Annotated in this window: 203 protein-coding genes, 8 tRNA genes and 1 pseudogene (2 of these 212 only partly in view); 144 read left to right on the top strand and 68 right to left on the bottom strand. The window is 46.6% G+C overall.

Annotation, left to right across the window (positions count from 1 at the left end; all coding sequences use genetic code 11):
- From VBY75_RS05705 to VBY75_RS05680, 6 genes are all read left to right on the top strand, one after another.
- A protein-coding gene (locus VBY75_RS05705) for a TonB-dependent receptor plug domain-containing protein (protein WP_416511460.1) crosses the window boundary here: on the top strand, window positions 1-1,168 show its 3' portion. Its footprint begins 1,574 nt before the window's first position; the window shows 1,168 of its 2,742 coding nt (coding positions 1,575-2,742); the start codon falls outside the window, past its left edge; its stop codon occupies window positions 1,166-1,168.
- 113 nt (window positions 1,169-1,281) lie between these two features.
- Window positions 1,282-2,193, top strand: a complete 912-nt coding sequence (locus VBY75_RS05700; protein ID WP_416511458.1) for an SAM-dependent methyltransferase — start codon at window positions 1,282-1,284, stop codon at window positions 2,191-2,193.
- A gap of 170 nt (window positions 2,194-2,363) precedes the next feature.
- A complete protein-coding gene (locus VBY75_RS05695; RefSeq protein WP_222236648.1) occupies window positions 2,364-5,222 on the top strand; it encodes a TonB-dependent receptor domain-containing protein in 2,859 nt (952 codons plus the stop codon).
- 151 nt (window positions 5,223-5,373) lie between these two features.
- Window positions 5,374-7,182 carry a tetratricopeptide repeat protein gene (locus tag VBY75_RS05690; RefSeq protein ID WP_416511456.1) on the top strand — a complete coding sequence of 603 codons (1,809 nt, stop codon included), beginning with the start codon at window positions 5,374-5,376 and terminating at the stop codon, window positions 7,180-7,182.
- A gap of 87 nt (window positions 7,183-7,269) precedes the next feature.
- Window positions 7,270-7,839, top strand: a complete 570-nt coding sequence (locus tag VBY75_RS05685; RefSeq protein WP_416511454.1) for a FlgO family outer membrane protein — start codon at window positions 7,270-7,272, stop codon at window positions 7,837-7,839.
- 12 nt (window positions 7,840-7,851) lie between these two features.
- Complete coding sequence (locus tag VBY75_RS05680; protein WP_054491191.1) at window positions 7,852-8,439, top strand: FlgO family outer membrane protein; 588 nt, start codon at window positions 7,852-7,854, stop codon at window positions 8,437-8,439.
- Window positions 8,440-8,484: 45 nt separating this feature from the next.
- Here VBY75_RS05680 and VBY75_RS05675 read toward each other — a convergent pair whose 3' ends face one another.
- The 4 genes from VBY75_RS05675 to VBY75_RS05660 form a co-directional block, all read right to left on the bottom strand.
- Window positions 8,485-9,207: a DUF1499 domain-containing protein gene (locus VBY75_RS05675; protein WP_054491192.1), complete on the bottom strand. Its 723-nt coding sequence runs from the start codon at window positions 9,205-9,207 to the stop codon at window positions 8,485-8,487.
- Window positions 9,208-9,290: 83 nt separating this feature from the next.
- Complete coding sequence (locus VBY75_RS05670) at window positions 9,291-10,082, bottom strand: DUF547 domain-containing protein (protein WP_054491193.1); 792 nt, start codon at window positions 10,080-10,082, stop codon at window positions 9,291-9,293.
- Window positions 10,083-10,093: 11 nt separating this feature from the next.
- Window positions 10,094-10,492 carry a hypothetical protein gene (locus VBY75_RS05665; protein ID WP_054491194.1) on the bottom strand — a complete coding sequence of 133 codons (399 nt, stop codon included), beginning with the start codon at window positions 10,490-10,492 and terminating at the stop codon, window positions 10,094-10,096.
- 47 nt (window positions 10,493-10,539) lie between these two features.
- A complete protein-coding gene (locus VBY75_RS05660) occupies window positions 10,540-11,079 on the bottom strand; it encodes a carboxymuconolactone decarboxylase family protein (RefSeq protein WP_199495004.1) in 540 nt (179 codons plus the stop codon).
- 334 nt (window positions 11,080-11,413) lie between these two features.
- Between VBY75_RS05660 and VBY75_RS05655 the strand changes: the two genes are divergently transcribed.
- On the top strand, window positions 11,414-14,377 hold the full coding sequence (locus VBY75_RS05655) for a TonB-dependent receptor plug domain-containing protein (protein WP_416511450.1): 2,964 nt from the start codon (window positions 11,414-11,416) through the stop codon (window positions 14,375-14,377).
- A gap of 163 nt (window positions 14,378-14,540) precedes the next feature.
- Here the strand turns inward: VBY75_RS05655 and VBY75_RS05650 are convergent, their stop codons facing one another.
- A complete protein-coding gene (locus VBY75_RS05650; protein ID WP_416511447.1) occupies window positions 14,541-15,458 on the bottom strand; it encodes a cupin domain-containing protein in 918 nt (305 codons plus the stop codon).
- 206 nt (window positions 15,459-15,664) lie between these two features.
- On the opposite strand from VBY75_RS05650, the gene VBY75_RS05645 reads away from it, so the two are divergent.
- The 11 genes and pseudogenes from VBY75_RS05645 to VBY75_RS05595 all read left to right on the top strand — a co-directional run.
- Window positions 15,665-17,989 carry a TonB-dependent receptor gene (locus tag VBY75_RS05645; RefSeq protein ID WP_416511445.1) on the top strand — a complete coding sequence of 775 codons (2,325 nt, stop codon included), beginning with the start codon at window positions 15,665-15,667 and terminating at the stop codon, window positions 17,987-17,989.
- Window positions 17,990-17,998: 9 nt separating this feature from the next.
- Complete coding sequence (locus VBY75_RS05640) at window positions 17,999-20,140, top strand: FAD-dependent oxidoreductase (RefSeq protein ID WP_416511443.1); 2,142 nt, start codon at window positions 17,999-18,001, stop codon at window positions 20,138-20,140.
- A 1-nt stretch (window position 20,141) separates the two neighbouring features.
- A complete protein-coding gene (locus VBY75_RS05635) occupies window positions 20,142-21,221 on the top strand; it encodes an ABC transporter substrate-binding protein (RefSeq protein WP_416511441.1) in 1,080 nt (359 codons plus the stop codon).
- A complete protein-coding gene (locus VBY75_RS05630) occupies window positions 21,200-22,819 on the top strand; it encodes an ABC transporter permease subunit (RefSeq protein ID WP_416511439.1) in 1,620 nt (539 codons plus the stop codon). Before VBY75_RS05635 ends, VBY75_RS05630 begins: the two co-directional genes overlap by 22 nt.
- A complete protein-coding gene (locus tag VBY75_RS05625; RefSeq protein ID WP_416511437.1) occupies window positions 22,803-23,456 on the top strand; it encodes an ATP-binding cassette domain-containing protein in 654 nt (217 codons plus the stop codon). The genes VBY75_RS05630 and VBY75_RS05625 overlap by 17 nt, the downstream gene beginning before the upstream one ends.
- Window positions 23,449-24,084, top strand: coding sequence for a CDP-alcohol phosphatidyltransferase family protein (locus tag VBY75_RS05620; protein WP_416511434.1), 636 nt, complete (start codon window positions 23,449-23,451; stop codon window positions 24,082-24,084). The genes VBY75_RS05625 and VBY75_RS05620 overlap by 8 nt, the downstream gene beginning before the upstream one ends.
- Window positions 24,077-24,880 carry a sterol desaturase family protein gene (locus VBY75_RS05615; RefSeq protein ID WP_416511432.1) on the top strand — a complete coding sequence of 268 codons (804 nt, stop codon included), beginning with the start codon at window positions 24,077-24,079 and terminating at the stop codon, window positions 24,878-24,880. The genes VBY75_RS05620 and VBY75_RS05615 overlap by 8 nt, the downstream gene beginning before the upstream one ends.
- A gap of 83 nt (window positions 24,881-24,963) precedes the next feature.
- Window positions 24,964-25,764: an alpha/beta fold hydrolase gene (locus VBY75_RS05610; protein ID WP_416511430.1), complete on the top strand. Its 801-nt coding sequence runs from the start codon at window positions 24,964-24,966 to the stop codon at window positions 25,762-25,764.
- 14 nt (window positions 25,765-25,778) lie between these two features.
- Complete coding sequence (locus tag VBY75_RS05605) at window positions 25,779-27,023, top strand: sensor histidine kinase (RefSeq protein WP_416511428.1); 1,245 nt, start codon at window positions 25,779-25,781, stop codon at window positions 27,021-27,023.
- Entirely contained in the window at window positions 27,013-28,674 is a 1,662-nt protein-coding gene (locus VBY75_RS05600; protein WP_222236666.1) for a sensor histidine kinase, read from the top strand. The genes VBY75_RS05605 and VBY75_RS05600 overlap by 11 nt, the downstream gene beginning before the upstream one ends.
- Before the next feature lie 11 nt (window positions 28,675-28,685).
- Window positions 28,686-30,611, top strand: a pseudogene (locus VBY75_RS05595) (putative bifunctional diguanylate cyclase/phosphodiesterase); the annotation flags it as partial.
- A 9-nt stretch (window positions 30,612-30,620) separates the two neighbouring features.
- Here VBY75_RS05595 and VBY75_RS05590 read toward each other — a convergent pair.
- On the bottom strand, window positions 30,621-30,827 hold the full coding sequence (locus VBY75_RS05590) for a hypothetical protein (RefSeq protein ID WP_233399207.1): 207 nt from the start codon (window positions 30,825-30,827) through the stop codon (window positions 30,621-30,623).
- On the opposite strand from VBY75_RS05590, the gene VBY75_RS05585 reads away from it, so the two are divergent.
- Entirely contained in the window at window positions 30,762-31,139 is a 378-nt protein-coding gene (locus tag VBY75_RS05585; RefSeq protein WP_224798054.1) for a response regulator, read from the top strand. The two genes, VBY75_RS05590 and VBY75_RS05585, sit on opposite strands and share 66 nt — an antisense overlap.
- Here VBY75_RS05585 and VBY75_RS05580 read toward each other — a convergent pair.
- The 6 genes from VBY75_RS05580 to flgA form a co-directional block, all read right to left on the bottom strand.
- A tRNA-Arg gene (locus tag VBY75_RS05580) sits at window positions 31,101-31,174 on the bottom strand. The genes VBY75_RS05585 and VBY75_RS05580 overlap by 39 nt on opposite strands.
- 40 nt (window positions 31,175-31,214) lie before the next feature.
- Window positions 31,215-32,378 (bottom strand): flagellar assembly protein FlgT, encoded by a 1,164-nt coding sequence (locus tag VBY75_RS05575; protein WP_416511426.1) that lies wholly within the window; start codon window positions 32,376-32,378, stop codon window positions 31,215-31,217.
- Window positions 32,379-32,472: 94 nt separating this feature from the next.
- The gene (locus VBY75_RS05570) at window positions 32,473-32,952 is read right to left on the bottom strand and encodes an LPP20 family lipoprotein (protein ID WP_054491211.1); all 480 of its coding nucleotides are present in this window, start codon (window positions 32,950-32,952) and stop codon (window positions 32,473-32,475) included.
- Between the two features lie 57 nt (window positions 32,953-33,009).
- Entirely contained in the window at window positions 33,010-33,411 is a 402-nt protein-coding gene (gene flgN, locus VBY75_RS05565; protein ID WP_199493133.1) for a flagellar export chaperone FlgN, read from the bottom strand.
- Window positions 33,411-33,734, bottom strand: a complete 324-nt coding sequence (flgM, locus tag VBY75_RS05560; protein ID WP_271331628.1) for a flagellar biosynthesis anti-sigma factor FlgM — start codon at window positions 33,732-33,734, stop codon at window positions 33,411-33,413. The genes flgN and flgM overlap by 1 nt, the downstream gene beginning before the upstream one ends.
- A gap of 81 nt (window positions 33,735-33,815) precedes the next feature.
- Window positions 33,816-34,547 (bottom strand): flagellar basal body P-ring formation chaperone FlgA, encoded by a 732-nt coding sequence (flgA, locus tag VBY75_RS05555; protein WP_416511423.1) that lies wholly within the window; start codon window positions 34,545-34,547, stop codon window positions 33,816-33,818.
- 162 nt (window positions 34,548-34,709) lie between these two features.
- On the opposite strand from flgA, the gene VBY75_RS05550 reads away from it, so the two are divergent.
- From VBY75_RS05550 to VBY75_RS05460, 19 genes are all read left to right on the top strand, one after another.
- Window positions 34,710-35,642 (top strand): chemotaxis protein CheV, encoded by a 933-nt coding sequence (locus tag VBY75_RS05550; RefSeq protein WP_222236669.1) that lies wholly within the window; start codon window positions 34,710-34,712, stop codon window positions 35,640-35,642.
- An 83-nt stretch (window positions 35,643-35,725) separates the two neighbouring features.
- A complete protein-coding gene (locus VBY75_RS05545; RefSeq protein WP_054486725.1) occupies window positions 35,726-36,562 on the top strand; it encodes a CheR family methyltransferase in 837 nt (278 codons plus the stop codon).
- Window positions 36,563-36,656: 94 nt separating this feature from the next.
- Window positions 36,657-37,061, top strand: coding sequence for a flagellar basal body rod protein FlgB (gene flgB, locus VBY75_RS05540; protein ID WP_054486727.1), 405 nt, complete (start codon window positions 36,657-36,659; stop codon window positions 37,059-37,061).
- Window positions 37,062-37,067: 6 nt separating this feature from the next.
- Window positions 37,068-37,520: a flagellar basal body rod protein FlgC gene (gene flgC / locus VBY75_RS05535; protein ID WP_199493125.1), complete on the top strand. Its 453-nt coding sequence runs from the start codon at window positions 37,068-37,070 to the stop codon at window positions 37,518-37,520.
- A 14-nt stretch (window positions 37,521-37,534) separates the two neighbouring features.
- The gene (gene flgD / locus VBY75_RS05530) at window positions 37,535-38,218 is read left to right on the top strand and encodes a flagellar hook assembly protein FlgD (RefSeq protein ID WP_222236670.1); all 684 of its coding nucleotides are present in this window, start codon (window positions 37,535-37,537) and stop codon (window positions 38,216-38,218) included.
- Between the two features lie 15 nt (window positions 38,219-38,233).
- Window positions 38,234-39,583 (top strand): flagellar hook protein FlgE, encoded by a 1,350-nt coding sequence (gene flgE / locus VBY75_RS05525; RefSeq protein WP_222236671.1) that lies wholly within the window; start codon window positions 38,234-38,236, stop codon window positions 39,581-39,583.
- Window positions 39,584-39,692: 109 nt separating this feature from the next.
- Window positions 39,693-40,436 (top strand): flagellar basal body rod protein FlgF, encoded by a 744-nt coding sequence (locus VBY75_RS05520; protein ID WP_222236672.1) that lies wholly within the window; start codon window positions 39,693-39,695, stop codon window positions 40,434-40,436.
- Between the two features lie 22 nt (window positions 40,437-40,458).
- Window positions 40,459-41,247, top strand: a complete 789-nt coding sequence (gene flgG, locus VBY75_RS05515; RefSeq protein WP_054486737.1) for a flagellar basal-body rod protein FlgG — start codon at window positions 40,459-40,461, stop codon at window positions 41,245-41,247.
- A gap of 23 nt (window positions 41,248-41,270) precedes the next feature.
- Entirely contained in the window at window positions 41,271-41,945 is a 675-nt protein-coding gene (flgH, locus tag VBY75_RS05510) for a flagellar basal body L-ring protein FlgH (protein ID WP_416511417.1), read from the top strand.
- 10 nt (window positions 41,946-41,955) lie between these two features.
- Window positions 41,956-43,056: a flagellar basal body P-ring protein FlgI gene (locus VBY75_RS05505; RefSeq protein WP_416511415.1), complete on the top strand. Its 1,101-nt coding sequence runs from the start codon at window positions 41,956-41,958 to the stop codon at window positions 43,054-43,056.
- A gap of 14 nt (window positions 43,057-43,070) precedes the next feature.
- Complete coding sequence (flgJ, locus tag VBY75_RS05500) at window positions 43,071-44,048, top strand: flagellar assembly peptidoglycan hydrolase FlgJ (RefSeq protein WP_416511413.1); 978 nt, start codon at window positions 43,071-43,073, stop codon at window positions 44,046-44,048.
- A 90-nt stretch (window positions 44,049-44,138) separates the two neighbouring features.
- The gene (gene flgK, locus VBY75_RS05495; RefSeq protein WP_222236675.1) at window positions 44,139-46,148 is read left to right on the top strand and encodes a flagellar hook-associated protein FlgK; all 2,010 of its coding nucleotides are present in this window, start codon (window positions 44,139-44,141) and stop codon (window positions 46,146-46,148) included.
- 14 nt (window positions 46,149-46,162) lie between these two features.
- Complete coding sequence (gene flgL, locus VBY75_RS05490; protein WP_222236676.1) at window positions 46,163-47,371, top strand: flagellar hook-associated protein FlgL; 1,209 nt, start codon at window positions 46,163-46,165, stop codon at window positions 47,369-47,371.
- A 230-nt stretch (window positions 47,372-47,601) separates the two neighbouring features.
- Window positions 47,602-48,561 carry a flagellin gene (locus tag VBY75_RS05485; protein WP_271331622.1) on the top strand — a complete coding sequence of 320 codons (960 nt, stop codon included), beginning with the start codon at window positions 47,602-47,604 and terminating at the stop codon, window positions 48,559-48,561.
- Between the two features lie 182 nt (window positions 48,562-48,743).
- A complete protein-coding gene (locus tag VBY75_RS05480) occupies window positions 48,744-49,145 on the top strand; it encodes a flagellar protein FlaG (protein ID WP_271331621.1) in 402 nt (133 codons plus the stop codon).
- Window positions 49,146-49,168: 23 nt separating this feature from the next.
- Window positions 49,169-50,566: a flagellar filament capping protein FliD gene (fliD, locus tag VBY75_RS05475; protein ID WP_271331620.1), complete on the top strand. Its 1,398-nt coding sequence runs from the start codon at window positions 49,169-49,171 to the stop codon at window positions 50,564-50,566.
- An 18-nt stretch (window positions 50,567-50,584) separates the two neighbouring features.
- On the top strand, window positions 50,585-51,013 hold the full coding sequence (gene fliS, locus VBY75_RS05470) for a flagellar export chaperone FliS (protein ID WP_416511409.1): 429 nt from the start codon (window positions 50,585-50,587) through the stop codon (window positions 51,011-51,013).
- Window positions 51,014-51,015: 2 nt separating this feature from the next.
- Window positions 51,016-51,318 (top strand): hypothetical protein, encoded by a 303-nt coding sequence (locus VBY75_RS05465; protein WP_271331618.1) that lies wholly within the window; start codon window positions 51,016-51,018, stop codon window positions 51,316-51,318.
- Window positions 51,319-51,379: 61 nt separating this feature from the next.
- Window positions 51,380-53,443, top strand: coding sequence for a 6-hydroxymethylpterin diphosphokinase MptE-like protein (locus VBY75_RS05460; protein ID WP_416511407.1), 2,064 nt, complete (start codon window positions 51,380-51,382; stop codon window positions 53,441-53,443).
- Here the strand turns inward: VBY75_RS05460 and VBY75_RS05455 are convergent.
- The 10 genes from VBY75_RS05455 to rpsT all read right to left on the bottom strand — a co-directional run bounded on the left by VBY75_RS05455 (window position 53,438) and on the right by rpsT (window position 62,532).
- On the bottom strand, window positions 53,438-54,166 hold the full coding sequence (locus VBY75_RS05455) for an oxidoreductase (protein ID WP_271331616.1): 729 nt from the start codon (window positions 54,164-54,166) through the stop codon (window positions 53,438-53,440). The genes VBY75_RS05460 and VBY75_RS05455 overlap by 6 nt on opposite strands.
- Window positions 54,166-54,858, bottom strand: a complete 693-nt coding sequence (locus tag VBY75_RS05450; protein ID WP_416511404.1) for a cytidylyltransferase domain-containing protein — start codon at window positions 54,856-54,858, stop codon at window positions 54,166-54,168. The genes VBY75_RS05455 and VBY75_RS05450 overlap by 1 nt, the downstream gene beginning before the upstream one ends.
- Entirely contained in the window at window positions 54,851-55,804 is a 954-nt protein-coding gene (locus VBY75_RS05445; protein WP_416511402.1) for a Gfo/Idh/MocA family protein, read from the bottom strand. The genes VBY75_RS05450 and VBY75_RS05445 overlap by 8 nt, the downstream gene beginning before the upstream one ends.
- A 1-nt stretch (window position 55,805) precedes the next feature.
- Window positions 55,806-56,858 carry a nucleotidyltransferase family protein gene (locus VBY75_RS05440; RefSeq protein ID WP_271331613.1) on the bottom strand — a complete coding sequence of 351 codons (1,053 nt, stop codon included), beginning with the start codon at window positions 56,856-56,858 and terminating at the stop codon, window positions 55,806-55,808.
- Window positions 56,855-57,502, bottom strand: coding sequence for an acetyltransferase (locus tag VBY75_RS05435; protein WP_278358309.1), 648 nt, complete (start codon window positions 57,500-57,502; stop codon window positions 56,855-56,857). Before VBY75_RS05435 ends, VBY75_RS05440 begins: the two co-directional genes overlap by 4 nt.
- Complete coding sequence (gene neuB, locus VBY75_RS05430) at window positions 57,495-58,568, bottom strand: N-acetylneuraminate synthase (RefSeq protein ID WP_278358310.1); 1,074 nt, start codon at window positions 58,566-58,568, stop codon at window positions 57,495-57,497. The genes VBY75_RS05435 and neuB overlap by 8 nt, the downstream gene beginning before the upstream one ends.
- Window positions 58,565-59,713, bottom strand: a complete 1,149-nt coding sequence (gene neuC, locus VBY75_RS05425) for a UDP-N-acetylglucosamine 2-epimerase (protein WP_416511399.1) — start codon at window positions 59,711-59,713, stop codon at window positions 58,565-58,567. The genes neuB and neuC overlap by 4 nt, the downstream gene beginning before the upstream one ends.
- Window positions 59,710-60,873 (bottom strand): LegC family aminotransferase, encoded by a 1,164-nt coding sequence (locus VBY75_RS05420; RefSeq protein ID WP_416511397.1) that lies wholly within the window; start codon window positions 60,871-60,873, stop codon window positions 59,710-59,712. The genes neuC and VBY75_RS05420 overlap by 4 nt, the downstream gene beginning before the upstream one ends.
- 9 nt (window positions 60,874-60,882) lie before the next feature.
- Window positions 60,883-62,073, bottom strand: a complete 1,191-nt coding sequence (locus VBY75_RS05415; protein WP_271331607.1) for a UDP-N-acetylglucosamine 4,6-dehydratase — start codon at window positions 62,071-62,073, stop codon at window positions 60,883-60,885.
- A gap of 198 nt (window positions 62,074-62,271) precedes the next feature.
- On the bottom strand, window positions 62,272-62,532 hold the full coding sequence (gene rpsT, locus VBY75_RS05410) for a 30S ribosomal protein S20 (protein ID WP_054486760.1): 261 nt from the start codon (window positions 62,530-62,532) through the stop codon (window positions 62,272-62,274).
- Window positions 62,533-62,725: 193 nt separating this feature from the next.
- On the opposite strand from rpsT, the gene murJ reads away from it, so the two are divergent.
- The 6 genes from murJ (at window position 62,726) to ispH (ending at window position 70,101) form a co-directional block, all read left to right on the top strand.
- The gene (murJ, locus tag VBY75_RS05405) at window positions 62,726-64,288 is read left to right on the top strand and encodes a murein biosynthesis integral membrane protein MurJ (RefSeq protein ID WP_416511394.1); all 1,563 of its coding nucleotides are present in this window, start codon (window positions 62,726-62,728) and stop codon (window positions 64,286-64,288) included.
- A gap of 61 nt (window positions 64,289-64,349) precedes the next feature.
- Entirely contained in the window at window positions 64,350-65,288 is a 939-nt protein-coding gene (gene ribF / locus VBY75_RS05400; RefSeq protein ID WP_416511392.1) for a bifunctional riboflavin kinase/FAD synthetase, read from the top strand.
- Between the two features lie 26 nt (window positions 65,289-65,314).
- Window positions 65,315-68,149 (top strand): isoleucine--tRNA ligase, encoded by a 2,835-nt coding sequence (gene ileS, locus VBY75_RS05395; RefSeq protein WP_416511390.1) that lies wholly within the window; start codon window positions 65,315-65,317, stop codon window positions 68,147-68,149.
- Entirely contained in the window at window positions 68,142-68,669 is a 528-nt protein-coding gene (gene lspA, locus VBY75_RS05390) for a signal peptidase II (protein WP_054486767.1), read from the top strand. Before ileS ends, lspA begins: the two co-directional genes overlap by 8 nt.
- A 10-nt stretch (window positions 68,670-68,679) precedes the next feature.
- Window positions 68,680-69,120, top strand: coding sequence for an FKBP-type peptidyl-prolyl cis-trans isomerase (gene fkpB / locus VBY75_RS05385; RefSeq protein WP_054486769.1), 441 nt, complete (start codon window positions 68,680-68,682; stop codon window positions 69,118-69,120).
- 36 nt (window positions 69,121-69,156) lie between these two features.
- Window positions 69,157-70,101, top strand: coding sequence for a 4-hydroxy-3-methylbut-2-enyl diphosphate reductase (gene ispH / locus VBY75_RS05380; protein ID WP_416511484.1), 945 nt, complete (start codon window positions 69,157-69,159; stop codon window positions 70,099-70,101).
- A gap of 113 nt (window positions 70,102-70,214) precedes the next feature.
- On the opposite strand, the gene VBY75_RS05375 is transcribed toward ispH, so the two are convergent.
- From VBY75_RS05375 to VBY75_RS05360, 4 genes are read right to left on the bottom strand one after another with little or no spacing between them, the layout of a single operon-like run.
- The gene (locus tag VBY75_RS05375; protein ID WP_416511387.1) at window positions 70,215-70,559 is read right to left on the bottom strand and encodes a PulJ/GspJ family protein; all 345 of its coding nucleotides are present in this window, start codon (window positions 70,557-70,559) and stop codon (window positions 70,215-70,217) included.
- On the bottom strand, window positions 70,540-70,734 hold the full coding sequence (locus tag VBY75_RS05370; protein ID WP_416511385.1) for a Type II secretion pathway-like protein: 195 nt from the start codon (window positions 70,732-70,734) through the stop codon (window positions 70,540-70,542). Before VBY75_RS05370 ends, VBY75_RS05375 begins: the two co-directional genes overlap by 20 nt.
- 35 nt (window positions 70,735-70,769) lie before the next feature.
- Entirely contained in the window at window positions 70,770-71,279 is a 510-nt protein-coding gene (locus VBY75_RS05365) for a prepilin-type N-terminal cleavage/methylation domain-containing protein (RefSeq protein ID WP_054486777.1), read from the bottom strand.
- The gene (locus tag VBY75_RS05360) at window positions 71,273-71,689 is read right to left on the bottom strand and encodes a prepilin-type N-terminal cleavage/methylation domain-containing protein (RefSeq protein WP_416511383.1); all 417 of its coding nucleotides are present in this window, start codon (window positions 71,687-71,689) and stop codon (window positions 71,273-71,275) included. The genes VBY75_RS05365 and VBY75_RS05360 overlap by 7 nt, the downstream gene beginning before the upstream one ends.
- 158 nt (window positions 71,690-71,847) lie before the next feature.
- Between VBY75_RS05360 and flhA the strand changes: the two genes are divergently transcribed.
- Genes flhA through VBY75_RS05300 form a run of 12 tightly spaced genes read left to right on the top strand, consistent with a single transcriptional unit; the run spans window position 71,848 to window position 84,132 of the window.
- Window positions 71,848-74,001: a flagellar biosynthesis protein FlhA gene (flhA, locus tag VBY75_RS05355; protein WP_271331656.1), complete on the top strand. Its 2,154-nt coding sequence runs from the start codon at window positions 71,848-71,850 to the stop codon at window positions 73,999-74,001.
- A 12-nt stretch (window positions 74,002-74,013) separates the two neighbouring features.
- Entirely contained in the window at window positions 74,014-75,351 is a 1,338-nt protein-coding gene (gene flhF, locus VBY75_RS05350; protein WP_271331600.1) for a flagellar biosynthesis protein FlhF, read from the top strand.
- A gap of 56 nt (window positions 75,352-75,407) precedes the next feature.
- Entirely contained in the window at window positions 75,408-76,280 is an 873-nt protein-coding gene (locus VBY75_RS05345; RefSeq protein WP_054486785.1) for a MinD/ParA family protein, read from the top strand.
- Window positions 76,273-76,998 (top strand): RNA polymerase sigma factor FliA, encoded by a 726-nt coding sequence (locus VBY75_RS05340; protein WP_054486787.1) that lies wholly within the window; start codon window positions 76,273-76,275, stop codon window positions 76,996-76,998. Before VBY75_RS05345 ends, VBY75_RS05340 begins: the two co-directional genes overlap by 8 nt.
- Window positions 76,999-77,035: 37 nt before the next feature.
- Entirely contained in the window at window positions 77,036-77,419 is a 384-nt protein-coding gene (gene cheY / locus VBY75_RS05335; protein ID WP_016341317.1) for a chemotaxis response regulator CheY, read from the top strand.
- A gap of 13 nt (window positions 77,420-77,432) precedes the next feature.
- Window positions 77,433-78,179, top strand: coding sequence for a protein phosphatase CheZ (locus VBY75_RS05330; protein ID WP_054486789.1), 747 nt, complete (start codon window positions 77,433-77,435; stop codon window positions 78,177-78,179).
- 13 nt (window positions 78,180-78,192) lie between these two features.
- Window positions 78,193-80,337, top strand: coding sequence for a chemotaxis protein CheA (locus VBY75_RS05325; protein ID WP_054486790.1), 2,145 nt, complete (start codon window positions 78,193-78,195; stop codon window positions 80,335-80,337).
- A gap of 15 nt (window positions 80,338-80,352) precedes the next feature.
- Entirely contained in the window at window positions 80,353-81,513 is a 1,161-nt protein-coding gene (locus VBY75_RS05320) for a protein-glutamate methylesterase/protein-glutamine glutaminase (RefSeq protein ID WP_054486792.1), read from the top strand.
- Window positions 81,514-81,525: 12 nt separating this feature from the next.
- Window positions 81,526-82,302, top strand: a complete 777-nt coding sequence (locus VBY75_RS05315) for a ParA family protein (protein ID WP_054486795.1) — start codon at window positions 81,526-81,528, stop codon at window positions 82,300-82,302.
- Between the two features lie 3 nt (window positions 82,303-82,305).
- Window positions 82,306-83,160, top strand: a complete 855-nt coding sequence (locus VBY75_RS05310; RefSeq protein WP_416511378.1) for a chemotaxis protein CheW — start codon at window positions 82,306-82,308, stop codon at window positions 83,158-83,160.
- Window positions 83,161-83,178: 18 nt separating this feature from the next.
- Window positions 83,179-83,682 carry a chemotaxis protein CheW gene (locus VBY75_RS05305; protein ID WP_054486799.1) on the top strand — a complete coding sequence of 168 codons (504 nt, stop codon included), beginning with the start codon at window positions 83,179-83,181 and terminating at the stop codon, window positions 83,680-83,682.
- A gap of 3 nt (window positions 83,683-83,685) precedes the next feature.
- On the top strand, window positions 83,686-84,132 hold the full coding sequence (locus tag VBY75_RS05300) for a DUF2802 domain-containing protein (RefSeq protein WP_054486801.1): 447 nt from the start codon (window positions 83,686-83,688) through the stop codon (window positions 84,130-84,132).
- Window positions 84,133-84,139: 7 nt separating this feature from the next.
- On the opposite strand, the gene VBY75_RS05295 is transcribed toward VBY75_RS05300, so the two are convergent.
- Together VBY75_RS05295 and VBY75_RS05290 are read right to left on the bottom strand one after the other, a co-directional pair.
- Window positions 84,140-84,421, bottom strand: coding sequence for an EscU/YscU/HrcU family type III secretion system export apparatus switch protein (locus VBY75_RS05295; protein ID WP_054486803.1), 282 nt, complete (start codon window positions 84,419-84,421; stop codon window positions 84,140-84,142).
- Window positions 84,418-86,088, bottom strand: coding sequence for a flagellar hook-length control protein FliK (locus tag VBY75_RS05290; RefSeq protein ID WP_054486805.1), 1,671 nt, complete (start codon window positions 86,086-86,088; stop codon window positions 84,418-84,420). Before VBY75_RS05290 ends, VBY75_RS05295 begins: the two co-directional genes overlap by 4 nt.
- Window positions 86,089-86,166: 78 nt before the next feature.
- Between VBY75_RS05290 and ccmA the strand changes: the two genes are divergently transcribed.
- The 11 genes from ccmA to VBY75_RS05235 are packed head-to-tail and all read left to right on the top strand — an operon-like array spanning window position 86,167 to window position 94,911.
- Window positions 86,167-86,823: a cytochrome c biogenesis heme-transporting ATPase CcmA gene (gene ccmA / locus VBY75_RS05285; RefSeq protein WP_054486807.1), complete on the top strand. Its 657-nt coding sequence runs from the start codon at window positions 86,167-86,169 to the stop codon at window positions 86,821-86,823.
- A complete protein-coding gene (gene ccmB, locus VBY75_RS05280; protein WP_054486809.1) occupies window positions 86,820-87,503 on the top strand; it encodes a heme exporter protein CcmB in 684 nt (227 codons plus the stop codon). The genes ccmA and ccmB overlap by 4 nt, the downstream gene beginning before the upstream one ends.
- 1 nt (window position 87,504) lies before the next feature.
- On the top strand, window positions 87,505-88,242 hold the full coding sequence (locus VBY75_RS05275) for a heme ABC transporter permease (protein ID WP_054486810.1): 738 nt from the start codon (window positions 87,505-87,507) through the stop codon (window positions 88,240-88,242).
- A complete protein-coding gene (ccmD, locus tag VBY75_RS05270) occupies window positions 88,242-88,472 on the top strand; it encodes a heme exporter protein CcmD (RefSeq protein WP_054486812.1) in 231 nt (76 codons plus the stop codon). Before VBY75_RS05275 ends, ccmD begins: the two co-directional genes overlap by 1 nt.
- On the top strand, window positions 88,456-88,938 hold the full coding sequence (gene ccmE, locus VBY75_RS05265; RefSeq protein WP_054486815.1) for a cytochrome c maturation protein CcmE: 483 nt from the start codon (window positions 88,456-88,458) through the stop codon (window positions 88,936-88,938). Before ccmD ends, ccmE begins: the two co-directional genes overlap by 17 nt.
- On the top strand, window positions 88,935-90,890 hold the full coding sequence (locus VBY75_RS05260; RefSeq protein WP_199493069.1) for a heme lyase CcmF/NrfE family subunit: 1,956 nt from the start codon (window positions 88,935-88,937) through the stop codon (window positions 90,888-90,890). Before ccmE ends, VBY75_RS05260 begins: the two co-directional genes overlap by 4 nt.
- Window positions 90,883-91,431, top strand: a complete 549-nt coding sequence (locus VBY75_RS05255; RefSeq protein WP_416511372.1) for a DsbE family thiol:disulfide interchange protein — start codon at window positions 90,883-90,885, stop codon at window positions 91,429-91,431. The genes VBY75_RS05260 and VBY75_RS05255 overlap by 8 nt, the downstream gene beginning before the upstream one ends.
- Window positions 91,428-91,889, top strand: a complete 462-nt coding sequence (locus tag VBY75_RS05250; protein ID WP_222236706.1) for a cytochrome c-type biogenesis protein — start codon at window positions 91,428-91,430, stop codon at window positions 91,887-91,889. The genes VBY75_RS05255 and VBY75_RS05250 overlap by 4 nt, the downstream gene beginning before the upstream one ends.
- Entirely contained in the window at window positions 91,882-93,090 is a 1,209-nt protein-coding gene (gene ccmI, locus VBY75_RS05245; RefSeq protein WP_054486823.1) for a c-type cytochrome biogenesis protein CcmI, read from the top strand. Before VBY75_RS05250 ends, ccmI begins: the two co-directional genes overlap by 8 nt.
- A complete protein-coding gene (locus VBY75_RS05240) occupies window positions 93,087-93,866 on the top strand; it encodes a VacJ family lipoprotein (protein WP_054486825.1) in 780 nt (259 codons plus the stop codon). The genes ccmI and VBY75_RS05240 overlap by 4 nt, the downstream gene beginning before the upstream one ends.
- A 55-nt stretch (window positions 93,867-93,921) precedes the next feature.
- Window positions 93,922-94,911 (top strand): response regulator, encoded by a 990-nt coding sequence (locus tag VBY75_RS05235; protein WP_054486827.1) that lies wholly within the window; start codon window positions 93,922-93,924, stop codon window positions 94,909-94,911.
- On the opposite strand, the gene VBY75_RS05230 is transcribed toward VBY75_RS05235, so the two are convergent.
- Complete coding sequence (locus VBY75_RS05230) at window positions 94,880-95,191, bottom strand: DUF6170 family protein (protein ID WP_199493051.1); 312 nt, start codon at window positions 95,189-95,191, stop codon at window positions 94,880-94,882. The genes VBY75_RS05235 and VBY75_RS05230 overlap by 32 nt on opposite strands.
- A 103-nt stretch (window positions 95,192-95,294) precedes the next feature.
- Here VBY75_RS05230 and galU point away from each other — a divergent pair, with 103 nt between their 5' ends.
- Window positions 95,295-96,179, top strand: coding sequence for a UTP--glucose-1-phosphate uridylyltransferase GalU (gene galU, locus VBY75_RS05225; RefSeq protein WP_054486831.1), 885 nt, complete (start codon window positions 95,295-95,297; stop codon window positions 96,177-96,179).
- A 5-nt stretch (window positions 96,180-96,184) separates the two neighbouring features.
- Here the strand turns inward: galU and VBY75_RS05220 are convergent, their stop codons facing one another.
- From VBY75_RS05220 to cmoA, 3 genes are read right to left on the bottom strand one after another with little or no spacing between them, the layout of a single operon-like run.
- Window positions 96,185-97,078, bottom strand: a complete 894-nt coding sequence (locus VBY75_RS05220; RefSeq protein WP_199493050.1) for a LysR family transcriptional regulator — start codon at window positions 97,076-97,078, stop codon at window positions 96,185-96,187.
- A gap of 22 nt (window positions 97,079-97,100) precedes the next feature.
- On the bottom strand, window positions 97,101-98,072 hold the full coding sequence (gene cmoB, locus VBY75_RS05215) for a tRNA 5-methoxyuridine(34)/uridine 5-oxyacetic acid(34) synthase CmoB (RefSeq protein ID WP_416511367.1): 972 nt from the start codon (window positions 98,070-98,072) through the stop codon (window positions 97,101-97,103).
- Window positions 98,073-98,080: 8 nt separating this feature from the next.
- Entirely contained in the window at window positions 98,081-98,812 is a 732-nt protein-coding gene (cmoA, locus tag VBY75_RS05210) for a carboxy-S-adenosyl-L-methionine synthase CmoA (protein WP_054486838.1), read from the bottom strand.
- 116 nt (window positions 98,813-98,928) lie between these two features.
- On the opposite strand from cmoA, the gene VBY75_RS05205 reads away from it, so the two are divergent.
- From VBY75_RS05205 to VBY75_RS05120, 18 genes are all read left to right on the top strand, one after another.
- Window positions 98,929-100,359 (top strand): diguanylate cyclase domain-containing protein, encoded by a 1,431-nt coding sequence (locus VBY75_RS05205; protein WP_244994821.1) that lies wholly within the window; start codon window positions 98,929-98,931, stop codon window positions 100,357-100,359.
- A gap of 74 nt (window positions 100,360-100,433) precedes the next feature.
- Window positions 100,434-102,203 (top strand): aspartate--tRNA ligase, encoded by a 1,770-nt coding sequence (gene aspS / locus VBY75_RS05200; protein WP_416511364.1) that lies wholly within the window; start codon window positions 100,434-100,436, stop codon window positions 102,201-102,203.
- Between the two features lie 16 nt (window positions 102,204-102,219).
- Window positions 102,220-102,969: a YebC/PmpR family DNA-binding transcriptional regulator gene (locus tag VBY75_RS05195; protein WP_416511362.1), complete on the top strand. Its 750-nt coding sequence runs from the start codon at window positions 102,220-102,222 to the stop codon at window positions 102,967-102,969.
- On the top strand, window positions 102,970-103,506 hold the full coding sequence (gene ruvC, locus VBY75_RS05190) for a crossover junction endodeoxyribonuclease RuvC (RefSeq protein ID WP_416511360.1): 537 nt from the start codon (window positions 102,970-102,972) through the stop codon (window positions 103,504-103,506).
- Between the two features lie 12 nt (window positions 103,507-103,518).
- On the top strand, window positions 103,519-104,136 hold the full coding sequence (ruvA, locus tag VBY75_RS05185) for a Holliday junction branch migration protein RuvA (RefSeq protein ID WP_199493046.1): 618 nt from the start codon (window positions 103,519-103,521) through the stop codon (window positions 104,134-104,136).
- 9 nt (window positions 104,137-104,145) lie between these two features.
- On the top strand, window positions 104,146-105,165 hold the full coding sequence (ruvB, locus tag VBY75_RS05180) for a Holliday junction branch migration DNA helicase RuvB (protein WP_054486848.1): 1,020 nt from the start codon (window positions 104,146-104,148) through the stop codon (window positions 105,163-105,165).
- 397 nt (window positions 105,166-105,562) lie between these two features.
- On the top strand, window positions 105,563-105,973 hold the full coding sequence (gene ybgC, locus VBY75_RS05175; RefSeq protein ID WP_287817663.1) for a tol-pal system-associated acyl-CoA thioesterase: 411 nt from the start codon (window positions 105,563-105,565) through the stop codon (window positions 105,971-105,973).
- 3 nt (window positions 105,974-105,976) lie between these two features.
- A complete protein-coding gene (gene tolQ, locus VBY75_RS05170) occupies window positions 105,977-106,687 on the top strand; it encodes a protein TolQ (RefSeq protein ID WP_054486853.1) in 711 nt (236 codons plus the stop codon).
- Window positions 106,684-107,112, top strand: a complete 429-nt coding sequence (gene tolR / locus VBY75_RS05165) for a protein TolR (RefSeq protein WP_054486855.1) — start codon at window positions 106,684-106,686, stop codon at window positions 107,110-107,112. Before tolQ ends, tolR begins: the two co-directional genes overlap by 4 nt.
- A 2-nt stretch (window positions 107,113-107,114) precedes the next feature.
- Window positions 107,115-108,032: a cell envelope integrity protein TolA gene (gene tolA / locus VBY75_RS05160; RefSeq protein WP_416511355.1), complete on the top strand. Its 918-nt coding sequence runs from the start codon at window positions 107,115-107,117 to the stop codon at window positions 108,030-108,032.
- Between the two features lie 11 nt (window positions 108,033-108,043).
- Window positions 108,044-109,393 carry a Tol-Pal system beta propeller repeat protein TolB gene (gene tolB, locus VBY75_RS05155; protein WP_054486857.1) on the top strand — a complete coding sequence of 450 codons (1,350 nt, stop codon included), beginning with the start codon at window positions 108,044-108,046 and terminating at the stop codon, window positions 109,391-109,393.
- A gap of 51 nt (window positions 109,394-109,444) precedes the next feature.
- The gene (pal, locus tag VBY75_RS05150) at window positions 109,445-109,981 is read left to right on the top strand and encodes a peptidoglycan-associated lipoprotein Pal (protein WP_054486859.1); all 537 of its coding nucleotides are present in this window, start codon (window positions 109,445-109,447) and stop codon (window positions 109,979-109,981) included.
- A 21-nt stretch (window positions 109,982-110,002) separates the two neighbouring features.
- Window positions 110,003-110,761 carry a tol-pal system protein YbgF gene (ybgF, locus tag VBY75_RS05145; protein WP_222236711.1) on the top strand — a complete coding sequence of 253 codons (759 nt, stop codon included), beginning with the start codon at window positions 110,003-110,005 and terminating at the stop codon, window positions 110,759-110,761.
- A 131-nt stretch (window positions 110,762-110,892) separates the two neighbouring features.
- Window positions 110,893-110,968 (top strand) — tRNA-Lys (locus VBY75_RS05140).
- A 31-nt stretch (window positions 110,969-110,999) separates the two neighbouring features.
- A tRNA-Lys gene (locus VBY75_RS05135) sits at window positions 111,000-111,075 on the top strand.
- Window positions 111,076-111,164: 89 nt separating this feature from the next.
- Entirely contained in the window at window positions 111,165-112,205 is a 1,041-nt protein-coding gene (nadA, locus tag VBY75_RS05130; RefSeq protein ID WP_222236712.1) for a quinolinate synthase NadA, read from the top strand.
- A gap of 140 nt (window positions 112,206-112,345) precedes the next feature.
- Window positions 112,346-116,812, top strand: a complete 4,467-nt coding sequence (gltB, locus tag VBY75_RS05125; protein ID WP_416511351.1) for a glutamate synthase large subunit — start codon at window positions 112,346-112,348, stop codon at window positions 116,810-116,812.
- Window positions 116,812-118,233, top strand: coding sequence for an FAD-dependent oxidoreductase (locus VBY75_RS05120; protein ID WP_416511349.1), 1,422 nt, complete (start codon window positions 116,812-116,814; stop codon window positions 118,231-118,233). The genes gltB and VBY75_RS05120 overlap by 1 nt, the downstream gene beginning before the upstream one ends.
- Window positions 118,234-118,239: 6 nt before the next feature.
- On the opposite strand, the gene VBY75_RS05115 is transcribed toward VBY75_RS05120, so the two are convergent.
- Window positions 118,240-119,085 carry an SDR family oxidoreductase gene (locus VBY75_RS05115; protein ID WP_278356010.1) on the bottom strand — a complete coding sequence of 282 codons (846 nt, stop codon included), beginning with the start codon at window positions 119,083-119,085 and terminating at the stop codon, window positions 118,240-118,242.
- Between the two features lie 70 nt (window positions 119,086-119,155).
- Between VBY75_RS05115 and VBY75_RS05110 the strand changes: the two genes are divergently transcribed.
- The 6 genes from VBY75_RS05110 to VBY75_RS05085 all read left to right on the top strand — a co-directional run bounded on the left by VBY75_RS05110 (window position 119,156) and on the right by VBY75_RS05085 (window position 126,038).
- Window positions 119,156-121,069 (top strand): PilZ domain-containing protein, encoded by a 1,914-nt coding sequence (locus tag VBY75_RS05110; RefSeq protein WP_416511346.1) that lies wholly within the window; start codon window positions 119,156-119,158, stop codon window positions 121,067-121,069.
- A gap of 95 nt (window positions 121,070-121,164) precedes the next feature.
- Window positions 121,165-122,550 (top strand): M28 family metallopeptidase, encoded by a 1,386-nt coding sequence (locus VBY75_RS05105; protein ID WP_054486870.1) that lies wholly within the window; start codon window positions 121,165-121,167, stop codon window positions 122,548-122,550.
- Complete coding sequence (locus tag VBY75_RS05100; RefSeq protein WP_416511344.1) at window positions 122,543-123,520, top strand: amidoligase family protein; 978 nt, start codon at window positions 122,543-122,545, stop codon at window positions 123,518-123,520. The genes VBY75_RS05105 and VBY75_RS05100 overlap by 8 nt, the downstream gene beginning before the upstream one ends.
- Entirely contained in the window at window positions 123,493-124,152 is a 660-nt protein-coding gene (locus VBY75_RS05095) for a gamma-glutamyl-gamma-aminobutyrate hydrolase family protein (RefSeq protein WP_054486874.1), read from the top strand. The genes VBY75_RS05100 and VBY75_RS05095 overlap by 28 nt, the downstream gene beginning before the upstream one ends.
- Window positions 124,153-124,272: 120 nt before the next feature.
- Window positions 124,273-125,904, top strand: coding sequence for a methyl-accepting chemotaxis protein (locus VBY75_RS05090; RefSeq protein ID WP_416511341.1), 1,632 nt, complete (start codon window positions 124,273-124,275; stop codon window positions 125,902-125,904).
- A gap of 46 nt (window positions 125,905-125,950) precedes the next feature.
- Window positions 125,951-126,038 (top strand) — tRNA-Ser (locus tag VBY75_RS05085).
- Window positions 126,039-126,330: 292 nt separating this feature from the next.
- Here VBY75_RS05085 and VBY75_RS05080 read toward each other — a convergent pair.
- Complete coding sequence (locus tag VBY75_RS05080) at window positions 126,331-127,104, bottom strand: hypothetical protein (protein ID WP_416511339.1); 774 nt, start codon at window positions 127,102-127,104, stop codon at window positions 126,331-126,333.
- 92 nt (window positions 127,105-127,196) lie between these two features.
- The gene (locus tag VBY75_RS05075) at window positions 127,197-127,997 is read right to left on the bottom strand and encodes a hypothetical protein (RefSeq protein WP_416511337.1); all 801 of its coding nucleotides are present in this window, start codon (window positions 127,995-127,997) and stop codon (window positions 127,197-127,199) included.
- Window positions 127,998-128,247: 250 nt separating this feature from the next.
- Between VBY75_RS05075 and VBY75_RS05070 the strand changes: the two genes are divergently transcribed.
- Window positions 128,248-129,579 (top strand): KAP family P-loop NTPase fold protein, encoded by a 1,332-nt coding sequence (locus VBY75_RS05070; protein ID WP_416511336.1) that lies wholly within the window; start codon window positions 128,248-128,250, stop codon window positions 129,577-129,579.
- Between the two features lie 180 nt (window positions 129,580-129,759).
- Here VBY75_RS05070 and bfr (VBY75_RS05065) read toward each other — a convergent pair whose 3' ends face one another.
- The 9 genes from bfr (VBY75_RS05065) to VBY75_RS05025 form a co-directional block, all read right to left on the bottom strand.
- A complete protein-coding gene (bfr, locus tag VBY75_RS05065) occupies window positions 129,760-130,227 on the bottom strand; it encodes a bacterioferritin (RefSeq protein ID WP_054486877.1) in 468 nt (155 codons plus the stop codon).
- On the bottom strand, window positions 130,227-130,703 hold the full coding sequence (gene bfr / locus VBY75_RS05060; protein ID WP_054486879.1) for a bacterioferritin: 477 nt from the start codon (window positions 130,701-130,703) through the stop codon (window positions 130,227-130,229). Before bfr (VBY75_RS05060) ends, bfr (VBY75_RS05065) begins: the two co-directional genes overlap by 1 nt.
- Before the next feature lie 33 nt (window positions 130,704-130,736).
- A complete protein-coding gene (locus VBY75_RS05055) occupies window positions 130,737-130,961 on the bottom strand; it encodes a (2Fe-2S)-binding protein (protein ID WP_416511333.1) in 225 nt (74 codons plus the stop codon).
- 62 nt (window positions 130,962-131,023) lie between these two features.
- Window positions 131,024-132,001 (bottom strand): calcium/sodium antiporter, encoded by a 978-nt coding sequence (locus VBY75_RS05050; protein WP_224797972.1) that lies wholly within the window; start codon window positions 131,999-132,001, stop codon window positions 131,024-131,026.
- Window positions 132,002-132,037: 36 nt separating this feature from the next.
- Entirely contained in the window at window positions 132,038-133,909 is a 1,872-nt protein-coding gene (locus tag VBY75_RS05045; RefSeq protein ID WP_271331584.1) for an acetate--CoA ligase, read from the bottom strand.
- Between the two features lie 102 nt (window positions 133,910-134,011).
- On the bottom strand, window positions 134,012-134,953 hold the full coding sequence (locus VBY75_RS05040) for a zinc transporter ZntB (RefSeq protein WP_222236726.1): 942 nt from the start codon (window positions 134,951-134,953) through the stop codon (window positions 134,012-134,014).
- 73 nt (window positions 134,954-135,026) lie between these two features.
- The gene (locus VBY75_RS05035; protein ID WP_199494585.1) at window positions 135,027-136,085 is read right to left on the bottom strand and encodes an ABC transporter ATP-binding protein; all 1,059 of its coding nucleotides are present in this window, start codon (window positions 136,083-136,085) and stop codon (window positions 135,027-135,029) included.
- Window positions 136,086-137,714 carry an ABC transporter permease gene (locus VBY75_RS05030; protein ID WP_416511330.1) on the bottom strand — a complete coding sequence of 543 codons (1,629 nt, stop codon included), beginning with the start codon at window positions 137,712-137,714 and terminating at the stop codon, window positions 136,086-136,088. It lies immediately after the preceding gene.
- Window positions 137,715-137,735: 21 nt separating this feature from the next.
- Window positions 137,736-138,761 carry a Fe(3+) ABC transporter substrate-binding protein gene (locus tag VBY75_RS05025; protein ID WP_416511328.1) on the bottom strand — a complete coding sequence of 342 codons (1,026 nt, stop codon included), beginning with the start codon at window positions 138,759-138,761 and terminating at the stop codon, window positions 137,736-137,738.
- 174 nt (window positions 138,762-138,935) lie between these two features.
- Between VBY75_RS05025 and VBY75_RS05020 the strand changes: the two genes are divergently transcribed.
- Genes VBY75_RS05020 through VBY75_RS05005 form a run of 4 tightly spaced genes read left to right on the top strand, consistent with a single transcriptional unit; the run spans window position 138,936 to window position 144,159 of the window.
- Window positions 138,936-140,765 (top strand): cation:proton antiporter, encoded by a 1,830-nt coding sequence (locus VBY75_RS05020; protein ID WP_054486894.1) that lies wholly within the window; start codon window positions 138,936-138,938, stop codon window positions 140,763-140,765.
- Window positions 140,728-141,978, top strand: coding sequence for a PqiA/YebS family transporter subunit (locus VBY75_RS05015; RefSeq protein ID WP_416511325.1), 1,251 nt, complete (start codon window positions 140,728-140,730; stop codon window positions 141,976-141,978). Before VBY75_RS05020 ends, VBY75_RS05015 begins: the two co-directional genes overlap by 38 nt.
- Entirely contained in the window at window positions 141,975-143,615 is a 1,641-nt protein-coding gene (gene pqiB, locus VBY75_RS05010; protein ID WP_416511323.1) for an intermembrane transport protein PqiB, read from the top strand. Before VBY75_RS05015 ends, pqiB begins: the two co-directional genes overlap by 4 nt.
- Window positions 143,608-144,159, top strand: a complete 552-nt coding sequence (locus VBY75_RS05005) for a PqiC family protein (protein WP_054486898.1) — start codon at window positions 143,608-143,610, stop codon at window positions 144,157-144,159. The genes pqiB and VBY75_RS05005 overlap by 8 nt, the downstream gene beginning before the upstream one ends.
- Here VBY75_RS05005 and VBY75_RS05000 read toward each other — a convergent pair.
- Window positions 144,156-145,466: a capsule assembly Wzi family protein gene (locus VBY75_RS05000; RefSeq protein WP_416511321.1), complete on the bottom strand. Its 1,311-nt coding sequence runs from the start codon at window positions 145,464-145,466 to the stop codon at window positions 144,156-144,158. The genes VBY75_RS05005 and VBY75_RS05000 overlap by 4 nt on opposite strands.
- 116 nt (window positions 145,467-145,582) lie before the next feature.
- On the opposite strand from VBY75_RS05000, the gene VBY75_RS04995 reads away from it, so the two are divergent.
- From VBY75_RS04995 to VBY75_RS04940, 12 genes are all read left to right on the top strand, one after another.
- On the top strand, window positions 145,583-146,059 hold the full coding sequence (locus tag VBY75_RS04995; protein WP_199494590.1) for a hypothetical protein: 477 nt from the start codon (window positions 145,583-145,585) through the stop codon (window positions 146,057-146,059).
- Window positions 146,060-146,175: 116 nt separating this feature from the next.
- On the top strand, window positions 146,176-146,496 hold the full coding sequence (locus VBY75_RS04990; protein ID WP_054486905.1) for a BolA family protein: 321 nt from the start codon (window positions 146,176-146,178) through the stop codon (window positions 146,494-146,496).
- Window positions 146,497-146,580: 84 nt separating this feature from the next.
- Window positions 146,581-147,759 (top strand): enoyl-ACP reductase FabV, encoded by a 1,179-nt coding sequence (fabV, locus tag VBY75_RS04985; RefSeq protein ID WP_054486907.1) that lies wholly within the window; start codon window positions 146,581-146,583, stop codon window positions 147,757-147,759.
- 175 nt (window positions 147,760-147,934) lie between these two features.
- On the top strand, window positions 147,935-149,275 hold the full coding sequence (locus tag VBY75_RS04980) for a Na(+)-translocating NADH-quinone reductase subunit A (RefSeq protein ID WP_199494592.1): 1,341 nt from the start codon (window positions 147,935-147,937) through the stop codon (window positions 149,273-149,275).
- A 3-nt stretch (window positions 149,276-149,278) separates the two neighbouring features.
- On the top strand, window positions 149,279-150,481 hold the full coding sequence (locus tag VBY75_RS04975; protein WP_416511318.1) for an NADH:ubiquinone reductase (Na(+)-transporting) subunit B: 1,203 nt from the start codon (window positions 149,279-149,281) through the stop codon (window positions 150,479-150,481).
- On the top strand, window positions 150,474-151,250 hold the full coding sequence (locus VBY75_RS04970; RefSeq protein ID WP_222236731.1) for a Na(+)-translocating NADH-quinone reductase subunit C: 777 nt from the start codon (window positions 150,474-150,476) through the stop codon (window positions 151,248-151,250). The genes VBY75_RS04975 and VBY75_RS04970 overlap by 8 nt, the downstream gene beginning before the upstream one ends.
- Complete coding sequence (locus VBY75_RS04965) at window positions 151,243-151,875, top strand: NADH:ubiquinone reductase (Na(+)-transporting) subunit D (protein ID WP_222236732.1); 633 nt, start codon at window positions 151,243-151,245, stop codon at window positions 151,873-151,875. Before VBY75_RS04970 ends, VBY75_RS04965 begins: the two co-directional genes overlap by 8 nt.
- 5 nt (window positions 151,876-151,880) lie before the next feature.
- Complete coding sequence (gene nqrE / locus VBY75_RS04960; RefSeq protein WP_054488475.1) at window positions 151,881-152,489, top strand: NADH:ubiquinone reductase (Na(+)-transporting) subunit E; 609 nt, start codon at window positions 151,881-151,883, stop codon at window positions 152,487-152,489.
- A 37-nt stretch (window positions 152,490-152,526) separates the two neighbouring features.
- Window positions 152,527-153,753, top strand: coding sequence for an NADH:ubiquinone reductase (Na(+)-transporting) subunit F (nqrF, locus tag VBY75_RS04955; protein WP_054486917.1), 1,227 nt, complete (start codon window positions 152,527-152,529; stop codon window positions 153,751-153,753).
- Between the two features lie 3 nt (window positions 153,754-153,756).
- Window positions 153,757-154,788, top strand: coding sequence for an FAD:protein FMN transferase (locus VBY75_RS04950; protein ID WP_416511315.1), 1,032 nt, complete (start codon window positions 153,757-153,759; stop codon window positions 154,786-154,788).
- Between the two features lie 8 nt (window positions 154,789-154,796).
- Window positions 154,797-155,009, top strand: coding sequence for a (Na+)-NQR maturation NqrM (gene nqrM, locus VBY75_RS04945; protein WP_199494595.1), 213 nt, complete (start codon window positions 154,797-154,799; stop codon window positions 155,007-155,009).
- 56 nt (window positions 155,010-155,065) lie between these two features.
- Window positions 155,066-157,183 carry an aminotransferase class V-fold PLP-dependent enzyme gene (locus VBY75_RS04940; RefSeq protein ID WP_416511313.1) on the top strand — a complete coding sequence of 706 codons (2,118 nt, stop codon included), beginning with the start codon at window positions 155,066-155,068 and terminating at the stop codon, window positions 157,181-157,183.
- A 7-nt stretch (window positions 157,184-157,190) separates the two neighbouring features.
- Here VBY75_RS04940 and VBY75_RS04935 read toward each other — a convergent pair whose 3' ends face one another.
- Both VBY75_RS04935 and VBY75_RS04930 read right to left on the bottom strand, forming a co-directional pair.
- Complete coding sequence (locus VBY75_RS04935; protein ID WP_416511311.1) at window positions 157,191-158,261, bottom strand: WD40/YVTN/BNR-like repeat-containing protein; 1,071 nt, start codon at window positions 158,259-158,261, stop codon at window positions 157,191-157,193.
- 81 nt (window positions 158,262-158,342) lie between these two features.
- Window positions 158,343-159,095, bottom strand: coding sequence for a YciK family oxidoreductase (locus VBY75_RS04930; RefSeq protein ID WP_278356022.1), 753 nt, complete (start codon window positions 159,093-159,095; stop codon window positions 158,343-158,345).
- A 186-nt stretch (window positions 159,096-159,281) separates the two neighbouring features.
- Here VBY75_RS04930 and VBY75_RS04925 point away from each other — a divergent pair, with 186 nt between their 5' ends.
- From VBY75_RS04925 to VBY75_RS04915, 3 genes are all read left to right on the top strand, one after another.
- Window positions 159,282-161,651 carry a VolA/Pla-1 family phospholipase gene (locus VBY75_RS04925; protein WP_416511308.1) on the top strand — a complete coding sequence of 790 codons (2,370 nt, stop codon included), beginning with the start codon at window positions 159,282-159,284 and terminating at the stop codon, window positions 161,649-161,651.
- Between the two features lie 73 nt (window positions 161,652-161,724).
- Window positions 161,725-162,723 (top strand): protease SohB, encoded by a 999-nt coding sequence (gene sohB, locus VBY75_RS04920; RefSeq protein ID WP_416511306.1) that lies wholly within the window; start codon window positions 161,725-161,727, stop codon window positions 162,721-162,723.
- A 98-nt stretch (window positions 162,724-162,821) separates the two neighbouring features.
- Window positions 162,822-164,105: a dicarboxylate/amino acid:cation symporter gene (locus VBY75_RS04915; protein WP_416511304.1), complete on the top strand. Its 1,284-nt coding sequence runs from the start codon at window positions 162,822-162,824 to the stop codon at window positions 164,103-164,105.
- Between the two features lie 27 nt (window positions 164,106-164,132).
- Here the strand turns inward: VBY75_RS04915 and miaE are convergent, their stop codons facing one another.
- Complete coding sequence (gene miaE, locus VBY75_RS04910; RefSeq protein ID WP_054486933.1) at window positions 164,133-164,915, bottom strand: tRNA isopentenyl-2-thiomethyl-A-37 hydroxylase MiaE; 783 nt, start codon at window positions 164,913-164,915, stop codon at window positions 164,133-164,135.
- 195 nt (window positions 164,916-165,110) lie between these two features.
- Here miaE and VBY75_RS04905 point away from each other — a divergent pair, with 195 nt between their 5' ends.
- Window positions 165,111-165,710: a Yip1 family protein gene (locus tag VBY75_RS04905; RefSeq protein ID WP_054486935.1), complete on the top strand. Its 600-nt coding sequence runs from the start codon at window positions 165,111-165,113 to the stop codon at window positions 165,708-165,710.
- A 74-nt stretch (window positions 165,711-165,784) separates the two neighbouring features.
- On the opposite strand, the gene VBY75_RS04900 is transcribed toward VBY75_RS04905, so the two are convergent.
- Entirely contained in the window at window positions 165,785-167,329 is a 1,545-nt protein-coding gene (locus VBY75_RS04900; protein WP_278358341.1) for a M17 family metallopeptidase, read from the bottom strand.
- A gap of 28 nt (window positions 167,330-167,357) precedes the next feature.
- On the bottom strand, window positions 167,358-168,737 hold the full coding sequence (gene cysS / locus VBY75_RS04895) for a cysteine--tRNA ligase (RefSeq protein ID WP_199494600.1): 1,380 nt from the start codon (window positions 168,735-168,737) through the stop codon (window positions 167,358-167,360).
- Between the two features lie 117 nt (window positions 168,738-168,854).
- On the opposite strand from cysS, the gene VBY75_RS04890 reads away from it, so the two are divergent.
- Both VBY75_RS04890 and VBY75_RS04885 read left to right on the top strand, forming a co-directional pair.
- Window positions 168,855-169,352, top strand: a complete 498-nt coding sequence (locus VBY75_RS04890) for a peptidylprolyl isomerase (RefSeq protein WP_416511300.1) — start codon at window positions 168,855-168,857, stop codon at window positions 169,350-169,352.
- A 5-nt stretch (window positions 169,353-169,357) separates the two neighbouring features.
- Window positions 169,358-170,059, top strand: a complete 702-nt coding sequence (locus tag VBY75_RS04885) for a UDP-2,3-diacylglucosamine diphosphatase (RefSeq protein ID WP_054486942.1) — start codon at window positions 169,358-169,360, stop codon at window positions 170,057-170,059.
- Here VBY75_RS04885 and VBY75_RS04880 read toward each other — a convergent pair.
- Together VBY75_RS04880 and VBY75_RS04875 are read right to left on the bottom strand one after the other, a co-directional pair.
- A complete protein-coding gene (locus VBY75_RS04880) occupies window positions 170,041-171,744 on the bottom strand; it encodes a GNAT family N-acyltransferase (RefSeq protein ID WP_416511298.1) in 1,704 nt (567 codons plus the stop codon). The two genes, VBY75_RS04885 and VBY75_RS04880, sit on opposite strands and share 19 nt — an antisense overlap.
- A gap of 127 nt (window positions 171,745-171,871) precedes the next feature.
- A complete protein-coding gene (locus tag VBY75_RS04875) occupies window positions 171,872-173,518 on the bottom strand; it encodes a M28 family metallopeptidase (RefSeq protein WP_199494604.1) in 1,647 nt (548 codons plus the stop codon).
- 161 nt (window positions 173,519-173,679) lie between these two features.
- On the opposite strand from VBY75_RS04875, the gene VBY75_RS04870 reads away from it, so the two are divergent.
- The 3 genes from VBY75_RS04870 (at window position 173,680) to VBY75_RS04860 (ending at window position 178,597) form a co-directional block, all read left to right on the top strand.
- Window positions 173,680-175,803 carry a TonB-dependent receptor domain-containing protein gene (locus VBY75_RS04870; RefSeq protein WP_416511295.1) on the top strand — a complete coding sequence of 708 codons (2,124 nt, stop codon included), beginning with the start codon at window positions 173,680-173,682 and terminating at the stop codon, window positions 175,801-175,803.
- A 129-nt stretch (window positions 175,804-175,932) separates the two neighbouring features.
- Window positions 175,933-178,164, top strand: a complete 2,232-nt coding sequence (locus VBY75_RS04865; RefSeq protein ID WP_416511293.1) for a DPP IV N-terminal domain-containing protein — start codon at window positions 175,933-175,935, stop codon at window positions 178,162-178,164.
- A 40-nt stretch (window positions 178,165-178,204) separates the two neighbouring features.
- Complete coding sequence (locus VBY75_RS04860; RefSeq protein ID WP_054486953.1) at window positions 178,205-178,597, top strand: acyl-CoA thioesterase; 393 nt, start codon at window positions 178,205-178,207, stop codon at window positions 178,595-178,597.
- A gap of 18 nt (window positions 178,598-178,615) precedes the next feature.
- Here VBY75_RS04860 and VBY75_RS04855 read toward each other — a convergent pair whose 3' ends face one another.
- Together VBY75_RS04855 and fldB are read right to left on the bottom strand one after the other, a co-directional pair.
- The gene (locus tag VBY75_RS04855) at window positions 178,616-181,018 is read right to left on the bottom strand and encodes a zinc-dependent metalloprotease (RefSeq protein WP_416511290.1); all 2,403 of its coding nucleotides are present in this window, start codon (window positions 181,016-181,018) and stop codon (window positions 178,616-178,618) included.
- 5 nt (window positions 181,019-181,023) lie between these two features.
- The gene (gene fldB / locus VBY75_RS04850; RefSeq protein ID WP_054488477.1) at window positions 181,024-181,545 is read right to left on the bottom strand and encodes a flavodoxin FldB; all 522 of its coding nucleotides are present in this window, start codon (window positions 181,543-181,545) and stop codon (window positions 181,024-181,026) included.
- Between the two features lie 115 nt (window positions 181,546-181,660).
- On the opposite strand from fldB, the gene VBY75_RS04845 reads away from it, so the two are divergent.
- Window positions 181,661-181,945, top strand: a complete 285-nt coding sequence (locus VBY75_RS04845) for a YfcL family protein (RefSeq protein WP_167336994.1) — start codon at window positions 181,661-181,663, stop codon at window positions 181,943-181,945.
- On the opposite strand, the gene mnmC is transcribed toward VBY75_RS04845, so the two are convergent.
- The gene (gene mnmC / locus VBY75_RS04840; RefSeq protein ID WP_416511288.1) at window positions 181,910-183,727 is read right to left on the bottom strand and encodes a bifunctional tRNA (5-methylaminomethyl-2-thiouridine)(34)-methyltransferase MnmD/FAD-dependent 5-carboxymethylaminomethyl-2-thiouridine(34) oxidoreductase MnmC; all 1,818 of its coding nucleotides are present in this window, start codon (window positions 183,725-183,727) and stop codon (window positions 181,910-181,912) included. The two genes, VBY75_RS04845 and mnmC, sit on opposite strands and share 36 nt — an antisense overlap.
- A 134-nt stretch (window positions 183,728-183,861) precedes the next feature.
- Between mnmC and fabB the strand changes: the two genes are divergently transcribed.
- The 10 genes from fabB to purF all read left to right on the top strand — a co-directional run bounded on the left by fabB (window position 183,862) and on the right by purF (window position 195,305).
- Window positions 183,862-185,076: a beta-ketoacyl-ACP synthase I gene (gene fabB, locus VBY75_RS04835; RefSeq protein ID WP_054486960.1), complete on the top strand. Its 1,215-nt coding sequence runs from the start codon at window positions 183,862-183,864 to the stop codon at window positions 185,074-185,076.
- A gap of 21 nt (window positions 185,077-185,097) precedes the next feature.
- Complete coding sequence (locus VBY75_RS04830; protein ID WP_416511286.1) at window positions 185,098-186,240, top strand: 4-phosphoerythronate dehydrogenase; 1,143 nt, start codon at window positions 185,098-185,100, stop codon at window positions 186,238-186,240.
- A 13-nt stretch (window positions 186,241-186,253) separates the two neighbouring features.
- On the top strand, window positions 186,254-187,270 hold the full coding sequence (locus tag VBY75_RS04825; protein WP_054486965.1) for an aspartate-semialdehyde dehydrogenase: 1,017 nt from the start codon (window positions 186,254-186,256) through the stop codon (window positions 187,268-187,270).
- Between the two features lie 79 nt (window positions 187,271-187,349).
- Window positions 187,350-189,581: a FimV/HubP family polar landmark protein gene (locus VBY75_RS04820; RefSeq protein WP_222236750.1), complete on the top strand. Its 2,232-nt coding sequence runs from the start codon at window positions 187,350-187,352 to the stop codon at window positions 189,579-189,581.
- A gap of 11 nt (window positions 189,582-189,592) precedes the next feature.
- Entirely contained in the window at window positions 189,593-190,378 is a 786-nt protein-coding gene (gene truA, locus VBY75_RS04815) for a tRNA pseudouridine(38-40) synthase TruA (protein ID WP_054486969.1), read from the top strand.
- A gap of 90 nt (window positions 190,379-190,468) precedes the next feature.
- The gene (gene accD, locus VBY75_RS04810) at window positions 190,469-191,347 is read left to right on the top strand and encodes an acetyl-CoA carboxylase, carboxyltransferase subunit beta (protein WP_222236751.1); all 879 of its coding nucleotides are present in this window, start codon (window positions 190,469-190,471) and stop codon (window positions 191,345-191,347) included.
- Window positions 191,347-192,639, top strand: a complete 1,293-nt coding sequence (gene folC / locus VBY75_RS04805; protein ID WP_273023412.1) for a bifunctional tetrahydrofolate synthase/dihydrofolate synthase — start codon at window positions 191,347-191,349, stop codon at window positions 192,637-192,639. Before accD ends, folC begins: the two co-directional genes overlap by 1 nt.
- A gap of 3 nt (window positions 192,640-192,642) precedes the next feature.
- Window positions 192,643-193,188 (top strand): SPOR domain-containing protein, encoded by a 546-nt coding sequence (locus VBY75_RS04800; RefSeq protein WP_199494613.1) that lies wholly within the window; start codon window positions 192,643-192,645, stop codon window positions 193,186-193,188.
- Window positions 193,189-193,278: 90 nt separating this feature from the next.
- On the top strand, window positions 193,279-193,773 hold the full coding sequence (locus VBY75_RS04795) for a CvpA family protein (protein WP_054486977.1): 495 nt from the start codon (window positions 193,279-193,281) through the stop codon (window positions 193,771-193,773).
- Window positions 193,774-193,787: 14 nt separating this feature from the next.
- Entirely contained in the window at window positions 193,788-195,305 is a 1,518-nt protein-coding gene (gene purF / locus VBY75_RS04790; RefSeq protein ID WP_054486979.1) for an amidophosphoribosyltransferase, read from the top strand.
- 34 nt (window positions 195,306-195,339) lie between these two features.
- On the opposite strand, the gene astB is transcribed toward purF, so the two are convergent.
- Window positions 195,340-196,683: an N-succinylarginine dihydrolase gene (astB, locus tag VBY75_RS04785; protein WP_416511281.1), complete on the bottom strand. Its 1,344-nt coding sequence runs from the start codon at window positions 196,681-196,683 to the stop codon at window positions 195,340-195,342.
- 297 nt (window positions 196,684-196,980) lie between these two features.
- Between astB and topA the strand changes: the two genes are divergently transcribed.
- Both topA and VBY75_RS04775 read left to right on the top strand, forming a co-directional pair.
- Entirely contained in the window at window positions 196,981-199,599 is a 2,619-nt protein-coding gene (topA, locus tag VBY75_RS04780) for a type I DNA topoisomerase (RefSeq protein WP_416511279.1), read from the top strand.
- A 110-nt stretch (window positions 199,600-199,709) separates the two neighbouring features.
- A complete protein-coding gene (locus tag VBY75_RS04775) occupies window positions 199,710-200,441 on the top strand; it encodes a TadE/TadG family type IV pilus assembly protein (protein WP_416511277.1) in 732 nt (243 codons plus the stop codon).
- A 1-nt stretch (window position 200,442) separates the two neighbouring features.
- Here the strand turns inward: VBY75_RS04775 and folD are convergent, their stop codons facing one another.
- Entirely contained in the window at window positions 200,443-201,303 is an 861-nt protein-coding gene (gene folD, locus VBY75_RS04770) for a bifunctional methylenetetrahydrofolate dehydrogenase/methenyltetrahydrofolate cyclohydrolase FolD (protein WP_416511275.1), read from the bottom strand.
- Window positions 201,304-201,542: 239 nt separating this feature from the next.
- Between folD and VBY75_RS04765 the strand changes: the two genes are divergently transcribed.
- The 11 genes from VBY75_RS04765 to VBY75_RS04715 all read left to right on the top strand — a co-directional run bounded on the left by VBY75_RS04765 (window position 201,543) and on the right by VBY75_RS04715 (window position 210,813).
- Window positions 201,543-201,619 (top strand) — tRNA-Pro (locus tag VBY75_RS04765).
- A 28-nt stretch (window positions 201,620-201,647) separates the two neighbouring features.
- Window positions 201,648-201,724: transfer RNA gene (locus tag VBY75_RS04760), tRNA-Arg, on the top strand.
- A 26-nt stretch (window positions 201,725-201,750) separates the two neighbouring features.
- A tRNA-His gene (locus VBY75_RS04755) sits at window positions 201,751-201,826 on the top strand.
- 28 nt (window positions 201,827-201,854) lie between these two features.
- A tRNA-Pro gene (locus VBY75_RS04750) sits at window positions 201,855-201,931 on the top strand.
- Window positions 201,932-202,029: 98 nt separating this feature from the next.
- Window positions 202,030-202,257, top strand: a complete 228-nt coding sequence (locus VBY75_RS04745) for a hypothetical protein (RefSeq protein ID WP_287817343.1) — start codon at window positions 202,030-202,032, stop codon at window positions 202,255-202,257.
- A gap of 181 nt (window positions 202,258-202,438) precedes the next feature.
- On the top strand, window positions 202,439-203,740 hold the full coding sequence (tig, locus tag VBY75_RS04740; protein WP_054486992.1) for a trigger factor: 1,302 nt from the start codon (window positions 202,439-202,441) through the stop codon (window positions 203,738-203,740).
- 99 nt (window positions 203,741-203,839) lie between these two features.
- Entirely contained in the window at window positions 203,840-204,460 is a 621-nt protein-coding gene (clpP, locus tag VBY75_RS04735) for an ATP-dependent Clp endopeptidase proteolytic subunit ClpP (RefSeq protein WP_011234256.1), read from the top strand.
- Between the two features lie 28 nt (window positions 204,461-204,488).
- The gene (gene clpX, locus VBY75_RS04730) at window positions 204,489-205,766 is read left to right on the top strand and encodes an ATP-dependent protease ATP-binding subunit ClpX (protein ID WP_054486994.1); all 1,278 of its coding nucleotides are present in this window, start codon (window positions 204,489-204,491) and stop codon (window positions 205,764-205,766) included.
- Between the two features lie 121 nt (window positions 205,767-205,887).
- Window positions 205,888-208,212 (top strand): endopeptidase La, encoded by a 2,325-nt coding sequence (lon, locus tag VBY75_RS04725; protein ID WP_416511272.1) that lies wholly within the window; start codon window positions 205,888-205,890, stop codon window positions 208,210-208,212.
- 303 nt (window positions 208,213-208,515) lie between these two features.
- A complete protein-coding gene (hupB, locus tag VBY75_RS04720) occupies window positions 208,516-208,788 on the top strand; it encodes a nucleoid-associated protein HU-beta (protein WP_011234253.1) in 273 nt (90 codons plus the stop codon).
- A gap of 153 nt (window positions 208,789-208,941) precedes the next feature.
- A complete protein-coding gene (locus VBY75_RS04715) occupies window positions 208,942-210,813 on the top strand; it encodes a SurA N-terminal domain-containing protein (protein ID WP_199494406.1) in 1,872 nt (623 codons plus the stop codon).
- A gap of 72 nt (window positions 210,814-210,885) precedes the next feature.
- On the opposite strand, the gene VBY75_RS04710 is transcribed toward VBY75_RS04715, so the two are convergent.
- Genes VBY75_RS04710 through VBY75_RS04685 form a run of 6 tightly spaced genes read right to left on the bottom strand, consistent with a single transcriptional unit; the run spans window position 210,886 to window position 217,794 of the window.
- On the bottom strand, window positions 210,886-212,604 hold the full coding sequence (locus tag VBY75_RS04710) for a BatD family protein (protein ID WP_416511268.1): 1,719 nt from the start codon (window positions 212,602-212,604) through the stop codon (window positions 210,886-210,888).
- A complete protein-coding gene (locus VBY75_RS04705) occupies window positions 212,598-214,430 on the bottom strand; it encodes a vWA domain-containing protein (protein ID WP_278356246.1) in 1,833 nt (610 codons plus the stop codon). The genes VBY75_RS04710 and VBY75_RS04705 overlap by 7 nt, the downstream gene beginning before the upstream one ends.
- Entirely contained in the window at window positions 214,427-215,410 is a 984-nt protein-coding gene (locus VBY75_RS04700) for a vWA domain-containing protein (RefSeq protein WP_054487004.1), read from the bottom strand. The genes VBY75_RS04705 and VBY75_RS04700 overlap by 4 nt, the downstream gene beginning before the upstream one ends.
- Window positions 215,403-215,879: a DUF4381 domain-containing protein gene (locus VBY75_RS04695; protein ID WP_054487006.1), complete on the bottom strand. Its 477-nt coding sequence runs from the start codon at window positions 215,877-215,879 to the stop codon at window positions 215,403-215,405. Before VBY75_RS04695 ends, VBY75_RS04700 begins: the two co-directional genes overlap by 8 nt.
- Window positions 215,879-216,838, bottom strand: coding sequence for a DUF58 domain-containing protein (locus VBY75_RS04690; protein WP_054487007.1), 960 nt, complete (start codon window positions 216,836-216,838; stop codon window positions 215,879-215,881). Before VBY75_RS04690 ends, VBY75_RS04695 begins: the two co-directional genes overlap by 1 nt.
- On the bottom strand, window positions 216,838-217,794 hold the full coding sequence (locus VBY75_RS04685; RefSeq protein ID WP_224798013.1) for an AAA family ATPase: 957 nt from the start codon (window positions 217,792-217,794) through the stop codon (window positions 216,838-216,840). Before VBY75_RS04685 ends, VBY75_RS04690 begins: the two co-directional genes overlap by 1 nt.
- A 211-nt stretch (window positions 217,795-218,005) precedes the next feature.
- On the opposite strand from VBY75_RS04685, the gene fadI reads away from it, so the two are divergent.
- On the top strand, window positions 218,006-219,316 hold the full coding sequence (gene fadI / locus VBY75_RS04680; protein ID WP_416511264.1) for an acetyl-CoA C-acyltransferase FadI: 1,311 nt from the start codon (window positions 218,006-218,008) through the stop codon (window positions 219,314-219,316).
- Window positions 219,316-221,442 (top strand): fatty acid oxidation complex subunit alpha FadJ, encoded by a 2,127-nt coding sequence (fadJ, locus tag VBY75_RS04675; protein WP_416511262.1) that lies wholly within the window; start codon window positions 219,316-219,318, stop codon window positions 221,440-221,442. The genes fadI and fadJ overlap by 1 nt, the downstream gene beginning before the upstream one ends.
- A gap of 21 nt (window positions 221,443-221,463) precedes the next feature.
- Here fadJ and VBY75_RS04670 read toward each other — a convergent pair whose 3' ends face one another.
- The 5 genes from VBY75_RS04670 to nadK all read right to left on the bottom strand — a co-directional run.
- Window positions 221,464-225,336 (bottom strand): EAL domain-containing protein, encoded by a 3,873-nt coding sequence (locus VBY75_RS04670; RefSeq protein WP_416511260.1) that lies wholly within the window; start codon window positions 225,334-225,336, stop codon window positions 221,464-221,466.
- A 105-nt stretch (window positions 225,337-225,441) separates the two neighbouring features.
- Window positions 225,442-228,150 (bottom strand): insulinase family protein, encoded by a 2,709-nt coding sequence (locus tag VBY75_RS04665; protein WP_416511258.1) that lies wholly within the window; start codon window positions 228,148-228,150, stop codon window positions 225,442-225,444.
- A 30-nt stretch (window positions 228,151-228,180) separates the two neighbouring features.
- On the bottom strand, window positions 228,181-228,531 hold the full coding sequence (locus VBY75_RS04660; protein WP_199494416.1) for an outer membrane protein assembly factor BamE: 351 nt from the start codon (window positions 228,529-228,531) through the stop codon (window positions 228,181-228,183).
- A gap of 86 nt (window positions 228,532-228,617) precedes the next feature.
- On the bottom strand, window positions 228,618-230,282 hold the full coding sequence (recN, locus tag VBY75_RS04655) for a DNA repair protein RecN (RefSeq protein WP_224798018.1): 1,665 nt from the start codon (window positions 230,280-230,282) through the stop codon (window positions 228,618-228,620).
- 80 nt (window positions 230,283-230,362) lie between these two features.
- On the bottom strand, window positions 230,363-230,686 hold the end of the coding sequence (nadK, locus tag VBY75_RS04650; RefSeq protein ID WP_199494418.1) for an NAD(+) kinase. It continues 555 nt past the right edge of the window; only the last 324 of its 879 coding nucleotides appear in the window; its start codon lies beyond the right edge, outside the window — the gene reads right to left on this strand; the stop codon is at window positions 230,363-230,365.

The raw sequence follows: 230,686 nt of genomic DNA, 5'->3' as shown, positions 1-230,686 counted from the left end.
AATTAATGCTCCATTGTTAGCTGGTATGCCTGGCGTAGAGCGTCTTGACCTGTCTGCAGCAGTACGTCGTTCTGATTACGACTTCCTTGATGCACAAACGACCACTAAATTCGGCTTAGAATACGTACCAACTACAGGTACATTGGTCCGTGCAACCTTTGCTGAAGGCTTCCGCGCTCCAGGTATCGGTGACTTGTATTCACCACAAGTTGAGTCAAACATCAGCTACACAGATCCATGTATCGACTACGGTACAGGTAGCCAGAGCCAGACAGTTAAAGACAACTGTGCATCAGAAGGCTTACCGGGCGACTTCAGCCTGGACAACAACCAGTCTTCAACATTGGTTGGTGGTAACCCGGATCTGAAACCTGAAACCTCTGAAAGCTTCACTTTAGGTGTTGTTTATCAACCAGAGTTCATCGAGAACTTCAGCGTTGCAGTTGATTACTACGACATCGAAATTGAAGATGGTTTAGGTGCGCCAAGTACTTCCGCTATCATCTCTGAGTGTTACAACAGTGAAAACTTCTCAGCGAATTCTTGTGACCTGATTTTAGGTCCGGAAGCTGTAGGTCGTCCTGGTTACTCAGGTTCTGAGTTCCGTGACTCTCAAGGTTACATGGCTGGTATTCTTGCCGGTACTGCAAACATCTCAACCTTCACAACTTCAGGTTTTGACTTCGATGTGAAATGGGCAGCTGACCTGGGTGACGGCATGTTCAACCTGCGTGTTGACGGTACTGTACTCGATGAGTACAAATACCTGGCGCAAGAAGGTGCGGAAACTCTTGAGTTGGCTGGAAAATTCGGCGCAGACACCAACTTCGGTGGTCGTGTAGCGGCATTCCCAGAGTTGCGTACAAACCTGACTATGGGTTACCAAATTGGTGACTTCGACTGGAGCTGGATCACTCGCTACCAGGATGGCGTAACTGACATCAACTACGATGTGGATGATCTGTCAAGCGAAGTAGGAAGCTACGTATATCATGACGTACAGATGAACTACTTCTTCAGCGAAACAACCACCTTTACTCTTGGTGCGCGTAACGTGTTTGATAAGCAGCCTCCATACGTTACTAACAATAACGATATGAATACTTTGAACTCTTCTTATGACACTGCTGGTCAATACTGGTATGGTCGTATCAGCATGAAGTTCTAAGGCCTGACAACGTTAGTTGTTTAAAAACCCAGCTTCGGCTGGGTTTTTTTATGGCAGAATAAGAGAGTGTTATTATGATTCGGCTAAGACAAAACTAACAATAAGGGAAGGAAATGACGCAAAGTAATCCGTGGAGTTATTTTTGGCAAAAGGGTGCCAAGGCGAGTTTTTTAGATGACAGCTCACGTTTACCCGCTTACCAAATGCGAAAGTTTTGGTTTGAACGCATGGATGAAAACGACGTGAAACAGCCTATGGTGGACATCGGTACCGGTAATGGCATTGTTGTTCAATGGTTAAACGAGTATGCAAAAGAAAAAAGCAAGAAACTTGATGTGCAGGGCATCGACTCTGCTCAGCTGAACCCACCTGATACTGATCTAAAACTTCAGGGTGATACGCCTTACGAGAGTTTCCAGCTACCTTCAAATAAAAAAGTGGGCACCTTTGTTTCTCACTACGGGCTGGAATACGGCGATATGGCGGAGGGTTTGAAGAACCTTAATGCTCAGCTAAAACGTGGAGGCATGTTAATTGCGCTGGTTCACTCAAAAGAGTCTGTTATTTATAAGAAGAGTGAAGCAATTTATGACTTAATGCCTTCCGTGATTAAGCAACTTAAAAAATCAGTGGTGCCGCTTCAAGAGTCGTTACTGAAGTACGGCCCTAAAAACTTACCGCGTTCTGCTTTGCAGGCACAACAAATACTCAATCAGTTTGTTCGCAAGCATGAGCGCAATCCATCATTTCATGCCATGAATTTTGTGCCGGCGACTAAGCACCTGTTAAATGCGGCGGCAGAAGGTAAAGACGCAGAGTCGCGCCAGGTTCTTAACGGTTACATGGATTCATTAAATGCACACAAAGCACGAACCAAAACCCTACTGAAAGCAACTGAACAGTTAGGTGATATGGACGAAACTCAAAAGCAGTTTGAGGCTGCAGGCTTTAAAAAGGTTACAGTGCAGCAGGTACAGTTTCCTGAGAGTGGTGTGTTTGGGAATTGTGTCATTGCTTTTAAGTGAATCTCTTTGTTTATAGTGCAGGCCACTTTTTGTGGCCTTGTTAACACTCTTTGCAACAAAGCCAACAAAATTAGAACGAAAAGTTTACAACCCATTAACTTCCTGTTAAATTTTAAGCAGCTTCTATTAAAGAAGCGGCATAATAAAAACGTTCCAGGGAGTTTTTACTCATGAAAAATATGACATTTCGAAAAAGCTTAACGGCTGCAGCAGTTGCTGCGTCTTTAGGCTTTCCTGCATTAGCAGTTGCACAAGACAACCAAAATGACACTGATACGGCTGCAGAAGAAGTAGAGCGTATTCAGGTTACAGGTTCTCGTATTAAACGTACGGACTTAGAAACTGCATCTCCTGTAGAGATGGTTTCTTCTGAAGAAGTTAAAGCATCTGGTTTTACCCGTGTGGAAGACCTGATGGCAACTTTACCGCAGCTAGAAACAGCGACACAGAACTCGTTTGTTGCTAACGGTGCAGCGGGTGTTGCAAACCTTGACTTACGTGGTTTGGGCGCTAACCGTACTTTGGTACTGGTAAACGGTCGTCGTTTACAGCCAGGTGGTGTTTATTCACAGGCTGCTGACGTTAACCAAATCCCAACCGCTCTTATCGAGCGTGTTGAAGTATTAACCGGTGGTGGTTCTTCTACTTACGGTTCTGATGCTGTTGCCGGTGTTGTTAACTTCGTAATGAAGAAAGACATCGAAGGCTTTGAAGTAACTTTAGGTACTTCAGGCTATCAGCACGATAACAGCAATAGCTACATGCAAGGCTTGATGGATGAAGCTGGTTACGACTATCCAGAAGGCGGTTCTGGCGTTGACGGTAAAACTTATACCGTAGACGTTACAGGCGGCAGCATGTTTGCTGGCGGTAAAGGTAGTGCAAGTTTCTATGCAACTTTCCGTACTAACGAAGAATTGTTGCAGGGTGAGCGCGATTACTCTTCTTGTGCATTGAACGGTGCTGGTACTGCATGTGGTGGTTCTTCAACTGCTCCTGTACCTAACTTCTTCTTCTCGCCAATTGAAGGTGGTTCACCTAACTTTGATGAAGAAGTATTCTGGTCATTGACTGAAGATGGCAGCTTTGCACCATTTACTGACAACTTATATAACTACGCACCAATCAACCACTTCATGCGTCCTAATGACCGTTATACTTTCGGTTCATTCGTAAACTATGAAGCAAACGATAACTTCCGTCCTTATTTAGAAACCAGCTATATGCATGACCGTACTGCTGGTCAGATCGCACAGTCTGGTATTTTCTATCAGAACTTCGCGTTTGACGTAGACAGCGACGTATTCAGCGATGGACAGCGTCAGCAGTTCCGTGACCAGTTCGGCGCAGATACTGATCAGGTTATGGCTTACATTGGTAAGCGTAACGTAGAAGGCGGCCCTCGTATTAACAACCTTGAGCACAACTCATACCGTATCGTTGCTGGTGCAACTGGTGAGCTGAGCGCAATGTGGGAATACGATGTATCATTCCAGTATGGCTCAACTCAGTCATCATCGGTTTACATTAACGATTTCTACGTGCCTCGTATGCCTCAAGTACTGGGTGCAGCAGGCGCAGATGAGTGTGGCGAAGGCTGTATTCCTTATGAAGTTTTCAAATACCAAGGCGTAACTGGCGAAGCAGCAGACGCTCTGGGTGGTACAGCTATCCTGACTGGTTTAACAACGCAGCGTATTGTTAACGCGTTCGTAACTGGTGAAACAGGCTTCAGCATGCCTTCTTCTAACTACAATGTTGCAGCGGTATTTGGTGTTGAAAACCGTGAAGTTGACTTCGAACGTGTTGCCGACGAAGTTTACCAGCAGGGCGCTCTTTCAGGCCAGGGTGGTCCAACTGACAGCTTAATTGGTGGTTACAACGTTTCTGAAGTGTTCACAGAAATCAACGTACCGTTAGTTGAAGACGCTAGCTGGGCAAACAACCTGCAGGTTGACTTAGGCTACCGTTACTCTGACTACAGTTCATCTGGTGGTGAGCCAGCGTACAAACTTGGTTTAGACTGGCAGGTTAACGACGACTACAAAATTCGTGGTACATACAACCGTGCAGTTCGTGCGCCAAACGTTGCAGAACTTTTCGCAACCCAGGGCATAGGTTTGTGGGCAGGTGTTGATCCATGTGCCGGCGACAGCCCTGAGTACACTCAGGAACAGTGTGCAAGCACCGGAATGAGCTCAGGTCAGTACGGAAACGTTGCAGCTAACGCTGCAGGCCAGTACAACGCAATCTTTGGTGGTAACCCAGATTTGGATCCAGAGCTTGCTGACACAGTAACCTTCGGTCTTGTTGGTAACCCAACTGATAACTTCAACTTCTCAATCGACTACTGGAACATTGAGATGGAAGACCGCATTGGTACAATTTCACCAGAACTTATCATCCGTCAGTGTGCGGAAACTGGTGAAGCACAATGGTGTAATGCGATTACCCGTAGCCCATCAGGTGACTTGTGGCGTGGTACAGACGGCTACGTTAGCGCAACCAGCGTTAACCTTGCTGAATCTACCAACACTGGTATCGATACCAACATTAACTACAACACCGAAATTGGTGGCGGTCAGTTAGGTATCAGCTTAACTGGTACGTACTACATGACAAAAGAAACCACAACGGTTCCTGGTCTTGCTGGTACTACAATCGACTGTGCTGGCGTAATCAGCTCAGACTGTTTCCCACAAGCTGAATGGCGTCATTCAATGAACTTCACATACAGTACTGGTGACTGGTGGAGTGTCGGTGCTAAGTGGCGTTACCTTGGTTCAGTTGACTATGATGGATCAACTGACGAGCTAATCGGCGACGGTTTAGGTTCTACTAGCTACATCGATCTGAACGCAAACTTCGACGTTACAGAAAACGTTTCTGTACTGTTGGGTATGAACAACGCGTTAGATAAAGAACCTACCATTGTTGGTGACGTTAACAGCCTGAACGGTAACACTATTGCTGGTTACCACGATGCGCTAGGACGTTATGTATTCGGTAGCGTAACTTTCCGCTTCTAAGAAACTATCGCTTAGGCGAATACAGTTCTTAACAATAAAGGCGACCCTCGGGTCGCCTTTTTACCTTCTGTTTCTCTTGAGTTTATCTACTCACACAAGGAGAAAGTTGTGTTATTGTAAAAACATTGTCAAAAAGTTGTATGTTATTACTATGTCTCAACTCGCCCAACAGTTCCAAAAAGCCGTTAATGCTTTACAGCAAAATGATTTTATTCAAGCTGAAAAAATTGCCAGTCAATTAAACCAGCAAGCCCCTAACCACCCGGATATCCTGCATTTATTGGCTCTTGCAACTAAGCAAAGAGAGCCTGATAAAGCCGCTGACTATTTTGCGCGGAGCTTAAAAGCCAACCCGAAACAACCCAGTGTTTTGTCGAACTATGCAAACTTTTTACAGGGTAGCCAGCAGTTAATGGCGGCAAAGCAGAACTATACTAAAGCTTTGCAAATAAACCCGAAACTGCCTGACGCCTGGTACAACTTGGCATCGCTCCACTATCAGTCGAGAGATTACCTAGCGGCTATAGAAGCGGCGACTAAAGCGCTACAGCAAAAGCCCGACTTCAAAAATGCGGTGATTCTTAAGGCGCGTTCTGAGCTCGACTATAAGTTGTTTGATAAGGCAGAAGAGACACTTGCAAAAGCCCTCCAGCAATGGCCTCAGGAACCGTCGTTATTGTTTAATCTAGCTTTGGTCTATCGTTACACCGAGCGTACGAAGTCAGCTCGCGAAATTTTAGAACAACTGGGTGGAAAATTTGACGAAGCGCAACGGCAGTTTCAACTAGGTTGTCTTGCTTATGATGACAACGACTTTGAACAGGCGGAACAACTGCTACTGAAAACCATAGGGCTTAAAAACGATTTTGTTCCGGCGCACGAGGCTATTAATAAGCTTTACTGGGAGCACGACCATCAAGATAAGTTTTTGGCCTCCTTTCAGGAGTCGTTAAAAACTCAGCCCGATTCGTTGCCATTAGCTTATGCGTACCTGGCTCACTTACTTCGCTCCCAACAATACGAGCAAGCAGACTCAGAGATAGAAATGTTCCTTAAACGCTTCGGGGATGTGCACAGTTTGCTGCATATGAAGGGTACTCAGTGCTTGCGTAAAGGTGATGTTGAAGAAGCGTCGACTCTGTTTGATAAAGTGTTGGAACAGCAACCCAGGCATCCACGCTACTTGATTGATAAGGCCAATGTTTTGCTTAGGCAGAAGGCGTACGATAAAGCTTTTCAATTATTGGATCGTGCCCACGAGAATCAGCCACTTAACCAGGAGATACATGCCTATAAAGGCTTGTGTATGAAGCTGAGCGGTAAAGAGCAAGAGGAGAAATACCTTAATAATTACGATGACTATGTAAAAGTGGGTTATTTACCTGCGCCCGATGGTTATGATTCTTTGGAAGAGTTCTGGCCCATTTTAGTTAAGCGGGTTCAGGCGCTTCACAGAACTCAGCACCAACCGTTAGACCAGTCCGTATGCAAAGGTACTCAGACGGTGGGCTCTCTGCTCTCAATGGAAGACCCGGTTATTCAGGCTTATAAACAGAGTCTGGAGAGGTTTATCAATGACTACCTATCTGAGTTACCGGATGACAATCAGCATCCAGTAACTTCCCGGTACAATAACGGGTATCATTTTAGTGGAAGCTGGTCAGTTAAGCTGTTTAAGCAAGGGTTTCATACCAATCATGTGCACCCTGAAGGTTGGCTATCAATGTGCACTTATTTGAGCATTCCTGAGCAAGTCAAAGAAGACGACCCTGAACATAAAGGCTGGATAAAGTTTGGGCAAACATCGCTTAACTTAGGTGAGGAGGACACCATTGATATGAGCGTTTGTCCAAAGCCTGGTATGTGTGTGATTTTTCCCAGTTATTGCTGGCATGGCACGATACCCTTTGATACCGACGAAGAGCGGATCACCATCCCCTGTGATATTTTTCCGTCTTAAACGAACATTTGTTTAGTGAATCCTTCTAAACGTTAGTTAAAACTGGCCGATAACAAAGCATGAACTGAATTAACTAAGGTGAGTGTTATGGTTTATCGGCTTCTCGCTAGTATTGCGCTTGGCACGCTGTTTTTATTTTTTCCGAGCAGTGCTCAGGCCCATGTCTCAAACCCACACGAGACTATTGCAGATGATTTAGCGGCCCAGTTAGCGGACCAACTGGACGCTGACATTAAAGCCTACCCAATGTCTCAACTTGGTATTACTCGTTTGGTTTTAGCCGAAACACTCGAACAACCTGAGCATGGCGACTCTCTCTATCAGTTAAGTCATCAGTTGAGCGAGGGGCTATATGCACATCTTGAAGAGCGCGACATACTGTTAGTTGAGTTCAGAGCACAAGACTATCTCAGAATAAGTCAAAGAGGGGCTCTGGCACTAAGCAGAGACGCCGAGGCACTAAATCAGAACCCGAACTTAGACTGGATGCTGGTGGGAACACTCTCACGTAAAGACAGTGGTGCTATGGTCAACCTGCGTATTATTGACCGCAGAAATCAGCAGGTTTTGGCTGCTGCGAACCGTTACGTTCCTAAGCATTTATATTGGCCTAACAAACAGTCTGAAATGGTCAATGGCCGTTTGCAGCGCAACTAAGAGGTTTTGATAATGAAAGTATTTTTAACAACATTACTCACACTTACTTTATCCACAGCCTGCACTGTTTTACCGGCTAAGCAGCCAGTTGCGCATGATAACGCCGAAGAAAAGAGCTCTGATGTTTATCAGCAACCGGGCAGTGCCAAGTTTACCGCAGAGCTGGCGCAGCAATTAGTAGACAACGCCAGTATTAAACTGGAAGAAGCACAGGTTGGTGTTACGCACTTGGTTGGCGTTACCAGCCAGTATGATGAGAGCTCAGCTTTGAGTCAGGTACTGTCAGAACAACTGATGCTGGAACTGCATCGCCGTAACTGGAATGTTATGGATTTTAAAACAACGGACTTTATACGCGTTACCAGTAACGGTGACTTTGCGCTAAGTCGGGATTATCTGGAGCTGGACGAGATCATGCCAATTTCTCATGTTGTGGTGGGGACTTTATCCAGACATCGTGACGGCATAATGGTTAACACGCGTTTAGTCGACATTAACTCTAAAAAAGTTGCTAGCGTTGCCCAGGTGTTTTTACCTGAATCTGCTGTACGACAGTTAGATGAAAATGATGGTCAGCCGTTACTTAGAAAAGCGCCATAGAAGTCATTGGGCCTGTCGGTTATCAGCCAGGCCCATTCTGTTAAATTATCGCAGCTCAGGTTTTAGCTGAGATAAATATTCGCGGATACGATCAGCGTTTTTACCAACATCACTGCGTCCAACACGAGACTTACTGCGAATATCTAACTCACTGCCGTCTGCTGTAGCACGAATCCGGATAACAACGTCATCCTTAAAGCCAAACCAGGTGGTAGTGGCAGTGGCCTCAATACGCCCTTCGGTTTCTGAGCTGTCGACTAACTCCCATCCCATTTTATCAACGGCTAATAAAGCGGCTGAAAAAAGTTCATCCGGGGACTCCAGCGACTCATAAGTTGTGAGTTCAGGGTAAGCCTTGCGTTGTTGTTTTGCGGTATCTTCGCCGGCGTATTCAACCGGGTTAGATGCGTCAGCACGCAATGGCGCAATAGCGACAAACTCCGGTGGGTTTTGTGTATCGGTTGTAATGTCGTGAATTGCGGGAACGTTCTGAGCTTTTAAGTACTGGCTGAAAGGCATATAGAACGCAAAGCCGCCCGCAATAATTGCCAGACCGCTAAGCCCTGCTACAAGCCCCTGTGGGCGTCTAATTAAGTACCCAATAATATTAAGAACAAAGGCTGCCGCACCAATATAGGCCGCCCAGCGGAGCATTAAAAAAGCTGTTCCAAGCTCGGCCGTGCCGCTTTTATATAAAGGCCCCGATATGGCAAGGAGCACCACAGACAGTAACCCGAGAAAAATAAACAAACCGTGTAACGCTTTCATAGAGCAATCTCCTTAATAAGGTTGCCTGATATTACGTCACTATACCGGGTTTGGGTCAACGAGAATTTAACAGTTTTTAAACGTCAGCGATTATCTATACTGTTTAATGTCCAGTTGTAGTCAACAAAGCGGATATCTAAGCTTTGTTGTTTCATTTTCTCTTTTTGCCTGGGGTCACCAGAAAGCGCACTGATGTATTCTAAAAGATAGTCCTGAAGACCGTTGAAGTCGTCTCGATACCAGTCAAAAATTTTAGACAAATAAATGCCTTTGTCATCAATACCATTTTTGTCACGATCATTTAAAAAGGTGAGCATTTGGTCGTCTAACTGGGTATTCAGGTTTTCAGCTGTAAAGGCTTCAGCACGAAGTTTGGGGCAACTGATAGCGGCACAAACTAAGGCGGCATGTATTCGTGGTTCGTCAAAGTCGACTCGAATTTTTTCATGTTCAACCCAGTCCAGCGTGCGCCTCTCTCCTAGTAGCGTGAAAAAAGACTTTTCCCACGGTGTAGAGAATAATCCACCCAGGTCCCGAATGGACTCAGCTTCACCTGAACGAAACTCCTCAATATTGTCGACGATAAGTTTTAGAGTAAAGCCGTTGTATGCGTTGATTAAAAACGCAAGCTGCTGTTGGCTAGTCCAGCTTTGATACATCGGTTTTTCTACGGCTGAAAGTGCATCCAGGTAGGTGTTAAGCGGCTCACTGTTTTGAGCTAATTGATTGTAGTTAACCGCAGACTTTAAGTTGTTGTCATAGACTACGACTTGCTTGTCTAACACTTGAGTAAAATTTTCATGCGAGTGGTCAAATGACTGCGCGAACGCAGCCATTTGAAACACAGCACCTGTAATAAATACGAGTATTCGCATTGGCGGCTACCTTAAAGACTGAGTTTGGTATCGTAGTCGCGCAGTATAAACAACGCAACACAGGCTGCCAGCATAGGCCATGCTGCAAAAAACAGAAGATTATTAAAGGCATCTAAGTATTGTGGGAAAGAGGAAAAAGTCGATACCGCGTGTAAGATTAGAATGAGTCCGTAGGTAACTTTTTTCCATAGCCCGGCTAAAAATGCCAGACATAGTGCAATTTGAAGGCCACCCAGAATTGCAGCCAAAGTGGCTGATAATCCGCTAATACCATAAAAACCTTCGAATACCGCGGCGGTATGTCCCGGGTTTACAAATTTATCTAACGCCCAGACAAACATTACAATGAAAATACCAACCCGCAGGGCAAGCAGCGCCCACGGGAGTTTTTGTTCGAGTGATTGGCTCATAGTTGTTTCCGTTGTTGGTTTTGCACTTCACCTGATGTAACAACAAGCTACGCAAACTTCTTAAAGGGTTCATCAATAGGCGTCTGTGCAATATGGTTGGTAAAGTTACTCATGGTTTTCTGAGCAATACCTAAGATCACTTCCAATGCCTGACGCTGTCCGTAACCGGCTTCATAAAAGGACTCAAGTTCACTTTCACTGGCGTTTCCCCGTTTCTTAAGCATTACCAGGGTAAACTGGCGTAACGCCTCTAGCTTATCGTCGTCTAAAGCCTTACCCGCTTTGATATTTTCTGTGATTGAATCATCGGCGCCCATATTTTTGGCAATAGCGGTATGGGCAGGAACACAGTAATGGCATTCATTGAATACATTAATAGTTTGCCAAACAACGGTTAACTCGTTTTCGTCAAAGCTACTATTCACAAAAAGCTCGTGTACTTGCTGGTAGGCTTCGAGAATACCGGGCGCTTCAGCCATAACGGCGTGCAAGTTTGGAATCATACCGAAAGCTTTCTCTGAGCCTTCTAGCAGCTTTTTACTTTCCTCCGGCGCTGACTCTTTGTCGTGTCGTTTGAAATCACTCATACTTTACTCCTGACGTTTTGAGTTGTGAGTATCAATATAGAATAAAAGCTCAAAAATAAAAGAAGGCAGATGTCAGCTTGAGTGTTTTAGTCATACAGACAGGTGTTTCTGTTAAGAAAAGATTAGAGTTTGGATAACGGTGAATAGTAAAAAAAGCTATACATATTTTTTGTTTCCATCGTTAACAAAATGTTGCAATTGAAAAGAAGATGTGGTCTTCTTCTCTCTGGATCGTATTGCTAAAGGGTTTGCCTGAAAACAAGGCAGGTCTAGAATATGTGGTCTTTAATTATACAACTATAAAATTAATTAAATAGATTCAGGGAGACTGAACATGAACGAACAGTCATTATTGGCTCGCTCTATTAAAAATATTTTAATGGCGGGTGTCGGTTCTGCATTTTTAGCTGCGCCGACAATGGCTCAGCAAACAGACGTGAATTCTGGTTCTGAAGAGGAGGTCGTTAACTCCGCATCAGAGCAGCGTCAAGCCGAGAATCAAGATGTTGAAAAAATTCAGATAACGGGTTCACGTATAGCACGTATAGGCGCAAGCGCACCGTCGCCAGTAACCGTTATTAGCGGTGATGATCTCGTCGAAACAGGCGCTATGAACATCGGTGAGGTGTTAAGTCGTTTACCTGCATTGGCAACTACTTTCACACTTGCGAACTCTGGTCGATTTATCGGTACTGCTGGGATAAGCACGCTTAACCTGCGTAATATGGGTACAGACCGGACATTGGTATTGGTTGATGGAAAACGTCACGTTGCTTCAGCCCCCGGTTCAAGTGCCGTAGATACAAACACAATTCCTAGCTCGTGGATAGAACGAGTTGAGATTATTACAGGTGGAGCTTCAGCTGTTTATGGAGCAGACGCAGTAACTGGTGTTGTTAACTTTATCCTTAAGAAAAACATTGAGGGATTAGACGTTACGGCAACACGCGGGTACGCGGAAAATAGTGACTACAGTAACGAAAAGTATACCTTTTCGTACGGAACAAACTTTGCGGGGGGCAGAGGGAACATTGCGTTTTCGGCTGAATACAACGCTCAGGAATCACTCAATGCCCTAGATAACCCATGGACGGCAACGTCTTATGGTAGTTTTGGTTGGGAGTCGCTTTACGGTCCTCGTACCGACGAACAGTTAGATGATCCTGCATACCCAGATGTGTTAACACTTCCTAACGCTGGGTATTATGCAATTTCAACCGCAGGTACTACGTGGAACCCGTTTACTGGTGGCGTACTAGGTACGTTTAACCCGGACGGTAGCTATCGTGACGTCTATACTGGAGATGTTGTCGACTCAGCTCGTTTGTTTTGTCAGGATTGTGATTACATTAACTTACGTCAATTCAGTGAAATTCAGCCGGAATTCTCGCGAGTGAATTACAATCTGAAAGGTAACTATGAAATCAACAATGACATGAACTTTTACTACGACGCTAAGTACGTTAAAAGTGAAGGTCAGAACATTGGTCAACCATTTTTCCGTTTCTTCTCATTAGGATCTGCTGCAAATAACTATCCTTATGCTGTTAAACGTGACAACGCTTTTATGCCTGAAGGCATGGCAAATCAAATGGACGAACTTGGTGTTCCGTTCCTTGGTTTAAGCCGCATGTACAATGATGCTGGCCGACGCATTGAAGAGAATACTCGTGAAACCACTCGCGCGGTTGCCGGACTCGAAGGAATGCTAAACCAAGATTGGTCATATGACGTTTCATTGGTTTGGGGTAAGTCTGATATAGAGCGTGTTAATGGTGCTAACGTTATTCTTCAGAATATGGAATGGGCGCTTGATGCGGTTGATGATGGCAATGGTAATATTGTTTGCCGTAGCGAAGAAGCTCAGGCTGATGGCTGTGTGCCTTACAATCCGTTTGGACAGGGTATGGCCAGTGATGCTGCTCAGGATTACGTAACAACAACATCTATTGGTACTTCTGAAATTGAACAAGTGGTATTTAACGCAACGTTCAGTAACTCATTTTTATATGAGCTACCGGCAGGCTTTATAGGTTTTGCTGGTGGTGTTGAATATCGTGATGAGTCAAGCGTAACGGTTGAAGATGATTTTGCGAAAACAGGCGCAACCTTCTTTAATGCGTTGGGCGAAACTGACGGTTCTTATGATGTTTCAGAAATCTTTGGTGAGGTAACGGTTCCTTTACTGGCTAATGCTCCTTTAGTTCAACAATTGAACTTAGATGCTGCAGTGCGTTATGCGGACTATTCTACCATCGGTGGAGCGACAGCGTGGAAGCTTGGTCTAGACTGGACTATCAATGATGAATTACGTTCACGTTTCACATATTCAGAAGCGATTCGTGCGCCAAACATTGACGAGCTATTCTCTGGACAAAGCCAGTCTTTCGCTAATGTTGATGACCCCTGTAAAGTATCAAACTTGGCTAATCAAACAGCAGAAAGTCGTGCTCAACGTGAAGCAAACTGTGCCGCATTAGGTGTTCCGGCTGGCTTTGACTCAAGTTACGACTCAGCAACTTTGGAAACCTTAGTTGGTGGTAACCCTGATTTGATGGAAGAAACTTCAGAGTCAATCACTGCTGGTATCGTTTATTCACCATCTTGGTTTGAAGGTTTTAGTGCGACTGTTGATTACTGGGAAATTGATATTGACGACACTATCAGTAGTATTGGTTTTCAGACCGTTCTGGATCGCTGTGTTGACGCTGAATCTGTCAACAATCAGTTCTGTGATTTGGTGACTCGTGATCCGGCAACAGGCGAAATCAGTTTAATCCGTGGCTTCGCGCTTAACATTGCACGTTCACTGAACTCCGGTGTTGATTTCGAAATGAGTTATGACTTTGCAGCTTTAGGCGGTCAGTTTAATACTAACTTAATCGGTACTAAACTGATTGAAGCAAAAGACTTTCCTTTTGCTGATGAGCCAGAAAACTTCACTGACTACGCGGGTGTTCTAGGTGATCAGGAGCTCCAATTACAGTTTAATATCAATTACTCTATTGATAACTGGGCATTTGGAACTCGAACTCGCTTCCTAGATGGTGTGGATCTTTATACGCCTACCGATTTAGAGAGTAACCCGAATCCAAGTAACTATATGGAATATGGTAGCTACGCTGTAACTGATGTAACTGCTGGCTATACTTTCGATAATGGATTAGGCCTAACTTTAGGTGTTGATAACTTCTTCAACCGAGGATTACCTGGCACTACAACAGGTACGGGAGCAGGTTCTGCAATTTATGACAATATTGGTCGTTTTGCATACTTGCGTGCGTCATTTAACTTCTAATTTCTATATTTTCTCTGGAACGATAAAGGTCTAGAAAATTAGAGTTTAACAACTAAAGCCCTTCCATTTCGGAGGGGCTTTTTATTTATTAGAACCCTTTAGATATAAAGGATTGCACGGGAGCCTCTTTTGCTTGACTACGAGTCTATTTCTCAGTTCCAGCTCAATGACCGTTACGATAATCCGCAGGAGAGATACCTGCATACTTTTTGAAGAAACGGCTAAAAGCAGTTGCCGACTGATAACCGAGCTGCTCTGCAATTAAGTCCAGCGGTAGCTGCGAGCCATTGAGTAACATTCGCGCTCTTTGTAGTCGAAGCTGATCGACGAGTTTTTTGGGCGTCAGGCCAGTTTTCTTGATGCACCGCTCTGCAAATGCACTGACCGACAAATAGGCGAGTTCTGCCAGGTGTTCTACTGACCAGTCTGCTCCGGGTTCGTCAATTATCGCAATAACCACCGAGCGTAACTGGCGATCATTGAGCGCCGCTAAAGGTCCATTGAGAGACTCGCCTTGATCAATAACTTGCCGCAGCAGGTTAAGAGCAAGAACGTCACTGAGTCGACTAATTACGGTATGGTATCCGGGGGCTTGCTGAGTTGTCTCAAATCTGATCATCTCGATAATATGTGACAACTGCTGGTACTGGTCGGCTTGCTTCAGAATGAGCCAGGGCGGTAATAGTTGAAATAACGTGTCATTTGCTCCCGGAGCCGATTTTACATCGTAGCAGACAACACCATATTGTTGATGGTCGGGCTGACAATACTGGGGAATATCTGATTCATTGATATCGGATGGGATCTGAGTCTCACTCAAAAAGTGTGAAACCCCTTTATTCACGAAAATGATATCGGATGCACTGAGCTTTACAGGGGCGACGGAAGAATCAGGAAAGCCAAACCAGCAATCTCCTTTTGTGACAACATGAAACGCAACTTTTTCCGGCCGTTTGACCATTAGAGTCCAGTCTCCGCAAAGGCCTGACTCGAAGTGGAGTTCGGTACCCTGCGCTACTTGCTCTAGCAGTTCATTTAGGGCTTCCGTTGTTTGAGTTGTGTGTTCTGTTGTTTTTGTCATTCCGTTATCAATTCAATTAGTTAATACTGGCTATTATGCTTGATGCTAGTTGGGAGTAAAGATTTAGCAGCTTTGCTTTTACTTCCGGTGACTTAATTGAGAGAAAAACGATCTTATTGTTAATGAAAGGCGTAATCGACTGGCGCGGCTAATAAAAGTTTTTAGTGCTACTTGGCAAATACAAAGTGTAAATAAGGAAAACAAGAATGAAAAAGTGGTTGTGGCTCGGTTTATTACCTTTAACGGCAGTTGCACAAGAAAAGCCAATGGAAGTGATAGAGGTAATTGGTCGCGATGACTCAGGGGTGGTATTACCCTCTGAAGAGTCAACCGAAGGCTTATTTGGCTTAGCTGAAAGCTTGCAGGATATTCCGCGCGCCGCCACCGCAATTAGTGGCTCGTTAATGGAAGAAGCCGCAATTAACGACTTACATGACATTGCTCGTTTTGCGCCAAATAGTTTTGCTGCGGCGGGCTTTGGTAGCCCGTCATTACCGACACTTCGGGGCCAGCTGGGCGAGCTCTATGAAGCAGGTATGCGCCGTCAGGCCGGGAATAATGGCCTGGGAGTTCCTATGTCATTTAACGCCATTGAAAGTATCGCTGTGGTTAAAGGCGCGCCGCCGGTCATGCTTGGCACTTCGCAGCGCGTTGGCGGCTTTGTGAATTTGCAGCCTAAAACGGCTCGTGTGACTGAGTCAGACTCGACATTAAAAGCGCAGTTTGGCGAGTGGAGTCAGCAACGCTTGCAGCTTGACCACAACTGGGTGTTAGAAGAAAACGAACAGGGTCTGCGCATTAGCGCTGAGTATGTGGATGAAGACAGTTTTTACGATTACCACCATCATCGCAGTGACGATATTCTGCTAGCGTATAAGTTTGCCCCGAACGATGATACACAGCTGGATGTCTCGCTTGAGTATTATGACGTAGAGTGGACAGATAATGCCGGTATCAACCGGCCAACGCAGAACCTTATCGACAATAACCTGTACATTACGGGGCAGGGCGTTCAGCCAAATGGTTCACAGGTTCCGGGTGCCGGCGCGGTTATCAGCCCTACCGGAGAAGTGGAAATTGACCGCAGCACCACGCTGACGGATCCTCTGGACACGAATACTGCTGAGACGACATTATTGCATGCCAAACTTCAGCACTGGCTGAACGACGATATGGTGCTGGTTAACCGTACCTACTATCAGTACTTAACCCGAGAAGGCATTAACCAGAACAGTTTTGTCGAAATTATTGATGACGCGCATACCTTCGAAAATCGGACCGAACTTCACATTAATAAGAAGACAGTGGTGGGTGTGAATTTGCGAGTTAACGACGTACTTGGTTATAGCCAGTTTACGACCGAGGCGGATAATCCTATCGACTTAACCGGTCCTGTCAGTAACCGCCGAATTCCTTTAACCGATGAGCAGCAAGCTCGCTTAATTGAGCTACGCCCGGGTTTATTTGTATCACCAGGTAGTCAGTACGATATTGACGGTGATGGTGCAGGTGATTTCAATTTATCGGACACCACAAATTCAACCAGTTACCAATGGGGCGCTTTCGCTCAACACGAGTTGGACATTACCGACAAGTGGCGCATTACGGGCGGGGTAAGAGCCGATTATTATGATGTAAAAGCTGAAGACCCAATAGCGCCGCAGGGCGTTGAAGCTGCTAATGATACCTACAGCGACTGGTTGACGGCCGTTAGTTTATCAACACAGTACAACTGGACGCCCGAGCTTACATTCTATGCTACAGCTTATGAAAGTGACTCGACGTCGAACTCAATGGCCGGAGGGACTGTATTGAATGCGTCTGGCCAAATCGATGCGCAGAACTTTGCGACAGAGAACTCGCTTTACGAGCTGGGCGTGAAGTACGCTCCGGGTGATACGCGTTGGTACGCCGACGCCGTGTTTTTTGACCAAAAGCGCAGTTTGCGGAATCGTGATGGGTCGAACAGCGGTATTCGCACCGAGGGTTTTGAGACCCAGTGGCACTTCTCTTCCGCTTCAGGAACGCACGAAGCAGGCTACTGGATAACTCTGGCCGCCAGCTACATTGATGCGCGTTGGGATGATTCCGCAGCCTCACAGGGAACAGGTCAGATAGCCGATGCGTTTGATGATTCACGGCCCGACATTATAGAAGGTACGGGTGTAGGCTCTCCGAATTTCACTCTATTCCCGGCTTCTAATCAGCAGCTTCAGGGGATTCCGGAAGTGCAGGCTTCGGCTGTTGCTGGCTGGCAGGTTACGCCTGAGTGGTCAGTAGGTGGTGACTTAAGCTATACCAAGCATTATCCGTTGGATTATCTGCAGACCGTATTTATACGTGACCAGCATACCTTAAACCTGAACGCGCGGTATCGGTTTACGCCGCAGTTAAGTGCCCGCATTGATGTGTTTAATGCAACCGATCAGGACAACTGGTCGCCGGTATTTGAAGGCGGTTATTTTGGTGCAACCCTGGCTTTTCCATCGCAGCCTAGACATGCCCGTTTAAGCGTTAACTACAGATTTTAAGGAAGCTTTATGTCAGCCAAGAAGCTGTTGCTATTACTCGTTATTATTACGCTGTTTGTCAGTGCATTTGCGTTTGACCTGACACAGTATTTATCGCTTGATGTTTTAAAAGAAAAGCAACAGCAGCTAAATCAGCTTTTCGTTGATTACCCCTTTACTGTCTTTGCTATTTATTTCGTTATTTATGTGGTGACAACGGCGTTATCACTGCCCGGCGCGACTATTCTGACGCTAGGTTCTGGGGCAATATTCGGGCTCGGTTGGGGCTTACTTCTGGCAAGTTTTGCTGCGTCTTTTGGTGCCTTTCTGGCTTTTTTAAGCGCCCGCTTTATTCTGCATGACTGGGTGCAGGAAAAATTCGGTGATCGCCTAACCGCTATTAACCGCGGAATGGAGCGAGACGGCGCGTTTTACTTACTGAGCCTACGCCTGGTTCCGCTGTTCCCGTTTTTCGTTATTAACCTGGTTATGGGCCTGACAAAAATAAAGGCGTGGACCTTTTACTGGGTCAGTCAGGTGGGCATGTTACTGGGTACCGCTGTGTACGTTAATGCAGGAACCCAGCTGGCTCAGATATCCAGTCTGGGGGATGTCGTTTCTGCGGACTTAATTGGTGCCTTTGTTTTACTGGGAATATTCCCGCTAATTGCTAAAGCTGTACTGGCCTTTTTGAAACGCCGTAAGGCCTTTAAAGGTTATAAAAAGCCCAAGTCTTTTGACAATAACCTGGTGGTTATAGGTGCCGGTTCAGCCGGGTTAGTCAGTGCTTACATAGCGTCAGCGGTAAAAGCAAAGGTAACCTTAATAGAAAAGCATAAAATGGGCGGAGACTGCCTCAATACCGGATGTGTGCCCTCCAAGGCTTTGTTACACGTAGCGGAGCTTGCTCACAATGCACGCAATGCCTCTCGCGTTGGGGTGAGTGTTGGAAAGGTGTCGGTCGATTTTAAACAAGTGATGCAGCAGGTACAGTCGGTCATTAAGGACATTGAACCGCACGACTCGGTTGAGCGTTATACCAAGCTGGGTGTTAATGTTGAGCAGGGGGAGGCTCGTATTGTTTCGCCCTGGGAAGTTGACGTTACCAGTAATGGCGAGACAAAGCGTATCACCACCCGCAGTATTATTATTGCAACCGGAGCAAAGCCATTAGTACCCAGCTTTGAAGGCCTGGATAAAGTTGATTACTTAACCTCGGATACATTATGGGAGTTAGAAGAGCTGCCTAAACGCTTATTGGTATTGGGTGGCGGTCCCATTGGTTGTGAGTTGTCACAAGCGTTTCAGCGTTTAGGTTCGCAGGTCACTCAGGTGGAAATGGCTGATCGGCTTATGGGTCCGGAAGACAACGACACAGCCAGTCTGTTGAGTGAGCGTTTAAGTGCTGAAGGTATTGATATTAAATTGAACCATAAGGCCCTGCGATTCGAGCAACACGATGGCGAATCGGTTCTAATTGCTGAGCATGATGGGCAAGAAACTCAGTTGCCGTTCGACAAAGTGATTATTGCACTGGGTCGGCAACCTAATATCTCCGGCTTTGGGTTAGAGGAACTGGGGATACAGACCAATAAAACGGTCAGTACCAATGAACTGCTTCAGACTAACTTTCCAAACATATACGCCTGTGGTGATGTTGCCGGGCCTTACCAGTTTACCCATGTGGCATCGCATCAGGCCTGGTATGCTTCAGTGAATGCGTTATTTGACCCCTTTAAGACATTCCGTGCTGACTATTCTGTTATCCCCTGGGTAACTTATACTTCGCCGCAGGTAGCCAATGTGGGCCTAACTGAGCAGCAGGCCGAGAAAGCAGGTAAGGCGTACGAGGTGACTGAATACGATATTGGCGATTTGGACCGTGCTATTGCCGATGACAATGCTTTTGGTCGGGTGAAAGTTCTGACCAAACCTGGTAAAGACGAACTGTTGGGTGTGAATATTGTTGGGCCGCAGGCCGGAGAGTTGCTGGCGGAGTATGTGCTGGCAATGAAACATGGTATTGGTCTGAATAAAATATTGGGTACCATACACAGTTATCCGACGCTGGCAGAAGCCAATAAATACGTTGCCGGAGAGTGGAAGCGGGCCAACGCCCCACAGAAGCTGCTAGCATGGGTTGAGAAGTTTCATCGCTGGCGCCGGAGTTAACATGCGTTTTATAGCAGCCATCAGTTTATTGTTTGTGACACTTTTTGCCACCTCGCCGTTAAAAGCGAATGAGGTGAACTTTTATGCCTGGGGTGGCTCGTCGGAAGTAAATAGTTACTTACGTTGGGCTCAGAAAGAGCTAAAGGCTGAAGGTATTCAACTTCGCCACAATAAAGTGGCCGATGCCTCTGAGGTGGTTAAGCAATTAATTGATGGACGCTCCAATGCCGACATTATCTGGATAAACGGCGAGAACTTTCACGCACTGAAAAAAGCCGGAGCTTTACGCTCCATTGCCGATGAAATTAAAGCGTTAAATAACATCAGCCCAGAACTTAACTGGCAGAGCGATTTTGGTGAACCGGTTGAAGGACTGGAAGTGCCCTGGGGTGTCGGGCAGTTTAACCTTATTAGCCGCCCTGGGCTTTTCAGCCAAAAAGCAGTGAGTGCCGAAGCATTACTGAACGCTGCGTGGGAAAATAAAGGTCGTATCAGCTACCCTAAGCCGCCGGACTTTCATGGCACCACCTTCTTAAAGTCACTGCTGTTGTCATTGCATCCGCAACAGCGTGAAGTTTTTCAGCAGCCAGTAAGCGAAGTTGATGCGAATGAATGGACTAAGCTTTTATGGCACTATTTAGACAAACTGCATCCACTATTGTGGCAGCAGGGTGAAAATTTTCCATCGTCAGCCGGAGAACAAATTTCTTATCTGGCGAACGGGCAGTTGTTAATGGCGGTCAGTTTTAACCCTAATGATTATCAAACCTTAGTTAATCATGGGCGATTGCCGGCCGGTGTTGAGCGTCATACGTTGTCAGATGAAGCCATAACCAATACTCATTATCTGGCCATTCCGGTCAGTTCGAATAATGCCGAAGCTGCAAAGGCGGTCATCGAGTTCTTGTTGTCTGAAAAGGCGCAGCAAAGAAAAGCCGATACCAACCGCTGGGGCGATCCTTCCGTTTTAAAACGCACGCAAAAAGGTGATAAGAGCTCTGCGTTACTCGAACCTACCGATGACTTTCATGCCAGCTGGCAGAATTATCTGGAGCGGGAATGGTCCGCGCGTTATCAATAGCGGTCTGGTTACTGCTGATTATTCTGCCTGTCGGCAGCGGTGTGTTTTTCCTGTTGCTGACATCTCTTGATGCGAAAACCGGAGTCAGTTTAGCGGCATTCAGCGAACTACTATTGGGTTACGAATCGATATTGTCGAGCTTTGCTCTTGCGATTGTGGCGCCTTTTGTAGCGTGCTATCTGGCGCTTTGGATGGCACCAGGCATACTTCGTAAACCGCGCTTACAACAGTTGCTGTCCCCTTTGCTGTCTATTCCGCAAGTGGCTTTTGCGGTGGGACTTATGCTGTTAATGAGCCCGTCGGGCTGGCTAGTGCGGCTGGTGGAAGCTGTCAGCGGGCTCTTCCCCGCGCCGCCGGCAGGTTGGCCGTTACCGGGAAAATCCTTAGTGACAGTGACAACTGTACTGGTCTTAAAAGAGCTGCCGTTTTTGTTGTTGATGATATCGGCTCAGTTAAAACAATTACCGGTTAAGTCCTGGCTTGTTCAGGCTCAGAGCTATGGCTATAGCGAACGCCAGGCCTGGTGGCGTATCGTGACGCCGGAATTATTGCGCCGGATGACACTTCCTATGGCAGCAGTGATCATTTACTCGTTGTCTGTGGTTGATATTCCGTTATTGGTTGGTAGTAACACGCCTGCCGTATTGGCTCAGCGAGTTTACGAATGGACCTTTCAGTTTGCAGCCAATAGTCAGATAAAAGCAATGACAGGTGCCTGGGTTCTGTTAGTAATGGCTTTGCTTTTACTCTTAATGAATTCAAAGCATTCTGTTCTGTATCGCCGTTTAGTACTGGGGAAAAGCGCGGGCACGCCAGAGCGATTTAATTCGGACAAGGCCAGCCGTTATGCGTGGGGCTTTTTAGGCTTTCTCTCGTTTGGGGTTATTACTGTTTTAGCGTTACAAAGCCTGGCCTCAAGCTGGTTTTATCCGGATTTATGGCCGGCTGCTTTAAGTCCTGAGCGCTGGCAAACGGAGTGGAGTTACCTGCTGGAACCAACGGTTCACAGTTTTTGGCTGGCGTTACTCAGCGCAACTACCGGAACTATAGCCGCAATGGTTTTACTGCAAAGGCAGAGACAAAAAGCGGTTAATTCATTTTACTGGCCGGTTCTTATTGCTTTGTTAATTCCGCAGGTGCCATTGGTATTAGGCTGGCAACGAGTGCTTGGCCAACAGTTAACTGAAGGTTGGCAGCTTTGGTGGGTGTTCTGGTCTCATGCCGTATATACTTTGCCTTATGCTTATTTAGTCTTACATGGCGCTTATACCAGCTTTAACGAACAATGGTTGATTCGGGCACAAAGCCTTGGTTACTCGGCACGGGCAGTCTGGTGGAGAGTTATGCTGCCAATGCTAAAACAACCGGTTGCCATTGCTTTTGCTGTTGCTTTCTCCGTCAGTATTGCTCAGTACTTGCCAACTCAATGGTTGGGGCAAGGAGTTACGCCTACTTTAACCACCGAAGCGGTGAGTGTGGCCAGTGGCGGAGACTGGCGTATAGGCAGCCTTTACGCACTGCTGCAGATGTTATTGCCTTTATTGGTCTTTATCGCCGTAGGGGGAATCAGGAAGGAAAGCTATGCTGAACATTCGTGATCTTAAAATTGAGCTGCTGAGAGGCGACCAGGCGGAGCTTTTATTCCAGCTGGATGAATTAACCGTTGGAAAAGGCGAAGTTGTGACACTAATGGGCCCCAGTGGCGTCGGTAAGTCGACTTTATTACGCTGGATTTTGGGAGAACCTCTGGTTAACTTTCGTATTCAGGGACAGTTAAGCTTAAATGGTGAGGACATCACCGGTAAGTCTATTGCGCAGCGTCAGCTAGGCATGATGTTTCAAAAAGGTGGTTTATTCCCCCATTTGACGATTGAAGAGAACTGCCTGTTTGCTCAAAAGCCACGCTCTAATTTGAACCGCATTGAACAGAAAGAACGCGCTTTAACCATGCTGAAAACCCTGGGTCTTGAAGATAAATGGCCCGTTTACCCCGACAGCTTAAGTGGAGGACAGTATGCCCGCGTTGCTTTACTGTGTTCATTGCTGGCAGAGCCGCAAGCGATGTTACTGGACGAGCCCTTTTCATCGTTAGATGCAGGCCTGCGTGAAGATGTCAGACAGTGGACTTTTGCACTATTACAGGAAAGGGAAATTCCAACGTTGCTGGTGACTCATGATACTGCCGATGCCTGCGGGCGAGTGATTGAGATGAGAGGAGAAAGCGTTAATGTTTGACCCTAAAATGCTCCCTGTTACCCGCAAAGCTCTGGATATACCAGCGAGACTCTTAGTACGCGCCGGAATCAGTGCTGATCAGGTCACCATTGCTGGCTTTTTCATTGGTTTACTGGCGGTTCCTTTACTGGCTTTCCAGTATTATGAACTGGCACTGGTTGCAATTTTAGTGAACCGGGTATCTGACGGTTTAGACGGGGCAGTGGCAAGGCGCACGCAGTTAACCGATGCCGGTGGCTATATTGATATCGTGCTGGATTTCATTTTTTACAGTGCGGTGGTGTTTGGTTTTTTACTGGCGGTGCCAGAACAAAACGCCATAGCCGCCGGGGTTTTGCTTGTTACCTTTATGGGAACCGGCGCGACTTTCTTAGCTTTTGCCAGTGTGGCCGGTAAACGTGGCATTGAAAACCCGGACTACCCAAATAAGTCGTTGCACTATATGGGCGGTTTAACCGAGGGCTTTGAAACTATTATGGCTTTTGTGGCGTTTTGTCTGTGGCCCCAACACTTTTCAGTGCTGGCTTACGTGTTTGCTACCGCATGCTGGGTTACCGCAATAACGCGTATTGTTGCTGGTTACCGGACATTAAAGCAGCCCGTAGCGGCGGAGGAGCATCATGTCTGAAACTCTCTGGCGTCTAAGCGTTTTTATTGGTGTCTTACTGGTTATGGTTTTATGGGAGTTTCTCGCGCCAAAGCGAAAGCCGCGCTACAGCCGTAAACAGCGTTGGACTGCTAACCTGGCTATTGTTGCGGTTGATACCTTACTGCTGCGAGTTATCGCACCTGTCGGTCTCACGGGTATTGCTTTGTGGGCATCAGAACAAGAGTGGGGGCTGTTTCATTATTTAAGCAGCACTGCCGGCAATGAACTCCCGTTTTGGTTTGTTGTTCTGGTTAGCCTTGTAGCGCTGGATATTGTTCTTTATTGGCAGCATCGGCTGTTTCACCGTATTCCTGTGTTATGGCGTATGCACCGGGTGCACCATGCCGATCCTGATTTTGATGTAACCACCGGTTTGCGCTTTCATCCCGCAGAAATTGTTCTCAGTTTTTTTATCAAGGCTGCTGCCATTCTTGCGCTGGGTGCACCGGCACTGGCTGTTATTGTATTCGAAATTATTCTCAACGCCTGTTCTTTGTTTAACCATGGCAATGTTGCGTTGCCGAAGCCCCTGGAGCGCGCTGCGCGTAAAGTTCTGATTACCCAGGAGTTACATCGCATCCACCACAGTGTTGAAAAAGAAGAGACCAACAGCAACTACGGTTTTAGTGTCAGTTGGTGGGATCATCTGTTTGGCAGTTTTACTTCCAAGCCTAAGGCGGGTTCTGATCAAGTCGATATTGGTTTAAAAGAATATAGAGATGCGAGTATTACGACGAAACTTTGGGGACTGCTAAAAATTCCTTTTCGCAACTAACCTCGGGCTTCACACTTATCTTGCCTTACCCGTTAAACTTTGCTATCAACCCTTATACTGTATGTTAAGAGATTGTAAAAAGTATGGACCGGCGGCAGATAGCAATACGGAATAACGTTCGGATCCGCGGTGAAGGAAGTAAAACATTACTCTTCGCTCATGGCTTTGGTTGCGAGCAGCGTATTTGGGAGCCGATCATTGAGGCACTTCCGAACAGTTATAAGGTAGTGACTTTCGACTATGTAGGCTGTGGTGAATCGGATTTTAGTAATTACATCAGTAAACGTTATGATTCACTGAAAGGCTATGCACAAGATCTCACCGAAGTCGTTCAAACGCTTGGCTTAACCGATATCACTTTAGTTGCGCACTCCGTCAGTGGGAGCATTGCGTCTCTGGCGTATCCCGAGCTTGCCAATAAAGTATCAAAAATAGTCATGCTGAATCCTTCACCACGCTATATTCATGACTTGCCCTCTTATGAAAGTGGCTTTAGTCGTAGTGATGTTGATGAATTAATGGTTTTAATGGAGCAAAACTTTTTTCAGTGGGCCGAATATATGAGCCCTAAGGTTATGGAGAATAGTGATACCCCCCAATTAGCTGAAACTCTGGAGAGCTATTTTACTGCCGGCGACGCTCAGTTAACGCGCAACTTTGCGAAAGCAACTTTCTATTCAGATGTAAGAGACACCTTACCCAAACTAAAATGCCCGGTACTTATTTTGCAAGCCAAGGCTGATATTGTTGTGCCGTTAAAAGTATCCGAGTACATGGCAGAAATACTGCCTTTAGCTAAGCTTGTGGTTATGGATGCTCGTGGGCATTACCCACAACTGAGTGCCCCAAAACTTGTGGCGCAGTACATTAGTGAATTTGTTTAAACGGTAAAATGGAAATGGCTGACTACGGAAAGGAAAAATGGCCGGTTTTGGCGCTGGAATGCGAACTTGAACAGCTTCTTGTTACAGAGGTGAGCGATCGCCTTTGCCTGTGTCTTCAGTTAGCTCCTAAGGAAATCGTTGGAAAATCTTTGGGTGAGTTACTAACACCAGCATCCAGGCTTTATTTTCTTTCAGCAATTGAACCCAATTTAAAGCAGGGCAACGACTGCGAACAAGTGACGCTTTATTTAAAAACGGCGGACGGTCCCCGAATGTTAGTTGCAAACGCAGTTGTTGATGATAAAAAATGCTTTTCTCTTATTCTAATGCCGGCAGACAGGCATTTAATATTGGAACGCCAGCTGATCCGCGAACGAGATCAGACCCAAGAAATTAATCAGGAACTTGAACGTCGGGAACGAGAGTTACTTCAGCAACGTGCCCTCAAGTCTGAGTTGCTGAGTAAAATGGAGTCGGTGAGTTCAGAGCTTTTGCAAACGGAAAAGCTGGCCGCACTGGGTCAATTAGCCGCAGGTATTGCGCATGAAATCAATAACCCGGTGGGGTATATACGTTCAAACTTGAATACTTTAAGCCAATACAGTCAGAAGCTATTAGATTTCATCCATAAAAACCAGAATATTAGTGCTGCACAGAAAGAGTCCGTTGATTTGGCTTTTTTGGAGAAAGATTTACTGTCACTGCTCAATGAAACCAATGAAGGCATACAGCGAATTACTCAGATTACCCGGGCACTTACCCAGTTCACCCGAAGCTCGGGGTTACAGGACTGGTGTGACATTCATAAGCAAATTGATACAACCTTACGGGTAATGAGCGGTGAGCTTCGGCGTAAAGTTGATATAAGCCGAAACTACCTGCCGGATTTACCGCTTGTCTACTGTGACCCGGCTAAGGTCAACCAGGTTTTAATGAATGTCCTGTTAAATGCAGCAGATGCAATTGAGCGTTTTGGCGTTATCCGCATAACGACCAAATGTCACAGTGGTCAAGTCGAAGTGATTATTGAAGATAATGGTTGTGGTATGAATGAAGAAACCGCCAGAAAAGCAATTGAGCCTTTTTATACCACTAAGCCTGAGGGCGAGGGTACTGGCCTTGGTTTGTCAATTAGTTACAGCATTATGAAAAGTCTTGGTGGGAGCTTAAGGATCTCCAGCGAATTAGGAGAGGGAACCCGAATTTATTTGGCTTTCCCCGTCCCGGCAAATAACTCCGAGGATGAGCATGGAATATAATTGGTTACCGATGGTTGCCCGCAGTTACTGGCGTTCTTTGACTCTGGCGTGCTGGTTATGGGGGAGTATTGGCTGCTTCGTTATTAGCGTGGGTCTGGTCAGCGTTAGCTTTCGTATGTCATTAACCGATGCTTTATTGGCTGCTGGCGTCGGCGTCGCTGGTGTTGTGTTTTCTTATTTTCGGCGGCTTCGTCTTTTTATTCATCGTCAACGGGTTATTTGCTGGATAATAGCCGGGTTCTGTTTTCTGTTAAGTGGCTGGCAACTGTATTTTGCTTTTCAGACAGATTTATACGTGTTTCCCGGTTTTTTAGCCGCTATAACTGGAGTTGGACTCATTTTCCTGCCCTTTTTCACGGTTTCTAACAACCTGCGCAAAGACGGAAACTGGTTATGGATAATGCTGTTACTTTATATCCTTGCGAGCATTTGGTGGTTTTATGCGCTAAACCAGACTTTGCATGGTGCCAGTGTTTTGCAGGACTCTGTCCCCGGCGTTATCTTGGTAGGGCATTTTCTCATTTTGACCATGCTGTATATTTGCCGGGATGTTATTTTGAACTTCCATCAGCTGACCTCTCAGCGAGACAAAGCGTTGGAAGAACTCCATCGTTCAGAGCAACATTATCGCTCGCTGTTTGATCATAACCCCAATGCCGCTTTTTCATTAGATTTATCCGGTCGTTTTACCGACTTGAACAAATCAGGTGAAAATTTTCTGGAAAGAGAGAAAGATAAAGTGGTTGGTCAGCATTATGAGAATGTTCTTGCGTCAAATGAGCTGCCTCGTGTTGCATTGTTTTTCGATAAAGCACTGAAGGGTGAGCCAATGCATTATGAAACAGTTATACAGAGACGCTCAGGTGAACGGCTTAATTTAAGCGTCAGTAATATCCCAATGCATGAAGACGGTAAAGTTGTTGGTGTTTTCGGTATAGCGCAAGATATTACCTCAATTAAGAAAACCTACAGTGAGCTGGAGCAGGTCAACGACGAGTTACAAAATTTTGCGGCCGTCGCCTCGCATGACCTGCAGGAACCTTTAAGAAAAATTGTGAGTTTTGGTGAGCTGTTAAAGCAGTCGGAATTAAAAGAGCAAGAGAGGGATTATCTGGAGCGAATGGTTTCAGCATCTCGTCGTATGCAGCAACTCATTGCAGAAATACTTGAGCTGGCAAAACTAGGCCGGGACTCTTTAAAACTGGAACCTGTTGATTTGAATGATATTGCCAGTCAGGTGTTGGAGGAGCATCAAGCAAAGCTTTCAGCTATGGGGGCTCAGGTCGAAATAAACCTTAGGCATAGGCTAACCGCTGATGCTAAATTACTTGCGCGGGTGTTCGATAATTTATTGACCAACGCAATAAAATACGCCAGAAAAGATAGAAAGTTAAAAATAGAGCTATATTCTACAGCAACAAGTGCCGATAGAGTCACTATTGCGTGTTCAGATAACGGTATTGGTATTGAAGCAACTTACCATCAATCGGTTTTCCGTCCGTTCAAGAGGCTGCATTCTCGTAGTGAGGTACCCGGAACGGGAATGGGGTTAGCTATTGTTAAGAAAATTATCGATCTACATAACGGAGAAGTCAGTTTAACAAGCCATATTGGCCAGGGGACGACCTTTAAGCTCGTTTTACCGAAGTAACTTTTGCTGGAATGATTATGAATTTATCCGTAACGGAAGCACTGAATATTCTGCTGATAGAAGATGACGCAGACGATTACATTTTGACTCGTGATTTGTTATTAAAAGGCGCGCCTGAATACCAGCTTAGCTGGGTGAAGTCGAAGCAAGAAGCTATAGAAAAAGTTCAGCGAGAAGACTTCGATGTCATTCTGTGTGACTTTCACCTTGGAGCAGATGACGGACAAGCAATTATTGAGTGCTTGCGAGAGAACCATGTAGAGACTCCGGTTATTTTTCTGACCGGGCAGGGTACGGATGACCTGAGTAAAAGAGCCATTCAGTTAGGTGCAGAAGATTACCTGGAAAAATCCGAAGTCACGCCGTTGGCTTTGAAGAAAAGCATTTATTACACATTGGAACGGCGTAACTACCAGCGAGACTTATTAGACAGTCAGCTGACTTTCGAATACTTGCTGGAAGACAGCTTGCAACCGGTTGTTTTAGCCGATCACAACCGGGTGATTATGTATGCGAACCCTGCGGCAGAGAAACTTCTTTTGCAAAGCAATGCAGAGCTTCGCGGACGCAAGTTGCCTTTAGAGTACAGCAGCAACTATGCCTTTAGTCATGAAGCCACTCTCAATTTAGCTGATGGTAAGCAAAAACGAGTGCGACACTATAGCATTCAGACATACTGGCAGGGACAGCCAGTTCGCTTAGTGCATTTTGAGGATATAACCAACCGTATTGAGCTTGAACAGAAAGTGGCCTTTTTTGCTAACCACGACACTTTAACAGGCTTGCCTAACCGAGTTCTGTTAGCTGATAGACTGCAACAAAGCCTAACCTTGTGCCGACGTAACGACGTTGAGTTGGCGGTTGTTTTTATTGGTCTCGATGGGTTTAAACCAATTAATGATACTTTGGGTCACACAATTGGCGACAAGCTGCTGCAGGCAGCTGCCGAGAGATTGAACGAGTGCCTTCGGCCCGGCGATACTTTAGCCCGCATGGATGGCGACGAGTTTGTTGCTGTTTTGCCTGAGCTGAGTCACTCAAGTGACGCTGTGGTAGTCGCCGAGCGTTTAATTAAGGCGATGCAAAGTCCGTTTATGATTGATGACAGTGAGCTGCACCTGTCGGCAACGGCGGGGCTTGCAATAACCAACAGCTACAATGAAGACCCGCTTAAGCTGGTACAGCAGGCGGATATCGCGATGTACGAAGCCAAGCGTTTTGGAAATGGAAGTTATCAATGGTTTGATCAGAAGCTCGATAATCAGGTTTCTAAGAACCTTAAGATACGAAACTCTTTGCAGGCTGGTATCGAGAAGCAAGAATTTGAGTTGTTTTATCAGCCACAGTTTTACCTTTCTAATGGCGAAGTTACGGGTGTGGAAGCGTTGATCCGCTGGAATCATCCGGAGCTGGGCATGGTTTCTCCGGACGATTTTATCGAAGTTGCAGAGAATACGGGCCAAATTGTCCCTTTGAGTGGCTGGATTTTACGACAGGCCTGTAAAGACTTTCTTCTGCTGGCCGCTAAGAGAGACACCTTGACGACGGTGTCTGTGAATATTTCTACAATTCACATTTTGCGATCCGAGTTCGTTGATACAGTGCGAGACGTAATTACAGAAACAGGAATTAAGCCGGCACAGTTGGTGCTGGAAATTACAGAATCTGTCTTTATGCGAAACCCCGAGCTGGCCATTAGTAAACTCCATGAGCTTTCTGAACTAGGTGTTAAGGTGGCATTGGATGATTTCGGTACGGGCTATTCAAGTTTAAGTTACCTAAAGAACTTACCCGTGAACCTGCTAAAAATTGATCGTAGTTTTGTCAATGACATGGTTTCAAACAGCCATGACTCGGCAATTATTGAAGGGATAATTTCTATGGCCCATCATCTGGGACTGGAAGTATTAGCCGAAGGGGTTGAAACCAGCGCGCAACAAGAATACTTACGTCGATGCCACTGTGATGCGATGCAAGGCTTTTTGCTCGCGAAGCCAATGGCCAAAGAGCAAGTACTGAGCTTTCTGCAAGACTACCGCAGTAACATCAATGAGAAACTCAAAGAGCACGAGCGTCAGGCTGTTCTCATTGTTGATGATGAAGAAAATGTCCTGAAGTCGCTTCAGCGCCTGCTGAGAAGAGACGGCTACCATATTTTTACGGCATCTAATGCTGAAGAGGCTTTTAATATATTGGCGCATGAGCCGGTGGATGTTGTGATTTCTGACCAACGGATGAGGAATATGCAAGGCTTAGAGTTTCTCTCTAACGTGCGAAATATGTACCCCGACGCCGCCCGTATTGTACTGACTGCTTATAGAAACGAGGATGCTTTAACTCAGGCAATTAATGAAAGTGAAGTGTATCGGTTTTTAGATAAACCCTGGGATGACGAGGTGTTACGGCAGACGGTAAGAAACAGTTTGCGTCCCCGGCAGGAGTCGAACCTGCGACCTTTCACTTAGGAGGCGAATGCTCTATCCAGCTGAGCTACGAGGACGTGCCCGCGATTATGCCAGAAGCTGTCGCGGGTTTCACCCTCAGTTAACCGGCACCACCCAGTCGTTCACCTGAATATTATGTAACATATTTCCTTTAGTCAGCTTAGCAATAGCCGTAGATTGCTGCACTTGGGAAACTTCCACCTCAAATTCACTCACCTGCCATTTCTGACGGTAACGGCCCTGATCATCGGTAAAGTGACTGGGCTGAACAACTTTAAGCTTATCGCCCGGGCTTACGCCGTGTTTTTCACCCAGATTAAACTGAACCGTTTTTTCATCGACGGCAATAATTCTGGCTCGTACGGGTTTGCAAACTACCTGCTCTTTCACACCAGAGGCTAAATCGCGCAAGCCGCTGTCTAGTGCGGCACCGAAGGGTTCATTCCAGAACTGTGCTGTGGCAACATCAACATCGATGTTGCGATCAAAAGTCCAGGGCTGAGTGTCTTCGACTCGTGCGCGGGTAACCAGTTGTCCGGTTGTCGCATCCAGCAGGTAAAGCGTTAAGGCGTAGTGGCGGTTTGGATCGCTGGACCAGAACCAGTTAGAGCTGGTGTCCATCATGGCTAAGTCGTCAAACATACCAAAGACAACAAACTGACTGTCGTTGGCTAAACCGAGGCTACGAGCCATGCGGCCCAGCTCTTCCAGGTTAAGGCCATTCAGTGCTTGCCCGAGTCCCGCATGTCGCTGCAAGGTATGAGAAATATGTAGTTGGCTGCCGACACCGCCAAGCTCACGCGCTAAACGCTCTGCGGCAACTTCTCCAATTTCCCAGATTTGTCCCCAGGTCCCATGGGCGCGATCGCGCAATTCAAACGGGACGATAGTAACGGAATTTTTGTAACTGCTTCGGGTGCAATCGCCTTCGCGGTTCCAGATGTCAGCTCGCAGCAGGACAATAACGCGGTCATCACGAACTTCTTCGCGAACAATAGTGACTTGGTCCACGTTACCCTGACTGCTCCATTGGGTTTCAGTGTTTCGTAATACGCCGTCAACCACTTGTTGAATACTGGAGATATTTCCGCCAGAAGTGAGAAGCGCTTGTTGCAGCGCATTTTCTATAGCTTTTTGACGTGCTGCATCGGTATCGCCGTTTATAATGCGGGCGGTACCCTGGGCTTCTACCCAACGTGCTTCGCTCGGCATAGCGATAAAGAAAACAGAAGTGATCAGCAGCAGGTTTTTCCAGTTCATGGTGTTATGCATCCCAAGTGTCAGTTTTTAGTCGTTACTTTGCTATTGGAATTAGCTGCAAAAACCCTGCCATGTTGAAAGAGGAAATCAGAACCTAGTAATAAACAACGCGCTTCACTTTTTGCTGGCGGTTTGTACTCTGATACAGGCGATGTACTTTCTCAAAATCCAGACGTAGTTCAGTCGCGTAATAATCGCCAACCGTGTAGGTTTTTACCACTTCGGCACCACGAATAACACCGTCAACGGAAGCCTGAAAGCTGTCCTGGTTTAACGCCCAGTCTTCAACTGAACTACCACCGGCAATACGTTGACCATACACTTGTTCGGCCAGCTCGCGATAGGCCGCAAGTTTGGAGGCACGCATAGCGTTCAGATCTTTTAGCTGAGCGTTTTCGCCTTGCTGAGTTTCGATAGGAGCGTAACCAACCGCATTCAGAACCGGGAATTCATCCGGGGTCTGAGTTTCCCACTCAACGTGTTTTTGATCATACGCTAAGTTGTTGTAAGCACTACATCCGCTTAATAGCAGTGTAGATGCGAGTAACGCGAAAGAAAGTAGATGCTTAGCCATAACGACCTCTGATAGAACAAAGTACTTATGGTTGTAACGGCTGAATGGCAGAAATCTTTAGCGGATTTTGCCTTTACTATCGTAGGTGAGGCTGTCTTTTCGTGCAGACTGTAAAATGGTTTGTTTCAACTGGTCGATACTATTCAATGTTGACTGTACCACCTGCTCGTTGACCTGGCTTTGGTGCTGGACGTTACTCAGGGTGCTTTTTATTGCGGCAACGGCTTCGGCCAAATTGGGATCATCTTTGAGCTGTTCTTTATCGGGGTGTTCGGCAAGCTGCTGGTCGAGTTGATTAACTCTGGCCAGGGCTTTTTCCTTTGCCTCTGTAATAGCATTTACATCGGCGTGTTGGCGGTCAACTATGGCGTTTAGCTCACGTTGCTGTAGCAACGCAAGGGTATCTAGCGAGTCCGCCATTTCCTGAAGGAGCTCATTGACAGGCGCCAACACGGTCATTATTCGTTATTGCCGTTACTGAACAAGTCAGATTCAAACTGAGCCAGTTTATTTGCTAACTGCTCAACATTTATTTTGTATGAACCGCTTTCAATATCCGCTTTGATCTTGTCAACTTTGGCTTGATCAATTCCGCTGCTGTTCATGGCTTTTTCTTGTAAGCCACCCAGTTGCTGCGCTTCACTTGTTAGAGAAACGGCGTCTCCGCCTTTTTGCGAAACCGATGCAGGCTTACCCGGAGCATCGTTCTGCACTTGGCGATTACTGGATTTGCTGTCAATGTTGGCATTTTTCAGCCCGGCATTGTTAATATTAATTGGCATTGTGTTTAGCCTCGCTAGATAAAGTCTCTCGGTTACTTATCGACCGTACTCAAAAAAACTTAAGTAAATATTTTAACAATTTTATAAATTGACGGTCACTTCATTTAATCCTGTGACAACAGCCTGTACCGATTTGTTCGACCGTGCGTTTTCAACAACCACTGATTCACCTTTAAGGCCATCAGCCAATGCCCTTCCGGCAGCAGTAATTCGCAATGTTTTATCCTGAGCTACTATTGTAACGCTTTGGCCCTCACATACAAGACAGGTGTCGCTGGCGCTTATTGCTTGCCCTGCGCTAATGCGCTTTTTAATGCGAGCGCCCACTAAAGCTGTCATGTCAGTGAATACATTGGAGCGCACACGATTAAGGTCAACTTCAGAATAAACTAAGTCACTCTCGCTTATCATTTGCCCCGGCGACATTGGAGAAGCAGCTGTAACGACATTTTTATAATGATATATACGGACAGGCACGTAAGTTCGCCAGTGAGCGGCTGCAGTGCACTCTATTTCAATTGTCGTGTAACTGTCTAAAGTCGCGTTATTGGCTAAATCAACTTTCGGTTGTTGTGGACAGACTTTTGGCGTCATGCGAGGGTCAAGGTTATTCGCAACAACTTCCACGCGTCCGTTATCAGGGGCTGATACTCTTTGCTCTACGTAATTGTGAGCCAACTCCTGTAGGGCTTTATAATCAAAGCGCAGGCTCTGCTTTTTACTGGTTTCATCCGCGTTAGCCGAGTCTATACCGGTAAACACTGCAGCGAAAATAAAAAGCGAACTGATCAGTAGCGATTTACGTACTATCATAAAAATTCCTGATGTTATTCGTTAAGGTTCTCTGGTCGAGTGCCGAAAAAAACGGTATAACGTCAAAAGTTCGGCAGTTCGATGGTTTCAGTATGGTTGTTGTTGATGTAAGCAAGTACCGTGCCGAAGTAGAGGTCCCCTGCCATATAACAGGAGTGAATAATGGCCAGTATTCTTGATTCAGTGAATCAGCGCACACAAATGGTCGGACAAAACCGGCTTGAACTTTTAATGTTTAACCTTAATGGCAGGCAGCGGTTTGGCATTAACGTATTTAAGGTGCGTGAAGTTCTGCCTTGTCCTAAACTGACCGCTATGCCTCGGCGAAACCCTCTTATTCGAGGTGTTGCGCACATTCGGGGGCAGGCTATTTCCATTATTGACTTAAGTATGGCGACTGGTGGACCCGAGTTAACCGGTATTGAAAATCGCTTTGTAATTATTGCGGAGTACAATCGAACCATTCAGGGGTTCCTGGTGGGTGGAGTTGACCGCATTATTAATATTAACTGGGAAGATGTCATGCCACCGCCGAAAGGCACAGGAAGGGGCGCTTACTTAACAGCCGTTACTCAAATTGAGGATGAGCTGGTTGAGATTATCGATGTTGAGCGAATCCTTGCTGACATTATGCCAACCAATATGGACGTCAGCGACGATGTTGCCAATGCGCCAATCAACGTGGCAAAAGAAGATTTAACCATCTTAATTACTGATGACTCTTCAGTTGCCCGTAATCAGATCAAACGAGCGTTGCAGTCTTTAGGAATTTCGTTAGAGGTTAAGAAGAACGGTAAAGAAGCTTTAGACTATTTAAAAGAGAAGTCCAAAGAGGTTGGGGGGCTTGTGCATCCTCATGTTCCGGTATTAGTTTCTGACGTTGAGATGCCGGTAATGGATGGGTATACCTTAACCGCAGAAATAAAGGCTGACCCAAATTTGCGTGATGTTCACGTTATTTTGCATACATCATTGAGTGGCGTCTTTAATCAGGCTATGGTGAAGAAAGTTGGAGCCGATGATTTTATTGCAAAATTTCATCCGGATGAACTAGCGACCGCTGTTCAAAAATGGCTTAATACGGTTGTAGACTGACGTTTTACGTCAGGTGAGATATCGGACCTGGCGTGAACGTCAGGCTACGAAACAAAAACCGAAATGGAAGTAGTTTATATAACGTGTTGAATCGCGAATTAAGTTTATCGGAATATCAGGAATTTCGTCAATTTCTGGAGCATCAGTGCGGAATTGTACTGGGTGAGAGCAAACTCTACCTGGTGAAGAGTCGTTTAGGCCCTTTGATGGGGCGTTTTAATGTCGACTCTTTAGCTGAGCTGGTAAAACGTTCAATGAAAATTAGTGAACGTGCTTTACGTGCTGCGGTAATTGACGCAATGACCACCAATGAGACTTTGTGGTTCCGTGACACTTATCCGTTCGAAATTCTGAGTAATCGAATCTTCCCCGAATATAAAAATCATTCCGGACCTTTAAAAATATGGTCGGCTGCCTGTTCATCAGGACAAGAGCCGTATTCTATTGCGATGACGTATTTAGAGTATAAGGCGAAGAGTCCCGGCGCATTGCGTGCCGGAATAAAGGTAACGGCTACGGATATTTCGAATAAGGTTCTGGAGCAGTGTGGCATCGGAGAATATGACAGCCTTGCTTTGGCCCGCGGCTTGTCAGCAGAGCGACGTAAAAAGTTTTTCACCGACGCCGCAAGTAAGCCTGGTTCTATGAAAATAAAAGATGAACTTAAGCAATTCATTCACTTTCGCCATCTGAACTTATTGGACAGCTATTCTTTGTTGGGTAAGTTTGACGTAATTTTTTGCCGCAATGTCCTTATTTACTTTGCCCCGGAAGTAAAGCGGAAAATTATTGCCCAATTTCGGCAATCACTAAACCCCGGTGGCTATCTTTTCCTGGGTGCCTCAGAGTCTATTTCCGGACTCACCGACGATTTTGAAATGATCCGCTGCCAGCCCGGCATTATTTACAGAAGAAAATAGCCTGCCGCAGAGCATACCCGCTAAAAACCTTTTCTAATTAAACTGGCACGCTTCCTGCATTGTCTTCACCATCGAACACTGTGGAGACAAAAATATGGCACTTTCCATGGATAAACTTATGGGAATACAGCAACACACGCTGGGTATACGTACTCAACGAGCGGAGCTTATTGCCAATAATATCGCCAATGCCGACACCCCGGGCTACAAGGCCAAAGGTCTGGACTTCCAGCAAGCGTTGCAACAAGCGCAGCGTGGTATGGAAAACCATAAAATGGCACGCACCCACGAAAAACACTTCAGCGTTGAGATAAAACCTCAGGGTACAGAGAAGTTCCGAGTTCCATCACAGCCGGATACCGGTGACGGTAATACCGTTGATGTGCAGTTGGAACAAAACTTGTATGCACAAAATGCACTGGAATATGAAATGACCATGAACTTTCTCGACGGCCGTATTAGTGGCGTGAAGAAAGCCTTGGGCGGACAAGGGAGATAATAAGTCATGAGTCTGTTTAATATTTTTAATGTGACCGGTTCTGCCATGAGTGCGCAGTCAGTAAGACTGAACACAACGGCAAGTAACCTGGCCAATGCCAACTCGGTAAGTAGCAGTATTGATGAAACCTACCGAGCGAGAAACCCGGTTTTCGCAACGGCTTTAGCGGATGCCAGAGGGGATTATAAAGGTAACAGCCTGACTAATCAGACTCAGGCAGGACAGGCCGCCGGCGTTAAGGTTTTGGGAATCGTTGAAAGCCAGGACCCACTACAAATTGAATATGCTCCAAATCATCCTATGGCTGACGAGAGTGGCTACATCTATCGGCCTAACGTTAACACTATGGAAGAGATGGCAAATATGATTTCGGCTTCGCGTTCCTACCAGACAAATGTGCAGGTAGCGGACACTGCCAAAACAATGACACAGCGTTTATTGCGTCTGGGTCAAGGGTAAGCAGGAGATAACAAATGGAAGGCGTAAGCAATAATTCCTACATCGATGGCATGAAGTGGAAGAAGGATGAAGGTGCCGAGTATGCTGATCCGGATGAACAGCAAAAGCTCGAGCAGGAAGACTTCTTCAAGCTGTTAACCGAGCAGTTGAATATGCAAGACCCGTCTAAGCCGGTTGAGAATGATCAAATGATTGCTCAGATGACCAGCTTTACCATGGCGGAAGGTATCAGTGGCTTGTCGGATCGTTTTGACCAGTTTGCAAATGATATGACTTCAAATCAGGCGTTACAGGCTTCAACTATGGTTGGTCGCAAAGTTCTGGTGCCGACAGACCAGGCCAACCTTGAGTCAGGCGCTGGAGTTACGGGAATGATAGCAACCCCGCAGTCAGCCCAGAATGTGAAAATTAATATTAAGGACTCAACCGGAGCCTTGGTTAAAACCATTAATTTGGGAGATATGCCTCAAGGCACGAAAGAGTTTGAGTGGGACGGAACAATGTCTGACGGCTCGGAAGCTCCGGCTGGAAATTATTCCTTCTCGGTAAATGCCAGTGTCGGTGGCCAGACTGAAGAATTACCCATACAGATGCACGCTCGCGTGCAAAGTGTCAGCACCGGCGGTGATCGCGGTGTGGTTTTGAATCTTAAAGGATTAGGTGGCATCAAGCTTTCTGATGTGACTGAAATTAGCTAACAGGTGAGGTGACTTATGTCATTTAATATTGCACTCAGCGGAATCAACGCATCGCAGAAAGATCTGGATACGACCGCGAATAATATTTCAAACGTGAAAACAACGGGCTTTAAACAGTCCCGCGCAGAGTTTGCGGACGTTTATGCGACGAGCATTTTTAACGCAGGTAACACAAAAGTGGGTGACGGTGTTTTAACCTCATCGGTGGCGCAGCAGTTTAGCCAGGGAACACTGGACTTCACTGAAAACTCGTTGGATATGGCTATTTCAGGTAACGGCTTTTTTGCGACTACCGATGGCCTTGGTTCGCGTGATATGACTTATACCCGTTCAGGTGCTTTTAAGTTAAACGATGACAAGTTCATCGTTGATAACCAAGGTAACTATCTACAGGGCTACCAAGTTGACCGTAACAGTGGTACCGCATCATCGGTGGCTTTGGCTACGACTCAACCTATTCGTATTCCGGATGTAGCTGGTGCACCGCAAAATACCGATAATGTCTTTACTGCTTTTAACGTTGATGCGCGTCGCTCACCGATAGATGGCGCTGCTAACCCATTTGATCCTGATACACCAAGTACGTATCACAGCTCTACTTCTGCAACTATCTATGATTCATTAGGTGAGTCACATACATTATCGACTTACTATGTGAAGCGGGATAATAACCAATGGGACGTTTACGCCACTTTTGATGGTGATGAAATCGACTTAGCTCCGACGGGAACAGCGGTAGCATCCCCTGATACCTCAATTAATGGCAACTCAGGGTTACGCCTAACCTTTTTAGGAAACGGTGAGCCGGATGTTCCAGCCGGACAAACGACGTTTGATCCCGGTTCAATTGACTTGTCAGGTAATAACGCCGCGGGCGACCCGTATTTAAACAACGGTGCAGATGCCCAAACGGTCCAGTTTAACTTCCAGGATCTTTCGGGTACTACCAGTCCTACTCAGTTTGCTTCAGATTTTGAGGTGACTAACCTTGATCAGGATGGCAGCACAGTTGGACGCTTAACGAACGTGGATATTGATAAGTCAGGTTTAATTGCGGCAACTTACTCTAATGGTGATGTTCAGTACCTGGGTCAGGTTTCCATTGTTCGCTTTGCTAATGAACAAGGCCTGACGCAAATTGGTGGTACCAAGTGGCGTGAGAGCATTGACTCGGGCGAGCCGCTTTCTGGTGAAGCGAATACCGGTACTTTTGGTGGTATTGAAGCTTCTGCGCTTGAAAACTCAAACGTTAACCTGACCAAAGAGTTGGTTGACTTAATTACAGCGCAACGTAACTTCCAGGCAAACTCACGTTCGCTTGAAGTTAATAACACCATTAATCAGACCATTCTTCAGATTCGTTAATCGCTTTTATCTGTCGATTAAAAAGACGCCTTCGGGCGTCTTTTTTTGTTTCTGGCATGAAATCTGCATTATCAAACGCATATGACAAAATTTTGGCTGGAGGTCAGCTATGGACAAGATGCTATGGGTAGCGATGAGCGGCGCAAAGGAGAATATGAACTCCGTTGCCGTACGCGCCAATAACTTAGCTAACGCCAATACCACGGCATTTAAAGCCGACTTACAACAGGCAAGGGCAATGCAGGCCTTTGGTGAAGGTTTGCCGACTCGTGTGTTTTCTATGACAGAAAGCCCGGGGCAAAACTTTGCCAGTGGGGCAATACAGGCGACCGGACGTAACATGGATGTTGCGATTAAAGACCAGGGCTGGATTGCGGTCGACGACGGTAATGGCAATGAGCGTTACACCCGAAATGGCAGTCTGGAAGTTGGCACCGATGGCATGTTGAAAAACTCCAATGGTCAGACGGTATTGGGTGACAATGGCCCTATTTTTGTGCCGATGCCGATTGATAATTTGGTTATAGGCTCGAACGGGAATGTGTCGATTCGTCCAATGGGCGCGCCGGCAGATGCTATGGAGGTGGTTGACCGGATTAAGCTGGTGAATCCACCGAACGGCAACATAGAAAAAGGTAATGATGGCCTGTTTAAGCTAAAAGATGGCCAGCAGGCTTTTGCGGATGCCAACGTGAAACTGGAAATTGGCGCTCTGGAAGGGAGCAATGTCAATAGTGTCGAAGAAATGACACATATGATTGCACTGCAGCGCCAGTATGAAATGAACGTCAAATTAATGAAGACGGCCGATGAGAACGCACAGCGCTCAGAATCGCTGATGAGAATGAGCTAATCGTAGCCCGAGGAGAAACACTATGAACCCAGCATTATGGATAAGTAAAACCGGACTGGATGCGCAGCAACGCGATATTTCAGTCATTTCCAACAACCTGGCGAACTCCAGCACGATTGGCTTTAAGAAAAGCCGGGCGGTGTTCGAAGATTTGCTGTACCAAAACATTAATCAGCCAGGCGGTCAGTCCGCACAGGACACTGAGCTACCTAATGGTTTGATGCTTGGTGCCGGTACCAAAGTAGTTGCAACGCAAAAAGCACATACCCAGGGTAATGTTCAGACAACGGACAACTCACTGGATGTGATGATTGACGGCAAAGGCTTCTTTCAGGTGTTGATGCCGGATGGAAACATTTCCTATACCCGTAATGGTCAGTTTTCACTGAACGAAGAAGGTGAAATGGTAACGTCAGGTAACGGTTATACCATAGAGCCGGCTATCCAGATTCCTGAAGACGCGATGTCGGTCAGTATTTCGCAAGAAGGTGAAGTAACGGTTACTCAACCGGGCAACCCGGACAATGTTGTTGTCGGGCAGCTTAACCTGGTTAACTTTATTAACCCGGCGGGCTTACAACCTATGGGTCAGAATTTATATAAAGAGACAGCCGTAAGTGGTGCGCCTTTAGAAGCCGTTCCGGGTGTTGACGGAATGGGGAATACCATTCAAGGCGCGCTGGAAACCTCAAATGTGAATGTAACTGAAGAGCTGGTGAATCTGATTGAAAGCCAACGGGGTTACGAGATGAATTCAAAAGTGATTTCTTCTGTAGACCAGATGTTGAGCTATGTGAATCAGCAGCTTTAATTGAATAAATAGCGGGTGAGTCTATGCGTTTTTTACTTTTTACTTTAACAACGTTGGTCATGGCGGGGTGTGCGCAAACGCCACATAAACCGATGCCAAATGACCCATATTACGCACCCGTATTACCGGAAGAGCGTGCCCAGCCCGTTGTACCAACAGGCTCTTTATTTCAGGACGCTTACGCAGACAACCTGTATTCCGATATTAAAGCGCGGCGGTTAGGCGACATTATTACTGTGACGCTACAGGAACAGACAACGGCCAGCAAAACGGCAACCACTGAAACCTCAAAAGAGAGTTCGGCAGAACTCGGCGCACCAACGATGTTTGGGCGTGACATTACCGTTGGCGGTAACCCTTTATCGGCAGGCGTAAATGGCACCAGAAACTTCAGCGGTGACGGAAGCTCTGATCAGAGTAATCAGCTTAACGGTGAGATTACCGTTACGGTTATAAAAGTACTGCCAAACGGTAATTTAATTGTTCGGGGTGAAAAGTGGATGCGCATAAATACCGGTGACGAGTACATTCGTTTAACCGGTATGATCCGGCCTCAGGATATTACTGCAGCTAACCAGATCCCATCCACTCGCGTGGCGAACGCGCGCATAGAGTACTCGGGTACAGGCAGTCTGGCGCAAGTTCAGGAGCAGGGTTGGTTAACTCGGTTCTTCAACAGCCCAGTATGGCCATTCTAAGGAGTAAGGCATGAGAACGGTTAAATTCATTGCACTTTCGGTCAGCCTGATGTCAATGCTGGTTGCTCCGGTACAGGCTTCACGCATAAAAGATATTGCGTCGGTTCAGGGCATTCGTGACAACCAACTTATTGGTTATGGTCTGGTAGTCGGTTTACCGGGAACGGGTGAACAGACGCCGTTTACCGATCAGACATTCCGCACCATGCTGGGTAATTTCGGCATTAATATTCCCGCTAATGAACGACCCAAAATTGATAATGTGGCGGCTGTTGCCGTACATGCGGATCTGCCTGCCTTCGCAAAACCCGGTCAAAAAATTGATGTCACCGTGTCTTCTGTTGGCAGTGCCGATAGTTTGACTGGCGGAACCTTGTTGCAAACCTTTTTGAAAGGTGCCAATGGTGAAGTTTATGCGGTTGCGCAGGGCAGCCTAATTGTGGGCGGCTTAGGCGCCGAAGGTAATGATGGTTCCCGTATTGTTATTAACACGCCGACGGTCGGCCGAATTCCGAATGGTGGCGTCGTTGAACGTGAGGTTCTGTCCGGTTTTGGCTCTTCCGATTACTTTACCTTTAACCTGCACCAGTCCGATTTCACGACAGCCAAGCGTATGGCAGAAACCATCAACGGCTTAGTTGGCGAAGGCACGGCTCAGGCAGTAGACGCAACTTCTGTTCGGGTAAGAGCTCCTCGAGATATGAATCAGCGGGTCAGCTACATGTCGACACTGGAAAACCTGGAAGTACAACAAGCCTCGGCGGCCGCGAAAATTATTGTAAACTCGCGTACTGGGACTATTGTGGTTGGTCAGAATGTTGAACTGCGCCCTGCAGCGGTTGCACATGGCAACATGCAAGTGACCATTGCTGAGAACGTGAATGTGGATCAGCCAAACCCCTTTGGTCAGGGAGAGACTGTTGTTACACCCCAGTCGATAATTGACGTCAATCAGGATGATGCCCGTATGTTTGTTTTCGAGCCCGGAACCACGCTGAATGATTTGGTTCGCGCAGTGAATCAAATTGGGGCAGCTCCCAGCGACATGATTGCTGTCCTGGAAGCATTGAAACAAGCCGGTGCGTTATCTGGCGAGCTTATTGTAATCTAGCGGCGGTTTAAACTATGACGGTTTCAGACTCTCATCTAAAGCAAGCGCAGCACGCCATGGATACCCACAGCCTGGACGGGCTGCGGAAGCGTGCGTTCAAGCCCGATGACAAAGAAGCCTTGATGGAAGCCGCGCAGCAGTTTGAAGCCATATTTCTGAATATGGTGATGGGCAGTATGCGAAAGGCCAACGCCGTGTTTGAAAAAGACAACTTACTTGATAACCGTTACACCAATATGTACCGCGATATGTATGACCAGCAGCTGACTTCAGAACTGTCCAGCCAGGGAACCCTGGGCTTGGCTGAGTTGATGGTAAAGCAGTTAGGTGGTGACGACAGTTATGTTCCGGCATCAATGAACCGCAACGGCGCGAACCTTGACGACCCGCGCATGAAGAACCGCGCCGACATGAGCAATGCCTCGCAGAAAGTCAGTGACCAGGGCGGCATTGATGCGGGTCTGTATTACGGGAATCAGCGAGTGAATACCGCCAAACTGAGCGATGGCGATGCGACTTTTAATTCCCCGCAAAGCTTTATTGCTGCGCTAAAACCTCATGCCGAGAGAATCGCCAAAGAAGCCGGTTTAAATCCGGATGTTCTGATGGCGCAGGCGGCACTGGAAACCGGCTGGGGCAAGCGGTTGGTACCAGGACGCCATGGTGGTTCCAGTAACAACCTGTTCAACATTAAAGCGGATACGCGCTGGGAAGGCGATAAGTCTCATGTCAGCACCCTGGAGTTTGACGGTGAAGTAGCCCGCAAAGAGCGCGCAGCGTTTCGTTCCTACGCCAATGTGGAACAGAGCTTGCAGGACTACGTAAACTTTATAAAAGAACATCCGCGTTACCAGCAGGCACTGAAAGTCGCTGATGATCCGAAGCAGTATACGCAAGCACTGCAGGACGCCGGTTACGCGACCGATCCGCAATACGCACAAAAGATTCAGTCGGTATTAAATAACCCGGCTTTTATTGATAAAGAAATTTAGGAATGCGGCAGGCGGCAAAAAATTGCCGTGTTGGCTAAATAATATTCGCTCGGTGCCGATAACGGTCATAGAGTAACTGGAGAATCATCGATGAGTTTTGACTTATTACAACTCGGTAAAAACGGGATACTGGCACACCAGCGTAGCCTGCAGACGACCGGTCAAAACATTAACAATGCAAATACGCCGAGCTATGTGCGAGAGCGTACAGAATACCTTGAGTCTTCGTACGGCGGGCTTGAGCGTGTTCGTGTGCAGAGAATGATTGATGAGTTCGCCAACCGACAACTACGTACCGACATTTCCAAAGTTAGCTATTATGAAGCTAACCTTCAGCAGGCAGAACAGCTCGATACTTTGCTAGGTGACAGTACAACTAACGTGTCATCCAGTATTGAAAATTTCTTCAATACGCTGCAAGACGCTAATAATGATCCAGGGTCAGTAACGGCTCGTCAGCTTATTTTGGCCGATGCCGATGCAATGGTGACTAAGTTCAATGACTTTTCCGGTTATCTGAATGACCAAAAAGATATCATTAATGACCGACTCAAGTTGTCTACGGATCGCATTAATTCTATCGCTGAGAATATCGGTAGCCTGAACGAACGGATTTTTGCTTCACAGGGCGGCAGTAATGCCAATGGCGATACCAACGCGCTGATGAACCAGCGGGACGAAGAGCTGCGTAAGCTGGCCGAACTGGTTCAGTTCAGTGTCATCGAACGTGACAATGGCGGTTTAAGTGTGCACCTGAAAAATGGGCAACCTTTAGTCCTGGAAGATGGGCGATTTAATTCAGTAGCGGTTAAGAATAATCCTAACACTGAGCGTCTGGAGTTTATGCTTCAGAAAGAACATGGTGGTGGCAGTAAAAGCGAATTCTTAGTGCCGGTCGATGAAGTTGGTGGTCAGGTAGGCGGTTACCTCGAGTACCGAGATGAAACCTTAATGCCAACTCAGAGACGTTTAGGCCAGTTGGCTGTGCGTATTGCTGATAGCCTTAATACTCAGAACCAAAAAGGTATGGATCTTGATAATCAATTGGGACGTAAGCTCTTTGACTTGTCTTTGACTGAAGCCTCCGGTCTGGCATACGACGAAAATACCGGCAATGCTGAAGTAACTGCGCTGGTGTTAGAAGGCAACAGTGAATCCTTTCCTTCTGAAAACCTGCAGGTGACAATGACCAGCGCAACTGATTACGAAGTTGTGGCTGTGGACGCTCAGGGCAAACCTCTGGACGGTGCTGATGTTGTTACCGGTACTTTAACCGCCGGTAGTGCTGACATTGTTGAGTATGGTATTTCTTTAAATGTTGCGAATACAGCAAACGCCGGAGATAAATTTTTAGTAAAACCAGCAGAGAGTGCGGCTTCTGAAATCAGTTTAGCGGTTCGCCGGCCCGAGGATATTGCGCTTGCGAGCCCTGTTCGTGTGAAAGACGGCATGGATAACCAAGGCGCTGCCAGTATTGAACTGAGTGCTATTAACACCCCCGACGACTACTACGATACAGCCAATAATACATTGCTGGACAGTGCTCCGGCGCGCATAGAAATAACGGGCAAGACAGGTAACTCGTATGACCTGGAAGTTTTTGCTAAAGATGGCACCAGTTTAGGTACGGTTACAGGAACAACCGATCTAGACGGAGTTCTAGCGCAAGCAGGCTTAGCTGACCCTGATTACGATGTAGATATAAACGGAGAACCTGCTGTAGGTGATTCTTATGAAATGGAATACAACCTCAACGGCTTTGATGACAATAGTAATGGCCAGGAACTGTCTGATCTGCAACGCCAACAACTTGTACGCCGTGACGGTGCGGAAGACTTTGAACCGACTATGACCTTTAATGAAAGTTATGGTCGTTTGGTGTCGGATGTTGGTAGTAAGGTGAGCCAGAATCGCGTATTGCGTGAATCAGCTGAAGCAATTAAGGGCCAAACCGAAGCTTTGTATGAGTCACAGTCAGGTGTGAACCTGGAAGAAGAAGCGGCTAATTTGATTCAGTATCAGCAGGCTTATACTGCATCGGCCCGCATTATTACAACGTCGCAGACCATTTTCGATACGCTGCTGCGTTCGTTAGGTTAAAGAGGTGAGATAAGATGAGATTAAGTACCAGTTTATTTTATCAGCGAGCCCAGGACAGCCTGACAACGTCTCAGTCTCGACTGGACAAAGTGCAACTGCAGTTGACGAAACAAACCCGTATTCTGAGCCCGGCGGATGACCCGATCGGTAATTCACAGGTGTTGGCTCTGGATGAAAAGCTCGCGCAAAATGCGCAGTTTGACCGTAACTCAGTAACGCTGGAGAATAATCTGCGCCGTGAAGAGAGCGTACTGTCTAATATGGTTGACTATGTTCAGCGCGCTCGTACCTTAGCTGTTCAGGCAGGGAACGGCAGTTTGTCAGCTGAAAACCGGGAGGCTGTTGCGCTTGAACTGCGAAATATTGAACAGGCCTTGTTTGACTTCACTAATGCGCAGGACGAAGCCGGTGAATACATCTTTGCTGGCTATCAAAACCGTATTCAACCAATGGAATACGATAACGCATCCGAGTCTTACTCTTACCGCAGCGATGATGGGCAACGAAAAATTCAGTTATCACCCAGCCTGTATCTTCCGGCAGGTGACCCGGGCAGTAAAGTGTTCAACGGGTTATCCAAGCGTGTCGATATAGACTTCACTGCAGGAGATAACTTGGTTAAGAGTTTAAAAGCTGCTGATAGAGAAGCGCTTGCCAATTATTGGGATGCCGGGGATCCTGACACTCAATCTGCAAGCATTCAGTTTGGTGCCGGAACATACGATGTTCTTGATGGTGGCGGCAACGTAGTACAGGCGGCTGTACCTTATAATCCAGGCGATACCATTACCTACAATGGTGTTGAAATTGAAACAACCAATGATGTTGCTAACGGTGACGTTATTGATTTTGACATTGGTGAACCGGTGTCTAGAAACTTGGTGACTCAGGTAGCTGATTTGGCAAATGCGCTGGAAAACTCCGGTCCTGAAGATAAAGGTTTTTTCCGTGAGGAAATTGCCTCTTCTTTAGATTCTTTCGATGATGCAATTTCAAGTCTTACGGATACTCAGGCAAAAGTCGGCGCTCGTTTAAATGTTCTGGAGAGCTCCAAGCTAAGTAATGCAGATATTGAGATTATTAATAAGAAAGCACGCTCAGATATTGCAGACGTTGATTATTCGACAGCAGTGACTGACCTCATTAAAAACGAAACAATTTACTCAGCCGCCCAACAGGTATTTTCCCGGGTGAGTCGTTTAAGTTTGTTTGACTATATCTAACCCCCCCCTGCGACCTGACGTTAACGTCAGGTCGCTGATTTCAGCTGACATAATTGTCAGGCTAAAAAAATCTAAAAATTTTTCAAAAAAAGATTAAAGCTCCCCAAACTCCTGCCGATACCCTTTGTGAGAGGAAATTTTAACCAGGCGAAACACGAAGCCGAACACTTCCTCCAGCTTGGCAACAACGATTGAATCCAAGCTTAGGCCAGAAACTGAGGAGCATTATTATGCCTTTATATGTAAATACTAACGTCAGCTCATTGAACGCACAGCGTCAGCTGATCAGCTCAGGTAACTCGCTTGACCAGGCATTCGAACGTTTGTCGTCAGGCTTCCGTATCAACAGCGCAGCAGATGATGCTGCAGGTCTGCAAATCTCAAACCGCTTAGGTTCACAGATTGACGGCCTTAACCAAGGTAACCGTAACGCTAACGACGGTATCTCTTTGGCGCAAACAGCTGAAGGTGCATTGGACGAAATTACCAATACTTTCCAGCGCGTTCGTACTTTGGCGCAGCAAGCTTCTAACGGTTCTAACACTGACGAAGACCGTGTTGCAATCCAGGAAGAAATTGATGCCCTGATGACCGAAGTTAACCGTATTGCAAGTGACACCACGTTCGGTGGCCAGAACTTGCTTGACGGTACTTATGAAGCGAACTTCCAGGTTGGCGCTGATGCTAACCAGACTATCGGCATCACCATGACTCAGGTTGGTGGTACTGCTGCAGGTAACGATATTTCTGCAAATGGCGGCTTTACTCTGTCAGGTATTGCAGGTGCAGCATCTACTGTTACAGGTGACCAGGTTTCAACAATTGTTGGTTCTGTTTACGCTGCTGACGCCGATAACGCGACTTTCGCGGGCATGTTTGCTTCAGGTAATATCTCTGTTACATCAGAAGCTAACGCACAGGTTGTTTTAGCGGGTATGGACTCAATGATTGCGGTTGTTGATAAGAAACGTGCTGAACTGGGTGCTACTCAGAACCGTTTCCAGTCAACGATTCGTAACCAGGGTAACGTTTCTGAAAACTTGAGCGAAGCAAAATCACGTATTAAAGACGCTGACTTTGCCGCTGAAACTGCAAAACTGACTCAGGCTCAGATTCTGCAGCAGGCTTCTCAGACTATCCTTGCGCAGGCTAACCAGCGTCCACAGGCGGCTCTACAGCTGCTTGGATAATCTCTTCAGAGATAATCAGTTTACGCTTAAAAACCGGAGCTTTGGCTCCGGTTTTTTTATGTCTAAAAAAAGTACAATAAAAAACTAAAGTTTCTATTAAGGTCAGCCGATAACAAACATGGATAAGTGTTTTAAGTGCGTATGTGTGCTTAAATAGTATAAACAAAGTAATGGTGATCATTATGGCTGAACTTAAACTTGAAAGCTCTCAGCTTGCTTATAATGTTTCAACCGATAGAACCACGCCTTCTCCAGTTGTTGAAAAGAAAGAAAAGGTTATTGACACGGTTCAACAAGTGAAACAAGAAGGGCAAGAGAAGCAAACTGACGCTAAGGCCAGTGAAAAGTCGGTGGCTGAGGTTGTAGAAGAAATGAATCAATCCGATGCAATTCGTAGTACCAGCCTTCAGTTTGTTATTGAAGAGCGCGGTGAACCACCGGTTGTTCAAGTGGTCGATAGAGATAGCGGTGAGATGATTCGCCAAATTCCATCCGAGCTGGTAGTGAAACTTTCTAAAGCTTTGGATGAAATGGCCGATAAGAACTCAGAGCGTACGGGTATTTTACTCGACCAGCAAATTTAATGTAGCAAGAGAGGAGAACGACTATGCCTTTATTTTCTTCCGCAGGTGTAGGTTCTGGTTTAGATCTGGAATCGATTATTCGATCGACGGTTGCTGCGACTAATCAACCTAAGCAAGCACAGTTTGCACGCGCAGAGCAGCGCTATTCGACTGAGCTTTCTGCGTTAGGAGCGGTTAAGTCAGCCCTCTCTAAGCTGGATGATGTTTTAGGAAAGCTTGCCGACCCTGACGAGTTTGCAAAGCGTACAGCAACGGTTACGCAACCAGCATCTGGCGATATTATTTCGTTTTCTGCAGGAACAGATGCAACTTCTGGGAATTTTGATATTGCGGTTAATCAATTAGCTCAGGGGTCTCGTGCTGTTTCCACTGCCGGAGCCTTTACCTCTTCTGAGCAGGTTATCACCTCGCAGGCAAGCACTCTAACCTTTGGCGCTGGCGCGGAAAGCTTTTCTGTCGCTGTTGATGCCAATGCGACTCTCGAAGATATTCGACAAGCCGTTAATAATTCAACGGACAATATTGGTGTAACTGCTAACATTATAAATACAGGAACCGAAGCGAAGCTGGTTTATAGTTCAGAGATAACTGGCGCTGGTAACGATTTAGAAGTCACTAACGATAATGCTGAGCTTGATGCCTTGTCGACAGTGGCTAATGGCGGTGGTGCGGGCGGCATGACTATTGCCGCGGGTGATGAAGCTACAGATGCTGAGATTGTCATTGACGGTATTGTCGCAACCAATAGTACCAATACTTTTACTGACGTGATTCAAGGGTCAACAGTGACAGCTGAAGCTGTTAGCGAAGCCGGTGAGTCAGCCTCGGTTGATATTGGCCGTGATCGCGAAGGTGTTACGAAGCTAGTTGATGAATTCATAAAAAGCTATAACGCTGTAGTCGACATCATGGATAAAGCGACCGATACCGGTCAGCCGTTGCAGGCAGATGCGACCATGCGAGGTTTGCAACGTCAGATGGTTAGTACATTATCAGCTAAAGTTAATAATGCCGGTGACTTTGAGACACTCTTCGATATCGGTTTAAGCCTCAATGATGAGGGTAAGCTAGAGAAAACCAATGTCGTAAGAAGCTTCGACGAAGCACTTGATCAGGATCTTGATTCTGTAGCCAGTGTATTTTCTGGTACAGGCGGGTTTGCGAAGCAATTTGAAGGGTTAATGGATAACTACATTAATTCGACCGGTTCTATTTCTTTCCGTGAAAAAGCCTTAAATGAGAACCTTGATCGTCTGGACGATGACCGTGAACGGCATTCATACCGTATGGACCAACTAGAGGCACGACTTCGTGAAAAGTACACGGGGTTAGATGTTATGTTGGCTCAAATGCAAAGCACACAGCAATATTTATCAGCGCAGCTATCAAACCTACCAGGGTTTGGTGGTAAAGATTCATAAAGCGTTGGAGGAGTAGAAATGAATAAGAAATTAAAAGGTTACACTCAGGGGTCACTAAGAGCTCGGGTCGCGGGCGCAGACCCTTATCAATTGGTGCAAATGCTGATGGGCGGTGCAATTGAAAATATCAGCTATGCAAAAGGCGCTATTCAGCGTGACGACCTGGAGAACAAGAGTGTCTATATTAGTAAAGCCTTAGCAATTATTGAGTCGTTAAGAGCCAGTCTTGAAATGGATGTTGGCGGCAGTGTTGCTGAAAACCTGAACGATTTGTATTTATACATGACCGAAAGACTGGCTGATGCTTCTATAAGTAAAGACGTATACGTTTTGGATGAAGTAAGTGGTCTGCTAAAAGAGATAAAATCCGCATGGGATGCTATTCCAATGTCAGATCGCACGGTTGCTGTTAGTCAATTAGAGCAAGCTCAAGCGAGTGGCCTGTAAGAATGTCAGAAGACTTCAGTAGTCTCTCGCTAGAGCAGCTTCTTCTTAAACTTAAAGAGGAAGGGCTTAGCGAACAAGAGTGTTCAGCAATTATGCAGTGCTTGCCTGAGAAGGTCTCGGGAGTAATGAATAATGATAATCTGACGTACGAAGAAAAAGGGAAGACGATCCTCAGTTTTCAACGGGCGTTAGATGAGCAGAAAAAAAGGTTTGAGCATGAACGTAAGGAAGCTCAGCAGGCTCTTACGAAGTTAAATACTGGCAAAAAAACCATCCGTAATTATCAAGATATCGAGCCTGAATGACGTTGCGTAAACGTGCTTTTCATCGTACGCTTGGTGCTATAACCCGTTAGTAAGACTCAGCATGAAGTCAATAGAAGAACAACTTGCCCAACTCCTTAGCTCTGTAGAAACTCTAAAACAATTATCTGAACGCGAGCAGCAGTTTGCACAACACGCAGAGCAACGATTTGTAAAAAACTTACAGGCATTTCGTGAATACTATTCTCAGGTTGCTGATTCCATCGAAGCGTTTCAGTCAGATAATCCTTTAGAGCTATTTGTTACTAAGACTGGACTTGGCAATATTCGTGAGCGCTCTTCCGGAGTTCCAATATATGGCGATGATCCTGAGGCTCAAGTTGAAGAGCAGGTTAATCGTCAGTTAAGCACGCCTCAGGTTAATCATATTGATTTCTCTAAATTTGCCAGCGCCTCGGAGAGCGATGAGCGGGTACACGTTCGTTATGTAAGGCAATTAGGCGGTGTGATCGAAGAGTTGGGCGAGCCCGAGAAACTGACATCTATTGGCGAGTATTTCCCTACAGCCGTGGTTTTTGGGTTGGGTCTGGGGTATCACATTCCTAAACTGGTTAGCCGGGTAAAATTTGATTACATCTACATAGTAGAGCCAGAATTCGAACACTTCTACCTTAGCCTGTTCTGTACTGACTGGGCCGCAGTGCTTGAACAAGTCAATGAGCATAGGGGCGTACTGGTATTTCATTTAGGAGCTAGTTACCAGAACTTTATTGACGATCTTTACTCGGTCAGTAAGGAAGTTGGTGCTTACTCTTTGACAAAGTGCTTTCTATACCGTCATTTTGATACCCCGTCAGTGAATGAGTTGATTAAGCAGTTTGTTGATCGGTTATTTGAAATTCATGGAGGCTATGGGTTTTATAATGACGCAACAACGGGACTGGCGCATACGGTTATAAACGCAGAGCGTGGTTTTAATATGTTGGCAAGGTCAGCATTTACCAGCCAGCGTTATGCTCGTTATCCTATCTACATTGTGGGTAATGGACCATCTCTGGATGCCTCCATTGATTTTATAAAAGAAACTCAGGATGAAGCGATAATTATTGCTGCGGGTACCGCGCTGCAGACGCTCATGAAGAACGGGATAACTCCTGACTTCCATACCTTGGTGGAGCGCCCCTATAGCACCTATGAAGCGCTTGTTAACACCCAGCCTGAGCAGGGGTATGAGCAAGTTAACTTGCTAACCATGACATTGATTTATCCGGAGGTTACTAAGCTCTACAACTGGGTGGGAATGGCAGGAAAAGGAACGGAAGCAGCCACTGCATTTTTGAATAAGTGCATGCTGGAAAAGTTGCGTAAAGGCGTTACCGGGCTTCCTTTTAGTAATCCTATGGTATCCAATGCGGCTTTATCCTACGCTGTAAGCTTGGGCTTTAAGCAACTTTATATGTTTGGTGTTGATAACGGTTATGCTGCCGATGGACAACATCACTCTAAGCACAGTGATTATTATAAGGGGAACTTGAAAAAGGTTGTTCAGCACGAAGCTAAGGTTGAGTTAAAAGGTAATTTTGGTGGTAAGGTCAGAAGCACTAATTTGCTTGCTATTTCGTCGCAGCAGATGGGGCGCTTGCTGGGCATGCCTAACCTGAAGTCTGTTGAGTGTTATAACGTGTCTAACGGCGCTTATGTCGAGCATGCTCTGCCACTTCGCCCAGAATTGGTCTTGCCGGAGTTCCAGACAGCCAGAAAAACCGATGTTATCCAGTTCATAAAAGAACAGCAGTTCGAAAATATACAAGTTGATGACTTTGAAGAGCGAATGGATTTCAAAGTGTTTTCTGAAATTTGTGACGACTTGATTGAAATTGGTGAAAGACCGATTCAGTCTCGCTCACAAGCAACGGATATACTGCGACGTCAATCAAATTACCTGAAGGCGTACTCGAAAACCGAATATGAATACATTTACCATATGTTATCCGGCGAACTCTTATACTTTCATTGCCCAATGTTGTCGGTCTTGTTTAGTAGAAACGAAGAGGCTGATTGCCTGGAAGCTTTCCATGAGTTAATGGCGTTATGGATCGAATTTTTACAGGAAGTAAAACAGACTTTCCACGAAGACTGGCGAACCCTCTGTGATATTCGGTTATAAGGTAAAGCCATCGTCAATGGTCAAATTGGTTCCGTTGATATAGTTAGCCTCGTCCGATAGTAAAAAAGTAATGCTTCCGCAAATGTCTTTAGCGCTCAGCATTCCGTGGCCGAGAGTTCTATCTTTATAGGCGCTTAGAAATGGTGCAGGTTGACCATTTTCAATGCCGCCGGGAGACACACAGTTCACACGGAAGTTCGAGTCATTAATGTATTTGGCAAAGTACTTGGCCAGATGAATTAATCCCGACTTAACCGCTGCATACTCTACCGGCATCGTCATTGATGTTCCTTCGTAAATGGAGAAATCCGGAGCTTTAATGCCATAAATAGAGCTTAAAAGTACAACCGATAGTGGTTTTTGTTGTGACTTGAAGTGTCTTGCTGCGTGTTTTAACAGGCTAAAACAGGAGCCCAACTGGATAGCGACATTTTCATTGAATGAGGAGGAGGAGACTTCCAGCGCATCGGTACCATATTGACTATTTCTTGGGTAAGCGCAATTTACGATACCATCAATATCAGGGTACTGATTAAGTAATTGCTCTATATCGGTTTCCGAAGTGATGTCACAGACATGGGTAGTAATATTAGTAGAAGCCGTTTCATCAGAAGTGACATCAGCAGCGATAACGTGCCCATTTTTCTTCATAATATGTTGCACTACTTCCTGACCAATAAGGCCTTTTGCCCCCAGCACTAAGATTGTTTTTCCTGACAGCATTAGGTTTGCTCCGTCATTAACAGCTCTGCAAATTTAAAATCGATAATATCATCAATATCAACGGCCCGCTCTCTGGGCACTTCTATTGCGGTGGCTTTACCGTCAAAGAGTCCTTTTGCGCTCAACACAAAATCAGTCGTTGCTGCATAAACACAGGTTGTTATGTTGTAAGCTTTAGGCGCATCCTGGCGTCGAATAACTTTGCTATCTGAGTTAAACATTAAGCTCGCATATTGCTCATCATCTAACGTGACCATATTAAAACTGGGATGATGATTAGAGGGTGTAACCGATAGACAGATATCCGCATCGGACTGTTTTAGTCGGGAGATAGCTGAATTAACATCAGCAACAGTCGTTAAGGGACTTGTTGCCGGCAGACTGACAAATGTTTCGAAAGCTCCCGTATGCTGCGTCACCCAGGTTATGGCATGCTGCCAGGATAGCCACTCCGGACTGTCATCAGTGGCAAGTTCTTTTGGACGGTCAATAACTTTAGCTCCGCCTTTGCGTGCAACATGAACGATATCGACATCATCAGTTGATACATAGATGTCATCAATAAGCTCGCTAGTCTGAGCGCAATCAATTGAATATTGAATTAAAGGTTTATTACACAGTGGCTTGATATTTTTTCCAGGAAGCCCTTTAGAGCCCCCTCGTGCAAAGACGAAAGCAATAGTTTTAGACATTTTGGGCGCGCTCTCTAATACGTTGAATGATGTGTAAAACCTCAAGTCCTTCGTTTAGGCTAACCGTGTTTTGCTTTTGAGCGGTGAAGTCAATGAGCATATCCAGATACATATTGTTCTTGTCGTACTGGGAGCCATCAAAGAGAGTCTTAACGCCGTTAGCATCAAATTGAGTAATGGTGTTGGCTATCAAGTCCCACTCAATTCGCGCTTTTTCGGCAATGATAGTGCATTTTCGATGAGGTCTTTTTTGTAAGAAGTCGAGATGGATCGTAGCTAGCGCGTCATTCTTTAGCTTTATCTGGGCATCGACTATTTCTTCAACATTGGTATTTAGCTCATGCGAACGACGTAGTGAAGCAGACAAAACCTGATCGACTCCGAACAGCCAGTTGATGTAATCAAGTTCGTGGCTCAGTTCGTTCAGTGCTCCGCCGCCTAAGTCTGAACGTGCCGATACCGATTGACTGTAATCGGTGCCGGGACGCCAGTCTGGTAGGTACTGACCGACTTCTGCGTTAACGTTGTATATCTGGCCTAGTTGCTTTTGCTCAATTAGCTGTTTCATAAATTGAGCAGAAGGCAGGTATCTCAAACAATAGGCGACGCCGGCTAACTTATTCTTACTTAAGCTCAACGAGTCGGAGAAATGCAGCCCCTGGGTATAGTCTTGCGCCAGCGGCTTTTCGATTAGTGTCGGTATATTTAAATTAAGACAATGGCTGGCATGCGCCACATGGAAATTGGCGGGTGAAGCGACAACAGCAAGCTCAAAAGAGGAATCCAGTTCGTCAAGCGTAATTAGAAGATCGGCATCTGCCGGGCACGATGTGTTGCCACTACCGGAACGGATAGCGCAGACCGTCGCTTTAGGGAACAAATTTTTGATATTACGCATATGGCGTTGCCCGATATTACCGCAACCAATAACTGCCGCTTTCTTCATATTATAAATCCAGGTTGATAATATCGAGCTGCGCTCGTTTGTAGTCCTCAATACGGCCTATATCCAGCCAGTACTCACGTACCGGATACATGACAACATCCTTTTCTTGTTCAATGGATGACTCAAGTAGTGAGGGCATATCGATGTATCGGTTCTTGGAAACCGATCGTCTTAGTTCCGGGCTGACAATATAAATACCAGCGTTAATAAAGTAGTGCTCTACTGGTTTTTCTTGCATGTTAATGACTTTATTGTCTTGTCCCTGAATGACACCGAAGGGTACTTGATATTCGTAGTCCCTGACGCACATAGTGGCATGAGCCTTTTGCTTGTTATGAAACTCTAAGACTTTTTCAAAATCGACATTGGTCAGGACGTCGCCATTTATTAAGAATAAAGGGAGGTCGGGGACATCATTAGGCAATAACCCTAAAGCACCGCCGGTTCCCAGGGGCTCTTTTTCATGTACGTAAGTAATATTCACTTTCCACTTTGAGCCATCGCCAAAGTAATCCTTAATCATTTCAGGTAAATAATGAGTGGAAATATAAAAGTTTTTAAACCCAGAGCGAATAAAGCTGTTGAGGACAATTTCCAGTATCGGTTTGTCACCCACTTTAAGCAGAGGTTTGGGGCAGTTATCGGTTAGCGGGCGTAAGCGGGTACCAAAGCCTCCGGCCATTATAAAAACCGGGTTTTCATAGGTTCTGCCTGAACCGGTTTTGTTGAGTGTTTCCAGCCCAACAACCTTTCCTTTTTCAACCAAAGGTATTGCTAATAGCCCCTTGGACTCCATGAGTTTAACGGCGTCTTTTCTGGTGACATTTTTGGGAGCGGTTACGGGCGTTTTATTCATAACATGCTCGACCGGAGCATCGAGACCGACACCTTTTATTAAATGTCGACGAATATCACCATCAGTTACTACACCGACTAAGTGTTCAGTATCATCAATGACTAACGCAATTCTTAAAGCTGCATTATCGATTACTTTGAGTGCTTCAAGAATGCTCTGATTAGATTTCAATAAAATATTATGCCAACGGTAACTCATCGCTTTTCCTTTATTGGCGTAACGGTCATTTTTGGAGCGTAAACTATATGGTTATCGGGTATCGATTTATTCACTGTCGCACCAGCAGCAATAATAGAGTTATGACCGATAGTGAGCCCCTGAATGATGTTTGCACCTGTACCAATGTGCACGTTATTTCCAACATTAACACCGCCTGATAGATTAGCGCCAGGCGCGATATGACAATTCTGTCCAACTGTTACATCGTGCTCAATAATAGCCCCGGAGTTGATAATACTGTTCTCTTTAATTAAAGCTCCTGAGTTAATAATTGCTCGGGGGAGAACCTGTACACCAGTGTTTAACGTTGCATTATCAGAAATAATGGCAGAGGGATCGTTTATTGACATAAAATCGTATCCCCTTGTTGCAAAAAACTGATATATCTCCTGCCTTTTGTGATCGTAGGGGAGGCTGCCCAGGCCATTAATTAGAACGATATCATTTGTGTCAAAGGTTAATACATCGTTGTCGCTTTGGAGCCACTGTAGTTGCTTAAAAGCAGCACCGGGATGTTCAGGAGAAACCACCGCAAACAAGGAAATATTGTTTCGGATGCATAGGTCCAGGCAGACACTGGCGTGGCCACCTGCTCCAACGAGTAAAACTTTCTTATCACTCAAAAATGAGTTCTCCAGCTTCATAATTCTGTTTACAAATTTTGCCCTGAATATGCCAGTAGTAAATTGGGGAGAGTCCTCCGCCAGGTCTTTTTACGGCGATATCTTCTTTAGTAATGACTTGTCCTGCTTTTAGTCTACGTGCCGCGACTAAGCTTCTGCGAGCAATCGGTTTATTGTTAATCTCACTTTTTGTCGGGCGTTTTATACCGTCACCAAGCGCTTTCTCTATCGTCCTAATTGACGTCACCATTTGCTTCAACTGTTCAGGTTCCAGTGACGCTTTGTGATCGGGACCCTCTAAATGGCGATCCAGAGTGAAATGCTTTTCGATAATGCGTGCGCCTTTTGCCGCTGCGGCAATGGGAATAATAATACCGTCGCTATGATCAGAGTATCCAACAGGAAGCTTGAACGCCTGATGAATCGTATCCATTGCGTTTAAGTTTATCTCATCGAAAGGCGCGGGATACTCAGTGGTACAGTGCAAAATAGTGACTTTGTCCTGCAGCACTCGTTGCCCTTCAGAAGAGGCATAAGCGGCTTCAAAATCTGTTAGTGCAGGTTTTTCTGTTGTTTTATCGAGATAGCCAAAGGCAATAATGGCCAATGCGGTTTCTATTTCAGCCAGGGTTGCCATACCGGTAGAAACAACTAAGTCACATTGCGTTCGCGCGTGGGCCAGCAAAAAAGGCGCATTGGTTATCTCGCCTGATGGCACTTTCAGACGTTTTAGCCCTAAGTCATTGACTAGAAAATTAAGGCTCTCATCATCAAACGCGGTAGAAAGGAATTCTATTCCCAATTCGTTGCTGTACGCCACCAGTTCATAATGTAACTCAGGCGGTAACTCGAGTCGTTTAAGCATGTCATACTGGCTTTCTTTCTTGCCGGTGTTTTCAGTTTGGTAGTTTGCTTGCTGAGCTTCTTTAGTCACCAGTTTGTCGGCTTTAAAAGTTTGAAATTTAACGATATCAGCTCCCGCATCTCTGGCTGCTTTTATTAGCTCTCTGGCCAGTTCCGGGTCGCCATTATGATTAACCCCAGCTTCTGCAATAATTAGGGTCATTGGCTCTCTCCAGTATCGTAAAAAGTCTTCGTTCTATTCAAATTAGCAGACTTAAGAATGTCAATGATTTTACGGCTGGCGTTGCCTTGTCCGTATGGGTTATTGATATTTTCACCGATCTCCGTAGTAACTGCTTTATCTATTGCGTTGACGATAGCATCGTATGAACCTTCGCAATGAAGGACACTTTTCGCTGCTAAGCGGCCCAACTGGCGCTGACCTATATTGACAGTCGGTGTATTGAAAGAGGGAACCTCGATAATTCCACTCGAAGAGTTTCCGATTACTGCACTGGCATGTTTAATAGCGCTTAAGTAACGCTGCTGACCTAATGATGGAATGGCTATAACGCGATTTTCATTTGCATCTGCATATTGCTCAATCAGCGGAATAATTTGTCGTCCGCCATCATCAGCATTCGGGTAAGTGAAAATGACGTCAAACTCAGGATAGTTATCCAGAGCTTGAGTCAAGTTTCTGAAAGTTTCAACCGGCGGTTCGTCAGCTAATGTTACCGGGTGGTATGTGACAACGAAAAAGTCCTTGCGCAACTCAAAGCCAAGGGATTCGGCAAGCTCTTTGTGGTCTAGCAGTTCTGTGCGTGCTATGTGATCTAAGCCGAGTGCACCGACATTAAAAACACGCTCCGGTGTTTCACCGAGCTGAATGACTCGCTGTCGGTATTTTTCTGTTGCGGTAGCATGCAGATAACTTAACTTGGTAATGGCATGGCGAATGGCGTCATCATAGGCACCTTCGGTAATTTCACCACCGTGAATATGCAGTATCGGTATTCGCATTAACATAGCAGACTGGGCTATTCCTAAAGCTTCATAACGATCACCCAGAATAACCACAACATCAGGCTGTAGTCTGGTTAAGGCATCGGCGTAACCGATAATACCCATGCCAAGGCTTTTAACGGTACCCTGTGCTGTATCTGAGGAGAGCAGCATTTCGACTTTCTCATCAATTTTAAAGCCATCTTGTTCGATGTGCTTCGCGGTATAACCGAATTCCGGTGATAAGTGCGAACCAGACGCTATAACCTGCAAATGAAATGCTGGGTCTTCACATAAATCGCGAAGCAGCCAGTATAAAAGTCCGTAATCAGCCCGGGTTCCGGTAAAAACGGTCACCTTCATTGGTCACCCCTCTTTAAAATGGGTGAACTTGGTATATTCACCAAACGGGATTGTATATCCTCTGATACCGTCAGCTTACCACGAGGGCAACGCTCGAACATGGGAAGTCTATTCATTAAATGCCATGCTGGACGACACATAATCCCAGCGTTATTTTGTTCTTCAATGACAGTATTGCGCAGGTCACTATGCTCACACAAAATAGCATTTAACCAAAAGTTGGAGCGACACTCTGAAGGTTCATCGATAAACTGGAAACTGGAGCTTTTAAAGAACGCCTTGTATTGTTCTGCAAGTTCACGTTTTTTCTCAATAAATGTTTCCAGGTGACTCATTTGTGCGCAACCTAAAGCTGCATTAAGGTTTGGCATTCGGTAATTAAAGCCCGGTTCGTCATGATAGAACTCGTAGGGATGAGCAGCCTTAGCTGTTGTCGTTATGTGCTTTGCTCTATGACCTTCGGTTTCATCGGCACACAGCAGCATACCACCGCCGCCAGTGGTAATAATTTTGTTGCCGTTAAAGCTCAGTGCTGAAAAACGAGCTTTAGTTCCAGTGTGCTGCCCCTTATAAAATGAGCCTAAACTCTCAGCTGCATCTTCTACCAGCTCGATGTTCCACTTGTTACATATAGCCAGTAATTCATCTAACTGAACCGGGTGCCCAAAAGTATGCATAGGAACGCAGGCACGGATTTTTCGCTTAGACGTTTTATGAATGCAATTTTGTTCATCTGTTATTGCATGTTCTTCAAGAAAGGATTCAAGTGCTATAGGACACATTCCCATGGTCTGATAAGCCACATCGATAAAAATTGGCTCAGCACCCATGTGATGAATTGCATTGCAGGTTGCGACAAACGTCAATGCCTGAGTAATGACATAATCACCGCTCTGAACACCCGCCATATACAAAGCGGCGTGAAGAGCTGCGGTACCATTGACTGTTGCTATTGCTCTATGAGCTCCGGTAAAAGCCTCCACTTGGTTCTCAAAACTAGTGACGTATTCACCGACGCTGGAAACAAAGGTGCTTTCTATCGTATCGAGAACATTTCGTTTTTCCCGTTCGCCAAAGGTTGGCGCGTGCAAGGGAATAAACTCATTGGTCTGGTAGAGTGACCGGATAAACTCGCTGAGTTGAGATGTCGTTGGTGACATAAGGCTAATTCACATTTTACCGTCGAGGTACTTGCCAGTTTCTTTATGATCAAAGTTTGGCAGCAAAGTACAAAAGAGATCAATGATATCCTGTTTATTCCAGCATTTTGACTGCTTGAGTTTAAGGATTTCGTGTTCAAAGTTTTTCAGTAAGTCAGATGAATAATTCAGCTCATTTTTAACCACACCGATATTGCGAAAGCGTTCCATTTCGATAGTTTCATCGTGAGTGAAAAACTCTTCAAAGTCTTTTTCTCCGGTGGTGTCACTTCCCGTAAAAAGGCATGGCCACTGGCCTTTTTCTGGTAATGTTAAAGCCAGAGCTCTTGCTTCATCTTCTGACTGACAAAGTACGGGTTCTAAGCCTCTTTGCTCTAAGTATTTCTCGGCAATTTCAGAAAAAGTAATCAAGTGCAGAGCTTCACTCAGCTTTGGGAAAAAGATGTCTCTGTTTTCGCCGAAAATACAGGACATAAGGCACAATTCGCCTGACTCTTTCGGAGTAACGAAGTAGCGTTTAATATCGTTGGGCGCAACAATCGGCTGCCTTTTCTGAATACGTTGGTTAAAACCATGCAAGAGCGAGCCATCAGAAAATGCGACATTGGCGAAACGAGCTGTTGATATATCCACTTGTTCACTGCGCCTCATTAAGAACATTTCCATGATTCGCTTTGACGCCCCCATCATGTTGACCGGGTTCGCTGCTTTGTCGGTTGAAACACAAAAATACTTTTGGCTGCCATGTTTAATCGCGTGTTCAATGCTTTTGTCGGTATTGAAGATATTAACGTCGAGCATCCGCATTAATGTGAATGGATCTTTTTCGCTACGAACATGCTTTAAAGCCGATAAATTGAGGACATAATCATACTGCCCGTAGTGGTTCATTAAAGCTTCGAACTCCAATGAGCCAATATCCAGAGCAAAGGTTTTAAAGTCGCCATTGATATAGCCCAGCGAGCTACGGACATCTCTGACCAGCTCAACTAAGTTGTTTTCACTAATATCAACGACATGAAGCCGTTTAGGAGAGCGTTTAAAGATTTCTTTAACGACCGCCTGGCCAATTGAACCTGCGCCACCTAAAACAAGGAAGCTGGAAGAAGAAACTTGTTCGCAAAGTTCCATTTCGTGATGTTGGATATCGCCAGAGAACAGCTCTCGATCGCGACCAATTAACGATAAAATATTATCCACGTTATGTATTTTATGAGTCTGAATTGGTTATAGATTGTAATCGGCAGAGTATGCTATGTCTTGAGTTAATGCAATTTGAAGTGGGGGTATTTAAGGGATAATGGTTACTCGTTTCGTCCTGTTTTAACAAAAACAAAAAAACCGGCTTAAAAGCCGGCTTTTCTTTCCCTGCGCCTAAGCCCAGGTCAGTAATTCTTCTTACAGTGCTTTGATCTTAGCATTCAAACGACTCTTATGACGTGCCGCTTTGTTTTTGCTGATAAGACCTTTAGTTGCGTAACTGTCCAGCATTGGGGTTACGTCTTTCATTGCAGTGTTTGCTGCATCTTTGTCTTTCTTTTCAATAGCTGCGATTACACGTTTAAGGTAAGTACGCATCATTGAACGACGGCTTGCATTGTGGCGGCGATTTTTCTCGGCCTGAATCGCACGCTTTTTAGCAGACTTAATGTTAGCCAAGGTGAACTCCTAAATTCATTAACAGAACGCTTCTCTTATAAAGGCCGCAGATTATGCCTTTTCTGCTGTAAAAGTCAACAGCGAAAAGGGAAAAACTCACCGCTTTAAGTCAGGTTTTGATAAAATAGCATCCACCATTGGTCTCAGTTACAATCAAAAACAGAAACTTAGCTGTCAGCCGAAAGGATCTCTCTTGTCAAAAGCTTTGCTCCGTTCAGGATTTATCGTCAGTGCTATGACTCTTATATCGCGTGTACTGGGTTTGGTGCGCGATGTGGTCATTGCCAACCTGATGGGCGCCGGTGCTGCAGCGGATGTGTTTTTCTTTGCCAATAAGATCCCTAATTTCTTACGTCGGCTTTTTGCCGAGGGTGCGTTCGCGCAGGCGTTTGTACCGGTTCTGACCGAGTATAAGCAGGGTAAAGAACTGCCGGAACAGCAATTATTGATAGCTCGGGTATCCGGCACTTTAGGTACTATTGTTACTGTAGTGACAATTTTCGGCGTGGTGGCTTCTCCGATTGTGTCCGCGCTTTTTGGTATGGGGTGGTTTTTAGATTGGTGGAACGACGGGCCGCAAGGTGACAAATTTGTACTGGCCAGTGACCTACTTCGTATTACATTTCCTTACTTGTGGTTTATTAGTTTTACCGCCATGGCAGGAGCCATACTCAATACTCTGGGTAAATTTGCGGTAGCGGCTTTCACCCCGGTGTTTCTGAATGTCGCCATTATTGCGGCGGCTATCTGGCTGGCGCCGCAATTAGAGCAGCCGGAATACGGACTGGCCTGGGGCGTATTTTTTGGTGGGTTAATTCAGCTTTTATTTCAACTGCCGTTTCTTAAAAAAGCCGGGTTGCTGGTTAAGCCCCAGTGGGGCTGGAAAGACCCGGGCGTGACTAAAATCCGCAAACTGATGTTGCCGGCTATCTTTGGTGTATCGGTTAGCCAAATTAATTTGCTGCTGGATACCCTCATTGCCAGCTTTTTAATGACGGGGTCAATTAGCTGGCTTTATTACTCGGATCGGTTGCTGGAATTCCCGCTTGGGCTATTTGGTATTGCCATAGCAACGGTTATTCTGCCGGCGCTTTCTTCACGCCATGTAGACCAGTCAAAAGAAAACTTCAGCTCCACGCTCGACTGGGGCATTCGTATGGTGCTGTTGTTGGGTGTACCGGCCATGGCAGGTCTTTTTGTATTAGCAGAGCCCATGCTTATGGTGTTGTTCATGCACGGCGCCTTCAGTCCGGACGACGCACGTATGGCGTCGTACAGTCTTATGGCCTATTCCACAGGCTTGTTGAGCTTTATGATGGTGAAAGTGCTGGCGACGGGCTTCTACTCCCGACAGGATACTAAGCGACCGGTCAAGTACGGTATTATTGCTATGGTGGCAAACATGGTGTTTAACATTGCTTTGGCCATTCCTTTTAGTTATGTCGGGTTAGCCCTGGCAACGGCAGCCTCTGCGGCTATTAACGCGGGGTTATTGGGCGTTACGTTATGGCGTGAAGGCGTGCTGAAAAAGCAACCGGGAACCGGACGCTTTATATTCCAGGTGCTGTTTGCCACCACGGCGATGATAGCGGGTGTGCTCTGGTTAAGTCCGGATATTGCTACCTGGCGGACCAGTTCTTTAGTTGAACGCCCCTGGCTTTTGGCGCAGGTGATTGGGTTCGGCGCGCTGATTTATATTGCTGTGCTTGTAATAACCGGTATGAGGCCACGACATTTCCGTGCGCGTGAGTACTGATTATCGCTTCAGTATCAGTTATAATCGCGTCTTTTCCGGAAAACATTAAGATTGTGCGGGCATGGAACTGATTCGCGGTACTCATAACCTAAGAGCTGAGCATAACGGCTGTGTGTTGACCATCGGTAACTTTGATGGTGTTCACCTGGGCCATCAGGCGGTATTGAGTCAGGTCTGTGAAAAAGCGCAGCAGCTGGGTGTCCCTTCAGCGGTAATGACCTTTGAGCCGCAACCGCAAGAGCTTTTTCAACCTGAAAAAGCCCCTGCACGGCTAACCAATTGGCGTGAAAAGTATCTCGCTCTACAGGCTCAAAATGTCGACCGACATATTGTCATTGAATTTAATAAGAAGTTTGCCAGTCAGCCAGCTCGTGAGTTTATTGAGCAGACTTTGGTTGGCAAGCTGGGTGTTAAGTTTCTGGTGGTAGGCGACGATTTTCGTTTTGGCTATAAACGTGAAGGCGACTTTGAGTTGCTGCAAAATGCCGGTAAAGAGCTGGGTTTTGAAGTGGTGGACACCCGCAGTTATCGCCAACAGCAACAGCGCGTAAGCAGTACTGCCATACGCCAGGCATTAGAGCAAGGCGACTTCGATCTGGCGGAACAAATGTTGGGCCGGCCTTATCAAATGTGCGGGAAAGTCGTGCACGGGCGAAAGAATGGTCGAACTATTGGTTTTCCTACCGCTAACGTGCCGCTAAAGCGCTTAAAAAGCCCCCTACACGGGGTGTTCGCGGTAACCGCTCAACTTGGTAAGGGCGGAAAAACCTATTCCGGTGTCGCTAACTTAGGAACCCGGCCAACATTAAATGGCGACGAAGTACAGCTGGAGGTGCATTTGTTTGAGTTTTCAGGCAATCTGTACGGTCAGCAGATGACGGTCACGCCAGTGGCCAAATTGCGTAACGAGCAACGGTTTGCGTCGTTACAGCACTTACAAGAACAAATTGAAAAAGATGCCGCCCGCGCACGTGATGCATTAGCGTGCCGGAGTCAGTAACTATGCGGAAATGGAAACAGTGACCCATGAGTGATTACAAACACACCTTAAACTTGCCAGACACAGCGTTCCCTATGCGCGGTAACCTGGCTCAGCGCGAGCCAAAAATGCTGGAGCAGTGGTATGAGGCTGACCTGTACGGTCAAATTCGTCAAGCTAAAGCGGGCAAGCCTAAATTTATTCTGCACGACGGCCCTCCGTATGCGAACGGGCAAATTCACATTGGTCACGCCGTAAATAAAATTTTAAAAGACGTTATTGTTAAGGCAAAAACCTTAAGCGGCTTTGATGCGCCTTATGTACCGGGCTGGGACTGCCATGGTCTGCCCATTGAGTTGCAGGTAGAAAAAAAGCACGGTAAGCCGGGTAAAAAATTAAACCTGGCAGAATTTCGTGAAAAATGTCGCGAATATGCCATGACCCAAATTGATCAGCAACGCACAGACTTTAAACGTCTGGGCGTTTTAGGTGACTGGGATAACCCTTACCTGACCATGAATTTTAAGCAGGAAGCGGACAGTGTTAGGGCTTTGGCAAAAATCATTGATAATGGTCATTTGCACCAGGGCTTTAAGCCGGTTCACTGGTGTACAGACTGTGGCTCAGCGCTGGCTGAAGCGGAAGTTGAATATCAGGACAAAAACTCACCGGCTATTGATGTGCGTTTACCGGTTGCAGCAACGGCGGAAACCGTCGAACGTTTCAGCACGCCGGAAGGGCATGTCGGTGAAGGCGATGTCAGCATGGTTATCTGGACCACGACTCCGTGGACCATTCCTGCTAACCGCGCTGTTACTCTGGCAGAAGGGCTTGAGTATACGTTAGTGCAGATTGAAGCCGGCGATGACCAGCCTGCAGAGCGAGTAATTCTTGCCGATGATTTGGTTAAAGACTGCATGGAACGCTGGAACATTACCCACTACCACAAGCTGGGTTTCTGCAAAGGTAAAGACTTAGAAGGTCTGCAGCTACAGCATCCGTTGTTTGAATTGCAGGTGCCGGTAATACTGGGCGACCACGTAACCACTGAAAGTGGTACCGGTTGTGTGCATACAGCGCCAGGGCATGGTGTCGATGACTTTCTGGTAGGCCAACGTTACGGTATTGAAGTTTATAACCCGGTTGGTGATAACGGTGTGTACAAAGACGATACGCCACTGTTTGCCGGGCAGCATGTATTTAAAGCAAACGAGCCTATTGTCGACAAGCTCCGTGAGGTCGGTAACTTGATGCATGCAGAAAGCTACCGTCACTCATACCCGCATTGCTGGCGCCACAAAACGCCAATTATTTTCCGTGCAACGCCGCAATGGTTTATCAGCATGGACAAGAAAGGTTTGCGTGCCGGTGCGTTAGATCAAATCAAAAAAGTGGGCTGGTTCCCTGAGTGGGGACAAAGCCGCATTGAATCTATGGTAGAAGGGCGCCCGGACTGGTGTATTTCACGTCAACGCACCTGGGGTAACCCCATTGCTATTTTCGTCAATCGCGAGACCGATGAGCTTCATCCAAACACGCTGGAGCTGATGGAAAAGGTCGCTCAGCTTATTGAAAAAGACGGTGTTCAGGCGTGGTTTGATTTAGAGCCGGAAACGCTGCTGGGCGATGAAGCTGACAAATATCGCAAAGTAACCGACACGTTAGATGTCTGGTTTGACTCGGGTGTTACGCATCACTGCGTATTGCGTGAATTTGATGGCCTGCGCTGGCCCGCTGACTTATATTTAGAAGGTTCGGATCAACACAGGGGCTGGTTCCAGAGCTCGTTGGTCACTGGTGTGGCTATGTATAACGAAGCGCCGTACCATCAGGTTCTGACTCACGGCTTTACTGTGGATGCACAGGGTCGCAAGATGTCGAAGTCTATCGGGAACGTAGTTGCTCCGCAGGACGTGATGAATAAGCTGGGTGGCGATATTCTGCGCTTATGGGTTGCATCAGCAGATTATTCCGGCGAAATGACGGTTTCTGATGAAATCCTTAAACGCTCTGCGGATGCGTATCGTCGCATTCGTAATACGTCGCGCTTTTTATTAGCGAACTTAACCGGTTTTGACCCTAAAACGGACTTAGTTGCCAGAGAAGATATGGTTGAACTGGACCGCTGGATTGTGGGTCGGGCCGCGGACTTGCAGAAAGAACTGCTGGAAGCCTACGACAACTATCAGTTCCATAGCGTTGTGCAGAAGCTTATGCATTTTTGCTCAATTGAACTGGGTAGTTTCTATCTGGACATCATTAAAGACCGTCAGTACACCGCAAAGTCGGAAGGACTGGCTCGTCGTTCTTGCCAGACAGCGCTGTATCATATTGCTGAGGCACTGGTGCGCTGGATGGCGCCAATTTGTAGCTTTACTGCTCAGGAAATTTGGGACTTGCTGCCGAACGAGCGCAGTCAGTATGTCTTTACCGAAAACTGGTATCAGGGTTTTGATGAATTTGCCGGTGTGAAAGACGATGAAAACGCCTTCTGGATGCAGTTGCTGGAAATTCGTGACGTGGTTAATCAGGCACTGGAGCAGTCACGCCGTAACGATGTTATTGGTGGTTCATTGCAGGCCGAAGTGACCTTGTATGCTGATGATAAGCTGGCGACCTCTCTGAACCGTTTAGGTGAAGAACTGCGTTTTGCACTGTTGACATCAGAAGCGCAAGTGGCCTCTATTAATGATGCACCTGCCGAAGCAGTTAAAGCTGAAAAGATGGCGTTGGCGGTTAGTGTGACGAAATCTGAATACAAGAAGTGCGAGCGCTGCTGGCATCATCGCAAAGAGGTTGGCACATTAGAGAGCCATGCCGATTTATGCCAGCGTTGTGTGACTAATATTGAAGGTGAAGGTGAGGAGCGTCGTTTTGCCTGATTTTGCTAACCAGACTAACCGTGCAACCGGGCTACGTTTTTTGTGGCTAACCTTGTTGCTGGTGGTTGTTGATCAAATTACGAAGATTTGGGTTGCAGGTGAATTTGAGCTTTACGAAAGCCGGGTTGTTATTGAAGGCTTATTTAACTTCACCTACGTGCACAACTATGGTGCCGCATTTAGCTTTTTAAGTGACGGTGGTGGTTGGCAGCGTTGGTTCTTCACCGTTATCGCTATTGCTATTAGTGCTGTTTTGCTTATCTGGATGCGTCGTAACCCGGTAGGCTTGTGGCGCCAGAACCTGGCCTTTTCGCTGATTCTGGCAGGGGCTATTGGTAATGTAGCTGACCGTTTAATGTACGGCTATGTCATCGACTTTTTTGATGTGCACTATCAGGGGTGGCATTGGCCGGCCTTTAACGTAGCGGACATGGCTATTACTATTGGTGCTGCACTCATGTTGCTGGAAGCTTTTTTTGATAACCGTCGGGATAAAGCTGAAGACGGTCACAAGCAGTAAGGAGTTTCGTTTGAGTCGTTTACCTATTGAGCACGGACGTGAAGTGGTTATGCACTTCACCATTAAACTTGCCGATGGTTCGGTTGCGGACAGCACCAAAATGTCTGGCAAGCCAGCGAAGTTTCGTATGGGCGATGGCAGCCTGACGGAAAACTTTGAAGCTTGTCTGGTAGGCCTGCGTGAAGGCGCCGAGCGTGAATTCACATTAGAGCCCAAAGACGCTTTTGGCGAACCCAACCCGGACAACTACTACTATGTCGACTCGGCAAAGTTTAGCGACGAAACAAAACCGGAAGTTGGCGCTATTTTGGCGTTTACTCAACCTGATGGTACCGATTTACCGGGAATTGTTCGTAAAATTGAAGGTCCAACAGTGACCATCGATTTTAATCATCCGTTAGCCGGACAAACGGTGATTTTTGAAGTAGAAATTATCAGCGTTGAGCCGTGACTGGTTAAACAAGCGGGCTGAGCGCAGGAGGAAATGATGCAGATTTTGTTGGCGAACCCACGTGGCTTTTGTGCCGGAGTTGATCGCGCTATTACTATCGTCGAGCGGGCCCTGGAAATATTCGAGCCGCCGATTTATGTGCGTCACGAAGTGGTTCACAACAAGTATGTCGTCAGCAAGCTGCGCGATGCCGGTGCGGTATTTGTGGAAGAGTTGCACGAAGTGCCGGACGACCAAATCGTTATTTTTAGCGCTCATGGCGTTTCTCAGGCGGTCAGACAAGAAGCCAAAGATCGCGGTTTGAGGGTGTTTGATGCCACATGTCCATTGGTAACCAAGGTTCATATGGAAGTGACGCGTGCCAGTCGAAAGGGACATGAATGTGTACTCATTGGCCATGCGGGACACCCGGAAGTTGAAGGCACCATGGGTCAGTATAAGAACGCCGATGGTGGTATCTACTTAGTTGAGTCGCCTGAAGACGTGAATAAACTGGAAGTGAAAGACTCGAAAAACCTCCATTATATGAGTCAGACAACCTTGTCGGTTGATGACACCGCCGATGTTATTGAGGCTTTGCGTCAGAAGTTTCCTGACATTAATGGTCCACGTAAGGACGACATCTGCTACGCCACCCAAAACAGGCAGGATGCGGTGCGTGAATTAGCCAGTGATGCCGATGTTATGTTAGTTGTGGGCGCACGCAATAGCTCAAACTCAAACCGCTTACGCGAGCTTTCAGAGAAAATGGGAACTCCGGCTTATCTAATTGATGATGCCAGTTGCATCGACAAAGCCTGGTTAGAAGGTCACGATAAAGTTGCGGTAACCGCTGGCGCTTCTGCACCAGAAGTGTTGGTGAAAGAGGTTATTGCTAAACTGCAGGAATGGGGTGGTAAGACCGCCATTGAACTCAGTGGCCGTGAGGAAAATATCACTTTCTCAATTCCCCCAGAGCTAAGACCGCACCCGGTAGCGTAGCGCTAATATCTAGCGCACGAGCGATGCGTTTTAACGTGTTGCTCCTTCTCACTTTTTCACATGCAAGCAATTGGGAAGTCTTTGCAAAGCTGATATTCAAGTTATTGCTAATTTTATCGAGACAGCCAGACTTTCAATAAATACCTATTTTTTTCTCCCCAGGTTATTTCAACACCCATAGAAGCGTTGTTTTCGTCTATTGAATTAACCTCTGAATGGATAATAAAACCGTTCGAAATGACTTCAGGTGATGGGGAAGAGCCATTTATCCAGTCAATATGGGTGTCTTGTATATAGCGATTCAAAACTTCGACGGCCCGGGCTTTGCGCTTTGCTTTTTCAATAGCGCCTAACCCAATTTGGAGCAGCTGCTGACTACTGACAGCCCAAATAGCGACTATTGCAGAAGCAACCAAGGTTTCGGTCAGGGAAAAACCTTTACTTTTGTGCTGACTCATAATGCTGTTTCTGTCGGTTAAAATCGGCTTCTAACTGGCCAGAAAGTACTTGCCACTGATGCTCTTGCTGAGCTTCCAGCATTTGCGCGTAGAAAAACAGGGCGGCGACGCTTGCGGAGCTTAGACTAATGAGTGTTACTAAGGTGAGTATTAACGCGAATCCTTTCGCTTGCATTGTGAACATCCTTCTCTGTGGTTAAAAGCAAAGGGCTAAGAAAATATTGTTATGCTTCGTTTAAACGGTTGCTCTTGCACGCCGTTTTTAGTGACCCGTGAAATAATCAGTGTAATAAACAGCTTTGAGGCGCCGTCAGACACTGACGGAACACTGGTTTCAACCATTAACTCCTGAACCTCAAACTGTGTTTTGTCGGTCAGTGACTGCCAACCATACCCTGAACAGTCCAGTGTCATAGGGTTATGCTGTAACTGGGAGTTCCTGACCCGAAAGCCAACCGACCCGCCGCTTTGGGTAGGGAAAATAAAGCAATTGCTTTGTGGATTTTGCACACTGCTCGCGATTGTCTGATTCAGGCTTTCAAAGAACTGATAAGAAACGGCTTGCCCACCCAGAATAAATTGTGCACTCGACACCGCACGAAACTGAGCGCCCTTTTGCCACTGCATTATTTGCTGAGTGGTGATCACAATAATAGAACCAAGTGCAGCAGCAATGAGTACTTCAACCAAGCTATAGCCATTACTTTTACTAACTAGCATAAGGAGATTCCGGGCAATGACGAGCCAAGGCTAACGCAAGAGCGAATGCGACCTTTGCTGCTTATAATTACTTTTATCATGCTGTCACCGCTTACAATCCGGACATGCCCAGGTACAGCCGCACCGGAGTTACCGTAGAACTTGAGTGGACTTGCTGCGCTGTACGTCGATTCTGTCATTGCTTTAAAAACACTGGAGCGAGCGTCAATAGGTACCAATTCAGCAACTATTGAGCGCTGTTCCTTCTGTGCCTTTGCTTTTACTTGATGCAAATACAACAACCAGCGATTACTGGCCTGCTGCAACAGTAAGGTCTCCATTTGTTGACTCAATAACGGCATTGATAACGCACCTAAGCCAGCGCTAATTGTCAGTGCAATAAGCATTTCAACGAGGGAATAACCACGCACGGTAATAACCTTTTTGTTAAAGAGCAGAGAGTGTAGCTGCCAGACGATAAATATCTGTAGGCCAAAACGTATCAACGAGTCAGAAAATATTTAAAAAGCTGGCTCGATTCTTGAATGAAGCACCGCAGGTTCAACTTTTTGACGCAACAGGAAGACGTATGGCGGGCGGTGCCGAAAAGTTAGTAGGTTTAAGAAATTTCACGCAGAACAACGCGCATCTGATTAAAGGATTCGGAACGCCTGTGGCCATTATGGCCATTCTGGCGATGGTAGTTCTGCCAATTCCGGCCATGGTGCTGGATATTCTGTTCTCGTTTTCAATTACCTTGTCGCTGGTAGTTATGCTGGTGGCGGTTTATACCCAACGTCCGCTAGATTTCGCTGCGTTTCCGACGGTATTGCTTATTGCTACGGTCTTACGGTTAAGCCTTAACGTTGCCTCAACCCGTATTGTTTTGCTGGAAGGTCATAACGGCCCCGGCGCGGCGGGCTCAGTGATTGAAGCCTTCGGTAGCGTGGTCATAGGCGGTAACTACACCGTTGGTCTGGTGGTGTTTGCCATTCTGGTTATTATTAACTTTGTGGTTATCACCAAAGGTGCCGGCCGTATTTCAGAAGTTACTGCCCGTTTTACCCTTGATGCCATGCCGGGTAAACAGATGGCTATTGATGCCGACCTGAACGCGGGTTTAATCAATCAGGAAGAAGCCAAAGCCCGACGCAGTGACGTAACCCGTGAAGCCGATTTCTACGGCTCTATGGACGGTGCCAGTAAGTTCGTAAAAGGGGACGCCATAGCCGGTATCCTTATTCTCTTTATTAACATTATCGGCGGCCTGCTCATTGGTATGATCCAGTACGGCCTGACCTTTAATGAGGCCGTGGAAGTTTATACCCTGTTGACCATTGGTGACGGCCTGGTCGCGCAAATCCCCTCTTTATTACTGTCGGTTGCTACCGCCATTATCATTACTCGCGAAAATGACAGTAAAGACATGGGTGATGCCGTTGTACTGCAACTGCTTGATAACCCCAAGGTTTTGGTCATTACCAGTGCGGTACTCTTTGCTATGGGTGTTATCCCGGGTATGCCACATCTGGCGTTCTTGAGTATGTCAGCGGTACTAGCCGGTGCAGCGTACTTTAAGCTTAAAAAGTCAAAAGTCGAAGAAGGCGAGCTGGTAGAGAAAGAACAGGAGCAGCAAGTCCAGCAGGCGCAGCAAAAAGAGCTTAGCTGGGACGATGTGCGCCATGTAGACACTATTGGTCTGGAAGTTGGCTATCGTTTAATTCCTTTGGTCGATAAGCAGCAGGGCGGCGAGCTCCTGTCACGCATAAAAGGCGTGCGTAAGAAGCAGTCACAGGAATTTGGTTTCCTGGTGCCAGCTGTTCATATCAGAGACAACCTGGATTTAGGCCCTAACAGTTACCGAATTACCCTAATGGGTGTGACTATGGGCGAAGCTGAAATTCGCCATGACTGGGAAATGGCGATTAACCCGGGTCAGGTTTTCGGCGAATTGGAAGGCGAAAAAACAACTGACCCTGCCTTTGGCCTGGATGCGGTCTGGATCCGTCCGGAACAACGAGAGCATGCGCAGACCCTGGGTTATACCGTGGTGGATGCGGCAACTGTGGTTGCAACACATTTAAGTCAAATAGTGACAAACCATGCGTCACAGCTACTGGGTCATGAAGAAGCACAAGAATTACTGGATCGTTTAGGTCGCACGCATCCTAAGCTGGTTGAAGGCCTGATTCCGGATCTGCTGTCATTGGGCAATTTTGTGAAAGTACTGCAAAACCTATTGGATGAAGGTATTGCGATTCGTGACATGCGCACCATTGTACAAACCCTGGTTGAGTATGCTGGGCGTAGTCAGGACCCAGAAGTATTAACGGCTGCGGTCAGAATCTCACTACGCCGTTTAATTGTTCAGGATATTGCTGAAGGGGCGGCTGAACTGCCTGTCATAACTTTGGCACCAGAGTTGGAACAGATGTTGCATCAGTCATTGCAAATGGCTGGTAATGACGGAAATCAGCAAGGCGCCGGAATCGAACCAGGTTTGGCCGAACGCCTGCAACAGTCATTACGCGAAGTGCATCAGCAGCAGGAAATGAATGGTGAACCTTCAGTACTGCTGACCTCCGGACTTCTGCGGTCAACCATGGCGCGATTTGCGCGTCACGCTACCGATGGTATGCGAGTGTTGTCCTATCAGGAAGTACCGGATGATAAACAAATTCGCATTGTCAGCTCAATTGGTGGACAACAAAACGGTGGTGAACAAACCGCCACACAAGAGTAACGGGAGTCGCTTGTGAAGATTAAACGCTTTTTTGCCGAAGATATGCGCCGTGGTTTGCAACAGGTTAAAGAAACCTTAGGTCCGGATGCTATTATCCTGTCCAATAAGAAAGTGAATGGTGGTATTGAGCTGGTTGCAGCCATTGACCCCGATGCGCAACAGGCACAGCCAATGGCTGAGCAGGCACCGAATGAGCCGGCCGCATCAAAGACACCGGAAGTACCGGCTGAATCTTTGCAGGAACTGTTACAGCGTCAGGCGCAGGCTGAACAGCCTGCGCAACGCACTGCTGAGCAAGAGGTTGCTGAGCCGGCCACACAACGGCCAGAGCCGAAACCAGAACCACAAGGCTTCGCGGATTCTCAGCTAAGCGACGATATTTTTCCTGAACAAGTAAACGCACCAGCAGCGGACGACTCCCAGGCCATTGCTGAACTGCGCTCTCAGGTAAACGGTATTCGTCAATTACTGGAGCATCAGTTAAGTGGCTTGATGAAGCAGGAAATGGATCGCGAAGAACCAACCCGTGCGATGCTGATGAATCGCTTGATGTCTATGGGCTTAAGTGAACGAGTTGCGGACCAGATTGCCTGTTTTATTCCCGAAGGTGGCTCAGACGATGAAGCCTGGGAACAGACCCTGCATTTATTAGAAGGTCAGTTGAATACCACGTCCGACGATATTTTGACACGCGGCGGTGCGGTTGCTTTAGTCGGCCCTACCGGCGTGGGTAAAACCACCACTATTGCGAAGCTGGCTGCTCGTTACGCTCAGCGCCATGGTGCGGATAAAGTGGCATTAATTACTACGGATACCTTCCGTATTGGTGCCAGTGAACAATTACAAACCTATGGTCGTATAATAGGGTGTCCGGTAAAAGTTGCTAAAAATGCGCAAGAGCTGGCAGATGCGTTACTTTCACTGCGCCAGAAGAGCTTAATTTTAATTGATACGGCCGGCATGGGCCAACGCGACAAGCGTTTGAGCGAGCAGTTAAGTCAGCTTATCCAGAATTCAAGACTGCGTATTCGCCCATATCTGGTACTTTCAGCGACATCACAGAATCAGGTATTGATGGATGCTGTTAAGCAGTTTAAAACCTTGCCTTTATCCGGTTGCATTTTTACCAAGCTGGACGAATGCTTAAGTTTAGGTGAGAGTATCAGCGTGGCTATTGAGCATGGCTTACCAGTAGGCTATTTAACCAATGGTCAGCAGGTTCCTGAAGACATTCGTGTTGCCGATGCGAACTTTATGGTAGCGGAGGCCGAGCGTTTGCTTGATAAAAGCATTTGTTCCTCAGTGTCAGACGTGCCAAAATCGTATTGGAATGCGGCGTTTTCTCGCTGAATGAGCCGAAGTAATATGAAGCTGTTGTCAATTTAGTCAGAAAAGAGATACGCCCGATGGATCAAGCAAGCGGTCTGCGAAGAATGAAACAATCAAAAGTAAAAGTTATTGCGGTAACCGGTGGTAAAGGTGGCGTGGGTAAAACCAATGTGTCGCTGAATATGGCTATTGCAATGGCAAAGCAGGGCAAACGAGTATTGGTGCTGGACGCCGACTTAGGCCTGGCTAACGTCGATGTGATGTTGGGTCTTCGTGTTGAGCGTAATCTCTCTCATGTGTTAAGCGGCCAGTGTGAACTGGAAGATATTCTGATAGAAGGCCCTGCGGGAATAAAAATTGTTCCGGCAACGTCTGGTACACGTTCGATGGTGGATCTCAGTGAATCTGAGCATGCCGGTTTAATTAGAGCGTTTAGCCAGTTACAGGGTAATTATGACGTGCTGATTGTGGATACTGCAGCTGGCATAGGTAACACCGTTGTCAGTTTTGCCCGAGCCTCACAGGACGTGCTAGTCGTAGTTTGCGATGAACCAACATCGATTACCGATGCTTATGCTCTTATTAAAGTATTGAGCCGTGAGCAGGGGCTTTTCAAATTCAAAGTAGTTGCCAATATGGTGCGCAATATGCGTGACGGGCAAGTACTGTTCAATAAGCTCACTAAGGTTACCGACCGGTTCTTAGATGTTGCGCTGGAGCTGGCAGCAATTATTCCTTTCGATGAAAACTTGCGTTTAGCCGTGCGGAAACAGCAATCCTTTGTCATGGCTTACCCTAAATCGCCGGCGTCATTAGCGATAAAAGCACTGGCTAAGAAGGCGCTGGACTGGCCCGTTCCGGCTCAAGCCGGAGGACATTTAGAATTTTTCCTTGAACAATTGATAACTTCTGCCGATAACGAGAGTAAGCGGGATGTTGCCAATGAATAAAGCTGCCGTTTATGCCGCCACCGCTGACAACCGGAATGCCATTATTGAGCAGCATACCGGACTGGTTAAGCGTATTGCCCACCACATGATGGCGAGACTACCCGCCAGCGTGCAAGTGGATGATTTAATACAGGCAGGCATGATTGGCTTACTAGAAGCTGCGCGTAACTTTGATAACAGCAAAGGTGCCAGCTTCGAAACTTTTGCCGGCATTCGCATTCGTGGTGCAATGCTGGACGAAATTCGTCGCGGCGATTGGGCCCCTCGCTCAGTACACCGTAACCACAGACGTGTGCTGGAAGCCATTCGCCAGGTTGAAAACGAGACCGGGCGGGACGCAAAAGATACAGAAGTAGCCGCAAAACTGAATATGGGTATGGATGAATACCACCATATTTTGCGGGATGTGAGTTCAGGACGAATTGTTGGAATTGAAGATCTTGGCGTGTCAGAAGATGCGTTAATGCCAGAGCAGGTCACAGGTTCAGCTTATGAGCCACAACGAGATGTTGAGAACGCTGCGTTTCATAAAGCATTGGTTTCGACAATTTCATCGTTACCAGAACGTGAAGCCTTGGTGCTTTCGTTGTATTATGACGAAGAATTGAATTTAAAAGAGATAGGTGAAGTGCTGAGCGTGAGTGAATCACGTGTCAGTCAGATTCACAGTCAGGCAATGTTGCGGCTGAAGTCGCGAATGCAAAATTGGGTTGAATAAACTTTGGTGGTAATCGAGAGCCTCAGTGGAGGGTGCTTTGGATAAAAATATGAAAATTCTTGTTGTGGATGACTTTTCTACAATGAGACGAATCATTAAGAATTTACTTCGTGATCTTGGCTTTACCAATATTCAGGAAGCTGATGACGGTAATACGGCTTTACCCATGTTGCAGAACGGTGATTTCGACTTTGTCGTAACCGATTGGAACATGCCCGGTATGCAGGGAATTGACTTGCTACGTGAAATTCGCAAGGACGATAACCTGGCGCATTTACCGGTATTGATGGTAACGGCCGAAGCTAAGCGTGAGCAAATCATCATGGCCGCACAAGCGGGGGTTAATGGTTACATCGTAAAACCGTTTACAGCCGTAACGTTGAAAGAAAAGCTCGACAAGATTTTCGAACGTATTAGCTAAAGGGCGAATGACTATGTCTGATAACGCCCATGATATTTCTCTGGAGCAAGCCAAGGAACTCGTAGCCTTGCTTGAAGACGGGAAGCAGCAGCAGGCAAATCAATTACTGGAAGACGTTTACAACCGTCGTAACGACAAGTTGTTTACCTCTGTCGGCCAGTTAACACGCGACCTCCACGAAGCACTTCAGGACTTTCAGGTAGACCCTCGCATTGTGCAAATGACACAAGATGATCTTCCTGATGCGCAAAACCGTTTGTTGTATGTCATTGAGAAAACCGAAGACGCAGCCAATAGAACAATGGATGCGGTAGAGGCTTGCCTGCCGTTAGCAGATGAGATGCATCAGCGTGTAGAGAAGGTCATGCCGGCCTGGAACAGGCTGATGAGTAACGATATTGAGTTAAATGAATTCAAGTCTTTATGCCATCAGGTCGATGACGTACTTAAGCGCTGTGGTGAAAACATGCCACAAGTGCATGGGTTGATGACTGAAGTATTGATGGCTCAGGACTTTCAGGATATTACCGGGCAAGTCATTCGCCGGGTTATTCAGTTAGTTGAAGACGTTGAAAAGAACTTAATTGAGCTACTCAAAATATTCGGTAAAGAAGAAGAGCGCCGTAAGGCAGCAACCTCAACGCCTGATAAGAAAAATGCAGGTGTTGCGGAAGGCCCTATTATAGATGCTGATCAACGCGATGACGTGGTTGGCGGACAAGACGAAGTGGACGATTTGCTGTCCAGTTTAGGTTTCTAGGAGCATCAGTCGCATGAGCTTTGATATGGACGAAGACATTCTGCAGGACTTTTTGATCGAGGCGGGAGAGATCCTCGAGCAATTGTCTGAACAGCTGGTTGAACTGGAAAATGATCCAGAAAATAAAGACCTGCTGAATGCTATTTTCCGTGGTTTTCATACCGTGAAAGGTGGTGCCGGGTTTTTGTCGCTGGGCGCACTCGTTGATACCTGCCACGGTGCGGAAAATGTGTTCGATACCCTGCGTAATGGCCAACGTACCGTCACCTCCGACTTGATGGATGTTATTCTACAGTCGCTGGATACCATTAATGCTCAATTTGCACAGGTTCGGGCTAAAGAAGAGCCCGAAGCTGCATCACCTGAATTACTGGAACTTCTGCATAAGTTGAGCCAGCCGGAATCGGAAGATGAAGAGCCGGTTAAAGCGCCGGAACCAGAACCCGAACCAGAGTCCGAGCCCGAGGTAGCTGACGCGAGTAGCGGCGAAAGTATTGATGAAATTCAGGACGACGAATTTGAAGCTTTACTGGATGAACTGCATGGTGAAGGTAAAGGACCGGGCAAGAAAGAAGAAGCTAAAGCTTCCGCTGCTGAGTCGGCACCGGGCGATGACAACGATGAAATAACAGACGATGAGTTTGAATCGTTGCTGGATGAATTGCACGGCAGTGGTAAGGCTCCTCAGAGTGCTGAAAAAACACAAGAGAAGCAAAAAGAGCCAGCAAAAGATGACGAAATAACAGATGACGAGTTTGAGTCGCTGTTAGATGAACTCCATGGCAGTGGTAAAGCGCCGACGCCTAAAGGAGATAAGCCAGCAGAAAAAGCCGCTGAGAAGAAACCTGAGCCAAAACCGCAAGCTAAACCTCAACCTAAGCCTGCAGCTAAACCAGAGCCGAAAGCAGCTGCGGCCAAAGCGGAAGATAAACCTGCGGCAGCAAAAGCCGTGGATAAAAAGCCAGCGGCGCCGGCACCAGCTCAGGCTGAAACCACAGTCCGGGTTGATACCAAACGTTTAGATGAAATTATGAATATGGTCGGTGAGCTGGTTTTAGTCCGGAATCGTCTATTAAGCCTGAGTAACTCAGATGAATCAGACAGTGACGAGATGGGTAAAGCCATTTCTAATCTGGATGTTGTAACTGGCGACTTGCAAGGCGCGGTTATGAAAACCCGTATGCAGCCTATTAAGAAAGTTTTTGGGCGTTTCCCTCGGGTTGTCAGGGACTTAGCGCGCAGCCTTAAGAAAGAAATTAACCTTGAGATGTACGGTGAAGATACCGACCTGGATAAAAACCTGGTAGAAGCACTGGCCGATCCTTTGGTGCATTTGGTTCGTAACTCTGTTGACCACGGTATTGAAATGCCGGACGTGCGCGAAGCTAATGGTAAACCGCGTGCGGGGACGGTAACGCTGTCGGCGTCTCAGGAAGGCGACCATATTATGCTGTCGATTAAAGACGACGGTGCAGGTATGGATGCGGAAAAGCTTAAGGGCATTGCTATCAGCAAAGGTATTCTCGATACCGACGCCGCTGCGCGTCTGAGTGACGAAGATGCTTATAATCTGATTTTTGCCGCTGGCTTTTCGACCAAAGAAGAAGTTTCAGACATATCCGGCCGCGGTGTCGGGATGGATGTGGTTAAAACCAAAATTAGTCAGCTTAACGGTAGTGTCAAAATTCAGTCTGAGCTGGGTAAGGGCACGGAGCTTTTAATTAAAGTTCCACTGACTCTGGCGATACTGCCTACCTTAATGGTTGCGGTAAAAGAGCAGACATTTGCTCTGCCACTGGCTGTGGTAAGCGAAATTATCGATCTGGATATGAAGCGTACCAATACCGTTGATGGTCAATTAACACTGATTGTACGTGACCGTGCTATTCCGCTGTTTTTCTTAGAGCATTGGTTGGTTCGTAATCCGGATCGTTCAAGCCGTAATGAGAAAGGCCATGTCGTGGTTGTGCAAATTGGCAACCAACAGGTTGGTTTCGTCGTCAACGCATTGATTGGTCAGGAAGAAGTGGTCATAAAACCATTAGATAAGCTATTGCAGGGTACACCGGGTATGGCTGGAGCAACTATCACCAGTGATGGCGGTATTGCTTTGATTGTTGATGTACCAAGTATGCTTAAGTATTACGCAAAACGATAACGGGACACACCGTTCATGACTGTAAAAGTTCTCGTGGTAGATGACTCGGCGTTTTTCCGCCGCCGGGTGACTGAGATTTTAGAAGACAATGCCAACATTAAAGTGATTGGTAGTGCCAATAACGGAGAAGAAGCGGTTTCACAAAGTCGCGTGCTTAAGCCGGATGTCATTACCATGGACATTGAAATGCCGGTAATGAACGGTATTGATGCTGTGAAAGCCATAATGAGCAGCAACCCTTGCCCTATTTTGATGTTTAGCTCGCTGACTCATGAAGGCGCTACAGCTACGTTAAACGCGTTAGAAGCGGGCGCCGCTGACTTCCTGCCAAAGAAATTTGAAGACATTGCACGGAATCGCGATGAAGCAGTGAAAACGCTGCAGGATCGCGTACTGGCAATTGCCCGGCAACCTGTTAGCCGCACGCCTGCCAGACCCTCACCGGCACCGGCAGTAAAGAAACCAGCAGAACGCCCGGATGAGCCAAAGACCGCGCTTGAGCGTATTCGTCAGCGCAACCAGGAATTACAGAGCCAGCGTGAAAGTGATGCCCGCACCGCAAAGTCTGCAGGGTCACTAACAACGAACCGGGCGTATCAGATTTTGGCAATAGGAACGTCTACTGGAGGCCCTGTCGCGCTGCAGAAAATACTGACTCAGCTACCGGCTAATTTCCCTTATCCAATTGTAATGGTTCAGCATATGCCGGCAGCGTTCACAAAAGCTTTTGCACAGCGTCTGAATGGTTTGTGTCAGGTTAATGTGAAGGAAGCAGAGGACGGCGACGTGCTCAGAGCCGGGACAGCGTATTTAGCGCCGGGCGGAAAACAACTTATGGTCGAAGGCAGGCCGGGTAGTGCACGTTTAAGGGTAAAAGACGATACCAGTGGACGCATTACTTATAAGCCGAGCGTGGATTTAACCTTTGCAAGCTTATCAAAGACCTATATGGGTAAAGTGCTTGGTGTCATTTTAACCGGTATGGGAGCCGATGGTCGTGATGGCTCTCGTATGCTGAAAGATCAAGGAGCCACGATATGGGCCCAAGATCAGGCCAGCTGTGTTGTCTATGGTATGCCGCAGGCTGTTGCGCAAGCGGGAATTTCAACTCGCAGTATTAGCCTGGATGACATGGCCAGGATGATTATGAAAGAAGTCGGTTACAGCGGCTTATAGCGGGATGAGTGAATGATCGTATGGACGGTAGCTAATCAAAAAGGCGGGGTCGGCAAGACCACGACAGCTGTTGCTTTGGCTGGACTTTTGGCTGAGCAGGGTAAGCGGGTTCTTTGTATTGATACTGATCCTCACGCATCATTAACTTACTATTTTGGCATTGACTCGGAAGAGCTTGAGTCCAGTGCTTTTGATGTCTTTAGCGCCGGTAAGAACATAACGGCTGAGCTAATGCGTCGCAGTATTTTGCCAACCGAGTTTAACAACCTGAGTGTTATGCCGGCGACTATGGCATTAGCAACGCTGGATAGAAAGCTGGGGACTCAGGACGGTATGGGGTTAGTACTTAAGCGCGGCCTGGCGATGATAGCCGATGACTTCGATTATGTCCTGATTGATGTACCGCCGGTATTGGGGGTTCTTATGGTGAATGCGCTTGCCTGTTGCCGCCGAGTTCTAATTCCGGTGCAGACAGAGTTTTTGGCCTTGAAAGGCCTTGACCGCATGATGCGAACCCTGACACTCATCCATAAGTCGCGGGGCGAGAATTACGCTTATACCATTATCCCGACACTTTACGACAAACGAACCAATGCATCGCTGCAAACTTATAAAAAACTGATTGCCCGTTATGGACGTTCGGTCTGGAATGGCATGATTCCAATAGATACTAAATTTCGGGATGCATCTAACGAGCAACAACCTCCTTCAGTTTATGCGCCTAAGGCGCGGGGAGTTTTGGCTTATCAATCCTTGTTGACCAATTTACAGCAGTTGGATGTACGTTGATTTATGAACATGAAACGCGATAACAGTGAAGCGGCAATGGCCGAATACCTCGACGCTTTATTGCTCGAGGAAGAAACGGTTGAGTTCGATAACGAGCCGGTAAAGCGACTGCTTGCACAGGCCGCGCCGAAAATTCAGGCGGTATCTGAGAAAGAAACCGTTAGTCTGAATCGCGAACAGGATTTATTACCTTTAGTTTCTGTAAAAGCTGACGATATCTATACAGAGCCGGAAGTTGAAGTTTCCACGGAAGTGGATACCTCGACCGAAACAGTAACCGATGATTCATCGGCTGCTGAAATAGATAACGAAACAGACAACGAAACAGAAACTGAAGCGGAAGTTACTGAAGAACTGGATATACAGGCAGAGCCGCTCCCCGACGCGATGTCTGAGTACATGGAACACGATTTTCAGGCTCTGTTTTTTAAAGTAGCCGGACTGACACTGGCAGTACCATTGAAAAGTCTTGGCGGTATTCATCAATTGGGAAAAATTAGCCCGTTGATGGGTAAACCGAAATGGTTCCGCGGTATTATGACCGAACGAGACAACAAGCTTCAGGTGGTCGATACGGCTCGCTGGGTTATGCCAGAGAAATGCACGCCTGAGCTGGAAGAGAGTTTAGACTATCAGTATTTGATTACACTAAACGACAGCCCGTGGGGCTTGTTGTGTGAAGAGCTGGTCACCAGCGAACCTTTGCAGCCGCATTCAATTCAGTGGCGTAAAGAGACGAATAACAAGCGACCCTGGCTTGCCGGGGTTGTCCGTGACAGAATGTGTGCATTGCTCGATGTTAACGCATTGATTACACTTCTGGATAAAGGTCTGGGACATATCCAGCAAGATAAATAACGCATGGCGGAGTAAGACATGAGTAAAGACAATCGCGCTATCAAGAATGAAACCGACGTTGATAGTAATGACGAAGTTCTGCAGTGGGTAACATTTCAGCTGGAGCAGGAAACTTACGGTATCAATGTAATGCAGGTTCAGGAAGTGCTGCGCTACAGCGAAATTGCTCCGGTACCTGGCGCACCTAACTATGTATTAGGCATTATCAACTTGCGCGGAAATGTCGTTACCGTTATTGATACGCGTCTGCGTTTTGGTCTGCAAACAACAGAAGTCACCGACAACTCTCGTATCGTCATTATTGAGTCTGAACAGCAGGTGATTGGTATACTGGTCGATAGCGTGGCTGAGGTTGTCTACCTGAAAACTTCAGAAATTGACAGCGCACCAAATGTTGGCACCGATGAAAGTGCCCGCTTTATTCAGGGTGTCAGTAACCGCGATGGTGAGTTACTGATTTTAGTCGATTTGGACAAAATGCTAACCGATGAAGAATGGGATGAAATTTCCCGTCTGGGTTAATTCATGACGAACTGGTTATTTGTTATTTCAGCGCTGGCTCTTGGGCTGGCGCTTATTGCGTTAGTAGCCGTGGTTATTACTTCGCGGCGGCAGGCTGAGTTAATTGAGCGTCAGCAGCAGCGCTTATTAATGCTGACAGAAACGGCCAGTGAAGTATTATCGCTGCGTGAGCAGTTTAAACAGCAGCCAGAAGCATCATCTAAAGCTGATTTCGCTCAGCAGCAGGTGGTTGCACAACTGCAACAGCAGGTTGCACAGCTAAACGATGAGCAACAACAGTTGCAGCAGAAATTACAGGAAGTGGCGGAGCAGGACCCGGGCAGTAAGCTTTATCATCGCGCGGCTAAACTGGTTGCCAGTGGTGCCAGTGCAGAGGAACTGATGCAGGAGTGTGACTTACCTCAAGCCGAAGCCGAGTTGCTCATTTCCTTGCATAAAAAAGGCGCGTAGTTTCATTCTAACCTTCCTCCCATTGCCTTGGGAACTTGCCATCCAACAAATAAGCGAAAGCAATAATTTCGGCAATAATAATGTAAAGCTCTCTGGGAATTTCATCGCCTACATTGAGCTTTGCCAGTGAATCTGACAAGAGTGGATCTTCGTGCACTAAAACTCCATGCTCTTTAGCTACGGCGATGATTTCTTCCGCTAGCTCGTCGAAACCGCGAGCGATTACCTTGGGCGCATTAAAGCCGTCGTACGACAGTCCTATTGCCTGCTTTTCTTTTTTCTCACTCATACTGTCACCCGAATAATACCACTGTGCTGCTGCGCCAGGTTGTCTGGAATTTTGCCTTGCTGAACCCTAAGTTTAACGCTGTTTACTTCTAATTCTTCCAGTCTTTTCTCGAGCTTTTCGACATGGCTTTCCACCACTTTTTGTGCTGTTTTAGTTTCAGTATAGAAATCAACCGAAGAGCCTTGCGGGTGGTAGCGACCTTTGACCAACAGAGGACCTGTGCTATCTAATTCGAAGCGCAGAGTAAATAGCCATAAAGTACGGCCGTTGTCTTCTTTGTTGCTACTGTCCTTTTCTCTGCGAATAAGAAGCTCGTGTTGCTGTGGTTTTTGTGTGTCGGCCGGTAGCAAAATGTAATATTCCGGTTGCTGCGGAGCCGACTCCTGCAGGCGTGCCTGACTACTTTGCGCTGAATTCAGAATGCCGGTAAAGAGTTGCAGTAGTCGCTGTAATTGCTGTTGTGGCAGCTGTTGTAACAGCGCATTTATGCGCTCACGAACCTCTCCGGCATTTTCCGGAGCCGGGTTAAGTACCTGCTGTATCAGCGCTTGGGTAAACTGGTTAGGCAAAGCTCTTGGGGCTGAGTTATTGACCGTTGTTGTTTCAGGCTTTTGTTGCATAGCCAGCCCCAGCAGAGTCATCAGCATTTGCCCCAGACTGCCCATTTGCTGACTGGGTTGGGCACTGACCGGGCGTGCGGCAAACCAGTCACTGACCCAACTCTGTAGCGCTTGTGGGCGTTGCATAGACTCTGGAGCAGGCATTTGCTGCAACACCTTCAACAAAAGCTGCTGCAGGGCTTTCGGTGGCGACTGAGTGGCTTCTCGCATTGCATCAGCAGACAGCCGCGGGGGTGTTTGTTGTACCCCTTCAACCTGTTGTGGCTGAGTAAAGAGCTTAGGCCTGATATTTTCAGGTATAAAGCTCTGCAGGGCTTGCTGAAATTGTTTTGGGGTCAGCTGTTGAGCTTGTTTGATTGCCAGCCCACTGGCAACAGGCACCGTTAATTTTTGCGCTGCCTGCAAGTTTAAGTTGCTTTGGCTGCCCGGCTGGCTATCGACTTTAGCTGCAGGAGCTGTTTGAACGGCTGACTGCGAAATAGGTTGAGGTTTAACCGGTAGCTGCACGGTTGCAACTTTTCCCTGTTCAACAAAGGCTTTAACCAACTTGGCCGGTAACTGTGTTAACGGTATTTCTGCAACGGCAACAGGCTTCGAATTACCGGTGGTATTCAGGCTTAACTGCACAACCGGTAACTTGGGATCCGGCTGGGTAATGGCTAGCTGCAATTTTGCAGGGGCGGTCAACTGGGGTTGTAAATTCTTAGGTGGATTCGGCCACTGCCAGTTGTTGCCCTGAATACGCGCTGGTTGCTGTTCGCCTTTTGCCGGTTCATAAGTTACGGGTAAACTAATTTGAACCAGTAGTTTAGCGAGTAATTTTGCAGTGCTGGCCTGAACTAAAGGTGAATTGTTGGTGGTAGCTGATACCGTCTGGCCCTGTTGAATGTTAGCCGAAGGCGCAGATGGCATATTATTGGTTTTCGGTGTATCTGCCCCACTATTAAAAATACGCATGAGACTGGATAATTGCTGTTGTTCGGCACGAGCTAAAGTCCGTTCCGGTGATGCCATCATTTGTTGTAGCAGTTGCTTAATATCAGCCATGCGCTTTACCTAAATTTTATGGTAGAATCGTGGGCATTTGCGTCAGCTTACCAGTAAGGTTTCGGTTGTAAAATCCGCATGACACAGGTTGCTTCCACCAATAGTCCACTATTGCACGCAGAGCAGTTAAGCTCAATCCGTGGTGGGCGAGTATTGTTTGAAAATCTCAACTTTTCGGTAAGTGCTGGTCAGTTGTGGCAAGTCAGCGGACCTAACGGAGCTGGCAAGTCCTCACTGTTACGCATTCTGACAGGCTTATTAGCGCCGTCAAATGGTCTTGTGTCGTTTTACGGCAAGCCATTAAGTCATAACTGGTCAGAGTATTGCGAACAACTTTTGTTCATTGGTCATAAGGCCGCCGTCAAAGGCGAATTAAGTGCCCGTGAAAACTTTCACTGGCAGCAACAATTGTCTTCGACCGAAGATATCGACGCCTGGGAGCTACTTGAAAAGCTCGGTTTACTCGGTTTAGAGGATGAACTGACAGCCCGTTTATCGGCAGGGCAGCAAAGGCGGGTCGCTTTAACCCGGCTGTGGGCTACGCAGGCTTCACTTTGGATCCTGGACGAACCTTTCACTGCACTCGACGTGCAGGGAATTGCTTTGTTGCAGCAGCGCTTTGTCGAGCATATACAAAACGGCGGTACTATCATTTTTACTTCGCACCAGTCGCTGACCCTTTCTGATCTGACCCCTGAAAAACTGTCACTGGAATATCAGGGGGAAATACTATGAGCCAGTTATCGAGCCGGCAAATTTGGGTGACCTTGCTAAAGCGCGATCTTCGCATAGCGGCACGGCGGCGCAGTGACGCACTGAACCCGTTACTTTTTCTGTTGATGGTTGTGACTTTGTTCCCCCTGGGCATTGGTCCAGGACCGGATATTTTAGCCCGCATTGCACCGGGTATTATTTGGGTCGCGGCATTATTAGCCAGCTTACTGGGTCTTGAACGGCTGTTCCGCGATGATTTCCAGGACGGTACATTGGAGCAACTATGCTTGTTGCCCCAGCCTTTGGCTTTTACTGTGACGGCAAAAATGGCCGTACACTGGTTGTTAAGCGGCTTACCCTTAGTTATTTTGTCACCCGTGCTGGCATTGCTGCTGAGTTTACCGTTGCAAGGCTGGTGGGCACTGGCATTAACTTTATTGTTGGGCACACCGGCGTTAAGTGCTTTAGGCGCTATTGGTGCGGCGCTGACCTTACAAGTTCAGCGCGGTAGCTCGCTGGTGAGTTTAATCCTCATTCCGCTCTTTATTCCTTTATTGATATTTGCCACAGCTGCGGTGGAAAATGCGTCGATGGGGCTTGCAGTTCATGGCCAGTTAGCGATACTGGCGGCAATTTCTGTTTTAACCGTAACATTGGCTCCGCTGGCTGTCGCAGCGGGCATTAGAATGAGTGTAAATTAATATGTGGCGATGGTTACACCCCTATGCAAAACCGGAAGCAACTTACCATTTATTGCAGAAACTGCTCCCTTGGTTCGTAGCTCTGACATTAGTGACCCTGGTTACAGGTGTTATCTGGGGGCTGGCGTTTGCTCCGGGTGACTACCAACAGGGCGACAGCTATCGAATCATTTTTCTGCACGTGCCTTCCGCTATTTTCTCTATGGGTGCGTACATGGGTATGGCGATAATGGGGGCTATTGCTCTTATCTGGCAGATTAAGACCGCGGAGTGGTCTATTCCGGCCATAGCTCCGGTCGGTGCTGCGTTGACAGTGGTTGCTTTGCTTACCGGGGCTATCTGGGGTAAACCGATGTGGGGAACCTGGTGGGTATGGGATGCGCGACTGACCTCTGAACTCATTCTGCTGTTTCTTTATGTTGGTGTCATGGCTCTGTATTTCGCCTTTGATGACGCCAGAACAGGGGCAAAAGCTGCGGCAATACTGTCTCTGGTAGGGGTTATTAACTTACCGATTATTCATTTTTCTGTGGAATGGTGGAACACCTTGCATCAAGGCGCCACCATTACGAAATTCGAGCGGCCTTCAATAGCGACCAGTATGCTTATACCTTTACTGATATGCCTTGCAGGCTTTGCTTTTTTAACGGTTTCACTAGTGATGATGCGGTTAAAAAATGAGATACTCAGACATGAATTACATCGTCCATGGGCACAACAACGACTGGAGCAGGACTAATGGCTTTTGACAGCTTCACCGACTTTGTCGCAATGGGTGGTTATGGACTTTATGTCTGGTTGTCATTCTTTCTCAGTTTTGTCGTGCTGGCTGGTGTTGCGCTTGAAACTTTATTAGCAAAACGACAGCTGGCTAAGAAAAGCAAGCAGTTACAGCAGCGTCAAGAGCGTTTAGCAAGACGCAAAGCAAGCCGTGCAGAAGTAGGAGACGGTAATGAATCCAAGACGTAAAAAGCGCTTAACCTGGGTGGCTGTTTTAGTCATTGGGGTATCTGTTGCAACCGGGCTTATGTTGTATGCCCTAAGTCAAAGTATTGACCTGTTTTATACACCAACTGAGTTGGTAGAAGGCAAGGGCAAAGACAAACAGAAGCCGCAGGTTGGTCAGCGCATCCGGGTAGGCGGTATGGTGGTTGAAGGTTCCGTCGAGCGTAACCGCGAAACTCTGGAAGTCTCCTTTGAAATTACTGACATTGGGCCCGAAGTTACGGTGCTGTATCAGGGTATTTTGCCGGACTTATTCCGCGAAGGTCAGGGCATTGTCGCGCAAGGCGAACTGATAGAGCCAACGGTGTTAAAAGCCAGCGAAGTGTTAGCTAAGCATGACGAAGAATATATGCCACCGGAGCTTGCCGAGCAGATGAAAGGCATAAAGCACGTTAACCCCAATAAAGTTGAAGAGGGCGGCGAGCAATGATTGCTGAAGCAGGACATCTTGCCATAGCCATTGCTCTGGCTTTTTCAGTATTACTGGCGGTTTACCCGTTATGGGGCGCGGCAAAAGGTAACGGCGGTATGATGTCACTAGCCCGTCCTTTTGCCTATGGCCAGTTCTTCTTTACCGCTATTGCCTTTGCTTTACTTGTCGCAGGCTTTGTTACTAACGACTTTAGTATTGCTTATGTTGCTGCTAACTCAAATAGCCAACTACCGGTCGTGTATCGGGTAACGGCTGTATGGGGCTCTCATGAAGGGTCGTTCCTGTTATGGATGCTAATGCAGGCCGGCTGGATAGCTGCCGTTGCGATATTTTCCCGCTCTATGCCGCTACCAATGATAGCTCGTGTGTTAGCTATTCTGGGTTTGATTAGCATTGGCTTTTACCTGTTCATGATCACGGTGTCTAACCCCTTTGATCGCAGTTTGCCATTAATTCCCGTTGATGGAAGAGACTTAAACCCGTTATTGCAGGATCCGGGGATGATCATTCATCCGCCGTTGTTGTACATGGGTTATGTCGGATTTTCAGTTGCTTTTGCGTTTGCTATAGCCGCACTATTGTCGGGTAAACTTGATGCCGCCTGGGCGCGCTGGTCTCGTCCCTGGACACTCGCCGCGTGGATTTTTCTGACGCTGGGTATTGCTATTGGTAGCTGGTGGGCTTATTACGAGCTTGGCTGGGGTGGCTGGTGGTTCTGGGATCCGGTCGAAAATGCGAGCTTTATGCCATGGCTGGTAGGAACCGCATTGTTGCACTCGTTAGCAGTAACTGAGAAGCGGGGTAGTTTTAAATCCTGGACCGTTTTATTGGCAATTTCTGCCTTTAGCTTAAGTTTACTGGGGACATTCCTGGTGCGCTCAGGCGTTCTCGTTTCAGTACACGCCTTTGCTTCTGACCCCACTCGTGGTCTGTTTATTCTGGTTCTGCTGGGGCTGGTTGTTGGCGGCTCTTTGATTTTATACGGACTGCGTGCCGGCAAAATGCAAAGTTACAGTCGTTACGAATTGCTCTCTCGCGAAGTCATGCTTTTGGGTAATAACGTACTGTTAATGGCAGCCATGGTGGTGGTGTTTTTAGGAACCATGTTACCGCTGGTTCATAAAGAAATAGGGCTGGGTACCATTTCAATTGGCGAGCCTTTCTTTAATGAACTCTATAGCTGGCTGGTTATTCCATTTGCGTTAATGCTCGGCCTGGGGCCTTTAATGCGCTGGCGCCGTCAGGCTATGAAGCCGCTTTTAAAACCGCTGGCGTTGGCGTTATCTATAGCTATTGTTCTGGCGTATGCGTTACCTAAAATTTGGGCTGATGAGCTTCCTGCGATGGTTGTTATTGCTTTGTTTCTTGCCTTCTGGGTAGCGCTTGCGACTCTAACGGAAGTTCAGCAAACCGTGAAGCAACGCAAGCAAGGCTTATCGGGGCTTACTAAGATCTCCGGTAGTCACTGGGGAATGGTGCTTGGACATTTAGGGTTTGCTGTAACACTGATTGGTATTAGTCTGGTATCGCACTACGAGCAAGAGCGCGATATTGCGATCGCCCCGGGCCAATCAGCGGACGTTATGGACTACCAGGTGGTATTCGAGAGGCTGGAACATCGAGAAGGGCCTAACTACGACGCAGATGAAGGCTTGTTTACGGTGTATCAGGACGGAGAACAAATTACTCAGTTAACGAGTGAAAAACGCTTCTACCGAGTTCAGCGCACCAGCATGACCGAAGTCGGTCTCGATGCCAGTCTATTACGTGATATTTACATTGCCATGGGTGAGCCCTTAGATGACGAAACCTGGGCAATTCGCTTTTATATAAAACCTTTCGTGCGCTGGATATGGCTCGGTGCCATTATTATGGCCATTGGTGGCGCTATGGCGTTGGCCGACAAGCGCTATAGAAAGCGCAGTAAAAAGGAGGCAGCCGATGACTAAGTTTCGTTGGTTGATTCTGTTTGGGCCGTTGGTTTTGTTTGCAGGTCTTGTGCTTTTCTTACTGAAAGGTTTAGGTAGTGACCCGACGGAGCTGGATTCTGCACTGGTCGATGACCCCGTGCCGCAGTTTCAGGCGAAAGACCTTTATGATACTGATATTACTTATGACCAGTCTGTACTTCATGACGGTCCGCTACTGATGAATGTATGGGCAACCTGGTGTCCTACTTGCCGGGCTGAACATGAGTTTCTAAATGAGTTGGCGGCTAAGGGGATTCCTATTGTTGGTCTCAATTATAAAGACGACTCCAGGGAAAAAGCGGTTAATTGGCTGAACACGCTGGGCGACCCTTATACCGTTAACTTGTTCGACCCTGAAGGTGAAATTGCCTTTGATTTTGGTGTCTATGGGGCGCCGGAAACCTACTTTATTGACCATAAAGGTGTTATCCGATATCGCCACGTGGGCGATGTGAATGAACGTAATTGGTCGAGTAAACTGCAGGGAATTTATCAGCAGTTGGTGGAGGAAGCGAAATGATACGCACACCTCTATTGGCTTTAATGACTGCTTTTTTGATGGTTTCTTTTGTTTCCGCGGAAGATGAGAACACTCGCCAGTTCGAAAACGAGCAACAACATGAGACCTATCGTCAGCTGATAAAAGAATTGCGCTGTCCTAAGTGCCAGAACCAGAATATCGCCGACTCTAATGCCCCTTTAGCTGAAGATATGCGCGATCGCACATATCAGATGCTGAAAGAAGGCAAATCGAGAGAAGAGATTATCAACTTTATGATCGCGCGTTATGGTGACTTTGTTCACTACCAACCTCCGTTTACGAAAGTGACCAGCATTTTATGGTGGGGACCATTATTAATTCTGGTTATTGGTGTGGGCACAGCGATAGCACTGACCCGAAAGAAAAAAGCTGCAGTGGAATTAACACAGGAAGAGCGTGAGCGTTTAGAGCAACTGAGGAAGTCGCGCGATGAGTAGTTTATGGTTATTAATGTTGTTGATGTTGCTCGTTGCCGTAGTTTTCGTCTTACTGGCAACAGGCAAGCAACGCCGTTATCACAAGCGGCAGGATGAAAACCAACGCTGGTATGAACAACGTCTGGCCGAGCTTGAAGAAGAGCGCTCTCAATATGACCTGCCTGATGAAGATTATCAGCACGCAAAGCAAGAATTGGACAAAACGTTTTTGAATGACAGCCAGGATGTTGAAGAAAACGTTCACTGGCACCGGGCTCCTGTGGCATTGCCTATTGTTTTGTTGTTGGTTGTTTCTGCTGGTCTTTACTGGGCTTTTGGAAGTTGGCAACTACAACTACAGGCGGAAGATGCACGCAGGCAACTTCCGGAATTAGGCAAGACTTTACTGCAGCAACAGAACCAACAAGCCAGTCGAGAAGATTTAAATACCTTTGCATTAGGCCTGCGACAGAAGCTGATGCGTGAACCAGAGGACGCCATTGCCTGGTGGATTTACGCGGGCATAATGGTTGATTTAGGAGCCGGAGAGGATGCTGATGAAGCATTCCAGAAGTCACTGCAAATTGAGCCCAATAGGGTTAATACGTTAGTCAGCTATAGCCGTTTTCTATTGATGTCAGGTGCTGAAGATGGTCAGCCTAAAGCAGCTCGTCTGCTAGCTCGAGCATTAAAGCAAGACCCGGACAATATCGAGGCTCTATCTTTACTGGGCTTTGTTGCTTTTGAACGTCAGGACTGGGCACAGGCAATCAGTGCCTGGGAGTTACTAAAAGAACGGTTGCCGAAAACTTCCGAGCGATATCAGGCTGTAGTCAACGCGTTAGACAACGCTAAAGAGCAGCAGGAAAAAGCCGAGGTGCAATTACAGGTTAGGGTGACGTTAAGTGATAACATGCGCCATCACCTGCCGGAGAATGGCACGCTCTTTGTTTATGTAACGGGAATGGAACAGCCTATGCCGGCTGCCGTCGTTCGCCAACCAGTCAGCGAGTTTCCGGTTACTGTAACTTTGTCCAATCAAAACGCCATGCTACCTGATTATAAGATGAGCGACCTCGATCAATGGCAGGTGCATGCACGTATTTCGCAAGACGAGAAAATAGATCGACAAGCGGGTGATCTTGAAGCAGAAAGAGTCACTATAAATGCTGACGGTTCAGCCGAATTAACTTTGACCTTATCAAGCCGGATTGAAGAATGAAAAAATATGGATTGTTACTACTTGTTTCTCTACTAACGGCGGGGTGTTCGTCAACACCAGACGACCCTTATGCAGACCCTCGTGACCCGTTTGAAGATTTTAACCGGGGAATGTGGGAGTTCAACCGCGATGTAGACAAAGCGGTTATAAAGCCTGCAGCGGAAACCTATGAATATATTCCGCAGCCAATTCGAACTTCTTTGTATCAAGCCGTAGAGAATCTTGAAGAACCGTCTTCATTTGTGAATAACTTACTGCAGTGGAAAGTAGCCGATGCCGGCATCTCTCTGGGCCGCTTTGTTGTGAACTCCACCGTTGGTTTAGTGGGTTTGTTCGACGTTGCAACACCTATGGGTTTGACAAAGCGGGAAGAGAGCTTTGGGCAAACACTGGCAGTCTGGGGGGTGCCTGAAGGGCCTTATTTAATGCTGCCGCTCATGGGGCCTACGGTAGTGGTTGATCGCGGTGGTGATTACGCCGATGGCCAGTACTTTCCGTATCCTCTCTTAAGCTGGCCTCTGGATGTTGCACGTTACGCAATCAAAGGTCTGGAAATGCGCCTGCGTTTACGTGAACAGGAGCAAGTATTAGAAAACTCTCTTGACCCTTATTCTTTTGTTAAAGACGTGTACTATCAACGCTGGCAGGATCAAGTTTTTGATGGCAATCCTCCGCTTGAAGACGAAGACTTCGATGACTTTGACGATTTCGACGATGACTGGGACGCTGATGATGAATTCGACGACTCTGACGATTCCGGCGATGAGTCTTATTGACGATTAGCCATTCCTGAACAATGCTTAGGGTATGAGTCAAAGCAAAGAGTAGACCATGCCCCGAGCACACATCGCACTAATTGAAGATGATCCCGTCTTCCAGTCTGTTGTCAGACAGTATCTGGAAAAGAACGGATACGATGTGTGCTGTGCTGATAATGGTATTGAGGGAATTGAAATTTGCCGTACCCAGTGTCCTGATATTGTCCTTTGTGACTTAAAGCTGCCGGATATTGATGGTCTTGAGGTCATTGAGCAACTTCTAAAAGTCTGCACCCACATTCCAATTATTGTTATTTCCGCTTCGGAGAAAATGTCAGACATACGCGAAGCCGTGCGACTGGGAGCCTGGGACTATCTCGTAAAACCAATTCAAAGCCTGGATATTATTGAAAATGCGGTTGAGCATTGCTTACGCCGTTATCAGTTGGAAGAAACCTACCTGCACGATGTTTGGGAGTTAGATGCACACATTGACATCCTTTATCAGGACGACTTGATAGTCGGCCGCCTGGTAGAAGAGCTACACCCCGACGGAGTTTTAAGCCTTAACGATTACCGGTTTGACTGTAGCTTTAATGATATTGGGCAAGCACCGGTTTGGGTTGATTACAGGCCTTTAACTGATGGTAAAGTGCTGGTTATTATGGCTGCCGCGCAGAATGCGACAGAGCAGAATTTGCTGCCGCTGCTGGTATTAAAAACATTGATTGATCCACTGATAAGACAACATTTATCCGGCCATGATGACACTCTGCTGTCGCCGGGCGTGTTATTAAGCCACTTGAACCACGAACTATGCCATTCACAAGTCAGAACCGCATTCGACACTCTGGTTGGCGTGGTGGATACACAAAAACACAGTTGGGTATGGGCTCAGGCCGGGGATAAATTTAAACCTGAGCCGGGCGCTAAACCTGATTTGGCTCTCGGTATCTGGCAACACGCTAACTTTCGTGAGCACAAAATTGAATATTTACACAAGTTACACTGCGCTTTTCAGGGCACCGAACTTATTGTGAGTGCTGTGCCTCAAACTGCTTAATGGCTCTATCCAGATAAGGTAATGACATATTCAGATTAATGGGCTGAGTAAATAATGGATACCCAATACCGGCGGCCAACAACGCCGGAACTTTCCACCATCCCTCAACTTCGACAATAAAGAAGAAAATAAGACAAATAGGCACCAGTTTGGCCATATTGCAAATGAGGCGACGGGGAACCGGCATCTTTTCCTGTGCCATGGACAAAATCATAGCGCGTTCAGTAAAGCTGTACCGGGATAGTTGCGGGATGTTACGCGAAGAAAAATACAAAGCCATAGTCAGTCTTTCATTTGAATTTTGTTAATTGGGTTGCATTATAACATGGGAAAAGGTTATAAACTTCCGCTTCTGAAGCGAACAGAATTTAAGGACAGCTGTTATGGTCAAAAAAGTCGTTATTCCAGTAGCCGGGCTCGGAACTCGGATGTTACCCGCTACCAAAGCCATCCCGAAAGAGATGTTACCTTTAGTGGACCGTCCGCTGATTCAATATATTGTTGAAGAGTGCGCAGCAGCAGGGCTGACGGATGTTATTTTAGTGACTCACTCAAGTAAAAACTCCATAGAAAATCACTTCGATACCAGTTTTGAACTGGAAACGACTTTAGAACAGCGCGTAAAACGTCAGCTGTTGGCTGAGGTAAAAGCCATTTGCCCAGAGAAAACCACTATTATGCATGTCCGTCAAGGCGTTGCTAAGGGACTGGGGCATGCGGTGCTTTGTGCTCGTCCTTTAATTGGGGATGAACCTTTTGCGGTTGTTCTGCCCGATGTTTTGGTTGATGAAGCCAGCTGTAAACTGAATAAAGATAATTTGGCAGAAATGGTTAAAAACTTTGAAGAAAGTGGCCATTCGCAGGTAATGGTTGAAAAGGTGCCGCAACAGGATGTCAGTAATTATGGTATTGCAGACATTAATGGCGCAGACCTTAAGCCGGGTGAGCAAGCGGAAATTACACAGTTAGTTGAGAAACCGCCAGTTAAAGAAGCGCCATCTGATCTCGCTGTTGTCGGGCGTTATGTTTTCTCGGCTGACTTATGGCCGCTGCTTGAAAAGACGCCTGTTGGTGCCGGCAATGAAATTCAGTTGACCGATGCTATGGCAATGTTGCTTGAAAAGCAGCCGGTAAATGCTTACTACATGAAGGGAAAAAGTCACGACTGCGGTAATAAGCTAGGCTATGCTCAGGCTTTTGTTGAGCACGCGCTACGTCACCCGGATTTGGGTGACGATATGAAAGCCTACATAAAGTCTTTGAAATAACTGCGTCAGCGGGGCTGATGCTTGAGTATCAGTTCCGCTAAAGTTTTTGCACAAGGGCCGGTCTGCTCGGCTTTGGGTAGCACCATATACAAACTGCCTTTGCGCGAACTGCTCCCTTCAATTTCTATGCGACTCAGTCTGCCGGAATCCAGATCTTCCTGAACGACATAGGGTGGCAGCCAACAGAAGCCGAGTCCGTTGCGAATAAGCCTTAAAGCCTCATCGAAGTGACTGACGGTCCAACGTTGTTCAGCTTTCAACCAGCCTTCATCTTCGACCGGGTTACTGCCGGTGTCTTGAATAACAATTTGTAAATGCTGAGACAATTCATTTTGATCAATAGGTTGCGGTAAGTCAGCTAAAGGGTGCTCAGGGTGACAGACGAGATCCATACTGTATTGACTGATGGGCTCACCAATAAATCCGCGGGGCAAATGATGAGTGATCACGACATCGGCGGTCTGTTCCTGAATTTGTTCTACAGTACCGGTTAAGACTGTGTCGTTAATGAGAAGACGACTGCCGCGACTTAGCTGCTGAAACTCATTAAGAACAGGAATGAGCTGACTACGGTCAAAAACCATTTCCAGAGCAAGCTTTACTTCGGGTTCCCAGCCTTGTTCCAGGTTATCAGCAAGCTGTTCTATCTCTTCTGTAAGGTTAGTTAGCTGACGGGAACGCCGCAGTAAAACCTCGCCAGCGGTGGTTAAGTGAGCCTTTCTGCCTTTGACCTCAAGCAATTGAACACCAACCACTTGTTGCAGTTTTGCTACTGCGTGATTCAGTGATGATTGGCTTTTATTCAAGGCTTCAGCGGCGTGGGCATAACCGCCATAGTCAACGACCGCTTGCAATATGCGCCATTGTTCAATGGTCGACTTGGGTCGATAAACACTCATTTAGATTCTACTCCGGTGGGCGTTAAACCCGGGCAGTAATTACCGCCCGAATCGGTGCTTGGTAACCTTCAATAGTCATATTGGTGTCATTTGGATCAAGAAAGTCCGCTAAAGATTCTCCTGTCATCCACTGCGTTCGTCTTTGTTCGTCTAAAGATGTGGTGTTGTGATCAACAATAGCGATATCTTTAAAGCCGAGCCGCTCTAACCAAACAGATAGCGCACGGGCACTTGGCAGAAACCATACATTGCGCATCTGTGCGTAGCGCTCACCGGGCATCATCACGGTTGTTTCGTCACCCTCAACAACAATGGTTTCTAATACCAGCTGGCCGCCAGGACGAATTAACGATTTTAGCTGCTGCAAAAAGTCGATGGGTGAACGGCGGTGGTAAAGTACGCCCATGCTAAAAACGGTGTCAAAGCTTTTTAGCTCGGGCATTTGCTCAATACCAACCGGGAAAAAATGTGCGCGCTGTTGTAAGGCCAACGGCATCAGTTGGCGAATAGCCCGAAATTGCATAAGAAAAAGCTCGCCGGGGTCAACGCCCCAAACCGCTTCGGCACCTGCTTCAAGCATGCGCCACAAGTGGTAGCCACTGCCACATCCGACATCCAGTACCTGACGGCCATTTAAGTCGTCTAAATGAGGTGCAACGCGCTGCCACTTCCAGTCTGAACGCCATTCGGTGTCAATAAAAACACCAAATAAGTTGAAAGGACCTTTGCGCCAGGGCTGTAACTGCTGGAGTAACCCCGTTAAACGAGCCCGGTCGGCATCGGATGCCTCATCAGAGTGACCAACCTGAATGGTATCAGATAGCTCGGTATGTTCAGCGTTTAACTCGGGCAATTGCTGTAGAACGCGCTGCCAACGTTTTAAGTTACCATGAGGGTTATTCTTAAAAGCGGTAAGCTGTGGCGCTAAGGTATCGAGCCATTGAGCGTGCGGGCTTTGCAGAAGTGCACGGAGCTCCTTGCTAAAATCGATCATAGTATTCCTTATTTAACCGCGAGCATTGCTGCAAAATTAAAGCACTGGAACCAGACTGTACTGTGTCGAAAGCCTGCATCCTGAAAGCGTTGCATATGGTCTTCTAATGTATCGACTTTCATGACATTTTCGATAGCTGCACGTTTCTGGCTGATCTCCAGTTCGCTATAGCCATTAGCGCGTTTAAAGTTGTGGTGCAAATCGACAAGTACATCATTCATATTAGCATCGCTGTGGCGCACCTTTTCTGCCAATAACAGGGCTCCGCCATTGTTCATGCCGTCAAAGATACGTTGAATAATGTCGTTTCTCTTCTCTTGTGGAATGAACTGTAGGGTAAAGTTTAATACAACCACAGAAGCATTCTCAATGTCGGTTTCAGCTAAGTCCTGACAATGAAGTTCTGCAGGGATCTGGCTTTTAAAACCCTCCAAATGTAACCTTGCGCGCTCTATCATTGGTTGGGAGTTATCTACACCAATAATTCGGCAGTGACTTGTCTGTTCGCAACCTTTGCGCATAGCAAGTGTAGCTGCGCCAAGGGAACACCCTAGATCGTACAAATTGGAATTTGGCTGAACGTAACGGCTCACCAATTGAGGCAGAGTTTGTAATATACTTGAGTAGCCCGGCACCGAACGGTTTATCATATCCGGAAAGACTTCCACGACTTGTTGATCGAAACAAAAGTCGGAAATGCTGGGTAAAGGTTTTGCAAATAACGTGTCGTGTTGCGTCATAAAGCTACTTTTATTCAATAAATGGCTTAGATTTATTGGTATTTTACCGATAAATGAGACAGACGCACAGGCAATATTGGACTAAAATTCGGCCATTAGTCCGGGAGGAGAGTACATTGAATCGAGTTTTGGCTATCGTCAGTGCCTTTTTCGCTGCATTTTCGGTGACGTTATCGAGTAGCTATGCCAGCCAACCCGAGAGGTGGCTGGAAGACTATAAAGAAATTCGTGTCGGAGTGCCCGATCAGTTGGCGCCTTTGGTGTCTTTTGAAGATGGCAAAGCCGAAGGTCTGGATGTCGATTTACTGGAAAAGTTTACTCGCGATTTGGCGGTAGAAATTGTTTGGAAACCTTGTGGGGCATGGCAGCAATGCCTGAACGCCATCAAGGCGAAAGAAATTGATGTTCTGACCAGTGTGTCATACTCAGTCGAACGCAATCAGTTTATGGACTTTACTCAAAGCTATTGGTCAATGCCATGGGCTGCAATTTCCCCGGTAAATCAACAAGCTAGCGAGGGAAGTATTGGTTTAAATCAGTTAAGTGATAGTAAAGTTGGTGTGGTTGAAGGCTACAGCATAGAGTCACAGTTGTCTCAGTTGAGAGGTATTCAGCTTATTCAGGTTGATGGAATTCGCGAAGGTTTGAATTTAATACGCAATAGTGGTGTTGATTATTATGTCGACAGTCTGCCTATGCTGGTCTACGAACTGCAGCGAAGACCTCTGCCGGGCGCAAAGCTTTCGGTTATTGACGATACTCAGGGTGAAGAGCTTTATTTAGGCGTTAGGGAAGACTGGAAGCCACTGGTTATGGCGCTGAATGGTGGTATTGACTCAGTTACTGAAAGTGAGAAAAGTCAGCTTAAACAGAAATGGTATGGTTTTGAGCTAGAGCAGGGCTGGAGTAATAAAGAGCTTCTGGACATTGCTATGAAAGTGGGCTCAGTTGTTTTGTTAATCATTGTTAGCTTTGCGGTCTGGAACAGTCGGCTGCGTAAGGAAATTAAGTTACGCAAAGCTGCCGAAAGACAAATTCGACATATCGCAACTCACGATGAATTGACGGGTCTTCCCAACAGAAACTTAATGCAGGACCGACTGGAGCAGACTTTAAGTCAAAACGAAAGAACCGGAAAGCCATTCGCTGTTCTGTTTCTGGATCTCGATGGTTTTAAAAAGATTAACGACGATTTTGGTCACAGTTATGGTGATGAGCTACTGGTACAGGCTGCGCACCGCATGAGCAGTCTTTTACGCCGATCAGATACGGTATGTCGTCATGGCGGTGATGAGTTCGTAGTGATTCTTCCGACGGCGAATAATGTTGGGTCCGCACTGGCGGTATCGCGTAAGCTAGTTGTGCAGTTGGCAAAGCCCTACAAAGTGAAGAAAAAGTCGCTGGATATCAGTGTGTCTATTGGGGTCAGCCTTTACCCCCAGCATGGATTAACCTCAGACGATTTATTACGTTCGGCGGACAAGGCGATGTACCGTGCCAAGGCCGCTGGTAAAAATGATGTGCGTCTGGCTGGCGACGACGGATGACATTCGGCGTCAGTCCGCTATAATGTTGCGCTTCGTAAAAACATTCATTGCAACAGCTAGCAGGATAAACGCGCATGCGAACTCATTACTGTGGACAAATAAATGCTGAATTGGCGGGACAAGAGGTCACGCTATGTGGTTGGGTCAATAAACGCCGTGACTTAGGCGGCCTAATTTTTATTGATCTGCGTGACCGTGAAGGGATGCTGCAGGTCGTTTTCGACCCGGACCAAAAAGCGTTATTTGAGACAGCAAATAGCCTGCGTCAGGAATTCTGCGTTCGCTTAAGTGGTAAAGTTAACCGTCGCCCGGAAAGCCAGGTCAATAAAAACATGGCTACCGGCGAAGTCGAACTGCTGGCAACCGATTTAGAAATTCTAAGTCGCTCTGAACCTCTCCCTATCGACTTCAACCAGCAAGTGAGCGAAGAAGCACGACTGCGTTATCGCTACCTTGATTTACGTCGTCCGCAAATGAATGAAAAATTGCAGTTTCGTGCGAAAGTAACCAGCGCGGTGCGCCGTTTTCTGGATGACAGTGGTTTTCTGGATATTGAAACCCCTATGTTAACGCGTGCAACGCCGGAAGGTGCGCGTGACTATCTGGTGCCAAGCCGTACCCACAAAGGTCGCTTTTTCGCGTTGCCGCAAAGCCCTCAGCTGTTTAAACAACTGCTGATGATGTCGGGCTTTGATCGTTATTACCAAATTGTTAAATGCTTCCGCGACGAAGACTTGCGTGCTGACCGTCAGCCTGAATTCACTCAAATTGATATTGAAACCTCGTTCATGAGTGCAGAGCAGGTCATGCAAATTACCGAGCAGATGGCTCGAGACCTGTTCAAACAATTACTTGACGTGGACTTGGGTGAATTCCCCAGCATGACCTGGCATGAAGCCATGCGCCGTTTTGGTAGTGACAAGCCAGACTTGCGTAACCCGTTGGAGTTGGTGGATGTTGCTGATGTCTTAAAAGACGTTGAGTTCAAAGTCTTCTCTGGTCCGGCGAATGACGAAGATGGCCGTGTTGCTGCCATTCGTTTACCGGGGCAGGCTGAGAACGTTTCACGCAAAATGATTGATGAATACACTCAGTTTGTTGGTATTTATGGCGCCAAAGGTTTGGCCTGGATTAAAGTGAATGACCGCAGTGCAGGCCGTGACGGGTTGCAGTCGCCTATTCTTAAGTTCCTGCCGGATGAAGTGATTGAGCCATTACTAGAGCGCACTGAAGCACAAACTGGTGATGTTTTGTTCTTTGGTGCCGATAAGGCGAACGTTGTTGCTGAAGCTCTGGGTGCTTTACGCCTGAAGTTAGGTAAAGACTTTGAACTTGTCAGTAATGAGTGGAAACCGCTATGGGTCGTTGACTTCCCAATGTTCGAAGTCGCTGACGATGGCAGCCTGGCCGCGTTACACCACCCCTTCACCGCACCGGTCAATGTGACTCCGGAAGAATTAAAAGCCAACCCGGCAGCCGCTATTTCAAATGCCTATGACATGGTATTAAATGGTGTTGAGTTAGGTGGTGGTTCGGTTCGTATCCACGAAAACGCTATGCAGCAAGCGGTGTTTGAAGTATTAGGTATTGAAAAAGACGAAGCTCAGGAAAAATTCGGCTTCCTCCTGGAAGCGTTAAAGTACGGTACGCCGCCGCATGCTGGCCTAGCTTTTGGTCTGGATCGTCTGGTTATGTTGATGGTTGGCGCAACCTCAATTCGTGATGTTATCGCTTTTCCTAAAACAACGACCGCAGCTTGTGTCCTTACCGATGCGCCAGGCGCTGCAAACCCCGCTGCGTTGCAAGAGTTGGGCGTAAAAAGTATGGTAGAGGAAGACGAATAACCAACAAGGGTGAAATATGGCTGGTCATTCCAAATGGTCTAATATTAAGCACCGAAAAGCCGCGCAGGATGCTAAGCGCGGCAAAATTTTTACTAAATTAATACGTGAAATTACGGTTTCCGCTCGTGAAGGGGGCGGAGACCCTGAAACCAACCCTCGCTTACGTGCTGCTATCGATAAAGCCTTATCGAATAACATGAAGCGCGACACCATAGATACCGCAGTAAAGCGCGGCTCTGGTGATCTTGAAGGCGATAATCTTGATGAGCTGACCTATGAAGGCTATGGCCCTAATGGTGTCGCTGTATTGCTGGAGTGCATGACCGACAACCGCAACCGGACGGTTTCCGATGTTCGTCATGCATTCACTAAATTTGGAGGCAATTTGGGCACAGACGGTTCGGTTGCTTACTTATTTAATAAGAAAGGCGTGATTAGCTACCCTGCAGAGGTTACCGAAGAGCAGCTCATGGAGCCCGCACTTGAAGCTGGTGCAGAAGATCTTATTACCTACGAGGGCAGCGGTATCGATGTCATGACCTCACCGGAAAAATTCGGTTCCGTAAAAGACGCTCTGGATGAAAAAGATTTAGAAGCCAGTAACGCCGAAGTGACTCAGGTGCCTGATACTCGAGTTGACTTAGATGAAGAATCTGCAAGAACCTTCTTAAAATTACTGGATGCACTTGAAGACCTGGATGACGTTCAAAATGTCTATCATAACGCCGATATCTCAGATGAGATAATTGCACGGCTGGACGACTAAGTGGCCATTATTCTGGGTATTGACCCGGGCTCAAGGTTAACGGGGTATGGTGTTATTGAACAGCGCGGTAGGCAGCTAAGCTATTTAGGCAGCGGCTGTATAAAAGTTATCGGAAGCCGCGCTGAGCCGCTGACATTAGCCGAAAAACTTCGCCGCATATACGACAGTGTGAGTGAATTAATCACTCAGTTTAAACCTGACGAGTTTGCAATAGAGCAGGTATTCATGGCAAAGAACCCGGATTCGGCATTAAAGCTTGGACAGGCCAGGGGCGCGGCAATAGTAGCGGCTGCTTGTGCTGAGCTTCCCGTAGCAGAGTACTCTGCTCGCCAAATAAAGCAGTCGGTTGTGGGGAACGGCGGTGCCGAGAAGTCCCAGGTGCAGCATATGGTGATGGCACTATTGAATTTGCAACGGTGTCCGCAAGAAGACGCAGCGGATGCGTTAGCGGTAGCCCTATGCCATGCTCACAGCTCTCAAAACTTGATAAAAATGGCAGGTGCTGCGCGCAAAACTGTGCGTGGGCGCCTGCGTTAATGGAGTACAAAAGTGATAGGTCATATTCAGGGCGTACTTACCAGTAAACAACCACCTGAGGTCGTGCTTGATGTGCAGGGCGTTGGTTACGAAATTCAATTGCCAATGACGTGTTTTTATCAACTGCCCGCAGTAGGCGAGACGATTAAACTCATCACTCATTTTGTGGTGCGGGAAGATGCTCAGTTACTTTATGGCTTTATTTCCTCTTCCGAACGTTCATTGTTTCGGTTGCTGATAAAGACTCAGGGGGTAGGTCCAAAACTGGCATTGGCTATTTTATCGGGTATGTCGGCAGATGAGTTCGTTGTTGCAGTTAACCAGAATGATGTCAGCCGGCTGGTGAAACTTCCTGGTGTGGGTAAGAAAACCGCCGAGCGGTTAGTCATTGAAATGCGCGACCGTCTTAAAGACTGGCAGCCCGCGACACCATTTACTGACAGCGCTCCGCTTGATAATCAGGGGACAGACGCCAGAGAGCACCCGGCAGATGCACGCGCAGATGCGGTGAGTGCTTTACAGGCTCTTGGCTATAAAGAAAATCAAGCTGAAAAAGCCTTACAAAAGGTGTACTCTGCAGAACATAATAGCGAGACCTTGATTCGACTGGCGCTAAAACAGCTGTCGTAAGGAAGTCCAATGATTGAAGCCGATCAGATACCCACTCAACGCCTCATTGAGCCCGATGTACAAGGTGAAGATGAAGCCGTTGACCGTGCTATACGACCCAAAGCTTTGGCGGAATATACCGGCCAGAAGCACGTGGTTGAGCAAATGGGCATTTTTATTGAGGCCGCGCGTAAACGTCAGGAAGCTCTTGACCATTTATTGATATTTGGTCCGCCAGGGTTGGGGAAAACCACACTCGCAAACATTGTCGCTAACGAGTTGGATGTCAGTATTAAAACAACGTCAGGACCTGTTCTCGAAAAAGCCGGAGACTTGGCGGCCCTATTGACAAACCTGGAAGCACACGATGTTTTATTTATTGATGAGATTCATCGGCTGAGTCCCGTTGTTGAAGAAATTCTCTATCCTGCCATGGAAGATTACCAACTGGATATCATGATAGGCGAAGGTCCGGCTGCCCGCTCTATCAAATTGGATTTACCACCTTTTACGTTAATTGGTGCAACGACCCGGGCGGGAGCGTTAACTTCACCACTTAGGGATCGTTTCGGTATTGTTCAACGTCTTGAGTTTTACGATGTTAATGAATTAACGGACATCGTAGCGCGCTCCGCTCACTTTATGAATGTCCGAATGCTGGATGGAGGCGCAAGGGAGATAGCCCGTCGCTCCAGAGGTACGCCTCGTATCGCCAATCGACTTTTGCGCCGAGTACGGGATTACGCTGAGGTCAGAGGTAATGGTGATGTTGATGAAGCCACTGCAAATGCAGCTTTAACCATGGTGGATGTTGACCAGGCTGGTTTTGATTATATGGATCGGAAGCTGTTATTAGCCATTATGGAAAAATTTACCGGTGGACCGGTAGGGTTAGATAATTTGGCGGCGGCAATAGGTGAAGAGAAAGATACAATTGAAGATGTGCTTGAACCTTACCTGATTCAACAAGGCTTCTTACAACGCACCCCCAGAGGCCGGATAGCTACGCCACGCGCTTATCAGCATTTTGGGTTAAAGCCTGAGAAATAAAAAAAAGCCCGCACAATGTGCGGGCAAACAGAACAACAAGAAGGAAGTTAAATCCAGGGAACTATTACTCAATAAACAATCTCAGAAAAAGTGACAACCAATCTCTTTGTCTTTGATATGCTGAGTATTATAAGGTTAATCTGATTCTGATCAAACAAGAAAAATTAGATGTTCGAATTAAAAAAACTAATCTGGAATTGGCTTTTGTTGACTAAAAAAAGCGCAACATATTTATAACAATGAAATAAAGTTTATAAAAAACAACATGTTGTTATTTTTGTGTTTCAATACTGTCATAAAAAAAAGTCTGTTGATAAAGTGACCAGTGACAGTTTTGAAGGCTTCTTTACAAAATATTACACAACAGTAACTTTTCGGAACTTTACTTGAGGTGGTAATGTCTCATTGTGACTTTGAATGGCCGATTCGTGTTTACTACGAAGATACGGATGCAGGTGGTATCGTTTATTATGCCAACTATCTCAAGTTTATTGAAAGAGCACGAACAGAGTGGTTACGATCGTTAGGGATTGAACAGGATACTTGGTTAGCTCACAATATCGCTTTTGTGGTTCGTAAGGTCGAACTCGATTTACGACTGGCAGCAAAGTTTAATGCCGAGTTGAATGTGACTGTAAAAGTTACACAAATAAAGAAAGCTTCATTGGTTTTCGAACAAAAAGTTTTGGCGAAGGATGGCAAGGTGCATTGCCAGGCAACAGTTGTAGCCGCTTGCATTGATAATCAGGCAATGCGTGCTGTTGCTATTCCGGAACCGATAATTTCGCGTATTCAGTCAGGGGTTTAAAGCGTGCAAGCAGAGTTATCGTTTATTGATTTATTCATGCAGGCCAGCTTATTAGTAAAGCTGGTAATGGTAATGTTATTGGCGATGTCAGTCTGGGGCTGGGTGCTAATTTTTCAGCGCAAGAAAGTGCTGAAGCAAGCACGAAACGATGCGCTAAAATTTGAAGACCGCTTTTGGTCGGGCGTCGATCTTGCTCGCCTTTATCAGGAAATTTCGGCCCGTGCGAAAAATGCGCGAGGTATGGAGTTATTATTTCATGCCGGCTTTAAAGAGTATGCCCGGCTGCGCAACCATTCAACGACAAATACACAAACAATGCTTGAAGGTGCGTTTCGTGCAATGCGTGTTGCACACGCCAGAGAAACTGAGAAGTTAGATAATAACCTGGGAATTCTTGCGACCATTGGTTCTATCAGCCCCTATATCGGCTTGTTTGGAACCGTTTGGGGCATTATGAACGCTTTTATCGCTTTAGGTGCCGTACAGCAAGCAACATTAGCTATGGTTGCTCCGGGAATCGCTGAAGCACTTATCGCTACCGCTATGGGTCTTTTCGCTGCTATACCGGCCGTTATTGCATACAACCGATTTACGACAACCGTTGAAAAAGTTGATAATCAATACATGAACTTTATTGATGAATTCATCTCGATATTACAACGTCAGTCTTCGGCGCAGGCAGGCAAGAATAAAGTAGAGGGCGAAACGGTATGATGGTAATGCCGCGCAAGCGTCGTAAGCCGGTTGCGGAAATTAATGTGGTTCCTTATATCGACGTGATGTTGGTTCTGCTTATTATTTTCATGGTAACAGCGCCATTAATTACGCAGGGTGTTAAGGTCGATTTACCAAAAGCAACCGCAGAGCCACTTTCTGAGGAAAGTAAACCGCCACTCGTCGCGTCAGTTGATGCTGAAGGCCGGTATTACCTCAATCAGGGTGATAGCAAGGACACGCCTATGCAGGCGGACGAGTTAGCAACACTGGTTGCGGCGCATTTACAAGTTGAACCCGATACACCCGTAATGGTGAACGGTGATGGTGCGGTATCGTATAACCAAATTGTGCAGCTGATGGTGTTACTGCAAAGAGCTGGTGTGCCTTCAGTCGGTTTAATGACAGATTCGTCGGATAATTAGTTGTGGCAAAATCAGATAGCTTAACCTTACCGCTGATATATTCGATTGCGATTCATACCGTGATAGCCGGTGTGTTGTTGATCAGTTTTGAATTTACACCATCAACGCCTGAAGCGATGGAAGTCAACCTTGATCAAAGTGAACTCGACATGTCTGAGGAAATTGTCAGCGCAGTTACTGTTGATAAATCGAAAGTACAGCAACAGGCCGATAAAATTCGACAGAAAAAAGCTGAACAAGAAGCGGCTGAGCAACGTCGAATAGAAAGACTGGAAAGACAAGCCGAGGAAGCTCGTAAAGCTCGTGAGCGAGAAGAGCAGCGTAGAAAAGAGATTCAGCGTCAGCAAGAGCTGGAAAGGCAGGAAGCTGAAAAAGCGAGACAGCAGGCTGAGCGAGAGAAAAAAGAAGCGGAACGGTTAGCCCAGGAAAGAGCTAAAGCAGAAGCTGCCGCAAAAGAAGCGGAGCGGCGTAAGCGCGAAGCAGAAGAGGCTGAGCGCCGAGCTGAAGAAGAGCGGCGGAAGCGCGAGGAAGAACGCCGCAAGCGCGAGCAAGCGGAGCGTGAAGCAGCAGAGCGTGAAGCTCAATTGCAAAAAGAGATGGAAGAAGAACGAGCCCGGCGTCAGGCAGCACGACGTCAACAAGTGATGAGTGAAGTTGAAAAGTATCAGGTACTTATTCAGCAAACTATTCAGCGTAACTGGAATGTTGATGACTCGATGCGTGGTAAGTCTTGTGAGTTGACTATCAGGGTTGCACCGAGTGGGTTCGTTAAGTCAGTAGACACAGGTCGTGGCGATGCGAACGTTTGTCGCTCAGCCCAGAACGCGGTATTGAAGGCGACAACCTTGCCTGTTTCTGAAGATCCAGAGATTTATGAACAAATGAGTACGATTAAACTGACTGTAAAACCGCAGTTGTAACAAGGTGACCGATGAAAAAAATATTAATTAACAGCTTATTACTCTTTGTTGCGCTAACAGCTTTTGCTCGCGCAGGGGTATTGGAAATCGTCATCACGGAAGGTATTGATACCGCACGACCAATTGCGGTTGTGCCGTTTGAATGGAAGGGCGAAGGTGAAGCTCCGAGCGAGCTTACCGACGTAATTGCGGCTGACTTGATGCGCAGTGGTAAGTTTAATCCAATTCCTTCAAGCGCCATGCCGCAACGTCCGGCTGCAGATGACGACATTGATTACTCTGCATGGGCGAAAATGGGAGTTGAGGCGATTTTAGTGGGTTCGATAGAGCCATACTCTGTTGATCGTTACATGGTTAAGTTTGAAGTTATTGATGTGCTAAGAGGACAAATTACTGGCGGTAATTCGCAGATGTTACGCAATGGCGAATTAGTTCAGAGTAATGATCATATTCTCGATTCTCGCTCAAGCGTTATCGATGGCGACCAGTTTCGTTCTTATGCGCATCGAATTTCCGATGTGGTTTATGAGGCGTTAACGGGTGAACGCGGCGCCTTTATGACTAAAATTGCTTATGTGACAGTGAATCACGAAGACCGTTATCCTTATAAACTGGCAGTAGCGGATTATGACGGCGCGAATGAGAAAATCCTACTCCGTAGCCCGGAGCCTCTCATGTCACCGTCCTGGTCTCCTGATGGAAACAAGCTTGCGTACGTCAGCTTTGAGAACAAAACGGCAGAAATATTCATACAGGACATCTACACCACCCGTCGGGAAAAGACAACGTCGTTTCCGGGTATTAACGGGAGTCCGGTTTTCTCGCCAGATGGTAAAAAATTAGCTATGGTGTTATCAAAGGATGGTAATCCTGAGCTTTATGTATTTGATATTAATACGAAGGACTTGCAACGTATCACTCGTAATCGTACGATTGATACAGAGCCTAACTGGACGCCTGATGGTGAATCCTTAATTTTCACCTCAGAAAGAGGTGGCAGACCACAGTTATATAGCGTAAATTTATCATCAGGCCAGGTTCGTAGGTTAACCTTTGAAGGTGAACAGAATTTAGGTGGTACAATAGTACCGTCTGGCAAGGATATGGTTTTAGTTAACAGAACACGAGGCAACTACCATATCGCTAAACAAGAATTCCCGCGTGGGAATATGCAAGTTTTAACAAAAACGGCATTAGATGAGTCACCCAGTGTGGCACCAAATGGCAGTATGGTTATTTACAGTACAACGCATAATAACAAACAAGTACTGGCATTGGTTTCTATCGATGGGCGTTTTAAAGCACGGTTACCGGCAACCGATGGTGAAGTGAAGTCACCGGCTTGGTCGCCATACATGTAAAACACAGCCTGAATGGTTAAATTGTTCGATAAAACGATAAGGACGAAAAGGATGCAGCTTAATAAACTTTTTAAAGCTCTGGCAATCGTTGTACCAATGGCAACTCTGGCCGCTTGTAGCTCAAATCAAGAAACTGATTCAGGTGCAGGTGCAGGTCAAGAGACCAATCAACAAGCTGAGCAAGACTCTGGTGTTCAAACTGGAGCAGCAGAGCGCGCTAAAACAATGGAAGAAGAACGTCAAGAGAAAATGGAAGCGTTACGTAAAGAACACATCGTTTACTTCGCTTTTGACAAATCTAACATCCAGTCAGAATACACTGACTTGTTGTCAGCTCACGCTGACTACTTAGTGAAAAACCCGTCTGTAAAAGTTGTTATTGAAGGTCATACCGATGAACGCGGTACACCTGAGTACAACATTGCGTTGGGTGAGCGTCGTGCTCAAGCGGTTGAAAACTACCTGCATAACTTAGGTGTTCAGGATTCTCAAACCTCTACTGTGTCATATGGTGAAGAGAAGCCGATGGTAAACGAATCAAACGAACGTGCATACGCCAAAAACCGTCGTGCCGTTTTAGTTTACTAATCTAAGAAAAGCGGATAGTACATGAGAAAAACGCTGTTAGCTGTATGTTTGTGTGTGCCTGGGGCTGTTATGGCTCAGGCACCTGTTTCTGGATTGTCTTCTTCAGGTGATGTTGAGCAACGTCTCGAGCAAATTGAGCGTATGCTCGAAGCTCGCTCAGACGCTCAGCTTAAAATGCTGAATCAGTTAGGCTCTCTGCAGCAAGATGTTGCTGAGTTAAGAGGCATAACCGAAGAGCATGAGTATCGTCTGGAGCAACTTTTAGAGCGCCAGCGCGAGCTGTATCAGGAAATTGATCGTCGCTTCAGTAATTTGAAGCAGAACAATAGTCAGAGTAATGAAGTGACTGGCAACTATGACGATCTAGAGCAGGTTCCTACACAAACAGACGGCAGCAGCTATTCTCCAAACTTGAGTGAGAATGACGCTTACGACAAGGCTATTGCATTAGTTCTTGAAGATAAACGTTATGATGATGCGATACCCGCATTTCAGTCCTTTCTTAAAAACTTCCCAAATTCGACCTATGCGGCAAATGCGCATTACTGGCTCGGGCAGTTGTTTTTTGCAAAACGTGAATACAACGAAGCGAAACAGCAATTTGAGACTGTTGTAAACGATTACCCGGATAGTAATAAGCGTGGCGATTGCTTGCTGAAACTAGGTGTTATAGCTAGTGAACAGAATAAGTCGGCAGATGCTAAGGCTTATTATGAACAAGTGGTCAAAGAATACCCAGATAGTACCGAAGCTAATTTGGCAAAACAGCGCCTTAATTAGTAACAACTGAGCAACATGTGTTCGTGATTTGAGCAGTTGCACGGTTTTTTTCAATTTTCAGTTGCATACGCGCACTATTTCAGTAAACTATGCCGCCGTTGCCAAGCAGAAACGGCAGCAAAATTGGCGTTGGGTTGTTAGCTCAGTTGGTAGAGCAGTTGACTTTTAATCAATTGGTCGCAGGTTCGAATCCTGCACAACCCACCACGTCGCCAATTAATATTATCTATCAGAATATGGGTTGTTAGCTCAGTTGGTAGAGCAGTTGACTTTTAATCAATTGGTCGCAGGTTCGAATCCTGCACAACCCACCACTCCTAATTACTTTGCTACAAGCACATCTTGAATTCAGCTATAATAAGCCCCACTTATTAAGAACACTTGGAAAATAAGCCGTAGTATCATGACCGAGATTCAAACTCTGGATAGCCTTGATTATACTTTTCCGCCTAAACCTAAGCCGTTAAGTGCGAAAGAAAAATCAGAGACAATTAATCGTATTAAGCAGCTTCTGATTAATGAAGATGCTGTGTTGGTGGCTCACTATTACACCGACCCTGATATTCAGGCTCTAGCTGAAGAAACCGGTGGTTGTGTGGCGGACTCTTTAGAAATGGCTCGGTTCGGTCGTGACCATCCGGCGAAGAAGTTGATTGTCGCCGGTGTTCGCTTTATGGGTGAAACGGCGAAAATTTTGACACCTGAAAAGCAAGTACTGATGCCAACATTAAAAGCGGAGTGCTCGCTTGATCTTGGTTGCCCTCCTGAAAAGTTTTCGGAATTCTGTGATCAACATCCAGACCGGACAGTCGTTGTCTATGCGAATACTTCGGCAGCAGTTAAAGCTCGTGCAGACTGGGTAGTAACTTCCAGCATGGCGCTTGAGCTTGTCGACCACCTGGATGCTAAAGGCGAGAAAATACTTTGGGCTCCTGACCGTCACTTAGGTGGTTATATCGCACGTGAAACTGGTGCAGATATGCTGTTGTGGCAAGGCGCTTGTGTGGTGCATGATGAATTTAAGGCAAAGGCATTGGAGGACATGAAAAAGCTCCATCCGGAGGCTGCAGTTCTTGTTCATCCTGAGTCACCGGAAAATATTGTCGCTATGGCTGATGCAGTAGGCTCAACATCGCAGCTCATTAAGGCGAGTCAGGAATTACCTAACGAAACCTTTATTGTGGCGACAGACAAAGGCATTTTCTACAAAATGCAGCAGCTTCAGCCGAATAAAACCTTTATTGAAGCACCTACAGCCGGAAACGGTGCAACTTGCCGCAGCTGTGCGCATTGTCCATGGATGGCCATGAACGGGTTAAAAGCAATTGAAGAAGCACTTACCGAAGGTGGTGAGGCTCATGAAATACATGTCGACGAAACCTTAGGTAAAAAAGCTATGGTACCACTGGACCGAATGCTGGAATTTTCGGCAAGCTTAAAATAACTAAGACAGGCTCCTTCGGGAGCCTTTTTTATTCCTCGCTTATACAAGATATTTATAGTCGCCATAAATGCATCGCCTACCGAACTGCACAACTGCATGCTAATCTGAATTTATTGAATATTTATTCGGGTGGAATTTGCATGGGGTTTTATGATCCGACTGAAGTGCGTGATAACTGCGGTTTCGGCATTATTGCTAACGTTAATGGTGAGCCTCGGCAAGGGTTGATTTCTACAGCCGTTAAGGCTTTGGATCGTATGCAGCATCGCGGCGGTATTGGTGCGGATGGTAAGACTGGTGACGGTTGTGGTTTGCTTCTGCAAATGCCAGAGCAATTTTTCCGTCAATTTGCTGAAAAAGAGGGTTGGCAGCTCAGCAAAAAATTTGCCGTTGGAATGCTCTTTTTCAGTCGAGACAACGATAAGCGCGAAACCGCACGCCAACTTATTGAACAAGAACTCCAGAGAGAGACCTTAGCCGTCACAGGTTGGCGCAAAGTGCCCGTAGATAACCAAGTGCTGGGGGAAGGTGCTAAGTCGTCTGAGCCTGTTATAGAGCAGGTTCTGGTGTCTGCTCCCCCGGGTTGGCGAAAGAAAGACTTAGAAAGACGCCTGTATATGGCGCGTCGGCGAATTGAGAAGCTCATTCCTAATCAGGAAGAACTTTATATTTCTTCGCTTTCTAGTTTGGTATTGGTTTATAAGGGCTTAATGATGGCAGCGGATTTGCCCGCCTATTATGCGGACTTAGCCGACTCCGATATGAAAACTTCCATCTGCGTATTCCACCAACGCTTCTCAACTAATACTGAACCGCGCTGGCCTTTAGCTCAACCATTTCGGTTTCTGGCTCATAACGGCGAAATTAATACCATAAGAGGTAACCGGCAATGGGCGCAGGCGCGGGCTTACAAGTTTCAGACCCCTTTGCTACCCGACTTACAGGATGCAAAACCGTTAGTCGGCTTGTCCGGCTCGGACTCTGCTTCGCTGGACAATATGCTGGAGCTGTTGTTAGCCGGCGGTATGGATCTATTCCGGGCTATGCGCTTGCTGATACCGCCCGCCTGGCAAGGCGACGCGACAATGTCTGATGAAATGCGCGCTTTTTATGAGTTTAACTCGCTGCACATGGAGCCCTGGGATGGGCCGGCAGGCGTGGTGATGAGTAACGGTCGACACGTCGCATGCAGTCTGGACCGCAATGGTTTACGCCCGGCCAGGTATGTATTAACGCGCTCTGGTGTTCTGACCATTGCTTCTGAAGTGGGTATCTGGGATTACGACGAACAGGAAGTCATAGAAAAAGGGCGCTTAGGGCCGGGTCAAATGATGGCGGTGGATACCTATACCGGTAAAATTTGGTACAACGACGAAATAGAAGATGAATTAAAACAGCGCCACCCTTATAAACAATGGCTGGAACAGCATCGTCGTCACTTAATTCCGTTTGAACGCAGTCACGCAGATAAACTGGGCCAGCGTCTTTATGACGATGAAACCATGCTGGTATTGCATAAAGCTTACCTGTACTCAGAAGAAGAGTTACAGCAAATTATCAGTGTATTAGCGAAAGATGGCCAGGAAGCTGTTGGTTCAATGGGCGACGACACACCGACTGCGGTTCTCTCCAAACAACCTCGCTTACTTTATGACTATTTTCGACAGCAGTTTGCACAGGTAACAAACCCTGCCATTGACCCCATTCGCGAACGGCACGTGATGTCACTTTCAACCATAATTGGACGCGAGCACAATGTGTTTAACGAAGCTTCTGGTGATGCTGACAGGGTGGTGTTCGAGTCACCCATTCTGATGTATACCGATTTAAAGCAGTTACGCGAATTGGATGAAAAGCACTACCGCGCAACAACACTCTCGCTGGCTTTCAAGCCGGAGGAAAACAACTTACGGCAGGCGATAGAAAGCCTTGTTGAAAATGCAAAAGACTCGGTTAAGAACAATCAAACCGTTATTCTGATACTGAGTGACAGAGGCTTGCAGCGCGGACAGTTGATGATACCGGCTGCGATAGCAGTTGGTGCTGTTCAACAGGCTTTAGTGGCTAATGACTTACGTTGCGATTCGAACATTATTATTGAGACAGCGTCTGCGAGAGACCCTCATCACATGGCGGTGTTGTTGGGTTTGGGAGCTACTGGAGTTTACCCTTACCTGGCTTATGAAACGGTGGAGCAATTGGTTGCTCGCGGCAAAGTAACTCTGGATATTAGAGAAGCCTTGCTGAACTACCGGAAAGGTCTGAATAAAGGACTTTTGAAAATACTGTCGAAGATGGGCATTGCAACAGTTGCCGGATACCGCGGTTCTTCTCTATTTGAAGCTGTTGGGCTTAACGAAGATGTACGCCGCCTTTGTTTTGCAAACGTGCCGGCGCGAATTGATGGTACCGGCTTTGATGATATTCAGCAGGATCTCCAGCAAAGCTTCCACAAAGCCTGGTTAAAGCGTAAGCCGCTGGCTCAGGGTGGTTTACTGAAATATGTGCATGGTGGGGAATACCATGCGTATAACCCGGATGTGGTCACCTCCTTACAACGCGCGGTTGCAACAGGTGAGCAGAGAGATTACGACGTTTACGCTAAATTTGTGAATCAAAGGCCGGTAACCCACCTGCGTGATCTGCTCAGTATAAAACTACCTGAAACAGCAAAGCTTGAAAAACACCAAGTTGAAGCGAAGGAAAGCCTTTACCAGCGTTTTGATACAGCGGCTATGTCCATAGGCGCGTTAAGCGCTGAGGCCCACGAGGCTCTGGCTATAGCAATGAATCAAATTGGAGGACATTCAAACTCCGGAGAAGGAGGCGAGGATCCTAAACGCTTTAACAGCTTAAAAAATTCCCGAATTAAACAAGTGGCTTCAGGGCGCTTTGGAGTGACACCTCATTACCTGGTGAACGCCGATGTGATTCAGATAAAAGTGGCGCAGGGTGCAAAACCTGGAGAGGGCGGACAACTACCCGGCGAAAAAGTCACTGCGGAAATAGCGCAACTACGCTACGCGGTGGCTGGTACGACATTAATATCGCCACCGCCGCATCATGACATTTACTCCATTGAAGATTTAGCTCAGCTAATTTTTGATTTAAAGCAGGTAAACCCTAAAGCTTTAGTCTCTGTAAAACTGGTTTCAACGCCGGGTATTGGCACTATTGCGACCGGGGTGGCTAAGGCTTATGCCGACTTGATAACCGTATCAGGCTATGACGGTGGTACCGGCGCCAGCCCCATGACGTCGGTCAAGTACGCAGGTTCACCCTGGGAACTCGGGTTGGTCGAAGTGCACGAAGCTTTGGTAGCGAATAACCTGCGCCATAAAATTCGTCTGCAGGTTGATGGCGGTTTAAAAACCGGTATGGATATTGTGAAAGCGGCAATTTTAGGGGCAGAGAGCTTTGGCTTTGGTACTGCTCCGATGATAGCTCTGGGCTGTAAATATTTGCGCATTTGCCATCTCAATAATTGTGCAACGGGTGTGGCTACGCAAGATGAAACCTTACGTCGTGAGCACTTTTCTGGTTTACCCGAGCGCGTTGTAAAACTGTTTGAGTTTATGGCTGAAGAGGTGCGGGACATTCTTGCTCATCTCGGTTTAGCTCAGTTAACCGATGCCATTGGACGGGTTGATTTACTAGAGCGTTTGCCGGGGGAAACCAAACGTCAGCAACAGTTACAGTTGACCGCTTTATTGGAATCAGCCGGGGTTCGCTCTGAACATTCATTGTATTGCACGGACAAAAACCCGCCGTATGACCAGGGCAAGCTCAACCAACATCTACTGGAACTGTGCAAAGAATCGATTGATGCACGCAATGGCGGGCGCTGGTCGCTGACCATTCGCAACGATGATCGGTCGGTAGGCGCAAGTGTATCCGGTCATATTGCCAGGCAATATGGAAACCAGGGAATGGCGGTAGCGCCTGTCACCTTAGGTTTTATGGGGACCGCCGGTCAAAGTTTCGGGGCATGGAATGCAGGAGGCTTAAAACTTCACTTAACCGGTGACGCGAATGACTACGTGGGTAAGGGTATGGCCGGGGGAGAAATTACCATTAAACCACCTGCGGGCTGCCGCTATAACAGTCATGAAGCCGTCATTATGGGGAATACCTGCTTGTATGGTGCAACCGGAGGAAAACTCTATGCTGCAGGTTGTACCGGCGAACGTTTTGCGGTGCGTAACTCCGGCGCTACGGCTGTTGTTGAAGGTATTGGCGACCACGGTTGTGAATATATGACAGGCGGTATTGTGGTGGTTTTGGGTGAATGCGGCATCAACTTTGGTGCAGGAATGACCGGTGGCTTTGCTTATTTAAGAGACAGTGACGGCGACTTGCACCGAAGACTGAATCACGAACTGGTTGAAGCGGTGTCACTGAATACACCAATTATTCAGGAGCACTTACGGGGTTTAATTCATGAGCATCACGAAGCGACGGGCAGCCAGTATTCGCGTGAATTACTGCGCAACTTTGAGCAGGTAGTGGAGAGCTTTTATATTGTGAAACCAAAAACGGCTGACGTAAAAGAGCTGCTGGGGCATCGTGCTCGATCTACCGCCGAATTACGCGTGCAGGTGATGTAATGAACAAGAATATTTATCAATTTTTAGACGTACAACGCATTGACCCGCCCAAACGCTCGGTTGAAGAGCGCCGAATTGAATTCAAAGAAATTTATGACCCGATGCCCGGCGTGCAGCTAAAAGGTCAGGCTGACCGTTGCCTGGATTGCGGTAATCCTTATTGTGAATGGCAGTGTCCGGTTCACAACTATATTCCTCAGTGGCTGGAGCTGGCTAACGAAGGTCGGGTTATTGAAGCGGCGGAGCTCATGCATAAAACCAATAGCCTGCCGGAGGTCTGTGGCCGGGTATGTCCTCAGGATCGCCTGTGCGAGGGAGCATGCACGCTCAATGACGATTTTGGCGCGGTAACTATTGGCAGTATTGAAAAACAAATGGTCGATGAGGCCTTTAAGCAAGGCTGGCGGCCGGATTTAAGTGGTGTTATTCAGCGCCGCGAGCGCGTTGCGGTTATTGGTGCCGGGCCCGCTGGTCTTGCTTGTGCAGATGTATTGGCACGTAATGGTGTCAAAGCCGTAGTTTACGACCGTTACCCGGAAATTGGCGGGCTGCTGACCTACGGCATTCCGCCATTTAAGCTGGATAAAGCGGTCATGACTTTGCGGCGTGAAATATTTACCAACATGGGCATTGAATTTAAGCTGGGTGTTGATGTTGGTAAAGACATCAGCTTCGCCGAGTTAGAAGCCAATTACGATGCGGTATTTCTGGCTCTGGGAACCTATAAAGCGCTGGATGGTAAATTAAAAGGTCTGGATGCAGAGGGCGTTTATCCGGCATTGCCATTTTTAATTGGCAATACCCAACGACTTATGGCTCATGAGCCTATGTCTCAGTATCCGCTTATTGATGTTAAAGACGAGACCGTGGTTGTACTTGGCGGTGGTGATACGGCCATGGACTGTGTCAGAACCTCGATTAGGCAGGGAGCCAAGTCGGTTGTTTGTGCGTATCGTCGCGACGAAGGCAACATGCCGGGCTCCCGCAAAGAAGTGCAGAACGCCCGGGAAGAGGGCGTATCTTTTGAATTTAATTTGCAACCACTGGAGGTAGTTACTGACGGTACAGGCAAAGTCAGTGGTGTGAAAATGGTGCGCACGGAGCTCGGTCCGGCTGACGAAGATGGCCGGCGCAGGCCGCAGCCGGTGCCTGAGTCAGAGTTTCTGATGCCCGCCACAGCGGTGATTATTGCTTTTGGTTATCAGCCCAACCCACCAGAATGGTTACAACAACACAAAGTGGAACTAAGCGACTGGGGTACCGTGCTTGCCACCGGCGATACCGAATTTGCTATGCAGACCAGTAATCCGAAGATCTTTGCCGGCGGTGATATGGTACGTGGCGCTGACTTAGTCGTGACCGCCATCGCTGAAGGGCGCAATGCAGCCGAGGGGATGCTGGACTACTTTGACAGCCAGTAAGCAGCGTTATTGACGCTGCCACTGTTTAACCAAAGCTGCATAACCCTGACGAAAGCTGGGGTACTGCAGTTGGTAGCCACTGTCTTTAAGGCCTTTATTCAGGCAGCGTTTGGAGCCTCTGGGCCCTACCTCAGTATCGATATTTTCCGGCAGTTCCAGACCGAGCTGCTGAGCAAGCCATTGGTAAACTTCATATTGCTTCACGGGCTCATCGTCATTGACTAGATAAACCGGAAGAGGGCGGATGACTTCTGTCAACAAGTGGACGATAAAGCCTGCGACATCGTCCTGGTGTATGCGGTTGGTCCAACTGTCGCGCAACTGGACTTTTCCCTGACTGAGCTGACGCAGTAAAAAGTCACGACCTTCGCCGTAAATGCCGCTGCAACGAAGAATTGACGTTGGCCCCGGCAACGCATGAATAAGTGACTCCGCCTGCAATAATGCCTTACCGGAAGCTGATGTAGGTTCAGTTGGACTGTTCTCATCTATCCATTCGCCTTCGCGTTGCGCATAAACACCTGTGCTGGAAACGTAAATAATATTCGGCTGATGGGCTTGCTGTGATAATACTTGCTGCAGATGTCGGCAGGGGACGACATAACCCTGGTGATAGCTATCTTCTGCTCCTTTCGCCGGGGTGAGAGTAATCAAGACGTTGTCCCATTTCTGTCTAAACAGCTGATAAAGCTCTTGTTCGTTGCCGAGGTCAGCAGCTATTAAGTCGACACCCGGGCGCACGGGTTTATTGCCGGGTGTTCTGCAAACTCCGGTAACCTGGTTTTTAAATGCGCTAAGCCTTTGCGCGACGCGGTCTGCAATATCACCGTAACCAAGTAAAAGCGTTTGCATGAAGATCCTCTTAGCGTTAATGTAAATTAAATGTTGAACAAAATAATAACGATACTGACCAGCAGCCATTATGAGCAGTGACGCCCCAATAGAAACCTTAGTTGATGAGCTTAAAACAGATTACCATCGCTCTCAATTTGAGTCTCTGTTTAAACGCAAAACAGCGCACTTAAGCGGGCCGGAAAAGCTCAAGCTTCGCATGCAAATTACCGAACTGGCCAAACCCGCATTGGGCGTTGTTGATCTCCGCAAAAAAATTCCTGCGGAAGTTGAACCCTATACCTTTCAAGGCCGCACACATTACTTTGACTTAACCGCCAGAAAAATATTTGAAGAAGGCTTACGTGCGTATAAAGGGGTTTTTACCAATGACACCAAAGCAAAAATACTGGCGTTAAAAGCGCACCATCAAAAACTTGCTGAACATAAAGCTCAGGAGCAGGAAGAACAGGACAATGCGCTAGACAACTTTGTGGCTGGCTATGAATATAAGCGTAGTGAAGAACGAGTGAATCTGGTTACCGCAGTGAAAATGGAACTTGCTGACGGGCAAAGGTTAAATGCCATGACGGTGGATGTTTCACATTCAGGGGTACAGCTAAAACTTCCTTTTGAACAGCAGTTGACTGGATTAAAGCATGCTCGTGTAACTCTCTATTTTTGTGGCTTTTCAGATGATTTTACTTTTGATGCTAATACTGGCTACGAATACCGGGTTGTCGGCGTAAAAAATAGAGATACCTGTTTATATCTGCGTTTAAAGCGCTTTGATGAGTCGTCGGATGATGACCTCAGCCTGCTTCTGTCAGACATTGTGACCAAGTCCAGAAGGCGTTACAAAATTAATGTTGAACATGTCGCACAACAAGTCATTGCGCGGGGGCATGAGAATTACTGGTTTAATGCGATTCAGGCTTTGCCTATTCTTCTTAGCAACAACTCCAGTACCTTTGCGGTAATAAGAACAGCAGCAAACCAGACACTACTGAATAGCTGGCAACAGCATCAAGGGGACTTGCTTGCTGAGCTTCTTGAGCAGACGTGGGTGCAAACCAGCGTTTCAGAGTTAAGAGGCTCCCGAAAAGAAACCCGTCGGCAAGTGACATTTTTTCGTATTAGCTTGCCGGTGAATAAAGTCTGGCGCGAGTACTTACTTCCTCTACAGGCATTGCAAACAGATAAGTCTTTAATGGCCACCTTGAGTGCGCTACGGGCTGCTGGCTATGGTACGCGCTGTTACCAACTAACAATAACCCATAGTAACGAAAAGCAGCTTGTTTACGCAGAGCTAAATCCAATAAGGACACCGTTTTGGCAGAATAAAACGGATGAAAAGCCGGATTTATCCAGGTTGCAGGACTACCGCTCTAAAGGGGCGGAAAAATTAAATTTCAAGCTACTCAGTGATGAGTCCTCAGCAAAACATAAGATTTTTCCTCATGTATTGTCGAATGCGCTCTTTCTCTATAAACGAGGCGTTGAGTGGAAACCTGAGCTTGCCGGGCTAATGTCGTTAACAGAAGGCTTGCCCACATTGTTTAATGAGACTGAATTTTGGTTAGCTAATGGCGACCGGATTCTTGGTGGGCGACGGCTCAGCTCCCATATAAGGCAGAAGCTTCGTCAGTTATCGGATGGGAATGAGTTTTCGTCGCGTATTCTGATTTTAAGAGTAAGCAGTGCGCTTCAAAAAGAAGCGGTTATGGGGCGAGATATTGGAGAATACGAGAGTTTTGAAGAGGCGGCGGAATATATACGCTTTCTAAACGACAACAGTAACTTTGTTGCGGTTCTGGTCTCAGCCCAGCCCTGTGCTAACCGCTTCCCAGAGGAACTGAGTGAAAGTTTGTCCTATATTCACCGCTACTTACCGCATCGGGCAAAAGAACTGGAGCACAACTTTTCTCAGCTTCAGGCGGTTATGACGTTGACTGACGTGACCCAGACTCTCATTGACCTGTCTGAGTTGACTGTGCCGTCGTAAGTCAACTATTTGTATGACTGATGGCCGTGGCTTTCCATCGTCGGGTATTTGCCCCATAATCAAATCATTGTTTATTTAATAACAGGTGTTCAATTATGTTGAAATCATGGGCAAATCCGCTTTTAGCAGCAAGCATAGGGTTGGCATTACCGCTAACGGCTATGGCGCAGGACGGTATCGATTATAAAGAGCAGGAGAAACTGCACGAAATTGCTGGTGCAATGCAGGCCGATCGTATTGAAAGTGACATTCAGACTCTGGTCGACTTTGGCACTCGTCATACCTTATCTGAAACCGAGTCGGATACGCGTGGTATTGGTGCCGCAAGACGCTGGATTTTTGCCGAATTTGAACGTATATCCGAAGCCTGTGGCGGCTGTCTTGAAGTCATGTATGTCAGCGATACAATTTCCGGTGAAACGCGCATACCTGACCCTGTGGAAGTGAAAAGTGTTATTGCCATTCAACGGGGCAAAACGGACCCTAACCGTTACGTGATGATGTCCGGAGACATTGACTCGCGCGTTAGCGATGTTATGGATTATACCTCAGACGCTCCCGGTGCAAACGATAACGCCTCTGGTGTCGCCGGTGCGTTAGAAGCGGCACGCGTGTTAACCCAATACGAATTCGACGGTTCTATTGTTTATGCGGCCCTGGCCGGTGAAGAGCAAGGTCTGTTTGGCGGGAAAATTCTGGCCGAAAAAGCCAAAGAAGAGGGCTGGCACCTTACCGCGGTGCTTAATAATGACATGATTGGTAACATTGAAGGCATTAACGGAGTCATTAATAACACCACAGCACGGATTTTTGCTGAGGGCACCCGTATGAATGAATCAGACCGCGAAGCGACCATGCGTCGTTTCTATGGTGGTGAAGTAGACTCTCCCTCACGCAACCTGGCACGCTATATTGATACAGTGGCGGATCGTTACATCAACAACTTAGACACGATGATTGTTTATCGCTTAGATCGCTTTGGTCGTGGCGGGCACCACAGACCCTTTAACGATTTAGGTTATGCGGGTATCCGTATTATGGAAACCAACGAAAACTATAATCGTCAGCATCAGGACCTTCGTGTTGAGAATGGTATTGAATATGGCGATACCATAGAGGGTGTCGATTTTGATTACGCGGCTAAACTAACTGCGTTGAACGCGGTTTCTATGGCAAGTATGTCGTGGGCACCAAGACCACCTGCCAATGTCGAGATAGAAGGTGCAGTAAAACCGGATACAACTTTACGCTGGGCACCCCAGGAAGAAGATGAAGAAAATATTGCGGGTTATAAAGTTTACTGGCGTTTAACCAGTGCCCCACAGTGGCAGTTCAGTCGCTACGTTGGTAATGTAAACGAGTACACACTGGAAAATGTGGTGATCGATAATTACATTTTTGGTGTAGCTAGTGTCAGTAACGATGGCTTCGAAAGCCCAGTTGTATTTCCGGGACCAGCGGGGACATTTTCTATTGAGTAATGAGTCGTTTAAAGCATTAACTGAGCCGCTAAATTATGAAGGCGAAGACCGAAAAGTCGGTTTTGAACTGGAATTTAGCGGCTTAACTTTAAGCCAGACTATTGATGTCATGCAGCGAGTACTGCCCGGTGAGTTAGTTTCTGTTTCCAAAGCGGAACAAGAAATTGAGGTGGACGGTCTTGGTTCGTTTAAAGTTGAGATTGACTGGGACTATTTAAAACGAAAAGCGAAAGCAGAGGGCGGAGACAAGTCCGCCTGGGTGCGAGAACTCGGCAGTCTTGCTGAAAACCTTGTGCCCATTGAAATTGTCTGCCCGCCGTTAACGCTGGAGCAATGTGAGCAGTTACTTACCTTAACGGAGGCGCTGAGAGAAGCCGGAGCAAAAGGTACAGATGAGTCCTGGATAGCGGCTTATGGTGTCCATATTAACCCCGAAGTGCCATCATTAAGTGCCAATGTATTGCTGCGTTATTTACAGGCATTCTCTCTGTTGCAGTGGTGGTTGGTTGAAGCGCATCGCGTCGATACAACGCGCAAACTCAGTCCTTACATCGATAAATACCCCGAGGCCTACATCCGACTGTTGGTTAACCAACATGAGGTGACTCAGGAACAGCTTATCGATGACTACCTTAAGCACAACGCCACTCGTAACCGTGCTTTGGATATGTTGCCTCTCTTGGCTTTCTTAGATGAAGAAAAAGTGATGGGAGCAGTAGATGACAAAAAGATAAAGGCCCGTCCGACTTTTCATTACCGCTTACCGAACTGTCAGCTTGAACATCCTGACTGGCAGTTAACCGAGCCCTGGAAAGTTTGGTGGGTGGTCGACGCTCTGGCTAATGATCAGCAAGCGTTAGACTATTGGAAACAAGCGTTTATTGACGCTGAGCGTCCCTTAATTGGTGTCTCAGAAAAAGACTGGAAAGAAAGGCTGGAGCAATGGCTGAAAGACCGCGAGTGGTTGTAACCGGAACCGCCAGACGTTGGTCTCCGTCGTGGTGGTGTACCTGGCTTATTCTCAAATGCCTTGGAGCTCGTCCTTTGCGTTCGAGTGTCAGGCACCGTTGTGAGCCGGACAATATCGATGCAGTGATTATTGGAGGAGGGGACGACATTAGCCCCTCACAATATAACCAGCCGCCAGAGCGTGACGGCGAGTATGACCCTGATCGCGATGAACTCGAAATTGCCTGGATACGCTGGGCTCTGGAGAATAAGAAGCCGCTGTTAGGCATTTGTCGCGGTTCGCAGTTAATTAATGTAGTGCTCGGTGGCGAACTTGACCAGAACATTCGGGAATTGCGTCAGTTGACCTATAACCGCCCGGGACTTTTACCCACTAAGCAGGTATTTATTGAGCCTAAAAGTAAATTGGCGAAGATTTGTAGAAAGCGAAAACTGAGAGTTAATAGCCTGCATTCGCAAATCGTCAAAAAAACGGGTGTTGGTATGCTTGCTGTGGGTTGGGACTTGGATGGCTTTTTGCAGGCCTCCGAGGGGCAGGATGAGCAAACCATTATCGGTGTACAGTGGCACCCTGAATACTTATTTTATGTACCTAGCCAAGTTCGAATTTTTCGTTGGCTTATTAAACAATAATTGAACATATCGATTATACCTACCTCAATTTATCAATTTTTTTGATCCATTCTGCGTTTCAATCTGTATAACCGTTCAACAACTTAGAATCGACTTATTAAAAAGCCTTTGGAGCGCTAAATGACCATAGCAAATCGTTTGTATGCAGGGTTTGCCTTTATTCTGCTATTACTTGTTATAACCACCATTGTCGGTACATATCAGGTTGGTGAAATTGATAAAACCCTGGTGAGAGTTAACGAAGTGGGTAGTGAAAAACAACGGTTTGCTATTAACTTTCGGGGCAGTGTGCATGACCGTGCAATAGCCCTGCGTGACTTAGTTTTGGTAGAAAATACCGATCAACGCCCACCACTACGTGATCTAATTGCTGATCTTAAATCGGATTACAGCAAAGCCGATAACGGTATGGCTAATATTTTCTCGGACAACGAGTTGGTGAACAGTAAAGAACGTGAGTTACTGAGTGAAATTGAAGACATTCAGGCTCAGGGCCTGGCGGCGGCTGATGAAACAGAACGCCTGTTAAACTCGAACCAAAGGCAACAGGCTCAGGAATACGTTCTGAATGAAGTATCGCCAATTTATGCGGAGTGGTTAAACCGCATTAACACCTTTATCAATTATCAAGAAAAAAGCATTTCTGCCGGTACGGAAGAGGTGATGAGCCGTAGTGAGAACTTTGCCACCTTGATGTGGTGGGTTACTGCGTTTGCCATTATCAGTGGCGGACTGGTGGCCTGGCAGATCGTAGTGAAACTGACACACACCATTGGCGGTGAACCTGAGGAAGCCGCAGAAGCTCTGCAACGCATTGCCGATGGCGATTTAACCGTCTCAACCCATACACGCTATGAAGATAGCATGATGGCTGATGTTAACCGTATGGTGAACCAGTTACGAAGTATTCTGGGAGATGTTAATGAGTCCGCGGATACTATTCTGAATTCATCGAATGAGCTTGCTGAAACGGCGGGGAATAACCAAAAACTGGTGATTCAGCAGCAAGAACAAACCACTCAGGGCGCTACGGCTATTCATCAAATGTCGCAAACGGTTCGTGAAGTTGCTCAGCATACTGAGCAGGCGGCGCAGTTGGCCGATGATACCGACAGAGAAACAGTTGCGGGCAGCCGCGAGGTAGAAGCGACAGTTCGTTCCATTGAAGAGTTAGCCAACCAGGTTGAAGGTGCTGCTAAAGTCATTGGTGAACTGTCTGACAACACGGCGGAAATTCACAAGGTGCTGGAAGTGATAGAGGGCATTGCCGACCAGACAAACCTACTAGCATTAAACGCAGCTATAGAAGCGGCACGAGCTGGCGAACATGGCCGGGGTTTCTCCGTAGTTGCCGATGAAGTAAGAGCGCTGGCGAACCGGACACAGGATTCAACCCGCAGTATTCAAAGCTTAATTGAAACCATGCGAGGCAGTGCGACTGATGCCGTTTCAGTGATGGACAAAGGCAGGGAGAAAGCGGCAGAAAGTGTGAAGCAAGCTCGTTCAGCCGGTGAGTCCTTACACGCGGTCAATAATTCTGTGGCAAAAATGAGTGATATGAATGCGCAAATTGCTACTGCAGCGGAAGAGCAAACAGCGGTTGCAGAGGAAATTAATCAAAACTTCTCCTCAATTACAGAGGCCGCGGAGCAAACGGCAGCAGGCTCAGAGCAAATTAGCGAGGCCAGCCGTGAACTGAATGAGTTAGCAAAACGGTTAAATAATGGCATGAAGCGCTTTAAAATTGCTTAAACCCCTTGATTAGAACGGCTAAAACCCCTACCATAGCGGCCGTTCTGGAGAGGTGTCCGAGTGGCTGAAGGAGCACGCCTGGAAAGTGTGTATACGGCAACGTATCGAGGGTTCGAATCCCTCTCTCTCCGCCAGATACAAAAGAAACCGCCCTTGAGGCGGTTTTTTTGTGTCTGCAGAAAGTGAGGACTTGATGAGAACCCTATATGTTCGACAAAACGGCAGGAAAGCCGTTTTGAACAGCGCCTCAGCGCTGCCCGAGTTAAACTCTCTCCGTCATACCTCATAACCAGTTGATTTAACTGGCCTTATCAGTTTTGCATCGTGTTCTTTTATTTGCCACATAACTTAACCACAACAGGTGACAGTCATGAAGCGCTCTCCAACCTACCTTTACCGCGTTAAAACTCGAAAAACCTCTCATTTCTAACTTTCGGAAAAAGGAAGTAAAATATCGCTAACACTCCTAGTGATTCCCTTAAAGCTCGTTGATAGGTCCTGAGGACTGAAATCGATAAGAATTAATATTGAGGATAAAATAGCCAGGGAGAACCAAACCCAAGAAAGGGTATAGGTCGCAAACCTTTCTTGCATGAAAATAGCGGTTAAAAAACAACGGATCTTTGTAAAACAGAACATGTACCAACTTATATTGACAGGTACATGATACTTAAAATTTTCACCACGACTAGTTTTAGCATTCCATTGGACTATCGCTAAAAAACTTTTGGCTTTGAGTGGGGTTCCACTATTTCCTTTAGTTATAGATACCACCTCCCAAGAGGATGATATTATGCTATCAACTTGATCTTTGGTAAGCTTAGGGATTAGGCTTTTTAAAATGTCCTCTGCTTCTTGATTAATAAAGCGCTCTATTTCCACTGTTGCCTTTTCCATAAGAATTCCTCTATAACGGGTATTTATTAAGTTAATTTTATCAAATTTCGAACTAAATAAATTTCTATAACTATGGAAGAACTTACCTACCGTATTGGTTGATAACCAAAACCTCCAAAAGAAGTAAATAAGAGAAATATTTGCTAACCAGGGGAGAAGGCTTGGGTTATGTATTTCATAACTTATAAATGGTAAGCGAATAATGCTATCTCCAGAGGGTGTTAAATCTAATAACCAATAAACAATAAAAAATGAAGATATCAGCTTTATATTCCTGACATGTATATCCTTTTCGTCTATCACTATAGTACCTTTTAGTCATTTAAGGTTTTGAATGCTGTAAGAAAGCGTATATATTATCCAACCACACCCAGTGCCGATAAGTTGCATTAAAGTCAACTTCCTTCTGGAGGGGGGACTCGTACAGAGAAGGCCTCCAGCTCATCAATTTCGGAACTCGGAATTTGGAGAAGATCAGATGGATAGCCAGGTTTGGTTCCCAGCGAATCTACCAAGGACCAATCCGATTCTCGGTAAACAACCAAATACATATCTTTAGGATAATTGTTTTCTGAAAAACTGAATGGAGCTGTAAGTGAGCCATTATTATTGATTGTAATTTCATAATCGTTGCTATAGTCGCCTCCGTACTTCTTTATTTCGAAAAGTCCACGATGATTTTTGTAATAAAGCAACGCTACATAGTCTTTCACATTGAAGTTGTCGTTAAAAGTAAGCCTTGCAGAGACTCTTAATTTTTCTTGCTCTAAAGTGCTAGTCACTTCATCAGCAGAAATAATTGCTTGTGCTGCTGGTTTTGGTAGTAAGTAACTTACGTTAAATAAGTTTCCGCTGTAGTACTTTATATGTGGAAAAACAACAAAAGAGCAAGCTACTAAAAAAAATAAGAATAAGGTATTGAAAACTGCGTAATTTGTCTGCTTTTCTTGAACGTATTTAATCGATGACTTCACGTTAGTGTAGAGTATGCTGAACGCCGCATATAGACACATGAAATAAAACGTTATTGACAAAAGGAAGTCGGTGATATCAAACTCAATCCCAGTGAACTCACTCATAAATGGCCCTGCCACAAACGTAGCAACCGACACTCCAAGAATAGTTGAAATGTCCGATATAATCGAAAGCTTTGTTTGGGGGCCACCAGACATAAACTCATTAAAAATCCTTTTCATATATTTCTCTTTGTTTAACGTCGTCCGCTAAGGAACGCTTTGATAGTTTAGTTGGAAATTGAATGCCGAAAATTTTACCTTTTTCTAATAACAAGAGATTAACCTAACGGAAGCCTGGGCGAAAGCGCTCCGTTTTTTCGTGGATTTATAAGTTAGCCTGAATGTATGTTAGCAAAAGCAGGAGAAGACAGTAACAGCAGCAAGTTCCGTTTGGTTATAGTTCTTAATGTCAGTATTGTGGAGATTAATTATGAAGATAGATACTTTCGAAGATGATTATTTCGGCTTAAGGGATTTTGCTGAAAGGCTTGAGCGACTCATCCGTTCCGAAAAGCACTTCGTGGAGGGGAGTTTGGTCGTTGCTTTAAATGGAAATTATGGTTCGGGTAAATCCACGTTTCAAAGGATGTGGAGAGTTGCATTAGAGAACGATAATTATCATATAGTGTCTTTAAATGCCTGGGAAAGTGACTACTTTGGGGATCCTCTGTTTTCTATTACCTCCGCGTTAACTTCTCAGCTCGAGGGACGTGCAGATACTGGCGCAATTGAAAATGTGAAGAGTGCAGCAAGACGACTTGGAAGAATAGCCGTCGGCCTAGGAAATCAACTCGTAAGCCGACAGATAGGTATAGATGCCATGGGGGCAATAAATGATGCTGAAGCTGAGGATGTTACCGAGCATTCTGGTTTTGACTTGTGTATTGCCAGAAGAGCTGCAATGGCTCACCTCAAGGATATGCTCGCAAACCTATTCGAGGTTTTGAATGAACCCACAATTTTCTTTGTGGATGAGCTTGATCGCTGTCGGCCTGATTATGCAATCTCATATCTGGAAGTAATAAAACATATTTTTGATATTGAAGATACAACATTTATCCTTGCTGTAGATAGAGACCAGCTCGAAAATTCAGCTAAATCAGCATTTGGTTCAGGGCTCAATTTCAACGAATACTTCCGGAAATTTGTGCATCGAGAGGTAAATCTCCCGCGACCAAGCGAGTCAGGGTATGCACGGATGGTTAGGGAGTATACCGCCAACTTGATGGAGATGGAGGGGGTTCGAAGGAGTAGTTTGGATGCTAATGATGGCTTCTATGATCGCTGTACATCGTTAATTATGAAGTCTGGTCTTACTCCAAGACAGGTTCAAGAATTATTTCGCATGCTTTCGCACGTTTTAGAGTCGACTCGTGAGGATGGTACAAAAATTCGATGGCCATACACTGTCGTCTCCTTATTGATGTTAGTTACAGACATGTCTTATGAAAATTGGTATGAACGGATTTCCGAGGAACCACTCACGATAGAGGAAGGAGTAGAGTTTATATACACCTTCTCAGATGACCTCAACTCAGGATGGTGGCTTGCCTTTTTAATGTCTGCGGCTGCTATTAAGTATGATGGCAACGATTTGCAGTCAAAACTATTAGAGGTGGCCGGCTCACCTGATAGCGCAATTTATGAGTCTTTTGCGGATCCCCAACCGTTTCGCATGGCGTGGGGGCTTCATGGTGTGAATCAAAATAAATTGTTTGAGGCCAAACAAAAGCTGTTAAAACTTGAGCAATGGATGGCGTAAAGAAACACAATTCTTTACCAAAAGTCTTTTTTGATGCAATACTGTCTATATAAATCAATTAGTTATGTGGCAAAAAAGAAGTGGGGGAGAATCCCTCTCTCTCCGCCAGATACAAAAGAAACCGCCCTTGAGGCGGTTTTTTTGTGTCTGCAGAAAGTGAGGACTTGATGAGAACCCTAATTACATCATGCTTTGTAAGTAAAGTTGCTCACCTAAACGATCCATCAGGTTCAGTTGAATTTGTAACCAGTAAGCGTGGTCTTCTTCAGTATCTTTCAAAATGCCGACCAGCATCTCACGGGTGACATAATCATCAACTTCTTCACAGTACTCAATGACTTCGCGTAACGTTTTTGCGTTGTTGTACTCAAGCTGCAGATCGTTTTCCAGCATTTCGCGGACGTCCGAACCTATGGTATGAGGTTCACGCGCATCCATTTTGGGTTTACCTTCCAGAAATAGAATTCTGCGAATGAGCAAGTCTGCATGACCACGTTCATCATCAATTTCATGGTTAATACGCTCATAAAGCTTCATTAAGCCCATGTCTTCGTATTGCCGTGAATGCGATGTGTACTGGTCAATTGAAGTGAGTTCAAAAGCCAGAAGACGATTGAGCTGCTCAACGACGTTATTATCTCTGTTCATTATTCAGCTCCCTGAATTTTTGTTTGCAGATAAACTTCATTGCCAAGGCGCGATATAAGATCAATTTGGGTTTCAAGCCAGTCGAGATGCTCTTCCTGAGAGTCGAGAATGTCACGCAGGGCATTGCGGCTGACGTAATCCTGATGTTGCTCACACTCTTTAATCGCTTCGCGTATGGCACTGACATCTTTAAACTGAACTTTGTGGTCCAGCTCCAGCATTTCTCTGGGATCTTCGCCAACGTATAACTTACCAAGCTCCTGTAAATTAGGAATGCCTTCTAAAAATAGAATGCGTTCGATGAGAACGTCGGCGTGTTTCATTTCATTGATAGAAGCTTTGTAGACAGGTTTGTTCAGGCTTTCAAAGCCCCAGTTGCGATACATGCGGGCATGAAGAAAGTACTGGTTTATAGCGGTAAGTTTTAGCGTCAGTATTTTATTCAGTTGCTGGATGACTTTAGCATCACCTTTCATAGCCGTATTACTCCTTAATTCATTAGGTATGAATTAAGTGTAGCATACGGAAACCGTAAGTTGGGTCTCTTTACCTGCTTGGTTGGATCGTTGTTCGAGAGCTTCGTGAAGTACGTCTTTGGCGCAAGTTTTACAGCATCCACACTGAGAAGCCACACCATATTGTTGGCGCAGGTCTCGCATAGAATTCACTTCACCAGAAATAACCGCCTGATGAATGGCTTTATCATTAACGCCCTTACAAAGACATACGTACATAGACTATCACCTCAGTTAGTAATGATAGTCTATGTTAAATGCGAACGATTTGCAATAGTGTTTTATTGCGGTGCGATGAACCCAGTCTTCAATAAGTACAGGGTATAGAGCAGGTACAGGCAAATAAAGATAAGACCATGTACACGATTAATTCGTCCCTGACGGGCTTTGCGAATACCGAACACCATCAGTAACAGCGTCAGTATTGCCATTGCAACCCAGTCACGGCTTAATACGAGCGGCTCAAGTGACACCGGTTCAATAGCGCCGGCAATACCCACAACAGCCAGCGTATTAAACATATTTGAACCAATAACGTTACCCAGTGCCAGGTCGTGTTCGTTCTTGCGCGTGGCCGCAATTGCTGAAGCTAATTCCGGTAAAGAGGTGCCGATGGCGACCACGGTCAGGCCGATGACCAAGTCACTGACGCCAAGGGATACGGCGATGTTTACTGCGCCCCAGACTAAAGCGCGGGAACTGACAATAAGCAGCAACAGTCCGACAATAAGCCAGATAATAGCGGGCTTCATCGGTAAAGGGTGCGAGTCAATTTCTTGCGTGTATTCAGCGGCTAAACTGTCGTCACTGCTTTTCGAGCCTATCCATACAGACCAGCCCATATAGCCAAGGAAAACAACCAGTAAAAGTACAGCTTCAAGTCGTGTTATTTGGTAATCGAGAAGGAAAACTGCGCTTAACAGGGTAATGGCTATTAAAACTGGCATTTCGCGGCGAATAACGACCGACTTTACAGCGATAGGCGCAAGCAGGGCGGTTATACCCAAAACCAGAGCAATGTTGGTAATGTTTGAGCCGTAAGCATTACCCAAAGCTAAAGCCGGGTTACCTTGCATAGAGGCTAAGGCCGACACCACCATTTCGGGTGCTGACGTGCCAAAGCCAATAATGACCATACCGATAACCAGAGGCGCCATACCCAGATGTCGTGCTACGGCAGCCGCGCCTTCAACAAAGCGGTCAGCACTCCAGACTAATACCGCTAACCCCAGAACAACCGCAACAATCGATAACGTCATAACACCCTGTTCCTGTTAAAAAGAAAGGGCGATAGTTTAACGCAGAGTTTCCTTAATAGCATCAATACTTGTTGGGTCGTCAATGGTCGATGGAACGGCAACATCATCCCCTTGCAAAACTTGCCGGATAAGACGCCTTAATATTTTCCCCGAGCGAGTCTTAGGTAATCTGGGAACAATGTGTAAGGTCTTCAGGCAGGCAATTGCGCCAATTTCGGAGCGAATAGACTGGATGAGCTCTTGCTGCAATTGCTCATGACCAATAGTGGATGAATTTTTAAGAATGACAAAGCCAACTGGCAACTCTCCTTTGAGTTCATCGGGCTGGGCAACCACGGCGCATTCTGCTACGTCTTTATGGCTGGCCAGAATTTCTTCCATTTCACCGGTAGACAAGCGGTGACCGGCAACGTTTATCACGTCGTCCGTGCGACCCATAATGAATACATAGCCGTCGTCATCTATGTAACCGCCGTCTCCGCTGCAGTAATAACCGGGGAATGCATTCAAATAACTGCCCTGTAGCCGTTCCTCGTCACCCCAAATGGTGGTTAAACAACCCGGAGGTAAAGGTAAGCGCACACAAATGGCACCTTCTTCTTTACTGCCCAGACTTTTACCTAAAGGGTCCAGCACGCTGATCTCGTAACCCGGAACCGGGAAGGTTGAAGAGCCGGGTTTCACTTTAACTGCGCCAATCCCCACGGGGTTAGCGCTCATAGGCCAGCCACTCTCTGTCTGCCACCAGTGGTCATAAACCGGTAAGTCGGTGAGCTCTGTTGTCCATTCGTACGTTGCAGGGTCTAAACGTTCGCCAGCCATGTAAATACGTTGCAGTGAGCTAATATCGTAGCGGCTCAGGTGCTCGCCTTCGGGGTCTTCTTTTTTTATCGCCCGGAACGCGGTGGGAGCGGAGAAAATAGCACTGACTTTATAGTCCTGGACAATGCGCCAGAAGGAACCTGCATCTGGTGTGTTAACAGGTTTTCCTTCGTAAAGAATACTGCTGCAGCCGAAAATTAAAGGTCCATAAACGATATAAGAGTGGCCAACTACCCAACCAACATCAGACGCCGTAAAGAAGACTTCTCCGGGGTTTAGCCCATAAACGTAATTCATTGAAAAGTTTAAGGCGACAGCGTACCCACCGTGATCACGTACCACCCCTTTTGGTTTGCCGGTGGTGCCGGAAGTATAAAGAATATAAAGCGGGTGGGTTGCCGGTAAGGGAACAGCTTCAGCGGGGCTGGCTTTTTCCATTGCTTTCGCCCAGTCGGTGTCCTGGCCGTCCTGCATTTCAGCCTCACACTGCTCGCGCTGATAAACAATGGTACGGGGGCTAAACTGCGCTTCTGCCAGTGCCTTATCAACAATAGGCTTGTAAGGTAAAACCTTGCTACCTTCAATACCACATGAGGCGGTAACGATGAGCTTGGGGGCGGCATCGTCAATGCGAACGGCAAGTTCGTGTGCTGCAAAACCACCAAAAACAACCGAGTGAATCGCCCCGATGCGCGCACAAGCCAGCATGGCAATAGCTGCCTGAGGGATCATCGGAAGGTAGATAATGACCCGGTCACCTTTTTCAACGCCTCGCTGCTTCAGTACGTCGGCGAAGCATGCGACCTGATAGTGCAATTCGTTAAAGGTGTAGCTTGCTTTACTTTGAGTAACGGGAGAGTCGTAGTAAAGAGCGACTTGCTCACCGCGGCCCGCGTTAATCTGAGCATCGAGTGCTAAGTAACTGACATTAATTTCGCCGTCCGGGAACCAGTCTGCCATGCCATTTTTCCTGACATGCGCAGCAACTTTTGGTGGTTTGAACCAATCCAGACGACGCGCCTGGTCAAGCCAGAATCCTTCAGGATCTTGTTGAGCTTCTGAATAGACTTTCTTATAGGGTTGCATAGCACTACCTCAAATCCTTTTATGCAGAGCCTTTTAGCATATTCCGTTGGCTTAAATTTCCTATTCGACTTAGGTCTAAGCTGGCTTTGATCTCAATCGCAATTACCAGAATCTAAGTCGCCTTAGCAGCAAAAACTCAACAATGGCAATAATGACTAGCGAGCCACAGAAGATCATAAAGGCATCAGCATTTTCAACACCGGGCATGCCGCCAATATTAATGCCGAAAACACCGGTTAAGAAGCTGAGAGGTAAAAACACACCGGCAATAACGGAAAGCCAGTAAGTGTTGCGGTTCATTTTTTCTGCTATCGCCTGCTGCAGTTGCTCGCGTTGCATCCACACCTGTTCAAGCATTAAGTCAATTTGTTCGAACAACCGTTGGGTTGTGTCGCGTTCGTTGATTAACCATTGGTGCAGTTCGGGTGTCATGACTTTTTCAGCTTCTGTACTGAGTTTTTCTAAAGCCGCCAGCTGTGGTCGAATAAAGCGGTTTAGGCGCAATAATCTGCGGTGCAGGGCTGTAAGCTTTACCTGAACCGACGCAGTATCATCAAAGCCTTCACCCTCAATGGCTTCAAGTTGCTCCTCCGCCGATGAAACGACATCTTCAATGCGCAAGTTTATCTGCTCAATGAGTGCGACGATAAAATCGTGTAACGACTCAGGTCCCATCTGTTGCTGGAGTTGCTCCCTTAGCTTTGCTATGGATAAGAATGGGCGTTTGCGGAAGCTGTATAAAGCGCCTTTATAATACAGTATGCGCAAACTGAGCATGTCTTCCGGTGACTCACCGGTGTTTAAGTTAACGCCGCGTAGCAACAACATAAAACCATCGGGCAGACGCTGGAATCTGGGACGGGTGTCTTCTTCGAGTACCGCGTCAATGAGAGGTTCGGGGATCCCTGCCTGAGTTAGCCATTCAGTCAGGCCTTCAACGTCACGTTGGAAATGAAACCAGGTATTCTTTGTGGCTTCGGACGGTGTCTGAAGTTGTGTCGCGGGATGTTGATTGAAATCCCAGGCATCAATTAAAAAATCCATAGAACCCTCGCTTTAAGACTATTATTCAAAGTCTATAGCGAGGCGTTTAACTTGTCATTGTTTTCAGTAAGCTTCAGTCCGGAAGTTCACAAAGTGATGAGTCGAAGACGACTAAATGATCAAAGTCGATATCAAAACCAATTTGCTCGCCAGTTTGCAGTGGTTGGTGAGAAGGACCTACCGCAAGTACATGACTGGTGTCTGAAAGCTCCAGAGTATAGAGATAGTGAGAACCGCGGAATCCACAACCAACAACAATGGCTTTCATTTCACTCTTGTTGTTGATCAATACATCGTCGGGGCGAACAAGAAAGTTCACGCTCATATCGGGTTTATTACTTAATTGAGAATGTTTAATGGTGCCAAATGCACAGTGCAGCTCCTGATCCTTAATTTCACCATTAAGCAGCACACCACGGCCAATAAAGTCAGCGACCAGTTGGTGAGTCGGCTGGTGGTAAAGTGCATAAGGTGTCTCCCACTGGAGCAGCTGGCCGGAATACATGACACCAGCCTTATCAGCCATCGCAAAAGCCTCTTGCTGGTCATGAGTTACCAGCAAAGCCGTAATCCCTTCTTCTTTAAGTAAACGCCGGACGTCGTGAGCCAGTACTTCTCTTAATTCTGCATCGAGGCTTGAGAAAGGTTCATCGAGTAACATGAGTTTGGGCTTTGGTGCCAACGCTCTGGCAAGAGCAATACGTTGCTGTTGTCCTCCAGATAACTCATGGGGGTAGCGGTTCTGGTAACCATTAAGACCAATACGGATGAGTAACTCTTTAATGCGCTCATCCTGCTGGGTTTTCGACAACTGATTAATACCAAAGCGAATATTATCGGCAACGGTTAAGTGCGGAAACAGTGAAAAGTCCTGAAACATCATGCCGACATGACGTTGCTCCGTTGGCCACTGTACTTTGTCGGACGATACCGTCTTGCCATGAAGTTCAATTTTTCCTCCTGAAACAGGAGTGAAACCGGCGATAGCACGCAACAGGGTAGTTTTACCGCAGCCACTGGGACCTAACAGACAGCCAATGTCCCCGGGTTCTAAAGACAGGTTGAGCCTGTCGACAATAAGGTCACCGGAAAGTTGGATACTGACGGTATCGATATTCAGTAGTGTGCTCATTTACTCACCTGTTTTTATCGAATTACTGCGCAAAGCACGGGATAACATAATAACCGGAATAAGACCGACTGCGACAATCATTAAAGCCGGAGGGCCTGCATCGGCAAGCCTTTCGTCGGATGCCATTTCAAATGCCCGCACAGCCAGCGTATTAAAATCAAAGGGTCTTAATACCAGGGTTGCCGGCAGCTCTTTCATAACATCCACCAGAACGAGAATAAGAGCGGCTAACAACGGGCTGCGCAATAATGGTAAATGTATTCGCCATAAAATACGTTTGCCGCTCGCGCCTAAGGTGCGGGCACTGTCATCCATTTGTGGGGTAATTTGTTCAAGCCCTGAATTTACGGTTTGTAGTGACACAGAGAGAAAGCGGACACTATAGGCAAACAGCAGCGCTATGACGGTACCGGACAGTAATAATCCGGGGTTAAAGTTAAACAGCCATTCGCTGATAGTGATAATTTGATTATCGAGCCAGGCTAATGGGGACAGTAACCCTACTGCGATAACGATACCCGGAATGGCATAACCCATACCGGCCAGACTGATAGCTGCCCGCAGTGGTCGTGTAGGGTGGCGACGTCGGCCATAAGCAAGCCAAAGAGCCAAAGCAACCGTAATTAATGCTGCTAACAGCCCTAACCAAAGCGTATTAAAGGTTAAAACCCAAAACGCACTTTGTTGCCAAATTTCAGATTTTTGTATGGACCACCACAGAAGTTGCGATGCCGGTATGGCGAAGCCAAGAACAACAGGAAGCCAGCAGACTAAGGACGCAACCGCTGCGCGCCAGCCACTTAAAGGGCGGCGCTGAGGTGCTCTGGTGCTTGAGCGCTGTTGATAGAAACGGGCGCGGCGGCGAGAGTATCGCTCGACCATGATGAGTATAATGACGAAAACCAGTAAAAGCGCTGATAGTTGCAACGCGCCCTGTGCGTCACCAATGCCGTACCAGGTGCGAAAAATTCCCGTTGTAAAGACCGTTATACCAAAGTACTCCATCGTACCGTAGTCAGCCAGAGTCTCCATTAATGCCAGAGTGACACCGGTTGCAATAGCAGGGCGCGCCAAAGGAAGTGCGACTTTCCAGAAACTTCTTAGCGAACTGGCCCCCAGGGTTCTTGCACTTTCAAACGCCGTGGTGGACTGCTGCATGAAGGCGGCGCGAGTAATAAGGTAGACGTAAGGGTAAAGTACGATACAAAGAACAAAAACCGCACCGCTGAGGCTGCGGATTTCGGGAAACCAATAGTCACCAATACTGACAGAAAATATATCCCGGACCAGCCCTTGTACCGGTCCTGCGTAGTCGAGTAAGCCGGTATAAGTATAGGCGGTAATATAGGCTGGCATGGCTAATGGCAGCAATAATGCCCAACTTGTCCAGCGCCAACCGGGAAAGTCATACTGACTGATGCACCAGGCTGTACTTACGCCTAATAAAGTGACACCAATACCAACGGCAAATAACAAGATCAGGGAGTGACCGATATACTCTGGTATAACGGTTTGCCATAAATGGTATAGGGTGTCCCATTGAGGGTTTAATAACGACAAAGCTACCACAATAAGTGGTAGCCCTATCAACACCGCGACGGCAAACAGCAATAGCGTGCCACGGTTCATTTGCGTATCTCCTGATACAAATTAACGCCAGCCAGCGCGGTTCATCAGACGAACGGCATCGCCGTTATTTTCACCGAGGATATCCATTTCGATATCGTCCTGTTTGAAATCGCCCCACTGTTGAAGTGTTTCGCTCCACTCAACACCTTTGCGAACCGGGTATTCATAGTTGGCCTGAGCGTACCATTTTTGTGATTCTTCAGAGACCAGGAATTCAATCAATTTTTGAGCCTGCTCAACATTTTTCGCATGTTTTGTCACGCCGATACCGGAAACGTTAACATGAGCGCCTTGTTGATCCTGAGCTGGCCAGAATATTTTAACTTTTTTTGCGGCTTCACGTTCTTCCGCGTCATCTGAGTTCAGCATATGGCCAAAGTAGTAGGTATTAGCTACAGCGATATCGCAAACACCAAAGGCTACGCCTTTAATCTGATCGCGGTCGCCACCAACGGGTTTGCGCGCAAAGTTTGCGACAAAATTCTCTGCCCATTTTTCTGTTTTTTCGGCACCGTGGTGTTCAATCAGTGCAGCCACTAAGGACTGGTTATACAGGTTATTGGACGAACGAATACAAACGCGGTCGTTCCACTTGTCATCAGCCAGACTTAAATAAGACTCTAATTCTTCTGGATTTACACGCTCTGGCGAATAAAAAATAGGACGGGCACGTAAACTGAGTCCGAACCAGAGGTTATCGGAAGAGCGGAAATGAGCAGGAACTGCAGAGTCAATTGTGTCGGAATTTACTGCCTGGAATGCGTTAGCTTCAACCGCACGGTGAAGGGCGCCGGCATCTACAGTTAGAAATAAGTCAGCCGGTGTATTTTCACCTTCTGAGTTAAGGCGGGCAAGCAATGCATCGGCTTTACCTGTTAACAAGTTAACTTCAATACCGGTTTCTTCGGTAAACTTTTCTAAAACGGGTTTGATCAGGGCTTCTTTTCGCGCTGAGTAGATATTAACTTCAGCGGCGGCGCTAGTGAAAGACACCAGTGTCGCAGAAGTCGCGGCAAGCAAGGCTAATAATTTATTTAACTTACGCATTTGAAAGGACTCCTTTACGAACTCTATATGGTCGAAACGCGATGATTATATCAAACAAAACAAATAATGATAGCCATTCTCATTTAAAAATAGTCATCTAAATTCGGTATTTGAGGGTAGTCAAGGTATTAGCTTCTGCTATTCTAAAAATGACTTACTTTCAGCGGAGAATTTATGTCTGACTTATCATTGCTTGCCCTGATTGGTGTGCTGTCCATTTGTTGTCAGTGGTTAGCGTGGCGCATTAAGCTGCCGGCAATACTGCCTTTGCTTATTTGTGGCTTATTGCTGGGACCCACTCTGGGGTTATTGGAGCCGGATGCGTTATTTGAAGATTTGCTCTTTCCTTTTGTCTCTCTGGCGGTAGCCGTTATTTTGTTTGAAGGCAGTCTCACGCTGAAGTTTGAAGAAATTCGCGGGCATGGCCGAATGGTAACCAACCTGGTCAGTATTGGTATGTTGGTTACTTTCGTGGTCATTGCAGTTTTGACGCATTTCATTATGGGTTATGGCTGGGAAATTTCGGCGTTATTTGGTGCGTTAGTTGTGGTAACAGGCCCCACAGTTATTCAACCAATGATACGCTCTATTCGGCCTATCAATAAGCTCGCTAATATTTTGCGCTGGGAAGGGATTATTATTGACCCGCTCGGTGCCTTGCTGGCGGTATTGGTGTATGAATTTATTATCGCCAGTCAGGACGTTGCTTTCCTACATGCGCTTCAGGCGTTCGCGACAACTGTTGCTCTTGGTTTTGCTTTAGGTTGGGGAGCTGCTCGCTTGTTAGGTCTTGCACTGGGCAGAGGTTGGTTCCCGCATTACTTACAGAATGTTGCAACGCTCACTATCGTATTGGGTGTTTTCGCTCTGTCGAATGCCATACAGCATGAATCCGGTCTATTAACCGTTACGGTTATGGGTATGGTTATGGCCAATACCCGTAATCTGAATATGGAAGAAATACTGGAGTTTAAAGAAACACTCAGTGTATTGCTGATTTCTGCTCTGTTCATTATTTTGGCTGCACGACTAGATTTCGCTGAATTTGATGCGCTGGGAATGCCCGCGGTTATTCTGCTGGCCATTATTTTGTTTGCAGTAAGACCTTTAGCCGTATGGCTTTCAGCTATAGGAACCGAGCTGAGGTTCAAAGATAAGGTTTTATTATCCTGGATTGCGCCCAGAGGTATTGTCGCGGCCGCTGTTTCGGCGTTATTTGCTTTGAAAATGGAAGAGTCGGGCTGGACTGAAGCCGCGGCGGTTGTTCCTTTAGTTTTCCTGGTAATAATGACAACGGTTGTCTTACAAAGCTTAACGGCGAAGCCATTAGCCCGAATGTTGGGCTTATTAGAGCCCTCAGCCAAAGGTTTTTTGATTTTTGGGGCCAACCAAATGGCTCGGGCAGTTGCTAAAAGTTTACAGGAGAGCGGTATTCCTGTGCGCCTGGCAGACACCAACTGGGAGAATATTAAGCTGGCCCGTATGGACAATTTACCGGTGTACTTTGGTAACCCTGCCTCGGAGCATGCTGCCAATAATATTGATTTGACCGGCCTTGGAAGGCTATTAGTCATGTCTCCCTATAAACAACTTAACCCACTTGTATCAATGTACTACCAGGACTGGTTTGGCTCTAAGAAAGTGCATGGGCTAAATGGCGGTGAGCAGGATTATCGTGCCAGCCACCAGCTAACTGAAAGCTACCGAAAGACACTTAACTTATTTGGCGAAAGTGTTACCTATTCGAAACTTGCCAGCCTTAACTTTAAAGGGGCGAAAATTAAGTCTACGCCCATTACCGATAGCTTCAGTTTCGCTGATTATCAACAGAAATATGGGACAAGAGCGTTACCGATGTTTGCGCTGGATGACGCAGAAAAGGTTTATATTTTTACCACGGAGCGTGAGTTGATTCCTCAGCCAGGGTGGACTGTAATTGCCATGATTTCAGCGGAGCCTGAAGAAAATGATAGCGAAAAAGGCGGCGAAAAGGGAACAGACTGACGTTGTTGGCTGCCCTCAGTGTGACTGGGTAAGCCAACGAACCGAGCTTTCAAAACGTGAGCATGCTGAGTGCCCACGTTGTGGGTATTTTCTGGAAGGTGCGGCCACCAGGCATCACACCCTGGTGGCTATAGCGGCAGCAGCTTTAGTCTTACTGCTGGCTAGCTTACAGGTCAACTTTATCAGCTATTCGGTAACCGGCTCTGAGCAATCGATGACGTTGATGGATGCAGCCTGGCAGCTTTCCTTTTTTCACGAAAAAGTATTGGCCGTTTTAGTCCTTTTGACTGTTATTCTAATTCCCGTTTTGTACCTTGTTAGCCTTATATGGGTGTACAGCCAGATCCATAATTCGGGCAGTAACCGATTAAACCGATACTTCCTGCGTTTAATGGAGCATTTGAAACCCTGGCTAATGACTGATGTTTTTTTACTCGGGACTCTGGTGTCATTGGTGAAAATATCGGGTCTGGCAGAGGTTCGTTTACTTGAGGGGTTTTGGGGCTTCAGTGTTTTTGTCGTTCTACTATTGTATGTGTACGAGCGAGCTAAACGTACACCGATATGGGACTACTATATGGCGGCATCCCGACCCAATATACATGTGCAAGCTGGAATGACAGCAAATGAGCAGGGGGTGCAGACTTGCCCACTTTGTCACGCCTTAAATTCTAAAGATGCCGGTAGATGTTATCAATGCACCGAGCCGCAGAAGACAGCGTGGTGGCGGAAGCCGGGGACAACTTTGGCATTAATTTTTGCTGGCGCTATTATGCTAATTCCGGCGCACTGGCTGCCGGTAATGGAAACGGTACGGTTTGGCAACGAGCAGCCTGCAACCATTATTGGCGGGGTTACTGAATTATGGCAGGCCGGGGATAAGCCTGTTGCTGTAATTATTTTTGTCGCCAGCCTGGTTATTCCGGTCGCGAAAGTTTTAACACTGGCTGTGTTGTTGCTACTGGCTCAAAGGCAAACGCCGGCCATTGTCCAGAATCGCTTATTATTGTTTAAAGTAACCGACTGGATAGGACGTTGGTCAATGATTGATATTTTCGTTGTAGCAATACTGGTCGCTTTAGTTCGGGGTGGGACTGTTATGTCGGTGTATCCTGGCAGTGCGGCAGTGTCCTTTGCAGCTGCTGTTGTTCTTACTATGCTTGCAGCTATGAGTTTTGATACGCGCTTATTCTGGCGAGAGGCACATAAATGACTGAAAATTCGACAACCCGGGTTCGTAAATCCGTAGGTATTTCTCCGGTCTGGATTGTGCCATTGCTGGCGCTTCTGGTCGCACTTTGGATGGTTTGGCAGGATACCCGTGGGGCAGGCCCTACCATTACTATTGAAGTTGCGGACGCTGAAGGTCTTGAAGCCGGAAAAACTCAGGTGCGGGTTCGTAATGTCGACGTTGGGCAGGTTACTGAGGTTCGGTTATCTGATGACTTCTCTTCGGCAGTGGCTGAAGTCGCTATGAATGAGGGAACCGAAAGAATGCTTAATGCCGATACGCGCATTTGGGTGGTTAAACCCAGAATTGGACGGCAGGGCGTCAGCGGTTTGGGAACCTTACTTTCTGGTGCTTATATTCGATTGCAGCCAGGAGATTCAAAAGATCAACAATTTCACTTTAAAGCATTAGAGCAGCCCCCGGTAACGCCTCAGGAAACACCGGGACGCCGTTTAACCCTCACAAGCGAAGGGCAAACAAGCGTTACTGTAGGGGACTCAGTTCAATACCAGGGGTTTACCGTTGGCCAAGTTGAACAAGCCGAGTTTTTAGTGAATGAGCGAGAAACACGTTACCAAATTTTTGTAAAAGCGCCGTACGACGAGTTAGTTACTCAAAATACACGGTTCTGGTTGCAGCGTGGGGTATCTATTCAATGGAACTCCCAGGGGCTGGACTTAGCACTTGGCTCGTTAGAGTCGCTGTTGGGTGCCAGCGTAACTTTTGGTGTGCCTGAGGGGCAGCCCAGGGGTGATAAGCTGACAGGCGAGCAGAATTTTGAGTTATTTGAAAGCCTTGAGGAAGCAAAGCAGCAAGGCTATATCCATGGTATTGACTACGTTGTACTGTTAAATGAGTCCGTTTCCGGACTGGATAAAGGTGCCCCGGTACAATTTAAAGGGGTACGTGTTGGAACGGTCAGGGAAGTCCCTTTGCGCTGGTTCCCGGATGAGAGTGAAGAAGCGCCTTTAAAGCGTATTCCGATACTGATTCGGTTTGAGCCTGAGCGTTTAAGAGGCTTGGTCGCAAATACCGATATTGAAAGTTGGAAAGATCGCTTACCTGACTTATTCGAACAAGGATTAAGAGCGAATATCAGGGCGTCAAACCTGCTAACAAATACGTTATTTGTTGATGTCAGGTTTTACCCGAATGCACAACAAGCTGATGTTGCGGAGACTTTTGCCGGGCATCCGGTCATGCCGGCTATGGCCAGTGACTTCACACGGTTAGAAGAAAAGCTGACGGAACTGATGGATAAGTTTAATGCACTTCCTCTTGAGCAAGGGTTGAGTGACTTCTCAGGAGCAATGCAGTCGGTTGATGAAACCGCACAGAAGCTGGAAAGCGTTTCTGATAGTCTGACTCGAATTGTCGAGCAGCCTCAGGTGCAACAGCTGCCAGAGTTATTGCAACAAAACCTGATTCAGTTGAAAGAGCTAACGGGCAGCGTTAGTGAAGGGTCTCCAACCCGGCAGCAACTCAACCAGACATTAAATGAAATTGAACAGCTTTCACGTGAGTTAAAGCCTGTTATTGAGCTGTTGCAGGAACAACCGAATTCACTTATTTTCAGCCCATCTGTTGAGCCTGATCCGGAGCCAAAAGCCTATGAATAATGGATTTATTGTCAGAGTACTAAAGTTGGTTGGTCTGACCGCTATAGGGGTCTTAATAACGGGGTGCTCTTCTAACTCATATGAAGTGACTCAATACCGGCTGCCTCATCTGAGCCAGTCAGCGGAGGCGCTTTGCCTGGCAAATAAACGTCCGGTTTTTGTAGGTGATTCTGCGTCAAAGCCAGGTTTGCAGCTCCAGCAAGATGAAACTCGTTGGCATAGTGCTCGTCAGCATCGATGGAGTACGCCCTTAGCTCACCAGCTGCAACGCAGTGCTCAGAGATTATTGCTTACTGACGATTGCGCCGGGAAGTTAACCATTTGGGTTGACGATTTTTACGGAAGCAATGACTCAAGAGCTGTTGTTGCCGGGCATTGGCAATATCAAAGTGCTGATGCTCAAATTGTTCTTGAGGGAGCTTTTACCGAGAAAGTTCCGCTGAGAAACGATGGTTACCCGGCGTTGGTTAATGCACTCGATACGGCATGGCTGAATGTGATGGATACGATTAGCCTGGGTGTTGGCGATAAAGTGGCGCGTTAAAAGCGCCACTCACCACTGATTTGTATACCGACTTCGTTGTCGTAACTGCTGCTATCAATATATTGCAGCGAAAGTTTAATCAACCCTGAAAACGCAGGCTCAGTTCTTCGCAGCAGAGCTCTCGATAAGGTTTCATCATTTTTCTTTTTACTGTGGCTCAGTAATGCCGTCCAGGCCGAGCCGTCAGCAGAAAACTGACGATAACTTGTCGATACGGTCTGACTTTGGCGTGGGAATGGAGATCCGGGATTACGTTGGTGATGTAAAAAGTACTGTTTTTGGTTTTCATTTAACGAGTAAAAGTCGTGCTCTGTTCCGCCATCAAGTTGACTGTATTCAACAGTCACGCTGTGGCGACGCTCAGTTGAGCCGGTCATCCATTGCGCACCCAGGGTATATGCAGGTTTGTCATCGGACTCCAGTTTACGGTCAATACCAAGTTCAGCGTAAGCTGAAAACTGATGTGATCCCCAGTCAAAACCCGTTCGGGCATCGGCTGTTAACATACGGTTATCCGGCCGGTTATCAGCACTTTGCTCAATAGCACTGATTCCAAACCACAAATGCTGAAATAACTGACTGGAAAAGCGGATACCGTTGACCTGATAGTAATCACTGTAACCATCATCCTGATAAGCACTAAACAAGCTAATTTTAAAAGGATTCATACCCGCAGGAGGATAGTCCGGAGCATAGTCGATTCGAATTTTAGGCATAGGACGTGCGTTATTTGAAAAAAGCAGACTGCTATGTTCTGCCGGCCCCCAGCGTAAAGGTAGAGAATCCAGGCTGAAACTCCAGTCGTTGAGGTTATAAGCCAGGTAACTGCCATCTAATGTTTTCTTATGGTCACCTTCGAAAGGGTCCTGACGGTAGTTTACCTGAATTCTTGCTGCCCAGTTGGTACCGTGCATACTTCTGCTTAAACTGATTTTACCTTCTTCATAAATATCATCACCGTAGTCCTGAACGACTTGCTCACTGTCCGTTGCGCCAATGTACCAACGTGTTTTAGGGCCGGTCTGAGCTTGCGAAAGTTGATGGCGTACATGCCTTAGAGCCAGTTGTTGTGTTGTGCTTAGCTCTTTTATTTCAAGCGCATCGAGCTCGGGTAAAAGGCTTTTCCAGGTAACCGGAAATTGTTGTATCGGGGTTTTAATCAGTCCAGACTCCGCCAAAACTGTCAGGCTATTTCGTAATTCGACATCATTAGCTTCAATCCAGACGGAACTGACAGCTACAGGAGTAAGAAGTAAGCTAAAACTACCGATTATGAGCGTATTGCGAATAAATGAGTTGGATGACATGAAACTGATTTGAATCCCTATGACAAATTGCATTCTATATTGCCAGAAATTTTAACACTAAGACAACGGTTTATCTGAGCTTTTCAGTTATAATGTGAAGCTCCGGAGGTTTGGTTATGACTTTTAAAAATATTTTGTTTTGCGTGCTGTTCTTGCCGCTGCTGATTGGTTGTAGCCAGGAACAGTCAACAGGTTTGCGCAGTGCGGAAGTAAAAGCACTGGATGAAAGTATGTTACCAGATGAGCGCTGGCAACTGAGTAAGGCGACAATTGAGGTTAGTTTTTGTCGGGATCGTGTTAATGAATCGTTGTTGGGATCAAAGTCTGAATTAAGAGGCTGGCGCTTGTCAGGCGAAAGCACAGCCTTTCCTCCTTATAGGAAAGAGGGCTTAAAGGCATTGGCAAAACTGTTTGAGGAAGCGGATATATTGCTATGGCAGATAGAAGGAAATGTGAGCGCTCAGCGTTACCACATTGTAAAACCTTCCGGAGATTCCAGGGGGAGCGTTGCTGATGCCGTTTTCCCCGCGGTCGTAACCTTATCTTCCATTCCAGAGGTTTGTTATGTGGCTGTGGATGACTCTGAATATTAAGAAAACTTTATTTATTGAAAATTCGTAGAGTTAGGTTGTTATTCGTAAAAATTTTCTGCGGTTCGACAGAACTCAACTAAACTTGTTACTTAAGGCGAACGCAGAGGGGATCAGTTATGTCTATCGGGTTAATTATTGAGAATAAATTGAGAGAAGCGTTCACACCAGTTCATCTGGAAGTGGAAGATGAAAGCTATATGCATTCAACCGGTGCTAATGCTGAGTCTCATTTTAAAGTGACTCTGGTAACGCCAAAATTCAGCGGGGAAAGGTTAATTAACCGACACCGCGCGGTGAATAAAATTTTAGCAGACGAATTGATGAACCATATTCACGCTTTGGCTTTGCACACCTACACGCAAGGCGAATGGGAGCAGCTAGGTGAATCTAGGCGCTCACCAAATTGCCTCGGTGGGTCAAAAATAGCGACAAATTAAGAAAAAATACGCATGTCTGATGTGTTCCTGCGTTCGCATTGGTTACAATAGCCAAAATAATGCGAACAACAGGGATACATCACTATGATCATTAAGCCAAAAATTCGCGGTTTTATCTGTACTAATGCTCACCCGGTGGGCTGTGCTGAAAACGTTAAACGTCAAATCGAATTTGTCCGTAACCAACCTCCTATTTCCAATGGCCCTAAAAATGTTTTAGTCATAGGCTGTTCAACAGGTTACGGGCTTGCGTCAAGAATTACCGCTGCGTTCGGCAGTGACGCCCATACACTGGGTGTGTGTTTTGAGAAAGAACCCACTGAAAAGAGAACAGCAACAGCAGGCTGGTACAATACCGCGGCTTTTCATCAGCAAGCGGATAAAGCCGGCTTAGCTTTCCATTCTATTAATGGCGATGCTTTTTCTGACGAAATTAAGCAGGAAAGTCTCGATTACATTAAACAAAACATGGGTAAAATAGACCTCGTGGTTTATAGCTTGGCGTCACCTAAGCGTAAAGACCCCGAAAGCGGCGAAGTCTATAGCTCCGTATTAAAGCCAATTGGCAAACAGTACACCACCAAAACTTACAACACCGATAAAGATCAGGTGCATGAAGTGACACTTGACCCTGCGACAGATGACGATATCGCGAATACCGTTAAGGTAATGGGGGGTGAAGACTGGGAACGTTGGATTAAAGCCTTGCACGACGCCGATGTGTTAGCTAAAGACTGCCAAACAACGGCTTACACCTATATTGGTAAAAAGCTGACGCTTCCAATTTATGGTCATGCGACTATCGGCCGGGCTAAAGAAGATCTTGACCGCGCTGCTTCAGAGCTGGTTTCTGAACACGATGACCTAAACCTGAAAGCTTATGTCTCCTCATTGAAGGCACTTGTTACTCAGGCAAGTTCTGCTATTCCGGTAATGCCTCTTTATATCTCTTTAATTTATAAAGTAATGAAAGAAGAGGGCACACACGAAGGCTGCATTGAACAAATTTATCGGCTATTCACAGAAGGTCTTTATAACAGCAACCCAGAGTTAGATGATGCTGGCCGCCTGCATATGGATGGTTATGAAACCAACGATAAAACTCAGGCTAAGGTCGAGGCGCTTTGGGAACAGGTAACGCAGGACAATTTCCATCAACTTGCTGATTATGAAGGCTACCATCAGGACTTCTTACATTTATTCGGTTTTGGCTTCGATAATGTTGATTACGATGCTGATATTGATCCAAAAGTAAACTGGTAAGCGTTGTGGGAAAAATGCTAAAATCCCACCGATAAGTGTGGAAAATATTTCAGGTTGCCGATAACAAGCACCCCTGGAGGGGGCTGCTTGTGTCGGTAACTATTTGATTATTCAGGTTTCCAGCCTTAGTGGCTGGTTGTGATGAATCTTCCCTTAACGAGTAGTGCAAACGCATATGATTACGATCAAGAAAGGGCTGGACATCCCTATCAAAGGGGCGCCCCAGCAAAAACTATCCGACGGTAAGGCTGTGACGACGGTCGCTACCCTAGGTGAAGAGTACGTGGGTATGCGCCCAACCATGCACGTGAAAGTCGGTGACCAAGTTAAAAAAGGTCAGTTGATTTTCGAGGACAAGAAAAACCCTGGTGTCAAATACACAGCCCCTGGTGCTGGTGTAGTTAAAGACATCCTGCGTGGTGAGCGTCGAGTACTGCAGGCCGTTGTTATCGAATTGGAAGGTGACGACAAAGTCACTTTTGATAAGTTTGATAGCGATAAACTTAACTCATTAGGTCGTGAAAAAGTTCAGGACATTTTGGTTGAGTCTGGTCAGTGGACTGCGCTTCGTACCCGTCCTTATAGTAAGACTCCGGCATTAGACGCAGAAGCAAGCGCTATCTTCGTTAATGCAATGGACACCAACCCACTAACGGGTGACCCGACTTTATTTATTAATGAAGAAAAACAAGCTTTTATTGATGGTTTGAACGTATTGTCAAACCTGACTGAAGGCAAGTTGTTCGTTTGTAAATCGGGTGATGCGGAAGTCGACACTGGCAACGCTGATGTCACTTTAGAGTCCTTTTCTGGTCCTCACCCTGCAGGTTTAGTTGGTACTCATATACATTTCTTGCAGCCTGCGAGCATTAAACGTCCTGTATGGCACATTGGTTATCAAGACGTCATTGCATACGGTAAATTATTTACCACAGGTGAAGTTTTTACTGACCGCGCAGTGGCAGTTGCTGGTGAAGGTGTTAAAGAACCTCGCTTGGTTCGTACCCGCTTAGGTGCAAACCTGCATGAGTTGACCGACGGTGAGCTTAATGGCGACAACTTGAGAATTATTTCAGGCTCAGTTTTGCATGGGCATACTGCAGATGATGATCATGCCTGGTTAGGTCGGTTCCATAATCAAGTCAGCGTAATTCCTGAAGGTAATTATAAAGAGTTTCTGGGCTGGATACGTCCTGGCTCCGATTTGCACTCGGTTACCCGCGCATACGCAGGACACTTCAATCCGAAAAAACTTTTCAGCATGACGACATCGCTGAATGGTTCTTCGCGTTCAATGGTACCTATTGGAAATTACGAGCGAGTAATGCCACTAGATATTCTGCCAACATTGCTATTGCGTGATCTGCTATCAGGAGACACTGATGAAGGTCAGCAATTAGGTTGTCTGGAGTTGGACGAAGAAGATCTCGCATTGTGCACTTATGTTTGCCCTGGGAAATATGAATATGGCCCGGTGCTGCGTGACTGTCTCACTAAGATTGAGAAAGAAGGCTAACCCATGAGCTTGAAAGACACTCTCGAGCGTATTGAACCGCACTTCGAAGAAGGCGGTAAATACGAGAAGTGGTACGCGCTTTACGAAGCCGTAGCCACTGTTTTGTACACACCTGGTACCGTGACTAAGTCGGCTACGCACGTTCGTGACCGTATCGACCTTAAGCGCATTATGATTTTGGTGTGGATGATGACCTTCCCGGCTATGTTCTGGGGTATGTATAACGTTGGTAACCAGGCTGCTATGGCCTTGGCTAATGGTTATGAACTTGCTGATATCTGGCAGGTTGGCTTGTTCCACCTGTTTGGTGGCGAGTTGGGGGCTGACTCTGGCTGGATAGCCAAAATGTGGTATGGCGCCTGTTTCTACCTGCCAATTTATGCGGTGACCTTTATTGTCGGTGGTTTCTGGGAAGTACTGTTTGCGTCAATTCGTAAGCACGAAGTTAACGAAGGTTTCTTTGTTACTTCGGTTTTATTCTCATTGATTCTACCGGCAACAACGCCGCTATGGCAGGTTGCTCTGGGTATCACTTTTGGTGTCGTTATTGGTAAGGAAATTTTCGGTGGTACTGGCCGTAACTTCCTTAACCCGGCACTAACGGGTCGTGCATTTTTGTACTTTGCTTACCCTGCAAGCATGTCTGGTGACTCAATCTGGACCGCGGTTGATGGCTTCTCAGGTGCGACTAACCTGGGTAAAGCTGCTTTGGGTAATATGAATTACGGCGACACCGAGCTTTGGTGGGATGCGTTTCTAGGAAACATCCAGGGCTCAGTAGGTGAAGTTTCTACACTGCTAATTTTGATTGGCGGTTTAGCATTAATTTATTTCCGTATAGCCTCCTGGCGTATCGTGTTGGGTACTTTTGTCGGTATGGTTCTGTTCTCCGGATTATTGAACCTGATTGGCAGCGAAACTAACCCAATGTTCGCGATGCCTTGGTATTGGCACTTAGTATTGGGTGGTTTTGCCTTTGCGATGATGTTTATGGCAACTGACCCGGTTTCTGCGTCCTTTACTAATAAAGGGAAGTTCGCGTACGGCTTGTTGATTGGTTTTATGACGGTCATGATCCGTGTTATTAACCCGGCATTCCCGGAAGGCATCATGTTGGCCATTTTATTTGCTAACGTATTTGCACCGTTATTTGACCATTTTGTAGCACAGGCAAATATCAAACGGAGGTTAGCGCGTAATGGCTAAGAAAAATGAGAGTTTAGGCAAGACCGTTGGTGTCGTGCTAGCGCTTTGCCTGGTTTGTTCAATTGTTGTTTCTGGTGCTGCTATTGGTCTGAAGCCAATGCAGGAAAAGAACGCTGCTCTTGATATGCAGAAAAACGTTCTGGATGCTGCCGGTATTCTAAAAGCCGATACTGATATCGTTGAAACTTATAATCAGCGCATTGACACTATGGTTGTCAGCCTTGAAGATTTAAGTGTGAAAGATGATGTTGACCCCACATCGTTCAGTAATCGTAAAGCAGCTGGTGACCCTGAAACCAGTACTAAGCTTGAGAAAAAGAACGATCCTGCAGGCATCGGAACGCGTGAAAACTTAACACAAATATATTTGGTTAAGAGTGAATCTGGTGAAACAACAGGTCTGGTGCTGCATATACGTGGCCAAGGTTTGTGGGGAACCATGTACGGACTGCTTGCGTTAGAAGACGACTTTGACACCGTTAAAGGTGTTAACTTCTACGAGCATTCAGAAACACCAGGACTAGGCGGCGAAATTACGAATCCTAACTGGGTTAAATCTTGGGAAGGTAAAGAAGTTTACGGTGAGGACGGTAACGTTCAGTTTGAAGTAGTAAAAGGTGGCGCTAGCGATGAGCACGAAGTTGATGCTTTATCGGGTGCAACTTTGACTAGTAATGGTGTGGAATACCTAATTCAATTCTGGATGGGCGAAAATGGTTACGGTCCATTACTCAAGAAACTTCGTGAGGGAGAGTTGAACAATGGCTAGTGTAAAAGAAATGAAGTCCGTTTTATTCGGACCGATATTTGCCAACAACCCCATCGCACTGCAGATTCTTGGTATCTGTTCTGCATTGGCTGTAACATCGAAAATGAGCAACACCCTGGTTATGTGTATTGCATTAACCGCGGTTGTCGCATGCTCAAACTTATTTATTTCGATCATCCGTAACCACATTCCGTCAAGCGTTCGTATCATTGTTCAAATGACGATTATCGCAAGTTTGGTAATTGTGGTAGACCAAGTACTCAAGGCATACGCCTACTCAATTTCTAAAGAGTTATCGGTGTTTGTTGGCTTGATCATTACTAACTGTATCGTTATGGGCCGCGCTGAGGCTTACGCGATGAAGAGCACACCGTTTATGTCGTTATTAGACGGTATTGGTAATGGTTTAGGTTACTCTATCGTGTTACTTGTGGTTGGTTTTGTGCGTGAACTCTTTGGTTCAGGCAGCTTGTTCGATGTGCAGATTTTACCGCTGGCATCACAAGGTGGTTGGTTCGAGCCTGTTGGGCTTCTGCTAATGCCTCCAAGCGCCTTCTTTATCATTGGTGGTTTCATTTGGGTACTACGTACCTTCCGCACTGAACAAGTTGAACCTAAGGAGTAATGGTCATGGAACAATATATCAACCTGTTCATCCGCGCAGTTTTTATTGAAAACCTGGCGTTGTCATTCTTCTTAGGTATGTGTACTTTTCTGGCAGTATCTAAGAAAGTTAAGACAGCATTCGGTCTGGGGGTTGCGGTTATTGTGGTCTTGGGTATTTCGGTACCGGTAAACAATATTATTTACCACAATATCCTAGCGCCCGGGGCCCTGGATTGGGCCGGTTTCCCTGATGCGGATCTAAGCTTTTTGAAGTTTTTGACCTTCATCGGTGTTATCGCGGCGTTGGTGCAAATTCTGGAAATGACGCTGGATAAATACGTGCCCGCACTTTACAACGCGCTGGGTATATTCCTGCCCCTGATAACTGTTAACTGCGCTATCTTCGGTGGCGTAGCCTTTATGGTCGAGCGTGACTATAACTTTGGTGAATCAGTCGTGTTCGGAATTGGCAGTGGTGTTGGCTGGGCTTTAGCAATTGTTGCTTTGGCTGCAGTACGCGAAAAACTGAAATATGCAGATGTACCTGATGGCTTACGTGGCTTAGGTATTACTTTTATTTCAGTGGGTCTGATTGGTTTGGGCTTTATGTCGTTCTCCGGCGTATCCTTATAACCAGTGTGTTGAATCGGTAAAAGAAAGGTACGAATCGATGCAAGAGATATATCTCGGTGTAGGGATGTTTACTGTCATCGTACTGGTTTTGGTTGCGATTATCATGTTCGCAAAATCAAAATTGGTACCTCAAGGTGACGTGGAAATCCTGATTAATGACGACGAAGACAAAAAGATCGTGACCCAACCTGGAACGAAGCTTCTGGGTGCTTTGGCAAACGCAGGCATTTTCGTGTCGTCTGCTTGTGGTGGCGGTGGTTCATGTGGCCAATGTCGCGTTACGGTTAAAGAGGGTGGCGGTGATATTCTGCCAACAGAGCTTGACCATATTACTAAGCGTGAGGCTCGCGAAGGCTGCCGTCTTTCATGTCAGGTTAACGTTAAACAGGACATGAAAATTGAATTACCAGAAGAAGTCTTCGGTATTCGTAAGTGGGACTGTACGGTTAAATCGAATGATAACGTAGCCACTTTCATTAAAGAGTTCATTGTTCAGTTGCCGGAAGGCGAAGAAGTACCATTCCGTGCGGGCGGCTTTATTCAAATTGAAGCTCCGCCTCATCATGTGAAGTACAAAGACTTTGATATTTCTGAAGAATATCACGCTGACTGGGACCGTTTTGGTTTCTTTGATGTTGAGTCTAAGGTTGACGAAGAAGTTGTACGTGCTTACTCAATGGCGAACTACCCAGATGAGAAAGGCATTATTATGCTGAACGTTCGCATAGCAACGCCGCCGCCGAACGACTTAAGTCTGCCAGCGGGTAAAATGTCATCGTACATTTTTAGTCTGAAACCGGGCGATAAAGTCACTATTTCTGGTCCATTTGGCGAGTTCTTTGCTAAAGAAACAGAGGCAGAAATGGTCTTCGTTGGTGGTGGTGCTGGTATGGCGCCAATGCGTTCGCATCTTTTTGATCAACTGCGTCGCCTGAAGACTGATCGCAAGATTTCATTCTGGTACGGTGCGCGTTCGAAGAAAGAAATGTTCTATGTTGAAGACTTCGATATGCTGGCCGAAGAGAATGACAACTTTGACTGGCACGTGGCCTTGTCTGACCCTCAGCCGGAAGATAACTGGGAAGGCGATACTGGTTTTATTCATAATGTTCTTTATGAGCGTTATCTTAAAGATCATGATGCGCCGGAAGACTGCGAGTTCTACATGTGTGGACCTCCGGTCATGAACGCTGCCGTTATCAATTTGTTGAAAGACTTAGGCGTCGAAGACGAGAACATTATGCTGGATGACTTTGGTGGTTAATCCATGATGTTCCTGAAAGTATCGAACGCTAAAATTTGGCTAGCCCTTATGGGGCTGGCCTTTTTAGTTTCTTGCTCAGATGCACCAGAAAAAATTGCATTTAGCGGCGAAACAATGGGAACAACTTACAGTGTTACGCTATACACTAAAGACCCCAGACACAATCAAGAAGAGATTAAGCGTAAAGTTGATATTGTGCTGGAACGTGTAAACGCCCAGATGTCGACTTACGACCCGAATTCTGAACTGTCTCAATTTAATCAATTTGAAAGTACTGAGCCGGTAGTTATTAGCCGTGAGCTTGAGCGAGTGGTGACTCGTGCTTTAGAAATTGCAGAGCAAACCGAGGGTGCTCTCGATATAACGGTTGGGCCCTTAGTTAACCTTTGGGGCTTTGGTCCTCAGGCGAGGCCGGAAGAAGAGCCGTCTGACAAAGAACTACAGACCGTTCGTGAAAAAACAGGTTACCAGAAGCTACGTGTTGAGAACCATCAACTGATCAAAGACAACCCCGAGATGTATGTCGATTTATCAACAATAGCAAAGGGCTATGGTGTTGACCGAGTTGGCCATTTACTCGATCAGCTGCGGATAAAGCAGTATCTTGTGGAAATTGGTGGTGAAGTTCTTACCAAAGGCGGTAAGCCTGATGAAGCGTCTTGGCGGCTGGCTGTCGAAAAACCGGTTTCTACGGAACGAGCCGTGCAACGTGTTGTCCAATTTAAAGACGGCGCGTTGGCAACATCCGGTGATTACCGAAACTACTTTGAAGAAGATGGGCGTCGCTATTCACATATTATTGATCCGGCGACAGGCTACCCAATACAGCATAATCTAGTTTCGGCATCGGTTTATACCGACGATACGATGTCTGCTGATGCTTATGCAACGGCTTTACTGGTTATGGGAACCGATAAAGCAAAAGCATTTGCGCGGAAACAGAATTTAGCAGTCATGCTCATCTATAAAACAGAAGAGGGTTTTAATGAGTATATCAGCGACGCATTCAAGCCGTTGTTGAGCGAGCAGGAGTAGGAGTTTTAATGCAAACCTTTATAATGGTATTCGCTTTGTTTGTAATCGTTGTACTGGCGATGGCCATTGGTTATATGGTGCAACGAAAAACAATTTCTGGCAGCTGTGGTGGCATTGGTGCATTAGGCATGGAAAAGGCCTGTGACTGTGACAACCCTTGCGAGAAACGCAAAGAGCGGATGAAGAAAGAAGAAGTCTGGAAGGAAAATCAGATTCATTGACCCTTTTAGTAAAAAAGGTTATAAACATATAACTTTTTGGTAAGTAGGAGGGTGGCATGAAACCAATCGATATTCAGACAAATGCAAATGAGCTTTATCTGGATTGTAACGCCACCACTCCTGTACTTCCTGAAATTATTGAAGCGGTATCCCATACCATGGAAACCGTTTTCGGTAACCCATCAAGTAGCCATATTACTGGCCTGAAAGCACGATATATTCTGGATACAACCCGTCAGCTAGCGCGAAAGACTGTTGGTTTAACCTCCGGTCGGCTTATTTTTACCAGCGGGGCAACAGAAGGGATACAAACCGCGGTTGTGTCCGCAATATACGCCGCGATGCAAGCCGAGCCTGGCAATAGAAAAACGCTGTTACTTTACGGTGCCACTGAGCACAAGGCTGTGCCGCAGGCGCTGGAGCATTGGAACAAGCTTTTAGGGTTAAATGCGCAATTGGTTGCTATTCCTGTGAATAGACAGGGGGTGTTAGACACTCAGTTTATTGCTCAGCACGCAAAAGATGCAGCAATGATATGTACCATGGCGGTAAATAATGAAACCGGAGTTGTGCAGGACCTTGAGCAATTAGAAAAGGTTATCCGTCAGCACAACCCGAATGTTCCCTGGATGGTCGACTGTGTTCAGGCATTAGGTAAGAAGGCGTTGAACCTGGATGCTACCACCATTGATTATGCGCCTTTTAGTGGTCATAAATTGTATGGGCCAAAAGGCATAGGATTTATGGCGGTCAGAGACGCTGCGCCTTATACACCCCTGATAATTGGTGGTGGGCAGGAGTCAGGGCAACGCTCAGGAACAGAGAATTTACCGGGAATTGCGGCGTTGAATGCGTTGTTTGAGTTAATGCAGGACGAGAGTAATAACCGTTTTCAGAACGATGATACTCTGCAGAGTTACCGAAACCAGCTGGTTGATGCCCTAAGCACAGCTTTTCCTTCGATTGTATTTAATCATGACTTAGACATTTCAGTGCCTACCACACTGAACTTCTCGGTAGAAGGTGTCGCGTCTCGCGATATTATGGATGTTTTTGATGCCTGCCAGATAAGAGTGAGCTCGGGCTCGGCTTGTAGCTCAAAGGTGACAAAAAGCTTTGTGCTGGACGCCATGGGGCTAGAGGAATGGCGCAGTGGTTCGGCTATTCGGTTATCTTTTGGGCCTGCCACTCGACAGGAAGAAATTAATGAAGCCTGTGTTCGAATCCAGCAGGCTGCGGATGCATTACGAAATTCCTGCCTGATTGTAGCGGATACAAACAACGATAATGACGCTAAACTCGATGGTGTTGTTCAACTCAAATACGATGATCACTGTTGTTATTTGATTATTGACCGCGAGGCCAGGGAAATTGCGGTCGTTGACCCACATCCCGCATTAGCCGGACGAATTGAGAATATTGTCAGCTGCCAGCATTACCGTGTGAAAGCTGTTGTTTGTTCAGCTGCAGATTCAGTAATGAGTCAGTCAATTGAGTTGCTGTTGCCGATACTTATACCGTCTCAGTCTATTGATGAATATGACGTATTCGGCTGGCCTAAAACCGCGACCGGAGTATGTGATGTGGCTCCTGTTGAATGCGAAGACAGCGTCATAGGCTGTATTAGTATCGGTGAACGCAGGTTGTTCCGTGTCGGCACGCGTAATCCTGTTTATGTTCTGAGCGAATCGGCGACACTTAAAGCTTTGGTTCATTCTGACTTTTTATTTACTGGTGCGGAAGCGTCACCTCAAACTTACGAAAGTTTCATGAGTGAGAATACGCTTATTTGTCCCGGACGTGACCCTGAGCATCACCTTGTTTACACACCTTGTGAATTAAGTGGTGACTGTCGTGTTGACGATGGCGTTAATATTCCTATTGGGGATACCGACGAGTTTTGGCATCGAAAAGATCTTGTCATTGTTGATGTTCGGGAACGGCAAGAACACGTGTTAACGGACTTGCCCTGCTGTGCAGAGGTCATTAATGTCCCGCTTACCGAAGTTGCTCAGTTCATACACAGCAACCCTCATTTGCGTGAGCGCGACATTATTTGTTTGTGTCGTTCAGGAAACAGAAGCCAGGTTGTGGCTAACGTATTGAAGCGACATGGCTTTAATAGCCGTCATCTATTAGGGGGCCTGGCTCTGCTTGGCGCCCCTGCCGCATAAGTGGCCTTTAAAGCTTTGTGCGTTCTTGCGGCGCCTGCCATTGCAAGCGACCAACATATCCGTCTTTACCGACCAGCCAGCAACTGATGTCGTCGTGGCACTGGATGTTCCAGATATTGGAATCAGACAGTTTAAACCACTCGTTGTTGTCCAGGTTAAGGGCAGCAGCACCCTGAGGGTTAGAGGTCAGTAGCCAGGAGCCGTTGTGATCAATCAGGCTTAAGCTGTAAAGTGCCCCGTTTATTGGTGGTTCCGACAGAGCAATAAATTCTTCATTTTGATAATGCCACAAGCGATCTTCGTTGCTGGAAGCATCGTTTAAGTCACCACCGGCAATGTAAAAAGTTTTCTCATTAACTGGCCACACGCTGGTGATACCGGCCATTGGACCCGCCTGCATTGGTGTTTCTACTACTCGGAAGCGAATTCCGAAGGAACCTTTAATCAATACTCTGGCTTTATCGGCGTTACCGGTTGCTATCATCCAGTTGTCATTATTAAAACGTGCGCAACTGCCACTTGACGCGAAACCACCTTCATTTGACTGAGGAGGCTCAGATACAGCGCTGCGTACTTGCATCCAGTTACGGCCGTCGGCACTACGGACCATGCGCCACTCGTCACCAACACTGTCACCATGCACCCAGGCTTCACCACTGGGCGAAAGCGCCATACAATTAAAGAAGCTGTCTGATTCGCCGCGGTAACGTAAACGCCAGCTATTGCCACCATTTTCAGTGTAATAGATGCGGGACTGACCACCATTACCAACACTGAGCGCATAGGCACGGCGATCATCTATTGCTTCAATATCTCTGAAATCAAGATCTTCGGGGCCCGGCTGAAAATATTGCCAGCTTTTACCCGAGTCCGTGGTTCTGGCTACAGTTCCCTTTTCACCGGAAAGCCATATTGTATTGCGGCTTACAGGGCTGACGCCCACCCAATGTTGTTGTCGAACATTATCAAATATCTCTATTTCCGGCGGTTGAGCCACCGCCGGAATACTTAATAATGCGCTGAAGGGCAAAGCAAGCTTGAGTGCATTTATGGCTTGCTGCTGTAGCTTCGATGTCATAGACGTGACCTAATTAATTATGCATGTTATTGAGTGTAACACGTTTCTTTTTAACCGATACGTCAGTTCAAAGCCTTCAGTTCACTGAGCATCAAAACACAGTCCGTTATCGGAAATGCTGTCGTCACCCATTAAATATAAATAAGTTGGCATTAGGTCTGCTGGTGTCTTTAATGACTTAGGATCTTCCGCCGGGTAGGCTTTAGAACGCATCGAGGTGCGCGTGGCTCCCGGGTTAATTACATTGGTCCGTAGCTTGGTACCTTCGTATTCGTCAGCAATAACTTGTGCCATACCCTCGGTTGCAAACTTACTGATTGAATAAGCGCCCCAGAAGGCACGACCTTTTCTGCCGACACCCGAAGAAGTAAAGACTAACGATGCACTGGAGGACTTTTCCATTACCGGAATAAGTGCCTTTGTCATGGCAAATTGGCCGGTGACATTAACTTGCATAATGTCATCCCAACTGTCTTTTTCGATATGAGTAAAAGGGGAAAGGATTCCCAGCAGACTGGCATTATGCAGTACACCATCTAATTTACCGAACTGATCCGCTATAGTTGCTGCCATATCGCGATAGTGATTTTCCGTTGCGCCTTTTAAATCCAGAGGAATAATTGCCGGTTGCGGACTTTCCTGAGCAATAATTTCATCGTAAACCGCTTCTAATTTACTGACCGTGCGGCCAAGTAAAATAACCGAAGCGCCGTGTTTGGCAAAGCTTAGAGCCGCCTGACGGCCAATGCCGTCACCGGCACCAGTAACTAAAATCACTTTATTTTTCAAAAGCTCAGGACTTGCCTGATAATCATGTACGGTTTTAATTTCCATAACAGTTTCTTAATACCATTGGACTGTGGTCGGGTGAGTAGGCTATTGTAACGATAATCGAGTAACTTCTCAGCAAACGAACGAAAAATCGGTAAAAAGCCTTTCATCTTAATTCATACAGGTGTATAAAAATCGTTAAGAGAAGGCATAGAATAACAAAACATAAAAAAGGATTGGGGATACCTCATGAAGAAATTATTACTCCCACTTGCGATTGGTTCTGCTCTTAGCCTGGTAGGCTGTGGTAGCGGTGACGAAGCGCCTATTACGGAAAGTGAAGTTAATGTTGCAGCATCACGCGTGGTGTTTGATCCGTCAAACGGCGCGTTATCTGCGCCAACGAACATACTGTTAAGTGGTTCAGTTGACGGCACATTGAACTTACCTGTTGCTGACGCGACAGACACGGCTAACCCTCAGGTTGCTATTAATGCACTTGATGGTTGGGGAACTCACTCGACATTAACCTTTGACTTCTCGTTGCCGGTTGACGAAAACGGTGAACAAGTCATCATAGAATCGGCTAGCCTGGAAGCACAAGGCTCTATACGTGTCTTTGAAACCATTCAGGGCGGCAGTGACGTTTCGGCTGGCTGTGCGGCAGCTAACCCGGCTGCGGTATGTGCGGTAACCGGTGAGCTTCAGCATGGTACTGATTTTATTGTTAAAGCGACAGGCGAAGGCAGTGTTGCGGTTGTTCCTTTACGTCCATTTAAGCCAGCTACCGGCTATTTGGTTGTATTGACTAATAATATTCAGGACTCACTTGGACGTGATGTTAAACCGTCACAGACTTATACCTTGATGAAGCGTGATGCGGAAGAGAATCCAGTATCCGGTGATGCAAGCGCATTAGCTTTACAAGGCTTGGTCAATAGCTATGAAGGCGCTCTTGCGCAGTATGGCGTTGACCCTGAAGGTGTTATTTATAGCTCCAACTTTACCACACAGTCTGTGGGTGAGGTTCTGGGCGTAACGAAAAGTTTATTAGGGCAGCAGGTTGCTGCGTCTAACCCACCTGTCATGCAGGCTGCTCCTCAGGGTTATACGTTAGACGTTGTGTTATCCGGCGCAGGAATTGAAGATCCAAATGCGTTGGCTGCGGCAAGCGCGGCTAAAGTCTATGGTGGACAGGTTGATTTACCATACTACTCTCCGCTACCTAGCGCTGAGAATCCAACGGCACCATTAACTGGTCGCTGGACTGCACAGTGTGACAGCCCTGCAGCTATCCTGAACGGGCTTCAGGCGGGTGAAATTGACCCGGCTGCTGAAGGTATTAGTGCAGAAATGGTTGACGACCCTTCATTAATGCTGCCACCTAATGCGTGTTTTGATATTGAAGGTGTCGACGAAGAGCGTCATCTGACTAAGTACAATCCGGTACCGGAAAAGCAGGGTGACCAGACTGTTGAAGCCTTTGTTACGATTCCTGATTTAGCAACCGCTAATGGCGTTCGCGCTCAAATGGGGCTGGAACCTCTAACTGCTCCTGAAAACGGCTGGCCTGTTGTGATTTTCCAACACGGTATTACTGGTGAGAAAGAAAATGCTGCGGCAATTGCAGGCACTTTTGCAGTAGCCGGTTTTGCGACAGTAGCTATAGACCACCCGTTACACGGCGGACGCGCCTTCGATGTTGATGGCGATGGTACTGATGATATTGATGCATCCAGTGAAAGTGGTGTTACTGCTTATATGAATTTGAGCAGTTTGCTGACAACGCGTGATAATTTGCGCCAGTCAATTACTGACCTTATTGGGTTGCGTTTAAGCCTGAACTACTTCCAGTCGCTGGACGGAGAAGAGTTGAACGGTCAGGATGTTCACTTTGTAGGACACTCTCTGGGCGCTATTGCTGGTACTGGTTTCACGGCGCTGGCAAATACCTCTTTTGGTGATAATAACCCTTTAGCGGCACTTGACGGACAATTTGCTGTGCAGGCTTCGAGCTTAGGTATGCCGGGTGGTAGTCTGGCTAACTTCTTACTAGCGTCTGACAGCTTTGGACCGACGATTAAAGCGACTTTACTGTACTCTTCTAACGCAGAGTTCAAGGCTGCAGCTGATCAGGCTATTGCTGGTGGCGCTACATTAGAGCAGTTCTACGCAGGTTTCATGGAGCAAGCATCTGCCGAGCAGGTTGCGCAAATCAATGCAACCTTTGAGCAGTTCGCATTTGCAGCACAAACTGTTGTCGACTCGGGAGACCCGGTTAACTACGCAAGTGGTGTCGTTGCTTCTGAAACGCCTGTATTCATGATTGAAGCCATTGGTGACTCGGTTATTCCAAATGCTGTTGAGAATAAGCCGCTGGCAGGAACTGAACCTCTAGCGACATTGCTTGGCCTAGAAGGTATTTCATCCACGACCACATCTGAAGATGGTACGCCGGTATCGGGTATTGTTCGCTTCGGTGGTGATGCAGAGCACGGTTCGCTGGTTGACTCCTCAGCGTCAGGAGCGGTAACCGCTGAAATGCAGCAGCAAATTGCGTTCTGGTTTGCTGCGGACATGATGCAATTACCAGTAACTAACGAAGAAGTGGTAGAATAACTCTCAGGTTATTGAACATTAAGTATTCAAAGGCCGGCAACTATGCTGGCCTTTTTCGTTTTAGGAGAGTGGTATGGACTTTGTTGCTGATATTGGAAGCTTTTTGCTAAAAGCAGCCATTATTGTGGTAGCGATTGGCTTTATTGTAGGGTTATTAGCTCAGGCGGCGCAGAAGCAGAAGAAGAGCAAAGGTGACCTGCAGGTAACCCATTTGTCTAAAGAGCTGAACGAACTCAGTGAGCAGTTAAAAATTGAACTGATGGACAAAAAAGCTCAGAAAAAAGCATTGAAAGCGTTAAAGAAGAAGAAAGCGACAGAGAATAAAGAAAAGCGGCTTTTTGTTATAGACTTTAAAGGCAGTATGGACGCTAAAGAAGTTGATAGCTTACGCCATGAAGTCAACGCAATTCTGAACCTGGCCACTGAGAAAGATGAAGTACTGGTGAGATTAGAAAGCGGTGGTGGTGTCGTCAATGGTTATGGTCTGGCGGCGGCTCAGTTACAGCGGTTGAGAGAACAAAAGCTAACGGTCAATGTTGCTATTGATAAGGTCGCAGCAAGTGGCGGTTATATGATGGCTTGCGTTGGTCACAAGCTCATGGCTGCGCCTTTTGCTTTTATTGGTTCCATTGGTGTGGTGGCACAGATACCTAATTTTCATCGGTTCCTGAAGAAGCATAATGTTGACTTTGAGCAGTTAACAGCAGGTGAATATAAACGCACTCTGACGCTATTTGGTGAAAACACCGATGAAGGGCGTCGTAAGTTTAAGCAGGACTTAGAGGCCATTCATCGCCAATTTAAGTCTTTTGTGCAGGAGAATCGTGCCGAACTCGATATTGATAAAGTTGCTACCGGGGAGGTCTGGTCTGGCCAGGAAGCGAAAGAGCTGGGCTTGATTGACGAGGTAACTACCAGCGACGCGTGGTTAATGAAGCAACATAAAGGTTTTAATGTACTTCAGTTACAGTATGTTATTCGTAAACCGCTGAGTGAGCGTTTTGCTAAAGGTATGTCTGTCATCATTCATACACTTAAGACTTCATTAACTCGGTCAGATGTCTCACAATAAAAGGTATTCAGCCCAGCTTTGCAGTTTTATAGCTGTTTATTTAAAGGCTTTCTGCTAGGCTGTTGCAGTTTTTTAAGAATGAATAATAAAGGACGCTTATGAGCGAAAAGAAAAAACTCAGTCTGACTAGCCGCATTGTCATAGGTATGGTCGCTGGGATCATTCTCGGTACTTTTATTCGTTACGTTGCCGGCGATAACGCCTGGGTTTCGTTGTATTTAACCAATGGCCTTTTTGACGTTGTAGGCCAAATATTCATTACCTCATTAAAAATGCTGGTTGTTCCGCTGGTGTTTGTATCACTGGTTGTCGGTACCTGCTCGCTGAGCGACCCCAGTAAACTCGGACGTTTAGGCGGTAAAGCTGTTGGTATGTATATGATAACCACAGCAATAGCCATTACCTTTGCAATTACCGCGGCCATTTTGGTTCAACCGGGGTCGGGTATTGAACGTGCTTCTGATGCTGATTTTGAACCCAGTGAAGCGCCTTCAGTGAGTGAGGTCATTGTGAATCTGTTCCAGGACAACCCGATTAACGCGATGGCCGAAGGTAATATGCTGCAAATTATTGTGTTTGCGCTGCTGTTTGGTATATCGATGGCATTAATTGGCAAACCCGGAGAGCGTTTAAAAGGCTTTTTTGACGATCTGAACGCCGTCATTATGAAGCTGGTGGTTATTCTGATGAACGTTGCGCCTTACGGTGTTTTTGCACTCATGGCAAAACTGTTTGCAGAAATCGGTGTGGAAATGATTGGCAGCCTGGCGAAGTACTTCTTGCTGGTTCTGTTTGTTTTATTAGCTCACGGCTTGATTGTTTATCCGCTATTTATGCGTGTTTTGGCTCGGGTAAAACCCGGTATCTTCATGCGTAAACTGCGCGACGCCCAATTATTTGGCTTCAGTACGGCCAGTAGTAATGCCACCATGCCCATTACATTAGAAACAGTTACACGCCGCTTAGGTGTCAGTAATAGCGTTGGTTCCTTCACTGTGCCTTTGGGCGCGACCATCAATATGGATGGTACGGCGATTATGCAGGGTGTGGCAACGGTCTTCATTGCTCAGGTGTATGGTCTGGACTTAGGCGTTGCTGAGTATCTGATGGTTATTATGACCGCTACATTAGCCTCAGTTGGTACGGCAGGGGTTCCAGGTGTGGGGCTTATTATGCTGGCTATGGTATTGCAGCAAGTTGGCTTACCGGTTGAAGGCATTGGCCTCATCATTGGTGTTGATCGCCTGCTGGATATGACCCGAACCGCAGTTAATGTCACTGGTGACGCGATGGTCAGCTGTGTTGTTGCGCGTTCAGAAAACGACTTCGATGAAGAAGTTTACTACGACAAAGAAGCTGGTAAAAAGTTAGAAGAGCTTTAACTTTACTGGTAAAGAACCGGTGCACGCTTAAGCGTGCGCCGGCACTCCGGAATGAAAACGCAGTTCTGTGTCTTCAGACGTAATTAATTCCGCTTCCCACTCTCTGAATTGATTCACTCTTTCCGTAATATCCGTATCACTGAGTTTTTGTGCCAATTCCAGATAATCCTGATAGTGTCTTGCTTCCGAGCGTAGGAGCGATACATAGAAGCGGGTAATATCTTCATCCAAATAGGGAGCAAGCTCTGCAAAGCGTTCGCATGAACGCGCTTCTATCAACGCGCCGATAATAAGCTTATCAATTAACGCTTGTGGTTCGTATGTACGAACATGGCTTATCAGGCTGGCGGCATAGCGAGAAGCACTGAGCTTATACAGCGGAATATCACGCGCTTGCATTATCTCAAGAACCTGCTGAAAGTGATGCAGTTCTTCCCGGATAAGGCGTGACATTTTGTCGATAATTTCGTCGGCATAAGGCTGTGACTCTGCGGCTTTTAATGCTTGAGACAGCTGCTTACTTTGTTGTATTTGCTCAATTCCACCAATGCCCCGGTAGACTAGGTTTTCGTAAGGTTGTAAAGCATCAAGCAGGGCTTGTGCATGGTCTTTATTAACTGCATAACGGCGCAGCAATAAAGCTGCACTTTGCGCAGCTTTAAGCTCACAATGTAAGTGATCAAGTAAAATGACTGGCAGGTTTTCTTCTTGGGCTGCCTGCTGAATCCACTCTTGCGGTGTTGGGCAAAGTAAAAAACAACGGATAGGCTCTAACAGCTTTAAATAAGGTTCGACGAGGCTATGATTCACAGCGATCCTTCTTGACTTAAAAATACAAAATAAATTAACAAACTCGGCGTCGTTCTATAACAAAAGGCCTTGACAGAAAAGAGGTGGTGCTGAATATTAGACACATGGGGTGAATTTTTCAGCAGTACCCGCATCAAAATTATAACGTATTTAAGAATTCGGCGGTATGACCGCGTACTATGGGGAAGTGAAGTTATGATACTGAATCATATTTGGGGCCTATACGCTCATCCAGTACAAGAATGGAAGTCTATCGACAGTAAGCGGGAAAGCTTTTTTTACTCTTGTTCTCACGTTTTATTAGTTGCTATTTTACCTTGTCTGGCGGCTTATTATGCCTCGGCTCATCTGGGCTGGAGTATTGGCGCGCGGGACTCTATTTATTTAACGCAAAACAGCGCACTTATGATGGCTGTTGCTATGTACATTGGTATTCTGGGCGCAACGTTCGCGCTGGCCTACTTAATTTACTGGATGGCAAAAACCTTCGGTGCTGATCCGAGCTTTACTAAGTCGTTAGAACTGGCTGCCTACGCGGCAACTCCGGTTATTATGTCTGGTATTGCTTCTTTGTATCCGGAACTGTGGTTTGTGGCTGTCGTTTTTCTTGGTGGTGTGGCTTATTCCGTGTACCTGCTTTACTCAGGTCTTCCGGTTATTATGCACATTCCTGAGGAGCGAGGCTTTCTTTATGCCAGCTCGGTAGTAACAGCCGGCCTTATTGCTATGGTTGTACTTATGGCAACCACCGCTATTTTATGGACCAACGGCTTCGGGCCTTCTTTCGTTTCATAAAACTGGCTTCATAAAAGAAAAATGCCCGGTTCTGCTTTACCAGAGCCGGGCATTTTTTTGTGCATTATAAGGCTTTATTTCTTTAAGTAATGTCCAGCCAGACAGGTAACCGGAGCCGCTGTCGGTTTACCGTGTTGCCAGTCACCGCCTTCAACGCCACTGCCTGCGATATCAATATGAATGTAGCTAAGTGGTTTTTCGCTGTCGATACCATGGTTATCCAGCCCGGAAACACCAACCAGGAAGGCCATAGGGAACTGGTGCCCACGAGGTGTTGTAGCTGACGGGCCATTGTTCGAGGAGAGTAAGTCGTCACACAGAGTGCGACCTTTCACGAAATCAAAGTCTTCGCGACGTGACCAGGAAATTTCAGTTGGGTCTCCGTAAACTTCGCCGGCATCAAACAGCGCCTGAGAGAGCTTCTGACGACGTGCATGGCCATTAGGTACCAGTGCGCTATAAGGTCCTTTTGACAGAGCCGCGTGCCCGGTCAGGGTGGCTACGGTGTACAGTTCGTGCTCGCCATCACTCTTCGCTGCTTCTTCACGCAAGTGAGACAGCAGGTCGGCCATAATCAGGCGGCCTTCAGCATCGGTGTTACCAATACGCACACGCTTACCACTGTGTCCGGTAATGATTTCATCCGCAACAAAGGCATCGGAACCAATACTGTTACGCACAGCACCAATTTCTGCAATCACATTCAAGTGTTCAGGTTGCAGTTCAGCCACTGTTTTAACAAAGCCCGCAACGCCTGCCGCACCACCTTTGTCACGGCTCATACCAGCCATGTGACCGCCAACTTTCAGGTCAGCGCCACCGGTGTCGTAGACGATACCTTTTCCGGCGAACATAACAGTACGTTCTGGCTTGCTGCCATGATACTCAAGGCGTATAACGCAAGGGCGGTGGCGCTCTACTGCCATTGACGAACGTCCAACCGCGGCCAGCAGCGGATACTCGTGCTGAAGTTGTTGTGAGTCGTCTATAACCGTCACTTTAACAGCGGTGTGGGCAAACGCCTGGCGGCAGTATTCAGCAAAACGAGGCGGCGCCATGCGCTCTGGCTCTGTGCCTGCTAAGTCGCGGGCAACACGTTTACCAGCTTCTACTGCCATAGCCCAGTCTGCGTCCAGCTCACCAACTAAAATAACGCTTTTAGTCGGTTCAATAGCTTCTTCACCATGCGCTTCACGCGCTTCAAGAGGCTGATAAAGTGCCTGACAAAAGCCCAGATAAGCCGCTAAAAAGGCCTGCTTATAACGCTCGTCGTTAATATTTACGTTGTTCAGTGCGATAACAGGGTGGCGGGCACCGGCATCTTGCGCCATTTTTGCGGCGGCGTGTGCGGCATCAAATACCTGGCGAACGTCGTCAAAATCACGATTCAGAGGACCAGTAGGTGCAGCAACCAGGCGTTGGCCCGGGACTCCGTCAGCTTTTAGCAGCAATGGCTGTTTGCCAACTCGCTGGTCGGTGATTTTTGCCTGTTGAATAACTTCAGCCAAGGCTGAGTCGTCAACAGAGTCAAAGTTCCCAATTAAGATAAGTGCATCAGCACCATCTTTTGAGTATGCGTCAGCTAGTGAGCTAACAATTTGCAACTGAGCAAATGCCATAGAGTAAACCTCTTAATCAGTTTGTCGGTTAAGCGCGACGCCAGCGGGTGCCTTCTGCACCGTCTTCCAGGACAATGCCCATGTTGGTTAATTCGTCACGGGCTTCATCTGCTGCAGCCCAGTCTTTATCTGCACGGGCCTGATTTCGCTTAGCAATCAACGCTTCAATTTTGGCGACATCATCGTCATCGCCCTGTAAAAATTCTTCAGGAGACTGCTGTAGCAGCCCCATAACTTCTGCAAGCTCAATCAAAACATGCGCTAACTGAGCCGCTGTGTCCGGAGCACTGTCACGGTTACGGTTAATCTCACGGGCAACTTCAAACAACACGCTCATGGCTTCCGGCGCGTTTAAGTCGTCGTCCATTGCCTGCTGAAAGCTCTGCCAGTATTGACTACGCAATGCTTCGTTAGCGGCTTGCGGTTTTATGTCACGCAATGCGGTGTATAAGCGCTCCAGAGCGGAATGCGCCTGATCCAGGTTTTCCTGAGTATAGTTCAGCTGCGAGCGATAGTGGCTCGAAAGCAGAAAATAACGAACCGTTTCAGCATCGTATTGTTCCAGTACGCTGCGAATGGTAAAAAAGTTGCCCAGTGATTTTGACATTTTTTCATTGTCGACTTGCACCATGCCACTGTGCATCCAGTATTTTACGTACTCAGAGTGGTTAGCACAGCAACTTTGAGCAATTTCATTTTCATGGTGAGGGAAGGCCAGATCTGAACCTCCGCCATGAATATCAAAGGTGGTGCCCAAGTGCTTTTTGTTCATTGCTGAACACTCAATGTGCCAGCCGGGTCGTCCTTCGCCCCAGGGAGATGACCAACTGGGCTCTCCGGCCTTTGCTGCTTTCCATAACACAAAGTCGAGCGGATCTTGTTTTGCTGAGTCGACATCAACTCGCGCTCCGGCCTGCAACTGCTCCAGGTCCTGACGACTGAGTTTTCCATAGTCATTAAAAGTGGATACATCAAACAGAACGTCACCGTTGCCGGCCTCATAGGCATTGCCGTTTTCGATGAGACTTTCAATCATCTGGATAATTTCATCCATATGGCTGGTAACGCGTGGTTCAATATCTGGGCGAACTAAATTCAGTGCGTCAAAATCCTTGTGCATCTCACCAATGAAGCGCTCGGTGACCTGATGAAAGTCTTCGCCTTTTTCAGCCGCACGTTTAATGATTTTATCGTCGAGATCAGTAATGTTGCGTACGTACTTAACATCGTAACCAAGCTTACGCAGATACCGCACGACAATATCAAAAGCGACATAAGTTCTGGCATGGCCTATATGGCAGTAGTCGTAAGTGGTAACACCACACACATAAATACCCACGTGACCGGGTTTGATTGGCTCAAATGACTGCTTCTTGCGGGTCAGGGTATTAAAGACGGTTAATGCCATAATGTGATCTCTTACTTATCTATCGGTTAGCGATGAAAACAAAGGGCTTATGATACCACCGATGGCGAGGCTCTGGTACACTATCAGCTGGTTTAGTCAATGAAACAGGTACATTCAATGCAAGTCGTTTTACATACCAATCATGGTGATATCACTTTAGAAATGCACAACGAAACAGCGCCTAAGACTGTAGAAAACTTTTTACAGTATGCCCGCGACGGTTTTTATGACGGTACAATCTTTCACCGCATTATTAATAACTTCATGGTACAGGGCGGTGGTTTCGAACCTGGCATGGAGCAAAAAGAAACACGCGATAACATCGAAAACGAGGCTCCGACAGCAAAACCGAATGTGGTTGGTTCGGTGGCTATGGCGCGCACGCCTGATCCTCATTCAGCATCGTCTCAGTTTTTCATTAATGTGAACGACAATGCCTTTTTGAACTTTCAAAATGAAACACCTAATGGTTACGGCTATTGTGTATTTGCTGAAGTTGTTGATGGTATGGAAGTAGTGAACGCCATAAAAGAAGTGAAAACCGGCTCAGCGGGCTTTCACCAGGACGTACCGGTTGAAGACGTGGTTATCGAGAAAGTCTCAGTTAACGATTAACCGATATGACCACTGGCTTTATCGCAGATTTACATTTAAGCCCGGGGCGGCCAGATATTCTGGCTGCCTTTGGTGACTTTTGTCAGCAACACCAGCACCTCGATGCGCTCTATATTCTTGGTGACTTATTCGATGCCTGGCTGGGTGACGACGATACCAGTGAATTTGCAGCAAAAGTGAAAAAACAACTGAAACAAATGACGGACAAGGGTGTGCGGCTTTACTTTATGGCCGGAAACCGTGACTTCATGGTGGGTGAACGCTTTGCCGGCGAGGTTGGCTTAACCATTCTCCCCGATGAAACGGTTATCGATTTGTACGGTGAACGAGTGTTGCTTATGCATGGCGATACACTCTGCACCTTAGATACCGGCTATTTGCGTTATCGCTCAGTTATTCAGAACCCTTTAGTTAAGAGTGTTATGCGCAACTTACCTTTGTCATGGCGTATGCGTATTGCGAACCGGTTACGGAAAAAATCCAGCAGCCAAAAGCCCGAACTAACTCCCGCACAGCTTTATAAAATGGATGCTCAGCACCCGGAAGTACTTCGTGTGATGGAGAAACACAGTGTTAATCAGTTAATTCATGGGCACACCCACCGCCCTGCGGTTCATTGTTTTACGCTTAGTGACGGCACTTGGGCAAAACGTATTGTATTGGGAGACTGGTATCAGCAAGCCAGTGTTTACCTTGTTTCTAAGTAACGTCTGCGCTTTTTTTCTTTTAACTGAGTAATATCAACCAGAACCAGTCCATCAATTGAATGGTTGAAATCCGGATCGACACCAAACTCCAGAAACTGAACTCCGCCTGGCTCGCACAGTTCCGAATACTGTTTATAAAGCGTTGGAATTGAACACCCCATATTGGCTAAGTAGCTTTTCAGCAGAACAAATTCGTTTGTGTAATTCGTACCGGTAAAGTTAGGAACAGTAGAGTAAGTGTTTAAACGATAAGGAATGTTGGCTGTAGCCATGTCGGTCTGAGCCGGGAAGTAAGTGCTGTAAAACTTGACCAGAGCAGCCTGGGCCTCCGGAGGCAGCGCATTACTGATACTGACCGAACCAAACAGATAACGGTACCTAGAGTGTTTACGTAACAATGCACCGATACCGACCCAAAGATAGTCCAGGCTGCGTTTACCCCAGTATTGCGGTTGTACAAATGAACGACCCAATTCAAGGCTTTGGGGGAGGAGTTTTTTCATTGTTGTCGTAAATTCATAAAAGCCCTGGCTGTAGAGCCCGGAATGTCCACGGGTTTCAATAATTTTTCTACTGTCACCTAAACGGTACGAGCCGGCAATTTCAAGATCATCCGGATCCCACAGAATTAAATGCATGTACCAGGTATCGTACTCATCAAGATCGCGCTTGCGCCAGGTGCCTTCACCAACTGTGCGAAAAGCAACTTCCCGTAGACGCCCTATTTCTCGCAAAATAGGTGAACTGCCGTTAAACTCATACAAATAAATCTTTTTACCGCAAGGTGTCTGCCCTAATTGCTCACAGGCTTCTATTGCCGCTTTGAGAGGCTGGCGAGGTTCCGGACGGGCAATGGCTGTTTGAGTAGGAAATATTGCTTTTTTGGACGTTCCTAAACGGTATAGATGCTTTTTAAACAGTTTAACCTGTTGGTTAATGCTGAGCCCCTGTTGAATAAAAGCTTCAGCCGGTATTTTTTGGCCAATGTGACATTTCACTTGTTTTTGCTGTTGGCGGAACATTTCTTTAACCAACAGCATTGTGGCTAACGGCTTATAAACCATCGAGGCGGTATAGAACCATGCTGAGTTGTGAGCATCGAGCCTTATCGGCAATATATCGCTCTGAGTTGCTTTGGCTATTTTTAAAAAGCCGTTTTGCCAGTGTGTGTCACGCACACCATTAGGGCGTAATCGCGAAACCTCACCTGCGGGAAAAAGAATAACGCAGCCTTCGTTATGGAGGTGGCTGTGTATGCTCCGAATGTCTTTACGGTTAGGCTTTCCTGCAAAAACGTTAACCGGCAATAACAGCGAATTAAGAGGCTCGAGTGCAGAAAGCCATTCGTTGGCGACTATTTTCACATCGCTACGTACTTCACTGACTAACTTTAGCAAGGCCAATCCATCGAGAGAGCCAATGGGGTGGTTAGCAATAATGACTAAACGTCCATTGACAGGAATGTTGTCAATTGCCTGTGATGAATAAGCGTAAGTGAAATTAAAATAATCCAGAGCATGTTCAACAAAGTCGATGCCTTCCAGCGCAGGAGAACTTCTTCCAAACTCTTGAATATCCTCTTCATGTAACAGGTTTCTCAAAAACCAGGCAGTTGGCTTTTCCAGCCAGGGTTTACCTTTAATATTGGGAAGCTTGTCGCTAACAACTTTATCAACAGATAACATAAGTGCTCCGGCTGTGCAGTTATCGATATCAAAAGTTTAAGCAGCATTAATGACAGTTTAATGACGTTAAGACACTAAAAAGGGGCCTTGCGGCCCCTGAGTCTTTAACTAAGGTTTCTCTATAAGCTTAGTCGTTAAATTGCTTACCGAAAAACGACTCTTCCAGCCACTGTGGACGTTGATCAGCGTTCGCAATCTCTTTACCAATAGCAAAGTTAATGTTGGTAAAACGCGCTCCTGCTTCGTAGTTTATATCCAGGTTCAGTCCGTCGCTCGGCTTGTGATAATGCTCGGCGAAAAACTTACCCCAGACCTCACCACCGTCTTCACCTTCAGTACGAGAATTAAAGCCCGTCATCAGGAATACGGCCGGGATGCCTTTTTTAACCAGAGTGTAGTGATCTGAACGGGTAAAAATAGCTTGTTCCGGCATTGGATCCGGGCTTTGCTCAGTATCAAATTGCTTTGCAGCCTTGCTGACCGTTTCACCCAAAGTGGAGTGTGAAGCGCCAAAAGCAATGATATCGGCAAAATCATAAAGCAGTACCGGCATATCCAGGTTAACGTTAGCGACAATACTGCTTAACGGAACAGTCGGGTTATTGGCGAAGTAGTCGGCACCCAATAATCCTTTTTCTTCTGCCGTAACAGATAAGAACATAATTGAGCGATCAAATTCCTGCCCTGATTCAACGAATAAACGAGCGGTTTCTAACATAACTGAAACGCCGCTGGCATTATCCATCGCACCATTGTTGATGTTGTCCTCGCGGCTCATATCTTTGATAACACCAATGTGATCGGAGTGTGCTGTGTAGACAACGTACTCGTCTTTTAAGGTATCGTGAGAGCCGGGCAATACGGCAGCAACGTTAGGGCTGGTAATTTCTTCGTGGCGGGACTCGCGAGCAAGAGTCACTGTGCCTTCTAACTCAAACCCTTTTGGAGAAAAGTCAGGGTCCTCTTCGATTTGCTCAAAAATTTTACTCAGTTCAGTTGGTGCATTAGCAAATAACTGCGCTGCAGGTTCATCGTCAAGGTAGGCGGAGCCCATCAGTTGTTGCTCTTCACCTTTTGGGAGACCGTTTGGACCAAGCCAGGTCATACGAGGTGTTTTGGTGTAATAAACACTGGTTTCATACTTGCGCGTTTTTTCTCTTACAGGCGTATGCAGGGTAATGATTCCAACTGCACCTTTATCACGAGCAATATCGGTTTTAATGTTAGCTAAGTGAGCGCCTTCTTCGCTTGGCAGAAAGCCGGGGCGACCAGTCAGCATAACCACAATTTTACCGTCAACGTTAAGGCCGTCGTAGTCGTTTAAACCAAATTCAGGCGCTTCCATGCCATATCCAACGAAGACCAGAGGTGCTGAGATCTCATCTTTTTCGCTGTAATGGCTGGGGCCGGTAATAAACTGTTTCGGAAATTCAAATTCAACCACTTCACCATTGCTTTCAAAGCTCATGCTGGCGCTGTTTTCTTTTAGGGTACTTTTGCGAAACGGAATACGCTGGTAGAAGCTGCCATCATCTCCAGCAGGTTCCAGACCGAGTTTTTTAAACTCAGAAACAATGTAGTTCGACGCAATTTCGTGCCCTTCGCTGCCAGTTTGACGGCCTTTTAAGTCATCATCGGCAAGAAATTCTAAATGAGCACGTAGATTTGTTTCGTCGGCACTAACATCAATAGTTTGTGACTTTGTCTCCGGCGCACCGCACGCTGCAACAAGCAAGCTAAGCGCTGCGGGTAAGAGAATATGGGATGGCTTCATGTTGTATCCTTTGGTTTTATTTTTATCATAATAGCTGAGCTAGTGTACCGCAGCAGCTAAAAGACGACCAGAGTAGATAGTTGAAAGAGTGTTGCAAAACGTATCAAGGTTTTGTAATGTTATATTATTACATTAACAGCGCAGCTTTACTGGAGTAGTTTATGAAATTGAATGCGTTGACCTTGGCTCTGTTAGCAACCAGTACTGTTGCTCAAGCGCAGCAGGAAGAAGAACATGAGCACCTTAATGAGTACGAGGTGATCGTTATTAATGCAAGTCCGTTGGATAAAACGGCGCTTGAATCAGCGCAGCCGGTTAACATTATTTCGGGTGATGCGCTGAAACAGCTGCACGCGCACAGTTTGGGTGAAACACTGGCATTAGAGCCCGGCATTAATAACACGCATTTTGCCAATGTCGCAGGCAGCCCTATTATTCGTGGCCTGGGTGGCCCGCGGGTGAAAATCACTCAAAACGGACTGGATACCGGAGATGTGTCGCGGGGGAGTCCTGACCATGCCGTCACAACGGAAACCAGTACGGCTAAACAAATTGAGGTGTTAAGAGGACCAGCAACACTATTGTACGGTAGTGGTGCAATTGGTGGTGTGATTAACGTTGTTGATAACCGCATCCCTTCAGAACCTGTTTATGGCTTACAAGGCAATGCGAATGTTTCGTTGTCCAATAATAATGACAATAAAGAAGGTTCTTACGACTTACAAATAGGCAACGGGAAATGGGCGCTTTATACCGACGCCTTTATTCGCCGTGCAGATGATTATGAAACACCTTCTTTTATGAATGATGAAGGTGAAGTCGTTGACCACGTTGAAAACACTTTTGTCGATGCCGAAGGCGGAACCGTTGGCGGTAGCTATCAATTTGATGACGGTTTTTTCGGTGTATCGTATCAGGGGCTCTATCAGGAGTATGGCGTTCCCGGTCATGCTCATGGTGAGGAAGAGCATGAGGACGAACATGAGCATGGCGAAGAAGAAAGCCACGCTGAAGCGTCTGGTCCTTACGCTAACCTGGAACAAGAGCGTATTCAATTAGCGGGCCAGTGGCGCAACCCGTTCAGCGGTTTTAATCGATTAGATTTTCGTGGCGCTTTGACGGATTATCAACATCAGGAAATTGAGGAAAACTTTGTATCCACTCAATTTGAAAACAAGCAAAAAGAAATACGACTGATTGGTCAGCATAAAGAAATCGCTGGCTGGGAAGGTGCTGTAGGTTGGCAGTGGGACATAAGCGATAAAGCGGCTTTTGGCGAAGAAGCTTTCACACCTAACACCTCTCGCCGCACTCAGGGGTTGTTCTGGGTGGTAGAACAGGAGTTTGGGGCGCACCATGTTGATCTAGGTGTTCGCCACGAGCGCACTTCGCTTTCAAGCGATGAGCAGAAGCTTGATACTTTTGATGCGACCTCTGCTTCTGCCGGTTATCTGTATCACTTCAGCGACCACACATCGGTTTCATTTAATTTAAGCCATGCAGAAAGAGCTCCGGCCGCAAATGAAGTGTTTGCCAATGGTAATCACTTTGCAACTCGTACCTATGAGCTGGGACTTGCTTATGAGTTGCATGAGGAAGAGGGGGGCGAGTATCAAATTGAAGCAAGTGATACAGCGGTTAGCACCGAGACATCAAATAATATCGATGTTGGTTTCCATTACGAGAATGATAGCTTTCACGCCAACGCTAATGTGTTCTATAACCGTGTTGATGACTTTATTTATGATGATTTTACTGGCTTGAACAGTGAACAAATCCATGGTGATGAAGGTCATGATGAACATGAAGGCGAACATGAACATGAAGAAGCATTGCAAGTTGTTCAGTTCAGTCAGGTAGATGCAGAGCTTTACGGTTATGAGCTGGAGCTGGACTGGCAATTGAATGATCAATGGTCTGTGCACGGTTTTAGTGATTATACTCGTGCAAAACAGCGTGCCGGTGACAATTTGCCGAGGATCCCTGCACAGCGAGTCGGTACCGAGTTGCGTTACCAGGCTGTTAGCTGGGATGGTTCACTCGGTTACACTCGTTATTTAGAGCAGGACAAAACAGCACTGAATGAAACTACAACCGATGCCTATGGTTTACTCAACGCGCGCGTTAACCTGTACCCAGACTGGCTGGCAAATTATGGTGCGACCCTGTATTTAAAAGGGGAGAATTTGACCAACCAGTTAGGCTTTGTTCATAGCTCCTTCTTGAAAGAAGATGCACCGGTAACCGGCCGCCGTTTCCAGGCAGGCGTTTCTATTAGTTTTTAAGTGTTTTAGAAGACGCTGTCGCCTGAGTTCGGCGATAGCGTTTTCGCGTCAGTTCACCGCAGCTTCCCCATTTTTATTCCGAATTTTGTTAGTATGAATAACAATAGACTAACAACCGGATTGATAACCATGCCTTTTATACTTAATCGCCGGGCTCAGGCGATTGCTGTTGTCGTTTTTAGTATTTTCAGCCTGTCAGTTTCAGCTAAAGACTTAACTATTGAACGTATTTTTAGTGGTTCGCCTTTAGCTGGCGAAACGCCCCGAGCACTTAAGTTTGCGCCGGGAGGAAAATACCTTTCTTACTTAAAAGGCAGTGAGGAGAACCCTCAGCGTTACGATCTTTGGTTGTACGACATTGAAGCTGAAAAACATCAGCTGTTAGTTTCAGCTGACCAGCTGGCAACAGATGAAGTTGAATTGTCTGATGAAGAAAAAGCAAGGCGTGAACGTCAGCGTGTTAGTGGCAGCGGCATCATTGAGTACAGTTGGTCAGCTGAAGGCGATGCCTTGTTGTTCCCTTATAACGGCGATGTCTTTTATCACCAGCCGGGTAAATCGAAACCCCGACAAATGACAAAAACTGAGGCTTTTGAAACGGATGTAAAATTCTCTCCAGAGGGGAATTACATTTCTTATATTCGTGAACAGAACCTGTATTTTGTGGATATAGCCAGTGGTGAGGAGCAGGCTGTTACAACCGAAGGCGGTGGTACTATCAAGTTTGGTATGGCTGAGTTTGTTGCTCAGGAAGAAATGAAGCGAATGACAGGGTACTGGTGGTCGCCCGACGAGTCGGCCATTGCACTCACTAAAGTTGACGAAAGTCCGGTACCCTTGGCAACTCGAAGTGAGATTTACGCCGACAGAATTGAGACGATACAGCAACGTTACCCTTTTGCCGGAAGCGATAATGTCGATATTGATTTAGGTATTTATCAAATTAAAGACAGCACAACCGATTGGTTAGAGTTGGATAGGCTGGGAGATGGCTATTTAGCCAGAGTGAAATGGGTTGGTGATAGCCAGCAATTAAGCTATCAGTGGCAAAGTCGTAATCAGCAAGAGCTGAATTTGCTCATTTATAATCGCCAGGAGAAAAGTGAGAGAGAACTTCTGACAGAAACGTCGGATAGTTGGGTGAATCTTCATAACGACTTGCACTTCTTAGAAGACGATAAGCACTTTATTTGGGCTTCAGAGCGTAGCGGTCACAAGCACCTTTACCTCTATCGTCTGGATGGCTCGCTAATTCGTCAGCTGAGTTCCGGCGATTGGCAGGTGGACGAATTGGAAGCCGTTGATGAGAGTACAGGTGCGCTTTATTATACTGCCCGCAAAGAATCTCCGCTTGAATCTCATTTGTACCGGTCGCAGTTAAATTCGAGCTCAGCGGCAAATCCCACACGTATTACTGAGCGTGAAGGAATGCATGATATTGAATTTTCCTCAGACGCTCGCTCTTACCTGGATACGTATTCATCGCCTCAGCAGCCTAAGCAGGTGAGTTTACACGGCCCAACCGGGAATCATCTGGCATGGCTTTCCGAGAATAAGATTACAGAAGACCATCCACTGTCTCCTTACTTGAGAAATTGGCGTTACCCTGAGTTTGGTGAACTGGAAGCCTCGGATGGACAAACGCTCTATTACAAAATGACGAAACCCAGCGACTTTGATGCAGAGAAAAAATATCCCGTGCTTGTGTACGTTTATGGAGGTCCGGGCGCACAGAGAGTAACTAAGAGCTGGGGCAGTGAGTTTGTCCAATATATGGCGCAACAGGGGTTTATAGTATTTACTCTGGACAATAGGGGGTCAGCGAACCGCGGAAAGAGTTTTGAGGCGCCTATTTATAAAAACATGGGTGGTCCGGAGATTGAAGACCAGGTTACCGGAGTGCAGTATTTAACCAACTTACCTTTTGTGGATGCAGAGCGTATTGGTATTTACGGTCATAGTTACGGGGGCTATATGTCGTTGCTTGCTATGTTTAAAGCTCCTGAGTATTTCAAAGTTGGGGTTGCTGGCGCGCCAGTAACCGACTGGCGTTTGTATGACACACATTATACCGAACGTTTTATGGGAATGCCGGATGAAGGTAACGCCTATGAAAACTCATCGGTTTTTCCTTACAGTAAGAACTTAGAAGGTGATTTGTTGATTTATCATGGAATGGCCGATGACAATGTTCTGTTTACTCACAGCACAAAACTGTATAAGCAATTGCAGGACAACGCTCAGTCTTTTGAGATGATGAACTACCCGGGTAAAAAGCACTCTATTAACGGGCGTAATACAAAAATCCATTTATATTCAATGATTGCCCAATTTTTTCAACAAACCATTGGCGAACAATAGGTTATAATATGTACATACCTTCCACTAACAAGGAGTGACTATGCGCTTTTTATCCCGCCGACTGGTTATGCCAAATGATTTGAACTTTGCTGGTTCGTTGTTTGGGGGCCGTATTTTAGAATGGATTGATGAGGAAGCTTATATTTTTGCCAGCTGCCAGTTAGAGGCGAAAAGCTTAGTAACGAAACATATTGGCGCTATAACTTTTGAAACCTCTGCGTTTCAGGGCGATGTTGTTGAATTCGGTCTGCAGGTTAAATCGGTAGGGCGTACGTCTTTAGCTATTACCTGTCTGGTTCGAAATAAACACACGAAGCAAAACATTTGTACTGCTGACGATATTGTTTTCGTTCACATTGATCCGGAAACACGTCAACCAACGCCGCATGGAAAAACCAAAGATCAGTTAGATGATATGCCAGAGCCGCTTTAAGCGGCCCTGGTATTTTCGTTAGATTGGCGAGCCCGGAGGTAGTGCTTCGGGTTCGTATTGTTCAGGCCATTCAGCGTCAGTTAAGAACGTCTCTAAATCACCTGCCAGCTGCCGGATTAACAACGAACCGGATTCAGCCAACTGCTTTTGCTGTTCAGCAAGTTGAGCGCGCATCGCTAAACGAGTCTCTGCCGCTAAACCAGAGCTTTTTATCGCCCGCACCTCAGCATTTATTGCTGTCGTTAACAGACGTTGCTGTAGCGGCTGGTTTTGAGCATTTTTCCAGTCGTTGAAAACAGTATTAAAAACTTCTGACATAAGCTGTGCAGGTGACGGAACCCGATCGTTTTCTGCGTGTTGCTGAGTCAGCCGGTTCAGACGTTGACTGTTAAGCATTAGCTGTAGGCTATGATCAGCGGCACTTGCTGCCATACTTACGGTATCTGGTATAAGCCCGGTTTTACCATCAAAGTACTCACGCGAAGAACTCTCGCCATAGGCTGCCGGAACTAGCCATTGCTTAACATGTGAAGGCACGCGCAGGTTGTCTGCCTGAATCGTTCTTAACAGTTGATTCAATGCACTTTGTTGTCTGGATGCACTAACCGGCTGGTAGTCATCTGCCGCATCATCTGCCATGTAATAACGGTAGTTAACACCGCCTAGCCATTTTACCGCAGCCTCTACCTGGTAACGGTGTAATAGGTAGATAGGCACAAAAGTGGCTTGTAGCTGACTTAAAGGTTGGTCCGGACGCAGCATATCCTTACTGAAGTTATCCAGCACTTGCGCGCGAACGGACAACAGACGCTCTAGCTCTGTTACCGGGTCGCTGCCGTTGTCCCATAAATGAGCAAGCGGATGTGCGCCTCCCGCCGGGCGCGCGTCTTGATCAGAAATGAAGCTAAGGTTAAGCGCTTTATTCTTTTCCAGAATACGTGTTAGTTGCTCCGTTGATGAAGGCATGCCGCCAAAGTCACTGTAACCGTAGGCCAGTACTTGTTTGTCCCAAATACCTAAACCCTCAGTATAAGCGTCATTCAAACTTAACGTACCATCGGTAGTTAAGTTAACTAATGGGTGCGGGTAGTCCATAACCGATGCTCTGTTTGATGTACTTGCAGCAAAGTTATGAGCGATTCCCAGAGTGTGACCGATTTCATGCGCGCTTAGTTGGCGAATACGCGCTAAAGCCATTTTTTGCACCGCTTCTTTCAATTCACTGGCGTCGTCAATAAAGGGAGTCAGCAAGCCTTCAGCAATTTTCATATCCTGACGAACACGCAGAGAGCCTAAGGTGACATGACCTTTAATGATCTCGCCGGTGCGTGGGTCAATGACCGAGGAACCATAAGACCAGCCGCGGGTCGCTCTGTGAACCCACTGAATAACGTTATAGCGAATGTCCATTGGGTCGGCGTCGTCGGGCAATACTTTTACCTGAAAGGCGTTGTCATAACCGAGTTCCTCAAAGCCTTCAGCCCACCAGCGAGCACCTTCAAGTAAAGCTGTTTTTACTGGCTCAGGGGCTCCCGGATCCAAGTAATAAATAATTGGCTCGCGCGCCTGGCTTTGTGACGCAATTGGGTCTTCTTTATTGAGACGGTGACGAGGAATGTACTGCACGGTCATCGACTCACCAAGAGGTGCTGCATAATCTTTAAAACTGTGCGCCCAAAAACCACTGTTTGGGTGAAAGTTTCTGGGTTGATAAGCAGTATCGGGCAGTTTAATAAAGGAATGATGAAGGTGAAGTGAAATGGCGTCGGCGTTAGCTGCTACCTGATTGACCCATTGTCCTTTACCGTCGCCGACAAACGTCACTTTGGCTTCGAGTTCGGTATTCTCTACAAAGGCTTTACTGCGTTCAGGGTAAACAACAGAGCGACTCGCATCGGCTTTAAATTGCCCTTGTTCTGTTTGCTGTAAGCGCTTACTAACACCATGCACATCAGTCAGCAAATAGGGCGTGTAATCAATTAAAACATTTTCGTTATTACTGGCGACAATATCGAAGCCATGAAGTACTGAACCGGCAAAAGCCTGCTGGACACTATTGCGTTCTGCCGGGTTACGAGTTTGCGCCCGGAACTGAGTATTGTGCTGAAGCAGTAAAGCAGTATTGCCCTCAATATGAAAAGACGCCAGTCGGGTTTCACCGAGCTGGCCTCTGTCTAAACCAATATCATTAGAGCCCAGCCCCCAGGGAAGGCTGGTTTGAAGAATAAATTGTTTATCGCTTTTGGGGACTTCCAGATAAAACTTACCTTTGGCCTCATCGTGATAGAAAGTAAAAAATCCCTGTTGCTCGTCAAACGACGCCGTGAATTTTTCAATGGTTGTTTTCTCAGTGTCAGCCAGAACGCTGGCTGACACGAGCAGCGTTAGCAGTAACAAGGTTTTGGAAAGAAAGCTTTGCATTGTTATTATCCTAGTTGTTCAGCAATTTCTTCTAATATTTGCGTCGTCCATTGTTCGATACGATCATCTGATAGCTCATATTGTGAGTCTTCATCTAGTGATAAACCGACGAACTGGGTGTTATCTGCGGTTAATGCTTTGGAAGCAGCAAATTCGTAGCCCTGATTAGGCCAAAAACCAATTCGTTTACAGCCGTGATCAGCAATAGCATCGTGTAGCATGCCCAGAGCATCCTGAAACCAGTCGGTATAACCTTCCTGATCACCCATACCGTATAGCGCAACAACTTTGCCGCGCAGGTCAACATCGTTAATGTCGTCCCAGTGGCTTTCCCAGTCTTCCTGAAGCTCGCCGAAGTCCCAGGTGGAAATACCAAAAATCAGGATATCAAATTGTTCAGCTTCTTTTAGCGGTGTGTCTTTTATATCAAACAGCTGAACAATGTCTTCGCCTATGGCTTGTTGAATTTTTTCCGCGGCAATTTCGGTATAGCAGGTGGTAGAACCATAAAACAAGCCAATTTCCAGGGACATAATAAACACCTCTGTCATGCGTTGAGTCTTTGATGCGGATGCATTGTAACAAAAAGACCGTTAGAATGAGCGCCTTTGTTTCCGGGGAAAGCTTCAAATGAGGGGCAGTATGAACTTTGATCAATTAGTGGAGCGACTTGAATCGGTCTTTGATGAGGCGGTTGTTTCGGGTACTGATGATGAACTTTTCGCTTGCGGTTATTTACGTGGTCACTTTGATTTAGTGGTTGCCCAGTTAGAGATGTCCGGCGAGACAGAGCCGGATAAGGTCATGCCTGCATTGCGTGAAGCCGTTTACAAAACCCGACATGAGTTATCCCCGGCGGATCAGGCTCATATCAACAGTGTACTGGATAAATTAGCTCTGAAAGCGACGAGCGGAGATGCGGCGTAAAGCACTTTCGGTAAGCGGCATTAGCTCTCCGGTCAATTGGCAGGCAAGCATCTCGCCCAGCACAGGGGCAGAGGTAAATCCGCGAGAGCCAAGCCCCGTCAATATGTATAAGTTATCGCTGAGAGCCCCTGCAACAGGCTGATGATCGGGGCTTGTTGCTCTGACTGAGACTCTTGCCGTTTTAACGTCTAATGATTCTGCCCAAGGCTGCTGAGCATTCTCCGTCAATTGTCTTATATTCTCTTCGTTATCTTCGGCTTTGGTCGCCAGGCTGTCATTATTGCGGCTAAAGGTTGCGCCAACGCAGTGGTACTCTTTATCAGCAGGCACTAAATAGCCCTTAAAGCATAAAACAGCCTTTAATGATGAAAGCTTGCTGGTGGTTTGAACTAGGCTGACTTGTCCTCGGACAGGCTGAATAGGTAATGCCTCAATGCCTTGTGGCAGCAGCGAATTAACGTGGTGCCCGGTGGCAATCACAACTCGCTCCGCTGACAGCGACTCTCCGTTATCGAGCAAAACGTTCCAGTCTTTATTATCTGTTTGTTTTAGTGATACGGCTTTGGCTTTGACTAACTCGACGCCCGCTGCTTTGAAAAGGCCTTTAACCACGGCCTCAGGCCTTAACCAGCCGGCCTTAGGGTAAAGTAGGGCGGGTACGCCCAGGGGCACTCCGGCTTTTTCTCCTGCTTCGGCTGGCTGCAGGTAGTTCACTGACTCTTTTGCGTAGAGATTATCGGCTATACGCTGGTAACGCGTTTTCCTTTGCTCATTAAAAGCAGGCTGCATGACGCCAGTTGGAAACCAGTTTTCGCTACAAAAAGTCTGATAAAAACTTGTCGCTGTAGAAAAAGCCTGCCAGTAAAACCGGCTGAGCGGCGTGTGTTCAGCATGTAAAAGCGGATAAACAGCACCTTGAGGGTTTCCGGAAGCGCCATCAGCTATGTCAGGACTAATCACTTTAACGTCAACTCCCCGACGAGTCAGAGCAAGAGCTGTGCAGGCAGCACTTATTCCGCCCCCGATAATAGTGACGTTACGCCTGTCGCTGCGTTTGAGTTTATTTGACTCGGAGTAATGACCACAAAGCATTTCTCTTTTACGGCCAAAGCCAGGAACTTTTTTTACTAAAAAGCCCGCCTGCTGCAGCGCTCTTCTGACACTGCCTGCGGCGGTGAAAGTAGCGAAGGTGGTTTCACTGTGAGATGTCTGGCTCATGGCTTCGTAGAGTCTGTGCTGCCACATTTCCGGGTTTTTAGCTGGTGCAAACCCATCCAGGAACCAAGCGTCAACTTTTTGTTGCGCCTGAGGGAGCCACTGGGGCAATAACTCATTAATATCACCAATCCATAGATCCAGAATGACCCGGCCTTGTGATAGGATAAGGCGATGACAACCAGGATCAGGTGCCGGGTAGTGTTTGAGAAATTCACTACTCACCTCTGCTACAGGCTTCAGTAACTGGTAAGCTTGATTAAGCTGGCTACGCGACAAAGGATACTTTTCAAAGCTGACAAAATGCAGCCGGGTGTCACTGGGAGCGTGCTCCAGAAAACGTTGCCAGGTGAGCAAAAAGTTAAGTCCGGTACCGAAGCCCGTTTCCGCAATGGTAAAGCAGCCATGGGCAGAGAGTGTCTGCCAACGGTCGGGTAATCCGTTTTGAGCAAGGAATACGTATTGACTCTCGTCAACGCCGTTATCGACAGAAAAGTAAATATCATCGAAAGTGGTGGAAACTGGTACACCTTGCTCGTTAAACTGGACCGATGAATTAGAATTCAAGTGGCTATCCCATGATTTATCAGTTAATGGTCGCTATAATAACAACTTTACGAACAACAGTGGACAAAGCAGACCACATTCATACACGACGTTGGTTAATATATCGACGTAGAAATGTCAGACAGGACTAAAGAATGAGAAGAGCTGTTATCACCGGACTTGGTATTGTATCAAGCATCGGTAACAATCAAGAAGAAGTGCTGGAATCATTGCGTATCGGGAAATCCGGTATTACGCGCTCAGAATCTTTTGCAGAAATGGGCTTGCGCTGTCAGGTATGGGGTGAGGTCAAGTTAGACCCTAAAGACCATATTGATCGCAAAGCGTTGCGTTTCATGGGAGATTCAGCTGCTTATGCCTACATTGCAATGGCTCAGGCCATCGAAGATGCAGGCCTGACAGAAGAGCAGGTATCGCATCCTCGTACCGGACTGGTTGTCGGTTCTGGTGGCGCATCAGGTGAACATCAGGTAGCAGCGGCCGATCTTTTACGCGAACGCGGTGTGAAAAAAGTGGGGCCTTACATGGTTCCTCGTTGCATGGCGTCAACCACCTCTGCATGCCTGGCTACACCTTTTAAGATTAAAGGTGTTAACTATTCAATAAGTTCTGCTTGTGCAACCTCTGCTCATTGTATTGGTCATGCGTTGGAACTTATCCAGTTTGGTAAGCAAGATCGTGTTTTCGCCGGTGGCGGTGAAGAACTGCACTGGACGCTGGGCATGGAGTTTGATGCGATGGGCGCGTTGAGTACTAAGTACAACGACACGCCTGAAAAAGCCTCGCGCACATACGACCAGGGACGCGATGGCTTTGTGCCTGCTGGCGGTGGCGGTATTCTGGTTATTGAAGAGCTGGAAGCGGCAAAAGCGCGCGGTGCAAAAATTTATGGCGAGATCGTTGGTTACGGAGCTACCTCAGACGGCTTCGACATGGTTGCTCCATCGGGTGAAGGTGCGGTTCGCTGCATGAAGATGGCAATGGAAACTGTGGATACTCCGGTTGATTACCTGAACACTCACGGTACCAGTACTCCAGTTGGAGATGTCAAAGAGCTGGAAGCCATTCGCGAAGTATTCCCGGAGAAAACGCCTATGATCAGCGCTACTAAAGCAATGACGGGCCATGCTCTTGGGGCTGCAGGTGTTCACGAAGCAATTTACTCATTGCTGATGATGAAACATGGCTTTGTCACGCCTTCCATCAATATTGAAGAGCTGGATGAGAAAGCCGATGGTATGAACATTATTCAGAAACCAACTGAAGCTCCATTGCGCACAGTCATGTCCAATAGCTTTGGTTTTGGTGGTACGAACGCATCGCTAGTGATGCGCCAATACTCTGAATAAGCGATTTAGCCGGTTATTGCGGTGAAAATCGTCGCTGACCAGAATATTCCCGCACTGTCTGACATATTGTCGGGTGCGGGAACACTTTCTTACTTCTCCGAAAGAAATCCGTCACAAGAGGTGCTCGCAGACGCAGATGCGCTATTAGTCCGTTCCGTCACAGCGGTTGATAATGAGCTTCTGGAGCAGGCCCCTTACTTAAAGTTTGTTGCATCTGCCACTATCGGTACCGAGCACGTGAACCTTCCGCTGTTACAAGAGCGAGGCATTGCTTTTGCGCATGCTCCTGGCGCTAATGCACAGTCAGTTGGTGAATATGTTCTTTGTGTGGTTTTAGACTGGTTAAGTCATAAACCTGTGTATTCCGTCGATGAAATAGACGTTGCTATCGTCGGAGCCGGTCATACAGGAAGAGCTGCGGGGAAAAGACTTCAGGCTTTGGGGTTTAATGTTCACTATTATGATCCGCCGCTTTGTAAAAAGGGTGTTAAGTTTGTACATGACCACTGGCAGAGAGTGCTAACCGCAGATATTATCTCCTGTCATGTTCCTTTAACCGATGATGGCGACTTTCCCACACGGCATCTATTTGAGAGTACGGCACTGCAGTCGCTGCATTCAGAGCAGTTACTTGTGAATGCCAGTCGAGGTGCAGTAATAGACAATAAAGCCTTGTTGGATCGAGTTATTCAGGGTGAGCGTCCTTCAATTGCATTGGATGTTTGGGAAAATGAACCCGATATATTGCCGGATTTAGTCCCTTATACGGATATAGCGACTCCTCATATTGCCGGGCATAGCCTGGAAGGAAAAGTGGGAGGGGCGGTTATGATCGCAAACGCTTTGTTAGCGCATTTTGAAATGCCGGCTACTAAAGAATTAGCAGATGTGTTACCAAAGGTTGAATGGCCAGAGCTTGATGCCGCGATGTTAACGTCTCCGGAAAGCTTTAACTCTTGGGTAAAAGAGCATTTTAACATCCACGAAGATGATAAAAACTTCCGCCGTCATGGACTAACGCGAGATGGGTTTGACAGTTTGCGACGTAATTATCGCAAAGAAAGCCCGCGCAGAGAGTTCATTAATCAGGTGGTTACATGCCATAATAGCGAGCAATACATACAGTTTTTACAGTTGGGCTTTCGTGCCCGGCAAATTGCTTAAGTAAGGAGTCAGCATGTCACATGGGTTTCGCGTTGCGGTATTAGGTGCAACAGGTTTAGTGGGCCAGCAAATGATAGAAATTCTGGCTGAACGAAAATTCCCGGTGGCAGAGCTTTTTCCTTTAGCTAGCGCTCGTTCGGCTGGCGCTACCGTTGACTTTAACGGTGAAGAAATCGAAGTGTTAGACGCTACCGAGTTTGACTGGTCTAACGCCGATATCGCATTTTTCTCTGCGGGAGGCTCTATTTCCCGTGAGTTTGCACCGAAAGCCGCTGAGGCAGGTTGTGTTGTTATCGATAATACTTCCGAGTTTCGCTACGAACCAGATATTCCTTTAGTGGTACCGGAAGTTAACGCCTGGGCGTTAGCCGACTTCAGGAATCGTAATATTATTGCAAATCCGAACTGCTCGACCATCCAGATGATGGTCGCACTTAAACCGATTCACGACGCGGTGGGTATTGAACGTATTAACGTCAGCACCTATCAGTCAGTATCGGGTGCCGGCAAAGAGGCGATGGAAGAACTTGCAAAGCAAACAGCAGAGCTGTTAAACGGAAAGCAACCGACAGTTGCTAATTTCAGCCGTCAAATTGCTTTTAACTGCATTCCTCAAATTGATGTTTTTCAGGACAATGACTACACCAAAGAAGAAATGAAAATGGTGTGGGAAACGCAAAAGATTTTTAATGACCCCAGCATTAGAGTCAATCCAACGGCGGTCAGAGTTCCAGTATTTTTTGGGCATGCAGAAGCTATCCATATTGAGACACGCCAGCCAATTACTGCCGAACATGCAAAGCAGCTGTTAAGTGAAGCTCCGGGTGTAACTCTGATGGAGCAAAGAGAGGAGTTTCCGACACAGGTCGGTAATGCAGCTGGAAACGACGATGTGTTTGTAGGGCGGGTCAGAGAAGACATTAGCCATCCAAATGGTCTTAATTTGTGGGTTGTGTCTGATAACATCCGCAAGGGTGCAGCAACGAACAGCATACAAATTGCCGAAACTTTAATTCGTGATTACTGGTAATTTAACCGGCTGTATGTCATAAAGTTTTTTAAACTAACGCCGTTAAAGATAAGAGCAAAGCGCGGGCAGAGACGAAGGAATGAGAAAAACGATTAGAGTGCAGGTATTGAGATACTTTTCGCTGGCAGCCATTGCGTTGTCCGGCAGCATGACAGTCGCTGCAGCAGGTTGGCAGGACGGTGTTGTTATAAAAGGAGCCAAAGGGTCTGAAGCAACTGATGTTCGTTTAGGTCAGGAGCGCTATGGACCTATTACCAGATCTGATACCTTATGGGATATTGCCCGTCGCTATAAACCTCATTCCAGTGTCACACAATACCAAACGATGGTTGCTATTGTGCAGGCCAACGATGAGGCCTTTGTCAATGGCAATATGAACCGTATGCTTGACGGTTACTACCTGCGCATTCCTTCCTTGCAAGAAATTGAAATGGTTAACCCTGAAGCCGCACGTCGTCAGGTGGTGGTTGATGGTCAATTGCAAACTAAGTCTCAGGAACTTACTGAGGCAGAGCAAAGCACTCAGAGAACTCGCTCCGAACAACAGCAACTACTTGAAGAAGCTCGACAGAAAGCTGAACAGACGATTCAGGAAGTTGAACAACGTCAGGAGCAAAACTTTAAAGAGCTTCAGTCTGACATTCAGCAGTCTATGCAGGCTGTTGAACGCATGTATGGTGAAAACCAGTCGCTGCAGGAACGAATCGATGCGCTAGCGGAGCGCCTCGATGAACTGGCTGCCAGCGTAAGTAAAACTGATGAACTAGAAGCTCAGTTTCAACAAGTATTAGCTCAACAGAGACAAATGCTTGAGCAGCAGGCTCGGGAAGAAGCGGAACAAGAGTCTGGTTTTTCTGATTGGCTACAAAGCCCATTGAATATGTTGTTGGTGTCGGTGTTGCCTGCGCTGCTTATTATTGGGTTAATTGTATTTTTCTTCTTACGGCGATCGTCAAAATCTAAAGCGACGGAAGAAGAAGAGCAGAGTTCTAACAAGGAGTTGACCGAGGAAGAAGCTGCTGCCGAGCTGGATAAAGAATTATTGGGTGATGTGCCTAAAGACAGTACTGATGGTCTGTTCGATATCGACGGTGAAGACACCTCCGATGATGATGGTGACGATCTTAGTGCTTTAGAAGCAGAATTAACCGGACAGTCTTCGGATGCAGACGAAACCGACTTTAGCGTCCGTCTCGATGATGAAGACAGTGAACCGGAACAGAAAAAGCCTGAGCCGAAAGAAACCGTCGATGAAGATTTAGATGAAGATGATCAAGCGGTATTGCCTGACGATGATGATGATGCCGGAGAGCTCTCTCAGGATGAACTGGATCGTCTGTTTGGCGAGGCCGGTGATGATGACGAACAGGCAATAGACCTCTCTGTTAATGATGAGGAAGAAGAAAAATCGGAAGCGGCTGAGCAGCCAGAAGATGCACAAGCAGACTCAGCGGTCAGTGAAGATGAACCTGATGAGGAAAAGGCTGAGCAGGACGCTACCGATGATATTGACGATATTCTTGCTGATAATGCTCCGCAAGAGACCGATACAGATGATGAGTCGGTAACAGAGGAAGCGGCGGAGAGAAGCGACGCGGACGACGAAAGTGATGATTTATTGCCGGATGACTTTGATGATAGCGGAGTCGATGACGTTTTAGCCGATTTAGGCTTAGCTGAGAATGAGACAGAAAAAGGTGAAGAACCCACTCAGGATGAGACTGATGAATCTGAACTGGAAGCGGCAGAGCAGTCAGCAGAAGCGCTAGAGCCTGACGAGAGAACCGAAGAAGAACCGCAAGAGCAGGAAGAAGATGACCTGGAGCAATTGCTTCAGGAGTCGGATGAATTAACTCAGTCACTGGACGAGCTGGATGACTTAGAAGAGGAAGTTCCTGAGGACGATGCCGAGCTTGATGAAGCGGAAGATGAAGCCGATAAAGAGTTAGAGTCACTGTTCGGTTCGAGCGAAGAAAGTGATGAGAGTGAAGAGGTCGACTCGTTTAGCGCAAAAGACGACGAGGACTTTGTTGATATAGATTCTTTGATGGCCGAAGCTGACGAAGAGGAAGAAGATACCGATCGTTATCAGTCGTCTGCGGTTAAAGACGTATTACCCGATGATGAATCGGGTGATGCTGAAAATGCTCCTGAGGATGATGATCCCTCAGCTCAGCTGGATTTAGCCAGAGCCTATATCGAAATGGGTGAAGAAGATGAAGCTCGGGAGATTCTTCAGCAATTAGCAGAAGGTGACGATGAAGCGCTGGCGAAAGAGGCCGGCGCGTTGAAACAAAAACTCGATTCGTAGGATTAAGCTGTATGCGAATGGCCTTATGCCTGGAATACGATGGCAGCCGCTATTATGGTTGGCAACGTCAACGTGAAGTTATTAGTGTCCAACAATGCGTAGAACACGCTGTCAGTAAAATAGCCGATGCGCCCATTGAAGTAACTTGCGCCGGAAGAACCGACGCGGGTGTTCATGCAACAGGGCAGGTTGTGCATTTTGATATTCCGGTCCCCCGGGCGGAGCCAGCCTGGACACTGGGCGTAAATAGTAATTTACCTGCAGGGATAGCAGTACGCTGGGCTCAAGAGGTCGATAGTGAGTTTAGCGCTCGTTTTAGTGCTACTTCGCGGCGGTATCGATACATTATTGCCAACACGCGTTTTCGTCCCGGAATCCATTCGTTTGGCGTTAGTCATTATCATCAACCACTTGACGAAAAAGCTATGCAGGCCGCTGCACCAGCCATTATTGGTGAGCATGACTTTACCACATTTCGTGCCTCACATTGTCAGTCTCACACGCCCTTTCGAAAGGTGACGGACTTAACGGTAGAGCGCCGCGGCGACTATATAATTATTGATATAAAGGCTAACGCCTTTTTACACCATATGGTCCGAAATATTGTGGGAAGCCTAATTGTAGTTGGGCAGCACGAACAGCCACCTGAGTGGCTTGCAGAGTTACTACGACAAAAAGACAGGACCAAAGCGGCGGCAACGGCGAAGCCCGGAGGGTTATATTTGGTCGAAGTTACCTATCCTGAGAGCTATAATATACCTCAGGTTCCCCCGGGACCTTTATGGTTAGGCGACTAAGGCCACTGTTATGACCTCTTTGCTTGATCCATTTGTGGTACCATGTAAGCTACATCACATTGACTAATAATAGCCTTTGGGCGGAATAGTATGAGCTGGATAGAAAGAATTCTTGCGAAGCCAAAAATTAACAAACGTCGGGGTGTTCCAGAGGGCGTCTGGAGTAAGTGTACTGCCTGCGACAACATTATTTATAAGGCGGATTTAGAGCGTAGCCTTAATGTCTGCCCGAAATGTGATCACCATATGCGGGTTACTGGCCGCAGTCGGTTGGACATTTTTTTAGATAACGACAACCGCGAAGAAATTGGCACTGATTTAGAGCCGAAAGACGTTTTACGTTTTAAAGACTCTAAAAAATACAAAGACCGTATTTCTGCAGCACAAAAAAGCACGGGCGAAAATGACGCACTTATTGCGGAAAAAGGAACCGTAAAAGGTGTTCCTTTAGTTGCTGTCGCCTTTGACTTTAACTTTATGGGCGGTTCTATGGCATCAGTTGTTGGTGCTAAGTTTGTTCAGGCTGCGGAAGTTAGCCTTAAGCACCGCATCCCGTTAGTTTGTTTTTCTGCATCGGGTGGCGCTCGTATGCAGGAAGCTCTGATGTCATTAATGCAAATGGCGAAAACATCGGCAGCGCTGGCACGTATGAGTGAAGAGGGTATTCCCTTTATTTCTGTGCTGACAGACCCGACGATGGGTGGAGTTTCTGCAAGCCTTGCTATGCTAGGCGATATTCACATTGCGGAACCTAAAGCACTTATTGGTTTTGCTGGTCCGAGAGTTATTGAGCAGACCGTACGCCAGACGTTACCTGAAGGGTTCCAGCGTGCTGAATTCCTATTAGAGCATGGAGCCATTGATATGATTGTCGATCGCCGTAACATGCGTGACACAGTCGCTCGATTGTTGGCGAAAATGCAGAACCTGCCATCTACTGAAACGTCGGAAGTCAGTGTAAGCGAATAATGACTGCCGGACCGCTATCTGCCCCTGCAGCGTCAGCGTCGCTGCAGGAATGGCTGACTTATCTTGAAAGCATCCATCCCCAAAGCATCGACATGGGACTTGAGCGTGTGGCCAGGGTTGCAGCGAGTGCCGATGTACTTGAGCCAGCGCCTTTGGTTATTACGGTCAGTGGCACTAACGGAAAAGGCTCGACGGTTTGTTACCTCGAGACTATTCTACAGACAGCTGGCTACACCACTGGCGTCTACACGTCGCCACATATCGTAGAGTATCGCGAACGGGTTCGTATTAATGGTCAGGAACTGACAAACTCTGCACATACCGAAGCTTTTGCGGTCATTGAAAAAGCGCGTAAGAACACCTCTTTAACCTATTTTGAGTTTGGTACGCTGGCTGCGTTATGGCTCATGAAAGCCAATAAACCCGATGTGGTTATTCTTGAAGTCGGCTTAGGCGGACGGCTTGATGCTGTGAATTGTGTCGATGCTGATGTTGCAGTAATTACCAGTATCGGTATCGATCACATTGCATTTCTTGGTAATAATCGAGAGCAAATAGGGCGTGAAAAAGCAGGCATAGCGAGAACGGATAAACCATTAATTTGTGGTGAAGCCAGCCCTACAGCAAGCATTGCTGAAACGGCAGATCGCGTTGGTGCTAAGTTGTGGCAGGTCGGCAGGGACTTTCATCGAAATGAAAAGGCGGATAGCTGGAGTTACCGTAGTCAGTACACCCAGTTAAACGATTTACCTTTGCCTAAGTTGCCTATTATCAATGCTTCAACTGCAATTGCCGCTATCGAACAGTTACCCTTGCCGGTTACGTTATCGGCAATACGAGAAGGCATAGCTAAGGCCGCGCTTCCGGGAAGAATGCAAACAGACTCCTATAAAAACTGTGAGATATTATTGGATGTTGCACATAACCCTCAGGCTGCTGCTTATGCCTGCCAGTATCTCGACAAATTTTACCCGAAGCATAAAGTGTTTGCCGTTGTTGGGATGTTAAGTGATAAAGACCATAGTGGGGTCGTTAAAGCTTTGAGTTCCAGAGTTTGCGACTGGTATTTAGGGTCTCTGTCGGAGCCTCGTGGCGAAACATCCGGGCAATTGGCGGTTAAAGCCAAACTACCTAATGAATCTTGCCACTTATTTGACTCAGTTGAGCATGCATTTTGCGAGGCTGTCCAGGCGGCGGAGCAATACCAGGCAAATAATGGTAAAGCTCTGGTTTTCGGCTTCGGCTCGTTTTACACTGTAGCGAGAATTACCGCGCATTTAAAAGGAGTTTGAGCTTTGTCCAGTCCTCTGCAGAATCGTCTTGTTGGCACTCTGATATTGGTGGCGTTAGCTGTCATTATTATTCCCGATATATTGGATGGTGAGAAGGCAGACCCGATTGAGCCAATGGAAACCATTCCGCTAAAGCCCACCGTTGAGGAAGAACTTCAAAAACCGGAAACCTTGTCGGATAAAACCGTGTCAGAACCGGTAATCGTTGAAGAATCTCTTCCTGAAGCAGAAAAGACTGCGGATTCAGCTGAGCCCATTAACGAGAGCAGTGATGCCCAGGCCCCGCCACGTGAGCCGGCTGAGTATGCTGCTGACGGTAAAGCCTGGGTTATCCAGTTGGGCGCATTTAGTAACGAGGACAGTGTTAAACGTTTGATCTCTCAGTTACGGGAAAAAGGCTTTTCGGCGTACTCGCAAAAGGCATCTGATGGTTCAATTAGTCGTGTTTTAGTTGGTCCGGATACATCAAAGACTGAGCTGGAGAAGCAATTAGGTCCGCTGAAGGAACTCACCGGGCTGCAAGGTAAGGTAATTACTTATCGGCCATGATTTTTGCAATATATGTGAAAAGAAAATCACATTCTCAGGCACATTCTGTTAAAATCCACCGCGTCTTTTGCGCAGCAATTGTGAGTCATTATGCTCTGGATTGACTATGCCATTATAATTGTCATCGGCCTTTCAACGCTGATCAGTCTGGTAAGGGGCTTTGTTAAAGAAGCCGTGTCTCTGGCCATCTGGATTTCAGCCTTTTTTATCGCGAGTCAGTTTTATCTCGATCTGGCAGTATACTTTACCGAAATTGGCGATCCTCTGGTAAGAAATGCCGCTGCAATAGCTGCATTGTTTGTAGCGACTCTTATTCTGGGCGCAATTATTAACTACATTCTTTCTCAATTAGTTCATCACACGGGCCTATCCGGAACTGACCGGGTTCTCGGTCTGGTTTTTGGTGCGTTACGCGGTGTATTAATTGTCAGCGCTTTATTATTTTTTATTGATTCCTTTACCACATTATCTTCCAGTGAATGGTGGAAGGAGTCTCTATTAATTCCTCACTTCGGTGTATTTATTCAGTGGTTTTTCAGTTATCTGGAAAACAGCTCCAGTTTTTTAGTCCCTCAACCTGTATAAAAAGGTGAAAAGACATGTGTGGTATTGTTGGTATTGTTGGTAAGCAGGCTGTTAACCAAGCGCTTTATGACGGGTTAACTATGCTTCAACATCGTGGCCAGGACGCTGCTGGTATTATGACAGTTGATGAGCATTGCACTTTACGCTTAAGAAAGGCCAACGGCTTGGTACGCGATGTGTTCCATACACGCCACATGCACCGCTTGGCAGGTAATGTTGGTATTGGTCATGTACGCTATCCCACCGCCGGTAGCTCAAGCTCTGCCGAAGCACAGCCATTCTATGTTAACTCGCCTTTCGGTATTGCTATGGCACACAATGGCAACCTGACCAACGCTAACGATGTTCAGGAACATTTGTTCCAAACAGCTCGTCGCCATATTAATACCACGTCTGACTCAGAGATTTTGCTTAACGTATTTGCTAACGAGTTAGATAAGAACGAAAGTTTGACACTGAACGAAGAAGACGTTTTCCGCACTATGACAGCGGTTCATCGTCAGGTTCGTGGAGCTTATGCCGTAGTCGCTATGATTCTCGGCCACGGTATGGTTGCGTTTCGCGACCCATGGGGGATTCGTCCTCTGGCACTGGGTAAACGAGACACGGAAGATGGCGAGGAATATATTGTTGCGTCTGAGAGCGTTGCAATTGACGGTACTGGTTTTAAGTATGTGCGTGATGTCGAGCCGGGCGAGGCTATTTATATTACGAATGACGGTAAACTATACTCGCGCCAGTGCGCCGACAAACCCATGCATTGTCCTTGTATTTTTGAGTACGTTTACTTTGCACGCCCCGATTCATTCATTGATGGGATCTCGGTGTATGCCTCTCGTGTCAATATGGGGCGTAAGCTGGGCGAAAAACTGAAACGGGACTACGCAGATTTAGACATTGATGTGGTTATCCCAATTCCTGAAACCAGCTGTGATATTGCACTGGAGATAGCCAATGTTATGGATTTACCGTACCGCCAGGGGTTTGTGAAAAACCGTTATATTGGTCGTACTTTTATCATGCCGGGGCAGACTCAGCGACGTAAGTCAGTACGCCGTAAATTGAACGCTATTAGCGCTGAATTCCGCGGTAAGAATGTTTTGCTGGTTGATGACTCTATTGTTCGCGGAACAACCTCTGAGCAGATTATCGAAATGGCTCGCGAGGCTGGTGCCAAAAAGGTTTATTTTGCATCAGCAGCTCCGGAAATTCGTTTCCCGAATGTTTATGGCATTGATATGCCAAGTGCGAATGAGCTAATTGGTCATGGACGAGAAGCTATAGAGATTCGTGACATGATCAAAGCCGATGGGCTCATTTATCAGGATCTTGATGACCTGATAGATGCAGTCGGTGCAGAGAATCGCTCAATAAAGCGTTTTGAAACATCGGTGTTTAGCGGTGAGTATGTAACCGGAGATGTTAGTCAGGAATATCTAGATCGTCTGCATGCAGCTCGTAACGACGTTGCCAGATCTGAGCGTGACGGCTCAGAAGACGCTAACCTTGAGCTGCATAACGATAACGACTGACTCAGCCTAACAGCAAGGCTGAGTCAGTAATTGCTCAGTCTTGCTGGAAAGGGTAAACCGAGCCTAGCTTAAGAATTTGAGTCAGTTCATCCAGAGCTGAACGCGATTCTTCTAATAATGCCGGATCGCGTAAATCATCAACAGCCAACTCATCGCGATAGTGCTTTTCTACCCACTGATTTAAACGACTGAATAATTTATCAGACATTAAACAATTCTGGTTAGCCCCGGTGAGTTCTTCATCGTTCAATGCAACTCGTAAGCGCAGACAGGCGGGCCCGCCACCATTTCTCATGCTCTGCTTCACATCAAAGAATTCAACCCGCTTAATGGGGCTGTCACTGTTTTGAGTCAACTGTTCCAGATACGATCTGACACTATCGTTCTCCTGACACTCCGTTGGCGCGATGATTGTCATTTGGCCATCGGGCGGTGTGATGAGCTGAGTATTGAATAAATACGTACTAACGGCGTCCTGAATACTTACCTGTTCAGTACCCACTTTAATGAAATGTAGCGGGTTATCACCGAACTTACGCTGAATTTCGGCCAATTTCGCTTCTGTATCGGCAAAAGCCTGCTCATGATAGAACAGTACGTTTTGGTTGCCGACGGCAATGACATCGTTATGGAAAACCCCTTGGTCAATTACGTCAGGGTTCTGCTGAATATAAACGGTATTATCTTCGCTCAGGCCGTGCAAGCGAGCAATGGCCTGAGAGGCTTCTAAGGTCTGTCTTGCCGGAAAGCGTTTTGGAGCTGGTTTAGAACTGTCAAAGGCATAACGGCCATAGACAAAGAGTTCGACTCCGGCGTGACCATACTCGCGACACAAACGAGTGTGATTGGCCGCACCTTCATCGCCAAAATGCTCGTTGTCGGGTAAATGCGTATGGTGCTCAAAGTAGCGACTATTGTTGAACATAGCTTGCAGGATACGACCGCTGGTCTGTGGCTCTAATGAACGGTGAAACTTATTGGTCAGGTTAGCCGGGGTAAAGTGTACTTTACCGTTAGCGGTGTCAGCACTTGGCGAAACGGTCGCAGCATTGGCGGTCCACATACTGGAAGCAGAGCAGACGGCCTGGAAAATAGCCGGAGCTTCGGTTGCTGCTTTATGTAACACCTCGGCATCAGTCCCGGTAAAGCCCAGACGTCGCAAAGCAAAAATATCCGGGCGTTCCTGAGGAGCAAGTACTCCCTGCTTCATTCCCATATCGTGCAGTGCTTTCATTTTTTTCAGGCCTTGCAGGGCAGCACTTTTAGGACTGGATGAGGCTTTAGCGTTGGCCAAAGAGGCAACATTACCGAACGACAATCCAGCGTAATTATGAGTAGGTCCGACCAAACCGTCGTAGTTGACTTCGAAGTGTTGCATGCTCACTTTTCGATACTCCCTGCACGTATTGTGCACCTGATAATGTAAACTAAGGTGTCATTATACTGTTTTAAAACCGCCTTGAAAGCCTTTATTTTTCTGGCGTTTAAGCCCGTTCGCCTAAATCTGACTGTTTATCTAACTTGTGCGAATTTTTATCAAATACTCGAGTTATGGTTGTTTCTGCTGACGATAACCGATATACCTAAAAAAGGTCGCTAATGAGCAATTGCACTTGTAATTGTTACTGTTAGCACGTATATACACGGTCATCTACAACAAGAGAACGATTATTCTATGGCAAAATCGCTCGTCATTGTCGAGTCTCCGGCAAAAGCCAAAACGATTAATAAATATTTAGGTAAGGACTTTGTCGTTAAGTCCAGTGTTGGTCATGTCCGTGATCTACCTACCCGAGCTACTGAGACAATCAAAAGCAAACCGGCAGCTGAAGTCCGGAAGATGTCTCCGGATGCAAAAGCTAAATATCAAAAAGAACGGGACTATAAGCGGCTAATTGCTCGTATGGGAGTTGACCCGGAAAACGATTGGGAAGCTCACTACGAAGTTCTGCAGGGTAAAGAAAAAGTCGTTAAAGAGTTAAAACAGTTAGCGAAAAAGTCTGAGGAAATTATCCTCGCAACGGATTTGGACCGCGAGGGAGAGGCAATTGCCTGGCACCTGCGGGAACTTATCGGTGGTGACGATTCCCGCTATAAACGAGTGGTGTTTAACGAAATTACTAAAAAAGCCATTCAGGAAGCTTTTGAGCACCCCGCAGAGTTGAATACGGATCGGGTCAATGCGCAGCAGACTCGCCGTTTTCTTGACCGAGTGGTCGGCTTCATGGTTTCTCCGTTATTGTGGAAAAAAATAGCCCGTGGGTTGTCGGCAGGCCGTGTGCAGTCAGTTGCTGTGCGTCTGGTGGTTGAACGCGAGCGCGAAATAAAAGCCTTTGTTCCGGAAGAGTATTGGGATGTTCATGCGGATTTAATGACGCCATCGGAAGACTCTCTGCGTATGCAGGTAATGAAGCAGGCGGGAAAAAACTTTCGCCCGGCTAATAAAAAAGAAACCGATGCTGCACTGGCGTTATTGAAGGGTTCAGGTTACGAAATTACCGGCCGTGAAGACAAGCCCACGTCGAGCAAACCCAGCGCACCGTTCATTACTTCAACACTTCAGCAGGCGGCCAGTACCAGGTTAGGCTTTGGTGTGAAGAAGACGATGATGATGGCTCAGCGTCTTTATGAAGCCGGTCACATTACTTATATGCGTACTGACTCAACCAATTTGAGTGCTGAAGCGGTTGATGCCTGCCGTGACTTAATAGCAAAAGACTTTGGTAAAAACTATTTGCCGGAAAGCCCGACTCGCTATGGTGCTAAAAGCAACGCACAAGAAGCCCACGAGGCTATTCGACCGTCAGATGTGAAGGTGAAGTCAGAATCCTTATCTTCAGTTGAGCGTGATGCTCAACGTTTGTATGAGCTTATTTGGCGTCAATTCGTTGCTTGTCAGATGGTTCCTGCGCGTTATGACAGTACGACCTTAACTGCCACTGCGGGTGATTTCGAATTAAAAGCGCGCGGACGAGTTATGCGCTTTGCCGGTTGGACTAAGGTGATGCCTCCGGCTAGCAGCAAGAAAGAGGGTGATGATAATCTGCCGGACGTAAAAAAAGGCGATGCATTGAAACTGGAGCAACTGCTTCCAGAGCAACATTTTACCAAGCCACCGGCTCGCTATGGTGAGGCGTCTTTGGTTAAAGAGCTGGAAAAACGCGGTATTGGTCGCCCGTCGACTTACGCGTCGATTATTTCTACTATTCAGGACAGAGGCTATGTTCGGGTAGAGAGCCGTCGATTCTTTGCTGAAAAAATGGGTGAAATTGTCAATGACCGACTTGTTGAGAACTTCACCGAACTAATGAATTACAACTTTACGGCAGAAATGGAACAGGCATTGGATGATATTGCTGCCGGGAAGCGTGACTGGAAAGAGACCCTCGATAAGTTTTATGCGGACTTTAAAGAGCGGCTGGAAAAAGCTGAACTGGAACCTACTGAAGGTGGTATGCGTGAGAACAGTCTTGTTCTGACCGATATTGACTGTCCTGAATGTGGTCGAAAAATGGGGATAAGAACGGCTTCAACCGGAGTTTTTCTGGGCTGTTCAGGTTACAACCTACCGCCGAAGGAACGCTGTACTAAAACACTGAACCTGACGCCGGGTGAAGAAGCGGTTGAGGTAACTGACGAAGAAGAACGTGAAACCGAAGCGCTGAGAGCGAAAAAGCGCTGCCCTAAATGCGGGACAGCGATGGATAGCTATCTTATTGACGAAAAGCGCAGGCTGCATGTTTGCGGTAACAATCCAACTTGCGACGGCCAATTGGTTGAAGAGGGCACGTTCCGGATTAAAGGGTACGACGGTCCAACTATCGAGTGTGATAAATGCGGCTCGGAAATGCAGCTAAAAAATGGACGTTTTGGTAAGTACTTTGGTTGTACCAACAGTGACTGCAAAAATACCCGTAAGTTGTTGCGCAGCGGGGAACCTGCGCCACCTAAAGAAGATCCGGTCCCATTGCCGGAGTTACCCTGTGAAGAGTCCGATGCTTATTTTGTTTTACGGGACGGTGCGTCAGGTATTTTCTTGTCAGCTAATACTTTTCCTAAGTCGCGGGAGACCCGTGCTGTTACCGTAAAAGAGCTAGCTCAGTTTAAAGACCGGTTACCGGAAAAGTTCAAGTATCTGGCGGAAGCTCCGCAGGAAGACGATGACGGCAACGATGCTATTGTTCGCTTCTCGCGCAAAAACAAAGAACAATACGTGGTGACCGAAATTAAGAAAAAACAAACTGGCTGGAAGGCATTTTTCCGAGATGGGAAGTGGCAAGTACAGGACAAGTAGTTAATGACTTACGGGCAAAGGGTCACTTTGCCAATGGCGAATCAAAACCGGCTGGACTAACATAGCTGCGTGTCTAATGAAGGACACAGCACACTGGACATGGAGGTCCCATGTTATTGTCTCGCTTGGGCATAACATTTCCCGCTGCCTTTCCGGCAGCGGGTTTTTCTTTATTTAAGCCGGGCAAAACGCTGCGAAAACAATCCGGACAAGCCGGTATCGAACTGTTAATTGTATGGCCGGTTATTGTGGCCGCTGTTTTTACTTTCGTTCAGGCACTGATTATCTGGTGGGGGCAGCAAACTCTAACGGTTGCTAATCAGTATGCTGTGCGCGCGGGTAGCATTAATAACGGCAGTCACAATGCCATGGTTAACACGTTAGTTGCGGGAGTGGCGGGGCTTAAACCGCAACTCAGTACTGACAACAAAATGGTCGCTGTAACTGAAGCTTTGGTTGAGCAGCGACTTCATTACGCACAATTTGGCCAACTAAAAGTTTTATCGCCTACGGTTGAGGATTTTCGCCAGTTTGCCGATTGGCGCTGGGACGATGAGCTAAAGACTGAGGTATTGGAGATTTCAGTTGATCACTACCACGCCCGTGCCAGTAACGAGGGTAGCGAACAATGGCACCAGGCAAGGGTATTGGTTATTGAAACCTATTGGTGCCTGCCCCTTGATATTCCTATTGCCGGCGAGTTTTTATCTGCGACTCAAACCTTACTGTCCGACTCTAAAGCAGCGCGTTACTGCGCAACGCGCAGCCGGGTGTTCAATAAACCTCTATGGGCGTTATCTAATACCGCTCAGCATTCAATGCTAAGCGGCTATCGAAAGTAAACTAGCGAATATCGTGGTAGTCAACGCAGGCTTGTAAGGTATTTTCAATGAGTGAAGCTACGGTCATTGGCCCCACACCTCCCGGAACAGGCGTTATCCAGCCGGCTTTTTCAGAGGCTGTCTGGAACTCAATATCACCGGTTAAACGACCATCAGGTAATCGATTCATACCAACATCAATAACGATAGCTCCGGGCTTAACCCATTCCCCCGGAATGAATTCAGGCTTACCTACCGCTACAACTAAAATATCTGCTCTTTTAACGTGTTCAGAGAGGTCACTGGTAAACCTGTGACAAACTGTCGTTGTAGCACCTGCTAAAAGGAGCTCCAGGCTCATTGGTCGGCCAACAATGTTAGATGCACCAACGACAACCGCATTTAACCCATGCAGATCAACTTTTGTGTGCTCCAGTAAGGTCATAATGCCTTTGGGCGTGCAGGGGCGTAGAGCGGGAATGCGTTGCGATAAACGTCCGACATTAAAAGGGTGGAAGCCGTCGACATCTTTGTCAGGACGAATTCGTTCTAATATCGGAGTAGCATCAAGGCCCGCCGGTAGAGGCAGCTGAACTAAGATGCCATCGACAGCAGTGTCGTTGTTTAACTTTTCAATCAGCTCTTCAAGTTCCTGCTGGGTTGTCGTTGCCGGTAAGTCATAGTCAAAGGAGCGAAAACCGACATCTTCACAAGCTCGCCGTTTGTTTCCTACATAAACTTCGGAAGCTGCATCGCTCCCAACTAAGACAACCGCCAGGCCTGGTGCTCGCAGCCCGGAGTTAACACGTTCTTTTACTTGTTGTTTGACGGCCTGACGTACAGTGGCAGCAATGGTTTTACCATCGATAATTTGAGCTGGCATAATGACGTTCCCAAAAGTGAGAGAATTCAAGGTGATATATGGGTTCTATTGTAACTTTTTTCTGCCCTGAATGTCACCGGTTGTTGGTTTAGTCGTCAGGTTGACGTAAAAGTAGCCACTCGGCACCGATAACAGAAAAAAAGTTTGACGGGTCAGTCTTCAACAGGTAATATTCGCCCCCGTTGTCAGCCAGCATTTGCTTTTTAAAAGCTGCGTCTGATACGGCTTTCGGAGAAATTCGGCGATTAGCGCAGTTTGGTAGCGCACTTGGTTTGGGTCCAAGGGGTCGCAGGTTCAAATCCTGCATCGCCGACCATTCTCTTGACGGTAAAATGGTTCGATATGCGCCCGTAGCTCAGTTGGATAGAGCAACGGCCTTCTAAGCCGTCGGTCGCAGGTTCGAATCCTGCCGGGTGCGCCAGAACGCGCCAAAGAAATCACTCAGTGGTGGGTGTAGCTCAGTTGGTAGAGCCCCGGATTGTGATTCCGGTTGTCGTGGGTTCAAGTCCCATCATCCACCCCATTTCTTTATAGTAAAATTTCCTGTTTGTCGGCGATTAGCGCAGTTTGGTAGCGCACTTGGTTTGGGTCCAAGGGGTCGCAGGTTCAAATCCTGCATCGCCGACCATTACACTCTTTGACCTTTTTCTTTTCAGCCAGTACTGCTACATTTAAGTCATATATAAATAAAACTTTCATTGTTAACCCGTGGCTGGAGTTATTGTTATGGACTTTAAGAAAAGTTTAAAGAATCCCGCTGAAGCGTTTGATTCCCCGCAAGCTGTGTTTGATCATCCAGACCTTTCAAACGAGCAAAAGATAGAGCTGTTGCAGCAATGGCGTTACGATGAGCTTGAAACGGAAGTGGCTGACCAAGAGAATATGGGTGGCGATAAGCCGGATAAACTGGGCGAAATCAATAATCTACTTCTTGAGCTGGAAGGCAAATCTTAAGTATTTTTCTCACCGAATAAAGTGAAGTTTAAAAATTGCCGCTCGGGACTCGACTCCGGGCGGTCTCCTCGCTATAATGCTGCGTCATTTTTAAAGGTCAACGCCGTTGCCGTATCTCATTTTTTATAATGATAAATTGATGCGAGTGACATTCATTGATTGAAACCGAGGTAATGAAGCAATGCAGGTTTCTGTAGAGACAACTCAAGGTTTAGAGCGTCGTGTGACTATTACAGTCCCGGCAGATGCAATTGATAGCGAAGTAACACGCTTATTAAAAGAAGAATATCGCCATCGTCGCGTGAATGGTTTCCGTAAAGGAAAAATTCCGCCAAATGTACTGCAAAAGCTGTTTGGTCGCGAAGCACGTTCACGTGCAGCTTCAAGTGTTATGCAAAGCAAATACTTTGAAGCGGTTATGCAGGAAAAGTTGAACCCTGCTGGTGCACCTGCAATTGAGCCTAAAGTCAATGAACCAGGTAAAGACCTTGAGTTCACTGCAACGTTCGAAGTGTATCCGGAAGTAGAAGTTCAAAATCTGGAAAAAGTGAAAGTTGAGAAGCCAGCTGTTGAAGTTACCGAAAAAGACGTAGACAACATGTTGGAAACGTTGCAAAAGCAACACGCTGACTGGAAAGAAGTTAAGCGTAAGTCCAAAAAAGGTGATCGTGTCACTATGGATTTTGTTGGCTCTATCGACGGTGAAGAATTTGAAGGCGGTAAAGCCGACGATTTCGCTCTGGAATTAGGCGAAGGCCGCATGATTCCGGGCTTTGAAGATCAAATTAAAGGTATTAAAGCGGGTGAAGAAAAGACGATTGAAGTCACTTTCCCGGAAGACTACCACGCTGAAAATCTGAAAGGTAAAGAAGCGCAGTTCGTTGTAACAGCTAAAAAAGTTGAAGCACGTGACTTGCCTGAACTCAATGACGAGTTCGTAGCGTTATTTGGTGTAAAAGAAGGCGGCGTTGAAGCGTTGAAGGAAGAAGTTCGTAAGAATATGGAACGCGAACTGAAAAACGCAGTAAAAGCAAAAGTTAAAGAACAGGTGTTAAAAGGCATTGTTGAAAACAACGATGTTGAATTGCCTAAATCAATGATCGACCAGGAAATTGATCAACTGCGTAAGCAAGCTGCTCAACGTTTTGGTGGTAATGCTGATCAAATGCCTGAATTGCCGGCTGAGTTGTTTGAAGAGCAGGCAAAAGAACGCGTTAAAGTTGGCTTGTTATTGGGCGAAGTTATTCGCAGCAATGAGCTTAAAGCTGACGACGAGAAAGTTGATGAGATCATTGCGACAGCTGCTTCTGCATATGAAGACCCGCAGGAAGTTGTCGAGTACTACAAGTCAAACAACGATATGATGCAGCAAGTTCGCAACTTAGCGTTGGAAGAGCAAGCTATCGAATTTGTGTTGGAAAAAGCTTCTGTGAAAGATAAGAAAGCAAGCTTTGACGACATTATGAATCCGAAGCAGCAGTAATCTCTTGTAACGGAGTCCTTGACGGGTCCCGCTACAGCTTGGTTTAATGGCTCGTATGATTTCATACGAGCCATTTTTATTTCAGGAGCTTTATAACACATGTCGAGCGATATTCAGGATCCAATGGCACAGCTAGTCCCTATGGTTGTCGAACAGACGTCAAAAGGGGAGCGCTCTTACGACATTTATTCACGCCTGTTAAAAGAGCGTGTGATTTTCTGCTGTGGTCAGGTTGAAGACCATATGGCCAACCTTATTGTGGCTCAGCTATTATTCTTAGAATCAGATAATCCTGATAAAGACATTTACTTGTATATTAACTCGCCAGGAGGTGTAGTTACGGCAGGTATGGCTATTTACGATACCATGCGCTTTATTAAGCCAGACGTTAGCACAGTTTGTATGGGACAAGCGGCCAGCATGGGGGCTTTCCTTTTAGCCGGTGGTGCTCAGGGTAAGCGGTATTGCTTGCCTAATTCCCGGGTTATGATTCACCAGCCACTTGGCGGTTTCCAGGGGCAGGCTTCAGATTTTGAAATTCATGCGAAGCAAATTTTGGATCTGAAAGAGCGCTTAAACCGTATGTTAGCTGAGAATACAGGTCAGGATTACGAGAAAGTGGCTAGAGACACCGATCGCGATCACTTCTTATCAGCAGAAGAGTCAATCGATTACGGTCTGGTTGACGGCATTTTACGCCAGCGTGGCGAAGAGTCCTGAGCGGGCGCTTAAGTAGTAGGAGAAAAGCATGACGGATCAGTCCAAAGGTGACGGCGATAAGCCGCTGTATTGCACTTTTTGTGGCAAAAGTCAGCACGAAGTTAAGAAGCTCATTGCCGGACCGTCTGTGTTCATTTGCGATGAATGCGTCGAGTTATGTAATGACATTCTAAAAGAAGAAATTCATCAACTGTCGCCGGTGCCGGACCAGGATGAATTACCTGTGCCAAAAGCTATCCGAAAACATCTGGACGACTACGTTATCGGCCAGGATCGCGCTAAAAAAGTTTTATCAGTTGCTGTCTATAACCACTACAAGCGGTTACGTGCATCAGGAAAAGGTAAAGAAGAAGTTGAGCTGGGCAAGAGTAATATCTTGCTGATAGGTCCTACAGGCTCAGGTAAGACTTTCCTTGCTGAGACTATGGCGCGGTATCTGGATGTTCCGTTTACTATGGCGGATGCGACTACCTTGACCGAAGCAGGTTACGTTGGTGAAGATGTTGAGAACATCATTCAGAAGCTTTTACAGAAGTGCGACTATGATGTGGAAAAAGCCCAACGCGGTATTGTCTATATTGATGAAATTGACAAAATTTCACGTAAGTCAGACAACCCATCTATTACTCGCGATGTCAGTGGCGAAGGCGTTCAGCAAGCTTTATTGAAGCTTATTGAAGGTACCGTTGCTTCTGTACCTCCTCAGGGCGGACGAAAGCATCCTCAGCAAGAGTTCTTGCAGGTTGATACGTCGAAGATTCTGTTTATCTGCGGTGGTGCATTTGCTGGCTTAAACAAAGTGATTGAGCAGCGTTTGTCTACCGGAACAGGAATTGGTTTCGGCGCCGAAGTAAAAAGTAAAACGCGAAGTGAAGAAGGCGAAATTATAGCGAAAGTAGAGCCGGAAGATTTGGTTCGCTACGGTTTGATTCCGGAGTTTATTGGACGGCTACCTGTTGTTGCCACACTAGACGAGCTGGATGAAGAAGCATTGGTTGAAATTTTGCGTGAACCGAAAAATGCTTTAACCAAGCAATACTCTGCTTTGTTTGAAATGGAAGATGTTGAACTGGAGTTTCGTGAAGACGCGTTACGGGCTATTGCTAAAAAAGCCATGGCGCGTAAAACAGGAGCTCGCGGTCTGCGTTCAATCGTCGAAGGTGTTTTGCTAGGCACTATGTACGAGTTACCTTCCATTGAGGGCGTGGTGAAAGTTGTGGTTGATGAATCGGTGATAGCCGGGGAATCAGACCCTATTTTAATTTACGCGAATCAACAGAAAAACAAGCAGGCTTCGGGTGAGTAATACGAAACTGTATTAAAAGTGTTCAAAAAAGGGCCAATCTGGCCCTTTTTTTCTGTCAAGGATTGAACTTTCAGGTAAAGACCGCATATAACAAAGTAAACCTAGGTCGGGAGAGAATTTAATGAGCGAAGAACGCACCGAACAATTAACGATGCCTGTTCTGCCGTTGCGAGATGTAGTGGTTTACCCGCATATGGTGATTCCGCTATTTGTCGGTCGGGAAAAATCGATTCGATGCTTACAAGCGGCGATGGATGCGGATAAACAAGTCTTTTTAGCAGCACAGAAAGATGCGTCGGTGGATGAGCCTACCAATGATGACATTTATCCGGTGGGTACTGTCGCTACGGTTTTACAGTTATTGAAGCTGCCTGATGGCACTGTGAAAGTGTTAGTTGAAGGTAAGCAGCGTGCGCAGCTTGATGAACTTCAGGATGATGAAGAGTACTTTAAGGCCAGTATCCATTATTTGGCGGCAGAAGAGTTACCGGAAAAAGAGGAAGAAGTACTTATTCGGTCGGCTCTGAACCAGTTTGAAGGCTATGTGAAGCTGAACAAAAAGATACCGCCAGAAGTACTTACGTCGTTATCGGGTATTGAAGACGGTGACCGTCTGGCCGACACAATGGCGGCACATATGCCTTTAAAACTTGCAGAAAAGCAGGCTATTCTTGAAATTACCGATGTGCGTGAGCGCATAGAGCACCTGATGGCATTGATGGAAGGCGAAATTGATATCCTTCAGGTTGAGAAACGTATTCGCAGTCGCGTCAAAAAACAAATGGAAAAAAGCCAGCGTGAGTATTACTTGAATGAGCAAATGAAAGCCATTCAAAAAGAGCTGGGTGAAACCGAAGACGGCGTCGATGAGTTTGAGCAGTTGCAGAAAAAGATCGACGACGCCCGTATGCCCGCAGAGGCTAGGAAGAAAACAGAAGCTGAACTTCAAAAGCTGAAAATGATGTCGCCCATGTCGGCGGAGGCTACTGTTGTTCGGGGTTATATCGACTGGATGGTGTCGGTTCCGTGGAAAAAGCGTTCGCGTATCAAGAAAGATTTAGCTCATGCTGAAAAAGTGCTAGATGCTGATCATTATGGGTTAGAGAAAGTCAAAGAACGCATTATTGAATACTTAGCGGTGCAACAACGAACCACAAAAGTGAAAGGTGCAATTCTTTGCCTGGTAGGGCCTCCTGGTGTGGGTAAAACATCGCTTGGCCAGTCCATAGCGAAAGCTACGGGAAGAGAGTACGTGCGCATGGCATTGGGTGGCGTTCGTGATGAAGCAGAGATACGCGGACACCGTCGAACCTATATTGGCTCTATGCCAGGCAAGCTGATTCAAAAAATGTCGAAAGTTGGTGTACGTAATCCACTGTTTCTTTTAGATGAAATTGACAAAATGTCGGCGGATATGCGTGGAGACCCGGCCTCAGCGTTATTAGAGGTGTTAGATCCGGAACAGAACGTTAACTTTAACGATCATTATCTTGAAGTGGATTACGATCTGTCAGATGTCATGTTTGTTGCGACCTCTAACAGTATGAATATTCCGGCGCCTCTGCTTGACCGAATGGAAGTGATTCGTCTGTCCGGTTATACCGAAGATGAAAAGCTGAACATCGCTAAACGTCACTTATTGACTAAGCAGATTGGCCGTAACGGTTTAAAAGAAAAAGAAATTACGGTTCAGGACAGTGCCATTATCGGTATTATTCGTTATTACACCCGCGAAGCAGGTGTGCGTAACCTTGAACGTGAGTTGTCACGATTGTGTCGCAAAGCGGTGAAAGAAATTCTACTGGACAGTTCAATTAAGCACGTTGAAATTACCGGTGATAATTTAAGTGACTATCTGGGCGTGCAGCGCTTTGATTATGGTAAAGCGGAAGAAGCCAACCAAGTCGGTCAGGTTACTGGCTTAGCATGGACTGAAGTGGGTGGTGACTTGCTCACTATTGAAGCCACGAATGTAGCGGGTAAAGGAAAGACAACCACGACTGGTTCGTTAGGCGATGTTATGCAGGAGTCTATTCAAACCGCACTGACCGTAGTTCGCAGTCGGGCTGATAAGCTGGGTATTGCCGATGACTTTCATGAGAAGCGCGATATTCACGTTCATGTTCCTGAAGGCGCCACGCCAAAAGATGGACCAAGTGCCGGTATCGCGATGGTTACGGCTATGGTTTCATCGTTAACCGGTAAACCGGTACGCTCTGATGTGGCAATGACCGGGGAAATTACGTTGCGGGGTGAAGTATTGGCTATCGGTGGCTTAAAGGAAAAGCTATTGGCAGCTCATCGCGGTGGAATTAAGCATGTATTAATTCCCAAAGAAAATGAACGCGATTTAAAAGAAATAGCCGATAACGTTAAAGAAGACCTGGTAATTCAACCGGTGAAATGGATTGATGAAGTATTAGATGTCGCTTTGGTTAAAGATTAATCAGTGACTTAATACTAAAGTCATATTCCAACGCTAGAATGCGGTCTGCGGATGAGAAATCATGCCTCAGACCGCATTTTTTCGTTAAAAAGTGAGTAAAAAGGGTTTTCAATCGAAACGACTGTGGTAGCCTAGAGTTTAAAGCTGATTCAAATGTATGACATGAGAACAGCTGGATAGGAAAGCCATTTGGACATAATGGTGCTTGAACAATTAAATCAAGCTTGATATAACCGTTTTGGCCCATTTAAATCCGAATGGAACCACGGAAACTTGATAATAACAATCTAAGGGGATGATACTGTGAACAAGTCTCAGCTTATTGACAAAATCGCGGCAGGTGCAGATATTTCTAAGGCTGCTGCTGGTCGTGCTCTGGACTCAATGATCGATGCAGTAACTGATGCTCTAAAAAAAGATGACCAAGTCGCATTAGTTGGCTTCGGTACGTTTAGCGTACGTGAGCGTTCTGCTCGTACTGGTCGTAACCCTCAAACGGGTGAGACTATCCAGATCGCTGCTGCTAAAGTACCTTCTTTTAAAGCAGGTAAAGCACTGAAAGACGCAGTAAATTAATTAAAGCGCATTAGCGCTTTTTTTAAAGAATAATAATAGTAGCCCGAGGTTTATAAAACCTCGGGTTATTTTTTTGTATGAATGGTGAGTTTTAAGACGAATCACCTTATAATGTGACGTCGTTTATTCAGGTTAAATAAGGAAAGCCTTATTATGTTAGAGCGGATTCGGGAAGGCTCGCAGAGTTTTACTGCTAAGGCCATTCTTGTGTTAATCATTCTAACTTTTGCATTGGCAGGTGTTGGCGGTTATATCACCGGCGACACAGAAGATGCTGTTGCAAAAGTTAATGGAGAAGAAATTCCTCGTAGTGACTACGATCGTGCTTATGAAAACGAACGTAGCCGCTTACAAGAGCAGTTCGGCGATATGTTTTCTGCCATTACTTCCGATCCGGAATACATGCGTAGTTTGCGTAGCAGAGTTCTGGAACAGCTTATAGAGCAGGAATTACTCGTACAGTACGCAGAAGACAGCGGAATGCGTGTGGGATCAGAGCAGGTTAAAGCAGCAATTCGTGATATTCCTCAGTTTCGCACCGCCGGACAGTTTGATAACGACGTCTATTTAATGGCGTTACGAAATGCGGGCTATAGTCCGGAAGCTTTTGCTAAAGTTATGCAGCAGGACATGACCCGGAATCAACTTTTGCGGGGCTTGTCTCAGTCTGAATTTGTTTTGGAACCTGAGGCTTTAGCATTTTTGCGCTTACAGAACCAAACGCGTTCAGGTGGGTTTCTGGTAGCAAATAACGAGTCTTTTGAGGGCCAGGTGGAAGTTGCTGAGTCGGATATCGAGACCTTTTATCAGCAAAACCAGGACATGTTCCGTACGGAAGAGAAGTTGAGCGTTGCTTATGTTGAGCTTTCTTTAGCGGCTATTGAGTCTGATATTGAAATAGCCGATGAAGAAGTACGTGAGTATTACGAACAACGTCAGCAGCAATACGCAACCGAAGAAGAGCGTCGCGTGTCGCATATTCTTATTGAATTCGACACAGAGAACGCTAAAGAGAAAGCTGAAGAGGCGTTGGCCGAACTGGAGCAGGGCGCAGACTTCGCTGAGGTAGCGCAAACCTACTCTGATGATACTTTCTCTGCGGAACAGGGCGGTGACCTTGATTGGGTCGAAGCTGGCATGATGGACGAAGATTTTGATGCCGCTGTTTTTGAACTGGAAAACATTGGTGATTTATCTGAGATTGTTGAAACCAGCTTCGGTTATCACATTATTAAGCTGACTGATTTACGTGAAGGTACGGTAACACCATTCAGTGAAGTCGAAGACGAAGTTCGCCAACAGCTGTTAGCAGAAAAAGCGGAAGACCGTTATTTTGAAAAGCAGCAGAAATTGGCTGAAATTAGCTTTGAACAGCCAGATACTCTGGAGCCTGCTGCTGACGAAATTGGTGCTACAGTTCGTCGTACTGACTTATTCACTCGTGAAAGAGCGCCAACACCTTTGAGTGATGATGTCATTCTCAATAACCTGTTTTCAGAACAGTTAATTGAAGAGAAGTTAAACAGCGACGTAATTGAAACCTCTGATGATCGTTCTTTGGTTGTGCGAGTGACTGAACATCAACCGGTGCGGGTAAAAGATCTGGACGAGGTCCGCGAGCAGATTGTTGCAGAACTTCGTGTAGAGAAAGCTCAGGAATTAGCACTGCAACAGGCGGAAGAGTGGATGCAGGCCTGGCAGTCGGGTGAAGAAACCAGTGGCGAGATTGTTTGGGTAGATAGCATTACCCGGAACAATAACGAGCATCCAAGAGCTATTGTGCAAGAGCTGTTCTCGATGTCTCCGTCTGCTACTGCCGATGAAAACACCTTTACCACGGTCGCGCTTCCTAATGGCGATGCTGCAGTGGTTGCATTGACAGAACTTAACCCGGGTAATGCAAACGAAGAGCAGCTTGATGAGCTGCAAAGTCAACTGCAGAACCGCCAGGCACAAGTGATGTTACAAGCTTTCATTAATAATCTGAAAAGTGATGCAGATATTCAGCGCTTATCGACTCGATAAAGTGTAACGCTCATCGAAAATAAAAAAGCTCAGACTTGAGAAAGTCTGAGCTTTTTTTGTTTTTCGTTAGTATTATTTGCGTCCGTAAAGCTCCGGTAAGACATTATCTTCTGTCGTATCAGATAGCCTCTCTAAAGAGGACTTAACGTCTTTGTACAGCTTCTTGCCTTCCCGCCAGCTGCTGCTTCCTGGCTGATACAAACTCTTTTGGAGAGCAGCACAGGAGCTTTGTATTGAAAGGTACTGAGATAATTCCGTTAAACTATTAAAGGTTCGGTTAAAATACCGGTTTGCCCATTCAAGCAATGCAGTTTGGGCTGCATGGGCATCGTTTTTACTGCAGGCCTGTTGAAACTCTCTCCATAGCTTATCTTTGTTGAGCTGGTGGGCCGTTTTAGACGTCTCTTCTACCGCACCTTCTGATAATGATTGGCGACGCACCAGCAGGAAAAGATTGGTAGCTAACGATGCCAGTATAATAAGTCCTAACAGGGCAACGAACCAACTTTGCTGCCACCAAACCAGGGCGACTGAAGGCTTCGCAGGTTCAACCGGTTTTTCTTCCGCACTTTGCTTTTGCGGCGCTGCTGCGCCACTGGGTTGATTTCCCTCAGGGATTGCTTGCATACCTTCAGCCATAGCGACTGAAAACTTCAGATCATCAGTTTCAGCCGAGGCTGCTAGCCCCGTTTTGGTATTGAACCATGGAACTTCAAGCGCCGGGATGCTCAGCGGACCCGGTTGATTCGGTACAATTGCGAAGCTGACGGTCTTTTGTGAAATCACAACACCGTTGCGTGTAAACTGGTCGGTTTCGTCGCCATCAGGATACACTCTTACCGTATCTGGAAACTCAGGTTTTATTTCCGGCAGTTGCTCTGGCTTTACGCCAATAGCAGTTAACATGTATGAAATAGTCAGAGGTTCACCAACGGTGTAGGTTTCCTGCTCTGGTGAAACCGACTGAGAGATACTGACTAATTCACTCGGTAACCAATGCCCCTGCCAGTTAGCCGGAACAGGTTTGACGTTAACATCTATTGTTTCTGCTATTGTGCTAACGGGCTGAGTGTTGGAAAACGAAGAGAATATTGAGCGTTGTCCCTGGGTAAAGACTTCTCCATCAAAGCGTGCCCCAGTGATACTTAAGGGACCTGATTTGCTGGGCGTTATTTGATAAACCCGCTGATAAACCTTGTAGCGGCGGCCATTAACCATCTGTGTACTTTCTTCATCTCTGCCTATTTGCTGAACATCTGCATTTTCAGCTTCCGGAGGCACTAAGTTACCTTTGTTTAAGTCTGCAGCGAGAAACAGCCGGGCGACATAGGTAATAGGCTGTTGCAGATAAACTTGCTCGCTATCCACCTGAGCTTCTAAAAAAGCCGTTTCTTGTTCTTTTTCCTGACTGCTTCCGGCTTCCAGTACCTCTATGGTTATCGGCTGAGACGATACACCGCCAATGGTAATTTCCGGAATTTTGTATTCGCCCGCAGCTTGCGGAATTAATACGGTAGTAAACCGTGTTTGCTTGCTGAGTCTGCCGTTTATCATTGATGTTTGACGGCTTACAGAGGTTCTTCCGACGACAAAGTCTTTTAGTAACTTAGATGGGGAGAAGCTGTCATTTCCAACGTCACCGTCGACGGTCACTGTCAGCACAAACGACTGGTTAGCGGTGACGGGATTCCGGTCGACCGTTGCAGTAACTTCGGAAACATCGGCGCGAGCAAGCTGACTCACAAGCAATAGACTGATCAAGAAAAAAGTGTGTAGCCATACTCTTACCATTTTTTATCTTCTCCCTGCGGTTCTGAAGCTCTACGCTGACGACGACGCTGACTTTCCAACAGCATTTTGTTACGCAATAGAATACTCGGGTCATCCGGAACTCGGTTCATCCATTGCTCCAGCTGCTGTGCCTTTTCAGGATCAATTTCACCTTCTCTCACCTTTTCCTGAAGTTGTTGTGTGGACTCTTCATCATTTTCTGCCCCCTCATTTTCAGAGCTATCCTGTTGTTCTTTTTCTTCAGTCGGCTCTTCTTTTTGGTCTTTTTTCTGTTCAGGTTGGCCATCTTCCTGACCATCTTTACCAGGATCTGGCGGACCATCGTTATTATTGGACTCGTTGTTTTGCTGGTCTTGCTCGTTACCATTTTGTTCCGAGTCATTTTTTGACTCGTCGTCTTGAGAGTCGGACTTTTCTGATGATTCTCCCGAACCATCAGATGAATCAGAGTCTTGTTCTTTTAGCTGCTCGACCAGCTGCTTGTTTTCCACTGCCTCTGACCAGTCAGGTCTTTTCTCCAGAGCCTTTTCGTATGCTGCGATGGCCGCATCATATTGCTGTTGCTGAGCTAAAGCATTACCCAAGTTGTACTGGGCTTCGGGAGAAGAATGTTGAGCAAACACATCAGCAGCGGCCTCATAGTCACCATTGCGGTATAAGGCTGACCCTTGCCGTAAAGGATCTTTGCTTAGGTTGGCGGCTTGTTCATATTGCTCTTGTTGATAAAACCTTTGAGCACGTTGTTCTTGATTAAGGAAGTACTTCTCAAGGGTTGGCTCCTGCGCTGCATGAAGCTCAGGACTAAAACTCACTAGTGGTAAAAGCATAGTGAGCATAATGGGGCTGAACAGACCGCTACGACGCCAGTTTAATAACATAATAGGAAGAATAAAGAGCGCGACATAAGGCCCCATATCTCGCCATGCATCGCCTTGTTGCTGATCTTCGCTGTCTTTCCCTTCACGTGTAAGCGGAGGCTGATTGATCAGTTTCTCAATATCACGATTGTCAGCGGTGACTGACGAGAATGCACCACCAGTAATCGAGGCTAAATCCTCCAGTCGTGATGGATAAGTCTTAGCTATGATAACTTGATTATTCTCTTTTAAGAGTCTTCCGGAGCTGTCTCGTATTGCGGCGCCTTCTTCTGTGCCAACGGCCAATATTGAAACGCGGTGCTCTATTGAACGTAGGTAACTGCTTAACGGATTGAGATCACGGCTGGTGATACCGTCTGTCAGCCAATAAATATCGCCTTGTGGGTAACCGGCGTTTCTTAATAGCTCATCAGCCAACTGCAGTGCAAGCAAAGGCTCACTGCCTGCTGCCGGCATGATTTCCGGCGACAACGACGGAATCAAATTCATTAAATTCCGATTGTCGGCCGTAAGAGGACTGATGATAAAAGCATCATCGGCGTAAGCAATAAGCCCGGTATCTCCGTCAAGACCTGCTCGTACTAAGTCAATGGCTTTATACTTCATTCGGGTCAGGCGGTCAGGGGATATGTCATCGGCAAGTAGTGAAGGAGACATATCCATAATAACGACCTGGCCTGACTCAAGCTGATAGACTGGCTGTGGTAGCCTTTCCCAGGTTGGGCCAGAGAGTGCGAGTGTGGCTAAAATACCAATAATCAGAAACCGGTGAACCGGCCATAGCGATGGCTTCGATCCCGACTTTACCAATACCTTTGATAAATGCCCGGGTAACCATTGATGCCAGCCAGCTTGATGTACCTGACTATAAATAAAGCGCCAATATAATAGCCCTACAGGGATTAATGCCAGTAACCACCAGGGGCGTAATAAATGAAACTCGCTCATGAACTTTTCCCCCAGGGGCGGTAATGCATCAAAGCAATGAGCATAAATAAAAGAAAGCTTGCACCCAATGGCCAATAAAAAAGGCTGACTCTGGGTCTAAGTTGTTGTGGGTCGCCAGCAATAGGCTCCAGTTGGTCAAGTCGTTGATAGATATCTTCAAGCTCGTCAGTGCTGCGGGCCCGGAAGTATTTACCACCGGTTTGCTTAGCAATACTTTGCATCAGCGGAACGTCCAGATCTCGGCTGGGATTGACCCGTCGTTGTCCGAAAAAGCTGTCCACTACCACCTCTTCTGCTCCAACGGCAATTGGATAAATCGTAACATCGTAAGCTTGAGCAAGTTCAAGCGCCTGCTCCGGAGTCAGGTTACCGGCCGTATTCTGACCATCCGTTAGTAAAACTAATACTCTATTTGACTCGTCGTCGTCCCGAAAACGCTTAACAGACAGAGCAATAGCGTCACCGATTGCTGTGCGCTCTCCGACTAAACCCAGTACAGATTCATTCAACATTTGCTTTACGGTATTACGGTCGTAAGTCATTGGAGTCTGTAAATAGGCTGTATCGGCAAAAAGAATCAAGCCTAGTCGGTCGCCTTCACGACGCGCAATAAAGTCACTGAGTACGTGCTTAACCATGGTTAAGCGGTCGACGGAACGTCCGTCAAGCTGCATATCGGCAATTTCCATACTGCCGGATAAATCGACAGCCAGCATTATTTCGCGGCCTTCTGCACGAACCGCGAGTGGTTCGCCTAACCATTGTGGTTTAGCAACAGCTGCTATTAGCATCAGCCAACATAAACTCATAAGGGAAAGCCATAACCAGCGTCTGCCAGAACCCGGGCTGCTTTCTGCAAGACCATAAGTGCTGGGGAGTCTTATGGCTGAACGGTTCTTACGAACAGGAGGTAACCACTTCCAAACAATAAAAGGTAAGGGTAATAAAAGAAACATCCATGGCCAGTCAAATTCAAACATCACTGACTCCCGGTTGTTTGCTCAAGTCCTTACTCAGCCAAAGGCGAGCAAGTTGGTAGTAATTTTGATTGAAATCATTGTCTTCAGTACCGTAAAAGTTTTTATCGGCTTGTTGAAGCAAAGGTTCAAAAGATGCCCTTTCATTATTGGATAAGGGCGCCAGTAGAAAAACGAGCCAAGTGCGGCTGTGTTTCGTGGCGACAAGTTCGCGAGGATAATACGCCAGTGCCGCTCGTTTAAGCAGCACCGTTATTTGTTCGATATTTGCATCTTTTTGCTGTAATAACTGTTTCATTGCTGCTTTACGTACTTTGGACTTTTGCCAGCGGCGAAACAGAACGGTCGCTAGCACCAACACACCTGCCAGTAGGGTTGCTACTACAGCGATAGTTAGCCAGGAGGGGGGCCACCAGCCAGCCTGACCTGGTTCAATGATGTCATTAAGCTGCTTTAAAGACGGCTGCTGCATCAGGTCACCTCCGTCCATTGTTGCTCTAGTGGCAGGGCACTTGATACTGAGGTTAATGACAGTTTGCGCTTACGGAAGGCTTCTTGAATACTTTGCCAGCGCTTGAGTGCTGCCTGGTGATAAGTTGCTCTTTGCTGGGTGTTAGCCAGGTTCACATTAATTTGCTGCTGGCCATCTGTGATAGCCAATGGATGAGATGAATAACCTTCAGGTAACTCATGCTCCATGGGGTCATAAACTGAGAAACAGCGAACCGAGTTGTGCTGCGAGAGGACGCGTAAGCCATCCAGAAAGTTTTCGCTGGCACCATAAAAGTCACTAATGACATAAATGGTACTGCCGGGCTTAACTAACTGTCGTAAACGCTTTAAATTTTCTTCAAGCGCATTCGGTTTCTGTTTTTCTTTGTTTTTCCAACGCGTAAAGCTGTCGCCGTGAACTTCAAGCAGTGCATGACATAAGCGTAAAACGCCTTTTTGGCGGGCAACGGGCTTGAGCTCCTGATGCAACCAGCCATTACCCACTAAGCCGCCAATGCGGTCGCCTTTATGCTGGGCCTGCCAGGCAAGAGCGGCCGCCAGATGACAAGCTTGCACTGATTTAAAAATAAACTGACTACCGAAAAATTGAGTCAAAGGTAGGTCGACCCAAATAAATACAGGGCGCTCCTTCTCTTCCCGGTAAAGCTTAGTGTGTGCTTTACCGGTTCGGGCGGTAACCCGCCAGTCGATAGAGCGGATGTCATCACCGGGCTGGTAATGCCTTACTTCATCAAACTCCATACCTCTGCCGCGACTCTTACTGAGCAGTGGCCCAGTCTGGCTTGAGCGCGGAAGGCTTTTATGATGACGGGCGAACGCATTTATTTTACTGCGATAATACAGCAGCTCATGAATGCCGGGGCTGATTCCGTCACAATGCAATTGTTTTAGCCATTGTTCTACTTCGGCTTTTAACATTATGGTGCCGGTACAAGTTTTAAAATCGTGTCCAGAACCTGATCGTGCGACACACCGTCCGCTTCAGCTTGATAGCTTAGAATGATTCGGTGGCGCAAGGCGTTATGAAAAACGCTAATAACATCGTCAGGCGTTACGAAGTCGCGACCATCGAGCCAGGCTTTGGCTCTGGCACAACGCTCAAGAGCAATGGTGGCACGAGGGCTGGCACCATAGCCTATCCATTGAGCCAGGTTTTGGTCGTATCGCTGCGGTTGTCGTGTTGCAATAATAAGCTGAACCAGATAGTTCTCGACGGCCTCATCTAAATACAGTTGCAAAACTTCCTGGCGTGCATTGAATAAGTCTTGTTGAGTTAAAGGCACTGGCTTGTCGACATCTCCGGATAACGCTTCCCCGCGAGTTAACCGCAGTATTTGTTGTTCTGTTTCAGCATCGGGATAGTCCAGTTTCAAATGCAGCAAAAATCTGTCCAGTTGTGCTTCTGGAAGAGGGTATGTGCCTTCTTGCTCCAACGGGTTTTGCGTGGCTAAAACCATGAAGAGGTCAGACAGTGGATAACTGCGCTGGCCGACAGTAATCTGCCGTTCAGCCATCGCCTCTAATAAAGCCGATTGAACTTTGGCGGGGGCGCGGTTAATTTCATCAGCCAGAATCAGGTTATGGAACAAAGGGCCTTGTTGGAACTCAAACTGTCCAGTTTCGGGACGAAAGATATCGGTGCCGGTTAAGTCAGCCGGTAATAGGTCAGGGGTGAACTGTACACGGTGAAAGTCGCCCTCTATGCCTTTTGCCAAAGCCTGAACCGCTCTTGTTTTGGCAAGGCCGGGTGGCCCTTCAACCAGTAAGTGGCCGTCGGCCAGAACGGCAATTAACAGATTTTGAGTAAAATCTGGCTGTCCAAGAACTTGTCGGTTGAGATAGTTTTGTAGCTGTTGAAACGCTGTCGCGGTCATGTTTACTCCAGGCTGTCGTTATCGGCGAAAACTGACTATGCTGTCAGTACCGCATAGCAATGACAGTAACAATGCTGCCTTTGTTCCGAATTTTCAATCTATACAGCATACTTTACCGAAAACGGTGGTTTTAATCTGCTCTATTACGGGCTAGAATTTGTAACATAATTTGTGGTCAGACCAGTATTGATTTACGAAGTGAGGAATTATTATGACAGCAGCGCAACGCTTGCTAACCGTTAATGGTGAACGAATTGCCTTTGTAGCAGGCTTAAGAACGCCATTTGCTAAGCAGGCAACAGATTTTCATGGGGTTCCGGCCGTCGATCTTGGAAAGATGGTGGTTCAGGAACTTGTCAATAAAACCGGCATTGAAGCTGAATGGGTTGAGCAACTGGTATTTGGACAAGTGGTCCAGATGCCTGAAGCTCCGAACATTGCGCGTGAAATTGTGCTTGGTACAAGTTTACCGGTGAAGACAGACGCTTATAGTATCTCCCGAGCTTGCGCTACCAGTTTTCAATCTGCGGTAAATATTGCTGAAGCTATGGTCGTTGGACATATCCGTGGTGGTATAGCTGGTGGTGCGGACTCGTCGTCTGTATTACCTATTGGCGTGAGCAAACGTCTGGCCAGAGCTTTGGTTGATTTGAACAAAGCGAAAACTCTGGGGCAGCGGTTGTCTATCCTGAAGCGTCTGGGCTTTAAAGATTTGTTACCCGTACCACCTGCTATTGCTGAATACAGTACCGACCTTAGTATGGGTGATACTGCGGAGCAAATGGCAAAAACGCATAATATTAGCCGCGCAGACCAGGATGAGCTAACGGTAAGGTCTCACCAAAAAGCTCATGCTGCCTGGGAGGCTGGCTGGTTAAGTGACGAAGTGATGACTGCTTACCCTGAGCCTTATAAAAAGCATTTAAGTCGCGATAATAATATTCGTGGCGAAAGTCAGGTCGATAAACTGGCTAAATTGAAACCGGTGTTTGATCGCAAGCATGGGTCAGTAACTGCCGCAAACAGCACACCTTTAACGGATGGTGCTTCAGCAGTCCTGATGATGACTGAAAGCCGGGCTAAAGAGCTTGGTTTACCAGTGTTGGGCTATTTACGCAGCTACGCTTTTGCCGCTTTGCAGGTTGAAGAAGATATGCTGATGGGACCGTCCTATTCAACACCGGTTGCGCTTGACCGTGCAGGCATGACGCTTAACGACTTGGATCTTATCGATATGCATGAAGCGTTCGCAGCGCAAACCTTGGCGAACATGAAAATGTTTGCGAGCGACAAGTTTGCGAAAGATAAGCTGGGTCGTGATAAAGCCATTGGTGAAATCGATATGGACAAATTTAACGTGCTGGGCGGCTCCATTGCTTATGGTCATCCATTTGCCGCCACCGGTACCAGAATGATCACGCAAACTTTGAATGAATTGCGCCGTCGCGGTGGAGGTGTTGGTTTAACGACAGCATGTGCCGCTGGTGGTTTAGGTGCAGCAATGATTGTGGAGACAGAATAATGAGTCAGGATAAAGCATTCACTATGGAAGTGAGGGACGACGGAGTTGCAGTAGTTACAATAGACGTCCCTGGTGAGTCAATGAATACCTTAAAAGACTCATTTGCAGAAGAAGTTGGTAGTTTGATGAATCGCTTAGAGAGCGATGATTCAGTGAAAGGCGTTGTGTTTATTAGTGGCAAGCCCGGCTCTTTTATTGCTGGCGCTGATATTAACATGATAGATGGCTGCGAAAACGCGGTCGATGCAGAGAGTCTGGCAAGAAAAGGGCAGGCTATGTTCGATCGTATTGAGCAGTTGAATGTACCTGTGGTTGCAGCAATCAACGGAGCTTGCTTAGGCGGCGGCCTCGAGTTAGCCATGGCATGTCATGTGCGAATTTGTACTGATAACAGCAAAACGGCGTTAGGTCTGCCTGAAGTCAAATTAGGCTTGCTGCCGGGCAGCGGTGGTACCCAGCGACTACCGGAACTGGTTGGTGTTCAGCAAGGACTGACCATGATACTGACCGGTAAGGAGCTGCGTGCTAAGCAGGCTAAAAAAGCTGGTCTGGTGGCGGAAGTTGTCCCACAAAGTATTCTTTTAGATGTGGCCGTAGAGCACGCGCTGAAGCGCAAGCCTAAGTCGACGAAGCCGCCGCTTAAAGGCATGAGTAAGGTATTAGAGGCCACTCGGTTTGGTCGTGACATTATCTTTAAAAAGGCTGGTGAGCAGGCTCAGAAGAAAGCTCACGGCAACTACCCGGCAATTGATAAGATCATTCAGACAGTTCGCGAAGGTGTTGAGCGCGGTCGTGAAGCCGGTTTAGACAAAGAAGCCCGTAGCTTTGGTGAGTTGGCAATGACACCGGAGTCTTATCAACTGCGTCAGATTTTCTTTGCTACAACAGAAATGAAGAAGGAAACCGGCGCAGACGGGGTTGAGCCTGATCCGGTAAAACGGGTTGGTGTCTTAGGCGGTGGTTTAATGGGTGGAGGTATTGCTTATGTCACCGCGGCTAAAGCGGGTATTCCGGCGCGCATAAAAGACATTAGCGAAGACGGAATTAGCAACGCTTTACACTACAGCTATGAGCGCCTGAACAAGAAGGTTAAGCGCCGTCATATGCGCCGTGCAGAGCTTGAAAAGACTATGTTGATGTTGAGTGGTTCACTTGACTATAGCGGGTTTGAGCGCACCGACGTGGTTATTGAAGCGGTTTTTGAAGATCTTAATCTGAAGCAAAAGATGGTTGCTGACGTGGAAGAGCACGCCGCTGAGTCGACTATTTTTGCAACCAACACCAGCTCGCTGCCTATTACCCAAATAGCCGCTACGGCGAAGCGCCCAGAGCAGGTAATTGGTCTTCACTATTTTTCTCCGGTGGATAAAATGCCATTGGCAGAAATTATTACGCACTCAGGTACATCGGATAAAACCATTGCCACTACAGTATCCCTGGCTAAAAAGCAGGGGAAAACACCTATTGTGGTAAAAGACGGTGCCGGGTTCTATGTTAACCGTATTCTGGCGCCATACATGAATGAAGCGGCGCGCCTGCTGTTAGCTGGCGAACCTATTGAGCACCTGGATAAAACCCTGGTGAAATTTGGTTTTCCGGTAGGCCCTATCACTTTACTTGATGAAGTGGGTATAGACGTTGCGGCAAAAGTGGCGCCAGTTTTGGTGAAAGAACTGGGCGATCGCTTTGAAGCCCCTGATGCTTTTGACAAGCTGATTGATGACGACCGCAAGGGTAAGAAGAATCAAAAAGGCTTTTATCAATACGGTAAGGGTGTGAAAGGTAAACCGGTGGATACGTCAGTTTATTCTTTACTGGATATTGACCCTAAACAAAGCAAATCAGCTGATGAAATTATTGATATTTGCTTGCTACCGATGCTGAATGAGGCGGCTTACTGCCTGCAGGAAGAGATCATCCGCAGTCCGCGTGACGGTGACATTGGTGCAATTTTTGGCATCGGGTTCCCACCTTTCCTGGGCGGCCCTTTCCGTTATATGGACAGTCAGGGTCTTGAAACAATAGTGAACAAGCTGGAGAAGCTAGCCTCGGAAAGAGGTGAGCGATACACCCCGGCACCTTTACTTAAACAGATGGTAGAGAACGGCTGGAGTTTTTATCAGTAACGGATAGAACCAAGCTGAGAATTATACCTGAGCAGCAATGTTGTTGTGCTGCTCAATAAATTCAATTAATGCGTCAGCCGGCATAGGCTTCGCATAATAAAAGCCTTGAATGTATTCGCATTTGAGGCTTTTTAATGTCTGCAACTGAGCTTTTGTTTCAACCCCTTCTGCAACCACTTTTAACCCCAGGTTATGTGCCATAGCGATGATAGAAGCAACCATATTACGGTCTTTGTCGTTAATAGTAATGTCATCGACAAAGGCCTTGTCCACCTTAAGGCTGTTCATTGGAAAACGCTTTAGGTAAGACAGCGACGAATAACCTGTTCCGAAGTCATCCAGTGCCAGTTTGACGCCCATATCGGATAAGTTTTCCATCATCGTAATTGCGCGTTCAGGGTCACTCATTACCATGCCTTCCGTGACTTCGAATTCAACATGACGAGGGTGTAAGTCTTCTTCTCGCAAAATTTGCTCAATTTGAAGCGCCAGACTGGACTGCATGAACTGACGAGCTGACAAATTGATTGCAATACTTTTTGGTGAGCCCGGGTAAGTCATGAACTTTTTCATATCACGGCAGGACTGACGTAAAACATCCTCGCCCAAAGGAATTATAAGCCCGGTTTCCTCAGCTAACGGAATAAACTCCGCTGGGTTAATCATAGAGCCGTCACTACTTTCAATGCGGGCCAGGGCCTCAAGGCCGGCAATGTGACCGGAACTGATTTCAATTTTAGGTTGGTAATACACTCGAATATTATTTGCTTTTAATGCCGCTCTCAGTTCATTCTCCAATTTCAGTCGTTTAACTGCGTTTTCGTTCATCGACTGACTGAAGAATTGGTAGCAGTTTCCGCCACGCTGCTTGGCGTGATACATGGCCATATCGGCTTTCTGTAAAAGCTCCTGTGACGTCTGGCCGTCGTGAGGGTAAAGAACAATACCAATTGAACTGCCGATGACAATTTCCTGATCCTGAATTAAATAAGGCTCTGCTACTTTAAGGTTTATTTGATTACCCAAATCGCCGATTAAATTAATATCGATACTGTCTTCAATAAGGAGGCCAAACTCATCACCGCCCAGACGGTAAAGGGTATCCTGTCTGCGGCCTATATCCATTAACCGTTCAGCAACCTGACATAAAAGCTCATCACCTATTTCATGGCCTAAAGAGTCGTTAATCTTTTTGAAATCATCCAGATCAAAGAGTAACAAGGTATGAGAGACTTTTTTCCGAACCAGATTAGAGTGGCTGACCTGGAAATACGAGCGGTTCGGTAACCCGGTCAAAGTGTCCGTATTAGAAAGACGACGCAGTTCATTCTCGGTATGACGCCTTTCAGAGATATCAGAGAAGCTCGCAACAATAAGGGATACCTCGCCGTTATCATCGCGAACGGCGTCCAGAGTAAGCTCCATCAGGAACTCACCACCATTCGCTTTTAAGTCGGTAACTTCACCACGCCATGTTCCATCTTTTATGACGGCACGCTTTATTTGATTCACAAAACTTTCAGGGTAGCAGGGTAACGTTAATACTTGCCCCAAGACTTGCTCACGCTGAAAACCACTAATACGTTCGAACGCGTTATTGACCTCGCGCTTACGGAAGAAGCGGTCAAAAATACAAATGCCGTCAGAAATATTGGTAATTGATGACGCCAGCATATTAATGCGCTCTTCGGAGCTAACCAGGTTGCTGATATCGCTTAAGGTGCCATACATGATTTTATTTTGACCGTCGCTCTGCAATCGCCCCCGGTCCATTACCCAAAGCCAACTTCCCTGATTATCCAGTCGGTATGTGCATTCAAATACCTCAGACTTTCTTTGTAGGTGATCATCGAGACTGTTTTGTAAGCGCTGTAGGTCCTCAGGGTGAATATTTGACTGACCGCCGGAAAAGCCAATTCGCTTCCCATCAATGGGGAAAGCAGGGCAACTTTGCCAAATATTCTGACGAACGAGTTCACCAGAATTTAAATTCCACTCCCAGCATTGATAGTTGCTGGACTGTAGCCCCTGTGCTTGCCTTTTGTATTGAGTAAGCGTTTGTTCTAATACTAACTGACGTTGACGACGGACTAACCAATAAATGACTAAGCCCATCAGAATGGCCGTTATATAAGCTCCCCAGGCAATAGGACTCTGCCAAAGCGGAGTCATTACGTTGAGTTGTTTAAAAGTGGAAGGAGACCAGTTGCTTCCGTCATAAGACGTCTGCACTTCAAACCTATGGCTACCCGAGGGAAGAGACGAAAGCTGTACAAAATCCTGACCTTGTTCGAGATACTGCCACGCAGTTTCGTCGCTGTTTAATTTGTACCGATAAGAAAGATACTCATTTGCTCTGGAAAATGGCAGGCTGAACTTATTTAAGTAGCTATTTTCATTTACTTTTTTGACATCAATATGTATCGGGTGTGGGAAAAGTGGACGGCTTTCGAGAATAAGTTGTTTACCAGAAACCTGACCAAATTCACCTATCTCTATTGCTTCTGTTTGCGTATGCAGCCACAGTGACTTGCCAAAATGAGTTAATCTGGCGGGTTGAGAAGACAGCTCAGCAACATTAAGTTGCTCCCAACTTTTCTCCAGGATGTCATACCGGTAAACGGCTTTAGTTTCAGTGGTCAGAACATACAAGTAGTTCGCAAAAAGCTCTATCTCTGCGACTTGAACGCTTGCGTTTGGATAATGATGAAGCTCAGAAATTTCCTTCTCCCGTGTGTCATAAAATAATACACCTAAATTAGTCGCCAGCCACCAGTTACCATTCTTGTCTTCGGTTGATGCCGTAACCTGCTGCATCAGTTTAGGTGAACCAATGTTCTCAGTTTTCGCTGTATGTCGGGAGGTATGTGCTAACGCAGAAGGAGCAAAGGGACTTTCTATCTGAAAAAGTCCTGAATGTCTGGATATAGAAAAAATGTCTCTCCGTGCAATTTGGGTGGTCTTTGTGGTGGGAATATCATGCAACTTAGTGAGCTTCTCATTAGACAGTTTGTAAAGCCCCTGCTTTGAGCTGAACAATATCCCATCACTGGCTGATAAACGCATACTAATGATATCGCTTAACTCACTGAGATAATTGGGGATTGGCTCTAAACGAAAATCGTCATTCAATATGACCAGACCAACGTTGGTTACCAACCAGAGTTGCTGCTGATAGCGCAACGCGGAGTATAGCTCGTTTCCGGGAATTTGTTCCGTTATAGGATTTTGCTTATTGAGGGAAAAGACTTCTCTGGAGAAGCCATCCCAAACGAATACACCGTCTTTTTCAGTACTTAACCAATACCAATGCTTGCCGGAATAGATGTAGTTAACCTGCTCAATGGGCTCAGCGTTATAAGTTAAGTTAAGCTGTTCAAACTTATTAGCCTGCGCATTATAGCGGTAAATAAAACGTTCTGTCGCAACCAGTAAACGACCATTTTTATCTTCCGATATCGAGCTGATATCTGACTGAGTCGCTGATTTATACCCGGGGAGTTTAAATACCTCTGGTGTAAAGGACTCTAATGACAGTCGAGCCAGTCCTTTCTCTGAGTTCAGCCAAAGAGACTCTGATTTATCAAAGAAAAGCTGTTTTATGCTAACCGAGAGCACATTCGTTGCAGGTTCATTGGTTGCTGAGTAATTATAAAATTGAGTGCCGTCAAAGCGGCTCAGCCCTTCCTCAGTTGCAATCCATAAGAACCCATTGGGGCCTTCAGCACTATCATAGATATGATTATCAGGTAAGCCGTCTGAAAAAGACCATTGTTTAACGGTAAGATCGTCAGGGACTTCTTGTGCAGAAACATTAGGGCTATAGCTTTGTAATAACAAAAAGCATAGCAAAAACGCAGAGCGTAATGTTCTGATAGAAAGAGTAAAGATCACGAGAAACCTAATGAGTGGCTACTTAAGTAGCTCTTTATTGTTAATATATCGTTAAGATAACGAGAGAGCAACTTACTGTCAAAGGCTATTCTACTCGCTCTAAGCTTAGGTTTGAAGTCTCAGTAGTTGCGTTTTGTCACTTAGACGCTCTTTTATTCTCTCGAGCCACTCGACTAACTGACAGTGCTCCAAGGCTGATAATAACTCCTGTTGACGGTTAAACTCAGTATCTGCAAGTTGAATTGCCCCCCAGAGTCTTTGGCTGCGCACGCGTAAATTTCGATCGATAGTTCGTATTTGTTGTCTCAGTACTGATTTTGCGTGATGCCATTCTTTTAACGTTAAATTATGGAGGACTTCCAGCTGTTGAGCGATAACCTCTTGCATTGCCTGGTAAATTTCATCGGCACTGTATTCGTGTGACTGTAAGAAAAAGAGAATACCGGGCAACCGTTGTACCGGGAAATACTGACTGCCTGCAACATAACCAAGTTGACGCTCTGTTCTTAGTTCCTGGAATACAGGCTGGTGAATCAGTTGCTGTAAAAGCATGAAACTGATTTGTTCCATTGATGTGTCATCTCTTCCCTGGTAGTAAAGAAGCAGGGCAGTATCTGAGTGCTCAGAAGGGACTAAGAGTTGCTGCGAAACAAAGTCCCGTATTCGCTTTATGGGAGCCCGCTTAATCGAAGCACTTCTCGAACTAGGTAAATTAGACTTAATAAGCTGCCCAAGCTGTAAAGCGTTCTCTCTCTTCCAGTCGCCGTGCGCAAACGCGGTAACATGAACAGGGGAGAATAACTTAGCGATTTCTACCGTAAATTGACGAAAAGAGACCGGCTCTAGCTCACAGGCTAAATCGTGCAGCCTGAACAAACCGAATTGCAGTTGCTGGTTGAGCTCAGCAAAGAGTTTATTCAAAGGTTGGTTCTGATGGGCGGAGTGCCAGTTACTTAAAAGGCTCTGCTTAAGATCGTGCCATCTGCGCCTTGCAAAACGCGTTTTTAAAGCGCGCTCAATAAGGTGCTGCATCAAAGGAATTTGCCCTGCCGACAAGCCCGTTGTATGAATGGTAATGCCGCTTTGGGTTGGGTATATATTAAAATGTAACCCTGCGACTTCTGCATCGTAAAGGTCATCATTTAAGGCGTCTATCATTAACTCGGACCATAAGCGGGCAATGGCAAAGTTAAAGGCCGAGTTGGTGACGGCCGGTAATTTTAATGAAAGATAAATATGCCCTTTAGGAACTCTGAAGTCACGATCCTGTAAGTGCCATAACTGGAGTTGAGGGCTATCTTCAATCAAGTTTGGTAGGGAACCACCGGCTTCCAGCTCTAATGGAGCAAATCGCGAGTTAAGGAAACGGTTAGGTTTGGGTAATCCGCAGCAAAAGTTTTCGGGCGTTGATGAAAACAGCTGGTGCTGAAGCTGACTAATTGCTTCTATGGCGTACTCTGTATTATAAATAGGTGCGACCCGATCAGTCTCAACATCAGGAGCAACTAAGGTAATACGGGCATTTTGTGCCGTCATTTCTTGCAATAACCGCTTTGCGTAGACGTGATTCAATCCGTCCATACGGTAATCACCGTAGAGCGCATCTTCCTGTCTATAATGAAAAGCGTTAACGGAGAGCTGATTAGCTAATTCGCCAACCGGAGTGGGCTCCTGATAAAGAAAGCTCATTTCCGTTGTTATACGGCGCTCTTCATAGCGCCAGTCAATAACACCTTCCGTTTCTATTTTTCGAATGTACGCAAAAATCCATTGCACTATATTACTGGCATTACGGCGGCCAGAGCTTGTCAGCTGTAAGTTAATATTAAAATCTTTAAAGTTGCTGCCGCTGATTCCGCCACCAGCAGACAGAGAGTTAACCCAGCCTTTTGAACGTAACGCATTAAACAGGCTTCCAGGACCTTCGTAACCCAATAAGTGAGCGATAAAACTGGTGGTCTTATGAGGGTAATCTTCGTCAATACTGGGTAAAGGCAAGGTCAGAATAAGCCGGTAGGCTACCTTGATAGGCTTTACTTTAATCCATACACCTTTCTGCTCATTAAGATAAAGAGGAGCTGTAATTGGCTCTTTGGGGCCGCTTTCCTGCTTAATATCAGAAAAGTATTGTTGCGCTAGCCGAGTTAGCTCATCAAGCGACTGCGGTCCGGCAATGACCAGACGCATTCTTTGAGCAACATAATGTTCGTTAAAAAAGGCTTTCAGTTTACTTTTTAAACTGCCGTGCTTGTCATTTTTGAGTGTATTAAGGTTACCTACGGAAAACTGGCTAAACGGATGTTCAGGGTTAGCCGTAACTTTATGAACCTGATAAAGACGACGGAGTTCATCATTTTGCTTTAAACGGAATTCAGACTCAATTGACTGAATTTCTTTATCTATCCAGTTATCGGACAGTAACGGCTCTTTCAACATTGAGGCAAAAAACTCTAACGAACGTGATAAGGCGTTAGCATTGCAGTCAAAATGAAAGTTAGAAAACTCAGTACCTGTCCAGGCGTTGTGCTGCCCACCATGCAAGTTGAGAAAGTGGCCAAAAGCAGAGGGCTCAGGGAAGGCTCGGCTGCCTAAAAATAGCATGTGTTCCAGAAAGTGGGATAACCCTTGAGTATGGTCTGGATCATCGAAGTGACCGGCGTTGACGGCGACAGAAGCCGCAGCTTTGGGGCTATCAGGACAATGAACCAACAACACCTTAAGTTGGTTGGACAGTGTCAGGTGTTGATAGTCTCGTTTGTCTCCAGAACTGCGGACAACACGGACGACCTCATCAGTGAGTGAAGAGTTCGCCATAATTCTCCCTGATATGAATTTTAAATCGAGTTATTGATCCAGTGGCTGCTCAAAGTTTTCTGGTTTATCAAAATCACCTTTAAAATCCTGCAGCTGCTTGTTGTTAAAGGTTAATACCAATTCTTTGCGGAAATCTTTGCCAGAATTTGGATCCATATTGTAGAGATATACCCAACGGTCAGAATCAAAACTGTTCTCAGCAACTGGGTTTCCTAATACGAAAATAACTTGTTCTTCGGTCATTCCTACGCGTAATTTATCGACATCTTCTTGCTCCAGATAATTTCCCTGAGGAATATCAATACGATAAACCACTTTATCGAGCAACGAACAGCCACTTAAGCCAATAATGGCAACGAGTAAAACTCCAAATCTTGACATGAAATACCTATTAAAATTAATCATAATTGATTGTATTGGCGTTGATGATAAACAATGACTTCATCGAACGCCAGCATAGAACGTATTTAACTGGCGAGTAACTCTTTAGCATTCGCTTTTGCCATGTCAGTCACTTTGTCGCCTCCGAGTAGCCGTGCCAATTCAATAACTCGCTGCTCATTTGATAATGCTGTAACCGCCGTCTCTGTCTCCGCACCATCTGTTGTCTTACTCACCTGTAGCTGGTGGTGAGCTTTTGCAGCAACCTGCGGTAAATGAGTGACGCAAATAACTTGTGACGTTTTCCCCAGCTTTTGAAGCATAGAGCCGACGATAGCTGCTGTAGGCCCGCTGACACCAACATCAACTTCATCAAACATCATGGTGGGTACCGTTTTCTGAGTCGCCGTCATGACCTGTATGGCAAGGCTTATTCTTGAAAGTTCACCACCAGAGGCGACTTTATTCAACGACTGTATTGGTTGCCCGGGGTTCGTTGTTACGAGAAAGTCGACCTGATCTGTACCTAAGCGAGTCGCCCGTGCGCTGGCATCATGCTCTACCTGAATGACGAAACGCCCGTGCGGCATATTAAGTTCATGCATAGACTGGCTGATTTTCTGGCTCAATTCTTTTGCCGCCTGTTCGCGACTATTGGACAGCTTCTGCGCGCTATCCCGATAGGTTTTACGGGCTTGCTGTCTTTCCTCATCAAGTTGCTCTGCGTGCTCGCCGGCTTGCTCCAGACTATTTAATTCAGAGATAAGCTTTTTGTGCTGCTGACTTAACTCTGCACCAGGTATTTGATGTTTTTTAGCAAGGTTAATAGCGGTACTTAAACGTTCTTCAACTATTTGGAGTTCGCCGGGGTCTAGCTCCAGGTCATCCTGATATTGCCTTAATTCCAGAGCCGCTTCTTCAATATGTACTTTGGCTTGTTGCAGTAACTGATTAATGGGGGTGAGTGCTGTGTCCATTTCTGCAGCTTCCTCAAGCCTTTGGCTTGCTGACTGAACTAAGCCGGCTGCATTATTATGTTCGCCTTCATAAAGTGCGTTTAAAGCAAATACGCCCGCCTCAAGCAAAACCTTACTGTTGCTCAAACGCTTGTGTTTTTGATCCAGTTCCTCAAACTCACCATCAGTCAGGGCAAACTCATTTAATTCATTGACTTGGTACTCAAGAAGCTGACGCTGAGCCTCCAGTTCTTCTTTTTGTTGTTGATAATGTTGATACTGTTTTTCGACAGAAGCCCAATTTCGATAATCTTCCTGGACTTTATCCAGCAAATGCTGATGACGAGCATAACTGTCCAACAGACTTAACTGGTGATCTTCTTTTAGTAACAGCTGGTGTTCGTGCTGCCCGTGTATGTTAACCAACAAGGGAGCCAGAGATTTTTGCTGACTTAAAGGAACTGGGGTTCCGTTTATCCAGGCCTTAGAGCGGCCATCGCGCTGAATAACCCGGCGTAATACGCAGTCTTCATCGGTATCAAATTCGTTGCTTATTAACCATTGGTATGCGGGACTGTCGGCTGCAAGTGTAAAAACGGCAGAGATTTCCGCTTTCTCTTGCCCCGGGCGGACCCAGTTTGCATCGGCTCTACTGCCCAGACATAGGCTTAGCGCATCTAAAGCTATTGATTTACCGGCACCCGTTTCGCCGGTGATGGCAGTCATGCCGTTATGAAATTCAATGTCTAAAGACTTAACGACGGCAAAGTTGCGAACAGTTAATTGCGATAACATAGCCTTCGCTCCAATACTGTTGATATGTACAGGTTATACAGTATTTATACAGTAGTCTTTGTAAAATGCAAGTTTGCGAATTAAAAAAGCCGGCTACCCCAGCCCAGTTTGTTACGCAATACGTGGTAATAATTGTGGTCTATCGGATGAATCATTCTTAATGTTTTAGCGTATTTCTTAATAATGACATCATCACCGGGATGCACCGTCATTCGGGCGTGACCATCGCAACTGATCTGAAGTAAGTCGTTATCATAAGCGGCTTTAAGACGGACTTCACTGTTGCCGTCAACAACGATAGGGCGACTGCTTAAGGTGTGCGGGAACATTGGTACCAGCGTCATGGCGTCAAGGCCGGGGTGTAAAATTGGGCCACCACCAGAGAGTGAATAAGCGGTGGAGCC

The sequence above is a fragment of the Idiomarina sp. HB genome, assembly GCF_048059115.1.
In the GTDB taxonomy this organism is placed as follows: Bacteria; Pseudomonadota; Gammaproteobacteria; order Enterobacterales; family Alteromonadaceae; genus Idiomarina; species Idiomarina abyssalis.
This window is presented reverse-complemented; position numbering and strand designations above follow the sequence as displayed.

Bases quoted from the DNA above. Each gene is read 5' to 3' on its own strand.
- VBY75_RS05700 (WP_416511458.1), top strand. From the start codon at position 1,282: ATGACGCAAAGTAATCCGTGGAGTTATTTTTGGCAAAAGGGTGCCAAG.
- VBY75_RS05695 (WP_222236648.1), top strand. From the start codon at position 2,364: ATGAAAAATATGACATTTCGAAAAAGCTTAACGGCTGCAGCAGTTGCT.
- VBY75_RS05690 (WP_416511456.1), top strand. From the start codon at position 5,374: ATGTCTCAACTCGCCCAACAGTTCCAAAAAGCCGTTAATGCTTTACAG.
- VBY75_RS05685 (WP_416511454.1), top strand. From the start codon at position 7,270: ATGGTTTATCGGCTTCTCGCTAGTATTGCGCTTGGCACGCTGTTTTTA.
- VBY75_RS05680 (WP_054491191.1), top strand. From the start codon at position 7,852: ATGAAAGTATTTTTAACAACATTACTCACACTTACTTTATCCACAGCC.
- VBY75_RS05675 (WP_054491192.1), bottom strand. From the start codon at position 9,207: ATGAAAGCGTTACACGGTTTGTTTATTTTTCTCGGGTTACTGTCTGTG.
- VBY75_RS05670 (WP_054491193.1), bottom strand. From the start codon at position 10,082: ATGCGAATACTCGTATTTATTACAGGTGCTGTGTTTCAAATGGCTGCG.
- VBY75_RS05665 (WP_054491194.1), bottom strand. From the start codon at position 10,492: ATGAGCCAATCACTCGAACAAAAACTCCCGTGGGCGCTGCTTGCCCTG.
- VBY75_RS05660 (WP_199495004.1), bottom strand. From the start codon at position 11,079: ATGAGTGATTTCAAACGACACGACAAAGAGTCAGCGCCGGAGGAAAGT.
- VBY75_RS05655 (WP_416511450.1), top strand. From the start codon at position 11,414: ATGAACGAACAGTCATTATTGGCTCGCTCTATTAAAAATATTTTAATG.
- VBY75_RS05650 (WP_416511447.1), bottom strand. From the start codon at position 15,458: ATGACAAAAACAACAGAACACACAACTCAAACAACGGAAGCCCTAAAT.
- VBY75_RS05645 (WP_416511445.1), top strand. From the start codon at position 15,665: ATGAAAAAGTGGTTGTGGCTCGGTTTATTACCTTTAACGGCAGTTGCA.
- VBY75_RS05640 (WP_416511443.1), top strand. From the start codon at position 17,999: ATGTCAGCCAAGAAGCTGTTGCTATTACTCGTTATTATTACGCTGTTT.
- VBY75_RS05635 (WP_416511441.1), top strand. From the start codon at position 20,142: ATGCGTTTTATAGCAGCCATCAGTTTATTGTTTGTGACACTTTTTGCC.
- VBY75_RS05630 (WP_416511439.1), top strand. From the start codon at position 21,200: ATGGTCCGCGCGTTATCAATAGCGGTCTGGTTACTGCTGATTATTCTG.
- VBY75_RS05625 (WP_416511437.1), top strand. From the start codon at position 22,803: ATGCTGAACATTCGTGATCTTAAAATTGAGCTGCTGAGAGGCGACCAG.
- VBY75_RS05620 (WP_416511434.1), top strand. From the start codon at position 23,449: ATGTTTGACCCTAAAATGCTCCCTGTTACCCGCAAAGCTCTGGATATA.
- VBY75_RS05615 (WP_416511432.1), top strand. From the start codon at position 24,077: ATGTCTGAAACTCTCTGGCGTCTAAGCGTTTTTATTGGTGTCTTACTG.
- VBY75_RS05610 (WP_416511430.1), top strand. From the start codon at position 24,964: ATGGACCGGCGGCAGATAGCAATACGGAATAACGTTCGGATCCGCGGT.
- VBY75_RS05605 (WP_416511428.1), top strand. From the start codon at position 25,779: ATGGCTGACTACGGAAAGGAAAAATGGCCGGTTTTGGCGCTGGAATGC.
- VBY75_RS05600 (WP_222236666.1), top strand. From the start codon at position 27,013: ATGGAATATAATTGGTTACCGATGGTTGCCCGCAGTTACTGGCGTTCT.
- VBY75_RS05590 (WP_233399207.1), bottom strand. From the start codon at position 30,827: ATGGTAGCCGTCTCTTCTCAGCAGGCGCTGAAGCGACTTCAGGACATT.
- VBY75_RS05575 (WP_416511426.1), bottom strand. From the start codon at position 32,378: ATGAACTGGAAAAACCTGCTGCTGATCACTTCTGTTTTCTTTATCGCT.
- VBY75_RS05570 (WP_054491211.1), bottom strand. From the start codon at position 32,952: ATGGCTAAGCATCTACTTTCTTTCGCGTTACTCGCATCTACACTGCTA.
- flgN (WP_199493133.1), bottom strand. From the start codon at position 33,411: ATGACCGTGTTGGCGCCTGTCAATGAGCTCCTTCAGGAAATGGCGGAC.
- flgM (WP_271331628.1), bottom strand. From the start codon at position 33,734: ATGCCAATTAATATTAACAATGCCGGGCTGAAAAATGCCAACATTGAC.
- flgA (WP_416511423.1), bottom strand. From the start codon at position 34,547: ATGATAGTACGTAAATCGCTACTGATCAGTTCGCTTTTTATTTTCGCT.
- VBY75_RS05550 (WP_222236669.1), top strand. From the start codon at position 34,710: ATGGCCAGTATTCTTGATTCAGTGAATCAGCGCACACAAATGGTCGGA.
- flgB (WP_054486727.1), top strand. From the start codon at position 36,657: ATGGCACTTTCCATGGATAAACTTATGGGAATACAGCAACACACGCTG.
- flgC (WP_199493125.1), top strand. From the start codon at position 37,068: ATGAGTCTGTTTAATATTTTTAATGTGACCGGTTCTGCCATGAGTGCG.
- flgD (WP_222236670.1), top strand. From the start codon at position 37,535: ATGGAAGGCGTAAGCAATAATTCCTACATCGATGGCATGAAGTGGAAG.
- flgE (WP_222236671.1), top strand. From the start codon at position 38,234: ATGTCATTTAATATTGCACTCAGCGGAATCAACGCATCGCAGAAAGAT.
- VBY75_RS05520 (WP_222236672.1), top strand. From the start codon at position 39,693: ATGGACAAGATGCTATGGGTAGCGATGAGCGGCGCAAAGGAGAATATG.
- flgG (WP_054486737.1), top strand. From the start codon at position 40,459: ATGAACCCAGCATTATGGATAAGTAAAACCGGACTGGATGCGCAGCAA.
- flgH (WP_416511417.1), top strand. From the start codon at position 41,271: ATGCGTTTTTTACTTTTTACTTTAACAACGTTGGTCATGGCGGGGTGT.
- VBY75_RS05505 (WP_416511415.1), top strand. From the start codon at position 41,956: ATGAGAACGGTTAAATTCATTGCACTTTCGGTCAGCCTGATGTCAATG.
- flgJ (WP_416511413.1), top strand. From the start codon at position 43,071: ATGACGGTTTCAGACTCTCATCTAAAGCAAGCGCAGCACGCCATGGAT.
- flgK (WP_222236675.1), top strand. From the start codon at position 44,139: ATGAGTTTTGACTTATTACAACTCGGTAAAAACGGGATACTGGCACAC.
- flgL (WP_222236676.1), top strand. From the start codon at position 46,163: ATGAGATTAAGTACCAGTTTATTTTATCAGCGAGCCCAGGACAGCCTG.
- VBY75_RS05485 (WP_271331622.1), top strand. From the start codon at position 47,602: ATGCCTTTATATGTAAATACTAACGTCAGCTCATTGAACGCACAGCGT.
- VBY75_RS05480 (WP_271331621.1), top strand. From the start codon at position 48,744: ATGGCTGAACTTAAACTTGAAAGCTCTCAGCTTGCTTATAATGTTTCA.
- fliD (WP_271331620.1), top strand. From the start codon at position 49,169: ATGCCTTTATTTTCTTCCGCAGGTGTAGGTTCTGGTTTAGATCTGGAA.
- fliS (WP_416511409.1), top strand. From the start codon at position 50,585: ATGAATAAGAAATTAAAAGGTTACACTCAGGGGTCACTAAGAGCTCGG.
- VBY75_RS05465 (WP_271331618.1), top strand. From the start codon at position 51,016: ATGTCAGAAGACTTCAGTAGTCTCTCGCTAGAGCAGCTTCTTCTTAAA.
- VBY75_RS05460 (WP_416511407.1), top strand. From the start codon at position 51,380: ATGAAGTCAATAGAAGAACAACTTGCCCAACTCCTTAGCTCTGTAGAA.
- VBY75_RS05455 (WP_271331616.1), bottom strand. From the start codon at position 54,166: ATGCTGTCAGGAAAAACAATCTTAGTGCTGGGGGCAAAAGGCCTTATT.
- VBY75_RS05450 (WP_416511404.1), bottom strand. From the start codon at position 54,858: ATGTCTAAAACTATTGCTTTCGTCTTTGCACGAGGGGGCTCTAAAGGG.
- VBY75_RS05445 (WP_416511402.1), bottom strand. From the start codon at position 55,804: ATGAAGAAAGCGGCAGTTATTGGTTGCGGTAATATCGGGCAACGCCAT.
- VBY75_RS05440 (WP_271331613.1), bottom strand. From the start codon at position 56,858: ATGAGTTACCGTTGGCATAATATTTTATTGAAATCTAATCAGAGCATT.
- neuB (WP_278358310.1), bottom strand. From the start codon at position 58,568: ATGACCCTAATTATTGCAGAAGCTGGGGTTAATCATAATGGCGACCCG.
- neuC (WP_416511399.1), bottom strand. From the start codon at position 59,713: ATGAAGGTGACCGTTTTTACCGGAACCCGGGCTGATTACGGACTTTTA.
- VBY75_RS05420 (WP_416511397.1), bottom strand. From the start codon at position 60,873: ATGTCACCAACGACATCTCAACTCAGCGAGTTTATCCGGTCACTCTAC.
- ribF (WP_416511392.1), top strand. From the start codon at position 64,350: ATGGAACTGATTCGCGGTACTCATAACCTAAGAGCTGAGCATAACGGC.
- ileS (WP_416511390.1), top strand. From the start codon at position 65,315: ATGAGTGATTACAAACACACCTTAAACTTGCCAGACACAGCGTTCCCT.
- ispH (WP_416511484.1), top strand. From the start codon at position 69,157: ATGCAGATTTTGTTGGCGAACCCACGTGGCTTTTGTGCCGGAGTTGAT.
- VBY75_RS05375 (WP_416511387.1), bottom strand. From the start codon at position 70,559: ATGAGTCAGCACAAAAGTAAAGGTTTTTCCCTGACCGAAACCTTGGTT.
- VBY75_RS05370 (WP_416511385.1), bottom strand. From the start codon at position 70,734: ATGCAAGCGAAAGGATTCGCGTTAATACTCACCTTAGTAACACTCATT.
- VBY75_RS05365 (WP_054486777.1), bottom strand. From the start codon at position 71,279: ATGCTAGTTAGTAAAAGTAATGGCTATAGCTTGGTTGAAGTACTCATT.
- flhA (WP_271331656.1), top strand. From the start codon at position 71,848: ATGGCGGGCGGTGCCGAAAAGTTAGTAGGTTTAAGAAATTTCACGCAG.
- VBY75_RS05345 (WP_054486785.1), top strand. From the start codon at position 75,408: ATGGATCAAGCAAGCGGTCTGCGAAGAATGAAACAATCAAAAGTAAAA.
- VBY75_RS05340 (WP_054486787.1), top strand. From the start codon at position 76,273: ATGAATAAAGCTGCCGTTTATGCCGCCACCGCTGACAACCGGAATGCC.
- VBY75_RS05330 (WP_054486789.1), top strand. From the start codon at position 77,433: ATGTCTGATAACGCCCATGATATTTCTCTGGAGCAAGCCAAGGAACTC.
- VBY75_RS05325 (WP_054486790.1), top strand. From the start codon at position 78,193: ATGAGCTTTGATATGGACGAAGACATTCTGCAGGACTTTTTGATCGAG.
- VBY75_RS05320 (WP_054486792.1), top strand. From the start codon at position 80,353: ATGACTGTAAAAGTTCTCGTGGTAGATGACTCGGCGTTTTTCCGCCGC.
- VBY75_RS05315 (WP_054486795.1), top strand. From the start codon at position 81,526: ATGATCGTATGGACGGTAGCTAATCAAAAAGGCGGGGTCGGCAAGACC.
- VBY75_RS05310 (WP_416511378.1), top strand. From the start codon at position 82,306: ATGAACATGAAACGCGATAACAGTGAAGCGGCAATGGCCGAATACCTC.
- VBY75_RS05305 (WP_054486799.1), top strand. From the start codon at position 83,179: ATGAGTAAAGACAATCGCGCTATCAAGAATGAAACCGACGTTGATAGT.
- VBY75_RS05300 (WP_054486801.1), top strand. From the start codon at position 83,686: ATGACGAACTGGTTATTTGTTATTTCAGCGCTGGCTCTTGGGCTGGCG.
- VBY75_RS05295 (WP_054486803.1), bottom strand. From the start codon at position 84,421: ATGAGTGAGAAAAAAGAAAAGCAGGCAATAGGACTGTCGTACGACGGC.
- VBY75_RS05290 (WP_054486805.1), bottom strand. From the start codon at position 86,088: ATGGCTGATATTAAGCAACTGCTACAACAAATGATGGCATCACCGGAA.
- ccmA (WP_054486807.1), top strand. From the start codon at position 86,167: ATGACACAGGTTGCTTCCACCAATAGTCCACTATTGCACGCAGAGCAG.
- ccmB (WP_054486809.1), top strand. From the start codon at position 86,820: ATGAGCCAGTTATCGAGCCGGCAAATTTGGGTGACCTTGCTAAAGCGC.
- VBY75_RS05275 (WP_054486810.1), top strand. From the start codon at position 87,505: ATGTGGCGATGGTTACACCCCTATGCAAAACCGGAAGCAACTTACCAT.
- ccmD (WP_054486812.1), top strand. From the start codon at position 88,242: ATGGCTTTTGACAGCTTCACCGACTTTGTCGCAATGGGTGGTTATGGA.
- ccmE (WP_054486815.1), top strand. From the start codon at position 88,456: ATGAATCCAAGACGTAAAAAGCGCTTAACCTGGGTGGCTGTTTTAGTC.
- VBY75_RS05260 (WP_199493069.1), top strand. From the start codon at position 88,935: ATGATTGCTGAAGCAGGACATCTTGCCATAGCCATTGCTCTGGCTTTT.
- VBY75_RS05255 (WP_416511372.1), top strand. From the start codon at position 90,883: ATGACTAAGTTTCGTTGGTTGATTCTGTTTGGGCCGTTGGTTTTGTTT.
- VBY75_RS05250 (WP_222236706.1), top strand. From the start codon at position 91,428: ATGATACGCACACCTCTATTGGCTTTAATGACTGCTTTTTTGATGGTT.
- ccmI (WP_054486823.1), top strand. From the start codon at position 91,882: ATGAGTAGTTTATGGTTATTAATGTTGTTGATGTTGCTCGTTGCCGTA.
- VBY75_RS05240 (WP_054486825.1), top strand. From the start codon at position 93,087: ATGAAAAAATATGGATTGTTACTACTTGTTTCTCTACTAACGGCGGGG.
- VBY75_RS05235 (WP_054486827.1), top strand. From the start codon at position 93,922: ATGCCCCGAGCACACATCGCACTAATTGAAGATGATCCCGTCTTCCAG.
- VBY75_RS05230 (WP_199493051.1), bottom strand. From the start codon at position 95,191: ATGGCTTTGTATTTTTCTTCGCGTAACATCCCGCAACTATCCCGGTAC.
- galU (WP_054486831.1), top strand. From the start codon at position 95,295: ATGGTCAAAAAAGTCGTTATTCCAGTAGCCGGGCTCGGAACTCGGATG.
- VBY75_RS05220 (WP_199493050.1), bottom strand. From the start codon at position 97,078: ATGAGTGTTTATCGACCCAAGTCGACCATTGAACAATGGCGCATATTG.
- cmoB (WP_416511367.1), bottom strand. From the start codon at position 98,072: ATGATCGATTTTAGCAAGGAGCTCCGTGCACTTCTGCAAAGCCCGCAC.
- cmoA (WP_054486838.1), bottom strand. From the start codon at position 98,812: ATGACGCAACACGACACGTTATTTGCAAAACCTTTACCCAGCATTTCC.
- aspS (WP_416511364.1), top strand. From the start codon at position 100,434: ATGCGAACTCATTACTGTGGACAAATAAATGCTGAATTGGCGGGACAA.
- VBY75_RS05195 (WP_416511362.1), top strand. From the start codon at position 102,220: ATGGCTGGTCATTCCAAATGGTCTAATATTAAGCACCGAAAAGCCGCG.
- ruvB (WP_054486848.1), top strand. From the start codon at position 104,146: ATGATTGAAGCCGATCAGATACCCACTCAACGCCTCATTGAGCCCGAT.
- ybgC (WP_287817663.1), top strand. From the start codon at position 105,563: ATGTCTCATTGTGACTTTGAATGGCCGATTCGTGTTTACTACGAAGAT.
- tolR (WP_054486855.1), top strand. From the start codon at position 106,684: ATGATGGTAATGCCGCGCAAGCGTCGTAAGCCGGTTGCGGAAATTAAT.
- tolB (WP_054486857.1), top strand. From the start codon at position 108,044: ATGAAAAAAATATTAATTAACAGCTTATTACTCTTTGTTGCGCTAACA.
- pal (WP_054486859.1), top strand. From the start codon at position 109,445: ATGCAGCTTAATAAACTTTTTAAAGCTCTGGCAATCGTTGTACCAATG.
- ybgF (WP_222236711.1), top strand. From the start codon at position 110,003: ATGAGAAAAACGCTGTTAGCTGTATGTTTGTGTGTGCCTGGGGCTGTT.
- nadA (WP_222236712.1), top strand. From the start codon at position 111,165: ATGACCGAGATTCAAACTCTGGATAGCCTTGATTATACTTTTCCGCCT.
- gltB (WP_416511351.1), top strand. From the start codon at position 112,346: ATGGGGTTTTATGATCCGACTGAAGTGCGTGATAACTGCGGTTTCGGC.
- VBY75_RS05120 (WP_416511349.1), top strand. From the start codon at position 116,812: ATGAACAAGAATATTTATCAATTTTTAGACGTACAACGCATTGACCCG.
- VBY75_RS05115 (WP_278356010.1), bottom strand. From the start codon at position 119,085: ATGCAAACGCTTTTACTTGGTTACGGTGATATTGCAGACCGCGTCGCG.
- VBY75_RS05110 (WP_416511346.1), top strand. From the start codon at position 119,156: ATGAGCAGTGACGCCCCAATAGAAACCTTAGTTGATGAGCTTAAAACA.
- VBY75_RS05105 (WP_054486870.1), top strand. From the start codon at position 121,165: ATGTTGAAATCATGGGCAAATCCGCTTTTAGCAGCAAGCATAGGGTTG.
- VBY75_RS05095 (WP_054486874.1), top strand. From the start codon at position 123,493: ATGGCTGAAAGACCGCGAGTGGTTGTAACCGGAACCGCCAGACGTTGG.
- VBY75_RS05090 (WP_416511341.1), top strand. From the start codon at position 124,273: ATGACCATAGCAAATCGTTTGTATGCAGGGTTTGCCTTTATTCTGCTA.
- VBY75_RS05075 (WP_416511337.1), bottom strand. From the start codon at position 127,997: ATGAAAAGGATTTTTAATGAGTTTATGTCTGGTGGCCCCCAAACAAAG.
- VBY75_RS05070 (WP_416511336.1), top strand. From the start codon at position 128,248: ATGAAGATAGATACTTTCGAAGATGATTATTTCGGCTTAAGGGATTTT.
- bfr (WP_054486877.1), bottom strand. From the start codon at position 130,227: ATGAACAGAGATAATAACGTCGTTGAGCAGCTCAATCGTCTTCTGGCT.
- bfr (WP_054486879.1), bottom strand. From the start codon at position 130,703: ATGAAAGGTGATGCTAAAGTCATCCAGCAACTGAATAAAATACTGACG.
- VBY75_RS05055 (WP_416511333.1), bottom strand. From the start codon at position 130,961: ATGTACGTATGTCTTTGTAAGGGCGTTAATGATAAAGCCATTCATCAG.
- VBY75_RS05050 (WP_224797972.1), bottom strand. From the start codon at position 132,001: ATGACGTTATCGATTGTTGCGGTTGTTCTGGGGTTAGCGGTATTAGTC.
- VBY75_RS05045 (WP_271331584.1), bottom strand. From the start codon at position 133,909: ATGCAACCCTATAAGAAAGTCTATTCAGAAGCTCAACAAGATCCTGAA.
- VBY75_RS05040 (WP_222236726.1), bottom strand. From the start codon at position 134,953: ATGGATTTTTTAATTGATGCCTGGGATTTCAATCAACATCCCGCGACA.
- VBY75_RS05035 (WP_199494585.1), bottom strand. From the start codon at position 136,085: ATGAGCACACTACTGAATATCGATACCGTCAGTATCCAACTTTCCGGT.
- VBY75_RS05030 (WP_416511330.1), bottom strand. From the start codon at position 137,714: ATGAACCGTGGCACGCTATTGCTGTTTGCCGTCGCGGTGTTGATAGGG.
- VBY75_RS05025 (WP_416511328.1), bottom strand. From the start codon at position 138,761: ATGCGTAAGTTAAATAAATTATTAGCCTTGCTTGCCGCGACTTCTGCG.
- VBY75_RS05020 (WP_054486894.1), top strand. From the start codon at position 138,936: ATGTCTGACTTATCATTGCTTGCCCTGATTGGTGTGCTGTCCATTTGT.
- VBY75_RS05015 (WP_416511325.1), top strand. From the start codon at position 140,728: ATGATAGCGAAAAAGGCGGCGAAAAGGGAACAGACTGACGTTGTTGGC.
- pqiB (WP_416511323.1), top strand. From the start codon at position 141,975: ATGACTGAAAATTCGACAACCCGGGTTCGTAAATCCGTAGGTATTTCT.
- VBY75_RS05005 (WP_054486898.1), top strand. From the start codon at position 143,608: ATGAATAATGGATTTATTGTCAGAGTACTAAAGTTGGTTGGTCTGACC.
- VBY75_RS05000 (WP_416511321.1), bottom strand. From the start codon at position 145,466: ATGTCATCCAACTCATTTATTCGCAATACGCTCATAATCGGTAGTTTT.
- VBY75_RS04995 (WP_199494590.1), top strand. From the start codon at position 145,583: ATGACTTTTAAAAATATTTTGTTTTGCGTGCTGTTCTTGCCGCTGCTG.
- VBY75_RS04990 (WP_054486905.1), top strand. From the start codon at position 146,176: ATGTCTATCGGGTTAATTATTGAGAATAAATTGAGAGAAGCGTTCACA.
- fabV (WP_054486907.1), top strand. From the start codon at position 146,581: ATGATCATTAAGCCAAAAATTCGCGGTTTTATCTGTACTAATGCTCAC.
- VBY75_RS04980 (WP_199494592.1), top strand. From the start codon at position 147,935: ATGATTACGATCAAGAAAGGGCTGGACATCCCTATCAAAGGGGCGCCC.
- VBY75_RS04975 (WP_416511318.1), top strand. From the start codon at position 149,279: ATGAGCTTGAAAGACACTCTCGAGCGTATTGAACCGCACTTCGAAGAA.
- VBY75_RS04970 (WP_222236731.1), top strand. From the start codon at position 150,474: ATGGCTAAGAAAAATGAGAGTTTAGGCAAGACCGTTGGTGTCGTGCTA.
- VBY75_RS04965 (WP_222236732.1), top strand. From the start codon at position 151,243: ATGGCTAGTGTAAAAGAAATGAAGTCCGTTTTATTCGGACCGATATTT.
- nqrE (WP_054488475.1), top strand. From the start codon at position 151,881: ATGGAACAATATATCAACCTGTTCATCCGCGCAGTTTTTATTGAAAAC.
- nqrF (WP_054486917.1), top strand. From the start codon at position 152,527: ATGCAAGAGATATATCTCGGTGTAGGGATGTTTACTGTCATCGTACTG.
- VBY75_RS04950 (WP_416511315.1), top strand. From the start codon at position 153,757: ATGATGTTCCTGAAAGTATCGAACGCTAAAATTTGGCTAGCCCTTATG.
- nqrM (WP_199494595.1), top strand. From the start codon at position 154,797: ATGCAAACCTTTATAATGGTATTCGCTTTGTTTGTAATCGTTGTACTG.
- VBY75_RS04940 (WP_416511313.1), top strand. From the start codon at position 155,066: ATGAAACCAATCGATATTCAGACAAATGCAAATGAGCTTTATCTGGAT.
- VBY75_RS04935 (WP_416511311.1), bottom strand. From the start codon at position 158,261: ATGACATCGAAGCTACAGCAGCAAGCCATAAATGCACTCAAGCTTGCT.
- VBY75_RS04930 (WP_278356022.1), bottom strand. From the start codon at position 159,095: ATGGAAATTAAAACCGTACATGATTATCAGGCAAGTCCTGAGCTTTTG.
- VBY75_RS04925 (WP_416511308.1), top strand. From the start codon at position 159,282: ATGAAGAAATTATTACTCCCACTTGCGATTGGTTCTGCTCTTAGCCTG.
- sohB (WP_416511306.1), top strand. From the start codon at position 161,725: ATGGACTTTGTTGCTGATATTGGAAGCTTTTTGCTAAAAGCAGCCATT.
- VBY75_RS04915 (WP_416511304.1), top strand. From the start codon at position 162,822: ATGAGCGAAAAGAAAAAACTCAGTCTGACTAGCCGCATTGTCATAGGT.
- VBY75_RS04905 (WP_054486935.1), top strand. From the start codon at position 165,111: ATGATACTGAATCATATTTGGGGCCTATACGCTCATCCAGTACAAGAA.
- VBY75_RS04900 (WP_278358341.1), bottom strand. From the start codon at position 167,329: ATGGCATTTGCTCAGTTGCAAATTGTTAGCTCACTAGCTGACGCATAC.
- cysS (WP_199494600.1), bottom strand. From the start codon at position 168,737: ATGGCATTAACCGTCTTTAATACCCTGACCCGCAAGAAGCAGTCATTT.
- VBY75_RS04890 (WP_416511300.1), top strand. From the start codon at position 168,855: ATGCAAGTCGTTTTACATACCAATCATGGTGATATCACTTTAGAAATG.
- VBY75_RS04885 (WP_054486942.1), top strand. From the start codon at position 169,358: ATGACCACTGGCTTTATCGCAGATTTACATTTAAGCCCGGGGCGGCCA.
- VBY75_RS04880 (WP_416511298.1), bottom strand. From the start codon at position 171,744: ATGTTATCTGTTGATAAAGTTGTTAGCGACAAGCTTCCCAATATTAAA.
- VBY75_RS04875 (WP_199494604.1), bottom strand. From the start codon at position 173,518: ATGAAGCCATCCCATATTCTCTTACCCGCAGCGCTTAGCTTGCTTGTT.
- VBY75_RS04870 (WP_416511295.1), top strand. From the start codon at position 173,680: ATGAAATTGAATGCGTTGACCTTGGCTCTGTTAGCAACCAGTACTGTT.
- VBY75_RS04865 (WP_416511293.1), top strand. From the start codon at position 175,933: ATGCCTTTTATACTTAATCGCCGGGCTCAGGCGATTGCTGTTGTCGTT.
- VBY75_RS04860 (WP_054486953.1), top strand. From the start codon at position 178,205: ATGCGCTTTTTATCCCGCCGACTGGTTATGCCAAATGATTTGAACTTT.
- VBY75_RS04855 (WP_416511290.1), bottom strand. From the start codon at position 181,018: ATGCAAAGCTTTCTTTCCAAAACCTTGTTACTGCTAACGCTGCTCGTG.
- VBY75_RS04845 (WP_167336994.1), top strand. From the start codon at position 181,661: ATGAACTTTGATCAATTAGTGGAGCGACTTGAATCGGTCTTTGATGAG.
- fabB (WP_054486960.1), top strand. From the start codon at position 183,862: ATGAGAAGAGCTGTTATCACCGGACTTGGTATTGTATCAAGCATCGGT.
- VBY75_RS04825 (WP_054486965.1), top strand. From the start codon at position 186,254: ATGTCACATGGGTTTCGCGTTGCGGTATTAGGTGCAACAGGTTTAGTG.
- VBY75_RS04820 (WP_222236750.1), top strand. From the start codon at position 187,350: ATGAGAAAAACGATTAGAGTGCAGGTATTGAGATACTTTTCGCTGGCA.
- truA (WP_054486969.1), top strand. From the start codon at position 189,593: ATGCGAATGGCCTTATGCCTGGAATACGATGGCAGCCGCTATTATGGT.
- accD (WP_222236751.1), top strand. From the start codon at position 190,469: ATGAGCTGGATAGAAAGAATTCTTGCGAAGCCAAAAATTAACAAACGT.
- folC (WP_273023412.1), top strand. From the start codon at position 191,347: ATGACTGCCGGACCGCTATCTGCCCCTGCAGCGTCAGCGTCGCTGCAG.
- VBY75_RS04795 (WP_054486977.1), top strand. From the start codon at position 193,279: ATGCTCTGGATTGACTATGCCATTATAATTGTCATCGGCCTTTCAACG.
- purF (WP_054486979.1), top strand. From the start codon at position 193,788: ATGTGTGGTATTGTTGGTATTGTTGGTAAGCAGGCTGTTAACCAAGCG.
- astB (WP_416511281.1), bottom strand. From the start codon at position 196,683: ATGCAACACTTCGAAGTCAACTACGACGGTTTGGTCGGACCTACTCAT.
- topA (WP_416511279.1), top strand. From the start codon at position 196,981: ATGGCAAAATCGCTCGTCATTGTCGAGTCTCCGGCAAAAGCCAAAACG.
- VBY75_RS04775 (WP_416511277.1), top strand. From the start codon at position 199,710: ATGTTATTGTCTCGCTTGGGCATAACATTTCCCGCTGCCTTTCCGGCA.
- folD (WP_416511275.1), bottom strand. From the start codon at position 201,303: ATGCCAGCTCAAATTATCGATGGTAAAACCATTGCTGCCACTGTACGT.
- VBY75_RS04745 (WP_287817343.1), top strand. From the start codon at position 202,030: ATGGACTTTAAGAAAAGTTTAAAGAATCCCGCTGAAGCGTTTGATTCC.
- tig (WP_054486992.1), top strand. From the start codon at position 202,439: ATGCAGGTTTCTGTAGAGACAACTCAAGGTTTAGAGCGTCGTGTGACT.
- clpP (WP_011234256.1), top strand. From the start codon at position 203,840: ATGTCGAGCGATATTCAGGATCCAATGGCACAGCTAGTCCCTATGGTT.
- clpX (WP_054486994.1), top strand. From the start codon at position 204,489: ATGACGGATCAGTCCAAAGGTGACGGCGATAAGCCGCTGTATTGCACT.
- lon (WP_416511272.1), top strand. From the start codon at position 205,888: ATGAGCGAAGAACGCACCGAACAATTAACGATGCCTGTTCTGCCGTTG.
- VBY75_RS04715 (WP_199494406.1), top strand. From the start codon at position 208,942: ATGTTAGAGCGGATTCGGGAAGGCTCGCAGAGTTTTACTGCTAAGGCC.
- VBY75_RS04710 (WP_416511268.1), bottom strand. From the start codon at position 212,604: ATGGTAAGAGTATGGCTACACACTTTTTTCTTGATCAGTCTATTGCTT.
- VBY75_RS04705 (WP_278356246.1), bottom strand. From the start codon at position 214,430: ATGAGCGAGTTTCATTTATTACGCCCCTGGTGGTTACTGGCATTAATC.
- VBY75_RS04700 (WP_054487004.1), bottom strand. From the start codon at position 215,410: ATGTTTGAATTTGACTGGCCATGGATGTTTCTTTTATTACCCTTACCT.
- VBY75_RS04695 (WP_054487006.1), bottom strand. From the start codon at position 215,879: ATGCAGCAGCCGTCTTTAAAGCAGCTTAATGACATCATTGAACCAGGT.
- VBY75_RS04690 (WP_054487007.1), bottom strand. From the start codon at position 216,838: ATGTTAAAAGCCGAAGTAGAACAATGGCTAAAACAATTGCATTGTGAC.
- VBY75_RS04685 (WP_224798013.1), bottom strand. From the start codon at position 217,794: ATGACCGCGACAGCGTTTCAACAGCTACAAAACTATCTCAACCGACAA.
- fadI (WP_416511264.1), top strand. From the start codon at position 218,006: ATGACAGCAGCGCAACGCTTGCTAACCGTTAATGGTGAACGAATTGCC.
- fadJ (WP_416511262.1), top strand. From the start codon at position 219,316: ATGAGTCAGGATAAAGCATTCACTATGGAAGTGAGGGACGACGGAGTT.
- VBY75_RS04665 (WP_416511258.1), bottom strand. From the start codon at position 228,150: ATGGCGAACTCTTCACTCACTGATGAGGTCGTCCGTGTTGTCCGCAGT.
- VBY75_RS04660 (WP_199494416.1), bottom strand. From the start codon at position 228,531: ATGTCAAGATTTGGAGTTTTACTCGTTGCCATTATTGGCTTAAGTGGC.
- recN (WP_224798018.1), bottom strand. From the start codon at position 230,282: ATGTTATCGCAATTAACTGTTCGCAACTTTGCCGTCGTTAAGTCTTTA.